Annotated in this window: 184 protein-coding genes and 16 pseudogenes (1 of these 200 only partly in view); 106 read left to right on the top strand and 94 right to left on the bottom strand. The window is 69.4% G+C overall.

Translation table 11 applies throughout. From position 1 onward, the window contains the following. Positions 1 to 46: 46 nt before the first annotated feature. The gene (locus CP970_RS43930; RefSeq protein WP_055557208.1) at positions 47 to 622 is read right to left on the bottom strand and encodes a helix-turn-helix domain-containing protein; all 576 of its coding nucleotides are present in this window, start codon (positions 620 to 622) and stop codon (positions 47 to 49) included. A gap of 111 nt (positions 623 to 733) precedes the next feature. Between CP970_RS43930 and CP970_RS43925 the strand changes: the two genes are divergently transcribed. Next, positions 734 to 3,517 carry a DEAD/DEAH box helicase gene (locus CP970_RS43925; protein ID WP_150494732.1) on the top strand — a complete coding sequence of 928 codons (2,784 nt, stop codon included), beginning with the start codon at positions 734 to 736 and terminating at the stop codon, positions 3,515 to 3,517. A gap of 36 nt (positions 3,518 to 3,553) precedes the next feature. On the opposite strand, the gene CP970_RS43920 is transcribed toward CP970_RS43925, so the two are convergent. Both CP970_RS43920 and CP970_RS43915 read right to left on the bottom strand, forming a co-directional pair. Further along, positions 3,554 to 4,321 (bottom strand): hypothetical protein, encoded by a 768-nt coding sequence (locus tag CP970_RS43920; protein ID WP_055557185.1) that lies wholly within the window; start codon positions 4,319 to 4,321, stop codon positions 3,554 to 3,556. A gap of 155 nt (positions 4,322 to 4,476) precedes the next feature. Further along, positions 4,477 to 5,145 carry a hypothetical protein gene (locus CP970_RS43915; protein ID WP_055557187.1) on the bottom strand — a complete coding sequence of 223 codons (669 nt, stop codon included), beginning with the start codon at positions 5,143 to 5,145 and terminating at the stop codon, positions 4,477 to 4,479. A gap of 255 nt (positions 5,146 to 5,400) precedes the next feature. On the opposite strand from CP970_RS43915, the gene CP970_RS43910 reads away from it, so the two are divergent. The 7 genes from CP970_RS43910 (at position 5,401) to CP970_RS43880 (ending at position 15,798) form a co-directional block, all read left to right on the top strand. Further along, positions 5,401 to 6,756, top strand: a complete 1,356-nt coding sequence (locus CP970_RS43910; protein ID WP_317987183.1) for a DNA-binding protein — start codon at positions 5,401 to 5,403, stop codon at positions 6,754 to 6,756. 194 nt (positions 6,757 to 6,950) lie between these two features. Next, on the top strand, positions 6,951 to 7,829 hold the full coding sequence (locus CP970_RS43905) for a TnsA-like heteromeric transposase endonuclease subunit (RefSeq protein WP_317987182.1): 879 nt from the start codon (positions 6,951 to 6,953) through the stop codon (positions 7,827 to 7,829). A 53-nt stretch (positions 7,830 to 7,882) separates the two neighbouring features. Continuing rightward, entirely contained in the window at positions 7,883 to 10,105 is a 2,223-nt protein-coding gene (locus CP970_RS43900) for a transposase (protein ID WP_450262626.1), read from the top strand. A gap of 74 nt (positions 10,106 to 10,179) precedes the next feature. Continuing rightward, positions 10,180 to 11,208 (top strand): TniB family NTP-binding protein, encoded by a 1,029-nt coding sequence (locus CP970_RS43895; RefSeq protein ID WP_055550896.1) that lies wholly within the window; start codon positions 10,180 to 10,182, stop codon positions 11,206 to 11,208. 104 nt (positions 11,209 to 11,312) lie between these two features. Continuing rightward, a complete protein-coding gene (locus CP970_RS43890; RefSeq protein WP_055550894.1) occupies positions 11,313 to 12,158 on the top strand; it encodes a TniQ family protein in 846 nt (281 codons plus the stop codon). Positions 12,159 to 12,855: 697 nt separating this feature from the next. Next, positions 12,856 to 14,202 carry a glycosyltransferase family 39 protein gene (locus tag CP970_RS43885; protein ID WP_224059127.1) on the top strand — a complete coding sequence of 449 codons (1,347 nt, stop codon included), beginning with the start codon at positions 12,856 to 12,858 and terminating at the stop codon, positions 14,200 to 14,202. 150 nt (positions 14,203 to 14,352) lie between these two features. Then, positions 14,353 to 15,798: a glycosyltransferase family 39 protein gene (locus CP970_RS43880; RefSeq protein WP_224059125.1), complete on the top strand. Its 1,446-nt coding sequence runs from the start codon at positions 14,353 to 14,355 to the stop codon at positions 15,796 to 15,798. A 31-nt stretch (positions 15,799 to 15,829) separates the two neighbouring features. On the opposite strand, the gene CP970_RS43875 is transcribed toward CP970_RS43880, so the two are convergent. The 4 genes from CP970_RS43875 to CP970_RS43860 all read right to left on the bottom strand — a co-directional run bounded on the left by CP970_RS43875 (position 15,830) and on the right by CP970_RS43860 (position 18,473). Next, complete coding sequence (locus CP970_RS43875) at positions 15,830 to 16,201, bottom strand: lasso peptide biosynthesis B2 protein (RefSeq protein WP_317987197.1); 372 nt, start codon at positions 16,199 to 16,201, stop codon at positions 15,830 to 15,832. A gap of 53 nt (positions 16,202 to 16,254) precedes the next feature. After that, positions 16,255 to 16,467 (bottom strand): lasso peptide biosynthesis PqqD family chaperone, encoded by a 213-nt coding sequence (locus CP970_RS43870; RefSeq protein ID WP_240507404.1) that lies wholly within the window; start codon positions 16,465 to 16,467, stop codon positions 16,255 to 16,257. Positions 16,468 to 16,495: 28 nt separating this feature from the next. Continuing rightward, positions 16,496 to 18,169 (bottom strand): asparagine synthase-related protein, encoded by a 1,674-nt coding sequence (locus CP970_RS43865; RefSeq protein ID WP_276204657.1) that lies wholly within the window; start codon positions 18,167 to 18,169, stop codon positions 16,496 to 16,498. A 169-nt stretch (positions 18,170 to 18,338) separates the two neighbouring features. Then, on the bottom strand, positions 18,339 to 18,473 hold the full coding sequence (locus CP970_RS43860) for a lasso RiPP family leader peptide-containing protein (RefSeq protein WP_107099006.1): 135 nt from the start codon (positions 18,471 to 18,473) through the stop codon (positions 18,339 to 18,341). A 190-nt stretch (positions 18,474 to 18,663) separates the two neighbouring features. Between CP970_RS43860 and CP970_RS43855 the strand changes: the two genes are divergently transcribed. Next, a complete protein-coding gene (locus CP970_RS43855; RefSeq protein ID WP_224059123.1) occupies positions 18,664 to 19,173 on the top strand; it encodes a GtrA family protein in 510 nt (169 codons plus the stop codon). Positions 19,174 to 19,463: 290 nt separating this feature from the next. Here CP970_RS43855 and CP970_RS43850 read toward each other — a convergent pair. From CP970_RS43850 to CP970_RS43820, 7 genes and pseudogenes are all read right to left on the bottom strand, one after another. Further along, positions 19,464 to 19,841 (bottom strand): annotated as a pseudogene (locus CP970_RS43850) (transposase); the annotation flags it as partial. Between the two features lie 186 nt (positions 19,842 to 20,027). Then, positions 20,028 to 20,357, bottom strand: a complete 330-nt coding sequence (locus CP970_RS46145; RefSeq protein ID WP_079043728.1) for a peptidase inhibitor family I36 protein — start codon at positions 20,355 to 20,357, stop codon at positions 20,028 to 20,030. A gap of 158 nt (positions 20,358 to 20,515) precedes the next feature. Continuing rightward, complete coding sequence (locus tag CP970_RS43840; RefSeq protein WP_150494724.1) at positions 20,516 to 21,394, bottom strand: hypothetical protein; 879 nt, start codon at positions 21,392 to 21,394, stop codon at positions 20,516 to 20,518. Positions 21,395 to 21,480: 86 nt separating this feature from the next. After that, the gene (locus CP970_RS44555) at positions 21,481 to 21,864 is read right to left on the bottom strand and encodes a peptidase inhibitor family I36 protein (RefSeq protein ID WP_055550884.1); all 384 of its coding nucleotides are present in this window, start codon (positions 21,862 to 21,864) and stop codon (positions 21,481 to 21,483) included. 259 nt (positions 21,865 to 22,123) lie between these two features. After that, positions 22,124 to 22,441: pseudogene (locus tag CP970_RS43830) on the bottom strand (hypothetical protein); the annotation flags it as partial. A gap of 237 nt (positions 22,442 to 22,678) precedes the next feature. Continuing rightward, positions 22,679 to 23,774, bottom strand: a pseudogene (locus tag CP970_RS43825) (DUF4037 domain-containing protein). Positions 23,775 to 24,020: 246 nt separating this feature from the next. Continuing rightward, on the bottom strand, positions 24,021 to 25,646 hold the full coding sequence (locus tag CP970_RS43820) for an nSTAND1 domain-containing NTPase (RefSeq protein ID WP_157877753.1): 1,626 nt from the start codon (positions 25,644 to 25,646) through the stop codon (positions 24,021 to 24,023). Between the two features lie 569 nt (positions 25,647 to 26,215). On the opposite strand from CP970_RS43820, the gene CP970_RS43815 reads away from it, so the two are divergent. From CP970_RS43815 to CP970_RS46135, 4 genes are all read left to right on the top strand, one after another. Then, complete coding sequence (locus CP970_RS43815; protein WP_150494722.1) at positions 26,216 to 27,133, top strand: DUF6192 family protein; 918 nt, start codon at positions 26,216 to 26,218, stop codon at positions 27,131 to 27,133. Beyond that, entirely contained in the window at positions 27,133 to 27,543 is a 411-nt protein-coding gene (locus tag CP970_RS43810; protein ID WP_063806157.1) for a hypothetical protein, read from the top strand. The genes CP970_RS43815 and CP970_RS43810 overlap by 1 nt, the downstream gene beginning before the upstream one ends. Positions 27,544 to 27,607: 64 nt before the next feature. Beyond that, positions 27,608 to 28,027, top strand: coding sequence for a transposase (locus tag CP970_RS46140; RefSeq protein WP_079043726.1), 420 nt, complete (start codon positions 27,608 to 27,610; stop codon positions 28,025 to 28,027). Further along, complete coding sequence (locus tag CP970_RS46135; protein WP_079043735.1) at positions 27,976 to 28,494, top strand: transposase; 519 nt, start codon at positions 27,976 to 27,978, stop codon at positions 28,492 to 28,494. The genes CP970_RS46140 and CP970_RS46135 overlap by 52 nt, the downstream gene beginning before the upstream one ends. A 53-nt stretch (positions 28,495 to 28,547) precedes the next feature. Here CP970_RS46135 and CP970_RS43800 read toward each other — a convergent pair whose 3' ends face one another. Beyond that, the gene (locus tag CP970_RS43800) at positions 28,548 to 29,249 is read right to left on the bottom strand and encodes an SMI1/KNR4 family protein (protein ID WP_224059121.1); all 702 of its coding nucleotides are present in this window, start codon (positions 29,247 to 29,249) and stop codon (positions 28,548 to 28,550) included. 164 nt (positions 29,250 to 29,413) lie between these two features. On the opposite strand from CP970_RS43800, the gene CP970_RS43795 reads away from it, so the two are divergent. Then, positions 29,414 to 30,334: an MBL fold metallo-hydrolase gene (locus tag CP970_RS43795; protein WP_157877751.1), complete on the top strand. Its 921-nt coding sequence runs from the start codon at positions 29,414 to 29,416 to the stop codon at positions 30,332 to 30,334. Positions 30,335 to 30,732: 398 nt separating this feature from the next. On the opposite strand, the gene CP970_RS43790 is transcribed toward CP970_RS43795, so the two are convergent. Further along, on the bottom strand, positions 30,733 to 31,641 hold the full coding sequence (locus tag CP970_RS43790) for an MmyB family transcriptional regulator (protein ID WP_063806155.1): 909 nt from the start codon (positions 31,639 to 31,641) through the stop codon (positions 30,733 to 30,735). A 197-nt stretch (positions 31,642 to 31,838) separates the two neighbouring features. Here CP970_RS43790 and CP970_RS43785 point away from each other — a divergent pair, with 197 nt between their 5' ends. The 4 genes from CP970_RS43785 (at position 31,839) to CP970_RS43765 (ending at position 36,637) form a co-directional block, all read left to right on the top strand. Beyond that, on the top strand, positions 31,839 to 32,132 hold the full coding sequence (locus CP970_RS43785) for a helix-turn-helix domain-containing protein (protein WP_224059099.1): 294 nt from the start codon (positions 31,839 to 31,841) through the stop codon (positions 32,130 to 32,132). Positions 32,133 to 33,398: 1,266 nt separating this feature from the next. After that, a complete protein-coding gene (locus CP970_RS43775; RefSeq protein WP_150494719.1) occupies positions 33,399 to 34,655 on the top strand; it encodes a helix-turn-helix domain-containing protein in 1,257 nt (418 codons plus the stop codon). A 177-nt stretch (positions 34,656 to 34,832) separates the two neighbouring features. Beyond that, entirely contained in the window at positions 34,833 to 35,375 is a 543-nt protein-coding gene (locus CP970_RS43770; protein WP_055546882.1) for an MmyB family transcriptional regulator, read from the top strand. Positions 35,376 to 35,542: 167 nt separating this feature from the next. Continuing rightward, positions 35,543 to 36,637: a beta-ketoacyl-[acyl-carrier-protein] synthase family protein gene (locus CP970_RS43765; protein WP_055546880.1), complete on the top strand. Its 1,095-nt coding sequence runs from the start codon at positions 35,543 to 35,545 to the stop codon at positions 36,635 to 36,637. 518 nt (positions 36,638 to 37,155) lie between these two features. On the opposite strand, the pseudogene CP970_RS46130 reads toward CP970_RS43765, so the two are convergent. Both CP970_RS46130 and CP970_RS45405 read right to left on the bottom strand, forming a co-directional pair. Next, positions 37,156 to 37,621: pseudogene (locus CP970_RS46130) on the bottom strand (DUF6192 family protein). 47 nt (positions 37,622 to 37,668) lie between these two features. Then, positions 37,669 to 37,861: pseudogene (locus tag CP970_RS45405) on the bottom strand (NF041680 family putative transposase); the annotation flags it as partial. 140 nt (positions 37,862 to 38,001) lie between these two features. Between CP970_RS45405 and CP970_RS43750 the strand changes: the two are divergent. Continuing rightward, complete coding sequence (locus CP970_RS43750; RefSeq protein WP_224059096.1) at positions 38,002 to 38,397, top strand: DUF6193 family natural product biosynthesis protein; 396 nt, start codon at positions 38,002 to 38,004, stop codon at positions 38,395 to 38,397. Positions 38,398 to 39,092: 695 nt separating this feature from the next. Here the strand turns inward: CP970_RS43750 and CP970_RS43740 are convergent. Both CP970_RS43740 and CP970_RS43735 read right to left on the bottom strand, forming a co-directional pair. Then, positions 39,093 to 39,464 (bottom strand): hypothetical protein, encoded by a 372-nt coding sequence (locus CP970_RS43740; RefSeq protein ID WP_055546876.1) that lies wholly within the window; start codon positions 39,462 to 39,464, stop codon positions 39,093 to 39,095. A 1-nt stretch (position 39,465) separates the two neighbouring features. Then, on the bottom strand, positions 39,466 to 39,711 hold the full coding sequence (locus CP970_RS43735; protein ID WP_055546897.1) for a YlcI/YnfO family protein: 246 nt from the start codon (positions 39,709 to 39,711) through the stop codon (positions 39,466 to 39,468). Between the two features lie 469 nt (positions 39,712 to 40,180). Here CP970_RS43735 and CP970_RS43725 point away from each other — a divergent pair, with 469 nt between their 5' ends. Next, on the top strand, positions 40,181 to 40,765 hold the full coding sequence (locus CP970_RS43725) for a DUF6000 family protein (protein WP_317987181.1): 585 nt from the start codon (positions 40,181 to 40,183) through the stop codon (positions 40,763 to 40,765). 457 nt (positions 40,766 to 41,222) lie between these two features. Here CP970_RS43725 and CP970_RS46125 read toward each other — a convergent pair whose 3' ends face one another. Then, complete coding sequence (locus CP970_RS46125; RefSeq protein ID WP_157877700.1) at positions 41,223 to 41,387, bottom strand: transposase; 165 nt, start codon at positions 41,385 to 41,387, stop codon at positions 41,223 to 41,225. 978 nt (positions 41,388 to 42,365) lie between these two features. On the opposite strand from CP970_RS46125, the gene CP970_RS43710 reads away from it, so the two are divergent. After that, complete coding sequence (locus tag CP970_RS43710; protein WP_055546872.1) at positions 42,366 to 43,268, top strand: helix-turn-helix domain-containing protein; 903 nt, start codon at positions 42,366 to 42,368, stop codon at positions 43,266 to 43,268. On the opposite strand, the gene CP970_RS43705 is transcribed toward CP970_RS43710, so the two are convergent. Genes CP970_RS43705 through CP970_RS45395 form a run of 3 tightly spaced genes read right to left on the bottom strand, consistent with a single transcriptional unit; the run spans position 43,265 to position 45,050 of the window. Beyond that, positions 43,265 to 44,425, bottom strand: coding sequence for an MAB_1171c family putative transporter (locus CP970_RS43705; RefSeq protein ID WP_055546870.1), 1,161 nt, complete (start codon positions 44,423 to 44,425; stop codon positions 43,265 to 43,267). The genes CP970_RS43710 and CP970_RS43705 overlap by 4 nt on opposite strands. Next, positions 44,425 to 44,628, bottom strand: coding sequence for a hypothetical protein (locus tag CP970_RS45400; protein WP_224059092.1), 204 nt, complete (start codon positions 44,626 to 44,628; stop codon positions 44,425 to 44,427). Before CP970_RS45400 ends, CP970_RS43705 begins: the two co-directional genes overlap by 1 nt. Next, a complete protein-coding gene (locus tag CP970_RS45395; RefSeq protein WP_224059090.1) occupies positions 44,592 to 45,050 on the bottom strand; it encodes a hypothetical protein in 459 nt (152 codons plus the stop codon). The genes CP970_RS45400 and CP970_RS45395 overlap by 37 nt, the downstream gene beginning before the upstream one ends. Before the next feature lie 599 nt (positions 45,051 to 45,649). Here CP970_RS45395 and CP970_RS43695 point away from each other — a divergent pair. After that, complete coding sequence (locus CP970_RS43695) at positions 45,650 to 46,198, top strand: DUF4262 domain-containing protein (RefSeq protein WP_063806069.1); 549 nt, start codon at positions 45,650 to 45,652, stop codon at positions 46,196 to 46,198. A gap of 16 nt (positions 46,199 to 46,214) precedes the next feature. On the opposite strand, the gene CP970_RS43690 is transcribed toward CP970_RS43695, so the two are convergent. After that, a complete protein-coding gene (locus CP970_RS43690; protein WP_224059088.1) occupies positions 46,215 to 47,792 on the bottom strand; it encodes an ISL3 family transposase in 1,578 nt (525 codons plus the stop codon). Between the two features lie 210 nt (positions 47,793 to 48,002). Between CP970_RS43690 and CP970_RS43685 the strand changes: the two genes are divergently transcribed. After that, positions 48,003 to 48,701: an MmyB family transcriptional regulator gene (locus CP970_RS43685; protein ID WP_055546866.1), complete on the top strand. Its 699-nt coding sequence runs from the start codon at positions 48,003 to 48,005 to the stop codon at positions 48,699 to 48,701. A 233-nt stretch (positions 48,702 to 48,934) separates the two neighbouring features. Here CP970_RS43685 and CP970_RS44540 read toward each other — a convergent pair whose 3' ends face one another. After that, the gene (locus tag CP970_RS44540; RefSeq protein WP_055546864.1) at positions 48,935 to 49,381 is read right to left on the bottom strand and encodes a hypothetical protein; all 447 of its coding nucleotides are present in this window, start codon (positions 49,379 to 49,381) and stop codon (positions 48,935 to 48,937) included. Between the two features lie 753 nt (positions 49,382 to 50,134). Between CP970_RS44540 and CP970_RS43675 the strand changes: the two genes are divergently transcribed. The 13 genes and pseudogenes from CP970_RS43675 (at position 50,135) to CP970_RS43615 (ending at position 60,659) form a co-directional block, all read left to right on the top strand. Beyond that, positions 50,135 to 50,869: a polyprenol monophosphomannose synthase gene (locus tag CP970_RS43675; protein WP_055546891.1), complete on the top strand. Its 735-nt coding sequence runs from the start codon at positions 50,135 to 50,137 to the stop codon at positions 50,867 to 50,869. Then, positions 50,845 to 52,167: an FAD-dependent oxidoreductase gene (locus CP970_RS43670; protein ID WP_079043455.1), complete on the top strand. Its 1,323-nt coding sequence runs from the start codon at positions 50,845 to 50,847 to the stop codon at positions 52,165 to 52,167. Before CP970_RS43675 ends, CP970_RS43670 begins: the two co-directional genes overlap by 25 nt. Continuing rightward, positions 52,164 to 53,240 carry a polyprenyl synthetase family protein gene (locus tag CP970_RS43665; RefSeq protein ID WP_055546859.1) on the top strand — a complete coding sequence of 359 codons (1,077 nt, stop codon included), beginning with the start codon at positions 52,164 to 52,166 and terminating at the stop codon, positions 53,238 to 53,240. Before CP970_RS43670 ends, CP970_RS43665 begins: the two co-directional genes overlap by 4 nt. A 33-nt stretch (positions 53,241 to 53,273) precedes the next feature. Further along, entirely contained in the window at positions 53,274 to 54,617 is a 1,344-nt protein-coding gene (locus CP970_RS43660; RefSeq protein WP_055546857.1) for a cytochrome P450, read from the top strand. After that, positions 54,614 to 55,717, top strand: a complete 1,104-nt coding sequence (locus tag CP970_RS43655; protein WP_055546855.1) for a terpene synthase family protein — start codon at positions 54,614 to 54,616, stop codon at positions 55,715 to 55,717. The genes CP970_RS43660 and CP970_RS43655 overlap by 4 nt, the downstream gene beginning before the upstream one ends. Continuing rightward, positions 55,714 to 56,529: an SAM-dependent methyltransferase gene (locus CP970_RS43650; protein ID WP_055546853.1), complete on the top strand. Its 816-nt coding sequence runs from the start codon at positions 55,714 to 55,716 to the stop codon at positions 56,527 to 56,529. The genes CP970_RS43655 and CP970_RS43650 overlap by 4 nt, the downstream gene beginning before the upstream one ends. Before the next feature lie 127 nt (positions 56,530 to 56,656). After that, a pseudogene (locus CP970_RS43645) lies at positions 56,657 to 57,242 on the top strand (IS5 family transposase); the annotation flags it as partial. Positions 57,243 to 57,492: 250 nt separating this feature from the next. Further along, complete coding sequence (locus tag CP970_RS43640; protein ID WP_450262612.1) at positions 57,493 to 58,056, top strand: Mu transposase domain-containing protein; 564 nt, start codon at positions 57,493 to 57,495, stop codon at positions 58,054 to 58,056. Beyond that, positions 58,053 to 58,819 (top strand): annotated as a pseudogene (gene istB / locus CP970_RS45870) (IS21-like element helper ATPase IstB). The gene CP970_RS43640 and the pseudogene istB overlap by 4 nt, the downstream one beginning before the upstream one ends. A gap of 84 nt (positions 58,820 to 58,903) precedes the next feature. Continuing rightward, positions 58,904 to 59,392 carry a hypothetical protein gene (locus tag CP970_RS43630; protein WP_224059086.1) on the top strand — a complete coding sequence of 163 codons (489 nt, stop codon included), beginning with the start codon at positions 58,904 to 58,906 and terminating at the stop codon, positions 59,390 to 59,392. A 90-nt stretch (positions 59,393 to 59,482) separates the two neighbouring features. Next, positions 59,483 to 59,698 (top strand): annotated as a pseudogene (locus CP970_RS43625) (transposase); the annotation flags it as partial. Positions 59,699 to 59,820: 122 nt separating this feature from the next. Next, a pseudogene (locus tag CP970_RS46120) lies at positions 59,821 to 60,087 on the top strand (PhlD); the annotation flags it as partial. A 35-nt stretch (positions 60,088 to 60,122) separates the two neighbouring features. Then, entirely contained in the window at positions 60,123 to 60,659 is a 537-nt protein-coding gene (locus CP970_RS43615; protein WP_224059084.1) for a hypothetical protein, read from the top strand. Between the two features lie 199 nt (positions 60,660 to 60,858). On the opposite strand, the gene CP970_RS45385 is transcribed toward CP970_RS43615, so the two are convergent. Together CP970_RS45385 and CP970_RS43605 are read right to left on the bottom strand one after the other, a co-directional pair. Next, a complete protein-coding gene (locus tag CP970_RS45385; RefSeq protein ID WP_055546846.1) occupies positions 60,859 to 62,172 on the bottom strand; it encodes a helix-turn-helix domain-containing protein in 1,314 nt (437 codons plus the stop codon). A gap of 135 nt (positions 62,173 to 62,307) precedes the next feature. After that, complete coding sequence (locus CP970_RS43605) at positions 62,308 to 62,703, bottom strand: hypothetical protein (protein WP_150494717.1); 396 nt, start codon at positions 62,701 to 62,703, stop codon at positions 62,308 to 62,310. Positions 62,704 to 63,082: 379 nt separating this feature from the next. Here CP970_RS43605 and CP970_RS44535 point away from each other — a divergent pair, with 379 nt between their 5' ends. Then, the gene (locus CP970_RS44535; RefSeq protein ID WP_157877698.1) at positions 63,083 to 63,244 is read left to right on the top strand and encodes a hypothetical protein; all 162 of its coding nucleotides are present in this window, start codon (positions 63,083 to 63,085) and stop codon (positions 63,242 to 63,244) included. A gap of 742 nt (positions 63,245 to 63,986) precedes the next feature. After that, positions 63,987 to 64,802 carry a helix-turn-helix transcriptional regulator gene (locus CP970_RS43600; protein WP_055546845.1) on the top strand — a complete coding sequence of 272 codons (816 nt, stop codon included), beginning with the start codon at positions 63,987 to 63,989 and terminating at the stop codon, positions 64,800 to 64,802. A gap of 154 nt (positions 64,803 to 64,956) precedes the next feature. On the opposite strand, the gene CP970_RS43595 is transcribed toward CP970_RS43600, so the two are convergent. Beyond that, positions 64,957 to 65,523 carry a GNAT family N-acetyltransferase gene (locus tag CP970_RS43595; protein WP_055546889.1) on the bottom strand — a complete coding sequence of 189 codons (567 nt, stop codon included), beginning with the start codon at positions 65,521 to 65,523 and terminating at the stop codon, positions 64,957 to 64,959. Positions 65,524 to 66,393: 870 nt separating this feature from the next. Further along, positions 66,394 to 68,802 carry an AMP-binding protein gene (locus CP970_RS43590; RefSeq protein ID WP_055546843.1) on the bottom strand — a complete coding sequence of 803 codons (2,409 nt, stop codon included), beginning with the start codon at positions 68,800 to 68,802 and terminating at the stop codon, positions 66,394 to 66,396. A gap of 278 nt (positions 68,803 to 69,080) precedes the next feature. Here CP970_RS43590 and CP970_RS43585 point away from each other — a divergent pair, with 278 nt between their 5' ends. After that, positions 69,081 to 69,506 carry a DUF4259 domain-containing protein gene (locus tag CP970_RS43585; protein ID WP_055546841.1) on the top strand — a complete coding sequence of 142 codons (426 nt, stop codon included), beginning with the start codon at positions 69,081 to 69,083 and terminating at the stop codon, positions 69,504 to 69,506. 370 nt (positions 69,507 to 69,876) lie between these two features. After that, positions 69,877 to 70,449: a hypothetical protein gene (locus CP970_RS43580; protein WP_224059082.1), complete on the top strand. Its 573-nt coding sequence runs from the start codon at positions 69,877 to 69,879 to the stop codon at positions 70,447 to 70,449. A 232-nt stretch (positions 70,450 to 70,681) separates the two neighbouring features. Here CP970_RS43580 and CP970_RS43575 read toward each other — a convergent pair whose 3' ends face one another. From CP970_RS43575 to CP970_RS43550, 8 genes and pseudogenes are all read right to left on the bottom strand, one after another. Next, on the bottom strand, positions 70,682 to 71,152 hold the full coding sequence (locus CP970_RS43575; RefSeq protein WP_150494715.1) for a hypothetical protein: 471 nt from the start codon (positions 71,150 to 71,152) through the stop codon (positions 70,682 to 70,684). A 63-nt stretch (positions 71,153 to 71,215) separates the two neighbouring features. Beyond that, the gene (locus tag CP970_RS43570; RefSeq protein ID WP_150494713.1) at positions 71,216 to 71,989 is read right to left on the bottom strand and encodes a hypothetical protein; all 774 of its coding nucleotides are present in this window, start codon (positions 71,987 to 71,989) and stop codon (positions 71,216 to 71,218) included. A gap of 137 nt (positions 71,990 to 72,126) precedes the next feature. Continuing rightward, positions 72,127 to 72,303 (bottom strand): hypothetical protein, encoded by a 177-nt coding sequence (locus CP970_RS44530; protein WP_157877696.1) that lies wholly within the window; start codon positions 72,301 to 72,303, stop codon positions 72,127 to 72,129. Positions 72,304 to 72,520: 217 nt separating this feature from the next. Next, positions 72,521 to 72,733, bottom strand: coding sequence for a hypothetical protein (locus CP970_RS45640; protein ID WP_263406822.1), 213 nt, complete (start codon positions 72,731 to 72,733; stop codon positions 72,521 to 72,523). Positions 72,734 to 72,831: 98 nt separating this feature from the next. After that, positions 72,832 to 72,879: pseudogene (locus CP970_RS45865) on the bottom strand (hypothetical protein); the annotation flags it as partial. 288 nt (positions 72,880 to 73,167) lie between these two features. Then, positions 73,168 to 73,374, bottom strand: a complete 207-nt coding sequence (locus CP970_RS43560; RefSeq protein ID WP_150494711.1) for a hypothetical protein — start codon at positions 73,372 to 73,374, stop codon at positions 73,168 to 73,170. Beyond that, entirely contained in the window at positions 73,371 to 73,811 is a 441-nt protein-coding gene (locus tag CP970_RS43555; protein WP_055546831.1) for a hypothetical protein, read from the bottom strand. Before CP970_RS43555 ends, CP970_RS43560 begins: the two co-directional genes overlap by 4 nt. After that, a complete protein-coding gene (locus CP970_RS43550; protein ID WP_055546829.1) occupies positions 73,775 to 74,323 on the bottom strand; it encodes a helix-turn-helix domain-containing protein in 549 nt (182 codons plus the stop codon). Before CP970_RS43550 ends, CP970_RS43555 begins: the two co-directional genes overlap by 37 nt. Before the next feature lie 786 nt (positions 74,324 to 75,109). On the opposite strand from CP970_RS43550, the pseudogene CP970_RS45375 reads away from it, so the two are divergent. From CP970_RS45375 to CP970_RS43490, 10 genes and pseudogenes are all read left to right on the top strand, one after another. Then, a pseudogene (locus CP970_RS45375) lies at positions 75,110 to 75,455 on the top strand (NF041680 family putative transposase); the annotation flags it as partial. A 112-nt stretch (positions 75,456 to 75,567) separates the two neighbouring features. Next, on the top strand, positions 75,568 to 75,798 hold the full coding sequence (locus CP970_RS45370; protein WP_055546827.1) for a hypothetical protein: 231 nt from the start codon (positions 75,568 to 75,570) through the stop codon (positions 75,796 to 75,798). A gap of 216 nt (positions 75,799 to 76,014) precedes the next feature. Next, positions 76,015 to 76,602 (top strand): hypothetical protein, encoded by a 588-nt coding sequence (locus CP970_RS43530; RefSeq protein WP_063806066.1) that lies wholly within the window; start codon positions 76,015 to 76,017, stop codon positions 76,600 to 76,602. Positions 76,603 to 77,228: 626 nt separating this feature from the next. Further along, on the top strand, positions 77,229 to 77,663 hold the full coding sequence (locus tag CP970_RS43520; RefSeq protein WP_224059079.1) for an NUDIX domain-containing protein: 435 nt from the start codon (positions 77,229 to 77,231) through the stop codon (positions 77,661 to 77,663). Continuing rightward, positions 77,660 to 79,651 carry an ATP-binding cassette domain-containing protein gene (locus CP970_RS43515; RefSeq protein WP_079043452.1) on the top strand — a complete coding sequence of 664 codons (1,992 nt, stop codon included), beginning with the start codon at positions 77,660 to 77,662 and terminating at the stop codon, positions 79,649 to 79,651. The genes CP970_RS43520 and CP970_RS43515 overlap by 4 nt, the downstream gene beginning before the upstream one ends. A 23-nt stretch (positions 79,652 to 79,674) precedes the next feature. Beyond that, positions 79,675 to 80,184, top strand: a complete 510-nt coding sequence (locus CP970_RS43510; protein WP_224059078.1) for an NUDIX domain-containing protein — start codon at positions 79,675 to 79,677, stop codon at positions 80,182 to 80,184. 96 nt (positions 80,185 to 80,280) lie between these two features. Then, entirely contained in the window at positions 80,281 to 81,213 is a 933-nt protein-coding gene (locus tag CP970_RS43505) for an NUDIX domain-containing protein (RefSeq protein ID WP_107098912.1), read from the top strand. 28 nt (positions 81,214 to 81,241) lie between these two features. Continuing rightward, positions 81,242 to 82,432, top strand: coding sequence for a bifunctional class I SAM-dependent methyltransferase/NUDIX hydrolase (locus tag CP970_RS43500; RefSeq protein ID WP_055546823.1), 1,191 nt, complete (start codon positions 81,242 to 81,244; stop codon positions 82,430 to 82,432). Further along, positions 82,429 to 82,641, top strand: coding sequence for a hypothetical protein (locus tag CP970_RS43495; RefSeq protein ID WP_055546821.1), 213 nt, complete (start codon positions 82,429 to 82,431; stop codon positions 82,639 to 82,641). The genes CP970_RS43500 and CP970_RS43495 overlap by 4 nt, the downstream gene beginning before the upstream one ends. 159 nt (positions 82,642 to 82,800) lie before the next feature. Next, a complete protein-coding gene (locus CP970_RS43490; RefSeq protein ID WP_055546819.1) occupies positions 82,801 to 83,781 on the top strand; it encodes an alpha/beta hydrolase in 981 nt (326 codons plus the stop codon). A 943-nt stretch (positions 83,782 to 84,724) separates the two neighbouring features. Here CP970_RS43490 and CP970_RS43485 read toward each other — a convergent pair. Next, positions 84,725 to 86,659, bottom strand: coding sequence for an SMI1/KNR4 family protein (locus CP970_RS43485; protein WP_055550677.1), 1,935 nt, complete (start codon positions 86,657 to 86,659; stop codon positions 84,725 to 84,727). Between the two features lie 213 nt (positions 86,660 to 86,872). On the opposite strand from CP970_RS43485, the pseudogene CP970_RS43480 reads away from it, so the two are divergent. Beyond that, a pseudogene (locus tag CP970_RS43480) lies at positions 86,873 to 87,372 on the top strand (transposase family protein). Between the two features lie 109 nt (positions 87,373 to 87,481). Here CP970_RS43480 and CP970_RS43475 read toward each other — a convergent pair. Further along, positions 87,482 to 88,648 carry a hypothetical protein gene (locus CP970_RS43475; protein ID WP_150494709.1) on the bottom strand — a complete coding sequence of 389 codons (1,167 nt, stop codon included), beginning with the start codon at positions 88,646 to 88,648 and terminating at the stop codon, positions 87,482 to 87,484. A gap of 767 nt (positions 88,649 to 89,415) precedes the next feature. Between CP970_RS43475 and CP970_RS43470 the strand changes: the two genes are divergently transcribed. The 11 genes and pseudogenes from CP970_RS43470 to CP970_RS43420 all read left to right on the top strand — a co-directional run bounded on the left by CP970_RS43470 (position 89,416) and on the right by CP970_RS43420 (position 102,826). After that, positions 89,416 to 89,679 carry a hypothetical protein gene (locus CP970_RS43470; RefSeq protein WP_055550629.1) on the top strand — a complete coding sequence of 88 codons (264 nt, stop codon included), beginning with the start codon at positions 89,416 to 89,418 and terminating at the stop codon, positions 89,677 to 89,679. Positions 89,680 to 89,793: 114 nt separating this feature from the next. Then, a complete protein-coding gene (locus CP970_RS43465) occupies positions 89,794 to 90,396 on the top strand; it encodes a HutD/Ves family protein (protein WP_079043711.1) in 603 nt (200 codons plus the stop codon). A 172-nt stretch (positions 90,397 to 90,568) separates the two neighbouring features. After that, the gene (locus tag CP970_RS43460; RefSeq protein WP_224059076.1) at positions 90,569 to 91,606 is read left to right on the top strand and encodes a D-alanyl-D-alanine carboxypeptidase family protein; all 1,038 of its coding nucleotides are present in this window, start codon (positions 90,569 to 90,571) and stop codon (positions 91,604 to 91,606) included. 173 nt (positions 91,607 to 91,779) lie between these two features. Beyond that, complete coding sequence (locus CP970_RS43455) at positions 91,780 to 92,724, top strand: endonuclease/exonuclease/phosphatase family protein (RefSeq protein ID WP_079043712.1); 945 nt, start codon at positions 91,780 to 91,782, stop codon at positions 92,722 to 92,724. 113 nt (positions 92,725 to 92,837) lie between these two features. Further along, positions 92,838 to 93,575: a two-component system response regulator CseB gene (gene cseB / locus CP970_RS43450; RefSeq protein WP_055550633.1), complete on the top strand. Its 738-nt coding sequence runs from the start codon at positions 92,838 to 92,840 to the stop codon at positions 93,573 to 93,575. Positions 93,576 to 93,797: 222 nt separating this feature from the next. Then, positions 93,798 to 94,862, top strand: a complete 1,065-nt coding sequence (locus CP970_RS43445) for a sensor histidine kinase (protein ID WP_224059074.1) — start codon at positions 93,798 to 93,800, stop codon at positions 94,860 to 94,862. Positions 94,863 to 95,277: 415 nt separating this feature from the next. Continuing rightward, a complete protein-coding gene (locus CP970_RS43440) occupies positions 95,278 to 96,540 on the top strand; it encodes a phenylacetate--CoA ligase family protein (RefSeq protein ID WP_055550637.1) in 1,263 nt (420 codons plus the stop codon). Further along, complete coding sequence (locus CP970_RS43435; protein ID WP_055550639.1) at positions 96,537 to 97,877, top strand: MFS transporter; 1,341 nt, start codon at positions 96,537 to 96,539, stop codon at positions 97,875 to 97,877. The genes CP970_RS43440 and CP970_RS43435 overlap by 4 nt, the downstream gene beginning before the upstream one ends. Continuing rightward, positions 97,874 to 99,025, top strand: a complete 1,152-nt coding sequence (locus CP970_RS43430; protein WP_055550641.1) for a GNAT family N-acetyltransferase — start codon at positions 97,874 to 97,876, stop codon at positions 99,023 to 99,025. The genes CP970_RS43435 and CP970_RS43430 overlap by 4 nt, the downstream gene beginning before the upstream one ends. Positions 99,026 to 99,054: 29 nt before the next feature. Next, a pseudogene (locus CP970_RS43425) lies at positions 99,055 to 100,214 on the top strand (LuxE/PaaK family acyltransferase). A gap of 62 nt (positions 100,215 to 100,276) precedes the next feature. Beyond that, positions 100,277 to 102,826 (top strand): acyl-CoA reductase, encoded by a 2,550-nt coding sequence (locus tag CP970_RS43420; RefSeq protein WP_055550643.1) that lies wholly within the window; start codon positions 100,277 to 100,279, stop codon positions 102,824 to 102,826. Positions 102,827 to 102,860: 34 nt separating this feature from the next. Here the strand turns inward: CP970_RS43420 and CP970_RS43415 are convergent, their stop codons facing one another. From CP970_RS43415 to CP970_RS43400, 4 genes are read right to left on the bottom strand one after another with little or no spacing between them, the layout of a single operon-like run. Continuing rightward, positions 102,861 to 104,690 (bottom strand): AMP-dependent synthetase/ligase, encoded by a 1,830-nt coding sequence (locus CP970_RS43415; RefSeq protein WP_055550645.1) that lies wholly within the window; start codon positions 104,688 to 104,690, stop codon positions 102,861 to 102,863. Continuing rightward, positions 104,687 to 105,187 (bottom strand): flavin reductase family protein, encoded by a 501-nt coding sequence (locus tag CP970_RS43410; RefSeq protein ID WP_055550647.1) that lies wholly within the window; start codon positions 105,185 to 105,187, stop codon positions 104,687 to 104,689. The genes CP970_RS43415 and CP970_RS43410 overlap by 4 nt, the downstream gene beginning before the upstream one ends. Beyond that, on the bottom strand, positions 105,180 to 106,007 hold the full coding sequence (locus CP970_RS43405; RefSeq protein WP_079043713.1) for an enoyl-CoA hydratase/isomerase family protein: 828 nt from the start codon (positions 106,005 to 106,007) through the stop codon (positions 105,180 to 105,182). Before CP970_RS43405 ends, CP970_RS43410 begins: the two co-directional genes overlap by 8 nt. A gap of 41 nt (positions 106,008 to 106,048) precedes the next feature. Further along, complete coding sequence (locus CP970_RS43400; RefSeq protein ID WP_063806150.1) at positions 106,049 to 107,230, bottom strand: LLM class flavin-dependent oxidoreductase; 1,182 nt, start codon at positions 107,228 to 107,230, stop codon at positions 106,049 to 106,051. 259 nt (positions 107,231 to 107,489) lie between these two features. Between CP970_RS43400 and CP970_RS43395 the strand changes: the two genes are divergently transcribed. Continuing rightward, positions 107,490 to 108,092 carry a TetR/AcrR family transcriptional regulator gene (locus CP970_RS43395; protein WP_055550649.1) on the top strand — a complete coding sequence of 201 codons (603 nt, stop codon included), beginning with the start codon at positions 107,490 to 107,492 and terminating at the stop codon, positions 108,090 to 108,092. Between the two features lie 10 nt (positions 108,093 to 108,102). Here CP970_RS43395 and CP970_RS43390 read toward each other — a convergent pair whose 3' ends face one another. The 3 genes from CP970_RS43390 to CP970_RS43380 form a co-directional block, all read right to left on the bottom strand. Further along, a complete protein-coding gene (locus CP970_RS43390) occupies positions 108,103 to 109,338 on the bottom strand; it encodes an FAD-dependent monooxygenase (protein ID WP_055550651.1) in 1,236 nt (411 codons plus the stop codon). A 155-nt stretch (positions 109,339 to 109,493) separates the two neighbouring features. Further along, positions 109,494 to 109,682 carry a hypothetical protein gene (locus CP970_RS43385; protein WP_055550653.1) on the bottom strand — a complete coding sequence of 63 codons (189 nt, stop codon included), beginning with the start codon at positions 109,680 to 109,682 and terminating at the stop codon, positions 109,494 to 109,496. 229 nt (positions 109,683 to 109,911) lie between these two features. Further along, positions 109,912 to 111,645, bottom strand: a complete 1,734-nt coding sequence (locus CP970_RS43380; protein WP_150494705.1) for a chitinase — start codon at positions 111,643 to 111,645, stop codon at positions 109,912 to 109,914. Between the two features lie 482 nt (positions 111,646 to 112,127). Here CP970_RS43380 and CP970_RS43375 point away from each other — a divergent pair, with 482 nt between their 5' ends. The 5 genes from CP970_RS43375 (at position 112,128) to CP970_RS43355 (ending at position 118,636) form a co-directional block, all read left to right on the top strand. After that, the gene (locus CP970_RS43375; protein WP_055550657.1) at positions 112,128 to 113,606 is read left to right on the top strand and encodes a xanthine dehydrogenase small subunit; all 1,479 of its coding nucleotides are present in this window, start codon (positions 112,128 to 112,130) and stop codon (positions 113,604 to 113,606) included. Beyond that, positions 113,603 to 116,059 (top strand): xanthine dehydrogenase molybdopterin binding subunit, encoded by a 2,457-nt coding sequence (xdhB, locus tag CP970_RS43370; RefSeq protein ID WP_055550659.1) that lies wholly within the window; start codon positions 113,603 to 113,605, stop codon positions 116,057 to 116,059. Before CP970_RS43375 ends, xdhB begins: the two co-directional genes overlap by 4 nt. A 1-nt stretch (position 116,060) precedes the next feature. Further along, the gene (gene xdhC, locus CP970_RS43365; RefSeq protein ID WP_079043714.1) at positions 116,061 to 116,960 is read left to right on the top strand and encodes a xanthine dehydrogenase accessory protein XdhC; all 900 of its coding nucleotides are present in this window, start codon (positions 116,061 to 116,063) and stop codon (positions 116,958 to 116,960) included. Between the two features lie 69 nt (positions 116,961 to 117,029). Beyond that, positions 117,030 to 117,827: a GntR family transcriptional regulator gene (locus tag CP970_RS43360; protein WP_079043715.1), complete on the top strand. Its 798-nt coding sequence runs from the start codon at positions 117,030 to 117,032 to the stop codon at positions 117,825 to 117,827. A gap of 38 nt (positions 117,828 to 117,865) precedes the next feature. After that, positions 117,866 to 118,636 carry a sulfite exporter TauE/SafE family protein gene (locus tag CP970_RS43355; protein ID WP_224059072.1) on the top strand — a complete coding sequence of 257 codons (771 nt, stop codon included), beginning with the start codon at positions 117,866 to 117,868 and terminating at the stop codon, positions 118,634 to 118,636. Here CP970_RS43355 and CP970_RS43350 read toward each other — a convergent pair. Further along, positions 118,615 to 119,127, bottom strand: a complete 513-nt coding sequence (locus CP970_RS43350; RefSeq protein WP_055550663.1) for a hypothetical protein — start codon at positions 119,125 to 119,127, stop codon at positions 118,615 to 118,617. The genes CP970_RS43355 and CP970_RS43350 overlap by 22 nt on opposite strands. Before the next feature lie 233 nt (positions 119,128 to 119,360). On the opposite strand from CP970_RS43350, the gene CP970_RS43340 reads away from it, so the two are divergent. Continuing rightward, positions 119,361 to 120,419 carry a DUF6461 domain-containing protein gene (locus tag CP970_RS43340; protein WP_150494703.1) on the top strand — a complete coding sequence of 353 codons (1,059 nt, stop codon included), beginning with the start codon at positions 119,361 to 119,363 and terminating at the stop codon, positions 120,417 to 120,419. Positions 120,420 to 120,437: 18 nt separating this feature from the next. Here the strand turns inward: CP970_RS43340 and CP970_RS43335 are convergent, their stop codons facing one another. From CP970_RS43335 to CP970_RS43325, 3 genes are all read right to left on the bottom strand, one after another. Next, complete coding sequence (locus CP970_RS43335) at positions 120,438 to 121,490, bottom strand: NAD(P)/FAD-dependent oxidoreductase (RefSeq protein ID WP_055550667.1); 1,053 nt, start codon at positions 121,488 to 121,490, stop codon at positions 120,438 to 120,440. Positions 121,491 to 121,568: 78 nt separating this feature from the next. Beyond that, positions 121,569 to 121,946, bottom strand: coding sequence for a darcynin family protein (locus CP970_RS43330; protein WP_055550689.1), 378 nt, complete (start codon positions 121,944 to 121,946; stop codon positions 121,569 to 121,571). Between the two features lie 70 nt (positions 121,947 to 122,016). Next, positions 122,017 to 122,910, bottom strand: coding sequence for an NAD(P)H-binding protein (locus tag CP970_RS43325; protein ID WP_055550669.1), 894 nt, complete (start codon positions 122,908 to 122,910; stop codon positions 122,017 to 122,019). A gap of 104 nt (positions 122,911 to 123,014) precedes the next feature. Here CP970_RS43325 and CP970_RS43320 point away from each other — a divergent pair, with 104 nt between their 5' ends. Then, the gene (locus CP970_RS43320) at positions 123,015 to 123,995 is read left to right on the top strand and encodes a LysR family transcriptional regulator (protein WP_055550671.1); all 981 of its coding nucleotides are present in this window, start codon (positions 123,015 to 123,017) and stop codon (positions 123,993 to 123,995) included. Here CP970_RS43320 and CP970_RS43315 read toward each other — a convergent pair. Continuing rightward, entirely contained in the window at positions 123,986 to 124,588 is a 603-nt protein-coding gene (locus tag CP970_RS43315; RefSeq protein WP_055550673.1) for a TetR/AcrR family transcriptional regulator, read from the bottom strand. The two genes, CP970_RS43320 and CP970_RS43315, sit on opposite strands and share 10 nt — an antisense overlap. A 102-nt stretch (positions 124,589 to 124,690) precedes the next feature. Between CP970_RS43315 and CP970_RS43310 the strand changes: the two genes are divergently transcribed. Next, positions 124,691 to 125,380: a nitroreductase gene (locus tag CP970_RS43310; protein ID WP_055550675.1), complete on the top strand. Its 690-nt coding sequence runs from the start codon at positions 124,691 to 124,693 to the stop codon at positions 125,378 to 125,380. A 30-nt stretch (positions 125,381 to 125,410) separates the two neighbouring features. On the opposite strand, the gene CP970_RS43305 is transcribed toward CP970_RS43310, so the two are convergent. The 3 genes from CP970_RS43305 to CP970_RS43295 all read right to left on the bottom strand — a co-directional run bounded on the left by CP970_RS43305 (position 125,411) and on the right by CP970_RS43295 (position 127,230). After that, the gene (locus CP970_RS43305; protein ID WP_150494701.1) at positions 125,411 to 126,013 is read right to left on the bottom strand and encodes an HAAS signaling domain-containing protein; all 603 of its coding nucleotides are present in this window, start codon (positions 126,011 to 126,013) and stop codon (positions 125,411 to 125,413) included. Continuing rightward, positions 126,010 to 126,384, bottom strand: coding sequence for a PadR family transcriptional regulator (locus CP970_RS43300; protein WP_150494699.1), 375 nt, complete (start codon positions 126,382 to 126,384; stop codon positions 126,010 to 126,012). Before CP970_RS43300 ends, CP970_RS43305 begins: the two co-directional genes overlap by 4 nt. A gap of 87 nt (positions 126,385 to 126,471) precedes the next feature. Further along, the gene (locus CP970_RS43295) at positions 126,472 to 127,230 is read right to left on the bottom strand and encodes a helix-turn-helix domain-containing protein (RefSeq protein ID WP_191095027.1); all 759 of its coding nucleotides are present in this window, start codon (positions 127,228 to 127,230) and stop codon (positions 126,472 to 126,474) included. A gap of 119 nt (positions 127,231 to 127,349) precedes the next feature. On the opposite strand from CP970_RS43295, the gene CP970_RS43290 reads away from it, so the two are divergent. Then, entirely contained in the window at positions 127,350 to 128,147 is a 798-nt protein-coding gene (locus CP970_RS43290; RefSeq protein WP_150494695.1) for a phytanoyl-CoA dioxygenase family protein, read from the top strand. Positions 128,148 to 128,156: 9 nt separating this feature from the next. On the opposite strand, the gene CP970_RS43285 is transcribed toward CP970_RS43290, so the two are convergent. Next, a complete protein-coding gene (locus CP970_RS43285; RefSeq protein ID WP_150494693.1) occupies positions 128,157 to 128,720 on the bottom strand; it encodes a rhodanese-like domain-containing protein in 564 nt (187 codons plus the stop codon). A gap of 80 nt (positions 128,721 to 128,800) precedes the next feature. Here CP970_RS43285 and CP970_RS43280 point away from each other — a divergent pair, with 80 nt between their 5' ends. Beyond that, positions 128,801 to 129,082 carry a metal-sensitive transcriptional regulator gene (locus CP970_RS43280; RefSeq protein ID WP_024127252.1) on the top strand — a complete coding sequence of 94 codons (282 nt, stop codon included), beginning with the start codon at positions 128,801 to 128,803 and terminating at the stop codon, positions 129,080 to 129,082. A 77-nt stretch (positions 129,083 to 129,159) separates the two neighbouring features. Here the strand turns inward: CP970_RS43280 and CP970_RS43275 are convergent, their stop codons facing one another. The 6 genes from CP970_RS43275 to CP970_RS43250 form a co-directional block, all read right to left on the bottom strand. Further along, positions 129,160 to 129,909, bottom strand: a complete 750-nt coding sequence (locus tag CP970_RS43275) for a sulfite exporter TauE/SafE family protein (RefSeq protein ID WP_150494691.1) — start codon at positions 129,907 to 129,909, stop codon at positions 129,160 to 129,162. Beyond that, positions 129,906 to 130,268, bottom strand: coding sequence for a rhodanese-like domain-containing protein (locus CP970_RS43270; RefSeq protein ID WP_150494690.1), 363 nt, complete (start codon positions 130,266 to 130,268; stop codon positions 129,906 to 129,908). The genes CP970_RS43275 and CP970_RS43270 overlap by 4 nt, the downstream gene beginning before the upstream one ends. 62 nt (positions 130,269 to 130,330) lie before the next feature. Further along, positions 130,331 to 131,707 (bottom strand): MBL fold metallo-hydrolase, encoded by a 1,377-nt coding sequence (locus CP970_RS43265; RefSeq protein ID WP_055557201.1) that lies wholly within the window; start codon positions 131,705 to 131,707, stop codon positions 130,331 to 130,333. A 192-nt stretch (positions 131,708 to 131,899) separates the two neighbouring features. Continuing rightward, entirely contained in the window at positions 131,900 to 133,123 is a 1,224-nt protein-coding gene (locus CP970_RS43260; RefSeq protein ID WP_150494688.1) for a cytochrome P450, read from the bottom strand. A 156-nt stretch (positions 133,124 to 133,279) separates the two neighbouring features. After that, positions 133,280 to 134,560 carry a cytochrome P450 gene (locus CP970_RS43255; RefSeq protein WP_079043396.1) on the bottom strand — a complete coding sequence of 427 codons (1,281 nt, stop codon included), beginning with the start codon at positions 134,558 to 134,560 and terminating at the stop codon, positions 133,280 to 133,282. A gap of 113 nt (positions 134,561 to 134,673) precedes the next feature. Continuing rightward, a complete protein-coding gene (locus CP970_RS43250) occupies positions 134,674 to 135,594 on the bottom strand; it encodes a trypsin-like serine peptidase (RefSeq protein WP_224059070.1) in 921 nt (306 codons plus the stop codon). Between the two features lie 617 nt (positions 135,595 to 136,211). On the opposite strand from CP970_RS43250, the gene CP970_RS43245 reads away from it, so the two are divergent. From CP970_RS43245 to CP970_RS43215, 7 genes are all read left to right on the top strand, one after another. Continuing rightward, entirely contained in the window at positions 136,212 to 137,612 is a 1,401-nt protein-coding gene (locus CP970_RS43245; protein ID WP_055546117.1) for an ATP-binding protein, read from the top strand. Between the two features lie 2 nt (positions 137,613 to 137,614). Continuing rightward, positions 137,615 to 138,031 carry a roadblock/LC7 domain-containing protein gene (locus CP970_RS43240; RefSeq protein WP_224059068.1) on the top strand — a complete coding sequence of 139 codons (417 nt, stop codon included), beginning with the start codon at positions 137,615 to 137,617 and terminating at the stop codon, positions 138,029 to 138,031. Continuing rightward, entirely contained in the window at positions 138,028 to 138,384 is a 357-nt protein-coding gene (locus CP970_RS43235) for a DUF742 domain-containing protein (RefSeq protein ID WP_063806057.1), read from the top strand. Before CP970_RS43240 ends, CP970_RS43235 begins: the two co-directional genes overlap by 4 nt. Continuing rightward, entirely contained in the window at positions 138,362 to 138,973 is a 612-nt protein-coding gene (locus CP970_RS43230; protein ID WP_224059065.1) for a GTP-binding protein, read from the top strand. The genes CP970_RS43235 and CP970_RS43230 overlap by 23 nt, the downstream gene beginning before the upstream one ends. Continuing rightward, the gene (locus CP970_RS43225; protein ID WP_055546121.1) at positions 138,970 to 140,181 is read left to right on the top strand and encodes a cytochrome P450; all 1,212 of its coding nucleotides are present in this window, start codon (positions 138,970 to 138,972) and stop codon (positions 140,179 to 140,181) included. The genes CP970_RS43230 and CP970_RS43225 overlap by 4 nt, the downstream gene beginning before the upstream one ends. 81 nt (positions 140,182 to 140,262) lie before the next feature. Further along, positions 140,263 to 141,504, top strand: a complete 1,242-nt coding sequence (locus CP970_RS43220) for a cytochrome P450 family protein (protein WP_055546123.1) — start codon at positions 140,263 to 140,265, stop codon at positions 141,502 to 141,504. 17 nt (positions 141,505 to 141,521) lie between these two features. Further along, positions 141,522 to 142,154, top strand: a complete 633-nt coding sequence (locus CP970_RS43215) for an RraA family protein (RefSeq protein ID WP_055546125.1) — start codon at positions 141,522 to 141,524, stop codon at positions 142,152 to 142,154. A gap of 15 nt (positions 142,155 to 142,169) precedes the next feature. Here the strand turns inward: CP970_RS43215 and CP970_RS43210 are convergent, their stop codons facing one another. From CP970_RS43210 to CP970_RS46110, 3 genes are read right to left on the bottom strand one after another with little or no spacing between them, the layout of a single operon-like run. Further along, positions 142,170 to 142,904 carry a helix-turn-helix transcriptional regulator gene (locus tag CP970_RS43210; RefSeq protein ID WP_055546127.1) on the bottom strand — a complete coding sequence of 245 codons (735 nt, stop codon included), beginning with the start codon at positions 142,902 to 142,904 and terminating at the stop codon, positions 142,170 to 142,172. Positions 142,905 to 142,935: 31 nt separating this feature from the next. Next, positions 142,936 to 143,709 carry an amidohydrolase gene (locus CP970_RS46115; protein ID WP_398656818.1) on the bottom strand — a complete coding sequence of 258 codons (774 nt, stop codon included), beginning with the start codon at positions 143,707 to 143,709 and terminating at the stop codon, positions 142,936 to 142,938. After that, positions 143,706 to 144,692, bottom strand: coding sequence for an amidohydrolase (locus CP970_RS46110; RefSeq protein ID WP_398656816.1), 987 nt, complete (start codon positions 144,690 to 144,692; stop codon positions 143,706 to 143,708). Before CP970_RS46110 ends, CP970_RS46115 begins: the two co-directional genes overlap by 4 nt. Positions 144,693 to 144,913: 221 nt before the next feature. On the opposite strand from CP970_RS46110, the gene CP970_RS43200 reads away from it, so the two are divergent. Then, positions 144,914 to 145,393 (top strand): hypothetical protein, encoded by a 480-nt coding sequence (locus CP970_RS43200; protein ID WP_055546129.1) that lies wholly within the window; start codon positions 144,914 to 144,916, stop codon positions 145,391 to 145,393. A 35-nt stretch (positions 145,394 to 145,428) separates the two neighbouring features. Here the strand turns inward: CP970_RS43200 and CP970_RS43195 are convergent, their stop codons facing one another. Next, positions 145,429 to 146,223 carry an ArsR/SmtB family transcription factor gene (locus CP970_RS43195; RefSeq protein WP_055546131.1) on the bottom strand — a complete coding sequence of 265 codons (795 nt, stop codon included), beginning with the start codon at positions 146,221 to 146,223 and terminating at the stop codon, positions 145,429 to 145,431. Between the two features lie 142 nt (positions 146,224 to 146,365). Between CP970_RS43195 and CP970_RS43190 the strand changes: the two genes are divergently transcribed. Then, entirely contained in the window at positions 146,366 to 147,061 is a 696-nt protein-coding gene (locus CP970_RS43190) for a HEAT repeat domain-containing protein (protein WP_055546133.1), read from the top strand. Positions 147,062 to 147,113: 52 nt separating this feature from the next. Next, positions 147,114 to 148,181, top strand: coding sequence for a HEAT repeat domain-containing protein (locus CP970_RS43185; RefSeq protein WP_055546135.1), 1,068 nt, complete (start codon positions 147,114 to 147,116; stop codon positions 148,179 to 148,181). On the opposite strand, the gene CP970_RS43180 is transcribed toward CP970_RS43185, so the two are convergent. After that, positions 148,124 to 148,390 (bottom strand): MDR/zinc-dependent alcohol dehydrogenase-like family protein, encoded by a 267-nt coding sequence (locus CP970_RS43180; RefSeq protein ID WP_055546137.1) that lies wholly within the window; start codon positions 148,388 to 148,390, stop codon positions 148,124 to 148,126. The genes CP970_RS43185 and CP970_RS43180 overlap by 58 nt on opposite strands. 69 nt (positions 148,391 to 148,459) lie before the next feature. Continuing rightward, a complete protein-coding gene (locus CP970_RS43175; protein ID WP_150494686.1) occupies positions 148,460 to 151,339 on the bottom strand; it encodes a helix-turn-helix transcriptional regulator in 2,880 nt (959 codons plus the stop codon). A gap of 160 nt (positions 151,340 to 151,499) precedes the next feature. On the opposite strand from CP970_RS43175, the gene CP970_RS43170 reads away from it, so the two are divergent. The 5 genes and pseudogenes from CP970_RS43170 (at position 151,500) to CP970_RS43150 (ending at position 156,109) form a co-directional block, all read left to right on the top strand. Continuing rightward, positions 151,500 to 152,423: an MBL fold metallo-hydrolase gene (locus CP970_RS43170; protein ID WP_055545219.1), complete on the top strand. Its 924-nt coding sequence runs from the start codon at positions 151,500 to 151,502 to the stop codon at positions 152,421 to 152,423. Positions 152,424 to 152,505: 82 nt separating this feature from the next. Further along, positions 152,506 to 153,998: pseudogene (locus tag CP970_RS43165) on the top strand (carboxylesterase/lipase family protein). 50 nt (positions 153,999 to 154,048) lie between these two features. Continuing rightward, positions 154,049 to 154,522 (top strand): annotated as a pseudogene (locus CP970_RS43160) (DinB family protein); the annotation flags it as partial. 109 nt (positions 154,523 to 154,631) lie between these two features. Beyond that, a complete protein-coding gene (locus CP970_RS43155) occupies positions 154,632 to 155,255 on the top strand; it encodes a TetR/AcrR family transcriptional regulator (protein WP_055545217.1) in 624 nt (207 codons plus the stop codon). Further along, entirely contained in the window at positions 155,252 to 156,109 is an 858-nt protein-coding gene (locus tag CP970_RS43150) for an alpha/beta fold hydrolase (RefSeq protein ID WP_055545216.1), read from the top strand. The genes CP970_RS43155 and CP970_RS43150 overlap by 4 nt, the downstream gene beginning before the upstream one ends. On the opposite strand, the gene CP970_RS43145 is transcribed toward CP970_RS43150, so the two are convergent. Further along, positions 156,081 to 157,175, bottom strand: a complete 1,095-nt coding sequence (locus tag CP970_RS43145; protein ID WP_055545215.1) for a PP2C family protein-serine/threonine phosphatase — start codon at positions 157,173 to 157,175, stop codon at positions 156,081 to 156,083. The genes CP970_RS43150 and CP970_RS43145 overlap by 29 nt on opposite strands. 212 nt (positions 157,176 to 157,387) lie before the next feature. Beyond that, positions 157,388 to 158,275, bottom strand: coding sequence for an alpha/beta fold hydrolase (locus CP970_RS43140; protein WP_224059400.1), 888 nt, complete (start codon positions 158,273 to 158,275; stop codon positions 157,388 to 157,390). A gap of 150 nt (positions 158,276 to 158,425) precedes the next feature. On the opposite strand from CP970_RS43140, the gene CP970_RS43135 reads away from it, so the two are divergent. Further along, positions 158,426 to 159,001: a histidine phosphatase family protein gene (locus CP970_RS43135; protein ID WP_055545213.1), complete on the top strand. Its 576-nt coding sequence runs from the start codon at positions 158,426 to 158,428 to the stop codon at positions 158,999 to 159,001. On the opposite strand, the gene CP970_RS43130 is transcribed toward CP970_RS43135, so the two are convergent. From CP970_RS43130 to CP970_RS43120, 3 genes are all read right to left on the bottom strand, one after another. Continuing rightward, positions 158,943 to 159,731: a CbtA family protein gene (locus CP970_RS43130; protein ID WP_055545212.1), complete on the bottom strand. Its 789-nt coding sequence runs from the start codon at positions 159,729 to 159,731 to the stop codon at positions 158,943 to 158,945. The genes CP970_RS43135 and CP970_RS43130 overlap by 59 nt on opposite strands. Before the next feature lie 21 nt (positions 159,732 to 159,752). Further along, a complete protein-coding gene (locus CP970_RS43125; protein ID WP_055545211.1) occupies positions 159,753 to 159,974 on the bottom strand; it encodes a CbtB domain-containing protein in 222 nt (73 codons plus the stop codon). Positions 159,975 to 160,234: 260 nt separating this feature from the next. Beyond that, on the bottom strand, positions 160,235 to 161,053 hold the full coding sequence (locus CP970_RS43120; RefSeq protein WP_055545210.1) for a hypothetical protein: 819 nt from the start codon (positions 161,051 to 161,053) through the stop codon (positions 160,235 to 160,237). 512 nt (positions 161,054 to 161,565) lie between these two features. Between CP970_RS43120 and CP970_RS43115 the strand changes: the two genes are divergently transcribed. Next, complete coding sequence (locus CP970_RS43115) at positions 161,566 to 162,414, top strand: endonuclease/exonuclease/phosphatase family protein (protein WP_055545209.1); 849 nt, start codon at positions 161,566 to 161,568, stop codon at positions 162,412 to 162,414. 25 nt (positions 162,415 to 162,439) lie between these two features. Here CP970_RS43115 and CP970_RS43110 read toward each other — a convergent pair whose 3' ends face one another. From CP970_RS43110 to CP970_RS43100, 3 genes are read right to left on the bottom strand one after another with little or no spacing between them, the layout of a single operon-like run. Further along, positions 162,440 to 163,291, bottom strand: coding sequence for a hypothetical protein (locus CP970_RS43110; protein WP_055545223.1), 852 nt, complete (start codon positions 163,289 to 163,291; stop codon positions 162,440 to 162,442). Next, a complete protein-coding gene (locus CP970_RS43105; protein WP_055545208.1) occupies positions 163,284 to 164,204 on the bottom strand; it encodes a Vgb family protein in 921 nt (306 codons plus the stop codon). Before CP970_RS43105 ends, CP970_RS43110 begins: the two co-directional genes overlap by 8 nt. Positions 164,205 to 164,223: 19 nt before the next feature. Then, positions 164,224 to 164,646, bottom strand: coding sequence for an Lrp/AsnC family transcriptional regulator (locus CP970_RS43100; RefSeq protein ID WP_240507308.1), 423 nt, complete (start codon positions 164,644 to 164,646; stop codon positions 164,224 to 164,226). 183 nt (positions 164,647 to 164,829) lie between these two features. Here CP970_RS43100 and CP970_RS43095 point away from each other — a divergent pair, with 183 nt between their 5' ends. Further along, positions 164,830 to 165,810: an aldo/keto reductase gene (locus CP970_RS43095; protein WP_055545207.1), complete on the top strand. Its 981-nt coding sequence runs from the start codon at positions 164,830 to 164,832 to the stop codon at positions 165,808 to 165,810. Positions 165,811 to 165,830: 20 nt separating this feature from the next. Here CP970_RS43095 and CP970_RS43090 read toward each other — a convergent pair whose 3' ends face one another. Both CP970_RS43090 and CP970_RS43085 read right to left on the bottom strand, forming a co-directional pair. Then, positions 165,831 to 166,313: an HIT family protein gene (locus CP970_RS43090; RefSeq protein ID WP_055545206.1), complete on the bottom strand. Its 483-nt coding sequence runs from the start codon at positions 166,311 to 166,313 to the stop codon at positions 165,831 to 165,833. Between the two features lie 23 nt (positions 166,314 to 166,336). Then, on the bottom strand, positions 166,337 to 166,798 hold the full coding sequence (locus CP970_RS43085; protein ID WP_055545205.1) for a VOC family protein: 462 nt from the start codon (positions 166,796 to 166,798) through the stop codon (positions 166,337 to 166,339). Positions 166,799 to 167,062: 264 nt separating this feature from the next. Between CP970_RS43085 and CP970_RS43080 the strand changes: the two genes are divergently transcribed. After that, positions 167,063 to 167,578: a lytic polysaccharide monooxygenase auxiliary activity family 9 protein gene (locus CP970_RS43080; protein WP_055545204.1), complete on the top strand. Its 516-nt coding sequence runs from the start codon at positions 167,063 to 167,065 to the stop codon at positions 167,576 to 167,578. 82 nt (positions 167,579 to 167,660) lie between these two features. Here CP970_RS43080 and CP970_RS43075 read toward each other — a convergent pair whose 3' ends face one another. Next, positions 167,661 to 168,062 (bottom strand): cupin domain-containing protein, encoded by a 402-nt coding sequence (locus CP970_RS43075; RefSeq protein ID WP_055545203.1) that lies wholly within the window; start codon positions 168,060 to 168,062, stop codon positions 167,661 to 167,663. Between the two features lie 34 nt (positions 168,063 to 168,096). Next, positions 168,097 to 168,666, bottom strand: a complete 570-nt coding sequence (locus CP970_RS43070) for a hypothetical protein (RefSeq protein ID WP_224059063.1) — start codon at positions 168,664 to 168,666, stop codon at positions 168,097 to 168,099. Positions 168,667 to 168,883: 217 nt separating this feature from the next. On the opposite strand from CP970_RS43070, the gene CP970_RS43065 reads away from it, so the two are divergent. Both CP970_RS43065 and CP970_RS43060 read left to right on the top strand, forming a co-directional pair. Further along, positions 168,884 to 169,939: a hypothetical protein gene (locus CP970_RS43065; protein WP_055545201.1), complete on the top strand. Its 1,056-nt coding sequence runs from the start codon at positions 168,884 to 168,886 to the stop codon at positions 169,937 to 169,939. A 210-nt stretch (positions 169,940 to 170,149) separates the two neighbouring features. After that, complete coding sequence (locus CP970_RS43060; protein WP_055545200.1) at positions 170,150 to 170,698, top strand: DUF1062 domain-containing protein; 549 nt, start codon at positions 170,150 to 170,152, stop codon at positions 170,696 to 170,698. 66 nt (positions 170,699 to 170,764) lie between these two features. On the opposite strand, the gene CP970_RS43055 is transcribed toward CP970_RS43060, so the two are convergent. From CP970_RS43055 to CP970_RS43045, 3 genes are all read right to left on the bottom strand, one after another. Then, complete coding sequence (locus tag CP970_RS43055) at positions 170,765 to 170,998, bottom strand: helix-turn-helix domain-containing protein (protein WP_055545199.1); 234 nt, start codon at positions 170,996 to 170,998, stop codon at positions 170,765 to 170,767. Then, a complete protein-coding gene (locus CP970_RS43050; protein WP_224059061.1) occupies positions 170,998 to 171,552 on the bottom strand; it encodes a DUF2975 domain-containing protein in 555 nt (184 codons plus the stop codon). The genes CP970_RS43055 and CP970_RS43050 overlap by 1 nt, the downstream gene beginning before the upstream one ends. A 98-nt stretch (positions 171,553 to 171,650) precedes the next feature. Continuing rightward, positions 171,651 to 172,124, bottom strand: coding sequence for a PH domain-containing protein (locus CP970_RS43045; protein ID WP_157877677.1), 474 nt, complete (start codon positions 172,122 to 172,124; stop codon positions 171,651 to 171,653). A 306-nt stretch (positions 172,125 to 172,430) separates the two neighbouring features. Here CP970_RS43045 and CP970_RS43040 point away from each other — a divergent pair, with 306 nt between their 5' ends. The 4 genes from CP970_RS43040 (at position 172,431) to CP970_RS43025 (ending at position 176,029) form a co-directional block, all read left to right on the top strand. Further along, complete coding sequence (locus tag CP970_RS43040) at positions 172,431 to 172,952, top strand: AAA family ATPase (protein WP_055545196.1); 522 nt, start codon at positions 172,431 to 172,433, stop codon at positions 172,950 to 172,952. 192 nt (positions 172,953 to 173,144) lie between these two features. Continuing rightward, positions 173,145 to 174,095, top strand: coding sequence for an SDR family NAD(P)-dependent oxidoreductase (locus tag CP970_RS43035; RefSeq protein WP_055545195.1), 951 nt, complete (start codon positions 173,145 to 173,147; stop codon positions 174,093 to 174,095). 402 nt (positions 174,096 to 174,497) lie between these two features. After that, a complete protein-coding gene (locus CP970_RS43030; RefSeq protein WP_055545194.1) occupies positions 174,498 to 175,244 on the top strand; it encodes an FG-GAP repeat domain-containing protein in 747 nt (248 codons plus the stop codon). Positions 175,245 to 175,318: 74 nt separating this feature from the next. Then, a complete protein-coding gene (locus tag CP970_RS43025; protein ID WP_079043318.1) occupies positions 175,319 to 176,029 on the top strand; it encodes a helix-turn-helix transcriptional regulator in 711 nt (236 codons plus the stop codon). Between the two features lie 23 nt (positions 176,030 to 176,052). Here CP970_RS43025 and CP970_RS43020 read toward each other — a convergent pair whose 3' ends face one another. After that, complete coding sequence (locus CP970_RS43020) at positions 176,053 to 177,453, bottom strand: hydrolase (RefSeq protein WP_055545192.1); 1,401 nt, start codon at positions 177,451 to 177,453, stop codon at positions 176,053 to 176,055. Between the two features lie 120 nt (positions 177,454 to 177,573). Here CP970_RS43020 and CP970_RS43015 point away from each other — a divergent pair, with 120 nt between their 5' ends. Beyond that, positions 177,574 to 178,281, top strand: a complete 708-nt coding sequence (locus tag CP970_RS43015) for a ribonuclease H family protein (protein WP_055545191.1) — start codon at positions 177,574 to 177,576, stop codon at positions 178,279 to 178,281. Positions 178,282 to 178,523: 242 nt separating this feature from the next. Then, the gene (locus CP970_RS43010) at positions 178,524 to 180,614 is read left to right on the top strand and encodes a M6 family metalloprotease domain-containing protein (protein WP_224059059.1); all 2,091 of its coding nucleotides are present in this window, start codon (positions 178,524 to 178,526) and stop codon (positions 180,612 to 180,614) included. An 88-nt stretch (positions 180,615 to 180,702) separates the two neighbouring features. Here the strand turns inward: CP970_RS43010 and CP970_RS43005 are convergent, their stop codons facing one another. Beyond that, on the bottom strand, positions 180,703 to 181,563 hold the full coding sequence (locus CP970_RS43005) for a helix-turn-helix transcriptional regulator (protein ID WP_055545190.1): 861 nt from the start codon (positions 181,561 to 181,563) through the stop codon (positions 180,703 to 180,705). Between the two features lie 54 nt (positions 181,564 to 181,617). Between CP970_RS43005 and CP970_RS43000 the strand changes: the two genes are divergently transcribed. After that, positions 181,618 to 182,478 carry an SDR family NAD(P)-dependent oxidoreductase gene (locus tag CP970_RS43000; protein WP_079043317.1) on the top strand — a complete coding sequence of 287 codons (861 nt, stop codon included), beginning with the start codon at positions 181,618 to 181,620 and terminating at the stop codon, positions 182,476 to 182,478. Here the strand turns inward: CP970_RS43000 and CP970_RS42995 are convergent. Next, complete coding sequence (locus CP970_RS42995; protein ID WP_055545188.1) at positions 182,430 to 184,232, bottom strand: methyltransferase; 1,803 nt, start codon at positions 184,230 to 184,232, stop codon at positions 182,430 to 182,432. The genes CP970_RS43000 and CP970_RS42995 overlap by 49 nt on opposite strands. Before the next feature lie 182 nt (positions 184,233 to 184,414). On the opposite strand from CP970_RS42995, the gene CP970_RS42990 reads away from it, so the two are divergent. Continuing rightward, positions 184,415 to 192,478, top strand: a complete 8,064-nt coding sequence (locus tag CP970_RS42990; RefSeq protein ID WP_055545187.1) for a type I polyketide synthase — start codon at positions 184,415 to 184,417, stop codon at positions 192,476 to 192,478. Positions 192,479 to 192,506: 28 nt separating this feature from the next. On the opposite strand, the gene CP970_RS45365 is transcribed toward CP970_RS42990, so the two are convergent. From CP970_RS45365 to CP970_RS42970, 4 genes are all read right to left on the bottom strand, one after another. Beyond that, on the bottom strand, positions 192,507 to 192,761 hold the full coding sequence (locus tag CP970_RS45365; RefSeq protein ID WP_224059057.1) for a hypothetical protein: 255 nt from the start codon (positions 192,759 to 192,761) through the stop codon (positions 192,507 to 192,509). Positions 192,762 to 193,077: 316 nt separating this feature from the next. Further along, positions 193,078 to 193,872: a DeoR/GlpR family DNA-binding transcription regulator gene (locus tag CP970_RS42980; protein WP_224059055.1), complete on the bottom strand. Its 795-nt coding sequence runs from the start codon at positions 193,870 to 193,872 to the stop codon at positions 193,078 to 193,080. Positions 193,873 to 194,049: 177 nt separating this feature from the next. Further along, positions 194,050 to 194,613 carry a flavin reductase family protein gene (locus CP970_RS42975; protein WP_079043316.1) on the bottom strand — a complete coding sequence of 188 codons (564 nt, stop codon included), beginning with the start codon at positions 194,611 to 194,613 and terminating at the stop codon, positions 194,050 to 194,052. Positions 194,614 to 194,790: 177 nt separating this feature from the next. Beyond that, positions 194,791 to 196,908 carry a BTAD domain-containing putative transcriptional regulator gene (locus tag CP970_RS42970; protein ID WP_055545185.1) on the bottom strand — a complete coding sequence of 706 codons (2,118 nt, stop codon included), beginning with the start codon at positions 196,906 to 196,908 and terminating at the stop codon, positions 194,791 to 194,793. A 447-nt stretch (positions 196,909 to 197,355) separates the two neighbouring features. On the opposite strand from CP970_RS42970, the gene CP970_RS42965 reads away from it, so the two are divergent. The 4 genes and pseudogenes from CP970_RS42965 (at position 197,356) to cs1 (ending at position 202,625) form a co-directional block, all read left to right on the top strand. Then, a complete protein-coding gene (locus tag CP970_RS42965) occupies positions 197,356 to 199,071 on the top strand; it encodes a thiamine pyrophosphate-binding protein (RefSeq protein WP_055545184.1) in 1,716 nt (571 codons plus the stop codon). A gap of 5 nt (positions 199,072 to 199,076) precedes the next feature. Next, positions 199,077 to 200,633 (top strand): asparagine synthase-related protein, encoded by a 1,557-nt coding sequence (locus CP970_RS42960; protein WP_055545183.1) that lies wholly within the window; start codon positions 199,077 to 199,079, stop codon positions 200,631 to 200,633. Positions 200,634 to 200,677: 44 nt separating this feature from the next. Beyond that, entirely contained in the window at positions 200,678 to 201,655 is a 978-nt protein-coding gene (gene speB, locus CP970_RS42955) for an agmatinase (RefSeq protein ID WP_055545182.1), read from the top strand. Then, a pseudogene (gene cs1 / locus CP970_RS42950) lies at positions 201,652 to 202,625 on the top strand (clavaminate synthase Cs1). The gene speB and the pseudogene cs1 overlap by 4 nt, the downstream one beginning before the upstream one ends. 58 nt (positions 202,626 to 202,683) lie before the next feature. Here cs1 and CP970_RS42945 read toward each other — a convergent pair. The 4 genes from CP970_RS42945 to CP970_RS42930 all read right to left on the bottom strand — a co-directional run. Continuing rightward, positions 202,684 to 203,823, bottom strand: coding sequence for an acyl-CoA dehydrogenase family protein (locus tag CP970_RS42945; RefSeq protein WP_055545180.1), 1,140 nt, complete (start codon positions 203,821 to 203,823; stop codon positions 202,684 to 202,686). 79 nt (positions 203,824 to 203,902) lie between these two features. Further along, a complete protein-coding gene (locus CP970_RS42940) occupies positions 203,903 to 204,907 on the bottom strand; it encodes an aldo/keto reductase (protein WP_055545179.1) in 1,005 nt (334 codons plus the stop codon). Between the two features lie 24 nt (positions 204,908 to 204,931). Then, entirely contained in the window at positions 204,932 to 205,576 is a 645-nt protein-coding gene (locus CP970_RS42935; RefSeq protein ID WP_055545178.1) for a nitroreductase family protein, read from the bottom strand. A gap of 34 nt (positions 205,577 to 205,610) precedes the next feature. Further along, positions 205,611 to 206,323, bottom strand: the 3' portion of a protein-coding gene (locus CP970_RS42930) for an aminotransferase family protein (protein WP_055545177.1). 661 nt of this gene lie beyond the right edge of the window; the window shows 713 of its 1,374 coding nt (coding positions 662-1,374); its start codon lies beyond the right edge, outside the window — the gene reads right to left on this strand; its stop codon occupies positions 205,611 to 205,613.

Raw genomic sequence — 206,323 nt, 5'->3', positions numbered from 1 at the left:
GACACCCAAATTCGATATCCCGGGGCTGGGATATCGAATTTGGGTGTCATGCTGCGAATCCGATGTTGGTGACGTTTTCGTACTGGCCCCATTGCGAGCCCAGGTCTACCACCGCGTCATTCACCCACGCATCGTCCAGGGCCGCGTCGTTGCCGGTGCTCCAGGCGTCGACGATGCGGTCCCAGTGGCGGACGTTGAGGGTGCGGAAGTCCACGACCCGCTGGTGGGGGCGGCTGACGCGGGACTGGTTGAGGGAGTGGAACTCCACCCGGGTGCCGCGGCCTTCACGGTTGAGACGGCTGGTCAGGTACCGGGCCACGTTGTGGCGGCGCACCGTGCGGTAGACCGTCTCGATGCGCTGCAGGTTCTGCTTGGAGGGGCTGCGCCGACCGGCCAGCCAGGCCTTCAGGGTGCGGTCGGTGACGGTGAGGCCGGCCGCGCGGGCTGCTTCGCGGGCGTGGGGGGTGCGGGTGAGGTAGTGCAGCCGGGCCATCAGGCCACGGCGCGCGGTAATGGGCGTGGCGATGAATCCAGTGAGCCGGTCGAGTTGCCGGGCAACAGCCTCGTGGCCCTTGATGCCGTGGGCGCCGTACTTGCCGAACTCCATCGTCCTTTCCGGCACTTCCCCCTCCTTCCATCACGGGGGCGGCGGTCTAGGTTGTCACAGGAGGAAGTTGGTTGGGTATTCGGCTGATCCACTGACACCCCTGCAGAGCACCCCCGGGAGCTGATCGTGAAGGTGGATGAGGCTGTCCGGTCGGAGGCCGAGCTCGCGGCGTTCTACGACCACCAGGACGACGCCGTCGCCGCCATCATGCGGGTCTACACCCCCTCCCCCAGAGCGCGCCGTCCGCGGTTCCGGGCCCAGCTGCACATGGCGCCCGGGCTGGGCAAGACGCGGGTAGCCGCGCGCGTCGCGGATCTGGTCGCGGGGCGGGGGTCGCTGCTGATGGTGGTGCCCACACGGACGCTCCTCGAGCAGACCTACCACGTGCTGCGCGCGGCCGGGCGCGGCGGGCCAGTGATCGCCGTGTACGCGCCGCGGGATGCGGCGCTGGCGGGTGAGCCGGGCGTGATGGTGACAACGGATCCGCGGGTGGTGGCGTGGCACGCCAACGCCTTCGCCGCCCAGGGCGAGGGGCAGTTCACGGTGCTGGCGACCTACGCGAGCGTGGAGAATTCGCTGATCGCCGGGCATCGGCTGAGTGCGGAGCGGGACGGGGCCCGGCCGCTGCCGGAATGGGACCTGCTGGTGTGCGACGAGTCCCACCACACCGAAACCTCCCAAGTGTGGGGACGGGTCAACGAGCAGCACCTCGTGCCCGCCCGCCACCGGCTGTCGATGACCGCCACCCCGCGGCTGCTCGGGGCGGTGCGCTGGGACGAGCAGGGGCGTCTGCAGGCGAGTGATCCGGTGGTGCGGCTCTCGGAGCGCAGACACGGGCCTGTCGCCTACCGATTGGGCCTGCGGGAGGCGCAGCGGCGCGGGAAACTCGCACACAGCCCCGTGATCGCCGCCGAAGTCGACGAAGCCCGGCTGCGCGACCTCGTCGCGGCGCGGGGCCGGGCGGACGCGGGGGTGCGGGCGGAGCTGCTCACGGCGTCGCTGGGGGCGGTACTGCGGGCCGCAGGCCGGATCGGGTGCCGTCGGCTGCTGACCTACCACTCGACGGTGACTGGGGCGCGCGCGGCCGCGGCCTCGCTGGCCCAGCTGACGCGGGTTCTGCATGGGCAGGGGACGTCGGCGCCGCGGCGGGTATGGGCGGTGGCCTTGCACGAAGGCACCCCGGCCCGGGAGCGGCAGCGGGTCCTGAAGGCGCTGGCGGCGGGCACGGATCTTCGGGGGCGGCCGGTGGACTTGGCCGTGGTCTGCTCGGTGCGGCTACTGAGTGAGGGTGTCGACGTCCCGGCCGTCGACGCCGTCGCCCTGGTCGACCCCCGCGCGGCGCAGGGCGACCTCCTGCAGATCGCGGGGCGTGCCGTGCGCTACGACTGGGAGAACCCGGACAAGATCGCGTCGATCATCGTGCCCGTGCTCCACCTGGCACGGCCTGCGGACGGCACGCTGGTCGGGCCGGACTGGGGGCCAGTGATCAACATGCTGCGCGCGCTGGAGTCCTACGAACCAGATCACGCCACCGGCGAAGGCGAAGATGAGCCGGAGGAGGCCGTGCGGCGGCTGGAGCATGCCGGGCGCAGCAGCAGCCGCGGTCCCCACCGCGTCCAGCCGCCCAAGGAGGCACGCCAGCGGGCCGAGGAACGCGCCCGCGAGCTCCAGCAGATGCTGACCCTCACCCGGCAGCGGTCAGCAGCCGTGTTCGCTGACTGGCTGAAGATCACCGTGCTGTCCGACCCGGTCACCGCCGACACCGAGCGCGTCATGCGGGCTGTTGCCGCCTACCGCCAGCGCACGGGGCATCTGCGGGTGCCCGTGGACTGGCACGAAACCCTCCCCGTGGACTACGCCAGGGTGCCCCTGCTCAGGAAGAAGAGCGAGGAGCAGCAGGAGCTGGCTGAGGAACACGAGCGGGATCTGCCGCCCGAGCTCGCGCAGGAGCCAGGGGTTGTGGTGGTCCGGCTCGGCTGGGAGCTCGAGCGGGTACGCAGGCAGTGGCGCCGCGACCGTGACGACCTACGCACCCTGATCGCCGAACACGGCCCCGAGGAAGGACTGTCCGTCTGGCAGGGGCGGCCGCGGCGGGTGAGCGCGGACCTGGCCGCCCTGCTCGGCGAGTACGGGTTCGTGTGGGAACCCAGGGCCTCAGCCCGGCAGCTCCTGGTCGAGGCAGCGCGCGTGTACGCGGATCAGCACGGGCACCTCCTGCCCGGGGTGGAGGAGACCCTCAGCGTGGACGGGCAGGAGGTGAAGATCGGGAGACTGCTCAGCGAGTGCCGCAGGCCCTCCTGGGGCGCGCAGGAAGAGGAGCGTGAGGTCGCCCAGGTGCTGGACGAGCTGGGGGTGTGGCGCGTGAGGGCCGGGGCGCCCTGGAACGCCGCCTTCGAGCGCAAATTCGTCCTGCTGACGGCCTTCTACAAGGAGGGCGGGCGCTGCGGCGAACTCCTCACCGGGCAGCGGATCTTCCGGGGCGATGATCTGGGTAAGTGGCTGTGCGACCAGCACCGCAGGTGGCCCCGTCTGGGACAAGAGCAGCGCGCAGTGCTCCTGGAGCTGCGCATGGGACCGGCCACCGGTGACCGGCGGGTCACGGCCGCAGGCTCGGTCCGTGTACCGCGCTCCCGCACCGAACGTCTCATGGAGATCGTCACCGCCGCCCGCCAGCACCTGGAGGAGATCGGCCCCCTGGTGAGCGAGGACGGTCGGCACTGTGTTCACGACACCTACCGGCCGCGTGTTGGCGGCATCGAGGTACAGCTGAGACGGCGCCTGAACGCCGCACGCACCCGGTACCCCACCTACCCGCCCGAGCACCAGGCGCTGTTCACCGGACTCGGACTCCCCTGGGCAACAGCCGCTCGCAACGGCAAGGTGCAGCAGCAGACTGGTGACGGGCAGTGAGCCGTCCATGCGCGGCGGGCGATCGGCGGTGTGGTGTCAGCGGGCGGTGGCGCGTGCGTGGTAGGCGTCCTGGAGCCGGTTGAGCATGGTGTGGCAGTAGTGGGCCAGGGGCTGGTGTTGGTCTTCGTCGATGACCAGGGCAACGGTGTACACGCCGTGGTCGTCGGCGGGCAGGGCGGCGCGGGGCTGGCTGGCGCGGAGGTTGGGCCAGTAGCGGCCGTGGGCGAAGCCGGAGGCCGCCCGCCAGGCGGCGCACACCTTGACTGCGGTCAGGCCGGCGGCGGGGGCAGCCTGGCTGATGATCTCGTTAGTCTTCGGCGCGGCGAGCGGGGCCAGGGCGAGCTGGTCGGCCAGGGCTCGGATCTCAGCGCGGCGCAGTGCCCCGCTCTGCCCTGGCGGGGCGGGTATCTGTCCGGTGTCCTGCTCGTGCTGGTGGCGGTTGCGCATGTCTTCGTCCCACAGCGACAGCGCGCGGCGCTGGCGTTCGGGGCGGTTGCCGGAGAGCAGCCAGATTCCGGTGGCGAAGTTCTCCAGGGCACTGCGCAGCAGGGTGAAGGGGCTGGTGGGGTCGATCTCTCCGGCCAGGGTCAGGCGGCGCAGGGCGTCGGCGTGGGCCAGGCCTGCGGTGTAGGAGGCGCGGATCAGGTGGGCTGCCGCGTACGGTCCCAGCGGGGCGTCATCGGTGGCCAAGCTGCTGGAGGGCGCGGGGGCGGGCAGCTGGCGGTAGGCGCCGTCGGTGCGCAGCTGCTCAACCTGGTGGAACAAGGGCTCCAGGTAGGCGCCCTTGAAAGCCTGCGTGTTCATGAGCCTTCAGGGTAGGCAGTGTGCCGGGCTGGGGGTAGCGGTTTTGGCGGGGACGGCGGTGAGCCAGCCGGAGCGTGTGAGCAGAAGGACGGCAACGAGCTCAGCGTGGCCGGGCCTCTGTGCGGTCCGGCCCTGCGCGCGGCGCTGCTGGTGTCCTAGTAGTAATCGTTCATGGCCTGGCGGTACTCAGCCAGCTGGTGTCCGAACTCGTCCAGGTGTGAGGAGTATCCGCCCTGCAGCAGGGACGCGAGGTGATGCAGCCGGTTGACCTCGTCGTAGAAGTTGATGTTGGTCTGGTGAGGGCGGGACGGCTGGCTTGCGGCATCACGGCCGACGGTGGCGTACCGGTACGTCTCCCCGGTGTCGTCCTGGCCGTCGAGCCAGAGCAGGGTGGCCATCGACTCGTCGTCGATGCGGTTCTCGGGCGGCTGCAGGTCAGTGATGAGGCCCAGGTAGGTGTTCAGGCGTTCGGCGAGCTTCTTGATGGAGTGGCTGTCCTCGCGCAGCTTGGCGTCGCCCTTCTGTGGGCTCAGGTTCCTCCCGCGGGTGTCGTAGCCCTCGGTGCGGATGATGCGGGCGGCCCTCCGGATCAGCCACTTCAGGCTCAGTTCCACGCTGTGGCGGTAGTTGTAGAGGATCGGGACCGGCAGGGAGTCATCGGGGCCGTGCAGGCTCCAGCGCTCTGCTGCGATCTGGGCCACGCGAAGGTATCCGCCCGCGATGACGAGGTCGTCCTCGATACTGCCGCCGTACACGGCGATCTCGTAGGCAGACCATCGCGGGCGCGGCAGATCCATCAGGTGTTCGTCCGGCTGTTCATCCATACATAGATGTTGTCCCCCACGACGCTGGAAAGGACCCTGCTCCGGTTCGTGATCAGTGTGGCGTGGCAGCCCTCGGCATCGACGAGGAGGGCGGTGAGCAGGGTGGGGCCGGGTGTTGAGCGCTGGGGGCAGCGGAGGGCTCGCGGCCGGGATACTTGAGAGGGGGAATCAGCCGTCGGGTGCGGTGCTTTCCGGGAGGCTGGGGGGATGGTTCCTGGGGTGTTGCGTGTGTCTCCTGTGTGTGGGGAGACGACGTTGTCGTTTCTGTGCCGGATCGCTGATCGGTACGGGTTGGAGGAGAAGGCGCTGTTGTCCGGGTGGCGGTGGCGCGGGCACCGTCCTCGGCACGAGGGTGGCGGGCTGCGGGCTGATGCGGAGGTGCTGCTGGATGCGGCGGGCCGGCGCGCGCTGTCGGGGCTGTGCGGGGTCGGGGAGAAGGCGCTGGCGCGGGCGCTGCCGTCCTGGGGGCGTCAGGACCCCCAGCTGGCGGCGGGCCAGGACGGTGCTGCTCGGGGGCTGTGGCGGGTCGGGGGCGCAGTAGTGGGGCCGGTGGCGTTCGGGTGCCGTTTGTGTGCGACGCGGCGTACCGGGGCCGCGGTGTGTGTGGTGCGGTACGCGCAGCGGTGGGAGCGGGTGTGTGTACGGCACGGGCGGTGGGCTCTGGACGCGGACGCTGATCAACCGCTGGAGTACCTGGACGTGCGGGGTATTGCGGAGGTGGGGGCGGCGCAGCGGCGGTGGTGGGGTGTGGTGCGGCGGGCGGTGCGGGCGGGGGTGGATGCGGGTGAGGTGTTCGGGCTGGCGTATGCGGTGGTGGCCCGGTGGTGGGAGGGGGCGTATGGGTGGGAGCGGGAGGAGATCTGGCCGCGGCGCCTGCACCAGGTTGCGGGCGGTAACGCAGGGGCTGATCTGGAGTGGTGGCGGGTGGTGGGCCGGGATGCGGTGATCTTTCCGGAGGTGGTGGCGGTAGCGGATGCGCTGCTGGATCCGGTCATGGCGGAGTTGGTGTGGGCGGACAGCGGGGGTGCGCGGCCGCTGGGCGTGGACGGGGCGTTTGGCCGCCGTCTGGGCGAGCGGGTGGGAAGGGGGTGGCTGGGGCCGCTGATCGCGGTCGACCATGGGGGTCTGCTGCTCGCGTGGATGGGGACGGTTGTCCGTCTGCGGCGCCACCCCGGGGGTCAGCCCGGGCCGTTTGCGCGGTTCGAGGAGAACCTGTGGTGGGTGCGGCAGGAACACCAGCCATCGACGATGGCCGCCGGACTGCGAGTTGTGTCCAGAGAGAGAAAGGCCCCGGGATCGGGGACGAACTGGCGCGCTGTGGTGCCCGCGGAGCAGCGCTTCACGATCACCAATCTCCTTGGCGAGGCCGAGGAACAGCTGCAGCAGCTACATGGTGCGCAGGTCGGCAGGACTGCCGAGGTGGCCCGGCACCTGCTGGAGGGTCTGAGCCGTGGCACGGATCTGCTCGACCAGGCGCTGGAGCGGGTCATGGTGGCCGCCGTGAACGCCGGAGTGCCGCTGGAGGAGGTGGCCCGGTGGGCTCGGCTGTCCGAGGAGGAGGCGGAGGAGGTCCTCCGGTCGGACCGGGGCACAGACAACCAGTACCGGTAGGGAGCGGACGTTGCTGGTCGTTGAGGGCTCGGCCGTGGTGCGGGCGGGATCGCCGTCGCGTGCACTGGGCTGTGTCGCATCGCGTGGTGGCGCGGGGCCATAACGCCGGGGAACGTGCCCGGCGCGGGTCGGTACGGACCGTACGGGAGGCGGCGTCGCACGGTTCGCATTTCCGCTGAGAATCACCTTTTTGAGTGGGACGGGCGGTGTTCGCGGGATGTGCATGGCCGGGTACGCCCTTGGCTGTCCGGCGTGAAGGGCGCGGAGTTACGTGTGGTGGCCGGTGTGCTGCTGGGGAGGGGCTCGGGCGTGGAGGTCGCTTTCAGCAGTCCTGCCGGACAAGTGACGCAGTTGTCGTGGGAGCAGGCGGTCACATCGGTGCGGTTCGAGGCACTGGCGCCGGTGTCGGCGTTCCCGGTGGTGCCGGAGCGTCGTGGGGTCCGGGCTGGTGGTGGTCGGCGAGTACCGGGCGGCATGTGGTGCACGGGTCGGCCGCAATGCGCACGCAGCTGATGCTGCTGGACCGGGAGTCGGCAGTGACCGGCTTGGCGGGGCGGCCCGCTCGGTTCGTGTGGCGGGATGAGACGGATGGGCGGGTGCACTCGTGGGTGCCGCAAGTGTTCGCCCGGTACGCCGACGGCACCGGGCTGTTCGCGGACTGCCCCTCGGGTCCGGCCTCCGGCGGGGCCCGGGCGCAGCGGGCAGGCGTCGTGCTGGAGGCGGCGTGTGCGCGGGTGGGGTGGGCGTACCGGCGGCTGGAGCCGCCGCCAGCGGTGGTGGCCGGGAATCTGCGGTGGCTGGCCGGGTACCGCCACCCCCGGTACCGGCGGACACCCGGGCTGCAGGCTGCGGTGGCCGAGGCGTTCGCCGTGCCGCGGCCGCTGTTCGAGGGGGCGGCGTCGGTGGGTGATCCGCTGCAGGTCTTGCCTGCCATCTATCACGCCTTGTGGTCGGGGCAGTTGGTGACGGGACTCGATGAGCCGTTGCATGGCGGATCGCTGGTGGGTGTGCCTGCCGGTGGTGGCCCGGGACGTGGATCTGAAGCGGGGATCGACATGCTGGGTGGGGAGTGAGCGCGGTGGGTGGCAGTAAGGGGAAGGGCCGGCGTCCGGTGGTGGAGGTCGGTGTGCACGTCGTCTACCAGGGGCGGACGTTTCAGGTGGCCGCGTTGCGGGGGCAACAGGTGTCTCTGCTGGACGAGGGCGGCGCGGATACGTCGTTGCTGTTGAACCGGTTGTTCGCCGATCCAGGCTTTGGGGTGGTAGGTGCGCGGGCGGCGGATGCGGTACCGCAGTGGGGTTTGTTCGAGACGGTGCCGGTGGCGGAGCAACAGCGTGCGTTGGCGTGGCTGCCGCACATCCGGGAGGTGGAGACCGGGTGGCCGCATCCCGAGGGTGGCCGCGAGGGGCAGGTGATGCGGGAGGAGTACGACCCCGAGCGGTGGACGCTGGCACAGCGGGAGGCGGCCAAGGCGAAGGAGATGACAGCGCTCGGGTTTCCGCGGGTGACGCGTCTGACAGTACAGAAGATGCGGCTCGTGTACCGCAAGCAGGGGTTGTGGGGGCTGGTTGATAAGCGCACGGTGCCTTCGCGTGGCCGGTCTTTGACGGGTTATGCCGATGAGCGGGTGGTGGCGGCGGTGCTGGAGGGATTGCGCCAGCAGCGGGGCCGCTCGAAGGGAACGGTGAAGGGACTGCAGGTGCTGGTCGGGCAGATCCTGGAGGAGACACACGGGCGCGGGGTGGTGGAGATGCCGTCACGGTCGTCGTTCTACCGGCTGGTGAGCGTGCTGGCGGATCCGGCGGATCGGCTGGGGTACGGGGCGCGGACGGCCACCGCGCCGGGACGGGGGCCCGCGGCGCCGGTGGTGTTGCGGCCCGGGGAGCAGGTCCAGATCGACACCACCCGGCTGGACATCATGGCCGTACTGGAGGACGGAAGCCTGGGACGTCCTGAGCTTTCGATCGCGGTGGACGTGGCGACACGGTCGATCCTGGCGGCGGTGCTGCGGCCTCACGGCACGAAGGCTGTGGATGCGGCGCTGTTGTTGGCGGAGATGGCGGTTCCCCGTCCGGCGAGGCCCACCTGGCCGGCAGCGTTGCATTTGTCGCGGGCGCAGGTGCCGTATGCGCGGATGCTGTCCCTGGACGAGCGGCTGGAAGGGGCGGCGGCCCGCCCGGTGATCGTGCCGGAGACGATCGTCGTGGACCGCGGGAAAATCTATGTCTCCGAGAGCTTCGTCGCCGCGTGCGAGACGCTCGGGGTGAGCGTGCAGCCGGCCCCGCCACGGCGGCCACAGGCCAAGGGTGTGATGGAGCGGACCTTCGGTTCGATCAACGACCTGTTCTGCCAGCACGTTGCGGGCCATACCGGGTCCAGTGTGCTGCGCCGGGGCCGGGACACTATGGCGGAGGCACAGTGGACGATCCCGCAGCTGCAGGACTTCTTGGATGAGTGGATCGTCTGCTGGCAGAACCGGCCGCACGAGGGCCTGCGGCACCCGGTGCTGGCCAAGACGGTGCTCACCCCGAACGAGATGTGGGCCGCTCTGATCACCGTGTGCGGGTACGTGCCTGTGCCGCTGACCGGTGCCGACTGGCTGGAGTTGCTGCCGGTACGGTGGCAGCCGGTGACCGAGCGCGGCATTCGCATCGACTACCGCACCTACGACCACGAAGTCCTCGACCCCCACCGAGGCCGGCGCTCGGACGCCGTGGTCAAGGACGGCAAGTGGGAGGTCCACTACAACCCGCACGACGCCCGGCAGCTCTGGGTACGTCTGAGCGACGAGCAGCTCCATGAGATCCCGTGGATCCACCGCGACCACGTCCACCAGCCGTTCAACGACCAGATGTGGCGCCACGTCCAGGGTGAAGTCGCCCAGCGTGGCGACCGTGAACAGCACGAGGCCGACCTCGCCGACGCCCTCGACCAGCTCCTGCGCCGCACCCGCGCCAGCGCGGGGAAGCCCCCGAAGCGACGGGGTCGCAAGAGCCCCATCACCGCACCCGGCCCCGCGGCCGTGTTCGAGGGTCTCGCTGTCGGTCTGCCGGCACCACGACAGTCGGCCGCCCCGGATGACCGCCAGCCTGGAGAGCCTGCCCCTGCGCCACGTGCCGTGCAGGACGGCGTGGCAGACCCGGCAGGAGGCGAAAGAACGATGCAGAGAGGGCCGGGCGGAGGGTGGGAATGGGAGGGCGAGAGCCTGGACGACCTTGCCGCCACGGAGACGACGGCCAGGACCGGCGCGGGTGCGCCGGAGGGAGCAAACACCGGCACAGCGGCAGCTGATGCCCGTGGCGACGGGTACGGGCTGTGGGATGCCGAAGCGGAGGCCGAGCAGTGGTGAACAACCCTAGGGACACGAGAGAGGCGTCGATAAGCGGTGCCACATCGGCCGCGCACCGGCCAGCGGACTCTGCAGTGAGCACCGAGGACGTCGCGGACGGCGATGGACAGGCGCAGGCCGGGGCAGTAACGGTGTGGGACGGGTTCGCCCGCTTCGCCACCACACCCGTCGTTACTCCTCCTGGGCCCGGGGCGCCCGCGCGCAGCTTGGCCGAACGCCTGGCCTACCACTCGCAGTTCGTCACCGTACGCACCCCGGCGATCGACATGCTGGCCACACAGGTACGCGCCCTGATGCTGCTGGGCCGTCACCAACAGGTCACCGCACGCCCGTCCCTGATCGTCACCGGCCCCGCCGGGGCCGGGAAGACCACCGCGCTGCTCCAGGTCGGACGCGCCTGCCACCTCGCCCGCAGGAGGCGCCAGGGCGAGTCGGCCGCGGGCGGGCAGGTCCCGGTCGCCTACGTGCTGGTGCCGCCCGCCGCCAGTGCCAAGACTCTCGCGCTGGAGTTCGCCCGCTACCTCGGCATCCCCGCCACCGCCCGGATGTCCCAGGCCCAGGTCGTCAACAGCGTTTGCCACACGTACACGCAGGTGGGTGTGCGGCTGGTGATGATCGACGAGATCCACCGACTCAACCCTCGCACCACCACCGGTGCCCAGAGCGCCGATCTCCTCAAAGACCTCACCGAGCGGATCGGCGCGACGTTCGTGTACGCGGGCATCGACGTCACCAGCACGCCGTTGTTCACGGGGGTACGCGGGGAGCAGCTCGCCGCACGCGCCAGCCTCGTCGACTGCGATTCCTTCCCCGCACGTGAGGGTGAGCACGAACCGTTCAAGGACCTGGTACGGGCACTGGAGAACGCACTCGACCTACGCCACCACCGGTCCGGGAGTCTGGTGCGGCTGGCACCGTACCTGCACGCCCGCACCGCCGGGCGGATCGGATCCCTGGCGCGTCTGGTGAAGCAAGCGGCCCTGGCCGCGCTGCTGGACGGCACCGAACGCATTACCAGGGTCACCCTCGAGGCCGTCCGCCTGGACCACCTCGCCGAACAGCACTACCGGCCCCGGGTCCCGACCAGATCCGGCTCCCGGTGAACCAGACCGCTCTCGCAGCCCCTTGGAGGGCCGCGCCCGATACTGCGCGAGGCAGCACACCCGTAGCTGGGGCATGGGCCCACATCCTGCCCCCGGCCGCGGGCGTGTTCCGGGTACGGCCCCTGCCGTACGAAGCGACCGCCTCCTACCTGAAGCGCCTCGCCGGGATCTACCGACTGACGCTGTCCCAACTCCTCGACGGCTGCGGCATCACCCTGAACGGACACGGCACCCCGCCCACAGCCGAACTGGCCCTCTCCCCCGCAGCCGCCCACCACATCACCATCCTGGGCCGCATCCCGATGGCTCACCTCACCCACGCCCTGCCCTGGCTGCCTCATCCAGGCAGCCCCGGCCCCGGGCCGACCGCGCACTGGAAGCCTCTCGACGCCCTGCACCGGCCCGTGGCCGCCTGCACCCTGTGCACACGGCGCCACAGCCAGGGCACGACCGGGGCCGCATGGGTCCACCGGCCCTGGCACCAACTGGTCTGCCCCCGCCACCACCAGGCAGCCCCCGACCCCAGGCTCGACATCCCGGTCCACACCAAAACCGTGCCCGAACTGGTCACGGCCCACCACTCCCATAGACGGCTGCTACGACACCCCCGCGGCAAAAGCGCCTGGATGACGGCACGTGCGATCACCACCCGCTGGTACGACCAGCAGCAGCACCTGACCGAACGGTGGCACCACCGGCTGAACCAACTGAGCGTGTTGAACATGCACTTGGACCGTGTGGGAAACGCTTCAGCCGTGCTCTTGGCCCGTGATCTCGTGATCTACCCCGAAACCGTCATCCTCGCCCGCGCCCTCGCCGCACTCCCCCGCTACCGGACACAGCGTCCAAGCGAGGCCCTCACCGCGATCGGGCACCGCCTCGGACTCTCCCGGTTCGCCCCCACCACCAGCGACGCACTGGCCACCTACCTCACGCATACACGCCGCTGACCAGCAACAACGGGCACCGCACACAACTACACCCCGGCTGCTACCTCTCGACGCACCATTCCATCGACAACAAACCCAAGATCAATCCCACCCAACTACAGAACCCCAGACCACCACCCCGAACAACCAAACCGAACACCCCTTGCCAAGCCCGTTCCCGGCCCCTCACAGCACACCCGCCCCAGCCCGAAATCCCAAGCCCACCAACGGAACACCAGGCCACAGCAGCCCCACTACTGCAGAACTGCAGCTCCGTCACACCGTCACGCCGGTGGGTGGCATTGAAGTACGCCCGCTCGACCAGCCAATTCACCGTGGGGGTGTGCACGGGAGGGCCCCTCCCCACGCCCTGTCATCGATTCTCCCGCGGCCCAGGCCAGCGGCCTCGCAGGGGCGGAATGCGAACTGAATCGCTACCGGGCAGCCGACCAACTGAATTGATTGGCAGTTTGCGGGTGGGCAGCCCATCAACGAACGGGCTGGTTGGGTCAGCTCGAGATCGACTGACACCGATGAAAGCTGGTTCGCCATTCCTGTCTCGCAGTCGTTCCGCCCTGTCTCCGGATCGCCTCCGGTCATCCGCCTGACGGCGCCGCGTCCGCAGGGCCGCATCGCACGGCGACTGGATCTCGTCATCCCGTCTGTCCTGACCCTCTGCAGCGGACTGTGGGGGATCCAGCGGCAGGGTTCGTTATGGATGGACGAGGCCGTCACGTACGACATGGCCCACCGACCGCTGCCCGTGCTGTGGGCAACGTTGGGCCACACCGATGCCGTTCACGGCTTGTACTACCTGCTGGTGCACGGCGTATTCGTCCTGTGGGAGGGCGGCGTCGTCGCACTCCGGCTGCCATCTGTCATCGCCATGGCGTGCACCGCAGCCGGTGTTGCCGCCATTGGCCGGCGGCTTGCGGGCCCGAGGTGCGGATTGGTGGCGGGCGCCGTGTTCGCCCTTCTGCCCCCAGTACAGCGCTACGCTCAGGAGGGCCGTTCCTACGCCCTGGTGACGGCGCTGGTGGTCGCCGCCACATGGGTCTTCTTACAGGCCTGCGCACGTCCCCGCTCAGCCACGTGGGCGGCCTACGCGGCGTTGACCTTACTGTCGATCCTGTTGCACGAGTTCGCCGTTCTGGCTTTGGTCGCGCATGGCGTGACGCTGCTCGTCGCCCCCGTGCCGCGCATGGTGGCCAGAGCCTGGATCGCAGCCTCCTGCTGTTCTGTAGCTCTCGCTACGCCTCTGGTGCTGTTGAGCATGCGGCAGTCTCAGCAGGTCGCTTGGATCGAGGTATCCGTCACGGGTGATGCGACGGGGTTCGTGCTGCTGGCCGTCGTCGGACTTGCGTGTGCCACGCTGGTGACCTGGTTCAACACCCATAAGCACCTCATGCGGTCGGCCTCGCTCGGTTTGCCGTCGCTCGCCCTGCCCCTGCTGGTCGTACCGCCCGCGATGCTCCTGCTGGTATCCGCGGTGAAGCCCCTCTATGTCGATCGGTATGTGCTGTACGCCCAGACCGGGTTGGCCCTGCTGACAGGAGCGGCAGTCGATGTGCTGTGGCGCGTTCCGCGTCGCCGCCGAGGTGTGTTCCTAGTAGCGGTGGCCGTCGCGGTCTTGGCAGTAGAGGTACCTGTGGCGACGCATCTGCGGAGCTCGGCCAGCCGTGTCGACGATGTCACGGCCATCTCCCGTGCAGTGGCGCAGGTGGCCAGCCCCGGCGACGGGGTGCTCTTTCTGCCTGGCAGTCGGCGGGTGTGGCTGCTTCAGCGAACACCTGAATCGCTCGGGCTCATTGACCTGTCTCTGGCCGCCTCACCTCGCACCTCCCGCACTCTCTATGGCACTGAAGCGTCTCCCGCAGTAATTCGGCACCGCATGTTGCGTGTGTCACGCGTCGTGGTGCTGCGTGATCCAGTGCGTGAGGGGGCGGAGTCAACCGCGGGTGAGAGAACCAAACCGCGCGTGTTGGAGCAGTGGTTTGCAACATGCAGCAGCCGAGAACTGCGGACCGCCCGCATTGAGGTGCACGCCCGTGATGGGAAGTGCTGACCGACGGCCCCACACGGCCCAGTCGCGGCAGCAGCAGAGGTTCATCGGATCGGGGAGGACATCATCAGCCAGCAGATGGTCGGCAGTTCGTGTTCCGCTGACAGCACCGAGGCCGTCGTCGCGCCGCCAGTTCACCGCACCTTGCGGCGTGTGGCTCCGATCGTCCTTCCCTTCGCGGCCGCTCTAGCCGTGGGATTGTGGGGAATCGAACGCCAGAACAGCATGTGGCGGGATGAGTCCGTCACCTACCAAGTAGCACATCGGTCCCTGGGCGACATCTGGGCTCTGCTCGGGCACATCGATGCCGTGCACGGCCTGTACTACCTCGTCATGCACGCGGTCTTCAGCATCTGGGACGGCGGACTCCTCGCCCTCAGGCTGCCCTCGGTGGTGGCAGCGGCGGTGGCAGCTGCAGGAGTAGCAGCGCTCGGTGCACGACTGGGTGGCCCTCGCGTCGGGATCCTAGCCGGGCTGGTGTCCACCGGGGTGCCCATGGTGCAGCAGTACGCCCAGGAGGGCCGCTCGTACGCCATGGTGTACGCGGCTGTCGTCTGGGCGACCTATTTCCTCGTGCGTGCCCTCGCCCAACCGCAGTGCCATTGGTGGTGGCCGTACACCGGTGCCCTCGTCCTGGCCGGGTGGCTCCATGAGTTCGCCGCGCTGACACTTGCCGCGCACGGGGCCGCTCTCTGGTTACTGCGCACGGCACGTCCGATCTGGCGTCGGTGGACCAGGTGTAGTGCAGGCGTACTTGGAGGGTTGCTTCCGCTGGCTGTGGCGAGCGTTGGGCAGTCAGAACGGCAACTGGGTTGGCTGGGACGCCCGAGCCTGACCGAATGGTGGCACTTCGCTGCGGTCTCCGGAGCCGGACTGCTCCTTGCGTGGATGCTTCGTCGTGGCCGGATGACCGCAGCCCTCGATGCCCAAGACCGCCCGCTGGTTGTCTTCGCGACCACCCTGCTAACCATCCCAACGGGCCTGTTGATGACGGTGTCTCTCGTGAAGCCGTGGTACGTCGATCGCTACGTCCTCTACACCATGGCGGGGCTCGCGCTGCTCATGGGAGCTGGTTTGGATCTGGCGATCAGGCGCTGTCAACGGCTCGCTCGGCCCTGGCGGGCTGGAGTCGCTGGTCTGACGATCGTCGCGGCAGTGGCGATCCTGCTGCCGTGGTCGCTTCTCATGCGGATGCCGGAGAGCCGCAAGGACGATGTCGTGGCCATCTCTGAGGCCGTCGATCGCGACGCCCGTGAAGGGGACGGAGTGCTGTTCATGCCGGCGCGGCGTCGCGAGTGGCTGATGTCGCATTCGTCGGTATATCAGCGACTGAACGACTTGGCGCTCGCTGAGTCTCCTGCGGCCTCACGCACCTTGCAAGGCACTGAGCTCAGTGCAGTTGGCATCCGTCGGCAGATTCTGGCCTCGGACCGGATCCTCGCGCTGTCCGATCCCGCAGGCCAGCCGATCGATCTGGACCGGCAAGAGGCGGTGAAGCGGAGGGTACTCACGGCCGACTTCCAGGTGTGTGAGCGGACGAGATTACGCGGTGCTCAGCTCGTCGTCTACGCCCGCCCCGGCAAGTGCGGGCAGGCGTAAACGGGTCCGCCACGGCGCAACGCCAGACCCTTTAGGAGTGGGAAGCTGGACAGGCAGGGATGGTGAGGATCGGCTGGTAGTGACCCTGTGGGTAAGGCTCGCCGATGAGTTCTCCCTCGGCTTCGATCCATGCATGGGCGGCGAACGGGCTCGTACGCACTCCAGTGCACCAAGTGGGCCAGAACCCTTTGGTCCGGCAGAGGAGCGCGGCGGCTATCGAGCGCTGCAAGCATGCCTCTCCGGCGCAGCGCATGCTCACTGCCACTACGGCTTGGCGGGCGGAGAGGGCTTGGTCGGCGGTGGCTGGTGCGGCACGACGCCGCGCCAGCTCCATCACTCTTCGGAGCCGGTGTGGACGGGCCCTGGCGAGTATGCGCGCAAGGGCGACAACCAGAAGTGGCACGATCCGGCGGCGAAATGGCAGGCGAGGACGCTCAGGCAGCGCTGCGGGAATGCTCACCGGCTGGCCTCCAACAGGTGGGCCTTCTGTAATTGTGCGATCACCCGAGTGATGTCGTTGTGGACCTGGTCGGGGGCAATTTGGTGCCGCGCAGCAATGCCAGAGGCGATCTCTTCGATGGTGCAGCCGTCAAGAAGGCGGCGCAGCGTCTGTGCTCCGTTGGCGTTGAGCTGCCAGTAGCGACCAGTACGCTGATTGAGCAGCACCATTCCGTCCTCCGTGTCGACCGTGGAAACGTCAGGAGGCAGAATTACGGACATCGTTTCTCCGGGAGCTTGTGTGTCGAGTTGTGGCAGTGCGGAACCAGGTTTCACAGCCGAGAAGGTGTTCAAGGGCGATGTTCTTGGTGTTGTCTGCCTGAGGTGCGAGGATCTCGCCGCGCAGCATGCCGGTGTCGATCAGGCCATGACGGGCGAGTTCCGACTCAGCAAACACCTCCAGCAGGGCTGCAAGATTGCGACGCCGGCCGACGCGGAGGTCTTCCGCGAAGTCACCCTTGGTGGATCTGTTCAACACTACGGGCGGCGCAATACCCTGCATGGCCTGGGCAAGAAGTGGCTTGTAACGCAGAGGCGTTACGCGTTCGTGCAATTGCACCGCTAGAGCGGCTTCAACGACGCGGTCGTCAAGGTAGGGCATCTCAAGGCGAACGCCGGATTCAGCGAATATACGGCCCATCTGCGCGTAGGCAGGCGCGGTGGTACGCAAGGCCAGGAGGAACTGGTGCTGTCCCCTGTCTTCAGCAAAAGGCCGCACCTGATCCGCGGTGCGTCGCAGTGTTCGTCGAGTGGCGTCCAACGCCTCATCTGTAACCCACGGTTGGGCGCGAAGAGGCGAGAAGCCCCAGCCGATAGGCGGGAAACGATCAGCTAGTGGTGCAGCGAGCTCATCTGCCTGGGCGCGCCACCACGAGGCGACGTCGCCGCCTCGTGTCAGTTCGCGCACGGTCGCGGACAGGGGCCATCGACTCACTGCAAGGTGCCCGCGCAGGTGCCGGAGGCCAGTAAGAGGGTGCCTCAGCAGGAGCCGGTGGAGGTACCCGGGAAACTTGAAGAAGAGTTCGTCGGCACCGTGTCCGGCGATGTGTTGCCGGGAGCCGTGGGCGGCCAGGTTCAGAGCGGTGTGCCGAGTACGGGCCAGGGTGCGGCTGAACAAGTAGGGTTGCTCGGGATCGGCTGGAGCAGCAGGGTCGGTGAAGATGGCGGGCAGCTTGGCCTGCGGCATTACAAGGTGGTCGGCTTGAGGTAGGCATCGTGCCGCATGAGTGGCGTAATGAGCGTCGTCATTGCCCTCTTCCGCTTCGCCCCACCGAAACGTCAGCAGGTCAGGAACGTGGTGCGCGGCGAGGAAACATAGCGACGTGGAGTCCATTCCGCCCGAGAGGTCCACGCTGAGGCGGCCCTCGGGAGGGCGCCGGTCGGCTGTGGCAGTGATCAGAGCCGCCCGCACAGTGGGAGCGCCTTGTTCCAGCGACAGCTCAGGGGCAGGCGGCCCCCACCAGGACACTTCGCGCGCGGTCCGGTCCCGTTTGAGGAGGAGGAAGTGGTCGGGCGGCACCGTATAGACACCGCGCCACATGCTGTGGTCGCGTAGCGGGGAGGGCAGCATGCCTCCGCAGACGGCTCGAGTGGCGAGCATGTCCTGGTCCACGTCGGCCCCGGTCAGGTCGGCGAGCACATCGGCGCGATCGGCGGCAATGGGCATCCCTTGGAGATAGGCGTAAGAGACACGGCGCAAGCCGGTGACACTGCCTTGAACCCTGAGCTGATCATCAATCAACACAACTAGGTGGAAGCTGCCGGGCAGTGCCCGCGCCAGGTCGTCTACATCGGACGGGGTGCGTACCCGGGCAGCCAGTGTGGCGAGCCGTTCGGTGGTGACCGGGCAGTGCCCGATCACCACCACCTGCACTGGGCCCACCTGCGCTCGAACGACCTCGTCTGACGCCCAGTGGCCAACGATCCACGGGCGCCCCGACAGGTGAGGGATTAGCTGCGGCGCCCCGATGGGGAGGTCGCGAAATGCCTCGGCTTCAGGTACGTCCGGCGTGATTATGAACCCAGTGCGCAACGGTCTGGCCTCAGCGGATATTGAGGCCGAAGCTGTCCAGCGGCCTGCTGCCGAAGCCCAGCGTGTCCTCCGAGAACTCGCCGACTTCAATCAGCGCCGGCGGCTCGTACGGCTCAGGGAGTACCTCGTGAACCTGTGATTCCATGATGGATCCCCTTTCTTTGGCTGAAATGATCACCTTCAACCTACGAACATCTACATCACTTGTTCCAGGTCGTTTTTGGCCAAAAGTTTTACGGAGAAGGATGCAGCCACGCCGGAAACCTCGTGGTGCGAGCTAAAGTGTGCAGATAGCATGGACCCACAAGACCGTCGATATGGATAAGGTACGCGCGTTGACCAGCACCGGATTAGTTGCAGTGCGCCAGAAGCTACAGCGAGTCAGTGGCGAGGCAGGAAGATTCGGCGCCGTAGGTGCGGTCGGCTGGGTGGTGGACACGGCCGTATTCAACCTATGTTTGCATTTTCTACACCTGCAAACAGTCCGCTCCGGAGTTATCTCCAATGCGGTGGCGATTGGCGTTAATTACCTCGGAAATCGCTACTGGACCTACCGGCATCACGACAAGAACCGCTACGCCCGAGAGGCAGCGCTCTTTGTACTGTTCAGCGGCATTGGCATGATCATTCAGAATGGCGTGCTCGCCATTTCGCATTACGGCTTCGGGTACACCTCACCTCTGGATGACAACCTTGCGAAGAATGTTGTCGGTCTCGGGCTGGCCAGTGGCTTCCGCTTCTGGGCCTATCGCAAATGGGTTTTCCGCAAGCAGCCCCAAAGCGTCAGCGATTCCTATCCATCCGCACCGGCAGCTGTTCTGGCTCGCCGACCCCGGCGTGACTGACTGAACTGGTGGGCGCGGCAGTTGTCTCCTTCGGCGCAGGATGCTTTCTGGACGTGGGCGGGGGGCCGCTGGCGGCGGATCGGGCGTGAGGACGTCGCTTCGGTGTTCTGGTCCTGGAGCGGTCCACAACACCGGCGGCCCGCCGACCCGGGTGGACGACGCCCCGACCGCGGATGCCGAAGCCCCATGGCTGATCGGCTGGCCTGAGTCTAGGAGAGGCGGTAGTGAGCCCCGCCCATCCGCCACGGGGGGAGCAGATGGGCGGGGCCGTCGCGGCATCACCTTGTCAGAGTGGGGGATGATTCCTCGGCCGAGTCATGGTTCGCGCGCAGCCGACATGAGTCCGTGACGTACCGCGACCAGTTCAGTTCATCGTCCCTACCGAGCTCATCGTGGACCAAGCGATGGAGCTTGGTCCACACGCGGGCTTCGGACCACTCGGTGAACCGGCGGAACGCGGTGACCCCCGACGGCCCTAACGCGGACGGCAGTTGATTCCATGAGCAGCCTGATGTGGCGGCAAAGACGATCACGGCCAAGACTTCACGATCTCCATGTCGGCGCCGGCTCCCTCCGCCCTGTGGACGTATCGGCGGAGCAGGAACCACCTGTAGGAACAGTGCCCACAGGCTGTTCGGCACCAGTCTCTCAACCAGCTCTCGCGCCATCTGGCAACTATCTCGCATGATCCCGTCGAGTGAATCGGCAGTCCAGCGGGCCGTCGGCACTAACCGATGAGTAGCAGCCTCACCGGCCAGGGCGTCTTCTGGATGTGGGGTGTACACGGCTGAGGACATTCTGGGGCCTCGGGCACGGCTCAGCCAGAGGCAGAAGGGTAGGGAGGATTCCCCTAGCTAGAGGAACTTGATCGAGCTTATGTGCTCTCGCAGCGCGTCGTTCACTACCTCGCTGACTGCCTGGCCAGGGCGCACTGTGATGAACGGACCGGTGTACCCCGCCCCCGTACAGAGGAGGACCGTGTGCGAGGAAGTGTTTTTCAAGGAGCTGATGCTGTCGTTGACAGATCCAGTGCCATCGTTCCACTTGTTGTCTTCAAGGTTGCCGTCACTGCCAGTGAAGCTATGCCAGCCTCCGCTGAAGCCAGTGTCCTTGTAGACGGTAAGTGCACCCGCTTCTATGCCCTCATGAGCGAAGGAAGGCGCCGCAATTCCTACCGATAGCATACTGGTCAAGAGTATAACAGCGAGTGAGCCTATCGCACATCTCACGCTAATCCTCCTTATCTCTGCAGATGTCGGGGTGGCGTTGAACGAATAGTATCCAATTCTTCTATTCAGCTATCGCGCTACCGACCTAAGCGGGGCCCGCTGCGTGGGGCGTATTACGGCGCACCCTTCACCTTGATCACTTCGTTGACACGGCCTAGGTACTTGACCTGCGCAGCCGAGAGCTTACTGAAGTACGCACCATGTCGCTTGATCGCCTGCTCCTGTAACCTCGCCTCAGCCTCAAACAACGCCTCAACCAGTTTTTCCTGACTCTTGCATTGAACATCGGCGACCGCCACCGACTTTTCCACAGATGAAGCTTTGTCCGACTTCTTTTTCCACCATCGTGGGTCGCCTATCGCTTCACCTGGCGTCGTGTAGGTGTATCCATGGCCACGCATGCACTTCGCCCATCTGCGGGTAACCCGAGCAACTTCCGAATTCCTCTTCGCCTTGATGAGGAGTTCAGAACTAAGGCGATTGAAGAGGTGATAGTTGACGCTCCCCCCACCCTCATCCAGAATACTATTAGCCTTGTATCCGCAACCACTCTTCTCGCTGTATGCGGCCTTTATTCCGTCACCGCCGAGACGTTTTTCTCGCTCGTCATGCTGACGTGGGACGTCGGTTTCCCCGGACAGGATCGCCGAGTTCACATGGTAGCCGAAGTCTCGCGCCACCTGAATCTCAACGACACCATATCGGCGACGGTTCTTTATCTCGTCCACGCGCGACGGGTAATGCAGAATATTCCATTCGTAGCCACGCTTCTTCATGCACTCCCTGATGAGGAAGTCGCGAGCTTCCGCTACCGCGTAGGAGTCCTGCTGAGTGAGCTCGTACTTGTCGAACGGCAAGACCAGTTTGAGCACTTGCTTGGTCGGCTTCGGAGCCTCCGCCTGCCCGCTCCCGGCGTGAGTGGAGGTCTCGGCCGAGCAACTCACTGCCAGCATAAGGAATACGAGTGACAGGGTCGCGTGTCTCTTTTCCATGAATTACCTCGCACCCGATCCAGCAGGTGACCTCGCAGGGGCGGGTGGTGCCGAAAAAGGTCCCGGCATCACCCGCGACACGCGATTTAGCGGAAGTCCACGCAGCTGGCCTTGTTGTCAAAGTTGTTGTTGCTGAAGTCCTTGTCGGAGGAGTTCGGCCTCGCGAAGTACTGGTCGCCGGAGCAGCCGTTATCCTGCCACAGAACAATGTCACGGCTGGTCTGGTTCTTCATCGAACTGGCGCCGTTGTCAACCTTGCTAGATGTGCCATTCCAGTAAGTGTCGCTGAGGTACCGGTCGTCACCGGAGAAGTTCTTGCTGCTGCCGCCGTAGCTATCGTGCTGGTAGAGCCACAGGTAGCTGGCCTGAGCACCCGTCTCGCTCGCAGTGGCTGTCTGAGCGACGCCGAGCAGCGCGCCACCGGCGAGCGCGATGGAGCTTATTCCAGCGATAATTCCTCTACGCATCATTTTCTCCTTCTTCGATTCACGCGGTCGGTGATCACGCAATGGCGCAACGCGAATAACATGCGCCCTCACCAAAGGTGAGAAATTGCGGAATCTTTTTTTGCTACAGGTAATCCAAGGTGAATATTTCAACTGCGTCAACGATCTATGGCATCGATGGCCGGATTCGACAGCCGCTCCTGAGGTGGCGCAAAAGCCAGGCGAGGCGCGCGACCAGGGCATACGCAGGCTACTTACACACTCTGGATCGCTGAATTCCGGATCATGGTTGGCTAAGACGCCATTTCACTTGGCCAGGCCAGTCTGCGGCGCCAAACGAGGGTGCAGCGATGGCTGTGAAGGCGAGAAGGCGTTCCGGCTTGCCTTCGTAGCGGCGGTGCAGACGTCGGCAGCCGGCCAGCCAGGAGACGGCCCGTTCCACCATCCGGCGATACCGGCCCAGGCGTTGGAACGAATCGATTCCCTTGCAAGCGATGCGGTGGCGGATGCCACGAGAGGCGAGTCATCGCCGCAGGTGGCGGTAGTCGTAGCCCTTGTCCCCGTGCAGCTTGCCGGGCCATGAGCGTCGCGGGCCGCAACGTAATACGAAAAGCTCCCCCGGCACGCCGAGGCTCATCTCGCCTGGACCACCATGGCGCTGATGACCCGTCGGCTGACGAAACCCGTCGCCGACTGGCGCGAACCCAAACCCCCACCTTCCCCGCCGGTCGGACCAGTACGGATCAGGCTTCGTCCCTGGACCGTCCGCCTTGCCCCCGCACCGCTGACCCGCTAGATCGCGCAGCTTCGCTCTCTGCGTGGCTTTGCGACGGAGGTCTCAAGGGAACAGCAGACTGTTGGTGGCGGCGCGTGTCAGTTCCGGATGGCTGAGGACATCCGTGCTGTCGACGAACTGGTCGACTGCGCCGATCGTCGCCAGGGAGCTGATGTCAGGGTCGGTGATACGGGTGCTCAGCGCCGCGGTGAAGCGTCCGGCGTGCAGGACCTGGAATGGTCTGGTGTGGTAGGGCCGCGTGGCGGGGTCAACAGGGTCGGTGAGGCCGACCTGGTTGTGTGTGGCCGCGACGGCCTCGTAGGCGCGGGCCAAGTGATGCTCGCGGGTGTGCCAGTCGGTAGCGGTGAGGGCCGCAGTGAGGACCGGGGTGAGGGCGGGTGCCTGGGGAGTGCGGGCGAAGGCGCTGCCGAGCCATTTGCTGTAGGGCGGGTAGCGGCACTCCATGAGCAGGCAGAGCCGCATCAGATCGCGTACCAGGCGGGCGGGCGACGACAGCGGAGCCGAGTTCGTCGCCCACTTCGCCGCAGCGGCCCACGAAGGCTTCCTCCTGGGAGACGCGCTGCCACTGGCAGGCGAGTAGGTAGAGCCAGAGGTCGTGGGGGTACCAGTCGAGGTTGGCGCGGGCTGGTGCGAGTTGACCGAGTCCGTCGTGGAAGACGGCACCCGCAGTGACCTCGGCGAGGAGCTGAGTGGGGGTGGCCAGCCAGTCCGCCCGGGTGATGTCGGTACGCGGGTCGAAGCCCAGTTGCCCGGTGAACCAGGCGCCTGGGTCTGTGACTTCGACTCGGTGGTGGACTGGTCCCTCAGTTGTCTGCATGACCCGGATGCCTGCTTCGCCGATGGGGGCGAAGTGCGTCGGGTAGCCGCGGAAGGTTTTCGGCAAGCTTTCGGAGAGCAGTGCTGTGATCCTCGTGCCGTGGCGTGTGACGTCCTGCGAGCGCAGGAAGATCTGTAGGCGGGGTCCCCACTCGTGGTCAGCGGAGCGGGCGGTGTCGAATCCGAGGACTTCCGAGCCGCCACCGAGGCGGGCGGCGGAGTGCGTAACCCCCGGGGCGGCCTTGTCCAGCAAAGGCCGTACGGCTTCGAGGTAGAAGCGGTGCGAAAGTTCCAGTCCAGGGATGAAGGACTGCGTGGTCATGCTGGAGAGGGTGCCGGATCAGCGTTTGGTCGGTCGAAAGATTTTCCCCGTTCGGCAAGCATCAAGTCTGTCATGCGGCCCGAGACCGTGGCCGCACCTGCCGCACGTGTGCTTCAACTTCTCCCGCAGCTTCTCCACGAGATCCAACGATGTCTTAGCCACGTCCAACCAACGAGCAAACGAGCAGACAATCAAGCCACGTGCCGGACAGTCGAGGAAGCGGGACGGCTTCTCATCGAGTAACTCTCACGGGTGCTCACGGCTGAAGAACCACATCACCCAGATGCTGAGCCCGCTCGCTACGAGCACCATGATCAAGTTCATCAGGATCTGCATGCGCCGAGCGGTGCGCGCCACTTCCACGGCTACACGGTCATGCTCCGCGATGCTGGCCGTGAGGAACTCAGCTTCGAGATCGTTGAGTGTTCCCGTCGGTTCGTTCTTGGACGTCGTGAATTCCGTACGCGCCACGCTCAAGAGTACGCCTCGGTACAAAGCCCCAGAGTCCTCCCCGAGGATTTTCCATGTACGCGCCGCCTCAGTCAGACGTCGGTGAAGGTGCAGCCGTTCACGCTCTTCATCCACCCATCCGTTGAGCCGCGGCCATGCGGAAATCAACGCCTCGTGGGCGAGCTCAACCCTGTCGTCATCGATCGTCAACAACCGGGCCAAGATGAGCTGCTCCAGGACCGCGGCTTGTGCTTCACTGACTTGGATCTCGGCTAGGGGGACCGGGCGTCGGGTGTCCAGAGACCCCTCTCCTGGAGAAACCAGCCTGAGCAGCATGGCGCGAGCGGCGCCCGCCTGCTCCGGGGTGAGGCCGGTGAACACACTCTCAGCGGTGTGCGCGACCGCTCCACGAATACCGCCAATCGCCTCATAGGCAGCGAGAGTCAGGCGCCTGCCGGTGCGGCGACGCCAGACCTCGAGCAGTGTGTGCGACATCAGCGGCAGGCCACCGGGCTCGCTTGTGACTTCTTCGAGGATCTGATCGGTCACTGAACGTTCCACAAGGAGTCCAGCCTGGTGTGCCGGTTTGATAATCGCCTCGCGCAACCGGTCCGGCGACATCGCTGAGATCAGCAAATGAGCCTTGTTCATCGCGTTGGCCAAGGCTTGGTGGTCGGCGCAATGCCCGTAGAAGTCGGCTCGCACTGCGATCAGGACACGCAGGGAACTCTTCTCCGCCTGCGCGGTCAGTAGCAGCTCAATGAACTCGCCACGCTCTTGTGGGTCCTGACAGAGCGTGAAGAGTTCTTCGAACTGGTCCACCAGCAGGATAGTTTCCTTGCCGTCCTGGCCAGGCAGAGCAAGGAGGGAACGCAGTGCATGTACCGGATCCGGCCCAGGGGTACAGATGCTAATGCCCCTCAGCTGGAAGTCACGGGCGCTGCGCTGAAGTTCAGGCGCAAGTCCCGCTCGCAACAGCGACGACTTACCACTGCCCGAAGCACCGACGAGGGCAACGAAGCGGTGCTGGGCGATCATGCGTGCCAGACGCTCGACCTCCGGCTGGCGCCCGAAGAAGAGGTGCTGATCACCCGTTCCGTAGCGGGAGAGTCCTCGGTACGGCGCCGCTTCGTCATCGCCATGAGCGCTCTGTTGCGCGTGGGCGTCGGCCGCTACTTGCCACCGCTGAGCCCACTCCTCCTCATCGCCGCCGCAGGCGCGGACGTACGCCAACGTGACGGGCAAGGAGGGAAACTTCCGGCCTGCCGCCGCCTCGGACAAAGTCGGCGCCGAATAGCCAGTTCGGTGGGCCAGCTCGCGGTACGCAGGGCTACCCGCCTCGTCCCTCAGTTGCCGCAGATCATGGGCCAGACGCTGAACCGGCCCTTCAGTAGGATCAAGTGCCTTCTCTCGGCGCCCCACAACACTCCCCCTTATCCGCGCTACGCACTGTCTCCAGGACAACTGCCACGCCAGCTCACTCACTACCCGGCAAGTCGTCGGCCAGCGATCGAGATCACTGCCATAAGGCCACGCCTGTCATCGTCCAACACTGCCCTTGGGTGGGCCACCGACCTTGAGGCCCGTCTCCACACCGAGCAGGACTAGCTTGGTCTTTGACGCCGCGCCATCGGTGAAATCACCCCAACTGGCGTGGAACCAAACACTAGTCACCGCGCCGAACGCTCAGTAAGAAGCTGCTTTCAATCTCCTTGTTTTGAGGGGTAGTTGGGGTGTGGGTCGGGTTTGGTTCTGGTTCGGTCGGTAGTGGCCGGTGAGGGGTCGCCCGCGGGCGGCTTGGGGTGTCCGTTTAGTGGTTTTCCGGTCGCCTCTGGTGATCTGTGCTGGTGGGCGCGGACTCTGCGGGTAGTGGCGGGGCGGAGTCCGTTTCGCTGGCGGTGTGGCGCGAGCTCCGTCCTGCTGGTGGGTGGTGATCCCTCGTGTCTGTGTCGCCTGTCGGGAATGTTGCCGCGAGCCGTTACCACGAGTTGGTGGCCTGCTCGCTTCGCCATGTGGAAGCTGTTTCCGCAGGCCAGTGGGGCGTGGGGGACGCGGCGCTGGAGATCGAGCCGGTCCGTGCGCACGGTGGGCATCTTCCGGTGGGTGAGGACGGGCCGCGGGTGGAGGAGTCGTTGCGGATCTTCGCTGAGGAGGTGGGCCTGTCCCTGTCGACGGTGAAAACGTACCGGTGGGTGGCTTCTCGGTGGCCGGCTGAGCGGCGGGTGGCCTCGGTGGCATGGGAGGTCCACAAGATCCTGCTGTCGGCCGATGATCCGTTCGCGCTGATAGCCGACCCGCCGGTGAACGAGCGCACGGGGCGGCGGTGCTGGGACGGCGATGCGGCCAGGAAGGCGGTCGGCTGGAAGACGAGTGGCACTCCTTCGACGGTGGCGGAGAAGGTCGAGACGGTCGCTGATCTAGTTCCGGACGAGGCAGTCGCGTGCCAGGTGATCACCGGGATGCTGAAACGGCGAGAGGTCGCCTTCGTGGCGATGCGTGACCGCGATGCCCGGCAGATGGTCAATGAGATCCAGTTTGAGCAGTCCGGAGTAGGCCAGGACGACGAGGACGACGACGGCCTGGACGAGGAGTACGAGCGGGCTCTGGCCTGCGAGGACAGCCAGGACGATGACAGTGATGTGCTGCGGGCCGATCCGGCGACTGTGGTGCGGGCCTGGCACCGGCAAATGGAGTTCAACGACCTGATGGGTGTGTGCCACGGCTTCGTCGCGGGCGCTTCCAGGCTGGTACCGAAGCTGCGCGGGCAGGAGTTCACCAGCAAGCAGCACACCAGCGTGGAGCAGGTCCTGGAGAAGATCCGCGCGACCTGTGACTGGATCGAGAGCGCGGTGGCAACCGGCAAGGGCGATCTGGATGATGCTCTCGCGCAACTGCTGCGAGGCCAGTGATGCCACACGGAGTTCCGGCGCACATTCACGCCGAAGCGGTCCGCGACGCGCTAATCGAGGCCCGTCCTGCCGGTGCCACCACCGTCCAGTTGCGTGAGTCGACCGGCCGGACCGTCTCCCAGGTCCGCTCCGGCATCAACTTCCTGCGTAAGTCCGCCGCGAAGTGGGGCCTGCCGCCGGTCACCTGGAGCCGGACGACAGGCTGGCAGCTGTCGGAAGACCCCGCGGTGTGGATCGCGTTCGAGCGCATCTTGTTCAACGCCGAGATGCGGCACATCACGCGGGCCATCGACGAGGTCATGACACCCCACGCCAAGCGTGCCCCTGGTGACGACTTCGTCCGCCTGGTCCTGGATCAGCTCGGTGGCATCCGCGCCTCCCTCGAAGTCATCATCCGCATCGAACGCTGACCCGGCATCCGCCCCCGACCTTGATTGGCGTGTTGACGTGCGCGAACGTTGTTACCCCTCCGACATGACCGACACCGAGTGGGCGCTGATCGAGCCTTTGCTTCCCGTCCCCGCATGCCAGACCAGCAAGGGCGGGCGGCCTGAGAGGTGGCCCAGACGCGAGATCGTCGATGCCATCCGCTATCTCAACCGGACGGGCTGCCAGTGGCGGTCTCTGCCTGCGGATTTCCCTCCCGCCTGGACGGTTTATGGGTTCTTCCGCCACTGGCACCGTGCTGGCGTCACCGTCTCGGTCATGGCCCGGCTCCACGAGCAGGCCCGCATCAGAGAGGGCAAGAACCCGCGCTCGGTCACGGTGGTGGTCGACTCTCAGTCGGTCAAAGGCGATGCCACCGTGGGAAAGCGACCCGCGGCTATGACGCCGGGAAGAAGATCGACGGAAGGAAGCGGCACCTCGCGGTCGACCTGCGCGGCACCCCCGTGATGATGATGGTCACTCCCGCTCACGTTCACGACGCCCACGCCGCCCGCGACTTCCTCGTCCGCCTCAAGCTGACACACCCTCAAATCACCCTGGTCTGGGCGGACTCCACCTACGGCGGCAAACTCGTCACCTGGGCCCAGGAGCAACTCCAACTCACCCTGAAGACAGTCAACCGGCCGCAGGTCAAAGGCTTCGTCCTCCAGCCGAAACGCTGGGTGGTGGAGCGCAGCATTTCGTGGCTGGTCCGCGCCCGAAGACACTGCCGCGATTACGAACGCCTCATCGCCCACGCTGAGGCTCACCTTGCGTGGACCGTCATCTCCCTCACCACGGCCCGCCTGGCCCGGCCCGTTCCCGAACGCTGGCGCGAACCGAAACCTCCGCCCATCCCCACCATCCAGCCGAAGCACATCCGCCTGGCTGGACGCCCCCTCCGCCTGCGCCCACTCACCGAGATGACTGGCTGACCCGCCCCACCGGCAAAGGCTCGGGCCCTCAGGCCGTGGCAGCGGCCTGAGCATTAGAACTCCCAGTCCAGCTCGTCCTCATCGACTGCGACAGGCAGGTAACCGTCCACCGCTTCGCCAGTCTCCATAGCCGTGGCCGTCGCATCCAGGAGAGCTGGGAGCGACGCCCACATGGGGTGGCGCGAGAAGGAGCATCCTGTTTCATGATCGGCCTCGCCGATCCGTCCACGGCGAGGAGAGAAGCGCTGGTCCACGATGAGGTGATCCCCTGCGCCGTCAAAGGCGAAGGGGATCCACTGCCCATGCCACCACGGCCCGTACTCCCCGTCCGGGTCACCTTCCTCCGCTCCCGCCAGCTCATCCCCGTAGATCTCCATACGTGTCTGCCAGGCCCTGGTGATGCCCTGCACCTCGAGCAAAGACCAGAACGGTGGCAGCAGGTCGTAGTGCTCCATGCCGTTGTGCCGCAGCAAGGACTCCTCCAAGGGCTCGGGGAACGGCTGCCCGATGGCCTGTTCGGCCGCGGCAATCTCCGAGCGATCCGCCGGAGGGCCAAGAGCGGCAAACGTACGTGGCGTATACCGGACAAGCCAAGCCTCTATACGGGCCCACGACTCGGATATCGACGAAGTCACCCTGGGATCATGCCAGTTCAATGCGCCGCTGAACGGAAGGATTCGAGATCTGTTCGCAGCACCATCACGACCAGTTCTGAACTCACCTGCCTGAATCTGCTCGCCACCGAGCGTGCCCACCTCGCCCGCACCCGCATCCCCAGAGCTAAAGACTCAGGTTCACAAGCAGCTTCTAAGCACTGCAGTGGCGTGCCGTGACGCATGGTGTGCTCGACGGCATAGCGACTCCCGGTGCCCGCTTCGGCAACAATGCGCCCATGAAACTCCCTACTCAGCTCAGTCCTGTGCCTGATACAGACGGTCTCTACCTGTGGGCTCCCGAGGGCACGGGCCTTTGGGGGTACGCGAACTGCTTGTGGATCATTTCGGGTTCCGACGCGGCGGTCATCGACACGCCGTACGACGGTCCGCTGACCGAGGCGATGATCGCCGCCGCCCGGCCCTGGCTGGGCGAGCGCACCGTACGGACCGTGGTCAACACCCACGCGAACGGCGATCACAGCTTCGGGAACCATCTCTTCCCCGAAGCGGAGATCATCGGCACCAGTGCGGGGCAGCACCACCAGCAGCACGAGCCGACTCCGCAGGAGATGCACGCCCTCGTGAACAACACTCCCGCCGGTCTCCCGCTGGGCCGGTACCTGCGCGACCACTTCAGCGTCTTCGACTTCACCTCGGCGCAACTCACCCTGCCTACCAAGACCTTCGCCGGGCGGCACACCTTCACCGTGGGGGAGAAGGAGGTGGAGCTGTACGAGGTGGGGCCCGCGCACCACGTCGGGGACCTCGTGGCCCGCATCGGTGACGTGGTCTGCACCGGCGACATCTTCTTCCACGGTGACCACCCGCCGCACTGGGCGGGCCCGCTGCAGAACGTCATCAATGCCTGTGAGTTGGTCCTGAGTTTCGACCCGCGGGTCATCGTCCCCGGGCACGGGCGACCGACGGACCGGGCGGGACTTGAGGAGTACCTGATCTACCTGCGCACGGTGCAGCGCGAGGTGCACCGCTGCTACGAGGCCGGTCTCAGCGCGGAGAAGGCGATGGACGAGTTCATCCAGGAAGGGGACTTCTATCCCCACCTAGGCCTGCCCGAACGCCTGCTGATATCTATCGCGGTGGAGTACAGCCACCTGCAGGACGGATCGACCTTGCCGCCGATCCTTGACCTCTGCAGCAAGGCGGCGGCCTGGTCGTACCAGTAGCAGTGAAGTCAGAGACGCGAGGTCCGAAATGGGGGACGGACTCTGACTCCCTTCCATGGGGCAGATGGCGAGGAAGCACTGTGTATGACCTCAGCGGTTGTGACACCTGACGCAAGGATTTGGGCGCCGCCCGCCACATCTGGGTTGAGAGTGTGGGCGGCACCGGCCGAACAGTGGGATGGCCGGGGGCGGCCGGTTCGGCACCCGACCGCGCACACCCGATGGCGGGTTCGGCGGGCAAGCATGCCCACAAAAGGGCCTACGTCAGGAGCCGCGCAATGTCTCAGGTCGCGTCTCTCTCCTCGGTTCCACTGACAGGAATAGAACCCAGCGACAGTTCGATCAGGTGAAACCTGCTTCCCCATCCGTGTCTTCGACTGGCGCTGTGCGTGGGCCGGTCAGTCGTCTTGCCCATCCGGTTGACGGGCGAGGTCTGGTTTGAAGACCAGGAGGAAGAACCTGGCGCCGGGCGAACCCAGCGGCATGGCTGCGCACATGGTGACATCGCCCTCCTGAGAGTGCGCGTGACGCTGACAGCACCTGTCCAATGGGACCTGCTCGTCCGGCGGGCCGTACCAGGGGTAGCGCATGCGGCGGGTGTCACCGTTCGGGTGGACGGATGCGACATGGTTCGCCCGGTAGATGGGGCCGGACACAGGGTCGGCCGCGACCTCCTCATCGAGTCGTTGCAGGTCCGCATTGCCCGGGTACTGCGCGACGGCGTTGCGTAGCTGCGCGGAGAGGGGCACAGCCCATTCCGATTCCCAGTTCACCAAGTGGTGTTCACGGGCAGCGTTGTTGAGAAGCACGTAGCGCATAAGGTTGCGCTCAGGAATGACCGGCTCGGCATCCGGGGCGCGGGGGAACATGCGGACGAATTCGTCGTTGTAGGCGACGACGTTCCAGGCCACATCGTTGACGTAGCACGCCTGGCCCGTGACGTGGCGGACGGCCTCATCCCAAATGGCCGGCACCGTCCTGCCTGCCAGCGGATCGAGCGGGTGCGGTGGTTCGTAGCCGACGGCGTAGACGTAGAGAGCCACACGCTCGTATTCCCTCAGATGTAGGACACGGGCGGTGTCGTCAAGGAACTCGAGGGTTGGCGCAGCCTTCTCGCCACGCTCGAAATCCGCGTAGGTGCGTTCCGAGACGTGGAGGAGCTGGGCGACCTGCGCCTGGGAGAGGCCCGGTGCACGGCGCCCACGTCCCCGACGGGGTGTCCAGCCCATGAGGTCTGGCTGGCGGGCGGGATCCAGCTGCCGTCTCTTCCACATCAGCAGCTGGCGCAGAGCTGCCTTATTGTCCACTTTCTATCCTTTCGTCGACTGATCCTCTCTCCATGAATCCATATACCGGAAACGGCGTTTCCTGAAATGCGACTACCGGAAAGAAGCTCTCCTAGTGACGAGAGCGTTGCCGTTGCCACAATGACGGACCGGATCCGATCGTGTTGTGGGAGACGCGTGGGGTCCTTTGGGTCCACAACCGCGAGGGGGAGTTCGCGATGCATCGTGCTGCCGTCATGCCGCCGGAGCGGTCGGCCAGCGGCGTGGGGCGCACGCTCTCCGTGCTGCGCGCACTGCGCCAGCTCGGGCCGGGAACCTACCCGCTGGCGGCCATCGCCGCCGAGGCGGGATTGCCGTCGCCCACGGCTCATCGCTATCTGCAGGCGTTGATCGGCGAGGGCGCGGTGGAGCGGCAGGGTCCACACGGCCACTACGCCTTTATAGAGACACCGCATTGCTTGTCCAACTTCCCCTCGGTCTGGCCGGTCCTCCAACTGGCTTGGGTTCAGTGACTGTTCGCACTGAATTGATCACCCTACAGTCACGAACTGGCCAAATCGCACTGGCGTATGCCGCATTGCTGGTCGGGAGGCCCTTGCGGGTACAGACGGAGAAGGCGCTCGGGGCACACGCGCAACAGTTGTATACGGCCTCTACAGCGTCACTTCAGGCTCTGTGGAGCGCTCCGCTGGAGGCTGACGCGTCTGGCTGGGTCATCCTGGCCAGCTTGGGGGACACAGCGGCGGCGCGGCCGCCGTTCCAACGCATTCGCGAGGACGGCTATGCCGTGGGCCCCTCCCCTGTGCTGGGGCGAGACATCATCGCCGCCCCGATCTGGCGGGGGTCGACGGTAGCGGGTGCGGTGAGCCTACTGGCCTCCCACCGGCAGATCTGCAGCACTCCGGTTCGAAACCGCTTCGCGTCTGCCGTGATGGACACCGCCGGCGCGATCAGCCGCCGGATGACACTAGATCAGGCATTGACTGACTGACTGTCTCCTTGGTGCGCGACGGACAACTCCACTGTGTCAAGAAGGACTTTCCTGTGTCATGTTCCCCTTTTGATCACCGGCTCGCCGTTGGGTGTCCTGGCGATCCGCTGTGACGTCACCGATGCCGCTCAGGTCGATGCCGCGTTCAAGGAGGCGGAGGACGGACGCGCTCGGACTCCTCGAGGTCCTGGTGTGCTGCGCGGGTACCGCCAAGGACGAACTGCTCATGCTCATGAAAGAGGACGACTTCAGCTCCGGGGAGAGCTGGTTACCTCCGCAGCCGGTCTGTGCGGTGAGGCAGGCCCGGCCAACTGTGCCGCGTCCCCCGCGACCGGCTGATTCGCCGCGGGCCATGAGCTGCGCGCGCGGCTCTCGCAACAGCACGTCCACCGTCGTCGCCCCTGCGCTGGCTGGCCCGGCCGCAGGAGATGGCGGCGACGATTGTCTTCCTCACCTCGTCGCAGCCCAGTCGTTTCGCCCGAAGCGGTCATGGATGCCGACCGTAGAGCCGGATGAGGTACTCGCATCGCGACAGGCCTAGTAGGAAGGAATGCCATGAGGTCATGACCTTCGCTGAGCCAGTGCTCAGCACAGAGTGATGGCGCGCAGGCTCCGACACCCGCGCGCCACGCCACACTCCACCGCTCCCCAAGCGCCAACTTCAAGGAGCGAAGTCCCGTCCTGAGGCGGGAAATCCGCCTCGTCACAGGCGGTTTTTACGTGCTCTCCACGAATCCGGCTCCGCAGTGCGGGGCCGTCGCACGCCGGAAGGAGGCGTGCTCCTCTCATGATGCAGCATGCCCGTGTTCTGGTCCACGGCTCGCATAAGGCCGTCACGCCAGGTCCAGACCGTCCCGTACCGCTGAGTCTGTTCCGGACGGTCGCGCCCGCTGCCGACCACGGAGCGCAGGAGATCTCCACCACGACGTCGCGGCGTGTACGCCGCCACGACTTCCTGCGGGCCGTGCAATGGGCTATCGGCTCCGGCCTCTGGCCGCGCGCCAACCACACCACTGCCCGCATCGCCGAGGACCTGGCGCGTCGCATGAACGCCGACGGGCATGTCGCCTACGGGCGCCTGGCCCTGGCCAAACGCCTCAAGGTCAGCCGCCGTACCGTCGACCGGCACGTCGCGCTGCTGCGCGAGATCGGGCTGCTGGCCTGGGTCGTGCACGGCTCACGCACCAACACCCGCCCGTGCCACCTGCCGGGCTGGTCCGGTACCGCGACGATCTACGCGGCCACTGCGCCTCCGGCTTGGGATACCGCTATGGGCCACCGCATCCGCGGCAGCGGCTATCAAGCGCGGCTCGTCGGTTTCACTCCGGACGGCCGCCGCCTGGCCATCACCGACGCCCGCCGCAGGGGGCACAGCAAGCAGGCAGCGCCCATCAGGACGCACAGCCGGATGGCATTCCAGCGGACCATGCGTGACACCCCTTCCTGTAGGGAGAACCCCTTACGTCCTGCAGCCAAGGTAGAGAGGGGGATAAGAACTACACCCCGTGCGTCCCGAAGTTCATCGACAAGCAGCGCGGCGGCAGCCACCGCGGTTGCCGCGTGGGTACGGCCCCGCGTGCCCTGGACGCAGGCGGAAAGCCTGCGAAGGCTGGCCTTCGCCCTGCGGCCCTGGATCGAAGCGGGCCTGTCTGGTGGGGAGATCGTGGACGATCTCAGCTCCTGGTGGCTGTCCTGGCGCCCCCGGCAGCCTGCGGCCTACCTGCTCTCGCGGTGGCACACCCGCCAGCAACAGACCCCGCGGCACGCCCCCACCCCCGACTCCCCCGCCACCGGATGCGCACCCAACCAGGCCTTCCTCGAAGCCGTCATGGGCCTTCGCGCCAAGCTTCCGGCAGTGGAAGAGACCGAAGCCAAGGAGGTTCACCCGCCCGCGTTCGTGATACGGAACCGGATCCGTGCCGCGCTCCGTACAGCATCCGAGGCCCGCCTGCACCGCACACCGGACTCATGCTCCTCCCTGGCCGAGTGGGACGCGCTTTGCGACGAACGCGGCGTGCGGTTGTGGACCTACTACGCCCCCTAGGCAGCCGGACTCTGGCCAAACAAGCAACGCGCCCCGCCTGCCTCTTCTGGAGGGGAACGGGACCCGGCCGGGAAGACGCTGACTACGCTTGGCGCACATGCGCTCGTCGCCAACCCTCAGAGGGCGAAACGACGCGCAGGGGGAACTCAGGTGCAGAACAGGGAGGGGTGGCACGCAATGCACGAGGTCTGGCGCACCGTCGTCGAGGGAGTCTCCGATTCGATGGCCTACATCACCGACAGACACTGGAACCTCGTGGCGCATAACGCCGACTTTGAGGCGCTCTTTCTCCCAGGAGGGAAGCCGTCGAACGTCATGCGGTGGATGCTGCTGGACGAGCAGGCCCGCACAGTCACGCTTACGAACTGGGCCGAGGACTGGGCTCCAGTGGTCTGCCCGGCGCTCCGAGAGGCTGCCGCGCAGAATCCAGCCGATCCCGAGCTTATCGACCTGGCGACCGATGTCCGTCTTGACCCTGTCGTGGGTCCCATCTACAAGGCGACCGGGACCACTCGTGCCTTGCACCCTGATGGCGTTGTTCGCCCGATCCACCACGCCGTGAGAGGACCGGGCTGGGTGGTAGTCTCCGCCGCCAACCCGCTCACTCAAATCGACGCGCGAGTTGTCTTCATGCAATTCCACCCGGGAACGACCCGCCCACATCTGCCATTTCCTCTGAGTACGGAGGACAATCACTGGGTTCCGCCGGGGCGAGCCTAGGGCGGCCTCGAGTTGGCGGACAGCTCCATATCAATGCTCAGGGGCCGCTAGCTTGGCGCTTCCGCACGCGGTGGAACACGTGTTCCGCATCTTCCGACCGGGCGTCCGGCAGACCGAATTGAGTGCGGCCGGAGCCACTTCCACAGAAGAATAGGACTTCCTGGTCTATGCCCATCGCGTTGATCGCCAGACCGTACGTTGAGCTCGGCGAGCACTCCGTCTCGATGGACGATGTCACCGAGGACATCGCCCGTCGGTACGCCGATCTCCCCCGTCTTGCCGCCTACCTGCGTACGGCGCGGGCTACCGGCGTGCGCACCCGGTACTTCACCCGGCCCCTGCACTCGGAGACCGTCGCCGGCGACGCGACCTTCGAGGACCGCAACCGCGCCGCATACGACGACGCGCTCGAGATGGCCGTGCGTGCCGTACCCGGAGCGCTGGAGAACGCGGGGCTCGCGCTGGAGGATATCGACTGCGTAATCACCAGCCACGCCACCTCCTGGACTGCACCCAGCCTCGACACCGACCTCATACGCACCCTCGCCCCGCAGGGGCTGCGGCCGGACATAGCCCGAATACCTCTCAGTTCGTATGCCTGCGCGGGCGGCGCCCAGGCATTGACCCTGGCATACGAGCATGTCGCCGCCCATCCCGGAGCGCACGTCCTGGTGGTCGTCGCGGAGTGCCTGAGTGCCGCCACCTACAACCCCGTCGACACCAGCCGCGAAAGCATGATCTACAAAGTGTTGTTCGGCGACAGTGCCGTGGCCTGCGTGGTCTCCGGCCAGGAGCGCGACGGGCAAGGTCCCCGCTTCCGTATCGACGACACCTGGCAGTACGTCCTGCCCGACACACGAACGGTCTTCGAGGGACGGCTGGACTCCTACGGCCTCCACTTCGATTCCACTCGGGACGCCACCCGTACCATCGGCACTGTCGCCCCGGCCCTGCGCGAGTGGCTGGACGGCGAGGGAACCGAGTTCGCCCCCGACTTCTGCGTGGTCCACGCCGGCGGTCCGGCCATCCTCAATCACGCCCAGACCGCACTCCGCGTCGACAACGGCCCCAACGCGGAAGCCCGGACCGGGCCACTGCGCCACTCCTGGGACAGCCTGGAACTGTGCGGCAACCTCGGCGGCGCATCCGTCCTGGATGTCCTGCGCCGTTCCTTCGACGAACCCGCCCCCGGAGACCAGGGCGTGCTCCTCGGCTATGGACCCGGCATCAGCGTCGCCGCCTGCAAACTCACCCGCACCTGACAATGGCGAGGCCCCCATAGCCTGGCAGTGGCCTGCGGCGTGATCAGGTTGAAGTCGCTCTCCGGCGAACTACAGGTCCGTGACGCCTGCGCGCGCCACGGACCTGTCATCGCAGTGTGCCGCACGATGACAGGTCCGTGGCGCATTCGCAGGGAGCCGGGTAGGCGCCCCGTTGGCTGGACTGGGCCGGTGAAGCCAACGGCCATGATCACGCGTCTGGCCCGTTCTATGTAGCGCGGTGCGTGCGGCCGTACTCACGCGGTTCGGCCAACAGCGGTTCCCGTGCGCGTCTATCGCAGCGGGCGATGAACGCGCGCCGAGGCCAATGCGGTGGAAAGGCTCCGGAGCGGAAGCGCTTGACCGCGACAGGGTCGGCGGGACGACTGATCAGAAGCTCATGGTCACGCTTCACAAGAAGATACTGCCCCCTACGAGACGGGCCGGGTAGGGAGCGCATCACGGGGCACGAGGTCGTGGCGCGTCGCTCGACGACCTCGCCGGGGGCATCGCGACACCCGTCACCGCGCGGCGCGGCCTCCTGGCGCGGCTGCGCTACCTGACCCGCTCCGAGCACGCCCGCCCCGCAGCAGCTCGGCCAGGGCCCCGTCCAGATCCATCCTCCCGGTGGACACTGCGGTCTCGATCCAGTCCGCGGTTGCCCGGATCTTCTCCAGTTGGCGTGCCACGGTGGCGAGCTGGGACTCGGAGAACTCGCGTCCGTAGCTTGGGCACCAGCCGGCTCGCCCCCGCGACAAAGCCCTGACACGCCCCGATCAAGTCTGTGAACTCCATCGCCCAGTGGAATCCCCGCACGATCGCGGCGGAATCCACAACGCCGCCGTCCTCCCCGGCCTCGGGCGAGTCCCACCAGTTCTCCTCGTCGTCCTCCTCGACGAGTCCGGCCTGGTCGAACTGGGCCTGGTTGACCAGCTCACGGGCCTGCCGGTCGGCCATCGCCTTGAACGCCACCTCCGGCCGGTGCATGCGCATCCTCACCAGCCGCCGCCTCGATCTCGTCAATGACCGCACTCGGCCGCGTCGACGCGGCCGTGGTTGAGCCCGTCGTACAACGCGCCGTGCCCACGCCGATGTTCGGTTCTCGCAGAGCATCGCGTCGCAGAGCTCGAACAGGGTGTCACCTCGCCGGGGCAGGCGCGCGTAGAAGTCCTCCCGAAAGTGGGACGTGAAGCCGAATGCCTCGTGCCGGGCATCGCGGTGCAGCAGACTCACGCCTACGGCCTTCGTATGAACGTCATACCGTGGCGGAACGCATGCTCATGCGAGGGCCGTCCGCCTGTCCCGCGCCCCCCCCGGTGAGTGACTCAGTTCGGAACCTGTTCGACCCCGGCATGCATGATGGGGCAGTGAACTGGACCTCATCGGGCAACGCCGTCGTGGAAGCCGGTTGGCAGACGGTAAGGGACGACGGACGCGTACGCGCCGAACTCCTCGAAGCGGCCTACGCAGAGCCGCGCCTACGGCAGTTGTTCCCCTGGACGGGGATGGGCGAGCTGCACTTCAGCCGCTGCACAGAGTGGCGGCACACCTGGGACATTCCCTACATCCAGCCCGCAGCCGAAGGCGCCTACTGGGTCTCCGGACCTCTCCGCACTGACACGGTGGGCTCGGCGGCCACAGCGCAGGAGGCCATCGCCATGGTGGTCGAACGCCTTCCAGCACGCTGTGGCCCCGCATTCGTCGGAACACCAGAAGAACTCACAGCTCACGAAGCTGCAACGCGGAAAACGCAGTCGGACTGAGGTTAAATGTCAAGCCAAGCCATCAACACGCTGAACTTGACAGAGAAGCGGTCAAGTCGAGGGACAGCCCACATGTGAGGCGCTCGCCCCGGACCAACTCGGGGAGCACCTGGGCGACTTCGGCAGGAAATCCAGAATGCAGGGTGGGCCTCACTCCCGCCGCGCTTCTTGGCGGCCTCGCGGGCCTGGTGCAGCGCGCCCGGGCGAGGTCGGCTCCGGACCGTCGACGGCGGGCCGCTCGATGGGGACGGTCGTCTCGGTCATCAGGGTGCCCCTCACTCGTATACGAGGGCCACCGCCTGTCCGAGGGCCTCGCCCTCCTGGGCCGGCCTTGCGAGGGATTGCCAGTGCGGTGAGCTGGCCGCTGCCCTAGGAAGGATCTGGCAGACACGTGCCGCGGTAGGCCTGCCCTGCGAGAGTGGCCGCCCATGCCGAGACGATGCATGGAGCGGCATCGGCGTTGAGTGTCACGTCGCCGCACCGGACTGCGGCCGCGTTCTCAGGAACGGCGTTCTCCCACAGCGCGGAGAGGGACGGTGACGGGTCGGCGGCAGCCGTCGCCGGTGATGCCAGCCCGAAGGCCAGGACGGGTGCGAGGGCGCTAAGAGATCGAATCGCGAGGTTGTTCACGCCGCGCACAACGTCCGGACAGCCCGCCAGGACACCTTGGTGCCCCCCGGACGAGCTCAGGTGTCTCAGATCCGCCAGGAGCGGATGCGGTCGGCTGTGTCGTACGTGTCGGCGCGGCCGGTGTCGATGTCGCGTGCGAGGTCGACGAGAGCGCCGTAGGGCGGGTCGATGGCCTCGCCCGCGGCGCTCATGTAGGCGGTGGCGATGCCGACGCCGTACAGGGCGTTGCGGGCCGGGAGCGGGCGCAGGCGGGTGAGGGCGTACATCAGGGCCGCGGCGCGCCACGAGTTATCGGGGACGGTGCCGATCTGCGGGGTGTTGACGCGGTGTTTGGCGACCGCGGCGACGAGGCTGGAGAAGTCGTGGATCTCTGGCTGCTTGGGCAGGAGCTCGGCCTGGCGTTCCAGGAGCCAGCGGATGTCGATCGACAGGTCCATCTCAGGCGGCTCGCGAGGAGTCCGTGCGGGTGGGTGCGTCGTCGGGGAACGCGGCGTCGAAGGCGTCGGCGTTCTCGGTGATGAAGGCGCGGAAGACGTCGGCGGCCGCCTCGAGGCGGGGGTCGCGGACCGCGTTGCGGGCGGCCTCGGTGATGAGCGCGGTCACCGACGTCCCCTCGGCCTCGGCGCGCTCCTGGAGCTGTGCGTGGAGCTCCTCGGGGACCCGGATCGTCACTGATTTCGACATACTCCGACCGTACAGCAGGCCGTACAGCACAGGTATCGGGTTCGCCATGATTCACGGCGAACCCGGTGAAGGGGCCGGGCACCTCAGCCCCACAGCTTTCGGGTGAACTCCCTCGCCCACTCCACCCGTTCGTAGTGCGGGCCGTGGGGCGTGCATGGGGAGTTTGGGTCGGCCTGACACTTCGGGCACGTGACCTCCTCCGTATGCCAGGTACGCGCCGCCGATCCTGCGGTCTCCTGCGTTTCCCGCTCTCCCCTGCGCGGCCGAGGAGGCTGTGCCTTGGCCTGGGCAGGCAGCGGGTCCTGGTGTCGGCGTTCACCGCGGGCGCCCTTCTGCTTCTCGCCGGGGCCAATGAGGTCGTCGCTCCGCAGGACGCGGCGCAGGCGTTCATCGTGGGGAAGCTGCCGCTTCTCGTTGGGGCCGACGCGATCGTCGTTGTCGCACAGCTTGCCCGGCCCGGCGTGGCACCGTGGGCACATCATTCGGTACCAGTCTCCGCGTGGCACCTGGTGGTGGAGCCGGGCCGCCGCCTCCTGCGCCCGGCCCTCCCGGTAGGCCTTCGTCCGCCGCTTCGGGAGAGGATGTGCGGGGGCGGCTTCACGCTCGCGTTCCTTTGGGGCCGGCCGCATCTGCTCGGCGGCGAACCGCCGCATGGCTCATCGCCGTGTCTCGCCGGACCGCGTTCCGTGAGCGCCTCGGAGAACTCCTGTTGGCTAGCGAGGTCTGCTGCACAGGCTTGGCGTACTGCGTGGCCCTGGCTTCCTTCGGCAGCCCGGACGATGCCGATCATTTGGCCGACTACCTTGATCGCTACCTGCGCCGTCCCGACCTCGACTTCGACCAACTCGTGGCCATGGGCGCCCTTGTGTACATCGACCTGGGCCTCGGCGACAACAAGGCCGCCCGCTTCCTGGCTCCAAGCGGACTGTGGCATCAGTGGCTCCAAGGCAGGCCCGACAGGCAGCATGCCAACGCCTACGCCACCTACCTGAGCCTGATCCGCCGACTCTGTGCCTTCGCCGACGAATGCGCCGAGCTGCGCACAACGGGTTAGCGACGGCACCGTCGCGGTCGGTCGGGCGTCAGCCCTGTGACAACTTCCGCGCTTCGACGCATCACTTCGGAGGACCCGCATCCGGATCAATTCGCCTTGTCGGTCAGGATCACATCCGGTGCGCCCCGTGGTCGGCCGATGAGCCGGGGCGCTGGCAACCGTGGCATGTCCTGGGTGAACGCGGGCGCGTCACCGGCCGGGCCGGGCGTGATGACGAAGGCGAGCGGGCGACAGCGGCTGTCGGCGGCGAGGAGGGGTGGGTAGTCAGTCCGCCGTCGGAGCGCCCGAGGACATGATGCTCCGGCTCGCCGTCGGGGCCCTTTTGCCGGGCCCCGACGGCGTGCTGGTGGGCGCGGACGATCGTGGAGTCGACCGCGACGACCCAGTCGAGGTCGCCCTCGGCGTCGGCCCGGGCAAGCAAGGCGGTGAGCACACGCTCTCATGTGTCATCGGCGGCTCACTTCCGCAGGCGGTTGTGGGCACCCTTCCACGACCCGAAGTGCTCGGGGAGGTCCATCCAAGGTGTCCCGGTGCGGTGCGTGAACGCGATCATCTTCCGGTGATCCCGCCACCGCCCACCCCGCTGCGGCGTCCCGTCCAGCGGCAACGGCTCGATCCTCACCCCACTGGGCGTCAGTCAACGACACACCAGATCAACGATCAGCTGATCCGACGACTATTGCTCAACTTTCTTGGCGCTGCTGGCGCTCTCGCCACTCTCGCAGTCGCCGCACGTGCCTGGCGTACTGCCCAGCCTGCGACCTCTGGGCGCGATCAATCGAAGGCACCTGCGGATCTGCCGCGCGCTCGTACAGCTCGGCTTCGAAGGGATCCGCGTCCACCTCGATAAGGCGAGCCAGGGCGTCCCGATCCTGCTCAGCTATCGAACGCGTTCGGACCTCGTCCCTCCACACCTGACCGCTCGCCTCGGCTTCGTCCATTTCGCCAAACTATGGGCGGGCAGCAACGTGCGAAGCCTTCCAGGCACGGTTCCAGGTCCTGCCCGGCGACTCGCACCTCAGTGTGCGTGTTCCGGGACGTCAGGAGAGTCCCGGCCTCGCCGAACTCCTTGGCGACATGGAGAAGCGGCTGAGCGGCCCCTTACCGGTCTCGGTCCCCCGGGTGACGAAGAGGCCACCCGTGCGCTGGCCAAGGCGTACGCCCTCGTGGAGGAGGACCTGCGGAGCATAGCCCTCGCACCAGGTAGCGTCCTGCTCCTGGACAGCTACCCGGGCGTACGCGGTAGGCGCTCCTTCCAGGCCCGGTACGTCGGGCCGGAACGCTGGCTCAAGCGGGTCAGCGTCACCCGGGACCTGCGGCGGCAGCGGGTATCGCCCTCCGACTCCTCCGCGTCGTGGGTAGTGTGGGAGCTTCACTCTCTCCAGCCGACCGCGGGCGTGTCTCACCGCAGGTGCGGGCGAGCGGCGATGTCTTTGGCGAAGGTGGTCTTGCCGTTAGCCTTCGTGGTCCAGGAGGTGACGGACATGTCGGCCCGTGGCCCTCGGTCGCATCGGGGCCGACGAGCTCGCTCTTCCAGTGATTCGATCAAGTGGCTTAGAGTGCTTCCCGCCCGCTTCGTGCACCTTACTGGAGTCCCTGCATGCCCGACCGTGTCTTTGACGCCGACAAGTTTCTGGCGGCGCGTCGACGGAAGGGGCTGAGACAGCCGCAGGTGGCCGCGGTGCTCAAGGTCAAGACGAACCAGATCTCGCGCTACGAGACCGGAGAGAGCGCTCCGCCCCCGGAGAGGCTGCCGACGATGGCCAGTCTGGTCGATCTTCCTTTGGCTGATCTCGCGCCCCGCCAAGGGCTGCCGGATCTGAAGGACCTCCGCTGTGATGCCGGCATTCAGCAGAAGGACACGGCTGCCATCACCCGAACCAAGTCGGCCATGCCTGTCCGCGGCGCTGAGAACGGGATGCGCCGGCTCACCAAGGACTTCGAGGCGCCGCTCGCCGAGGCCTACGACGTCAGCGTCGAGGAGCTCAGGGCCGCACAAGAGCGCTCGTTCGGGAACCCTGTGCCGGACGTCCGGCCGAGGTATGCGTCTGGCCCTGCTGGGCTAGGCACACCCCAGACACTCGCGGAGAAACTCAACTACCTCCTGGAGAGCCTGTATCCGAATGGTCAGATCCCCCCCACCGACGCGGAGATCGCCTTTGGCGTGAACCGTGAGGTCGGCGAGGAGGTGCTCGCCGCTGACGATGTGGCGGATCTGCGGACAGGTGCCGTGACGAAGGCGGAACCCGCGGTCATGACCGGGCTGGCGAGTGTCTTCGACGTCTCCATCCACTACTTCCAGGATGACGAAGCAGTCGCCCGGGACCTGATGGAAGCGGTGCGCTATTTGAGGCTGCGCAAGCAGGGCCGCATCGGCCGGGTTGCCGCCCGGGGTCCCGGGGACCAGGTTCTCTCCGCGGATGTGTTGAAGGCCGTGAATGATTTCGCCGAAAGTTTCAATCTCGACGAGTGGGAGCAGAGGGAAGGCGGTGCGGCGGACTAGCCGCCCGTGACACGCCCCATTCCTGCCTCCGCACAGTATGGGTGCCCCGGCACCCCTCGGAGAGCCTGGGAGAGAGCGACCAGCTGCTGTACGTCGGACTCGCGGTCCCTGGCATGTGGAAGGAGCAACGGCTTCCCGTGCAGCGGGCTTTCCTCCCCGCGCCGTACGGCTTCGGCCGCATGCCGGATCCGGATGGCGATGTCCCGGGCAGGCAGACCCTCGGACGTCGTCTCGGCAGTGCGGTCAATGGGCAATTGCGCGCTGATGCGGACCAGGCCGTCCCGGCACTCCACAACCCGTCGCGCGTAGCGGCGGTGGGCGTCGAAGGTTCGGTACCCCCAGCCCGCGTCCAGCAGCACGGTGTTGGGAAAGGCCGTGGACAGCAGCTGCCACAACGGCTCCAGTTGACGATGCACCCGCCGGTGGTGGCGCCAGGCCCGCCAGGTGACGAATCGGGCGCGCAGGCCGGGCCAGGTGAATCCGAGGACGAACAACGGGGTGGAAAGGAACATGAGTAGGGCTGAGGCGAAGGTCAGGAGCTCGGGCACCTCGCCACCCCGGAAGCGGATGACGACGAACACCGCGCGTACGGCGCAGCAGGCTGTCATCCCCAGCAGGCCCGCAGTGGCCATCCAGAGCCCCACCGCATCGGAGCTGCTCGACTGGCGCGCGTAGCGGTAGGTCCAGCGGCAGGTCATGACGAGTGCGTAGGTCAGGTACACGCCTACGCAGAAGTAGAAGAGGAAGACCTGTGGGATCCGCATGTTCGCGTGCGCGTAGGTGTCGTCGAGCACGGAGTGGTGGGGCGCTGATATGGCAGCGGCCATGAGAACGCCGATGGAGCCGAGCAGTCCCACTCCCTCCCACCGCGCCCGGCGCCGCCCTGCCGGACCGTCCTCGACGGAGACGACGTAGAAGACCAGGAGGGAGTACGTCATCCCCATGACCATCACGTTCGTGATGATCTTCGCCGTGCCGGCGACGACCACCTCGTCGACGAACTCAGCGGCGTCCGCGATCGATGCGAAGTACTGGACGGCGGCGCACAGCAGGCTCAAGGTCAGCCAGCGCAGTGGGAGGTTCTTCGGAGCGCGAGAGAGCTGGTAGAGCTTCCAGAGCGTCGCAGCGGCCAGAACAGCGAAGAAGACGCCGAACATCACAGCCACCCGCGCTTGTCGCCGATCGCGCGGTGGACCCGACGCAGCGCGGGGTCGGACTGGCGCTGCGGAGCGTCGCCGGCCGTCATCCAGGACCACGCCATGATGATCGTCGCCGCGTTTTCGGCCTCGCACTCCTGCCCGTCGTCGTAGTCGCAGCGGGCCATCACCCGGCGCACCGCATCGGGGCCGAGTCCGGGCACGGCCACCTCCCATTCGGGCCGTCCGGGGTGGGACGGTGGTCTCCACGGATGTGTCCCATGACCTCGTGCAGGATGATGTGGTCCTGGTGCAGCGGGCTTGTGTCCTTCTGGTAGAGCACCAGGTCAGCCTTGTCGGTCTCCAGCCACAGTCCCGATGGGCCGGAGACCGGCAACGGGTGTGCTTGCAGAATGATCGGGCGTCCGCGCTTCTTCGACAGCGCCTGGCAGAGCTCTGTCACGCTCAGCGGCGGCTGGATGTCCAGGTCCTGCAGTTCCTGGCGCAGCCGTCGCTCCAGATCTCGCCCCGCCGTCCGTTCGCGCCGGGCGTCCAACAGCCTGCGGGCGAGATGGCGAAGCGAACCGCGTCCACTACCGGTCGTAGGGGCGCGTTCGCCCTCCCCCTTGGGCTCGAGGCTGGGCATCGGTACCTCACAACTTCTCTTCCTGCGCAGGTGGCCTGTGCTGCGCAAGCAGGCTTCTTGGACGGCTACGTGCAACCGTGAGCACGACGTGTCATGGAATCTCTCACGGCCGTACCGGGAGCTGCCCATGCACTCCCGAGAAGGATCTACGGACAGCGCAAGTTGATCAACGTGCGGGGTGATATCCCCTGCTCAGACAGCATTTGCCCCCACGACTCCAGCCACCTGCACGGGCGAGTACCTCCGCACAGGTGGTCGAGTGTGACGGAAGGACTGCATGCTGCAACAGGGGAAACGATCTCGCATTATCAAATCTTGAACGGGCGCGCGGGTAGCGATGCCCTACGGATGCTCACGGGAGGGCTCATGGACAGCAGCAGGTTCAGTCGCATCTTGACCAGGGCCCGCCTGCGCACGGACGCCGCGGACTACCCCACTCTGACTGGCCTGCGACGCGCCGCAGGTCAGCCCAGGCGTGGCTAGGGCGGCCGCCAGCGGGCTCTGTCACAGATCTTGGGGAGCGGTCGCGGAGGGTTACCCCAGTGTTCGATTGAGGGCCCGACCGATCACCTTGCATAGTCGCCTCGTAGCCTCCGTGTATGACTGGTGATCCGTTCAAGTGCCGCTGTGTTCTCTGCCATGACTACGGCGACCGTGGCGAAGCCGACCAGATGGACCTGATGATCAACTCAAACGTGCAGCAGCACGGCTGGCATGTGGCCATGGTCCCCGAGGACGAGGTCGGCCCGGGTTTTGCGTACACCATCGGCCTCGCTCACACTCATGGTGTGCCTGAGCTCGCCATGTTCGGACTCGACGTCCACGCCATGCACCGCATGCTCAACATTCTCGGCGACAAGGCTGCTGCTGGCTGCGTCCTGGAGAGCGGCCAGGAACATCACGACGTTGTGGACGGCTATCCAGTCACTCTCAAGAGCGCGGACCGGCGTTGGTACCGGACCTTCTTCGGGCGGGCCATCGGGTTTTACCGGCGGCCCCCTCTGCCCGTCCTGCAAGTTGCATGGCCCGATGTGGAAGGGTGCTTCCATTGGGAAGAGCAGGCGGACCAGAGGCACCGTGAGTCCCAGCCGCAACTATGGCTGCCGCCCGCTGATCACCCTGCCGGGGTCTGGACCGCAGAACTCTGACCACCGGATGCAGGGGTTACTGAAGCAGGATCAGCTTGCGGAGCAGTTCGAATCCGGCCCGGCCGTACAGCTGCCTTTTGATCTTTTTCACGCGTGTCACGGCGCCCTCGGTCCCACCGGAGCCCCAGTGCACGGTCAGTCCCGCGGTCACGGCGTCGATGTCGGAGGTCAGTCCGGCTGCGATGCTGGTCATCCCGGGGAGCTGCGTGGCGCGGGCGGTGTCGATCCAGCGCGGCAGGTCGGCTCCGGTGCGCTGGTTGAGCAGCCTGGCGAAGTCCCGGACGAGTCCGTGTGTTTGCTCCAGCTGAGGGCAGCCGTCGAGGACGGCCTTGAGCTGCTGGATCTCGTCCTCGGAGAGCGTGTCGGGGTGCTGGGTGATCCAGCCGACGACGGTGCGCACGGATGGTGCGGCGAGGGTGGGGATCGAGGTGTTGGGCCAGGTCAGACGAGTGCGGGCCCAGTCCCGCAGGCTGCTGTAGGGCAGCGCATGCCCCTGTTCGGCGAGTTCCTCGCGCAGGCGCCAGATGGTGATCTGTCCGTCGGTCTCGTCGATGCGCCGCTGGAGAGAGAGCCGGTAGGTGTCGAGACGGCTGACGCGGGTGCGTCGCCCGGTGACCACGTCCTGCCAGCGTTGGGCACGGGCGTACCGCTGGACAGTATGCCGTCCCCAGCCCAGGTGACAGGCGATCGCGCGCAGGCCCATTCCCTCGCTCAACAGACAATGGACCAGGGCGTGATGGGCGCGCGTCCGCTCGGCCCGCCGACCGGTCGGAAGTACGGGAGGTTCCGGCTCGTCCTCGCGGTCGATGTCGGACGGCGGAAGTGGGCGCAGGCAGTCGCGGTGCGCGGCAACACACTTCTCGACGGCCTGGCCGAGGTTCTGCAGCAGGTGAAAGCGATCAGCAACTTGGAGGGCGCCGAGCGCGGCGCCCTCCGCATAGGCTCCGGCACGGTCGCGGCAGATCACCTCGACGCCCGGGGGCTCCTGCAGCCATACGGCAAGCGGTTCCGCCTCGCGCCCGGGCAGTACGTCGATGGGCCGGTGGCTCTCGCCGTCCGTGATTACGGTGGCGTACGTGTGCCCGCGGCGTGTGGCGAAATCATCGACACCGAGCACGCGTGGCGTGCTGACCTGCGGATCAGGCAGTGCCATGACCCGGCGCAGCATGGTCATCCGGCCCGCGTTCACGCCCAGCTGGGCTGCCAGTCGGGCGCCGGCGCGTCCGGCCAGGGCGAGTCCGATGCGCTCCAGTGTGTGGTTGAGTCGGGTGGTGAAGCGGGCGTGCGGGGTGGTCAGGCGCGGGAATCGTTCGGCGAAGGTGCGACGGGGGCAGTCCACGATGTCGCAGATAAAGCGCCTGACCGTCAGCAGCATCGCGACGCCCTGCCCGCCGATCGGGAGATCTCTGAGCGTGCGCTGGTAAGAGTCGTGCACCCGGGACGCGAACTGGCCGCAGTCCGGGCACGCGGCGCCCACTGCCCGGCCTCGGGCCACGATGTCGATCCTGCCGAAGACAGAAGCCACCGCCTCGACGTCCACGTCGTCGATCCCGTCGAACACCAGCGAGTCCCAGAAGGACGTGTCAGCCTGCATGACCAGCACCGTCACCAGCCGCAGGCGATATCCTCCGGGCTCGGCGCAGACCTGATGGAGCGTCACTATCGCGGTTTCCGGGGTGCGGCGTACGCGGTCTCACATCACGTCAGCACCCCACAATCGAACACTGGGGTAACCCTCCACGACCGCTCCCCAAGATCTGTGACAGAGCCCGCCAGCGGCCGCCCTAGCCAGCCCAGGCGGCGGGTGCGTTACCTCTCGCAGATCGACGTGTCTCCGCTGCTCGGCTACAACTCCGGTCAGGATTTCTACGCACGTCTCGAGCGCGGCCTGATCGCCAGCCCTTCTGACAACGACCTGCGCCGGATCGCCACCCTCCTGCGCCTGGAGGAGCACCAGTGGAACGATCTGAATACAGCTATCAACGGATACAAAGCGCCCAAGCCGGTTGATCCTCACTCAAACCACACCTTCTCCCCGCAGTGGCACTGGGTCATCGAGGGCCAGGACGAAGCGGCTTACATCAGCGATTTCGGATGGAACGTGGTGACCTACAACGCCGCGGCGGAGGCCCTCCTCGGCCGCATGCCCCGCAACATCATGCGATGGATGCTCTCTCTGACGCCGGAGGAGCACAGCCGTGCACGCATGCCGGACTGGGCCGAACATTGGGGACCTGTGGCCCTCTCGCAGCTAACCGCCGCACTCAACGAGGAACCTGGGCATGCGGAGTTGCGGACCATCGAGCGCGAGGTACTGGCCGACCCCGAGCTGAATCTGATGTACGCCACAGTCCTGGACTCCTGCATCCACCCGGACGGGACGCGCCGCCTCATGACGCACGGCACCCGCAACGAACCCGGCATCATGCACGCGGCCGCCTGCACGCCTATGGGCAGCCCGCAGGTGGGTGTGGTGTTCATGAAGTGGACTCCGCTTGAATAGCGGGTCACGGCGAGCACCACGCTCTCGCAGCCATCACGCCGTCCACCGTTGTCAGACCCCGGGCTTAGCATCCGCTCGTGAACCTCGAATCCCGCCCGCCCCACGGCATAGCCCTCCCAGCCGGCCGCTTGATCACCTCAAACGAGGGAGACGGTGACATGCAGCCGCTGTGGCTGAGCGACGGCCCGGCCACCAACGAACTGTGGTCACAACTGCGTGTCGAGCACACCACCTCAGGTCTGTGGCCCCTCCTGCTCGACGCCCTCCGCGATCGTGAGCTGCAGCCGCGCCAGCTCGGTCAGTGCTTCCTCCGGGACCACGTCCACCTGGTGCAGAGCCATGCGATGGGCCCCGGCCACGAGCGCGGCATGCCGCTTGATCGGCCGGAATCTGGAGGAGCGCCGAGGAACCGAACCAGCAATGCGGTGCACCTCGAACAGGCGCTTCTCCACCAGCCGACAGCTCCGGTCCAGGTACCGCAGCGCTCTGGCGCGCGCACGGCCGCGAGGCGTCGTGCGTGTCTTGCCGCTGGCCACGACCGCATCGATCACCCCCAGGACCAGCCGGAACCGGGCGGTGGAACTCCATCGTGCAGCCCAGAACACAGGCCCAAGGATCACGCAGGACATGATCGCGAGCATGGCCGTCCAGTCGAGGAAGCTGAAGGCTGCGTCGTGCACAGGACACCCAGGACCGGCGCCGGTCGCCAAGTTGGCGGGCAGTGACGATGCCGCGTTTGATCCATCCGAAGAGCGTGACGCGGGGCATTCCGAGGGTGCGGGCGAGATCTGTCGGCCACCACTCGTCCCGAGCGGTGGGGCGGATCGCCGCAGGGCCTGTTCCTGGTGGCTGACGCAGCCCAGTTCCTGCAGCAGTTTGCGTACGCACTCGGCACCGAAGCGGTCGCGGCGCTTGGGCGGGCGGAACCCCTCATTGGTTGAGGATCTTCGCGATGGAAGGGGCACGGTGTCCTGCCGCGGCCAGTTCGCGGGCCCGCGCGGCGAGTTGGGGGAAGTAACTTCACGTTGCGGTACCCCTCGCAGCTTCGGTCTGGGGAAGAACACGTTGGGTCGTACGGACGCCCCTCACGCAAACCCTTCGCGCCCGGCCCGGAAGTGGTTCAGCGGGGGAGCTCTTTTCGGACATTGGGCAGCACCGGGGTTGTCGTAATGTGCCTGACCGGCCGGTGACGCGAGGAGAGAACACCGGATGTCGCCGATTGGGGCCTTATCTGTCGTATCAGTGCGGACTCCGCCTTCTCAACCTCAGCTTGTGCTGACTCACGCGCAGTTCCATCCCTGGCCCCCAGCGATGACTCCGCCTCACGGCTCTCGGTGCCCGATGGCGGCCGTTGGAAGCGCAGGCCACGAGTGGCCGAAATAGGGAGCGTGTTTTCCCTGGGCACTGCAGTGATCTGCTCGTACGATGGCGCAATGATCAGCGATTCACTGGCCCCGGCGATCACGGTGGTGGTGCCAACGTACAACGAGAGAGAGAACCTTCCCGTCCTCGCGGAGCGGCTGTTCGACCTGGGCATTGAGGGCCTTCGCCTCTTGGTGGTGGACGACGGCTCGCCGGACGGCACGGGAGATGTAGCGGACAAGCTGGCGGCCGAGGGCCGCGGGCAGATTGCCGTGATTCACCGGAGCACGAAGGACGGTCTCGGTCGCGCCTATGTCGCGGGAATGAGCCAGGCTTTGTCCGAAGGCGCCGACATCGTGGTGCAGATGGACGCCGATCTTTCCCACCCTGCCGAGTCACTCCCAGAGTTACTGGCCCCTATTGTCCAAAACGAGGCCGATTTCGTCATCGGTTCCCGCTACGTGCCGGGTGGCCAGTTGGACACCGCATGGCCGTGGCACAGACGTGCCCTCTCCAAGTGGGCGAACGTCTACGTCAATACGCTGCTGAGGCTCGGAGTCAGCGACGTTACTGCGGGTTTCAAGGCGTGGAGTGCGGATGCGTTGCGTCTGGTCGACCTGCAGGACATAAAGTCGAACGGCTATTCATTTCAGGTGGAGATGAACCACCGGGCCCTGTCGAGGGGATGCCAGGTTCGGGAGGTTCCCATCACGTTCACTGAACGAGTGGACGGGGAGTCGAAACTGACGTTGGGTGTCCAGGCCGAATCAGCTCTGACGCCATGGCGGTTGCTGCTGCGACGCTGAACGGGCATACCGGCATACAGGGCACAAAAGAAGGATGGCGCCTACCGATGTCACGTAAATCCGTTGCTGTCATAGGGGCTGGCATATCCGGCCTGACGGCTGCTTATATATTACAGAAGCATTTTGATGTCACACTGTTCGAGGCGAACGACCGCCTTGGCGGAAACGCGGAGACGGTCTCTGTAGGAAAGCGGCTCGATGTCGATCTGGGCTTCACCGGCTACAGCACCGTCGCCTACCCGACGCTGTCACGCTTGTTCCGTGAACTCGGAGTGGAGGGTCAGCCGGTTGTCTCCGCGAGCGACGCGGTGTGCCAGGACTGCTGGTTTGCCGACCTGAACGGAACCACGGTCGCCGGCGGTGAGCTGAAGCGGCCGGAGGACGCGGCCGAGGCCGTATGGGACTCCTTCACCGCCGACCAGCAGCGGTTCGGCAAGGAACTGGCCTCGCTCGTCGGCACCGGGGACACCGACCTCACCATCGGCGGCTTCCTCGCCGACCGAGGCTACTCCTCGTACTTCACCCGTCATTGGTTCTACCCCCGGTTCGGCCCGTGGTTCCTGCTGGGCGCGGCGGACCTCGACCGGATGCCCGTTTCCTTCCTCGCCGACTCCATGGCCCCTCTCCTGAACCCGGCCGCCCTGGAGTCGTGGCACACGGTCCGGGGCGGCAGCCATACCTACACCGCTGGCATCGCCGCTCGACTGTCGGACGTACGCCTTTCCACCCCAGTCCGGAACGTGCGCCGTACGGCCGACGGTGTCACCGTGCGCACTGCAGACAGCGGACAGGAGTACTTCAACAAGGCGGTCCTGGCCGTGCACCCGCAGCAGGCACTCCGCATTCTAGAAACCACGCCCCAAGAACGGGACGTCCTGGGCGCCTTCCGATTCGTGGCCGTGAACGTGGTCCTGCACACGGACACGAGCGTGCTGCCCACCCCGGACTGCACCGGTGCGCTGATGATGCACCTGAGCTGCCGGAGCTCCGGCCCCGAGTTCGCCGACTGCCATGTGGACGTGACCCAGTCGCTGCGCCTCGACACCGCTGAGCGCTACGTGAAGAGTTTCAACCCCACGGATGCGATCGACCCGGCCCGGGTGCTGGCACGGCGTCGCTACGAAGTGCCGCTGTTCACCGGGGAGAGCGTGCGCGCACAGGCCGCTCTGGGAACACGCAGCACGGACCGGCTGGCGTTCGCCGGTTCCTGGTTCGGCAACGGCTTCCACGAAGCGGGTTGCCTGTCCGGTGTCCGCGCAGCCGAGGCGCTGGGGGCGCGTTGGGACCAGGGCGCGTGACCGCTGTTACGCAGGTCGTCGATCACCAGAAGGAGGACGTGCGCAAGGCGGTGGATGCGATCCTGCACGACTTCTTCGACGTCCAGGAGAGCCAGGCGCAAACCGCGGAACTGAAAATATTCACAGACGTGTTGCGGGAGATCATCGCCGCAGGAGGGAAGCGCATCCGTCCGGTGCTGTGCGTGACGGGATGGCAGGCGATCTCCGAAACGCCGGTGCCTCCGGTGGTGTACCGGCTGGCGGCGTCGCTGGAACTCTTCCACGCCTTCGCACTGATCCATGACGACATCATGGACAACTCCGCCACCCGTCGGGGCCGTCCGGCCGCGCACCGCGTCCTGTCAGCTCTGCACCCAGGTCACCACGACCGCGAGACCCTGGGCCGTAACGCGGGCATCCTGCTGGGAGACCTCGCCCTGGGATGGTCGTACGACCTTCTTCGCCACCCCGAAACCGAGGGGTGGGCGCTGCCGTGGGACCTGCTGAACACGATGCGTACGGAGACCCTGACCGGGCAGTATCTCGACCTTTCCTGTGCCAGGCAGGCCGGTCAGCCGGACATAGAGGCGTCCTGGCAGGTCATCCGTTACAAGACCGCCCGCTACACCTTTGAGCGGCCCCTCCAACTCGGCGCGTTGCTGGCCGGTGCGACCCGCGCACAGCAGCAGGCGCTGGCGGCGTACGCGGCGCCGGTCGGCGAGGCATTCCAGCTCCGGGACGATTTGCTGGGGGTCTTCGGCAACCCGGACGAGACCGGAAAGCCGACTCTGGACGATCTGCGGGAAGGCAAACGGACCGTCTTGGTGGCGACCGCCTGGAGTGCGGCATCGGACGCGGACAGGGCGAGCCTCGCCAGGCTCCTGGGTGATCCGGAACTCGGCGACGCACAAGCGGAAGAGGTACGGGAGATCCTCATCGCGACCGGCGCGGTGGACACGGTGGAGAGCCTGATCGAGCAGCGTCGGCACGCGGCGTTGGCGGCGCTGGCGGCGCTGGACGGTGCCTCGCTGATGCGCGGTGCGGCGGACCGGCTCCGTCAGATCGCAGCCGCAGCTACATCCCGGACCGCATGACCCCTTTGTTCTGTTGATCGATTGAGGTGAACTGTGCAGCACACTCCTGTTGCGCCGGGAAGACGTCCGCTGATCGGGCACAGTCTTGGCTTCGGCTTCAAGCCCCTCGAGTTCCTGGACGAGCAGCGTGCCACGGGTGCGATGACCGCGCTGAGGATCGGGCCGTGGCGGGCGCGGATCGTCAACGACCCAGAACTCGTGCGGGAGATGCTGGTCTCGCGCGTGAAGGACTTCCTCAAGGAAGGGCCACTCTACGAGCTGTCGGCCGCGTTCGTCGGCAACGGCCTGGCTATCAGCGAGGGCACGCATCACCGGCGGCAGCGGCGGCTGATCCAGCCGGCCTTCACCCGGGGCAGAATGCCGGGATATCACTCGGTGATGCGGGAGGCCGCGGAGGAAATGACCGGCCGCTGGCACGAGGGCGAACGGCTGAACATCTGGAATGACCTATTCCACCTTGCGGTCTCCGTGATTGGCAACATGCTCTCGCCGGGCCATTTCCCCAGGGAGAAAACCGAACGCATCGTGTGGGCAGTGTCAACGGCCTCCGCGGGCATTGGCTGGCGCAGCGTGACCCCGGTGCCATGGCTGCACCGCCTCCCCACACCGGAGCACCGGCGCTTCACTCAAGCACAGAAGATGCTGCACGAGTTCGCCGACGAGGCGGTCGAGGCACACCGCACCCGGGACGACGCTCCGGCGGAGCACTTCCTGACCCTCCTGCTGGAGGCACGGGACGAACAGGGCGAACCGCTGTCGGCGAAGGAGCTGCGGGACGAGGTCGTCACCCTCTTCTCCGCGGGCTCCGCCACTGTGGCCACCTCCCTGGCCTGGGCCCTGCATCTGCTGTCGTGTGACGAGAAGGCGGACGAAAGGGCGCATCAGGAGATCCAGGATGTCCTGAAGGGGGAGCCGGTCACGTCCGCGGACCTGCCGCGTCTGGAATATCTGGGCCGGGTGATCACCGAAGTGCTGCGGCTGTACCCGCCGGCCTGGCTGCTGCCCCGCATCACCCATGTTCCGACGGAGCTGGGCGGGCACACGATCCCGGCCGGTGCCCAGGTGTTCTTCAGCCCCTACTCCATCCACCGCGACCCGTCGCTCTATTCCAACCCTGACACTTTCGACCCCGACCGGTGGCTGCCGGAGAACAACAGCCGCTCCCGCAGTACCTATGTGCCTTTCGGGGCCGGAGTACACCAGTGCATCGGGAACAACTTCGCGCTCACCGAGTCGCTGATAGCCCTGGCGACGATCCTGCCCTCCTGGCGCCTCGACCCCGTACCCGACGTTCAGGTCCGTGTCCGGCCCCGGGCCCTGCTGGAACCCGACGGCCTGATACTGACCGCCCGCGACCGCACCAAGGAGAAGAAGTGACCACCCCGCTGCCGCCCTGCCCCGGCATAGACGAAGAATCGTTCGTTGTCTTCCCGCACGTCACCCAGCGTTTCACCTGCGGCCTTCATCCTGACTACTACAACATCCTCGGCCGTCACGAAGAGTGGGTTCGCACCAAGCTTTTGCCGGGGCAGCGTGAGGCCGCCGAACAGATCCTGGCCGACAACCTTTCCGCACTGTTCGTCTCCATGTCCTACTACCGGCTGGATACGGAGAAGGTCCTGGACGTCTGCAACCTCACAGACTGGCTCTTCTTCCACGACAACGACGTGGCCCGGCTGCGGACCGGCGCCGGTGACAGCGACGCGCACCGAGAGAACGCCGTCAACGACTACCTGGAATCCCTGAAGAAGATGCTCGAAGGCGGTCCAGCCCCCGACGAGCCGTGGGCGATGGACAGCATCAACGATTTGATCGCCCGCTTCGCCGCGAAGGCCACCCCTGAGGGCTTCACCCGCCTCGTGGAGGCATTCGACCACTACTCCACCGTCACCATCGGCGACGAGGCCACGAACCTGCTCCGCAACCAAGTCACCGACCTGGACAGCTACAGGCACATGCGGGCCGCCGACGGTAGCTCCGCGACTATCTTCTACCACATCGTCACCCAGTACGTCCTGGGTCTGGACATCGACCAGACTGCCCTCAAGCACGAGTCGGTCGAGCGCTATTGGGCCGCCATCATGGACTACTGGTACCTGCCCAACGACCTGCTGTCCTTCCGCGCCGAGTGCGCCCGGGGCGACCACAACAACGCCATCTGCCTCCTGCGCCGAACGCAGGGAGCGACTCTCCAGGAAGCCGTCGACACCGTCGCCCGCATGATCGACCACTGCCAGGACACGGCGGTGCGGCACTGGAACGAGATCACCGAATCGCGCCTGGCGGACGTACCCGGCCTGCTGCCGCTCCTTGAGACGTTCCAGCACATCGGGGCCGCCAACCACCGTTGGTCCTTCATGGCTCCCCGCTACCACGGCCGGGGCTTCGTCTGGAACGGCGTCCTGAAGGGCGAACTACGTCTGACGCCTTCCCACACCTACTTCCCCGACGTCCCTACCCTTGAGGGAATCCGATGAGCAGCGCCGAGGTTCACACAAAGCAGCAAGTCGCCGCGTTCTACGACAACGTCGAGATGATCAGCGCCCTCTCCGGGGCGAACGTCCATGTCGGCTACTGGCACGACGACGCGGACGACACACCCCTCGAACAGGCCACCAACCGCATGACCGACCTCGTCATCGAGCGGCTGGGCATCCAGGCGGGAGACCGTGTCCTCGACATCGGCTGCGGCCTCGGCGCTCCCGCCCTACGCCTGGCCAAAGCCATGGGCGTCCACGTCACCGCGATCGCCACGAGCCCCGCGCTGATCGCCGAAGCCGCCCGCCGCGCCGCCGAGACTGGCATGACCGACCACGTGACCTTCGAGTTGGGCGACGGCGAGGAGCTGACCTACCCGTCGGGCTCCTTCGACGCCGTCATGGCCATCGAGTCCCTCGTCCACATGAACGACCGCCCTGCCGCGTTCCGGCACATCGCCCGGGTCCTCAAGCCCGGCGGCCGCCTCGTGGCGACCGACCGCGTCCAGCTCACGACCCCGACGCTGGCCGAGCGTGCCAGCGTCGAGGCGTACCGGCGCATGTCGTTCAACGCACCGTTCCTGCCCCTGGTCACCTACATCGCGGCTCTGCTCGAAGCGGGCCTGCTGCCCACGGAATACCTGGACATCACCGACCACACCCTGCCGCACTACCGCCACATGATCGCCCAGCTCGACCGGGCGCAGGGGCTCGACGCGCAGATGCGCAAGCAGGGTGCGGCCATGCTGAGCGGGCTGTTGACGGCGCGGCTCCCCACCAACATGCTCATCACTGCGCAGGCACCGCGGTAATACACCGGTATGGACCCGCCACAAGGGGCCGCTCGCTCGCGCGGCTGGCCCACTGGCCTACTTAGACGTTGTCCTATGTGGTGAGTCGGAGTAGTACTTCAACATGGGTCAGGGGGCGTGGAGTTAGATTGTTACGGACGGGCTGTGGGAGATCGCGAAGCCGTTACTTCTGCCTCCAAAAGTGCGACCGCAGGGCGGCGGGGCACCGGACACACCTGATGAGACGCTGTTCGCCGCGATCATCGTCGTGCTGGTCAGCGGATGCGCCTGGCGGCAGCTGCCGCCCTGCTTTGGGATCTCGAAGTCGACCGCTCACCGACGGTTCCTGATCTGGTCCAGGGCCGGTGTCTGGGGCCGGCTGCACGAGGCCGTGCTGCACCAGCTCGATGACGCCGGCCTCATCGACGTCAGCCGAGTCGTGCTCGACACCGCCCACGTCCGCGCTAAAAAAAGGGGCGACCACACAGGTCCGAGCCCTGTGGACCGGTGCAAGCCGGGTATCAAGATGCACATCCTGTCGGACGCGAACGGACTGCCCCTGGTCGTCGGGATCTCCGCGGTCAACGTCCACGACAGCGAAGGACTGAAGCCAATGGTGGCAGGTCTCCAAACGCAACACGACCCGCATCGCGGCCGCCATTTCAAACCCCAACGCCTCCACGCCGACAAGGCCTACGATGTTCCCCACCTGCGGCGATGGCTCTGGGGCTGTCGGCGTACACGTGAACGTGCCCAGTCACGTACGGATGAACGTGCCCACTTCCTGACGTATCGGAGCTTGATCGTGGGCAGTCTGCTGCCGGCCTGTGAAGGGTGGCGGAGGGCGGCTGACCGTGGTCTTGGACCCGCAACGATGGATGGAGCTTCGACGCTTCCGCGGGCTGTTCGAGTCCGGGGCGATGAGCCTGTCGGAAATCGCGAAGGAGACCGGGCTCAACCGCCGCACGGTCCGCAAGGGTTCCGTTGCGCCGGGCGAAGTCCCACGGCCCCCACGGCGAAGTCATCGGGCACCGCGCGATCCGCGACCACATGGCCCTCAGGCCCCTGCCGGCGACACCTTACGTGGTCACCCAGAGACACCTTCGCTACGTCGGCAAGGACTGCCTGGTCGCCTTCGACGCGAACCTCTACTCGGTGCCGGCCCGCAAGGTCCGCCCACGTCAGCTGGTGGAAGTCAGGGCAACAAAGTCCCAGATCACTCTGCATTCCACCGTTCCCGACGCCAACGGCGACATCCTGCTGGCCATTCACCGCAGGGCTGTCGGCCGCGGAGCCTGTGTCGTCGACGAGAAGCACTGGGACGGTCTTCCCGACGGCCGGAACCGACGGACCACCACCGGTGATGTTCCTCCGCAGCCCCGTCATCAGAACGCACTCGGCGCGGAAACGGCGGGCTCGCTGATGGCTCTCTTGAACCGGGCTGCGGCCGTCCGCGTCGAGGTCGGCCGCAGACCTCTGTCGGTCTATGCCGAACTGACCGGGACCCGTCCCTTCACCACCCACCCCAAGCCAGAGGAGCCCAGTTGAGCGAGCTGATCAGCACCCGAATCCGCACCACGGCCGCCAAACTCGGCCTGCCCCACCTGGCCGAGAGCCTGAACCAGTACGCCGGCCGGGCGGACGAGGCCAAGATGGGCTACCTCGACTTCCTCGATCTGGTCCTGGCCGAGGAACTCGCCATTCGTGACGACCGGCGCTTCCGGCAGGGCCTGCGGCTGTCCAAGCTGCCGCACCACAAGACACTCGACGAGTACGACTTCTCCTTCCAGCCCGAGCTCGACCCCCGCAAGATCAAAGACCTCGCCACCCTCGCCTTCGTCGAGGCCAAGGCCAACGCGGCCCTGCTGGGACCGCCCGGGTCGGCAAGACCCACATCGCCGTCGCTCTCTCGGTCGCCGCCTGCCGGGCCAACTTCTCCGTCTACTTCACGACCCTCGACGACATGGTCCGCCAGCTCAAAGTCGCCGAGGCGGCCGGACGCCTCAACAGCAAACTCCGCACTTACCTTCGCCCCGGAGTTCTCGTCGTCGACGAAGTCGGCTACCAGCCACTCGAACGCGCTGAGGCCAACCTGGTGTTCCAGGTCATCTCCAAGCGCTACGAGAAAGGATCGATCCTCCTGACCTCGAACAAGACCTTCAGCGAATGGGGGCAGGTGTTCGGTGACGAAGTCCTCGCCACGGCCATCCTCGACCGGCTCCTGCACCACTGCGACGTCGTCTCCATCAACGGCCCCAGCTACAGACTCAAGAACCGTCTCGCAGCCATCGAGCGCGAGACCGCAGCCTAGGCCCTGCCCTTCGGATCTGGCCCTTGCCTGCATACCCCTGCCCCTCTGCTGCCGCCCGGCGGGCGGCAGGATGGGCGGATGGCAATGAGCGAGACGGAACTGCTGGCCCTCCTGCGCGAACTCGACGACCCCGAGCGGCTGGAACAACCGCAGCACTACAACCGCGCCGCGACCGGCCTCGCGTTCAGCGGTCTGATCCGTCGGCTCGAAGCGGACTTCGGAGCCCCGTGCGAGTCCGAGCGGGACACCCAGGACTCCAGTGAGTACGGGCGCATCCACGTGCCTGCGGACGCGATGATCTGCGGAACACGGATCGTGCTCTGCGTGAGCAAGTTCGGCTCCCTCGCCGAGGTATGCGCCGACAATCCGGGGGCCTTCCTCGGCACGGACGAAGCCCGTGAGGAGGGCGCGCTGGATCCCGCTGACCTAGCCAAAGTAGAGCAGGCCCTGACTGAGCTCGGCTACGTGAGCATCCCCGAAGAACTGCTGGAGAGCGACTACGAGGGCCCCAGCGCGCTGGAGCACTTCGCAGCGCGGCCCACGTGGTGGACGCGGTTCTTCGGCCTCTGGTGATCCGCCCACCGAGCCGAGCGAACAGCCTGTCATCTCGCTGAGCACGTTCATCCGTACTTCACTGGGCACATTCTCGAGTACGCCGACAGGGGCAACCACATCGGCGTCCGCATCGCCCGCAAGGGCATCGAATCCAGCGAACGATTAGGGCGACCCCGTTGGGTGATCGAGCGGACCTTGTCCTGGCTGACCGGATACCGCCGTCTCAGCCCACGCTACGAACGCCAACCCGCCAACTACCTGGCCTTCCTCGGCCTGGCAGCCGCCCTGTGCTGCTACAAGCGACTACTCCGACTCACCACATAGGACAACGTATAAGTACCCCTCCCCCGCGGTAATCGAGCGTTTGGCCGACAATCTCCGCATAGACACACGCCACTTCGTGGCACCGCTGGAAATCGTCTCCAGGCTCAGCGGCTGAGCGCAATCGTCTCGCTCAGCCCATTGCGTTCAACATGGCGACGGCCGCTGCCCACGACGCCATCAAAGCCGCCGCCCTGGGCCCCGCAGACGTGGACTGCATCATCACCAGCCACAGCACTACACCCGCTACCCCCGGGCTGGACGCCCACATCGTCAATGAGCTCCACTTACGCCCGGACGTTCTGCGGATTCCCGCCACTCAGCTGGGCTGTGTCGGCGGCGCGCATGCCCTGGCCTGGGCGACCCAACTGGTCGACCGCATGCCCGGTCTGCGTGTCCTGTGGTCGTCGCGGAGGCGCTGTCCACCGTGTACCAGAGCGACCAGAACGATCACGCGGGCATCATCTACCGGCTCCTCTTCGGTGACGGGGCGGGTGCCTGCCTCGTCACTGCGGATCCGGGCCAGGCATGCCTGGACGTCCGCGGCAGTTGGCAGCAGGTGGTCCCCGACACGACGGACTCCTACACCCTGAACGTTGAGCCTTCCGGCATGCGTTTCACCTCTGAGAAATGGGCGCCCGACGGCATCACCCACATCATGCCCCCGCTGTGGAAGTGGCTTCGCAGAGACGAGGCGGACTGGACGCCCGACGTCGTCATCGCGCACCCGGGTGGCCCCCGGATCCTGGAGGACACTGCCAAGGGCCTGCAATGCGCCCCCGAACTCCTCAATAACTCCTGGGAGAGCATGCGCACCAGCGGCAACCTCGGCGGCGTCGCGGTCCTCGACGTCCTCGCGCGCACGGCGGACACGTCTCCGCCCCACGGACAGCGCACTCTCCTGATGGGAATCGGGCCCGGGCTCACCGGGGCCGCGATCGAAGGACACTGGCACAACCTCTGACGGATTCCTCATGCTGTCTGTCCAGTTGCGAGGTCGTTGAGCGGCAAGCGCTCTGCGGTAGACGGCCGAACGGGCGTCATGCGAGACGTGTATCCCCCGTGCCACACGCAGGGCGGCACGGGCAAGATCGACGCCGGACGTCGGCGCTGTGGAGCTCGTCGGGCCTTTGGCGCTGTTCGGCTTCGTCATCGCGTATCCCCTACTGGCGTCCCAGGACCATCAGTGAGCTGCCATCGGCCAGCTTGATCGCACGCTCGACCAGGTCGGGCCCGTACAGGGCCTCTGCCGTGGGCCGGCCGAATGCCTCGAGCGCGCACATCACCAGTCCCGTGTCGCCGGACATGAAGGAGCCCCGGGCCGCGTTCCGCATCACCTGGAGCTCCTCGGCCGTCAGGTCCTGGGGGCCGGCCACCTCCGGCAGGTCCTCGCCGATGCCGTGCTGTGGTGTCACAGCCGCGAAGGCGTCGGCGACTAGGCGCTGGACGGCGGTGCTCACCGGTGGCCGCCAGTCGCCGTCCCGCTGCTCCCGGTCGCGGCGCACGCTCTCGATCCGGTGCAGCCGGGCGGCTTCCTGGGCCGCGTGCCACCGGTCCGCCGCGTAGGTCCGCTTGGCCGGGGTGTCCAGCGTGGTCTCGGCACCACTCAGCAGGACGGCCAGCAGCCCGGAGGGGCGGCGTACCTGGGTAGAGCCGCCGCGTAGGTGCAGCCAGGCCCGGACGTCAGTGGCGCTCCACCCGGCATCTGCGACGTTTCTGACTACCCAGGCGATGCGGGGCACCGAGCAGCGGGTCAGCCAGTCGATCTGGCCGATGAGCTCTCGGGCCAGCTGGAAGCGCCGACCAACCTTGTTGAGTTTCCTACGGGTTGCTGGGGTGGGCTTCTGAGAGTGAGGGACCATGGCGTTCCCGCTGACGCGGTTGCTCTCAGGGGGGACAGAAGTAGTACCGGTAGTCGCAGAACTTTCTGAACTGCCCTCCATTGGGGTGCAATGCCGTCGGCGCGTGGACGGACGACGGAGGCGTCGACGCATCAGCCGCTGCGCCATCCTCGACAGCCGTTTCATCAGGGCCCGGCCCTGGTCCTCGATGCCGCGCACGATGCGCCCGTACTGCTCACTGGTGCGGGTCCGCAGGTGCACAGCGGTGTCAAAGGTGGTCGGGATGGTCCACTCGAACTCCGAGGCCATTCCGCCCCTTCCGGACACCCGGGTGCCTTTGGCCCGGTAGGTGAGCAGCCCAGTCTCGCGCAGGATGCCGAGGTGGTATTGGACGGTGCGCTTGGACAACTGGAGGCGGTGCATCAGGTAGCTGACGCCGGGCCGGCAGGGGGAAAGCCGAGCCAGTTCGGTGGCGACGCGCAGCGTGGTGTCGCCCACACGCCGGGGGCCGTGGCCGCGGGGGGCGCGGTAGCCGCCGTCGAGGCGGAACCAGCAGACGGCCTGCAACCAGGAGAATCCGTCGGTGGCGATGCGGCCGGAGGTGGTGGCGAGCCATTGCTGGCTCAGGGCAAGCACGTCTGAAGTAGGGCCAGTTCGATCGTGGGTGGTCTCAGGGAAGGGCACGCAGGTCCGTTTCCGGGTAGCACGAAGTAGACCTGCGGCGCTCAGGGCACGACGGGCTTCGTGTGAGGGAGTTGGTGGGCTCGGGGGTCAGCCGGAGGTCAGGTTCACAGGCCGGGCAAGGAGAGTTGCTCGGCCTGTGCGGTCGGGGATGTAGCCCCCGTCGGCTGGCGACCAGCGGGCCCGGGGCATGGCAGGCCCGCGGTGTTCACCGCATGCCTCTCTCGTGGACGGCAGGCCGCTGCCGTCCAGCAGGACGTTGAGGCGCTGTGGTGGACTGTTGGCTTCCTCGGTAATCGCTTTGGCTAGGCGGCGCGCCTGCGGAAGGCTCAGTCCCGTGCGAAGTCCAATGCGGCAGTACGGGGCACCGCCGCAGGGCATCCACAGCGCAGCGAGCTCCCCGCTGGCGATGCCGCCGTCCACATTGGGCCATGCCGCCGTCGGCTGGACGACAGTCTTCTTGGCCGGCGGGTCGTCAGAGGTCATGTAACACCGCACCTCGGGTGGTGGGTCACCGCGATGACGCGCGTGACTGGCCGTGAGCTGGCCGACGGAACAAACGCCATCTCTCTGTCACAGGTGGTGGGAGTAATCCGATCGCCTGACAGCGCCATCCTGAGCGGGTGGAGATCGGTGGGTGGCCGTCCAGCGAAGTCCTGCCGCCTGGGCGCGATCCGAGCCCGTGGGCTAGAAGAACGGTACCGACGTGAAAGACGCCCATCGGATCGCCCAGATCGTCGAACGCGGCCTGGTCCGCCCCCCGTTCATGCCACCGTGGCCGATCCGTCGCCTGCGTGAGCTCACCCGCCTGCGGACATTGTTGGCCGTGGCGCGGTCCCCGGCCACGTAGCGGCTGGAGAAGCCCTTGGCGGAAGCGGACATCAAGCTCTCTTGCCTGGCCACCGACATCATGGGCATCTGCGGCCGGGCGATACTGGAGGCCCTGTTCGAGGGGACACGCGACCTCGACGTGCCGGTCACGATGACCAAGGCCCGCATGCGCCCCTGGATCCCGGCCTTCGGCTAAGGGTTGACCGGCCGCTTCGGCAACAAATGGCTCCAGACGACCCTGGGCGCCGCGGCTATGGCCGCGCGCACCCAGGACACCAAGCACCTCGGCGGCGCCTGCTTCCTCCACCGCTCCCCCAACCGTGCCGCCCGCCAGGCCGTACGACGACTTCATCGACTCGGCCTCCAGTTCGCCCTCAGGCCTACCGATACGGCGTGGCACGGGACTCATCACAGTCGCCGCCATGGGACCTCACGTTGTTTTCGGGTCAGGGGTGTGGGCCCCGCGGCCCGCTCAGGCAGTCGCAGCGGGCGATGCGCAGTGCGCCCGACCCGAACCGGCACCGGTGCTGCCCCTGGCGCCGATGACTTCGGAGGCGATGGGCCTCAGGCCGACGCCAGCTACCGGCCGTTCCGGCGGGAGATCACCAGGCCCGCCCAACGGATGCGCCGTGCCATGTACTTGAATATGACAACTCTGTGCTTCACTCTGCTGATCTGGCGCCATCGGTGCCACACTCATCAAGATCTCCGTTGTCGGGGACTCATTCGGACCTGGCCGATCACGGCCTCGGAACCTGTATCGGCTGGGTCCGGCTCACTTCTCCCTGGGGAGTGGGCTGTTCTGAGGTGAAATATCTGTGCGGTCCAGCGCACGGTGACCCACACCTCGGATCACCAGAAGGTGAAACTATCCCCTTCTGATGATTTGATCAAGTGGCTAGAGTGATGGCACCCGCCAAACCTCTTGGAGTCTCCGCATGCCCGACCGCATCTTCGACGGCAGGAAGCTGCGCGATTGCCGCGTGCTCCGTCGCCTGTCGCAGGGCGATGTGGCCGCTGCTGTAGGCGTCAAGACCAACGCCATCTCACGCTGGGAAACGGGGCAGGCAACCCCTTCGCAGGAACGTCTGCCGGGCATCGCCCAGGCCGTTGAAGCAGACCTCGACCAGCTCTTTCCGCGGCTGGCACCGCCCAACCTCGCCGATCTTCGCTGTGATGCCGGCATGACGCAGTCGGATACCGCTATCTACACCAGAACGGTGTCACCGATGCCCGTGCGCGCAGCGGAGAACGGCAAGCGCACGCTGTCCGATGATGCGGTGACGGCACTGGCGAAGGCATACAAGGTCACCCGATCCGAGCTCCTGGCGGCCCAGCGCAGATCGTTCGGCCATGACGTGCCGGCCGTAACACCGGAAGGGGAACCGCCGACGCCTTGGGCCGCGCAGAGCCTCGCCGGGAAGATCAAACACCTGCGGGAGCAGGTCTACGACGGCACGTTGCCGACGGACGAAGCTCTGGCCTCGGCGGGCAACCGTAGGATCGGCCGGTTCGTGCTCACCGCGGACACCGTGAGGGACCTGCGTCAGGGCACAGTACGGGTGGCGTCGGACGAGGTTCTCGATGCCCTGTCGCTCGCCTTCGTTGTCCCACTGGCCTACTTCCGCGGTGACGCCCACGAGATCGACCGCCTGATCGCCTTGGTGATGAGGACCCGCGCTTTCCCCCAAGCCCGATCCGATTCCTCACTTGCCGCAAGTACCGAAGAGCTGGGGATCGTCGAGCGTGCGTGAGGGCCCACCGACCGTCGGGTCGGTGGACCCTCACGGGTAGAAAAGATTGCCATGCCCCCCTGGCTCCACGGCACCCTCAGCTGTGCCGCTGGATCAATGCGCCTAGGGAGCAAGGGAGTTGCAGGCGCCCGGTGGTGTTGTCTCCTGACGCCGCTCACGCGCTCCGGACTGCATGCCACTGCTCTTGGGTGATCGCATACTCGACTGTTCGCGGGTCGGCACCCGGCGGGAAGTCAGCGGCATCCGCCTGGAATTCACGGACATACCGCAACCCGAGAGCGGCCAGTGTGGCCCGCGAGGCCGTGTTGGCCGCCCCCGTCATGGCGCCGATCCGGCTCAGCCCGAGGTCCTCGAAGCCATGCCGGAGCAGCTCACGAGATCCCTCGCTGCCGAGTCCTTGGCGCCAGTAGCGCCGCAGTAGCTTGAACCCGAGTTCGCCCTGGCCTGCCACTGGTTCCTGGTCGACAGGGCCCGGCGGCCGCAGGATCCAGTAGCCGACAAAGTGTCCCTCGACGAACCCGGCCCAATACCCCAGACCCACAGCCCGGTCCGCATCCGCGAGGTTCCCGCGAAGCGCTGCCTCCACCTGCTCACGGCTGCGCGCACCGCCCAGGTGACGCATCACCTCGGGGTCGGCATCGAGCTCAACCTGATATTCCAGATACTCGTCGGACTGTGGGGTCAGATGGACCCGTTCAGTACGCAAGATCACTTGGGACATGGCGCCAAGCATCTCAAACAGCAAGTTGAGTGATCAAGAGGAATCTGATCCGAGAATGAGAGGTCGAGAAGGCGTGCGCCGTCGTCCCGCCTACCCCTGGTGCGGCCTACAGGATGACTCCCGGCCACAGTCCACGGCCGCCGACGCCTCCGGCACGGACGAGGCGCCCGCCGGTATCTCAGCCATCATCTCCGGGGCGATCCGAAGCCGTTCCAGACTCCCCCAACCCGAGCCTGACCCAACTTGCCAATCAAATTGGCCAGTTTCTCCTCAGACTTCTCCACCCGCGCCCGGGCGGCAGTAGAACGGCTCGGTTCCTCAGCGCGAGCGAAGCGCCGTCCCGCGTTCGTTCTCCGCGCTGGGACACCGACGAAAGTGTCCTAGCAGCACCCCCTACGGGGCCGGGAGTTGGGGCCGGTAGCGCTCGATCGCGGCCATCGTGACCCTCCACTGCGATCCTGCTCGACCTCATCGACGGCTACTGGGAGGACTGGCTCCCAGATGGTGAGATCTCGCTGGAGTGAGAGCGTGCCTGACGCCCTGCCACATGGTGCTCGTGGAGTCTTGTCTGACGTTGGTCCGTCTGTCACGTTCGGCCCAGGGCCCTTCCGGACGCAGACGCTGTGGTCTGCAGTCCGTGGTCCGTGACGCTTACCGACCGGCTGCGTGAGAGAGCCCCTATCCGCCAGACGCTGGGCTGGGAGACCCCAGCCCAGCGCCTATTGAAACTTCTCGCCACCACGTCGGTGATCACGTGTTGCTACGTCCATGGAGTTCGCCCATCCCGATGAGGGCGCACGTGCACAGATCAAGTTGGTGGCCAACGAGTAGCCGTTCAGTTCGCGGACTGCGAGCCCGCCTGCCCCACCATCAAGGCGTGGCGTTACGCCGGCCGAGTCTCTGAGCGTGGGCCGCCGCTCCGTCGCGGCTGCGCCCTCGGCGGTGGGACGGGGCAGCGGAGTCCTCGGTGGTAGCGCCGCGCAGATGGCGGGCGAGTGATCTGACGCTGGCGTATCGGAAGAGCGAGACCAGGGGAACGTCCTGGCCTGTGCGCTCGTGGAGGAGTGCTTGGACGCGCACCATCAGCTGTGACGTGCCGCCGAGGTCGAAGAAGTTGTCGTTGAGCGCGACCTCGTCGGTGCCGATCGCCTCCTGCCAGATGGCGCGGAGGGTCTCCTCCACTGTGTCGTCCGGTGCTGTTCCGCCGCCGGAGAGCGGAGGTGTCGCCCTCTTGTTGAGGAGTTCGGCAGTGTTGATCTTGCCGTTGGGAGTGAGGGGCATGCTGCTGATCTCCAGCACCTCGGAGGGAACCATGTGTGCGGGCAGCAAAGCCTCCAGGCTCGTGCGCACATCCTCGGCGGACGGGTGGGGTGTGGCGGTGACGATGTAGGTCACCAGACGGGTGTCGCCGAGCGGACTGAATCGCGCCAGCGTGGTCGCGGCGCACACCCCGGGGATCCGCAGGAAGGCAGCGTCGATTTCCGACGGGTCCACCCGGAAACCCCGGATCTTGACCTGACTGTCGATGCGGCCAAGGACCTCGACGGTACCGTCGGGAAGATACCTGCCGCTGTCACCGGTTGCGTAGCGACGTACTCCCAGTTGGGGATCGCGGTGGAAACCTCCGGCAGAGGAGGGCTGGAGATAGCCCTCAGTGAGGAAAGCAGTGCGCACCACGATTTCACCCACCTCGCCGATGCCGGCCAGGTTTCCGGCAGCGTTGATGATCAGGGCTTGTACGCCGTCGATTCCCGTACCGATCGGGACGGATGCTCCCGCTCCCTCGACGGCTGCCGTCTCGTCGCCCATGACTTCCTGCGGGGACACCACGTGATACGTCATGGCTTGCGGCGTCTCGGTGGCTCCGTAGAAGTTCACGTGCCGGGCGTACGGTGCGATCGCGGCCAGGGACGACACATCCTGGCTGCGCAGGACGTCGCCTCCGTAGCAGACCAGGCGGACCTCGGGCAGCCGTACTCCCGCCTCCGCGGCGGCGAGGGCGAGCAGTCGGGCAAGCGGTGGAGTGAGGTGCAGGACCGTGATGCGGCGGTGCGCCAGCCAGCGCAGCAGGGACACCGGGTTGTGCAACAGGTCGTCGTCGGGAACATGTAGCTGCCCACCCGTCCACAGAGGGGTCAGGATGTCCCGGAGCAGAGGGTCGTGCCCGAGCCCGGAGAGCAGCGCGAAGCGGCTGTCCGCCGTGAGCTGGAAGGCGTTGGTGTACCAGGAGAGGAAGTGCGCGAGCGGGGCCGACGTACCGACGACTCCACGGGGTACGGCGCTGGTCGAGCCGGAGGTGAACATCACGTAGGCGGGGCCGGACGGCGCCGGGGGAAGGGCGGGCAACGGCTCGGAGGTTGTGGCGAGCAAGGTGTTCATGTCGCTGATCGGGACCTCGGATTCCTGGAGTTCCCTCGGTAGTGGGCCCGCTGCGGGGAAGTGCACCAAGTGCGCTGCTCCTGCGGCGGCGGTCTGGGCCGCCAACCGGGTGGGTGGGTGCGCGGGGTCGAGGAGCAGGAATGCCGCTCCCCGCTCGTGAATGCCGAGCAGCAGCGGCACAAGCACCGCGCAGCGGGCTGCGTACACGGCCACGATGTCGCCGCTGCCCACGCCGTGGTGTGCGAGGTGGTGATTCACCTGTGCGGACAGCGTCAGCAGACGTTCCGCGTCGAGGGTCGTGGAGGAGTCGTGCACGAGCGAGGTGCTCATCCCCGCACGGATACCCGCGGCGAGCGCAGCCGTGCGAGCGGGGGACAGCTCCGCGCCGGGGTTCGGCAGCAGCTTTCGGGAGGGCGTTCCTACAAGGGAGATGTCGGCGACGGGACGGTCGGGGTGAAGGACTGCCCCGGCCAGTACCAGCGTCATCTGGTCGAGGATCGCCTCCGCCCGCGCGTCGGTGAACAAGTTCCCGTCGTACGCGAGGTCGAGCCGAAGTCGGTCACCGTGATCCGTCACGTACAGGCCCAGGTCAAAGAGGGAGGCGTGGGCGGGGAGTTCGACGATCGACGTGTTCAGGCCGGGCAGACGGGGCGGCCGGTCGGATTCGCCCAGCAGGTTGAACCAAGTCTGGAAGAGCGGGTTGTGGCCCACCGTGCGTGCCGCGGAGACCCCTGCCACCACATCCTCGAATGGAATGTCCTGGTGTGCGTAGCCCTCCAGGACCGTGCTTCGCACCTGATGCAGGACATCGGAGAACGACGGGGCGCCGGAGAGGTCGGCACGTACGGCCACTGTGTTGATGAAGAACCCTATGAGGCACCGCGCCAGAGGCGTGGGCATACACCGTGGACACGGCCGACACGGGGATCCTGGAGACGCACGTGGAGGAACAGCTGGCGCTGCACCTGGGCCGCCCGGTTACCCTTTTCCGTGGCTCCGCAATGGGGCCTACGGCCTTCGGGTCCGGCATGACTTCCCCCCTTGTTGTTCATGATCCGGGGGCGTCTTGCGCTCGCACCCCTGCAGCGGACGACCGTTCCCGCCCGCACAGTGGGACCGGCCGCTGTCAGTGACAGATGCCAGGATGCTCCGGTCATCACCACGATCAGGGGAAATACATGGGCACCTGGGATGTCGGCCCCTTCGACAATGACACCGCAGCAGACTTCTGCGACGCCCTCGACCAGGCAGCCGCAGACAAACGCGAAACCATCATCCATGGCACCATCACCCGAGTGATCGGCGCCGCGGGCTACCTCGAGGCGCCCGAGTCCGAGGAAGCCGTTGCTGCAGCCGCCCTGATCGCCGCACCGTGCCGGGGAGGTCAGCCTGCCGATCCTCACGATGGTCCGGAAGAACCCATCCCTGACCTCACCCATCTGCGTGCCCCGGCCCTCCAGGCCCTCGACCGCATCATGACCGAGCCGTCCGAGCTGAGGGACCTCTGCGCCGAACCGATCGGCGGATTTTGGCGAGCGACCATCAGCCGACTGCGGACCACGCTCAACCCACCGTCTCCTGGCGAACAGCTCCGCTGGAGCTGACCTGCCCAACACTCGCCCCGCTCCCCACCTGGAAGGCACCATGCCCCGCCGCATTCCCACACCACCACTCGACGTGGAGTCGCTGATACCGGAGCTCTCCGGTCACGCGCGGGAGACGACCCTGCTGTATCCGCGTAGTGGCGAACCAACGGCGTACGACAGTTCCGTCGGCGGACCTCTGCTGTGGCCGGCCGATGAACCGTGGCCTCTGTGCGCTGAGCCAGGGCACTGGAAGCCGCTGCGGACCCCGACCGAGACAGTCGGCCCTGAGCCGGTGGCGATGGTGCCCGTCGTGCAACTCTTTGCACGGGACGTGCCTGAACTGCCCTTCCCGGCAGGCACTGACGTGCTGCAGGTCCTATGGTGCCCCTTGATCCACAATGACGAGGCAGGGGCCGCACTGCCGAAGGTGTATTGGCGCAGCGAGCAGACGGTCGCAGAGGGGCGGGTGCTGTCGGACCCTCCGGCGCCGTACGAGCACGAAGAGGAATTCATGCCCCGGCCCTGCACGGTGACGCCCACGCGGGCGGTGGAATACCCGAACAGGGACCTGCCGGGCGACCTTGTCCAGAACCTGAGCCAACGGTTCGACGAGATCGAGGAGGCCTTCGGCTCCTCGTACTACGAGATGGCCACCACCGCCCAGAGCAAGGCCGGAGGGTATCCGGGCTGGCTCCAGCAGCCCGACTGGCCGGACTGCCACTGCGGCCGGCGCATGGACCACCTCCTCAGCATCACCGCCACGGAACCGGTCGAAGGACGCTGGTTCCCGCTCGACGAAAAGGGACCCGCGAGCCCGGACGCCAGCCGGGGGCCCATGGCCGACCACACGGTCGTCGACACCATCGGCCACGGGATGGCCATGGGCGACCTCGGAGGCGTGTACCTCTTCGTCTGCCCCGCGTGCCCAGACATGCCGTACACGCACCGCTACGACTGCTGAGCAACCCACCAACTCGGGGAACGATCAGCAGGCAGATGGGAAGTGATCTCCAAGCTCGACCCGCGGCTGGTCACACCCACTCGTGAACACCCGATAGATGAACAGACGGTCTGCCTGGGCCAGCCCTCCAGACGCTGGGCTGTATGCAGCTTGTCCTACCGAGGCCCCGCCGCGCACCCCCGTCGCGACGGGGCCTCGTCGCGTCAGCGCGCCTTCGCCTCATCCGCTTCGGTCAGAACGGACGCTCACCATCGACGATCGCCACAGTCCAGTGAGCGCCGCCACCCGCTTGGACAGCCAACTTCTGCTTCACCGGGTCGGTGTAGACCCTTCCGACGGTGACTGGCGTATTGCACTTGATATCGCTTGGGTTGTCCTTCGGATGCCCTCTCGTGATCAGCTTCATTGCGCTGACGCCAGAGCACTTGATGTGCACGGTGTACACATCCTTGGCAGGGGTGAAGTCCGGCAGGTCCGCCGTTCCCTTGCCGTTACGGATCGGCACGAGGTACTTCGGGTGCGCGGGGAGGCGCAAGCTCTTCTCGACGCTACCGACGTTAGAGCTCGGTGTCGACGAGGTGCTGGCGGTGCGGCTCGCAGCAGGTTCGCCACCAGCAGGATGAGGGGCATCGTCGCTGTTCGAGCAGGCAGTGACGAGTAGAAGAGGAAGCAGGACAGTCGAGATTGCCGCGCTACGGCCCATGAGGATCTCCTGAGAGGGTGCGCCGGTCCGGCGCAGCGAATCACCGGACCGACGTGGTGGAATTTAGCGGATGGTCCATCCCTCTCGGTACGGAGCCCAGAAGGTCACGTACTGCTTGTGGCCGACCGAGCAGTTCCTGTACCGGGTCCCGTAGTAGCCGTAGACCTTTTCCTTCCTGATGCCGTAGTCCCCGTAGACGGTGCTGTGGGCCTTCACCTTGCCGCCGGTTTCGACCCCAAGCTCAGAGGTCCAGCTCTTCTCGGCGGACCCCTGCAACTCGGCCTTGATCTCGCCCAGCCACCTGACCTTGAAATCAGAACTCAGCGTGAGAGAAGCGCCGTAGGTCGTCGTTCCTGATCGCTTGGAGGTGAACTTGAAGTCCAAGGAGTACCCCTTGTTGTTCTTCGCGAACGTGGAGTACTTGACGGACGTCGTGTTCTTCAGGTTCCTCGTGATGTGCACGAAGGGACCTTGCGGGCAGTCCTCGCTCGCCGGTCCCTTGTCCCCTTCGCCGAGGTCAGGCCCGTCCGTCTCGCCGGGGATCGGCTGGTCTTCCTCCAGCGTGGCGTCGGCGTCGGCGCCTGTCGCCACATCGGCGCCCGATGCAGGCGAACCTGTCACGGTTCCAGGCTCGACGGCTGCGCCGTCTGCCGTCATGGGCGGTGCGACAGGGCTGTCACTCGCGAATGCTGTTGCCGAACTCCCCATGATCAGCAGGCCGGTGGTCACTGCTATAGCTCTGGTCGTGAGACGTCTCATGAGCGTTCCCCCTGTGGATATGCGGCCCTTGGTAAAGCCGCGGTCAACCAAGATCACAGCACGGGTACGGGTGAACACGGTAGGTATTTGAGTCAACTCTGAGGTTCCTTACTGTGGCTGCCCGAAAGATCGCCCCGTTTATGCCAGTTGGTAGAACCTGTGCAGCTCGAACCCCGAAATGACCTGCGCGAACCGACAGCCCTGGCAGCCCACGGTCAGGCCTCCGTAATCACCATGTCGGCAAGGGCACATAAATCCGCAGGCGTTACGACCCCGCCGCCGTCGACCAGGCCATCGCCGAGCTCCAGCCGCACCGCCTCTACACCGCCCGCGAGCTCGAAGACACGACCGGTATCACCGCTGCGACGATCCGCGCCGATGTCTCCAAGCACCGGTAGCCGAACCCCGACGACACCTCGGGCCGCGCGCACCGCTGGCGCGGCAGCACCGTCACGAAGGCCGTCGCGGACCGGCGCGGGCACCCGTCGTGGCCCCACATCCACGTAACGGTGGCCGCGAGGCCGAGCACCGGAAACGTGACCAGTCGGTGTGGTGTGCTGAGGGCGCGACTGCCGCCCGTGGCTCCAACACGGGCGGCTGTCCTGCTGCTCATGCGTCCGGCGCCAGGCCTCGCGCGTACGCCTCCAGGTACGTCACGGCCCGTGAGATGCCGTCCGCCGTGCGTTGCCCGGCGTCCTCGTACACCGAGGCGCGCTCTCCCTGGAGCAGCGCGGCCAGCTCTCGGGCATGCTTGCCAAGGAGCTCGGCGGCGTGCTCGATCCACTCCAGCGCGCCCCGTACCCGGGCAACGTTCTCGCGCAGAACCGCCTGTTCGTCGTCGCCGAGAACACGCGTCCTCGCAGGCCGGAAATGACCCGGTTCGTCGTGGCAACAAACGCGTGACAGGCCCCGACCAGATCAAGGAACTCCGCCGTCCGCTCGAAATGCCGGATGGCAGGGGCGAGTTCGCTGGTCTGCTCGTACTCCCCGCGGACCTGGCGCCCGCGCTCGACCGAAGGGTGCCTTACGGATCAGCTCGAACCGGTCCGGGGTCCCGTTCAGGATCCGATGAATGGCCAACGACACCCCTTGGCCCGCTGCTTCGGCGGCCAGTGGGCCGCCACGCTGCGGTAACTCATCACGCTGGACGTCGACACCCCGACATCGTCCGGAAACCGGGCCAGAGTCTCCTCAACCGTCTGGCATCTACCCCTGCCCAGACCGTCTGCCGGGCGCTCAGCTCACACCTCGCCGGTTCACTTGCGGGCCTCGGCTCGGGCCGCCCGCAGCGCCGGGCTCTCCCTCACCGCGGCCCGTGCGGCGCGGAGATCACGACGAATCCGCGCCACCTCCACGCAATCCTCCTCGGCCTGGCAGGGGGCGCAGCCATCGATGTGCGCGAGGTACACCTCGTACACCTCCTGAGCCCGTCGTTCTGAGGCGCACGTCTCGGGTGGGCTCATCGCGTCCTCCCCTGAAGGGGGATGCGCGCGATGCGGATGAGTGCGGCGATGGACGGCAGGGGGCCCGAGGCGTTGTCCAGTACGACCGTGCACGGCCTGTGCCGTTCGAAGACCGGCATGGTGTCGACGCCAAGGCCGTCGGCGGCCAGGTCCAGCACGGCCGCGCCGCCGCCCAGGCCCGCCAGCCGCACGCAGACGAAGTCCAGCAGCATCTCCCCGTCGATCTTCCCGCTGGCGCGCTGCCAGAGAAGTTCCGGCTCACCGCCGATGATCCTCGCGCCGAGCACGTTGACCCGGCGGTTGCGGATGTCTTCACGCGGCGCCACCGCACGCCGCCCGATCCTGGACCAGGTGTAGCCGGTGGGCATGGTGGGAGCGAAGCCGGACTCGTCCAGGAAGATCAGATCGCGTTCTCCCGCGTGTGCGGCCTGACGCAAGGCCGCAAGTCCTCCAACTGGGCCCAGGCGGCCTGCTGGAGGACGGGATCTGCCTTGTGCCGCACGCTGTCGCGGGTGCGCTTCCGGCAGAAGCCCTCGCGCCGCAGCAGCTCGCCCAACCAGTCCGAGGAGATCTCCACCCCGCGCTCGGCCCGCAGCCACTCGCACAGGGCCGGGACACCCCACGTGATCCCGGCCTGGCCGGAGTAGTCCAGCAGCTCGCCCAGCGCGGCGCGGTCCTCCACCCCCAGCAGCCTCGCCGGCCTGCCCGGCCGCAGGGCATCCGGCAGCCCCGCGATCCCACCCTTCACAAAGCGGTGGACCGTGGCGCGGACCGTGACCGGATGGCACTCCAGCACGCTGGCGACCTCAGCAACGGACCGGCCCTGATCGAGGAGCCGCATGCGCTCGCCGCGCTGCCGCGAGTACCGGGTCAGATCGCGGCGACCCAGCAGCGCATGCAGGTCACGGCGTTCCTCGTCGGCCAGCGCGACTCGAAGGATGTTCGGCATGGCGTCCCTCCCCAAGGACGCCTACCCAACGCAATCAACTTCACCAGCTCCACTTAGAGCGCGGATCAAGCCCTTGCCCAGGCGTCCTCCCCACCAGCGTGGGGGTGTTCCGATCACCACATCGGCCAAGTCCAGTGTTGGCCGGGCTGAATCCGCCGCCGCCATCACGTAGCTCAGCGCGCCTAGGGCGGCGAAGCATCCATCATCACCGCCACCCACGACAACGACGTTCCCTGGGGAAATCTGGGGAGAATCCGAGCTGCTGGGGAGCGCGTGGGGAGAATCGACTCCCACGACATCTACAGAGCAGCGACCGGCCGCTTCCCGCAGAGCGTCAACCTACCGTCGGCGCCCATCGAAACTCTCACCGCCTGGCAGGATCTGACCTGCCCACACGTCACCTGACGCCCCATCAGAAGGAGCGTCATTTCAGCGTCAAGATATCGTCCGTAACGCCCACACCGCACATCATGCGCACGGTCAAAGCCCCAGTTCAGGAGCCCTTTTTGGCAGGCTCAAGGATCGCGACACACTCCACGTGGTGAGTCATGGAGATCGCGTCGGGCAACGACGTCGTCCTACACCATGGCCCGTGGCGTCGCACCGACCTCGACACCTGGCGGCAGACCGCCGTTGACGCCGGCGCGCACCCCCATCATCGTCTACCTCCCCGTCGACCGTGGCGAACCGCTGCGGCGTCTAACCAAACGCAACAGACGCGAGGACGCCAACGCGCTCCTGGTCAGCGAAGAGTCCCTGGACGACTTCTTCGCCCGATTCGATCCGCGCACTCCCGAGGCAGCCTCCCGATGGACCTGGCTAATCCTCGCGGATTACACCCAACTGCGGCTTGCTCGCCCCCTCGCAGCCGACCGGCACCAACCCTGGGAGAAACCAGCCCGCCGGACAGACTCACCTCCGCCCGAGTCCGCCGCGGCTTCCGGCACATCCGCCCGCAATCGGCCTGTCCAGCCCAAGCACCGAAACCCTCGCGCCCTGGCCCCAGACGGCCGCCGGGCCAAAAACCACCCGCCCCACACCCCGCCACGACGTGCATTCACCCAGCAAAACTGCGGCAGCGAAAAGGAGAACGACGAAGTCAACCACCCCACGACCACACCGCACAGGTTAAATATCAAGCTAGGGGCGAGATCAGCGACGCCCTGCCGTGGATCGGCGCCCGTGCCCGAGCCGCCCTCGAATTCACCGATGACGGCATCGCGCCTCCCGCGCGGGTGAACTCGATGACCTTGCTGTCGTTGGAGACGACCACCCCGGTTCTCCTGCGCGCCGGGATCTGGCCCGTGCGCCCCTTCACCGACCCCAACATGATCCAGCTCGGCGAGTGGCTGCCCTACGACTGGCGCGAGCTGAAGCAGCTCCAGCGGCGTTGGCTGGCAGCCCTCGGACTGGGATCCGACGTCACGCAATCCCGCACCCGGGACTCCTTCGCCGAGTCGTCCAGGCCGCGTTGACCGATCAGGACCGCCCCTTGTTCGACGCCATGCTCAACGAAGGCTCCCCGCTCTTCGAAGAGGGCCTGGTCGACCCGGACGGCCTCCGCCAGGGCCTGCACCACCTCGGCACCGGGCCCTACCGGGAGGGACGGCGACGCCCAACTGCTGGAACCTCCACCTGGCCGCCGCACCCTTTCTGTAGACCAGGCTGAACCCCACCCGAGGAGAGAGCCGATGTACCTGATGCGCCTGGCCGAAGCAGCTGACATCGCCGCCGTCCGAACGCTGGCCCTGGCCCGCTCTGCGTGGCTTGAGGAGCGGCAGATGCTCTCCTGGCGGGCCAGCGCGGAGGACGTGGCCGGGCAGGCCGAGAACACCGACGGCTCGATGTGGCTGCTGACCCACGAAGGCTCCGGCAAGGTCATCGGCTGCACCACGGTCCAGCGCGAGACCCCGCCGTGGGGCTGGACAGAACAGGAACTGGCCGAACCCGCCGACTACCTCTACACGACCGTCACCGACCCGGCCGAGCGCGCACAGCGGCCCGGCACCCTCATCGCCCTGTGGGCGGTGGACCGCGCCGCCCGCTCGGGCCGGGCCTGGGTGCGGCGCGGATGCATGTTCCCGGGCCTGGTCCACTACTACGAGACTCAGGGATTCAGGGTGATCCACCAGGTACAGCGCACCCACAATCTCGTCTATCTCATGGCCCGCAGAGCTGGGCAACTGACCAGCATTTCAGCAGCCGTTGGCACACACGCCCCGGCGCTGCCCTTGTCACCGCCCGCCGCCGCTGCACCCAAACCGTCGCCCAGGGCCTGAGCACCGGCAGCAGCGCCGCACTGAGCGGTGATCAGGCAGACGCACTCCGTGCGGTGATCACGGCGGAGAAGCTCGGGGCTCGCATCTTGCCCGCGGATCCCCGGCAGTCACGGTCCAGAGCCGTCCCCCCTCGGCGAAACCGCATTGCGGCAGCTACTCCGGGACGGCAGGCGGTACCGGGCAATCCCCCGGAGGGGTTACCGAAACCCACATGAGTGATCGAACGCAGCATCACAGCCGGCCCCACTCGGCCACACAAGGAGAGGGCCCGGTATTCGAAATCTCGTTCTAGATTTCGCCCGCTCCCACCCGTTACGGCGACAGCAGATCGCCCGTTACCCGATCACCTGTCCGCATCCCGCCCCGAGGAGTCCCCGTGCATCCCGTACGCCGCCCTGCGCTCGTTCATCCTGCGTTCGAAAACGCTGCCGCCTCCTCGGGTATCGCGCGTCAGTTCGCTTCCGGCCGCGCCGCCCTGTTCGCCGAGGGGTCACGACCGGATCCGAGGTACCTGGCATGACTCACTCCGCTCGTCATTCCTCCCCCGCGCGCGGCCGGCGTACGGTCCAGCGCCTGGTGCGGGAGGGACAGCGTTGACCGAGGCTCCCCATCTACTGATCGCGGACGTGGCGCAGATCCTGCTCCGGTCCAGCGGCGCCGTCTTGTGTGTGCGACGCAAGCCGGATGCGGCCCTCGCGCCGGGACAACTCACCGTTGTGGGCGGCCATCTCAAAGCCGGCGAACCACTGGACCTCGCGGCGCGACGTGAGGCGGAGGAGGAGACCGGGGTTCGTATCCGTGCCGACCAGCAGGAGTTCTGCGGGCTGGTCCATCACCACAAGCCCGGCGGCACGGATCGGATCACCGCGGTCTTCGTGACGCAGTCCTGGAGCGGTGAGCCGTACAACGCCGAGCCGGACCGGCACGACGGGCTGTTCTGGGTGTCGATGGAGAAGCCCTCGCCGGACTGCCACCCCTACACCGCCGCCATCTTCCAGATGCTCACCCACGGCCCGTCCTACCGGGCCATGAACTGGCCTACCTCGGGAGGTCCCCGGTGAAGAGGTTCTTCGGACCGGTGAAGATGGCCGAGCCCCGGGTGTCCGACGCCGAACAGGAGCTGTTCGGCGGACCGTTGCGCTATGACCTGGGCTGGTCGCAGCACGAGCACGCCAGCTTGGATCTGACCATGATGTCGGCGCTGCGCTCCATGCCCTCGCTCGTCGGCGCCACCTTGCGCATGGCCTGGCAGGTCGACCGGCGCGCCCTGCTGGCCGTGGCGGTCAGCGAGATCGGCCAGGGCATCGCCGCGGCCATGGGGCTGCTCGCCGTCAACGCCGTCATGCACGCGCTGCTCGCCGGAACCGGCAGCCCCGCCGAGCGGTTGCACGCGCTGTTACCCGGACTGCTGGCCGCCGCCGCCATCGGTGTCGCCAACTCCGCCCTCTCAGCCTGGTCCACCTCCCGCGCAGGGCGTCTGGAGCCGAAGATCGAGCGGATCGCCACCACCCAGTACCTGGCCGCCGCTGCCGGCGTCGAGCTGGAGGCCATCGAGGATCCCGACTTCCGGCGGCTCGTCGACATCGCCCAGCAGGGGCCCGGCGCCGCCCGCCGCATGATCGGCGCCTGTGTCGCGGCCCTGAACGGTCTGATCTCTCTGGTCACGACCGCGAGTGTCCTCGCCGTTCTGCATCCCCTGCTCCTGCCCTTGTTGCTCCTCATCGCCGCCCCACGCGGCTGGGGCGCCATGCGCGTGGCCCAGGAGCGGTATGTGTCGGTGCTGAGCTGGATCGAGCACGTACGGGCCAGCCGCCTGATCGGCAATCTCCTCACCGAGCGCACCGCCGCCCAGGAGGTCCGTCTCCATGCCGTCGGCCCGTTCCTCCTCAGCCGCTACGAGCGCATGGCCGAGAGCGCCGAGAGCGAACAGGAACGCCTCGCCTCCAGCAAAGCCCTCACCGAGTGGGTCGCCGCGGCCCTGTCCGGACTGGCCATGGCCGCCACCTACGGGGCCATGTTCTGGCTGATCTTGGCCGGTCACATGAGCCTCGCCGTTGCCGGGACCGCCGTGATCGCGGTGCGGACCGGGTCGGCGAGCCTGGGCGGGCTGGTGATGAACATCAACCGGCTGCACGAGGAATCCCTCTACGTCCGCGACCACGGCCGGTTCCTCACCCAGGCCGCGCGGCGCACCATCCCCGCGGGCGGCGCCCCGGTGCCTGACCGGGTCAAGGAGATCATCCTGGACCGGGTCACCTACTGCTACCCCGACCGTGACACGGCGGCCCTGGAGCAGGTGTCGCTGACCCTGCCGATGGGGTCGGTGACCGCCGTGGTGGGTGAGAACGGCTCCGGCAAGAGCACGCTGATGAAGGTCCTGTCGGGCATGCTGCTGCCCCAGGAAGGCACGCTGCGCTGGGGCGAGGCGGACATCAGCGGCCTTGACCGGGCCCAGTACTTCGAGCGGGTCTCCCTGCTGACCCAGGATTTCCAGCGCTGGCCGGTGACCGCCGCGATGAACATCCGCATCGGCCGCCCTGCCCACGCCGGGACATCGCAGGACCTGCAGCCGTCGCTCGACTACGCGGGCGCCGCTGCGGTCATCGCCAAACTCCCCGACGGTCTGCACAGCCTGCTGGCCCGCATGTTCCGCGGCGCCACTGAACTGTCCGGCGGCGAGTGGCAGAAGGTGGGCCTGGCCCGCACCCACTGGCGCAGCGCCACCTCGCGGGCGGACAGCGTCCTGATCGTCGATGAGCCGACCTCCGCGCTCGATCCCGAGGCCGAGATCGCGGCCTTCGACCGCATCCGCCGCCTGGCCGCCCCGAACCGGGCCGTCGTCCTGGTCACCCACCGCATGTCCGGCGTCCGCCACGCCGACCACATCTACGTCCTCAACCAAGGACGCCTCGCCGAGCACGGCACGCACGACGAACTCCTCGCCCAACGCGGCCGGTACGCCGCGATGTTCGACACGCAGGCCGCCCAGTACGCCCCCACCGCCAGCATCCCGAAGCCCGCCGAGCCCACCGTCGCGGACCCCGCATGACCCACTCGCCCGAAAGGCCCTCCGTGACCCCATCTCCCACCACCGACCTCGACGAAGCAGGCGCTCTACGCCATCAACTGGCCGACCAGCTCGCCGAGTCCGGCCACATCCGCACCCCCGCCGTCGACGAGGCCCTGCGTACCGTGCCCCGGCATGCCTTCGCCCCCGAAGTGCCGGTCCTCGCCCCCTCGACCTGGCACCTTCCCGCCGGCCATCGCGAGACCACGGAATCCGCCGTCGCCTGCATGGTCCGGGAAGCGGAGGAAGAGACCGGACTGCGCATCCCGCAGGCCGACTTGTCACTCGTCCACGTCCTGGACCTGCTCGATCCCGGCAGCACGAGCCCGCGCCTGGGACTGTTCTTCGCCCCCTCGCGCTGGGAGGGCGAGCCGGTCGTACGCGAGCCGGATTGCTGCACCGAGTGGCGCTGGTGGCCGCTGGACAGCCTGCCCGAGCCCATCGTCGAGTACACGCGCGTCGCCGTACAGGCGATCACCCGCGGCACCTCCTACCTCCCCATGGGCTGGTCCTGACGTCGTCCGCATCCCCACGACCGACGCGGGCGGCACGCTCAGCAACTCCGCCGCCTCGGCCGGAAACCGCTACCGAGAAGGGGGCAGCCTTCACACATGCTCACCACCCAGAACGACGAAGACCACGGCAACACCGATGCACGCCACACGCCGTCGAGCACGCACGACGAGGCCGAACCGTTGCCGCGGCGCCAACATCACTTCCGCCTCATGGACCGCTACTACCGGCAGGTGGAGTCAGGTCGCAAGACGATCGAGATCCGCGTCGCCACCCCGCCGAAGGCCGCCGTCGAGGCAGGAGATGCCGTCGTCTTCCACGACCGGGACAGCGACCAGGAGCGCGACGTCATCGTGAAGCGGATCACTCCATACGCCTCGTTCGAGGATCTCCTCAACGCGGAGGATGCCTCCCGCATCGACCCCGACGTACCCCGCGGGGAACTCCTGTCGAACCTTCGCGCCATCTACTCGCTGGACCAGGAGGCGCTCGGCCCCCTGGTCTTCGAGTTCGACCACCGCCCTGCCCGGCCCGGACTCCCCCTGCCGATGACGCCCACGAAGTACGCGCAGGCCGTTCCCCACCACACGGTGTACGGCTGCCTCTACGTCCGTGACGAGCACGACCGACCGGTGCAGCTGCGCTCGGTCTACGGATCGCGTCAGTGGCAGTTCCCCGGCGGCAACCTCGATACCCAAGGCGAAGACCCGCTCCGGACCGCCCAGCGGGAAACGGTCGAAGAGATCGGCCTCCAACTCGGCCTGGACGCGCCCGGCCTGCTCCTGACGCACTTCCTGCACGCCGGGCCCCACATGCCGCTGAAAAAGGTGGGTCTCATCTTCGACGGAGGCCAGCTGACCGCCGACCAGTTGCGGTCCGTCCGCCTCGATCCCACCGAGCACGACATGTGGGCCGTCCACGACATGGCCGCGTGGCGGGAGTTGATGGCGCCCACGTCCTTCGCCCGACTGGACGCGGTCGAACGAGCCCGGCGCGGCCAGGGCCCCGCCTACCTCAGCACGCACACCTGATCCGCATCACACCCGCCCAGGAGGCACCGTGCCCACCGAGGACGTCAACGCCCAAGCCTGGACGCTCTACGGCCAACGACAGCTCGATCACGGCTTCATGCCACCCGTACCCGGGGACATCTCGTGGGCTCCGTGGGAGGGTGTCGGACCGGGCAGCGAGGTTCTCGGCGGCCTCGTCGGCAAGCGAGTGTTGGACATCGGATCCGGCTCCGGTCACCACGCCGTCCATCTGGCCCGCGCCCACGGCGCTCGCGTCACCGCGATCGAGTTGTCCACCACCCAGCACGCCCGCGCCACCCGCCACTACAGCACCGAAGCAGGTGTCAACTGGGTACACGGGGACGTCATCGAGCACCTACGGACGGCCGATCCGTACGACGCCGCGTATGCGGTCGGCAGTCTCGCCTACGTTGATCCGCACACTTCCCTGCCCGCCCTGCGCGACGCGCTGATCGCGGACGCCCCACTCATCTTCTCGGTCCTCCACACAGACCTTCATGGCCGCGGGCCGTCTACCACCGTCGCACCGCGCGAGCAGCAGCTGCTTCTGCGCAAGGAGCCAGCGATTCCCGTCGACATGTTCGTCCTCGTCCCCCACCTATGGGAGGACCTGCTGACCTCGTACGGCTTCCGGGTCGAAGCCATGAACCTGCTGAGCGCACCCGACGCGGAGAACCCGGTCGTCCATCAGCTCATCCGTGCACGGAGGCTTCCGGAACGACGTACACGGATCTCCAGTCGGCCACGCACTCGACGGCCTCCCGCCCCGCATGCGGCCCTCGGCGTGGGCGCCATCGTCCTTGGCGACCACGGCCTGCTCATGGGCCACCACCGCCTCGGCACCACCGAGCTGCCCGGCGGCACCGTGGAAGCGGGCGAAGCCCTGGAAGAGGCAGTCGTGCGTGAACTCGCCGAGGAGACCGGACTGACCACGCGCACCGAGGACGTCATCCTCCTGGGCACGCTCGTCGATCACGTCGGCGATGTCCTACGCGTCACCATCGGCGCAGTCGTCACCGCCTGGGAAGGCAAGCCCGCCACTCAGCCGGGCGAGAGCGTCGGCGACTGGCGCTGGTGTCCGCTCGACGATCTCCCCTCCGACCTATTCGAGTGCAGCGCCAACATCCTCACGGCGTGGCGCCCCGACCTGCCCATCGACCACACGCCCACGCACTTCACCCCCTTCGCCCATCGCACAACGGCGGACGGCCTGACGTGACACCCACAGAGTCGAGCCTGTGGCGCCACCGCGACTTCCGCCTGTACTGGACGGACCAGGCCAGCGACGTGCTGGGCTCCTCGCTCAGCACGGTTGCCATCCCTCTGGTCGCGGTCGTGAGCCTGCACGCCACAGTGTGGGAGGCCGCCGTCCTGGCAGCCGTACAGAAGACGCCGCACGCTCCCGCCTGGTGCTGTGTCCCGGCCTGACGCGGGCCCTGGAACCCTGGGGGTTGGCCACGTAGAGCAAGATCTAAACTGCCTCCGGCGGCTGGGCTCTCGCTTCCAGCGATGGATCGCGGGGCGCGCATTCGGAGCACACGATCGCCATCCCCGGGGGGGCGTGCGAATTCTGATGAAGGTGGACTGATGGTGGCAATACCTTTCGATGCGGCGCTGCTGGACGGATACCGGGCGGTGCATGGGGCCGGTTCGGGCCCGATGAGCCTGGAGCGGCTGCCAATGGTCCGGGCCGAAGACGCCGCAGAGGTGCCGCCGCTCGACGACCTGCGACGGGGCGGGCGGTTCGAGGTCACTTCACGCTCGGTTCCGGGGGCGTCCGGTACTTCAGAGGCCGAGCTGCTGATCTGCACGCCTGCCGCCGTTTCGGGCCTGGCCGCGTCGCGCCCGGCCATCTACTTCGTGCATGGCGGCGGCTACTTCAGCGGCGATCCGCGGCACCTGTTCTTCCTCGAACCGCTGCTGGACGAGGCCGAGCGGTTGGGGGCGTCGCTGATCTCGGCAGGATACCGGCTCGCGCCGGAGCATCCGCATCCCGCACCGCTCGACGATGTCTACGCCGGGCTGCTGTGGACCGCTGAGCACGCGGCCGAACTCGGCTTGGACGCGGACCGGATCGTCGTCGCGGGGACAAGTGCTGGCGGTGGCCTGGCTGCCGCGCTGACTTTGTCGGTGCGCGACAAGGGCGGTCCACGGCTGGTCGGGCAGTTGCTGATGTGCCCGATGCTCGACGACCGCAACGACAGTGCTTCAGCCCATCAGATGGACGGTGTCGATGTCTGGGATCGTGGCTGGAACGGCTTCGGGTGGAAGGCCCTGCTCGGTTCCGAGTGTGGGGGCCCGGACGTGTCGCCCTACGCCGCGCCTGCCCGCGCCACGGATCTGTCCGGACTGCCGCCCGCCTTCATCGACGTCGGCTCTGCGGAGACGCTACGCGACGAGGCCGTCGCCTACGCCGACCGGATCTGGCGGGCCGGCGGCTCTGCCGAGCTGCATGTGTGGTCCGGCGGCTATCACACGTTCGACCTGGTGGTCCCGGACGCGGTCATCAGCCGGGCGGCGTGGCAGGCCCGTCGTTCCTGGCTGGAGCGGGTGCTGGCGGCGGACTGACGTCCCGCTCGGGTCCCGAGCGGGTAGACCCGGTGCGACCGCGACCAGGCGGTCCCACCCCGGACCCGGTCGCCCGAGTGGGGTTCCCCGCTGCACAGGAGGTGCTGAGCGGATGGTCAGAGCGGGTTGACGGGGTTTCAGGTTCATTGCTTCGGCCGTCGCCTGCTCGGCGTAGTGCTTCTCCTCGAACTCGACCGGGCTGAGGAAGCGAGTCGCTGCTCCAGCAGATGGCGCTGTTCGAGAACGGCGGCCAGGGACCGGGCCAGGTTCGGGACGATCATTGCGGCCGCATCGGTGACGGTCTGTTCGAGCGCGGTGAAGATCTCGTCGGTCAGCCGAGGGCGAGCCGAACCGCTTCAACACGACCAGGACGCCCGGGTGCTGCATGTGCGGGCCCAGCATCCTGTCCAAGTGCGGGTGGACCTGCGCGAACAGGCCGCGGAGCCGGTTCGCCTCGGCGACCAGGTCGTCGTCGAAAGCGATGAGTAAGTCCCGCTCGGCGACCCTCTAGACGTCTATCTCGAGTGCCCGGCCGCATCGGCGATGATGAACGCACCTCGGGTGTCGGTCTTGGTCGCCCACCACTCTCCAGAAATTCCTCGGCTGGTAGGGCCTCCCGCGCCAATGAGCCTGACGGAACACGCGCAGCTGACACCGTTACCGGAGATGATCACGGGCGCCTCCAGCCCCGCCGAAGTTTCACCAGCTGTGAGCACAACGTCGCCGCCCACCGTCGACAATGCCTCCACCAAGATCCCCGACAGACTCACCTACTGAGCACATTCTCAAGTACGCCGACAGCAGGTGGTAACGGCGTCGCGGCGGGTGGCGGGTGGCGGGTAGCTGTTCAGCCACGGCCTGGTGGGTGACAGGCGTGCGCGGCCGTCCAGCAGATCGCGATGCTGGACGGGAACCAGGGAATTGCCTACCCGCAGCGGGGAGTTCACGCGTCTGAGGTATGTGCTCCAGGTGGGCCGGAGGTGATGACTATGTACGTCTCGCCGGCGCCCGGCGGGCGTGTCCAGGAACGGGTGACAAAGGTGTGCAGTCGGCCGTCATCGAGGGCAAAGCGAGGCAGCGTGGCACCGAACGTCGTGGCGATCGCCGTCAGGGCGGCGGCCTCGCCCGGCAGTTCCCGGTTCTGGCCGCCGCTTCGAAGCTCGGGGAAGAGTCGGTCCGGGTCCAGGTCCTGCGGAATCTCTCCGGAGCGGTCACACCGTTCCCCCAGGACCGTGAACGCGTAACGTTCTGTGGCGCGTTCGGCCACAGAAAGGTGGAACAGAGCGCCCCTGCCGAAGTCGTCGGGTGAGGCCCAGACCACCACGGCACGGCCGTGTCGTGAGGCGGCGACGGCCGGTGAGGTGAACCGCGCCTCATTGAACGGCTTTGGCATACCGTCGAATGCGAAGCTCCAGCCGCCCCCGGCTCGACCAACGGCGACCAGTGCCTTGTCGTCGTACGAGGAGGACGTCCCACCCGACCGTAGCTTCGAGCGCGCATCCCACAGGGTCATGGGCTCGAACAGCTCCGCGCCGTCCTCGGCGCCGATGAGGGTGGGCAGCGCGTCGGGCTCTACGCCCTCGACGAGGAGGAATCGGTACCCTTGGCGCTGGCCGGTAGAAGGCCGTTCCGCGAGCCAGGCCATGCCCGGGGGGTCCTCGTCGACCGCCACGCTCCCACTGCCGGTGGCCTCCTCGCCTCTGGGGGTAGCCAGCAGCGCCCGACCCCGCTCCTGCGTGAGCAGCGGACCGAGCAGCGGGTCGGCGGCGAGGCCCACTGGCGCGAGGTGGTCGACACCCAGTGGCTGCCACTGGGGCAGCGCGATCAGCAGCGTCCGCCAGGCCGCGTCCGTCTCGCCCCACCGCGCCTGTTCCCGGGCCGCCTGCACGGCGTCGCCAAACGGCCCTGGTGCGGTGTACGCGTAGGTGCCCTCCCGCAGTTGCCGCAGTATCAGCCGCTCCAGCGTGCACACCTCGTCGGACCTGCCACGCACGTAGCCCGCGTATGCTCCTTCGCCATGCCAGGGCCGCCCCCCGCGACCGGCGATCAGGGCGGGGAGCAGATCCGGCGCGTACACCGGGTCGGCAGCGAGCCCGTCGAAGTGCGTGGAGTATCGGTCGCCGAGCAGCCACACGATCTGGTCCCTCAGCGCCCCGGCGCGGGGCCTGCCGAACGCCCGCGCCTGCGCGAAGACCGCTTCGGCCCGCTCGAAGTCGCCGCGCAGCGCGTCACGCCGCGCCTGCTCCACCTCGGCGTCCAGCGCCTCGGTCGTGGCGTTCACGAATTCCGGCGCGTCGTCGGCTCCCGCCCGCAAGCTGTGGAACTCCCGGTAGGCATCCTGCATGAACTCCCAGAAGGACGCGTGCCGTTCAGGAGGACTGGCGCGCCAGGGCGCCCACGTGTACACCGCCCATTCGCCGTGCGCGTCCACGTCTTCCGGGTCCAGCATGACGGTCATGGCGTCGGATTCCACGGCCAGCTCGAGCCCTCGGGTCCAGATCGTGGCTTCCAGGACCTCCTCCCGCGTCGCGTTCTCGTCCAAGTCCTCCTGATAGATCTCGGCGAGTCCCGCGTCGTCCTCGTGCCAGTTGGCCGTGTCCGTGCCCGCGAGCAGCCACACGAACCCGCCCGCATGCCGCCAGCCGTCGGTGACCTCCAGGAACGTCCGGTACGACGGTGGCAGTCGGTGCTCGAGGCGTTCTTCGAGGGCCGCGATCCGCTCGGGCGTCGCGGGTTCGAAGCCGAGCCAGCGGGTGCGACGGGCCTCCTCATCGCCCGCTTCCTGCACTTCATCGGGATCGTATGCGTCCGCCCACTCCGCGCTCCATCGCGTGAGGAACCCCCGCCAGTCGTCACTCGCGCCATCCGTCTCAGTCATGTGGGCGATCGTCGCACCCGGCACTGACAACGCCCATCCACGAGGCGCAGGACGGGCCACCGTGTGACGGCACGGCATCACTGCAACCTCACCCACGCATGCCGGGCGTCGATGCAGCTCACGATCCCTAGAGAGAAACCGGGCTCATCCAAGATCTTCGTGGGCGTTGATCGCCAGGCTTCCTGAAGGGTGACACGGGGCTCACTCGGCGGGATGCTGCAGGCAGTCCGGGAGCGGGGCGACAACGGCAACGGCAACGGCAACGGCAACGATGCTGGGTCGGCCGTGGAGTCTGCCGCCTGGCCGAACGGGTGCTGGTGGTGGCGGTGTACTTACCGCACAAACCTGACCATGCGGCAGCTGGCGCCGCTGTTCGGCATCTCCTCCTTCACCGTGTGCCGTGTGATCCCAAAGCTCGGGCCGCTGCTTGCGCTGGAGCCCCTCTCCCGCCCGGCCGACGCCGCAGAGCGACTGTGGATCGTGGACGGCACCCTGGTTCCGGTCCGTGACCGGCACATCGGCGCGGCCAGCCGCAACTACCGCTACTCCGCGAACGTACACCGCCCGCTGCATGGTCCGGCGCCCGGGTGGAGCATGTGATCGGCCGGATGAAGAACTACAAGATCCTCCGCGCCTGCCGACAGCACGGCGGCGGCCTCCACCACGCCGTCCAGGCCGTCGCCCACATGCACAACCTCACCCTCGCCTCATGACCAGAGAACCGCGATCACAGGCCCTGACCTGGCTGAACGCCGCCTCGTGCAAAACGCTTTAGGACGACACCGCAAGTGCCGAGGGCGAATTCGCCGGGCGCCCCCAAGGTCAACACGTCGGTGGCAGGTGGAGCCGGTCGGAGAGCTCGGTCGGCTCCACCACAACCGCCCGGCGCACCTGCTCCATCCTCACCGGCATCGGCTCCCACCCGTACTGACCGGCCATCAGCCAGTTCAGTGCGGTCATCCCCCGCGCGAAGGCCTGGGTCAGCCCTTGGGGGCGCAGGGTGATCCCCGGCGGGCCTGCCTTCGTCGGTACGAGCGTCACCCACAGCCCCGACCGGCCTCCCCTGAGCGGAAGCGACTCCAGCAGCCGCTCACGCACCTCTAGCCAGCGCCGCACCGCCACGCGACTACCCTCTCGAAGGGTGTACCACTCAACCTCCGGCAGCGGTTCCAACTCTCTCTGCGCCGCCACGATCCGCTGATAGGTGGCCTCGGACACCTGCTGCCTGCTGCCCCACAGCACCGCCCGCACCGATGACGGATCGACCTCGGCGAGCGCGGCGATCTCCTCGGCGCGGTTCGGCGGCGCCTTCTGCTGCCTGCGCCGCACCCCCACGGCTCGCTCCCCCGGTGTCAGGTCAGTCAGCTGCAACGCTGCGAGCTCACCGGAGCGTGGCGCGGCGTCGAGCACGATCGACAGCATCGCCAGCAACCGCGTCCGGTCTTCGTACGACAAAGCCAGCCCGTCTCTCTCCAAAGGGCTCGTCACCGCCATGTCCGCCAGGCGGCGGTACAGCACTCCCAGCGAATCAGGCCGCACCGTCGCCTTGGGCTCGGGCTGCGCCACGGAGGGCAGCCACACCGCGTCGGCGTCCGGCAACACCAGTTCGGCCAGGATCCTCAGACAGTCCCGCACGATCCGCAGCGTCGCAGGCGGCAGCTTCGCGTCCCGGCCCTGCTCCGGTTCCAGGACCCGCAGTTCCCCTGCCTGCGCCAGATCCCAGAACTCTCGAAGCGCCCTCGCTGTGAACAACTGGGACACCGAGCGCCGCGCTCGATCCGGGACTTCGGCGCGGTCCACTGCCCGGTTCCACATGCCCACGACCATCCACAGCTGACGGGCCCGTGCCGTCGACACCTTCGCTGCGATCCCGCCCAGTCCGGCGACGGGCTCCCGCTCCTCCCAGCGGCCCGGGTCCCGCGGTGCTACGCGTTCCACGGCTGCGGCCAACTGCTCTACCGACGGCGTCCGGTAGGAGTGCACGTTCACATCTATCCTTTCTATCCTTACGTCGCCGCATCGCCCCGGGCATCTGGTCTGTCGTTCAGTCCACCATGCCACCCGGTACGAGTCGTCCACGCATACGACCGGTGTGGTGATCCGCCGCGGAGCGGTGGAGTGCCGTGTCTGCGGAGCAGATCACAGTGGAACGCGGAGCGTTCCTGGAGGGTTCCGCCGCGTAGCGGCGGCGCGTCGCGTCTGCGGAGCAGACCGCGCGCAAAGAAGAGAGGCTCTTTCCCTGGGTTCCGCGCCGCGCCATGAGCGGTGGCCGCCGCATGGTCACGTTATTTACCGAGGACATTCCTAGGCCAAGTCCGTGATCGACGACGTGGTGTTGCAAGGGACCGACAAAGCGGGGCGCTCAGGTGCGGTGCGGACACCGGTGGAGGTCCCGGTTTCACCGCACTGGCCACAGGGCAGCGCGGCCTCATCCGAGCGCGACGGTCCTGACGTACGCGCGCGAATTGCTCAGCCAATGCGTCCTGTGGACTTCTGGGCATGCTGGCGTAGTTGGGCACTGTGCGGTCGGGTGGAGATCTTCCAGACTGTCCGGTGTTCCCGTTGCATGGGACGTCTGCCCTTTCGGGCAAAGAGCGCGTCGGAGTCGCGGTCTCGCGTCACCTTGGCGGGGTGGGGTCTCGGCTCTGAGGGCCCGGCAAGTGACGTATTCGGGACGGCACGTGTTGGTGGGCGCCGGCCTCAGGTGTGCCTGGTGCCGCTTGGCGGTTGACGGTTGGACTGATTATCGTTTTTGCATGATCGACGATGTTGGTGAGCAGCTCGAATGGCAGTTGTACGGGTGGGACAGCGAGGAGCGTCTGGCCCACCTCACCAAACTCACCCGTGATGAGATTCTGCGCGTCCGTGACCTTTTTCCCGGCCGTGAAGATGAGTGGCTCGCGACCGCTGCTTACGAAGTGACGCTAGAACTGTACGAAGCGATGCTGGAGGCCATCCCCCGGCTGGAGTTCCGGGCGGGACTGGACTATCAGGTCGATGGGCATCTTCGTTCTTCCTGAGCCACGGCGGTGGGATGTGCGCCTCGCTCCGCGTACCCGGCCCACACGTAGGGTGGCCCCGGAATCAGTGGTCACATGACTTGCCGCGGACGATGAAGATGGAGGTGGCGCGGTATGGGCACCAGTGTCCTGCGCTGGAGCGAATACCCCAGTGTGCCGTGGAAGAACGGTGGCGGTATCACTCGGGAGGTCGCGTCGGGTGTCGTGCGAACTCCCCTGGTCCCGGCTGAGTTCACGGTTGGGTTCGACTGGCGGGTGAGTGTCGCGGACGTGGACGCGCAAGGTCCCTTCTCCTCCTTCCCCGGGATCGACCGTGTGATCACCCTGGTCGAGGGCGACGGCATGGTGCTCACCGTGGAGGGGACAGCGCAATCGGTTGCGCCCTTGGTCCCCTTCGCTTTTTCCGGCGACGCGGCGACGGACTGCCGGCTGGAGGCAGGCGCCGTCCGCGACATGAATGTGATGACCCGCAGGGGGCGGGCCGCGGCACACGTGCGGATCCTCCCCGTCAGCGTCGCGCGGGCGGCCACGATGGTCTGCCCCGCGGGTGAGACCCTCCTCGTCATGGCCGTCACCGAGGGCATCACCGTCGCCGCCCCGGACGGACACCAGGCCGCGCTCGGTCCTCTCGACTGCGTACGTCACGAAGGGCCTGGGCCACTGACCCTGAGTGGCGACGGCTCCGTGGCCGAGATCAGGATCGCCCCGGCGCGCTGACAGCGCGAGCCGGAAGCCAGCCCCCCCACCCGGACAAGGGCTGATACGCAGCTGATACACAACCGCGCGACAGTGGAAGCTTCGCCCTGATGGCCCGGAAGCCGCCCTCCCGAAGGCTGTGCACGTACCCGATCTTCGGTGTACGCGTACCTGGCTTTGGGAGGCGGTTGACGTGTTCGTACGTGCCCACTGTGCTGTCCGCGCTGTGCTCGGGGGGTCTTCGCGGGGCCGTCGGCGTACGACGTGGGCCCTGACTGCGGCGCTGCTCGCCGGTTGCACCGGGGGGCTGCTCGCTTTCGCCGACGGGGGTGACAGCGGCGCGGGCGACCGTGGGAACGCCGTCGCGCAGCAGTCCTCGATGCCACGGGCGGTCGCCGACCGGCTGGACCTGCCGTGGCCCGAGGAGGGGCAGACGGCCCTGGCGGTGGAGAAGGCCGGGGCCCTCGGCGTCAAGGGGGCACAGCAGCCGGTGCCGATCGCCAGCCTCACCAAGGTGATGACCGCATACGTGATCTTGAAAGAGCATCCGCTGAAGGGCGGCGAGAACGGACCCGTCGTCAAGGTCGACGAGCAGGCCGCTGCCGAGGCTCACTCGCTCAGCGAGTCCACCGCACCCGTGCGCCAGGGACAGCTGTTGTCCCAGCGCAAGCTGCTGGAGCTGATGCTGCTGCCGTCCGGGAACAATGTCGCCCGGTTGCTGGCCCGTTGGGACTCCGGCAGTCAGAAGAAGTTCACGGCGAAGATGAACGCCGCGGCAGCTCGGCTCGGGATGGTCCACACCACGTACACCGGTGCCAGCGGTTTCGAGTCCACCACCCGGTCCACCGCCGCCGACCAGCTCAGACTCGCCCGCGAGGCGATGAAGGAACCGGCGCTGCGCGCGACAGTGGCCCTGCGCAGCACGAAACTCCCCGGTCAAGCCGAACCGGTCCGGAACACCAACAAGCTCCTCGAACGGCCCGGTGTGATCGGCTTGAAGACCGGATCCAGCACCCCCGCGGGCGGCAACCTGATGTGGGCGGCCGAGATTCCGGACGGCACGAGCCACCACGTCGTATACGGCGTCGTCCTCTCCCAGCGCGTGGGCACCTCGCCTACCGAGGGAAATCAGGCGGCCCTGGAGAGCAGTGAGCGACTTCTCGATGCCCTCCAGGAGCGGTTGCCCGCCGCCCTCGCGGCGTACGGCGACGGCAGGGACGGCCGTCGATGAGTGAGAACGTCACGGTCACCAGCAACGGCTCCCGTCCCGCGGCGGAACCAGCGGAACCGGTGGCACCGGCGGAACCGGTGGCACCGTCGGAACCGGCGACACCGTCGGAACCGGCGACACCAGTCGACATGTCACACACGGGCACATGGCGCACAGAAATGTGGCGCACAGGTATGCGGCGTGCCCGCGCATGGCGCGCAGGTATGTGGCGACGGGGGCGGATCGTCGCCGCTGTCGCCGTGCTCTGCGCCCTGGTCATGGCCTTCAACACCCGCGTTCCCAACGGCGTCGGCAACCTCGGCAGTCTGCTGCAGACGGTGTTGCCCTGGATGGGCCTGAGTGTGCTGGCGCTGATGGCGGCCGCCGTGGCGCGCCGCTCCGCTCTCGCGGCCGTCGCTGTCCTGGTCCCCGCTGTCACCTGGTGCTCCCTGTTCGCGGGCGTGTTTCTCGACAAGCGCTCCAGTGGTGGGGACTTGGTCGTGGTCGGCCACAACGTCCATGAGGAGAACCGCGACCCGCGCGGGACCGCGCGGGCGCTGGCCGCCTCGGGTGCCGACGTCGTGGCCTTGGAGGAACTGTCCCGCCCCGCCGTCTCGACGTACGAGCGCGAACTGGCGCCCACCTACCGGTACTCCGCGGTGCGCGAGGGCGTCGGGGTGTGGAGCAAACACCCGCTCAAGGCCGTGCGGCCGGTGGACATCATGCCCTGGACTCGGGCCCTGCGCGCCACGGTCGACACCCCGAAGGGGCCTGTTGCCCTCTACGTCGCACACCTCGCCTCCGTACGTGTCATGCCCACCTCCGGGTTCACCACGGAGCGCCGCAACGCGTCGGCGGGGAAACTGGCCGATGCCGTGCGGGCCGAGCGGCTTGCCCGGGTCGTCGTGGCCGGTGACTTCAACGGGGCGGCCGAGGACTCGGCGCTGGATCCCCTGACCCGCCAGTTGCGTTCGACTCAGCGCGACGCGGGTGCCGGGTTCGGCTTCACGTGGCCCGCCTCGTTCCCGGTGGTCCGCCTCGACCAGATCATGGTCAAGGGGATGACTCCGGTTTCCTCGTGGACCCTGCCCGCCACCGGCAGTGATCATCTTCCGGTCGCGGCCTCCCTGCGCTGGTGACCCCACCGCCCGCCGTATGCCTCTTACGGAGCACGCGGCCTGTCCAGGGGCGGACCGCCGCGTGGCTACGATTCGATCACCAGTCGGCAGGAACGTTTTGGGAAGGTAAGTCCTTGTCCGAATCCCCCGTCCCGAGCGCGGTCAGCGTGCTCGTGGTCGAAGATGACGCGGTCATCCGCCGCGCCGTCCAACTCGCGCTCGAGCGCTACGGATACGACGTCTCGGTCGCCGAGGACGGTCTCGGGGGCCTGGAGGCGTTCCGGGCCGGACAGCACGATCTGCTCGTCCTGGACGTCATGCTGCCGGGCCTGGACGGCATCGGCCTGTGCCGACGCATCCGCGACGAGAGCCTCGTACCCATCTTGATGATGTCCGCCCGCGGCGACGCCCTCGACGTCGTGTCCGGTCTCGAGGCCGGGGCCGACGACTACGTGGTCAAACCCGTCGACATCGGCATCATGGTCGCCCGGATCCGGGTGCTGTTGCGCCGTGCCACGTTCCACCCAGGGGCGGCCGAGCCAGCGGCCGACCCCGGCCCCGGCTCTGATACCGGTACCGGATCCGACCCGCTCGTCTTCGGTGACCTGGCCATCGACCTCCGCGGCCTGACGGTGAGCCGGGCGGGCGCGACCGTCCCCCTCACACCCACCGAGCTGCGCCTGCTCCTGGCGTTCGCCGAGCACCCCGGCATCGTGCTCGACCGGCGCCGACTGCTGCGCGAGGTCTGGGACTACGGCTGGGAGGGCGACACCCGGGTCGTCGACCTGTGCGTGGTGCGGCTGCGCAAGAAGATCGGCGCGGACCGCATCAAGACCGTCCGCGGCTTCGGCTACAAACTCGACCGGTCCTGAAACGGCGGCCATGGGATTCCTCAACCCCGCGCCCTGCGCTGGAAGATCGCCGCTCTGACCGCGGCCGCCTGCTGCGCGGTCGCCACGGTCATCGGTCTGCTCGTCCACCAGTCGACGCAAGACCACGGGCAACGGGCGGGACGCGACCGCGCTGTCACTCAACTGCACGCCGCCGAGCAGGAGTACGCCCGTACCGGCGAAAGGCCCGCGGCCGCCGACCTCATGACGCGCGACGAAGTGCCAGCGCCCCTGGCCCGCGACCTCGCGGGGCTGGGCCGGAGCGGCGAGTACGCCCTCTGGTACGACGAGAAGCCACCGAACTGGTACTGGATGTGGGCGGCCGTGTCCGTCGGCGACAAGGTGCTCGTCGTGCGCACGGACATGAGCGCCGAGGTGCGCGGGCTCCAGCTCCTTGACCGCAGCATCGTCAAGGCCGTGCTCGCCGCCCTCGCCGTCGTCGTCCCCCTCGCCGCGCTCGCCACCGAGCCGATCAACCGGCGGCTGCGCCACGGCGCCCGCACCGCCCGCAAGATCGCCGACGGGGACCTCGACGCCCGCATCGGGCACCCCGGCCGGGCCCGCGACGAGATCACCGAGATGTCCACGGCCATGGACGTCATGGCCGCAGCCCTCCAGCAGAGGCTGGAGTCGGAACGGCGCTTCACCGCTGACGTGGCCCATGAACTGCGCACCCCGCTGATGGGGCTGGTCACCGCCGCGGGCCTGCTCCCCGAGCACGACGAGGCCGCGGACCTGGTCCGCACCGAGGTGCGCACGCTGCGCGGCCTGACCGAGGACCTCCTGGAGATCTCCCGCCTCGACGCCGGGGTCGAGCAGGCCCGGCTCGACGAGGTCCCCCTGGGCGAGCTGGTCACCGACGTGGTCCGACGCCTCGGTGGCGTCGACGACGTGTGCGTCCGGGGCACGGACGTCGTGCGTACCGACCCGCGCCGGGTGGAGCGCGTCGTCACCAACCTCGTCACCAACGCGCAGCGGCACGGCGCCGCCCCCGTCCAGGTCACCGTCACCGGGACCCGGATCGCCGTACGCGATCACGGTCCCGGCTTCCCCGCCGACCTGCTGGCCCACGGTCCCCAGCGCTTCCGCACGGAAGCCGCCGAGCGCGGACGCGGCCACGGGCTCGGACTGACCATCGCACTCGGCCAGGCAGCGGTCCTCGGCGCCCGGCTGACCTTCGCCAACGCGCCGGACGGAGGGGCCATCGCCACTCTTGACCTCTGCCGCTACCCCACCGGTGAGCCCACCGATAAACCACCAGTGAGTTGAATCACGGCACGCGCATTAAATGATTGAGTATCGGATCCGGTGAATAGGTATGGCCCATAACGGCGGTGCACAAATTTCAGCGTGCACGTTCCGTGACAATGAGTTTCCAGCCGAATTCACCAATCACGGGTGACGCGTTGTCAGCCGCGCGCCACAGGGAAAATCGCTGGACCGCGCGACGGGGCCGCCCTCCCCACGTTGGCCGGAAAATTTCGGTGCCGGGACGCGGGGAGCCCGGGCGGGAAATCGGGGCATTCGCGGTGGGGTAACGTCGTGGTCGCACTCCGTAGTTCCGGTGGGCCGCTCGGGATGGGAGTCCCAGGCAGGCCCCCGTAGGCGGGTGCCACCTCGACCACTCAGGCGATCTCCCCCGTGAGGGATTTCGCCGCCTTCGTATGCCGCAAAGCAGGAATTGATGCCCGTTCAACCATTAACGGAACTCATACGTTTCGTACGCAGCCAGTCCCCTTTCTACGCCGACCTCTATGCGGAAGTCCCGGACCGTGTAACCGAACTCACACAGCTTCCGGTCGTGCCCCAGGCCGAGTTCTGGCGGGCCAACACACCGCGCGACAATCGGCTTCTGACCGGTCCGCTCGACGAGGCCGTCGTCTTCAAGAGCGGCGGCACGACCGGCTCCCCGAAGTTCTCCTTCTACACCCGTGAGGAATGGCGGGAGTTCACCGGCGCTTTCGGCGCCGGGCTTCTCGAATCCGGGCTGCGCCCCGGGCACCGGGTCGCCGACCTGTTCTACGCCGGAGAGCTGTACGCCAGCTTCACCTTCATCCTCGACTCGCTGCACCGCTCCCCCGTCGCCAACGTCCGCCTTCCGATCGGCGGCGCCGCGCCCCTGGAATCGACGGTGCACACCCTGGAGCAGTTCGACGTGGAGGTGATCGCGGGGACCCCGACCACGCTGTGCGCCCTGGCCGACCACCTCGTCACCGCCGGGCGGCAGCTCCCGCAGGTGGAGCTGCTCCTGTTCGGCGGGGAGAGCCTCTACCGGGATCAAGAGCCGCTGCTCGCCCGCGCCTTCCCCAACTCCCGCCCGCGCTCAGTGGGTTACGCCAGCGTCGACGCGGGGCTGCTGGGCTGCGCCGTGCCGGGGCCCGACCCACGTGTGCACCGCGCCTTCACCCCGTACACCGCCGTGGAGATTCTCGACGAGGAGAGCGACGAGCCGATCACCGAGGCCGGGGTGCCGGGCAAGGTCGTGGTCAGCGACCTGCGTCGACGGCTGATGCCCGTATTGCGCTATCCGGCGGGCGACCGGGCCGAGTGGACCGGCACGGGCCCCGGGCACTTCCGCATCCTGGGCCGCTCCCAGGAAGGCGTCCGCGTCGGGCCCGTCTCGCTCTACACCCAGGACGTGCAAGACCTCGTCCGCGCTGCCGATGTCGCGGGGCGGGTGACCGGGGTGCAGCTGGTGCTGCGTCACCGGGACGGGCGGGACGCCCTGCTGCTGCGCCTGGCCAGCGACGGGGACCCGGCCGGGCTCCGCGAGCTCGCCGACATGATCGGCAAGCAGCTCCTGGCCGACCGGCCCTCGTTCGCCGACGCGGTCGGCGCCGGGCACATCCATCCGCTGTCGGTGGAGTGGGTGCGCCACGGCGAACTCGCCGTCAACGCGCGCTCGGGCAAGCTGATCCGCGTCGTGGACGAACGGCTGGGGTCATGAAGCCGCCCGACACCGGGACCGGACCGGCCACCCGCAAGCAACTCCCCCTCGTGCTGCGCAACCCCGCCTTCGGGGCGGTCTGGACCGCTCAGGTCCTCACCCAGGCGGCGGCCCGGATGTTCCAGGTCGGCGTGGTGTGGTGGCTGGTCAGCCAGGCCGCGGGCGCCGACCGGGGCCTGGCCTCCGGCGCCTTCCTCGCCATCTCCACCCTGCCCGCGGTGGCCCTCGTCCCGCTGGTCGCCCGAGTCGTCGCCCGCTGCCCGCACCGCAGTGTCCTGGCCGGTGCGGCGGCAGTGGCAGGTCTTGCCGCCGCCGCGACCGCCACCTGGACGTACGCGGCGCAGCCGCCCACCGTCGTGATCTACAGCGCGGCCCTCCTCCTCGCGGGCTGCCAGGCCCTCTTCGACCCGTGCCTGACCACGTCGGTCCCCGAACTGGTCGAGGACGCCGACATCGAGGCCGCGACCGGCTTCGAACTCGCCACGCAGTCCCTGGCCGGACTGGCGGGCGGGCTCCTCGGCCCACTGCTCGTCGACGCCTGGGACCTGGCGGGCATCGTCGCCGGATGCGCGGGCGCCTACCTCGTCGCGGCCGTGCTCGTCGCGTCGGCCCGCTTCCCGCGGGCCGCCGCCGGTCCCGCCGCGCATGCCCCGGGTGACGTGCCACAGCGCCGTACGCTGCGGCAGATCCTGGCCGAACTCCCCTTCATCCGGCAGGTGTTGCTCTGCTTCGCCGCGGCGAACGTGTTCACCACGGCCGTGTACGTCGTGATGCCGCTGTACACCCGCTCCGTCCTGCACGGGCAGGGATCCACCGTCGCCGCGCTGGAGGCGGCACTGGGCGCGGGGACCCTGCTCGGGTCCTTCACCGGAGGGCGCCTGCCCGGCTCCCCCACCGCCATCGGCGGGACCTGCCTGGCGCTGATGGCGCTCGCGCTGGGGATGCCGGGCCTGGCGCCGGGCCTGACCGTGGCGCTGGTGTCGCTGCTCCTGGCGGGCTGGTGCGTCGGCGTGATCGGCGTACGCTTCGTCGCCCTGTTCCAGCGGTCGGTACCGGCCGCCGACAAGCCCGGGTTCTTCGCGGTCATGCAGGCCGTCCTCGGCGCCACCTTCCCGCTGTCCTCGCTGGTCTTCGGGGTGCTCGGCGACCATCTGGGGGCGCGCTGGCTGTGCCTGGTCCAGGGGGTGGGGCTGGCACCGGTCGCCGTGGCCCTGTTCCTGCTCGGGCGGCGCGGGCGCGCGGCCGCGGAGGACGGGACCGCGGCACCCACGGTGACGGCCCCCACGGGCGCTCAGTACGCCGCCGACGACGCCGCACCCCTAGGAGCTGCCCGATGACCGTCATCATCGCCCCCGCCGCGCTCCAGGACATCGCGGAACTGCGCCAGTTGTACTTCGACGTGTACGGCCACGGGTACCCGGTGCCGCTGGGCAGCGACCCGGCGGTGATGCGCCGCCTGATCACCGACCCGCACACCCACTGGCTCACCGCCCGGCTGCCCGGGACCGGGGAGCTCGCGGGTTCGGCCGTCGTACAGACCGACCCCGGCAGCCGCATCGGCAAACTCGTCGGCCTCGCGGTCCACCCGGACCGCCGACGCGGCGGCCTCGCCGGACAGCTGACCGGCGCGGTGTGCGGCGCCGCCTTCGCCGAAGGTCGCCTCGACTCGGTGTACGCCACCGTACGCATGGTCACCGAAGGCCCCCAACACGTCGTGGTCCGCAACGGGTTCAGACCGCTCGGCCTGCTGCCCAACGCCGCCGAGGTGGCGGGCTGCGAGAGCCTCGGCCTCTTCGCCCGCTTCGCCGACGGGGTGCTCCCCCGGCGCGAGACGGTCCCCCGCGCGCCCGCCGCGCTCGGCCCGCTCCTGGCCGCCGCCGAGGACAGCACCGGCGTCCCCTACGGCGCGGTGCTGCCCTCGGACACCCTGGGCTCGGCGCGGCCCGAGGGTCCGGCCGCGCCGCCGACCGCGGACCTGGAAGTGGTCGGCGCGCCCGGCTTCGTACGCCGTCGTTTCCTCGAACTCTTCCCCGATCCGGCGGGCCGCTACTACCCGCTGCACGCGCCCAACGCCGTACTGGTGCCGCCGGACGGCGCGTTCGAGGCGTACGTGGATCTCGATCCGGTCACCGGCAGCTGTGCGCTGGTCGCCGTGCACCCCTATCCGGCGGCGGTCACCCATGCCCTGGAGCCCTTGATGGCGACGGTCTCCCGGGCCGGTGCCGACTACGTCGAGACGCTCCTGCCGCTGTCCGACACGGCGAGCCTGACCGCTTTCCTGGCCGCGGGCTTCGTCCCCAGTGCCATCTATCCGGCCATGCGCCGCATCGGCGAGCGCTGCCACGACTACGTCGTGCTCTCCCGCACGAGCCGTCAGATCGACTTCCGGACCCTCGCCGTCGGCGGGCCGCTCCAGCCCTATGTGAGCGCCTACCTGACCGCCTGGGCCGCTACCTATCTGCCCCGTCATGAGGTTGCCCTGTGAACACCGACACCACTTCGCCTTCGCCGAACATGTATCTCGCCCCTGTCCAGGTCCCGGACCCTCAAGCGCTCTCGCACGTCCAGCGGCTCTGCGACCTGACCGCGCCGTACGCCCAGGGGCCGGACACCGACGCGTTGTTCGCGGCCGCCATGGCCGAGGCGAACGACTGGCACGCGGCCCGCTCGCCGTTCTTCCGCTCGCTGCTCGCCGACGCGCCGGAGTCCCCGGCGCCGACGGTGGGCATGGGCCTCCGCGCCCCGCTGATCCACGCCAACTTCTTCAAACGCCACGAGGTGCTCTCCGTCCCCCGCGACGACGTCTTCCTCCACCTGACGTCCTCCGGCACCACCGGCCAGAAGTCACAGATGTTCTTCGACGAGTGGACCATCCGCTCCGCGCAGCGCATGGTGGCCCGGATCTTCGACCACTACGGCTGGATCACCCCCGACCAGCCCGTCAACTACCTCCTCTACAGCTACGAACCGGCCCCGAGCATGCAACTCGGCACGTCCTTCACCGACAACTACCTGTGCGACTTCGCCCCGGCCAAGGGCGTCACCCACGCGCTGCGGCACACCGGCGACGGCCACGAGTTCGATGTGCACGGCTGCATCAGAGCACTGCGGAGTTACGCGGAGGAGGGCCTGCCGGTCCGCATCCTCGGCTTCCCCGCGTTCCTGCACTTCACCCTGGAGCGGATGCGTACCCAGGGGCTGCCGCCGATCCAGCTGCCCGCGGGGTCCCTGGTGGTCCTCGGTGGCGGTTGGAAGGGCCATGCCGACCGGCAGATCGGCAAGGCGGAGTTCTACGCGCGGGTGACCGAGCTCCTCGGCGTCGCTCCTGACCGGATCCGGGACACCTTCGGCTCGGTGGAGCACTGCGTGCCGTACATCGAGTGCGCCGAGCACCGGTTGCACGTGCCCGTGTGGTCGCGGGCCGCGGTGCGCGACACCCGCACGCTGCGGCCTCTCGGGTACGGAGAGCGCGGCTTCCTGCACCTGGTCTCGCCGTACATCACCTCCGTACCGGCGCAGAGCGTCGTGATGGGCGACCTCGCCTCGCTGCACCCGCAGAGGAGTGCGGCTGCCCGCTGCCCACACCGTGGTTCACCGTCCACGGGCGCGCCGGGGTGAGCCGCAACCGCAGCTGCGCGGTGGCCGCGGCCGAGCTTTTGAAGGGACGCGTGTGAGTGCCGTGACGCCTACGAGGACGACCATCGAGACGACGACGAGCAGGGAAGCGAAATCCGACGTGAGCAGCGAACTCCATTTCTGGCAGGGCGAGTTCATCGACGACGCCGAGGCCGAGGACCGTCTTGCGGATCTCCCGGGCCTGGTCGAGCGGGCCCTGGCCGAACCGCTGGCGACCGAGACCGTGTTGAGCGCCTGCGACGCGCTCAGCGCCGCGCTGGGCGAGGACGGGAATCCCGTACGGGACCGGCTCGCTGCCCAACTCGCCGCGTCTAGCGGCGACTTGGGTGATACCGAAGCGACCCTCACCGAGCTGTCCGCCGCGCTGGCGAGGACCGCCCTGGAACGCAAGCTGCGGCGCGAGCTCGGCGGCATCGCACCCGGCAGGCTGACCCGGCCCGACGCCCGAGAGACCGTCTTCGAGGCCTGGGCCCCGGTCGGCCTCCTTGCTCACGTCGCCCCCGGCAACGCGGCGGCCGTCGCCCCGCTGAGCGTCGTCGAGGGCCTGCTGGCCGGGAACGTCAACGTACTGAAGACCAGCAGCGGCGACACCCCGCTCGCCCTGCACCTCCTCGCCGAACTGGCGGCCGCCGACCCTACCGGCGCGCTCGCCCGTCACATCGTCGCCCTGCGCTTCCCTTCCGCCCGCCGCGAGTGGCTGCGGCTCATGTGTGCGCCCGCGGACGCGATCGCCGTGTGGGGTGGCGAGGACGCGGTGGCCTCGGTCTCCGAACTCGCGCCGCCCGGCTGCCGGTTGATCGAGTGGGGCCACAAGATCTCCTTCGCCTATCTGACCCGCGAGGCCTGGCAGGACCCGGTGACGATGGCCGCCCTGGCCACCGATGTGTGCCGCTTGGACCAGCAGGCGTGCTCCAGCCCGCAGGTGGTCTATCTGGACACCGAGGACGCCGAGGACGTCTTCGCCTTCGCCGAGGACTTCGCGCCCGTCCTCGCCAAGGCCACGGCCGCATCACTCACCGCCGACGCGCGCCCGGCCTCGGCCCTGGACGCCGCCGAGCAGGCGGAGATCACCACCACCGAGCTGCTCGCCCGCCTCGAACAGCATCTGGACCTGACCAAGGTCGTCGCCGCCGAGGACGGCACCTGGCGCGTCCTGGCCGACACCCGGCCCGCGCTCACCGCGTCGCCGCTGCACCGCAGCATCTGGGTCAAGCCGCTGCCCGCCCGGGACGTCATCGCCACCCTGCGGCCGATGCACCGCTACCTCCAGACCGCCGCCGTCGCAGGCGGTCGCGCCGACATCGCCCGGCTCTCCCGGACCCTGCTGACGGCGGGCGCCCTGCGCGTCACCCCGGTCGGCGCGATGCTGGACAGCTACGACGGCGAACCGCACGACGGCGTGTACGCGCTCCAGCGCTACAGCCGCCGGGTCGGTGTCCGGACCGGCGACGCCTTCAGGACCACGGCCTGTCTGGACGACCTCGTCGCCGCCACGCCCTGCCCCGCCCCGCCGACCGGCCCCCTCCTCGACAAAGCGGGCGTGCAGCGGCAGTTGACCACCCTGGCGCCCGAACACGCCCACCTGTACTTCCGCAGCGGCGGCACCACCGGCACCCCGGCGCTGTCCGTGTTCACCAACCACGACTACGACACCCAGATGCGGGCCGCCGCACACGGCCTGCTCGCCGCCGGTTTCGACCCGGCCCGTGACCGCGCCGCCAACCTCTTCTACTGCGGGGGCATGTACGGCGGGTTCATCAGCTTCTTCTCCATCCTGGAGCGGCTGAACGCGACCCAGATCCCCGTGGCCGCGGGCACCGACCACGCCGCGGTCGCCGAGGCACTGGTGACCCACCGCGCCGACACGGTCTTCGGCATGCCCTCCTACCTCTGGCAGCTCTTCCACTCCCAGAGCGCACTCCTTCGCTCCTACGGAGGCATCCGCAAGGTCTTCTACGGCGGCGAACACTTCACCCCCGAGCAGCGCCGGATCCTCACCGACACCTTCGGCGTCGAGGTCATCCGCTCCGCCTCCTACGGCAGTACGGACCTGGGGCCGCTCGGCTACCAGTGCGCCCACGCCGAGGGTTCGGTGCACCACGTCCTGACCGACCTGCACACCCTGGAGGTCCTGGACCCGCAGGAGGACAGGCCGGTCTCCCCCGGGCAGCCCGGCCGCCTGGTCTTCACCAGCCGCACCCGCTCCGGCCAGCGCCTGGAGCGCTACCAGATCGGCGACCTGGGCCGCGCGGTGGACGGCGTCTGCCCGTGCGGCAGCCACGCCCCGCGCATCGAACTCCTGGGCCGCTACGGCGATGTGGTGCGCGTCGGCACGTACTTCTACAACTACCGCCGCTTCGTGGAGACCGCGCAGGAACAGCTCGGCTACCGCGGAGAACTACAGCTGGTCCTGAGCGCCGGAACCGCCCGCGAGCAGTTGACCGTACGCCTGGACAGGGAGTACGCCACCGATCCCGGGCGGGCACGTGCCGCGTTCCTCTCGGCCATCCCGGAGCTCGGCGCGGCGGTCACCGATGAGGAGTTGCTGACCTGTGCGGTCGAGATCGTCGACGGCCAGGATCTCGAACGCACCGCGGGGAGCGGCAAGTTGCGTACGGTGATCGACCTCAGGGCGGCGGCTTCGGCGTGACCGCGTGGCGGACTAGGGGGTTCTCTGGAACCCCCTAGTCCAGCCTTGATCGCACATGGTGCGCGATCGCCGCGTCGTCGTTCGTGTCGTACATCTCGTCGATCAGCGTGGCGAACGACTTCACGACCGCGTTGCGCTTGATCTTGCCGTTCGCGGTCCGCTCGCCGCGTTCGGTTTGTAAGGGGCGTGGCAGAACACGGAAGTCCTTCAGCTGCTCCGCTCGCGCGAGGTCCGCGTTGACTCGATCGATCTCCGCTCGCAGGTGTTCGGACTGTGCCTCTGCCGATGGGGCGGCCGCAGTGGTGTTCGGCTCCAGGAGGACGGTGAGGTACTTGCGTGCCTCGCCGACGACGATCGCGTCATTGATGAGGACGCTTTCCTTCAGGCGGTTTTCGATGGGTTGGGGGCTGATCGTTTTGCCGCCGCGGGTGATGATCACGTCCTTTTTCCTGCCGATGATCCGGATGTCGTCGTGGGAGGTGTATTCCACCAGGTCGCCTGTGTGGAGCCAGCCGTCCTGGAGGACCGCCGCGGTTTCCTCCGGGTCGCGCCAGTAGCCGTTGAAGAGGAGCGGTGCCCGGATCAGCATTTCGCCGTCGTCGGCGACTTTCACCTGGAAGCGTGGGTCGGGGAATTTCCTGCCGATGGTGCCCGGGCGGGGGAACGGCTGGTCGAAGTGCGCGATGGGGCACGCTCCGGTCTCGGTGAGGCCGTAGTTCTCGCGAAGATCGAGCCCCCAGATCTGCCAGATCTCCAGGACGCTCTCGGGCATGGCGGCGGAAGCGGTGTAGGCGAGGCGGATGCGGTCCATTCCGGCGGTTGCCCGCAGCGGCAGGAAGACGCCGCGCAGTGCGGCGGCGTACGCGATACGCAGCGGTATCGAGGACTTGCGGTGCGACCAGCGGTTGTCGGCCACCCTGCGGCCGACCCACATGGCGGCGTCGTAGGCGTAGCGGCGCAGTCGCGGCCAGGTCTTTGTCCGTGCGATGAGCTCGCCCGCGGTCTTCTCGTAGAACCGCGGTGGCCAGAGCAGTGCCGTCGGCCGCGCCGAGCGCAGCACGTGCTGGTAGTCATCGATGCGGCAGTAGGTGACCACCAGCCGGGTGAGCAGCGGCGCGAAGACGGATATCACCGCCGGTGCCACGTGGGCCAACGGCAGGAATCCCACGACGTCGTACTCGCGTTCCTGAATTTCCGGGTAGAGGCCGATGACGGTCTGGATCGAGTGTTGAAGTGTCCGGTGCGAGTGGGTGACGCCTTTCGGCGCCCCGGTGGATCCCGACGTGTAGAAGAGCACGGCGGGGTCGTCGAGGGAGCCACGGGCGACGAGCTCGTCCAGTACGTCCGGGCCGTCGTCGGCGCGTTGTGCTCCTTCTTCGCACAGCGCTTTCCACGTCGTCGCTTTGATGGGCTTGGGCAGCGCCGGTGGTGTCGCGTCGATTCCGATGACGAGCCGCAGTGTCGGTGTCTGTGCGGCTATCGCCGCTGCTTTGTCGAGTTCCGTCGCTGTTTCGCCGATGAAGGCGACCGCTTCGCTGTGTGTGAGGAGTTGTTCGATCTCCGTGGGCGAGTTGGTCGGGTACACGCCGATCACGATGCCGCCGACACTCTGCACGGCCAGTGCGGCGAAGGCCCATTCCGGGCGGGCGCCGCTCATGACGGCGACGCGATCGCCGCGCCGTACGCCTTGCGCGACGAGGCCGAGTGCGAGGTCGCGTACGTGGTCCGCGTACGACCGCCAGGTGATCGCCTGTACCACCCCGTCGCGCCAATGTCGCAGCGCGACGTCGTCGGGTTCAGTGCGCGCTCGGTCGAGCAGCAGCCTCGGAAGCGTACGGGCCGGTTCGAAATGCGTGAGGTTCATGCGGCACGCTCCCCGAGGTGGAGGAAGTCACCCCGGTACCAGGTCACCGGCTCGCCGCCACCCGTCCGGGCTTCGTGGACGCGGCCGATGAGAATCACGTGATCGCCACCGGGGACGGCTTGCCGCAGTTCGCAGTGGAGGACTGCCGCCGCGTCGGGCAGTAACGGATGACGCTCGTCGTCGAATGCGAAGCGGCCGTGCGCGAACTTGTTCTCGCCCTTCGTCGCGAACTTCATCGCCAGCTCCGCGTGTGCGGGCGTCACGATGTTCACGACGAACCGTTCGGCCGCCATGAAGACGGGGTAGCAGTCCGCTCCTCGGTCCAGGCATACCAGGACGAGCGGCGGATCGAGCGACAGCGCCGCGAAGGAACTCGCGGTGAATCCGTGCAGCGTGCCCGCTTCGCTGCGCGTCGTCACGATCGTCACGCCGGACGGGAAGCGGGCCAGCGCCGAACGGAAGTCGGCCGGGTCCACCCCCTCGACTCGGTCAGCCATGCCACACCTCCCGGGCCGCTCGGGCGGCCGGGTCGTCGAAGACCGTGCGCGCGTCGGCGGTCGTGGCTCGGAGCTGTTCGTCGGCGGACCGGCCGACGGTGCCGGTGCGCAGGGCCCGCTTCAGCGCGGCGAACACGGCAGGTGGTTTGGCCGCCGCCGCACGCGCGTCCGCCGTCGCGACCGCGAGCAGGTCGTCCCGCTCGACGACTCGGTCGACGATGCCGAGGGCTTGCGCGTCGAGCGCGTCGACGGGCTCGCCGCCCAGCAGGAGGCGCCGGGCCGCGCGGTCGCCGAGAACGGCGCGCGTTCGGTCCACCCCTTTCACTGCCGGGAGCAGGCCGTGGTTGATCTCGGGGAAGACGAAACGTGCCTGCGCCGATGCGTACACCGCGTCGGCGAACAGCGCCATTTCGATGCCACCACCGACGCACCAGCCGTTGACCGCGCACACCAGTGGCCGGGGGAAGTTCTCCAGTGCGCAGAGCAGTGCGTGGAACGACGTCATCCGCTCGGCCATGCAGTCGGCGTCCTGGCGGACGGTCTCCTTGATGTCGCCTCCCGCGCAGAAGAATCGCTCGCCGTCGCCCGTCAGGACGAGCGCGGGGGCGTCCGGGTCGTCGGCGAGGGTGTTCAGTGTCGTCGTCAGCTCGCTGATGACCGCGTCGTTGAGCGCGTTCGCGGGCGGATGGTTCAGGGTCAGGACGACGACGCCGTCCGCTTCGTCGGACGCGTGGACAGTGCTGAGCGATGCGCTGTGCGTCGTACTGAGCGTTGTGCTGTGCGTCGTCGTGAGCGTTGTGCTGTGCCGGGCTGTGGTCATGCTCGTCTCCGGTCAGTTCGCCGAGGTGTGGAAGAGATCGCTCATCGAACCGCCGCCACGGAATTCTGGAGGTCGCGCTGGGCCTGGAAGCGGCGCAGGGCCTCTTCGTGGGCGGGACGCGCGGCGCGGATGTCGGCCAGTACGTCGTCGGCGGGGCGCACCACGTTGCGCGGGTGCTTGAAGTGCGGGATCACGTACTTGCCGAACAGCTCGATGGAGCGCATGAGTTGGTCGTGGGGAAGGCTGTCCACGCGCAGCACCAGTGACTCCACCCCCATGTCCGCGTATCGCTGGACGTGCTCGACGCAGTGCTCGGGTTCGCCGACGACGAAGCCCTGCGAACGCTCGAACATGTACTCCTCGTCGTCGAAGTCGACGTCCTTGACCGCTCCCATGTAGGCGTAGTCCTTCGACAGCTTGGCGAGGCGTTCGAAGGCGTCGGTGGAGAGCTTGGTCATCTCGAACAGCGGCCTGGCCTGCTTGCGGGCGAGCGCTGTCGTCTCCGCGCAGTGCATACCGCCGCTGACAAGGACCATCTTGCGTGGCGTGATCGGGTGCGGATGGGTGGTGGCGGCGAGTGTCTCGTCGTAGAGCTTCAGCATGTTCTCCACGAGGTCGAACCCGAGGTAGAACCCGCCCATGATGGCGCCGATGCCCATCGAGGCGGCGGTCGCGACCGAGCTCGGGCTGCCGGTGGCGGCCGAGATCGGCGGGTGCGGTGTCTGCAGCGGCTTGGGAACCAGGCTGCGCGGCGGGATCTTGTAATGCTCGCCGACGAACGAGAAGGGGTCTTCGAGGAACGCTCGGCGAATCAGCTCGATGCCTTCGCGCCACTGGGCCTTGTTCTCGGTCGGATCGACTTCGAACGCACGCAGCGCGAGCGTCGTGTTGCCGCGTCCCGTGCCGAGTTCGACGCGGCCGTGGGACAGGATGTCCTCGGTCGCGACGCGCTCCGCGACGCGCAGCGCGTGATTCATCCGCGTCGGCAGCAGCGTCACCAGGTGGATGAAGCGGATCCGGTTCGTCAGGGCCATGAGGTACGGATAGAGCACCTCCGGAGCGGAGATCGAAGCCGTGCCGATGGCGACGTGCTGTTCGGAGCTGCCGAAGGCGTCGAAGCCCACCTGCTCGGCGAGCAACACCTCCTCGACGAGCTCTCGGTAGCGGTGATCGTGGGTGAGCCCAGGCGGGGTGTCGCCCTCGGTCATGAGGATGAAGTCCATGCCGTCCCTCTCCTTCAACGTTAATGAGCAATAACGTAAGTCGTGGTTCGGGCATGGTCAATGGCCTACTTGAGCGAGCAAACGTTATTGGCCATTAACGGAGTGGACCGGTGGCTTCACCGCGACCGCGTCCAGCGAGGTGCTCGGCGACTCGCGCAAAATGCCGTATGAGCTGGGGACTTCACGCCTCATCGCGACAGCGGACCTGCTCACGCAGCGCACGTCGGCACGTTATCGACCGTTCGCCTAAGCTTCACCCATGACGAGTCCCACTTCTCCTCGTGCCACCACTCCCCGAGGCACCCGCCGGCGGGAGTTGATCAAGGTCGCGGGTGAGCTGTTCAACGAACGCGCCTTCGATGCGGTCACGACCGAGATGATCGGTGCGCGCGCCGGGGTGACCGGTCCCGCGCTCTACCGGCACTTCCCGAGCAAACAGGCGTTGCTGATCGCCGTGCTCGAGGATCCGCTGAACGATCTCCTGGCGAACGCGCGCAAGACGGCAGCCGAGGTGAGCGATCCGCGGCGGGCACTGGAGGCGATGATCGACTACCACGTCACGCGCAGTCTCCAGAACGTTCCGTCCACGCTCGTGTTCCTGAAGAACGAGCACAACGTGCCCGATGAGGAACGCCACCGCATGCGGCGCTTGATGCGCCTCTACGCCGAGGAGTGGAGCACCCTGGTGGAGCGGCTCCGCCCCGATCTGTCGGACGCCCAGAACCGCGTCCTGACCCACGCCGTCTTCTCGATGATCAACTCGGTTCCGCAGTTCAACAGCGGGCTCGACGCGGAGAGCGTCGCGACGACGATCCGTACCGCCGCGATCAACGCGTTGCTGATGCCGCCGGGCACGATCTGACCTCTCCCGGCTACGCCCCCTTGTCGGCGGCCCCTTGCCGACTCTGCAGGGTGCGGGCCAGGCGTGGCCCCAGGCGCTGCTTGAGCCAGCGCAGGGCCTGGAGGCGGCCGACGGCCTGGTCCAGGTGGAAGTAGAGCTGCGGCGGCACGTAGGGCAGCAGGGGTGAGTGGCGCTGGCCGAGGAGAGCGAACATCTGGTGCGGCTCGAGGCCCATGTACCGGGGCAGGTTCTCGTACCACTGGGCGCTGTGCCGTGCGGCGCTCTGCACCGAGAGCAGGGCCTGCTTGCGGTCCCGCTCGTACGCGGCGAGCACCGCGGGCAGCCTCGAAGGAGCGGTGGCGGACCGCAGCGCGCGGGCCAGGCCCATCGCGTCGCGCAGTGCGAGGGTGGTGCCCGCGCCGATGGAGTAGTGCGTGGTGTGTGCGGCGTCGCCGATCAGCGTGAGGTTGCCGTGCGACCAGGCCGTGTTGGTGACGGTCGGGAAGGCCTGCCACTGGGCGTGGCTCTCGATGTCCGTACGGCCGAGGAGTTCGTGTCCTTCGAGCAGGTCCGCGAAGAGCTTCTCCAGCAGGCGCAGGGACGCGTCGTGGTCGAGCCGGTCGAATCCCAGTGCCGCCCAGGTCGTGGCGGAGCACTCCACGACGCAGGTGCTGCGCTCGGGGCTGAATCCGTAGGCGTAGCACCAGATCCAGCCGTGCTCGGTCTCGGCGAAGGCGAAGGTGAATGCACTGAGGACTCGGCTCGTGCCGAGCCAGATGAAGCGGTTGGCGCCTGTGGTCACACGTGTGCCGAACTGTGCGGCGTGTTCCGTGCGGAGCCTGCTGTGCGCGCCGTCCCCGGCGACGACGAGGTCGGCGTCGGGGAGTTCCGCGCTGCTGCCGATCTCCTTGCCGAACTCGAGGCGCACGCCCAGCGACCGGGCACGGTCGGCCAGGACGGTCCGCAGCCGGTGGCGGCCGATGGCGTGCCCGGGGTCGCCGTCGTGCGCGGTGGTCCGGTCGCCGACGTAGGCGAACCCGCCCTGCCAGGACACGGACTGCTCCTCGATGAGCCGTGCGGATTCGGGGTCGTGGGCCAGCAGGTCCCGGAGGAGGTCGGGCCAGTAGGTCACGCCCCAGCCGTAGGTGGTACCGGCCGCGTGCCGCTCGTGGACCGTGACCTCGTGGGCCGGGTCCTGGAGCTTGGCGAGGACGGCCAGATACAGCGAGGCAGGCCCTCCGCCGACACAATCGATCTTCACGCGCACTCCTGCTTGTCTTCGCGAGGAGGACCACCGTATGCGCAGGCGGAGCGCGCGGACCGAAGGCCGACGTGGTGTCGCTGATCGGGGTTCGCGGATCACCACCTACGGGGGATGGGGCCGGGCGTGCCGTCCCCCAGCCGGGTGGCACGGGTTGCGCGCTACGTGATCGTGAACGCGGCTGCCGCGAGCTCTGCCTCCGTCTCCTCCCAGGGGAGGTAGATGCCAAGTTCACCCTCCAGATATTGCAGGAACGCGACGTCGTCGATCCCGTCATCGCTGTGCACCGACGTCACCTCGCCGTGCAGGGCGTAGTCGACGCGGCTGAAGCCCTTGGGGTTGCGATGCACGCAGTACGCCCGCCCCGCTGGGACAGAGCCGCGAGGTACTCCCCCGCGTGGGAGTGGAACTCCTCCAACGCGTACGCCCAGCCCGCCACCGAGCCCGCGCGGACGATGGTGTCCGGCGGGTTGGGCAGGAAGCCCCGTACGTTCGTGCTCCTGGCCAATGGCCGCGACCCCCTGAGCAGGGCGGGCCGGACCGGCGTTGGTCCGGCCCGCCCCGCGGGGCGACCTTCCGTTACGGGAGGCTGTGTACCTTCGGGCCGACGGAGTTCGACCACGCGCTGCCCGCCGTCGCGTCCCAGTTAGTGGACCACGTCATCGCGCCGCGCAGGGTCGGGTAGGTCTTCGACGGCTTGAAGGAGCCGCAGCCGGTGCCGCGGGTAAGGCAGTCGAGGGCGTTGTTCACGACCGACGGGGCCACGTAGCCGCTGCCCGCGGCGCGCGTCGACGCCGGGACGCCGATGCCGACCTGTGAGGGATCGAGGCCGCCCTCCAGCTGGATGCAGGCGAGCGCGGTGAGGAAGTCCACGCTGCCCTGGCTGTAGACCTTGCCGTCGCAGCCCAGCATCGAACCGCTGTTGTAGTACTGCATGTTGACGACCGTGAGGATGTCCTTCACGTTCAGTGCCGTCTGGAAGTACCCACCGGACGTGGACTGCATGTCGATGGTCTGCGGTGCCATCGTGAGCACCAGCTTCGGGCCCGCCTTCGCGGCGAGCTGGCGCAGCGCCTTCGTCATGTAGGTGGGGTTGAGGCCGTTCTCCAGGTCGATGTCGACGCCGTCGAATCCGTACTCCTGCATCAGCGCGTAGGCGCTGTTCGCGAATGCCGTCGCGGAGGCGTCGCTGTTGACCGAGATGGTGCCCTTCTCGCCGCCGACCGAGAGGATCACGGACTTGCCCGCGGCGTGCTTCGCGGCGATGTCCGCCTTGAAGTCGGCGGCGGACGGGTAGCCGACGGCCGGGTCCAGGTTGAAGGTGATCTGGCCCGGTGTGGTGGTGGCGTCGGCGAAGGAGACGGCGATGATGTCGTACTGCGCGGACACGTCCCGGAGCTTCTGCACGGTCGCGCCGTTGTTGAAGTTCTGCCAGTAGCCGGTCAGCGCGTGCTTGGGCACGGTGCCGCCGTCCCCGCCGCCTCCCTTGCCGGTCCGCGCGGACACCGCTGTCGACTTCGCGGACTCACCCGCCGCGTTGGAGGCGCTCACCTGGAAGCTGTAGGTGGTCTCGGGCGTGAGGCCCGTGACGGTCGTGGCGGCGCCGCTGGTCGAGGCGACCTTCGTCCCGTCGCGGTAGACGGTGTACGCGGTGGCCGTGGACACCGGCGTCCAGGACAGGTCCACCGACGTGGACGTCGTCGTGCCCGCCGCGAGTCCGGTCGGCACGGCCGGAATCTCCACCGGGTCGGTGCCGCCGCCCCCGTCGGGGCCGAAGACGTTCACGTCGTCCACATAGTACGCGCTCTGCCCGTACCAGCCGTGCGTGTACACGGTGACCGACGTGGTGTTCGCGCCGGTGGTGAAGCTGGTGGAGAGCTGCTGCCAGGTCGAGTTGCCCGGCGTCCAGGTCGACACGTCGGTGGTGCCGGTGCCGCGGGCGCCGAGGTAGGCGTAGCTGCCTTGCACCCAACTGCTCAGTTTGTACGTCGAGTTGGGCTTGACCTTGACGGTCTGGGCGCACTCGGCGGTGTCCTGGCCGGACGGGGTGGCCTTGAGCGCCTTCGTGCCGCCGTGCACGGGGGAGGTGACGGCGGCGCCGCTGTTCGCGGTGCAGGTCCAGTTGCTCAGGTCCGACTCGAACCCGGCGTTCTTGGCGACGTTGACGTCCGCTTGGACGCTCGGCGCTGTGACGTCCGCCGACTGCGCGGGGGCGGCGAGCCCGGTGACGGCGAGCGCGGCCGCCGCACCGACGGCGAGCGCCGCGCCGAATCTCCGGCGAACGCCGGGTCTGCCCTGACGTACACGGTCCACGGGGTGCCTCCAGGAGAGGTGAAGGGCGGATGTGAACGACGGTGGCCACCGCTGCTGTGCGCATAGTTGGTCCAGACCAATCGAGTTGTCAAGACCTCTGGAGAGGCGAACCGATCCCTTGACCTCTGTGGCCCCGGCCACTACTTTTCGGTAATCGCCGACCCATGACCAGCGAAAGGAGGCGACCAGCGGATGTACACCAGCTCTGATCTCGGTCGCCTCGCCCAGTGCACGGCCTGGGTTCCTGGTCGGATCGCGCACGGCTGCTGATTACGCCGTCCTGATGTGCCGTCGTGGCGCATTCCGGGTTTTCCCGCCCCCCTTCTTCCGGTACGCCACTGTCGCGTGCCCTTTCGCGCCCTTTCCTTCGGCTGCGCCTGGCTCCTGCCCCTTCGGTCCGGCGCGTCCGCAACACAGAAAGCTGCCTGAACATTGGCGAACATGATGCATCGACCGATCGCGCGCCGAAGCGAAGTCCTGTCATGACGGGGGCGCGGATCACGGTCAACGGGACGGACACACCGATCGCACCGGCCACACCGCACGCCACGGTGCTGGACTTCCTGCGCGGACGCGGCCTCACCGGCACGAAGGAGGGCTGCGCCGAGGGTGAGTGCGGCGCCTGCTCGGTCCTGGTGGCCCGCCCCGGGGTGGACAAACCCACCGACTGGGTGGCGGTCAACTCCTGCCTGGTTCCTGCCGCGGCGCTCGACGGGCAGGAGGTCATCACCTCCGAAGGCCTTGCCACCGTCGACCGGCCGGGCGTGCCGCCTTCCCTGCACCCGGTGCAGGAGGAGATGGCCGTCCGCGGCGGCTCCCAATGCGGTTACTGCACACCGGGATTCGTCTGCAGCATGGCCGCCGAGTACTACCGGCCCGGCCGCTGCGCGCACGCGGAACCGGTGGACGCCACAGGCCCGGCCGAAACCGACGCCGAGCACGGACCGAACGGTTTCGATCTGCACTCGTTGAGCGGGAACCTGTGCCGCTGCACCGGCTACCGCCCGATCCGCGACGCCGCGTTCGCCGTCGGCATGCCCACCGACGAGGACCCGCTGGCACAGCGCCGCGAGCAGTCCCCACCCGCACCGGTCGCCACCGAATACGCGCGGGAGGGCAGCACGTTCCTGCGCAAGAACACCCTGGTCGACACCCTTGAACTGCTGCGCGAGCAGCCCGACGCCGTGGTGGTCGCGGGCTCCACCGACTGGGGCGTGGAGGTCAACATCCGCTCCCGGCGGGCGAGTTGCGTGGTCGCCATCGACCGCCTTCCCGAACTGCGGGGACTGCGCGTGGAGTCCGACTCCATCGAGATCGGGGCGGCGCTGACGCTCACCGAGATCGAACGCCGCCTCGACGGCGGCGTCCCGCTCCTCGCGGAGCTCTTCCCCCAGTTCGCCTCCCGGCTCATCCGCAACGGCGCGACCCTCGGCGGCAATCTGGGCACCGGCTCGCCCATCGGTGACAGTCCACCTGTGCTCCTTGCCCTGGAGGCGTCGGTCGTGCTCGCCGACGCCGATGGTGAGCGCGAGGTCCCGCTCGCGGAGTACTTCACCGGATACCGGCAGAGCGTGCGCCGTCCGGGCGAGCTGATCCGCGCGGTGCGCATCCCGCGGCCCCTGTCGCGGGTCACGGCCTTCCACAAGATCGCCAAGCGGCGCTTCGACGACATCTCCAGCGTGGCCATCGCGCTCGCGCTCGACATCGAGGACGGGATCGTACGCAAGGCGCGGATCGGCCTGGGCGGGGTGGCCGCAACCCCGATCCGTGCCCTCGCCACCGAGACGGCCCTGGAGGGCGAGCCGTGGTCGGCGGAGACTGTGGAGAACGCGGCACGGGTGCTGCGGGGCGAGGGCACACCGATGGACGATCATCGCGCCAGCGCCCTGTACCGGTCCGCGATGCTCGGCCAGAGCCTGCGGAAACTGCACGCACAGACCACCGAGGCGGTGTCGTCATGAGTCAGCTGTCCCAGCGCCCCGAGAAGCCGGTCGTCGGTGTCTCGATGCCGCACGAGAGTGCCACCTTGCACGTCACCGGCACCGCGCTCTACACGGACGACCTGGTCGCCCGTACCAAGGACGTGCTGCACGCCTATCCGGTGCAGGTCATGAAGGCCCACGGCCGGATCACCGCGCTGCGCACCGAGCCCGCGCTCGCCGTACCCGGCGTGGTCCGCGTGCTGACCGGTGCCGACGTGCCCGGCGTCAACGACGCCGGGATGAAGCACGACGAGCCGCTCTTCCCCGACGAGGTCATGTTCCACGGCCACGCGGTCGCCTGGGTGCTCGGCGAGACCCTGGAGGCCGCCAGGATCGGTGCGGCGGCCGTCGAGGTGGAGCTCGACGAACTGCCGTCCCTGATCACGCTGCGGGACGCGATGGCGGCCGACAGCTTCCACGGCGCCCGGCCCATGATGCTGAGCGGTGACGTCGACGCCGGATTCGCCGACTCCGCGCACGTGTTCACCGGGGAGATCCAGTTCTCCGACCAGGAGCACTTCTACCTGGAGACGCACGCGGCGCTCGCCCACATCGACGAGGGCGGGCAGGTGTTCGTGCAGAGCAGCACCCAACACCCCTCCGAGACGCAGGAGATCGTCGCCCACGTCCTTGGTCTGCACAGTCACGAGGTGACCGTGCAGTGTCTGCGGATGGGCGGCGGATTCGGCGGCAAGGAGATGCAGCCGCACGGCTTCGCGGCCGTCGCCGCGCTCGGCGCCAGGCTGACCGGACGCCCCGTCAGGCTGCGGCTCAACCGGACCCAGGACCTGACCATGTCCGGCAAGCGGCACGGGTTCCACGCCCGGTGGCGGATCGGCTTCGACGCCGACGGGCGCATCCGGGCCCTGGACGCCACGCTGACCGCGGACGGCGGCTGGAGCCTGGACCTGTCCGAGCCGGTCGTGGCCCGCGCCCTCTGTCACATCGACAACACCTACTGGATCCCCAACGCCCGCATCACCGGCCGCATCGCCCGGACCAACAAGGTCTCCAACACCGCCTTCCGCGGTTTCGGCGGCCCGCAGGGCATGCTGGTGATCGAGGACATCATGGGACGGTGCGCGCCGCTGCTCGGCCTGGACCCGATGGAGCTGCGGGAGCGCAACTTCTACCAGCGGGGCCAGTCGACGCCGTACGGCCAGCAGGTCACCCAGCCCGAACGGATCGCCGCTGTCTGGGAACAGGTCAAGGAGAACGCGGGGCTCGCCGAGCGCAGGCGCGAGATCGCCGCCTTCAACTCCGCGCATCCGCACACCAAGCGGGCGCTCGCGGTCACCGGCCTCAAGTTCGGCATCTCGTTCAACCTCACCGCCTTCAACCAGGGCGGCGCGCTTGTGCTGATCTACAAGGACGGCTCGGTCCTGATCAACCACGGCGGCACCGAGATGGGGCAGGGTCTGCACACCAAGATGCTGCAGGTGGCCGCGACCACCCTTGGCATCCCGCTGCACAAGGTGCGCCTCGCCCCGACGCGGACCGACAAGGTGCCCAACACCTCCGCCACCGCCGCGAGCGCCGGAGCGGACCTCAACGGCGCGGCGGTGAAGAATGCCTGCGAGCAGCTGCGCGAACGGCTCCTTCAAGTGGCCGCCACCCAGCTGGGATCGAGCGCCTCGGACGTACGCGTCGTCGAGGGCGTCGCCCGCGCCCTGGGCAACGACACCGAGCTGGCCTGGGACGACCTGGTGCGCACCGCGTACTTCCAGCGGGTCCAGTTGTCGGCGGCCGGTTTCTACCGGACGGAGGGGCTGCACTGGGACGCGAAGACGTTCCGGGGGACGCCGTTCAAGTACTTCGCCCACGGCGCCGCGGCGGCCGAGGTGGAGGTGGACGGCTTCACCGGCGCCTACCGCATCCGGCGGGTGGACATCGTGCACGACGTGGGTGACAGCCTGTCCCCGCTGATCGACATCGGTCAGGTCGAGGGTGGTTTCGTGCAGGGCGCGGGTTGGCTGACCCTGGAGGACCTGCGCTGGGACTCCGGTGACGGTGCGGGCCGGGGCCGCCTCCTCACCCAGGCCGCGAGCACCTACAAGCTGCCGAGCTTCTCGGAGATGCCAGCGGAGTTCAACGTCACGCTCCTGGAGCACGCCTCCGAAGAGGGTGCGGTGTACGGGTCCAAGGCGGTGGGTGAGCCTCCGCTGATGCTGGCGTTCTCGGTGCGCGAGGCGCTGCGGCAGGCCGCTGCCGCGTTCGGGCCGAGCGGCGTCGCCGTCGACTTGGCATCGCCCGCGACGCCGGAGGCGGTCTTCTGGGCGGTGCAGGCCGCTCGCGAGGGCCATGCCTCCTCGAACGGTCAGGCACAGGGCGGTAGCGGTGTCGCGGCAGGCGATCGCACCGGAAACGGGCTGTCAGGGCATTCCGCGGGCGGCGCTGTGCACGCCGACGCGGAAGCGTTGAGCGGTGCCTGACATGGCGTGGGTCGCCGCGGTCGCGCGGTTGCGGGCACGCCGGGAGTCCGGCGTGCTGGTGACCGTCGCGACCGTACGCGGCCACGCCCCGCGCGCGGCCGGTGCGAAGCTCGTCGTGGGCCGGAGCGAGACGTGGGGCTCGATCGGTGGCGGCAATGTCGAGGCCGTCGCGATCGACCGGGCCCGGGAGATGATCGGCGCGTCCAAGCCGGAACCGGAGCTGCTCGACTTCGCCCTGAACGACAAGGTGACCAACCGGCACGGTGTGCAGTGCTGCGGCGGCACGGTGTCGGTGCTGCTCGAACCGCTGCCGGTGGTACGGGCGGTCGCGATCTTCGGCGTCGGACATGTCGGCCTCGAACTGGCGCGCATCCTGGCCCGTCAGGACCTCGACCTCCATCTGATCGACAGCCGGTCCGACATGCTCACCAAGAAGCGGCTCGACGTGCTGGCGGACGCGGTCGCGCAGGTGCACACGCATCACACGCCGCTGCTGCCCGAGGAGGTCTTCGAAGAGCTGCCGCACGGCACGCACGTCCTGATCATGACCCACGACCACGCCGAGGACGCCGCTCTGTGCGACGCCGCCTTGCGCACCACGCGGCTCGGATCCATCGGGCTGATCGGATCCGCGGCCAAGTGGGTGCGGTTCCGCAAGCGCCTCGCCACCGAGGGAGGTCACGACGAGGCCACCATCGACCGGATCAAGACCCCGATCGGCCTCGCCGACATCACGGGCAAGGAACCCGCCACCATCGCCGTGAGCGTCGCAGCGGATCTGCTGCGCACGTTCGAGACCGAGGGGAACCTCCACCACCCAGGCGTTGCCGCCCCCGGCTTCGACGTTCCCCCAGGTCAGACGTTTCCGCAGGTCACATCGGGTGGCGTAACTCCGGCGTAATGACGGGGACGTAGCGTCGCCGCCGTATCCGAGGCCGGTCACGGCCTACGACGAGGAGGCGGTGGAGCCATGCACGGACAGGAGACCGGGGGCGACGTGGGGTGTGGCGGTTCGGGTGAGCCGCCAGGAGCGGCCTACGCCTCCTCCGACTCGCGTGCGCAGCGCGCCCGCAGGCTCGCCGACATGCTGCGCCAGCAGATCATCGGCGGCGCCTTCGAGGAGGGCCGACTGCCCGACGAACACGCGCTGGCCCGGAGCCTGGACGGCTCGCGCAACGCGGTCCGTGCGGCGCTCGATCTCCTGCGGGCCGAGGGACTGATCACCCGTCAGCGGGGAGTGGGCACCCGCGTGGTGACCGCGAAGTACGGTCATGGACTCGACCGGCTCACCGGCCTGGCCGAGACGCTGCACGGGTACGGCGAGGTCCGCAACGAGGTGCGCGTCGCGCACCTGGTGGCCGCGCCGCCCCGCTCCGCGCTCGAACGCCTTCGCCTGCCCGACACCAGCCCGGCCGTCCACCTGGAGAGACTGCGACGGCTGAACGGCGAACCCCTCTCCGTCGATACGACGTGGCTCGCCCCGGACATCGGAACGCCCCTGCTGGAGCGCGATCTCGCCGGGCGCGACGTGTTCGACCTCATCGAGGAGGTCATCGGCGGTCCTTTGGGGTACGCCGACGTCACCGTGCACGCCATCACCGCCGACCGTGACTCGGCTGGCCTGCTCGGCATCCCGGCCGGTGCGCCGCTGTTCGCCATCGACCGGCTCACGCACCTGCCCGACGGACGCCCGGTCGACGCCGAGTCACTGCGCGTCCGCGCCGACCGGTTGACACTGAGCACGGCCCTGCACCGGGGGTCCCGATGAGCGGAGCGATTGACGGAGCGATCAACGGAGCCTTTCAGGTGGACACGTCCACGGCGGTGGTCCTCGCCCTCTTCGGCCTGGCGGGCGGCATCGGCATCACTGCGGTCGGCCCCGGCGGCGTGCTGCCCACCATCGGCATGTTCCTGTTCACCGGCCTGTCCCCCGCTTCGGTGGCCGGTACCGCCATCGCCACCCATGTCGCGACCGGGGCGCTCGGCACCGCCGCGTACGTACGCTCCGGCCAACTGCGCGACCCGTCGACCCGGCGTACCGCCCTGCTCCTCTGCACCACGGCCCTCGTGGGCACGCCTGTGGGAGTCCTGCTCAACGACGCGGTCGCGGGCCGGGCGTTCGGTGTCCTGCTCGCCGCGGCGGTGACCGTCACCGCGGTCCTGACGTGGATCCGCGAACGACGTGTACGCCGTGTCGGGGACGACGGGACCGGCCCTGTGCCGCTGCCCGCCAAGGTCGCGGTACCGCTTGGCCTGGTGGTCTCGGCGGCCGCGGGGCTCTTCGGGCTCGGCGGCCCGATGCTCGCCGTGCCGCTCCTTGTCCTCTGCGGGCTCCCCGTCCTGCCCGCGCTCGCCGTGGCCCAGGCCCAGTCCGTGGTGATCGCCTCGCTCGGGACGGTGGGCTATCTGCTCGGCGGCGACGTGAACTGGCCGCTGGCCGCGCTCATCGGCGTGCCCGAACTGGCAGGCGTACTCATCGGCTGGAAGATCGCCCGCCTCGTCCCCGCGCAGCGCCTCAAAACGGCCCTCATCGGAATGCTCCTGCTGTTGGCTCCTTACCTCGCGTTCCATTCCTGACAGGGACGGTTGCAGAGGAAGCAGCCCTGCCAGTGCGGGAGCGCGCTGAGGATCCGGTGCCGCGCGCAGGAGGCCACCGCGCGGTCGTCCGGCCCCGGCAAGCCCATGCCCGGATCGGGTCCTTCGGTCGGTACGAAGGACGTGACCATGTAGGTGAACTGGCGGAGGTAGTCGCGGGCGAAGGGCGGTTCGTACCCCAGTTCGTCCCACCGGTGGCCGCTCAGCGCGAGTGCGGTGGCGCGCAGTACGAAGTCCTTCGACCGGGCGCGGTCGGCGGCGGACGCGCCCCAGGCGATGTCCCGCAGGTCGAACCCGACAGCGCCTCGCCCCATCACGTTCTGGTCCTGCAGCGTCAGCAGAGCCGCGAAGCGGTGGTCCCACACGTCGTCGGCGAGATCGGAGACCGCCAGCATCAGCACGTCGACGAACACTTCTGTACCGCCGTTGGACAGGTACAGGCTTCTCTCTCCACCGGCGAATACGTTCCCCACGGGCCAACGGTACGACGGTTTCGGCCTTCACAGGGTGTATGCCTTGACAGCTCTTCACCCGCGACCTGCACCACCCGCCGCACAAGGTGTGGGCCGCGCTGACCGAACCCGCGCAGCTCGCCGCCTGGGCCCCGTACACCGCCGACCGCAATCTGGCGGAACAGCCTGACCCCGCCCGCCTGGAGCCCGGTGCCGAGGCCTCGTTGTCAGTGGGGGCGGCGACAATCCACGGCATGACATCACCCCAGCACCTTGACCGCCTCCTCACCGACTTGGGGCTCGATGAGGCAGCCACGTTCACGGCCGTGTGCGGCGCCGACGAGGAAGACGTGATCCGGCTCTTCGGCGGTGATCCCGAGCGGGCCCGCCCCATGAACCTGGAGGAACTGCGCGACTACGACGAGGGAGACCTCATCCTGGTCTCCCGGTCGGGACCGGCTGTCGTCGTCGTGGAGGGCAACGGCTACCAGGGGTCCCGCGAGGAGGTCCTGCGCCCGCTCTCCCGCCTGGGGCGCACCGCCAGCGCCTTCTGGAACGTGAACGCGGTGTCCCGACTGAGCCTGGCCGAGGACGGACTGCTCTCTGCCGTGCTCGACATGGTCGTACCCGAGGATCCGTACGGAGCGCGCCCCGACGCCTGGGACTCCCTGCTGGAGGGCCTGCCCTTGGGAGTCGACGCCGGTTGGGGCTCGGGGCTCGCGGCGGTCGAGCGGGCGACGGGCGCGCGGTTCGACGAGGCATGGGTACGAGGGCCGCACCGCGCCATACCCATCACGCCGGTACCGCAGTACCTGCTGGGGCAAGGGCTCGTGGACTCGCCGCTGCTCAAGCGGGAGCCGTTCGTGAGCTACCTGACGGACCTGGGACCCGCACAGCTCGCCCGCATGCGCCTGCACGCACTGCGACTGGCGCTGGACCACGCCGACTTGCGTGACCATCCACTGGCTGTCGCGGCCCTTTCGGCGGACAGGATTCCGGCTGCCGCGAGGGTACGGCTGCGGGACGAACTCACCACCGCGGGCGATACGGCTCACGCTCGGGCCCACACGCTACGAGTCGATGAGCCCGATGAGTTCGAACCCGAGTGGGAGCGCCCCTCCGAGCGCGTCTTCCGGCAGGCCATCGTCTTCGGAGTTCTCGCGCAGTGCGTCGCAGCACACCTGCCCACCCCGGCCGACTGCCTTCCGGACATCCTGAGTTCCCTGGTCACGGCGATGACGGGTGACGGCGAACGCGTCAAGGAGTTCTGGATGGTCGACCATCTACACAACGCGGTACAACGACGGGCCTGAACGGCGAGGTAAGTGACGTCAGAGAGCGCGCGGGCGGCAACGCCGTAGCTCGGGGGCCCGCCTGCCGGTCACGAGTTCGTCCGCGATGAGCCGTCCGGCCGTGGGCGCCAGGGTGATGGCGGAGTGCGTGGCGGCGACGTAGACGGATCGATCGTGTGTCACGTATCCGATGAGGGGTCCGTGCGCGGGCATGGGGCGGCGGCTGGTGCGGTAGCCCAGCAAGCGGCACTCGTCGCTGCCGCGGAAGGCCTTCTTCAGGCGCCGCAGCGCATCTTGTGCGGTCAGTTCGACCGGTGCCGTGCTGCCTTCGGCGTGTCCCAGGGGCAGCAGGAGTTCGCCGTCCCGGATCTCTCGGACCTCCAGTCCTGGGGCGTCCACGATGGTCTTCACCAGGCCCGGCGGTGCCGAGACCCGCACCAGCGTGGCCGGGGAGGCGGCGATGGGCAGGTCGGCGGCCAGCGCCGCCAGCGGCTCGCAGAGCGCCGGGATGTTGGTTCCGGCCGCGAGCACGACGGTTGTGGCGGCGTGGACACCCGTCGACGTCACCACTCCCCCGACGCGTCCGTCGACCAGCCGCAAGGACGTAACGGCGGTTTCCCGGAGCACAGTTGCTCCGTGGGCCTCCGCTGCGGAGACCAACGCATGGGTCAAGGCCCTGGGGTCGACGCCCGCGTCGCCCGGGGTGTGGACGGCCTGGCCCGGTGGGTCGCGCAGGTTGGGTTCCAGGGCCGCGATGTCGCTTCGTCCGATGCGCGACTGGCCTGGCCACAGCCGTGCGCCAGCAGGCGGTGTATCGGCCGCCCACGACAGCGAGCCGGTCCAGCGGATGGTGACCTGGGGCAGTTCCGCCTCCAGTCGCCGGTAGTCCGCCAGGACGTACTCACGAAGGTCATGCGCTCCGCCGGGCCAGTCGCCTACCGAACCGCCGATCCAGGCGAAGGAGTCTCCCGTGACCCCGGCGGCCGCTGTGGTTCCTTGCTCGAGCAGAGTGACCGGGACGCCGCGGCGCGCCAGGTGGTAGGCCACCGAGGAGCCGACGATGCCCGCACCGACAACGACAACGCCTGACATGAGGTCCCTTCGCTGAGCCGTGCGGATGCCCTCCGGCCGCCAACCAGCCAGAGGGTATCGGCAGGGGCGGGAGGTGTGTCAGGTGGCGATGGTGGCGACGGGTTCGAGGCCGTAGGTGCGGGCGTAGCCGTTCTCGGTGCCGACGAGGAGGTCGACGACCTCGAAGTAGCGGTCCCAGAACGGGGTTTCGCGCAATGCGTCGATCAGGAGCTGGTAGGCGTGGTGGTCTTCGGCTTCCCACACCCAGACGTCGGTGACGCGCGCGGAGTAGAACTCCGTGTCGTAGAAGCGTGAACGGACGCCCGTGGTCTTGGCCTCGATGGCCGGGATGACCTGGGTGGTGAAGGCGTCCACGCGTTCCTGGACGGTCAGGGCGAGCCACTCGGGTGTGGTCTTGACCAGGATGAATGCCGTGACCGGCGGTTCGGACTTGTCAGCGGGCGTCGGATCGGACATGAGGATGCCTCCCATGTGGCAGGTGCTGGACTTCAGGACGGGCGCTGGACTTCGGGACGGATGCCGAACTTCAGGACAGGACGGCGGGCTTGAGGGTCTGGGCGCACCACTGCTCGAAGCTGGTGGCGCCAGTGGTGTCCGGAGTGCGGGTGACCCCGGCGTCGAGGCCCTCGTCCTTGGCCCGCTTCATGTCGACGACGCCTTGCACGAATGCCTCGTTGAGGCCGTAGCCGAGGAGGGTGGTGTACAGCTCGTCGAGCGGCTGGCGTTCGTAGCGGACGGGGCGGCCGAGCTGTTCCGTCATGATGCGGGCCAGGTCGTTGGGGGACAGATCCCGCGGTCCGAGGACCGGGACGCTGTCGGTGCCGGTCCACGAGCGGTCGAGCAGCAGGTCGGCGGCGGCCGCCGCGATGTCGGCGACAGCGACGAGGGGAGCCTTGCGGTCGGCGTCGGCGGCGTCGGTGAAGACGCCCTGCTCGCGGATCGATTCGGCCTCCTCCAGGAGGTTCTCGAAGAAGGACGGGTTGGCCAGGGCCCGGTAGGCGACGCCGGATTCGGCGATGAGGTCGTCCATGGCGAGGGTGGCGGTGACCAGTCCCGCCCGGTCGACGAGCGGGGTGCCGCGGCCGAGCGCGGAGACGCCGACGACATGGCCGACTCCGTGGGCGGCGAACGCCTTGACGGCGGGGCGGGTGAAACCGCTGTAGGCGTCCCGCGGGGTCAGGGAGGCGTCCGGGGGGACGAGCCAGAAGACGGCGTCCGCACCCTCGAAGGCCCGGTCGAGGACATCGGGCTCCGCGTGCGAGCCGGTGACCACCTCGACGCGGCCGTGCGCCGCGTCGGGAAGCCGGGCGGGATCGCGCACGATCACGCGCAGTTCCTCGCCCGCGGCGGGGGCGGCCGCCAGGAGCCGGGTGAGCAGGTGACGGCCGATGTTCCCGGTGGGAGCGGTAATGACGATCAAGGAAACCTCGCAGGTCGTGCCGGTTCGGTACGTCCTTCATCCTGCGGAGGATCTCCGTGCTGCCACAATGGGAACTTCGGCACGGAATCATTGACTGAAATGGAATGATGCTGGTGAGCAGCCCGGATCCCGTCATCGACGCCAATCTCGCCATCGCGCTTGACGCCCTGCTGGCCGAGCACAGCGTGACGCGCGCCGCCGCGCGTCTGCACACCTCGCCCGCGGCCATGAGCCGGACCCTGGCCCGGCTGCGCCGCGTCCTCCAGGACCCGATCCTGGTCCGGGCCGGACAGACCATGGTTCCCACCCCACGCGCCCTGGCCCTGCGGGAGGAGGCCGCCGCGGTCGTACGTAGCCTCGGCGCACTGCTCAGTCCGGGCACGAGCGTCGACCCCGCAAGCCTCCGCGGCACCTTCACCCTCCAGGCCGCCGACCTGGTCTGCGCGGCGCTGGCCCCCGAGCTGCTGCGGCTCGCCCAACGGGAGGCGCCGGGGGTCTCGTTCCGGATCAGGGCGGAGGAGCTGGAGGCCGGGCCCGCCCTGCGCGACGGCCGGATCGACCTGGAGATCGGGTCCATCGACCACGTGGACCCCGAGACGCAGGTCGAGGAACTGGTCGGCCTCCGCATGGTGGCGGCCGTCCGGCCCGGACATCCGCTCGCCGAAGGGCCGTTGACCCCAGCGCGGTTCGCGGCCGCCGAACACGTCACGGTCAGCCGTCGCGGCCGGTTCACCGGCCCCCTCGACACCGCCTTGTCCGAGCGGAACCTCCATCGGCGGGTCAGCGTCGTCCTCCCCAGTCACCTGGCCGCGATGACCCTCGCCGCCCGCAGCGACGTCGTCTGCCTCGTACCCGCCGCACTCCCCGGCGCCGCCCCCTCACCCCTCACCCGCGACGCCGAAGCCCTCGGGCTGCACCTCCTCGACATCCCCCTGGAACTACCGCCGTTGGCCATCGGCATGGCCTGGCATCCCCGGCACACGGCCGACGGAGCCCACCGCTGGCTCCGCTCCACCGTGCGCCGCGCTCTCCGTGCACCGGAAGCGGCTTCTGAGGTCGGCACGGAGCACGACGGTCAGCGTTGAGCCGAACCGCCCGGCAGAGCGTTGTCCAGGAGGATCTCCGCCGCCGCCCTGGCGTGGCGTCCGTAGTCCGCGTCGCCGAGCACCATGGCGCGGCTGGCGGCCCCGTCGGCGAGGGTGACCAGTTGCTCGGCGAGCGCTGCGGGCTCGCGGCAGCCGAGTTCCGTCACCAGTGCGGTGACCAGCCGTACCATCAGCAGTTTCTGTTCGCGGGCGTAGGAGTGGACGTCGCTGTGCGGGTCGGGGAATTCGGCGGCGGCGTCGATGAACGGGCATCCCCGCACCGGAGTCGAGTCCGGCGCGGGCTGGCGGAACAGTCCGAGGATCCGCTCGCGCGCGGGGACGTCCTCGCGGGTCAGCGCGCTCTCCAGGGTGTGCCCGGTCGAGGTGAGGTCGCGCAGGTGGGCGATGACCAGGTCGTTCTTGGTCCGGAAGTGCGCGTAGAGGGTGCGCTTGGACACCGGCGCCTGCTCGGCGACCTGCTCCATGCCGGTCGCGTTGATCCCTTGGGCGGCGAACAGCTGGGCGGCGGCGGCCAGGATGCGTTCGCGTCCCCCGCGCCCCTGTCGTCGTGACGTCGCAGGCACCGTAGTCATGAGGGAAGTATACGTACTCGTTTACTTAAGGGCGGGCGGCTTGTTAGGGTCACTCGCAGGTAAACGGTCTCGTTTACCTACGAGTCGTCGAGGAGTTCTTCTGTGAACGCACCGGTCTCCACCGAACTGAGCGACTACGCGGAGAAGTTGATACGCGGCCGCCACGCGACACGCGCGTTCCGGCCACAAGCCGTCCCCGAGGACACCCTGCGCGCGATCTTCTCGCTGGCCGGCGCCGCACCGTCCAACTCCAACGCGCAGCCCTGGCGCGTCGAGGTCACCAGCGGTGCCAGGCACGAACGCCTGGCGCACGCCCTCCAGGCAGCCCACGCCGAGCAGCGCACCTCGGTCGACTTCCCCTACTCCGAGGGCATGTACGCCCCTGTCCACCAGGAGCGACGGACGGCGTTCGGCACCGGCCTGTACCAAGCGCTGGGCATCGCCCCTGACGACCACGCGGCGCGCGCGGCCTACGACGCGCGGAGCCTGCGCTTCTACGGCGCACCGCATGCCGCGTTCCTGTTCGTCACCGGCGACGGCGGGGCACGCCTGGCCGCCGACGTCGGCGCCTATATGCAGACACTGCTCCTGGCCATGACCGCATACGGCGTGGACAGCTGCCCGCAGGGCCTGCTCAGCTTCTACGGCGACACCATCCGCGCCGAACTCGGCGTCGACGAAGGCAAGTTGCTCGTGGGCGTCTCCTTCGGCTACGCCGACGCGAGCGCTCCGGTGAACCGGGTCACAGCCGAGCGGGCGGCCCTCGAAACGACGACCGCCTTCCACGGATAGGGCGTTTCCCTTCCACGCCCCGCCAACACCTCAGGCGCGGCGAACCCGCCAGAGCCACGCTCCCGTACCCGCGATCAGGGCGATCATCGCCAGGTTGGCCGCCAAGGCAGGGCCGTCGCCCGTCGGACCGCCGCTGGAGAGGTTCCAGCTGGCGATGACGACACTGGGCAGGACGGCGGCCAGCAGAACGCCGGTGGTCTTCCGGACGGCGGTCCAGTGCACCGAAGTGCACAGGAGTATCGCGCCGGTGATGCGGGCCAGGATGCCGAACAACGGCCCGGGCTGGTCAGGGAAGACCATGAAGAAGGGGATCGACAGGGCGAGCATCAGGAGCGGGACCAGGGGGTGCACCTTGCCGCGCCGGACGGGCGCGCCGACGTCGCTCCGGACCGGGGCCCCGGCAGCCCCGTTCCCGTTCCCCGCCTCGGCCAGCGCCGTCGCCGCGATCGTGCGAGGGTCTCCCAGCTCTGCCAGGACCTCGCCGACCGCGGTGTCGGGGCGCTCGGCGCGCGTCACCTCGATGTGTTCGGCGAGATCGGCGAGGAGCTCCTGCCGACGGTCGGCGGGAAGCGCGGAGGTCTCGCGCTCGACGGCGGAGAGGTAGTCGCGTACGGGATCGGCAGAGGTCTTCATGCGAGGTCTCCGGTGGAGGGGTGGGGGGTGGAGAGGAAGGCGTCGACGGCGTCGCGGAAGCCGGGCCAGACGCGGGTGAACTCGTCGAGCGCGGCCCGGCCGCTGTCGGTGAGGGCGTAGTAGCGACGGGGCGGCCCGGAGGCGGACTCCTGCCACGTGGTGGTGACGAGGTCGTCGCGGCGGAGCCGGGAGAGCAGCGGATAGACCGTGCCCTGGCTGGTGGCCAGGGCGCCCGAGTCCTCCAGGGCGTGGAGGAGTTCGACGCCGTAGCGGGGGCGGTCCCGCATCAGGGCGAGTACGCAGTACTCCAGGACGCCCTTGCGCAGTTGGGCCGCGGCCCGGGCCTGCTTGGTCGAATCACCTGGTTCCATGCGATGCAAGATACCTGGTGGGGCAAGTGGGTCAGGAAGGGGGGTACTGAAGAGGGGGGAGACCGGAGGAGGCGCATCGAAGGCGGGTCAGCTCTCCCCGTGCGCCGCGCGGTATGCCGTCGGCGACTGCCCCACCAAGCGGCGGAAGCGACGGGAGAAGTACAGCGGGTCCGCATAGCCGACCCGTGCCGCCACGTGGGCGACGGCGAAGGAGGAGACCTCCAGCAGGTCTTTGGCGGCCGCGATCCGCTGCTGCTCGACGTAGGCCATCACACCCACATGAAGGTGCCGGGTGAACAGGTGTGACAGCCGTGACGGCGACACACCTGCGAGCGCGGCCAGCGACCGCACGCTGTGCGGCTCGGCCAGCCGTCCGCTCACATGTTCAACGACCGACAGCACGCGGGGGTCGAGCCGGTCGCCGTCCGGACGCCGCATGTCGCACCAGAGCAGCGCTTCCTCCACGGCGTTCATGCCGAACAGTGCCGCGTTGCGCATCCGGCCGTGATGGAACGTGACGGCCCGGGACAGTGCCGCGGCGACGCGCCCGGCCAGCTCGGGCGGCAGGTCGATTCGCCGGACGCCCGGCGCGACCTGGGGCCAGTCCAGGAGCCCCGGCCAGCTCGGGCGCGGATGCACGTGCACCCACAGGAGCTCCCATCCGTCGGCGCGGGGAGCCGTGCCGTAGTCGTGCGGCGTCCGGGGCGCGAGGGACACGACCGAGTGCCGGTCCACCGTCAGGTCCGGACCCGAGGGGACCCCGAACCGTCCGCTGCCGTCGACGGTGAGGATCAGCAGCCAGTCCGATGTGCCGTGGGGCCGCCTGGTCGCGTAGTCCCCACCCATGGCGAACCTTCCGGGCAGCAGACGATCGACCCGCGGCGGCGCCGTAGCGACAGCATCGTCCATGTCTTCGCCCGCCCTCTCCATTCCGTGTCCCGTACGGCGGGGACACGATCGACGCCATGACGACTCTGCGACCCCAGCACGCCGCGGCGAGCGAAGCGGTCTACGGCCGGGACGGGGTGATCCAGGTGAACGGCCTGTTCACCGCCGAGGAGATGGACACCGTCCGCGTGGCCTTCACCGATTTCGTACGCCATGACCGTGCGGCGCTCGGCGCCGACGACGGCCTCGCGCCCGGCGACATCCTGTCCCGCTACCCGCGGTTCATGCAGCCGCACCGGCGCACCGATCTCCAAGTCGGGCGCCTGGCACGGCGTTTCATGACGGACGGCCGCCTGCTCGACGTGGTGGAGCGGCTGATCGGCCCGGCGCACGGCGCGCAGTCGATGTTCTACTTCAAGCCGCCCACCGCCCGCGGGCAGGCCATGCACCAGGACAACTACTTCCTGCGCGCCCATCCGGAGACGTGTCTCGCCGCGTGGATCGCCGTCGACGACTGCGACGCCGCCAACGGAGCGCTGTCCGTCGTCCCCGGCTCGCACGCCATGGAGGTGGTGTGTCCCGAGGAAGCCGACGCCGAGGAGTCCTTCACCACGGGGCTGGTCCGCCCGCCCGCCGGAACGCGTGCCGTGCGGACGTCCATGCGCCCCGGCGACGTGTTGTTCTTCCACGGGTCTCTGGTGCACGGCTCGCTGCCGAACACGACGGCCGACCGGTTCCGCCGCTCGCTGATCTTCCACTACGTGCCGCGGAGCAGCGTGGAGATCGCGTCGTGGTACCTGCCGTTGGTGGCCCCGGACGGCTCCGACCACATGATCGCGGCGGCGAGCGGCGGCGGTCCTTGCGGTGACACCTGAACTCACACGTCAGCCGGCCACGGCGGCGAGTGTGGCGTCCAGGTCGGCGGCCCTGGGCTGGTTGTGCGGAAGCCTGGCGAGGACCGCCGCCATGCCGCAGGTGTCGGTGAGGGCCGAGAAGGCCAGGCCTCCCGCGACGCCCGCGGACAGCCAGCGTGCCGCGCTCCAGCGCCGTCCCACGAGCAGCCCGGTCAGGACGAGAGATCCGGCGGCGAGGCGGACCTGACGCTCCATGGCCCAGGCGGTGCGGGTGCCGACGGCGCGGTGGGTGTCGTGGCCGTGCTCGGTCCAGGCGGTCGTGCCGCCGGTGAGGGTGGCGGCGTTGATGCCCTGGCCGGCCAGGCGCTCGCAGGCGGTCCCGGAGCGGGCGCCGGAGGCGCACACGACGAGGAGGTCGCCGCGCTCGGCGGCGGCCTTCAAGGCGGACAGGGCCGCGTCGAGGTGGTCGAGAGGGATGTTGTGGGCGCCGGGCAGGTGGCCGGAGGCGTACTCGCCGGGAGTACGCACGTCCACGACGGTCAGTTCGTGGAGGCGGGCGTGGACCTGGTCGGCGGTGAGGGTGGTGGGTGCCACGGGGATTTTCCTTCGCTGGATCGGGGTTACCCCTTCGATAGGATACCCGCGGGGGTATCTCGACGAGGGAGTGTGTGGTTGTGGAACTGGCGATGGCGGCTGAGGAATTGAAGACGGTGGTCAACCGGCTGCGCCGGGCGCAGGGGCAGATCGCCGGTGTGATCAAGATGATCGAGGAGGGGCGGGACTGCGAGGACGTGGTCACGCAGCTCGCGGCGGCGTCCCGGGCGCTGGACAAGGCGGGTTTCGCGATCATCGCGACCGGTCTGCAGCACTGCCTCACCGATGCGGACATGGCCGCTTCCGGTGACCGGGAGCAGATGCGTTCGCGTCTGGAGAAGCTGTTTCTTTCGCTGGCCTGAGCGGCGCCCGGACGCTGGCCCGAGCGGCTCCCTGACCCTTGCGGGCGAGGGGCAGGGCCGCCGCCCTGCGGGCCGGGTCAGACAAAGGCATCGATGAGCATGTAGCCGGCCACCGCAAGGAGCACGACGGCGAAGGTGCGTTGCAGCCCGGTGCCGGTGACCTTGGTGGCCAGGCGTTTGCCGTCCCAGGCGCCGAGGATCGCGGCGCCGGTGAAGGGGCCGATGACCGTCCAGTCGATCCCTGCGTCGGTGGCGCCTCGGGTGGCCAGGGAGGCGAGCGAGTTCGCGGAGATGACCAGCAGGCTGGTCCCGACGGCGGCCTGCATCTCGAACGCCAGGACGGTGACGAGGGCGGGGACGGCGAGGAAGCCTCCGCCGACGCCGAGCAGCCCGGTCAGCGCCCCCAGACCGGCGCCGGTCCCGGCGGCCCACACGGGCCGCGCCCTGGTGGTGCGGGCGCCGTCCGTCCGGCCCGGCCGCAGCATCCTCACCGCGGCGAGGGCGGCGACGGCGGCGAACACGGCGGTCAGCAGCGCTTGTGGCAGGCGGGATGCGACGGCACCGGCCGCGGCGGCGGGCAGGAGTCCGGCCGCGGCGAACAGGGCACCGGATTTCCAGCGGACGTTGCCGGTCCTGGCATGGGCGTACAGGGCGGTGAGCGAGGTGGCGGTGACGATGATGAGGCTGGCGGTGGTGGCCGCTGCCGGGGTGAAGCCGAGCAGGTAGATCAGCGCGGGGACGGCCAGGACACTGCCGCCGCCACCGAGCGCGCCAAGGGCGAGCCCGACCACCGCCCCGGCTGTCAGGGCCAGGATCAGCACGCTCACGCTATGACACCGCTGCTGCCGCCCCCACCGATGACCGGCAGACCCTGCCGGGCCCAGGCGGTCATGCCGCCGCTGACGTCGGTGGCGTCGACGTCGCGTCCGGCCAGCAGCTTCGCGGCCTGCCGGGAGCGGTTGCCCGAGCGGCAGATCGTGACGACCGGCCTGTCCCGCGCTCCTGCGGGAAGGGGCGCCCCGGCCATGAGGCGGGAGAGCGGCAGGTGCAGCGCGTCGGGCGCGTGCCCGGCCTGCCACTCGGGTGTCTCGCGGACGTCGAGCAGCACGGCCTCGCCGCCGCTGGTCCGCTGCCGGGCCTGCCGGGGCGTGAGGCGGCCGGGGCCGCGGCGAAGGAACGGGAACATCGTGGATCACTCCGTGCGGGGGGGGGAGAGGTGGGACAGGCGGGGGGTACGGGCGGGCTGGGTCAGTCCGCGTCGCCGGGACGGGCGAGGGTGAGCCCCGCCTCGGTGGCGGCGTCGAAACCGTCGTCGACGGCGACCACGTCACGGCCCGCGGCAGCCAGCAGGGAGGCGGCGATCGCCGCGCGCGTCCCACCGGCGCAGTGCACCCACACCGTCCCCTGCGGCACTTCGCCGACGCGGCCGTACAGCTCGTGGATCGGGATGTGGACCGAGCCGTCGACGAAGCCGCCCGCGCGCTCGGAGTCGCGGCGTACGTCGAGGACCACCACCCGCTCCCCGCGCTCGCGCACCTGGGCGAGGTCGGCGAAGCGGGCCCGCGGGAAGGAGGCGAGCCGCTCACCTGCGCGGACCCAGTCGGTCGGATCACCCGTGGCGGCGGCGGCCGGGCGGTCGATGCCGACCCTGACCAGCTCCCGCTGCGCGTCGGCGAGCTGTCCGGGTGTCCCGGCAAGGAGGGTGACGGGCTTGCCCCACGGGATCAGCCAGGCGAGGTAGGTGGCGAGTTTGCCCTCGCCCTCGAAGTTGAACGAACCGGCCACATGCCCCTCGGCGAAGGCCATGCGGCTGCGCAGGTCCACCACCCACTCCCCCGCGGCAAGCCGGGACGCGATCTCCTCGGCGTCCGCGCGCCCGGGCGGAGTGAGGTCGACGGGCGCGGGGCCCGCGGCGTTGGCGGGGCCCATGTGCGCGTAGTAGGCGGGCACGTCGTCGAGACCGGCGAGCAGGTCGGCGACGAAGGCGTCCACGTCCTTGGTCAGCGCGTCGTTGGTCTCGCGCTCCTTGCCGATCGTGGTGGCGTCGCCCTCGGCCTGCGATGAGGAGCAGAAGCTGCCGAATCCGTGCGTGGGCAGCACCGGGACCTCGTCGTCCAGCTCGTCTGCCAGCCGGTGGGCGGAGGCGTGCTGGGCGCGGGCCAGCTGCTCGGTCAGCCTCGGTTCGACCAGGTCCGGGCGGCCCACGGTGCCTATCAGGAGCGACCCGCCGGTGAACACCGCCACACCTCGCCCGTCGTCGGTCAGGGCGTAGGAGGTGTGGTGCGGGGTGTGTCCGGGGGTGGCCAGCGCCCGCAGCGCGAGGCCCTCGTCGATCGTCACGGTGTCGCCGTCGGCGACGGGGACGCGGGCGAAGGACACGTGTGCCCCGGCGGGCACCAGGTACTCGGCGCCGGTGACGCGGGCCAGCTCCAGGCCGCCGGTGACGTAGTCGTTGTGCACGTGGGTCTCGGCGACGTAGGCGATGCGCACTCCGCGCCTGGCCGCCGCGGCAAGCACCTGGTCGATGTCGCGCGGTGGGTCGATGGCCACCGCGGCGCTGGGCCCTCCGGCCAGGTAGCTGCGGTTGCCCAGGCCTTCGAATTCCAGGGTGTCGACGAAGAACACGGCTGCGACTCCTCTTGAGTGATGTACCCCGGGGGTATGTGACAGTCACCCTAACAGCAATACCCAGGGGGGTATTCCGTGAACCGGAAGCACCCCGACCGGGTGGGGCCTTGCCCCGTTCTGGTACCCGGTGGGGTATGGCGGAATCAGCAGTTCCGAGCCATCCGACGCACGTACAGAGGAGACGCGCGCTTACCGCAGGGTCAGCCGTCCGTAGAAGTTCTCCGGTACGGGCGCGAAGCGCAAGGCCATGGTGACCTCCTGCGGGCGGTCCACGGCCAGGTGGTAGCGCGTGCACAGCTGATGGCACAGGGCCATCAGCTGGACCGTGGCGATGTTGGCGCCGATGCACTTCTTCGGGGCCCACCCGAACGGTACGTAGCAAGTGCGGTCCGCGGGGCCGTGCGGTGCGCCGGGCAGGAAGCGGTCCGGGTCGAAGACGTCGGGCTGTTTCCAGACCCGCTCGTCGCGGTGAATCATGTGCGGGCTCAGCAGGTACCACTCCCCCGCCCCCAGCCGTGCCCGCCCCAGGTCGAACGCGTACTTGGAGCGCCGCACCAGGAGCAGCGGCGGGCTCCACAGACGCAGGACCTCTTTGACGAACCGGTGGGTCACGGGCGCCTCGCTCGTCGGCGCCGCACGGAACGCCGCGGGGTCGACGCCGGACAGCTCGTCGGTCAGGCGCGCGCGCCACTCGGGCTGCCTGGCGAATTCGTACAGCAGGCTCGCGGCGGCGGTGCCCGGTGGGCCCGCGATGGCGGTGAGGACGGCGGTCACCACGTCCAGGGCGCGGTCCATGCCGAGTTCGGGCAGCAGGTCGACGAACGGATCAGTGAGGTCGGGCTCGCGACCGCGCCTGCCGTTGGCACGCTGGCGCAGCACACGGCGTACGACCAGACCCGACCTCACCTGGACCGTGACGAACCGGAGCTGCTGCCAGGTGCTGCCCGGTTCGGGCGAGACCAGGCGCAGCAGCTTGCCCTCCAGGTCACGGCGGACGAGGTCCGACTCCTGTGCGGTGAGGCCCGCCAGGGCGAGGGGCAGCAGTGAACGGACGGCGACGTCCTGGGCGAGCATGCTCAGGTCCACGTCCTCGCCGAGCCGCGCGTCGATGATCCGCTCCATGCGTGTGATGAGGCGCCCGTGGTGCTCCGCCGTGGCGAGCGTGTGCAACTGGGTGAGCCACGCGGCGCGGACCCGGCTCCAGGGCATTTCGGGGCTGGTGCGGCGGCGCACCACGTCGATCAGGCGGTTGTGCATGGTGAACCCGTGCCAGTTCGTGGCGCTGACGCGGCGGGCGGCCTCCGGCTCGAACACGGCGAGCCGTTCGTCGTCGACCCAGAAGATGCCCTGCTCGCTCGCGCTGCGCATCCGCATCATGTGCAGGAAGTCGTCCGGGTGCTGAGGAGTGGTCATGGCATGCGCCCCCTTGTGGAGCGCGGGGAGCCGTCCACTCGGCGGTTCCCCGCGCCGGGCCGGTCAGATGTGGTGGTACAGGTACCAGAAGTACTCGTACTGGCGTCGGATGTTGAGGACCGACTTCGTCTGGCGGTACAGCGCGCGCATGGTGGTTCACCTCCCTCCGGGGCCTCCGGAGCCGCCGGGGCCGATGCCCCGGCGGCGCAGCTCCGCGGTGAAACGCGGCGGAGCCAGCGCCGGGCCCACCTGGGGCCCGGCACCGTCGTGGGTGACCGATAGCTGCCAGTCACGGGTGATGAGTCCGACGAGATCCTCGAGCAGGCGCATGGTGACGGTCGCCCCGGCACACGTGTGCGGCCCGTGGCCGAAGGGGAGGTATGCCCCGTCCGGCACGGCGCCCGCCCAGCGCCGGGGCACGAACTCGTCGGGACGCTCCCAGTGCCCGGGGTGCCGGTGCACCAGGTAGGTGCACACGGCGAGTTGGTCCTTGGGCGTCACCTTCAGCTCGCCGAGCTCCTGCTCCCGGTTCGGCGACCGGGCGAAAAGCCAGGCCACCGGCCACAGCCGCAGTGCTTCACGTACGACCCAATTCGCTTGTTCCGTACGGCAGTCGGGGTGGGTGCCGAGCAGGAGGACCGCCCAGCCGAGGGCGAACCCGATCGAGCCGACCGTGGCGAAGAGGAACGACAGGTAGATCTCCGCGAGTTCCGCCGGGGTCGCGGTCGGGCCGCTGCCGTCCACGACGACGTCGAGCAGATCGCGCTGCGTGCCGCGCTCGTCCCGCCGCCTCTCCCTCTCGCGCCGCCTGGCGACCACTTCGGCGTGCAGTGCGCCCAGCGCACGGCGGCGGAACAGGAGACGGGAGAGCGCCGAGTGGCGCTGTCGCGCACCGGCCAGGACCGCGCGCGTGACGATGTCCTCAAGTGTCGCGCGCAGTGCGGGCGAGGTGTCGCGGTGCAGCAGTACGTCCCGCAGGTGCGCGAGGACGAGCAGGTTTCCGGCGTCGGGCCAGACGCTGCTCGGCGCGAGGCGGTCGCTTATGAGCGTGGGCAGGTGCGACTGATGGGCGTCGAGGTGACGGTTCATCAGCGCGCGGGAGGCACGGCCGATCTCTATCTGGGCGGCACGTGGCCCGAACACGCCGTTCCGGGTCCGGTAGAAGTCGGACGTCTCGGCGACGAGATCGTGCCGGTTGCCCATCACCGCCCTGGCGGCGTCCGGACCCGCGACGCACACCAGGCCGGTGGCCGACCGCCAGACGTCGTGGACGCCGTCGAACTCGGCGGTCAGCCGGGCGAGCGGGTGGGCCGGACGGAACCGGCCGGTGACGCCGCGGGGAGTACCGGAGGGCCCACCACGCGGAGTACGGGCGGCCCCGCCGCGCGGAGTACGAGCGGACCCGCCGTTCCCTGCGCCTGTCGCGAACGGCTCCATGGCACGCTCCCCCCCGACCCGATCCGTCACGCACCGACCGTACTGCCGAGCGGGTTCCGGCTCGATTCGCAGTTCTGCGTATTGCGCGGCGGGTCCCTGGCCCTGAGGGTGTGTCAGGCGTTCTGGGCCTTGTCGTACACCTTCTTGGCCGTGGCCCCGAACACCTCCCCGTACATCTTGGTCGGCGTCAGGGAGTCCAGTGAGCTGTTGACGGAGACCAGCACGCCCTTGCCGGTGGTGGTGTTGAAGTCGGCCAGCCACGGGCCGCCGCTGGAGCCGCCGCTCATGTCGCAGGGGATCATCTGGGTGCCGTGCTCCTTCTTCGCGGTGCCGACGCAGCGCAGGAGCTCCTCGCCCAGCTGGGGGCGGGTGGCGGAGTAGCCGAGGGAGGAGATGGCGCCGCCGACGGGACGGTTGAAGGCGATGGCCTGGCTGCCCACGACATCGGTGAGCTTGCGGCGGCTCTTGTCGGTGTCGACGGTCAGCGCGGACAGGTCGTCGGTGGAGTCCGTCTCCCAGGCGCGCGGGGTCGCGGCCTGCCGGACCGCGAACGCGCCGTACGGCATCTTGCCCTTGTGGTAGGCGGGGACGAACACCATCGACATGTTGGTGTTGTAGGGCGAGGAGCCCCTGCGCACGCAGTGGGCGGCGGTCATGACGGCGGAACGGTTGGCGCTCTTCACCGCGGTGGCCGTGCACCAGGTGTCGGCGCCGGTGGAGTTGACGAAGAAGAGCCGCCCCACGGTCTTCAGGGTGGAGCCCCGCCACGGCTTGGCCTTCGGTCCCGTCGGGCCGAGGTCCACGGACTTGCCCACGGCCTTGATGCGGGCGGGTGTCCAGTAGGCGAGCGCGTCCTTGCGCTCCTTGGCGGTGAACTTCAGGACGGAGACGGGCCCGGCAGCGGCGGCACCGGCCTGGCCGCCCACGGCCGCCGCCGGGGTCGGCACGGCGAGGGCGAGGGCCATCCCTACGAGGGCGAGTCCCGTGGACCGGCCGTTCACACGGCGGGGCGGGGAAGCGGGGGTCACGGTCACGGCGGAGGTCTCCTTGGCGGGTGCGGTCAGCCGGTGGGGCTGTCGGTCCGTACTGCTAGAGAGGAGAACCCGGTCAGGTGGTTGCGTTGTTGATGTTCTGTGACATGTGCGCCGGTCGGTCCAGGATGCCCGGCATTCCCTTTGGGCGCCTTTCCTCGGCTTCCCCAACGGAAGGTAAAGCGCGCCCAGTTGTCCAAACTGTCTGGCTTGCCGCCCCGGAACTCCGCCGCCGCCCCGTTCACCGGTAAAGCGCTACGGGCACAGAATCCTGCGGTTGTTCTCACCTTTTCCTCGCAGGAATGCCGCGAGGGTGCCCGCGAGTCGATTTATGTCCTCTTCGGACGGTGCCGAGGAGGCGTCAAAGACCGCTTCGACCAATTCGACCGTTTCCGATGGCCCCGAACCCCGCGCCCGCTTGGGAGTTGACCGCCGTCAGGCCTTGTCCCACACCGCTTCGGGGCATCCGGTTCACCGAGCGGTGGGCGCGACAAGATATCGTTTACGAGCGACGTCCAACTGGCTTTTTTCCGTGCTCCAGTTGGCCGAAAAGCATGCCGCGCAGTTGGCACCCACGTCGAAACACGCGTCGCCCCCTTTGAGATCTGTAGAGGACGTGAATGACAGACCTGATACAGGCCACCACCGTGGTGCCCTCAGTTCTGGCCCTGGCCGCCGGTGGTGCGGCCTGGCGGTTCTGGGACCAGTACCGAGGTGAGCGTGCCACCAGCGACAGTCTCCGCGGCCAGGCCGAGGAGATCGCCAGGCAGCAGCGCGCCGCCGAGCACGTGCTCGCACAGCTCGCGGGCGGCGTGATTCCTCGACTGGGGGCCGAGGCGGAGCGTGCGGGCACGGGCCATGGCGTCGACATCGAGCTGCCCGAGACGTTGGTGAACACGGTGCTCGCGCAGCGTCTCGCGGAGCTCGCGGACTCGGCGGCCCACACGGTGCGCAAGGTGCAGTACGACGCGCAGAGCAGCACGAGCGCCCAGATCTCCGAGGCGCAGAAGACCGCGCAGGAGGAAGTGGCCCGTGCGCGCGAGAGCGCCGAGGCGTCCAGCAGGGCCGCGGTGCGTGCCGTGTCCTCCGCGATGGTGGGCATGGCGTCGAAGCTGAGCCAGCGGGTCAGTCAGGGTGTGCGGCGGCACGAGGGCGACGAGGCGTACGAGACGCTGGTCGGCATCGATCACCCCACGCAGCAGATGCTGCTCGTCGCCCAGAACTACGTGGTCCTGTCCGGGGGCAAGCTGTCGCGTCGCTGGCCCGCCACCCCGATGACCGATGTGGTGCGGGCGGCCATGGGCAGCATCGAGGAGTACGAGCGCGTCGAGCACCAGGAGCTCGGTGTCACGGTGACGAGCCGGGCGGTCGGGCCCGTCGTGCACGCCCTCGCCGTGCTCCTGGACAACGCGGTCCGCTACTCCCCCTCGTCCGCGCGGGTGCACGTCGCCTTCCAGGAGGGCCATCACGGGGTCTCGGTCATCGTGGACGACGCCGGTCTGCGAATGAACGAGGAGCAGCTGACCTGGGCCAGGAGGATCCTGACGGGCGTTCAGCGCGACGACATCAACCAGCTCGGCGCGCATCCGCAGACCGGCCTGCGGGCCGCCGCGGCGCTCGCCGCCGACTATGGATTCCGCATCGACCTGGAGGCCCCGAATCCGTTCGGCGGTACCCGTGTGTACATGTTCATTCCCAAGAGCCTGCTGACCACGACGGTCCCGGCCGCGCCCGTCCGTCCGCCGCGCACGGAGCCTGCCGCCGCGACTCTCACCGAGCCCGTCGCCGCGCAGGCCGAAGAGCCCGTCGCCGCACAGGCCGCCGAGCCGGTCGCCCCCAAGCGCACCACCGCGAGCGGTCTCGCCGTCCGGTCGCGCAGGTCCGCTCCCGTGAACGCGCCGACCCCGCCGAGGGAAGGCCAGGCCCCGGCGCCGGGCCGCCCCGCCATCGCCGCCGCCTGGGCGAAGGGGACGCGCAGCGCCCGCACCGAAGACCCGACCACCACGCACGAAGGAGCCTGACCGTGACCACCGGCAACGAACTTGGCTGGCTGCTGGACCGATCACTGGGATCCCTCGAGGGCGTCAGGCACGCGGTGTTGATGAGCTCCGACGGTCTGCTGCACTCCCGCACGGCGGACATCGGGCAGGACGACGCGGAGAAGTTCGCCGCGATCACCGCGGCCGTCCGTGCCGCCGCGCTCGCCTACGACGAGGAGACCGGCGGCGGGGGCACGCGGCAGGCCCTGATCGAACTGACCAATCACGTGGGTCTGATCACCCAGGCCGGGGGCAACACGATGCTGTCGGTGCAGACGACGGGACCCGATGCGGACATCGGCCTGATCACCCATCACATGCTGGAGCTGGCCCAGCGTGTCGGTCATGAGATGAAGGTCGCCCCGCGGGAGCCGTCCGCGCTGGGCCTGCCGACGACGTGAGCGGGCCCCGGCGGGACCCGGACCTGGTCAGACCCTACGTCCGTACGGACGGACGGGTCCGTGCCCATCCGGATGTGCGCGTGGAAACCGTGTTGCTCGCCGCGAGCGGGTCGAGCGAGGGCCTGAGCGCCGACGCGCGGCGGGTGATGAACCTGTTCACCCATGCGGGGGGCGGTGGCCTGGCGGTCGCGGACATCGCGGCCGCCCTGGAGTTCCCGCCCTCCACCGTCCGCATCCTCGTCTCCTCCCTCATCGACGCGGGCCTGTTGACCCACCCGGTCGCCGCCGGTGACGACCAACCCCAAACCGATCTGCTCCAGGAGGTACTGCGTGGTCTCCGCGCCCTCGTCTGAAGGCCTCATCTATGTGCCGCCCGGCGTGACCCGGTCCGCGAAGATCGTGATCTCGGGGAGCTTCGGCGTCGGCAAGACGACGTTCGTGGGCAGCGCCTCCCAGATCCCGCCGCTGCGCATGGAGGAGCGGATAACCCAGGCCAGCGCCGGGGTGGACGACCTGGAGCGCACCCCGCGCAAGACGACCACGACCGTCGGCATGGACTTCGGCCGGCTGCACCTCAGCGACGCCCTGGTCCTCTACCTGTTCGGCACCCCCGGCCAGGGCCGCTTCCGCCCCATGTGGGCGGGCCTGACCGAGGGCGCCCTGGGAGCGCTCGTCCTGGTCGACACCCGCAACCTCGAGGCCTCCCACGAGATCCTCGAACTGCACGAGGAGCAGGGCACGCCATACGCCGTGGCGATCAACCTGTTCGACGGCGCCCCGTACTACCAGCTGGACGAGATCCGGCAGGCCCTGGACCTGGACCCGCACACGCCGCTCACGACGTGCGACGCGCGCGAGGGCACCTCCAGCGTCCTGGCCCTGATCACTCTCTGCGAGTACCTGTCCGAACTGCACGCACCCGTCTTGGAGCCCCGCCCGTGACCAGCCCGACCATGACCGACACGGTCGCCGAGCGCCGGATCGCCCTGCACGAAGCCGAGTTCGCGGCCGATCCCCACGCCGCGTACGCGCGGATGCGGGCCGAGTTCGGTCCTTTCGTCCCGGTGGACCTCATCCCCGGGGTCCCCGCGACCCTCGTCATCGGCTACCCCCAGGCCCGGCGCATCCTCAACGACCCGCTGCGGTTCCCCGCCGACCCGCGGGTGTGGGAACAGTCCGTCCCCGCGACCTGCCCGGTCCGCCCGATGATGGAGCACCGCCCCAACGCGCTGCGCTCCGCGGGTCCCGACCACACCCGCTACCGGTCGGCGAACAGCTCCGCGATCGACGCCGTCGACCAGCACGAGCTGCGCAGCCTCGTCGAGCAGGTCGCCGATGCCACCATCGCCGAGTTCCGTGACGGCGAGGGCGCCGACCTGCTCACGCAGTACGCCTGGCCCATCGCCTTCCGCGTCCTGAGCGCGCTGCTCGGCTGCCCGGACGAGATGGGCCGCCGCATCGCCGACGGCATGGCCAAGATCTTCGACAGCGTGGACGCCGCGAGCGGCAACCAGATCCTCACCGAGGCCATCACCGACCTGGTGGCCCTGCGTCACCGGCAGCCCGGTGACGACATCACCTCGCGGCTCCTCGCCCACTCCGCGGGCCTCGACGACGTGGAGATGCTCCACCAGATCGTCACGCTCTACGGCGCGGGCATCGAGCCGCTGACCAACCTCATCACCAACACCGTGCTGCGGATCCTCACCGACGACCAGTTCTCCGGAGACCTGCACGCGGGCGGCTCCTCGGTGCGCGAAGCGCTCGACACGGTGCTCTATACCGACCCGCCGCTGGCCAACTACTGCATCAGCTATCCGCCGCACCCGGTCGACGTCGACGGTTTCCTGCTGCCCGCGCACCAGCCGGTGCTCATCTCGATGACGGCGTGCAACAACGACCCCGCCCTCGGTGGCCAGCGCATCGCCAGCAACCGCGCCCACCTGTCCTGGAGCACCGGCCCGCACGCCTGCCCCGCGCGCCCGCACGCCTACCTGATCGCCGAGACGGCCATCACGCACCTGCTCGACGCGCTGCCCGAGATGGACCTCGCCACGGCCGCCGGTGAGCTGGTCTGGCGACCCGGTCCCTTCCACCGGGCGCTCACCGCGCTGCCGGTCGTCTTCCCCAACACCGCTCCGGCCGCCTGAGCAGAACGGCTCCATCCGGCTCCATCTTCCTCTTCCTCCATGTGACTTCGTCCCAGTCGTCCGTCTGAAGGGAATCGCCCCATGGCCCTGCCCACCGAGCCGATCATCCTCGACCCCACCGGGGCCCGCGCGCACGACGAGAACCGGCGGTTGCGGGGCCACGGCCAGGCGGTTCGCGTCGACATCCTCGGCGTGACCGCCTGGTCCGTCGCCGATCCCGCGCTCCTCAAGGAACTGCTGACGAGCCCGGACATCTCCAAGGACGCCCGCGCGCACTGGCCGGAGTTCGGTGACGTGATCCAACGGTGGCCGCTGGCCCTGTGGGTCGCGGTGGAGAACATGTTCACCGCGTACGGGGCGGACCACCGGCGCCTTCGCCGCATGATCGCCCCCGCCTTCAGCCACCGGCGCATCACCGCGCTGAGCGAGAGCATCGACGCGGTCGTCACCGACATCCTCGACCGCATCGAAGCCCTCCCGCCCGGCGAGACCGTCGACCTTCGCGAACACCTCGCCTACCCGCTCCCGATCGCGGTCGTCAGCCGTCTCATGGGCGTGCCCGAGGAGCAGCAGGACTCCTTCCGCCGGGTCGTCGACGGTGTCTTCGACACCACCCTGACCGCCGAGGAGTCCGAGGCCAACACCAAGGCGCTCTACGAAGCCCTCCAGTTGCTCATCGACTCCAAGCGCACCGCGCCCGGCGACGACATGACCTCGCTCCTGATCACCACGCGCGACGAGGAGGCGGAGGGCGATGCGGGCACCCTGTCGGAGAGCGAACTGCGCGACACCCTGCTGCTGATGATCAGCGCCGGGTACGAGACCACCGTCAACGTCATCGACCAGGCGATCACCCAGCTCCTCACCCACCCCGAGCAACTCGCGCTGCTCCGGTCGGGAGAGGCCAACTGGAGCGACGCCGTCGAGGAGACGCTGCGTTTCGAACCGGCGGTCAGGCACCTGCCCATGCGGTTCGCTGTGACCGACATCAAGCTGCCCGACGGCCAGACCATCCCCCAGGGCGATGCGATCCTCGCCTCCTACGCGGCCGCCAACCGCCACCCCGACTGGCACGGGGAGAGCGCGGACACCTTCGACATCACCCGTACGGTCAAGGATCACCTGGCCTTCGGTCACGGCGTCCACTTCTGCCTCGGAGCTCCGCTCGCCCGACTGGAGGTCAGCACGGCCCTCCGTCTCCTCTTCGACCGTTTCCCACAGCTCGAACTCGCCGTACCGGCCGAGGAGTTGCTGCCCTTCGGTTCCCTGCTCAGCAACGGCCACCAGTCGCTGCCTGTGCGTCTGCGACCGGCCGCCCGCTGACAGGGGAAAGGAACCAGATGAGCGAGTACATCACCGGCAACGCATTCGACGTGATCCCCACGACCACGCTCGCCGACCTGCTGGGGCGTGACCAGGTCATGGACATCGGCATCCGCCCGCTGTGGCAGCCGGTGCCTCGCATCGCGGGCCCCGCCTTCACCGTGCGGTGCCCGCCGGGCGACAACCTCATGCTGCACGCGGCGATCTACCGCGCCGCGCCCGGCTCGGTGATCGTCGTCGAGTCGGGCGACGTGGACCACGCACTGGCCGGGGGCAACGTGTGCGCCGTCGCGCAGCGGCGCGGTGTCGCGGCCTTCGTGGCCGACGGCGTGATCCGGGATCTGGGCGAGGTGCGGCAAGCGGGCTTCCCCGTCTTCGCCCGCGGTGTCATCCCGATCCCGGGCACCAAGAAGGCCATCGGGGCACTCGGCGAGCCCGTGCGCTGCGGCGGCGTGCTCGTCCGTCCCGGGGACGTCGTGGTGGGCGACGAGGAGGGCGTCGTGGTCACACCCGCCGTCCGGCAGGACGAGGTACTGACCGCCGCCCGCGCGAAGCTCGCGGACGAGGAGAACCAGTCCCTCGACGCTTGGGAGGAGCAGCACCGGACCCGTATCGAGAAGGCGTTGAGCGCCGAGGGGTTCACGGACTGAGGTCACCGGTCGCGGTCACGGCGGCGGTGGTTCGATGCCCCACGCCGCCGCCCGCGCCGCGGCCGCCGCCCGGTTGGGCAGGTCGAGCTTGGCCAGGATGTGTTCGATGTGGGTGCCCACGGTGCGCGGCGTGATGAACAGGCGCTGGGCGATCTCCCGGTTGGTGCGGCCGGTGGTCAGTTCGGCAAGCACCTGGAGTTCGCGCGGCGAGAGCCCGCCGGGCCGCCCTTCCGGTGGCCCGGGGGCCACGGCCTGCGCAAGGGTCTCGGTGAGCAGGGCGACCACGGCCCGCGCCGGATCCGGTGTGTGCCGGATCCGGCGGGTGCTGACGTTCAGCATGCCGACGTAGCTGCCGTCGGCGGCGAACAGGCACTGGGCCACGCCGTCCTCGATGCCCAGCGGGGACAGCACCTCCTGGAAGCCCGGGGAGGCGTCCAGGAGGTGGGCGGGGACGTCCCTGAGCCAGAGGCCGCCCCGGGTGGGGCTGCTCAGCACCGCGAACACCGGGTCCTGGTGCAGGCTCGTCTCGATGTAGGCGGTGGCCTCGTCCGGGTAGCTCCCGGCCAGGGTGGTGTGGCACCGGCGCCGCGCGTCCCATCGGGCCAGGGAGGCGTGGTCGTACTCGATCACCTGCGACAGCGCCACGAGCACCCTGTCCAGGCCGCCCGCGCCGTGTGTGGCGCTGCGGGCGGCGTCCCGTACGTGGACGGCCGCGTCCAGGATGTCTGCCGTGTTCCGTCGCGCTGCCATCCCCAAAGGATGATCATGAGCGGCGGCGGCGTCAATCGCGGAGGGCGTCGTGCACGACCCGCCCGTCCATCACCGTCAGCAGGACGGGCATGGTGGGGATGTCGTGCGGGTCCGTGGTGAGCAGGTCCCCCTCCACCACGCACAGGTCGGCGACCTTTCCCGGCTCCAGGGAGCCCTTCCAGTCCTCGGCGAAGTCCTGCCATGCCGCGTCGATGGTGTAGGTGCGGATCGCCTCGGCCAGGGTGATGCGCTGCTCGGGGCCGCTCACGCGGCCCGCGGCCTTGGACTCGCGCAGCACCATCGTGGCCACCCCTTGCCTCCAGTCCGGGTGGGTGACCGGGGCGTCGGAGCCGCTCGCCACGTGCACACCGGCGTCCAGGGCGTCGCGGTAGGGCCACGCGTACGCGGCGCGGTCGGCGCCCACGAACTCCTCCTCCATGTCCGCGACGGTCCATTTGATGGTGGGGTTCATGTTGACTCCGAGACCGTGCGCGGCCAGCACCTCCATGCTGTGCGCGGTGAGGAAGTCGCCGTGGATGACGTAGTGGCGGGCGTCGGGGCGCGGTTGCGCGGCCAGTGCCGCGGCGAAGGCGTCCGTGACGGTGTCGCAGGCCCGGTCGCCGGTGACGTGGACGCCCAGCTGGTACCCGGCGCTATGGGCGTGGCGGATGATGGCGTCGATCTCGGCGGTCCGCTCGTCGTCGCTCTCCCCGCCCACGCACAGGGAGCCGCAGCCGCCGCCGACGTAGGGCTCGTGCATCCAGGACGTCTTGTTGGGCACGATGCCGTCCGCGAAGACCTTCACCCCGTGGATCGCCAGACGGCGCGGATCCGCGTCCTCGTCGTTCCCGGGGCGGTCAGTTCGGTGAGCGAGTCGGCGAACTCCTGCGCGGTGCCGGCCATGCCGGTGGGCAGGAGCAGTACGCCGAGGCGGGCGGTCAGTTCGCCGTCGGCCAGCAGGCTTCGGTAGACCTCCAGGGTCTGCGCGCCGAGCGCGCCCCGCATGATGCCGTCGCCGCCGGGGCCCAGTCCCGGCTCGGTGTAGCTGGTGATGCCGAGGCGCGCGCACTCGGCCAGGGCCGCTCGGACCGCGTCGGTGCGCTCCTGCTTGCTCAGCGGTGGCAGCGCGTTCTGCACCAGAGCCTGCGCCCCCTCGTGGAGCAGTCCTGTCGGCTCCCCCGTCCCGTCCACGACGATGGCCCCGCCGGGCGGCGCGGGTGTGTTCCTGTCGATGCCGATCAGCTCCAGTGCCTTGGAGTTGACCCAGGTGGCGTGCCCGGAGAAGGAGTACAGGACGACCGGGTGGTCGGGGCTGACCGCGTCGAGGTCGTGCCGCGAGGGCTGCCGGGCGGGGTCGGCGACGCACTCGGCGAGGTAGCCGGTGTCCCAGCCGTGCCCCGTTGTCCACTGCCCCTTCGGCGTTCGTCCCACAGCCACGCGTACCGCCTCTGCCGCGTCCGCCAGGCAGGACACCGTGGGATGGCTCAGGTCGAGGGAGAGCGGGGGCGTCGCCATGCCGAACGCGCAACCGTGCAGATGGGAGTCGTTGATGCCGGGGAGCAGCGTCGCTCCTCTCAGGTCGATGACGCGGGTGTCCGGTCCGATGAGCGGCGCGATGTCGTCGCGTCCGCCGACGGCACCGATGATCCCGCCGGTCACCGCCAGGGCCGAGGCGACAGAGAACTCCGCGTCGACCGTGACCACCTGCCCGCCCACAAACACCAGGTCCGCATACGCACCCGCCGCATCGGCCTCGCCCGTCGCACCCGTCATGTTCACCGAGTCCACCAGAGTTTCCTTCCACCAACCAGGCCCGTAACGGCCAACCGCGAACGATCTCCCCAGGACTATGGCCGCGCTCCCGCCCGCCGCACATCGGTCATCCCACCGATGCGTACGGCCCCGGCAGCGGGAGGCGAGGGCCGGGACCGGTGCGAGTGGCGGCAGCGAGAACCGTCACCTAGCGTCAATGTCATCGCTGAGCGTCATGAGCAGAAGGGTCGCCGCACATGGCAGTCCACCGTGTCGTCACTCTCCCCTTTGATGATCCGCGCACCTGCCGGGTCGCCTATGCCGACGCCCTGCCGCTGCCGGGCGTACGCCAGGTCGCGGTCCTTGAGCGTGCGGCCGACGGCACGTTGGACATTCCGCTCGGCCACGACGCGGAGGCGGGCGACGCGACGATGGGGGCCGGCGCCGCGGGCGGGCTGCTCGGGCTGGTCACAGGGCCGCTGGGCGCTCTGCTCGGTGCCACCGCGGGCGCCGCGTTCGGCAACGTCCTCGAGGTGCAGCGGGAGAGCGAGGAGTACGCCGCGATGATCGTGCTGAGCGCCGGTGTGCGGGACGGCACGAGCCTGCTCGTCCTGGACCTGAAGGAGGAGGCCGAGGGGCCGGTCGACGAACTGGCGGCCCGCTACGGCACGGTGCCCCGGCGCGAGGAGGCGAAGGATTTCGCCGCCCGGGTCCGCAAGGCGTGGAGGGATGCCTGACCCCGCCTCCGGACCCGCTGGTGCAAGTGGCCCGGTCAGCCTTCGTCGGAGGCGGGGAGCGGTTCGCCGGTCTCCAGGAGCGTCTTGAGGCTGGAGAGGATGCCCGGCCAGCCCTGGCTGCACATGGAGTGCAGGAAGCCCGCGGGGTCGAAGTCGTGGGTGACGGTCAGCTTGACCTGTTCGCCCTGGGGTTCGAGGTCGAAGGTGACGTGCGAGCGGCGCTCGTCGGCGAGCTTGGCGCGCACCTCCTCGCCGATGCCGACCGCGTCGGCCCACTGCGGGGTGAAGGTGTGCCAGGTGTACGCCAGGCGGCGGTGCGGTTCGTAGGTGAGGACGACCTGGTCGGGGTGGGTGATCTCGGCGCCGCCCTGCGTCCAGACGAGGGGTGATCCCTCGGCCCAGTCGGTCGTGAAGCGCACGCCCCAGTAGCGGTCGGTGAAGGCCGGGTCGGTCAGGGCCTGCCAGAGCCGTTCCGGTGTGGTGCGGATGTAGGTCGTGTACACGAACGTCTTGCTGTCCATGAGGGGTTGCTCCAATGCTCTCTTCAGGTCCGCGAGCGCGTTCACCCGCTCGCGGTCGAACTGGCTGATCCATCGCTCGGCGATGGCGTTGATCGGAGCGGCGTTCAGGTAGTGCAGCTTCTCCCGTCCGCGCCTGGCCGTGGTCACCAGTCCGGCGGCCTCCAGCACGGCCAGGTGTTTGCTGACCGACTGCCGGGCCATCTCCAGTCCCGCGCACAGCTCCCGCAGGGTCTGCCCGTTGCGGTCCCTGAGCCGGTCCAGGAGACGGCGGCGGCTGGGATCGGCCAGCGCCTTGAACACCACGTCCATTGCTTCGCCACTCCATTCATGCAGCCGAACGGCTGCCTTTCCATCATTGGCACCCGAACGGCTGCATGTCAATCGGAGCCGGAGTGCGGCAGAGCTCGGCGGCTCTTGACCTTGACACCGTGACAAGGTCTTCACTGTGGACATGACCACGGACACGGACACGAGCACGACCACGGACACGCTGACGGACACCGAGTCGCTCCGAGCTCTCCGGAAGCTGGCGAGCACCGACCCGTCGGCGCGGCTGCAGGCAGCGCTCGCCCTCGGTACGAGGCCCGACCCCCAGCTCGTCGTCCCCCTCATCGAGCGCTGCGCGGTCGAGCCCGAGTTCTTCGTACGCGAGATGCTGACCTGGGCGCTCACCCGCCACTCCCCCGCGACGGTGCTCACCCCGCTCATCGACGAACTGCGCTCACCGCGCGCGCAGGCGCGCAGCCAGAGCCTGCACACCCTGTCCAAGATCGGAGACCCGCGGGCCTGGCCTGCTCTCACCCGGGCCCATCTCACCGACCCCGACGACGACGTGGCGCGCAGCGCCTGGCGCGCGGCGGTCGTCCTCGTGCCCGAGGGGGAAGAGGCCGCGCTGGCCGAGGTCCTTGCGAGCCAGCTCGGGCGCGGCGAGCGCCCCACGCAACTGAGCCTGAGCCGGGCGCTGATCGCGCTCGGCGAGGTGATCCTGCCCGCCCTGCGGGCCGCGACGACAGCGGCCGACCCCGGCGTACGACAGCACGCCCTGGCCACCGAACGGCTGCGGTCGGACCCGGACATCGGATTCGAGTTCGCCCTCGACGAGGCGAAGCGGATCATGGTTCTCGGTGCCGAGAGCCAGGAGGAGTGACTCGGTACCGGCGGCCAGGAGAGGTGCGGACGATGGAGACTCGGGGACGACCATGCTGATCGGCGACGTGGCGCGGCGCTCAGGGGTCAGCGCCCGCATGCTCCGCCACTACGACACCCTCGGCCTGGTGCGGCCCACGGGCCGTACCCAGGGCGGCTACCGCACCTACTCCGACCAGGACATCCGACGGATCTTCCACGTCGAGAGCCTGCGGTCCCTGGGGCTTTCGCTGCGCGAGGTGGCCGCCGCCCTCGACGACCCGGCCTTCACCCCCGCGTATCTCGTCGACGACCTCATCCGGCAGACCCGGGAGCGCATCGCGGCGGAGACCGCGCTCCTGACGCGGCTCCGCCGGATCAGCGCGGCGGAACCCGACGACTGGCAGGTCGTCCTGCAGACCGTCGCGCTCCTGCACGCCCTGGGTTCACAGAACCCGGGGAAGCGCCAACGCGCCGCCCTGTCCTCGACGCACGACGGCCCGCTGCCCGCGGACGCCCTGGCCGAGGCCGTCTTGCACGAGGCGGACACGAACGTCGCCGGGGCCCTGCGCTGGGCGCTGGCCCAGAACGGCGTCAGCGCCCTGCCCGCGCTGGGCAAAGCCCTTCACTCACCCGTGGGCGAGGTGCGCGGGCGTGCGGTCCTGAGCATCGCCGAGATCCAGGGCAGCGAGGCGACCGCGCTGCTGCGGGAAGCCCTCTCGGACTCCGATGTCGAAGTCCGCCGACGTGCGGCACTGGCCCTGGGCACGCGTCAGGTCCCGGAGGCGATCCCCACCCTCGTCGACATGATCGTCGAAGCGGCCAACGACGTGGACGCGACCGACGCGCTCGGCGCACTGGCACGTGATCCCGCACGGGCCGAGCAGATCGCCACCCGGCTGATCGACCTCCTCACCCACCACACCACCGACGCCCCAGCACGCCGACGCCTCACCCAAGCCCTCGCGGACATCCCGGGAGCCATCGCCACCCAGGCTCTCAACCGCCTCACCCACGACGACGACAGGGCGGTCGCCCTCACCGCGACGTACACACTCACCCTCCGGTCCTCGGCGGATGACCGTCAGGGCGTGTCGCCTCGCCAGTCCCACATCGTGTCCGAGCCGGGCCTCGGCCCGTAGTCGCTGTGGCCACCGGGACCGTAGGCACCTATCTCGGTGAGCAGGAGCGCCCCCTCGGCAAGTCGCGTGTCGCTCCAGCCGGTCACGTCGAGGAGCAGTCCGTCGAGCGGCCCGCCGGACAGTTCGCGGTAGGCGTGGCCGGGGCGGGGGCCGGGATCCGGGTCGTCGTGTTCGGCGCCGTACACGCGCCGCCTCATCAGCTCGTCCATACGGCGAGGATCGCACCGGGCACTGACATCGGGCCCAGGACGGCCCCGGCCCCGCTCGACGCGTCCGTCTCAGGCCTGCTGACCGGGGGCGGCGAGGGCGCCTTCGAGGAGGTCGCGCAGCTGGGAGCGGGCGGTGATGCCCAGCTTGGGGAAGCTGCGGTACAGGTGGGAGCCGACGGTGCGAGGGGACAGGAAGAGCCTCTCGCCGATCTCGCGGTTGGTCATGCCGCGGGCCGCGAGCCCGACGATCTGCCGTTGTTGCGGGGAGAGCTCGGCGAGCGCGTCGGGGGCGGTGTCCGCGACGCCGAGGCCCGCGGCGCGCGCTTCGGCCCGAGCGCGCTCGGTCCACGGGCGGACGCCGAGGCGGCGGAAGGTCTCCAGAGCTTCGGCGAGCGGTGCCCGCGCCTCCGCGATGCGCCGACGGCGCCGCAGCCACTCGGCGAGGTCAAGCAGGGCCTGGGCGTACTCGAAGGGCCAGTGCGTCAGGACCGGATCGGCCAGCGCCGCCCGGAAGTGCGGCTCGGCGTCCACGGGGTCGGCCAGCAGGCCACGGGCCCGCTCGATCAGTGCGCGCAGCCGGGGCGACGCGTCGTCGGCGAGGGTGCGGGCGGCGCGCTCGACGACCCTGCCCGCCTCCTCGCGCCGACCGCTGCGTACCCCGGCGACGGCGAGATCCGCGAGGGCCGGATACGAGGCGTGGTAGTGCACGGGGGCGCCATCTGCCGTGAAGACCCTGCGGAGTTGGTCGTACGCCGTGTCATGCGCGCCGTCCGCGAGCGCGGCGGCGCCGAGCGCGCGGCGGGCATAGACCGCGACCGAGCGGCTCTCCAACGGGTCCACCAAGGCGAGCGCGGTGGCGGCCCGGGCGCGGGCCGCCGCGGTGTCTCCCTGGTAGGCGAGCACGGTGGCCTCCACCGCTGCCGCACAGGCCACGGTGTGGTCGAGGCCCACCGCGGAGCCGAGGGCGCCGCTGCGGGCGCAGGCTTCCTGGGCCCGCCCCCACCGTCCTTGTTCCACATAGCTCCAGGCGGCCGCGCCGCCCAGCGCGTCCGGCAGCGGGCCGCGCGGCCCCCAGCGGTCGAAGGCCTCGTCGAAGGCTCGGACTGCCTGCGGCGTCTCGTCCAGGAGCCATGCCATGACCGCGAAGGCGGTGAGCCGGTCGGGGTGCCCTCGCGCTTCAGCGGCGATCCGCGGGAGCAGGGAGACGAGTTCGGCCCTGTTGTCGAAGGGGTCGGCGACGGTCCGGACCCAGGCGCGCAGCCATGTCCCTGACGCAGCCGCCCTTGACTCGGCTGCCTCGGCCGCAGCTGCCCCTGCCGCATCCCGCGGAAGGCTCCCGAGGACGGCTCGGACGCGGCGTCGCTGGTCCTCCTGCCCGCAGTAGAAGCCGGTCACGGCGGCCCCGGCCAGGAGGTCGAGGGCGGTGGCGGGCCGCGCGGACGCCGACTCCGCCGCGGCGTCGGCCAGTCGGGAGAACACCACGGTGTGCCGCACGGTGAGGGTGGCGAGACGTCCGACCTGCGCGGCCGCTTCGGCCAGGAGCGCGGCGTCGTCGGTCCGCGCGCGGACCCCGGCGGCCAATTCCTCCACCCAGGCGAGGTCACCGGTGAGCACCGCCTGCCCGGCGGCCGCGACGAGGAGCCGGGCGCTGTCCGCACGTCGCGGCGCGAGGTCTGCGGCGCGTTGCAGGGCGCTCGCCGCTGCCGCGTGACCGCGACGGCGCCGCGCCCGGTCGGCGGTCTGTGCCAGCTCGGCCGCTGCCTCCGCGTCCGGGGCGGTGGCCGCGGCCGCCCGGTGCCAGGCCCGTCGGTCCGGCTCGTCGCCAAGCCGTTCGGCGAGCGCGGAGTGGGCCTCGCTCCGGGCTTCGGGGGAAGCGGCGTGGTAGACGGCGGAGCGGACCAGGGGATGGCTGAAGCGCGGGCCCCGGCCGCTCCCGCGGATCAACTCGGCCTGCTCGGCGGGCAGCCATGCCTCGTCCCTGGCGTCCGGCAGCGCGGCCTGAGCTGCGGTCTCGGAGTCGACGGTGTCCATGGCGGCGAGGAGCAGCAGGGCGTGTCTGGTGACGGCCGGGAGGTTGTCCAGGCGGGCCGCGAAGACTTGTTCCAGGTGATCGGTGAGCGGCAGCGGGCCTGCGGACGGGGTCCCTGAGGTGTCGCGTGCCGGGGCGGCGGGCCCTGTTGTGCCGTGTGCCGTGGCCGCCCGGGCGAGTTCGCGCAGTGCCAGCGGGTTGCCCGCCGCCTGGTCGAGGATCTGCCGCCTCGTCCGGCCGGACATCGGTCGGGGCCGCGCCTCCAGCAGCCGCCCGGCCGCGGCGTCGTCGAGCGCTCCCACCGTCAAGGTCGGCACGTGGTGGTCGAAGCCCGGCGGGCGGTCGCCTGTCCGGGCCGCGAGGAGCAGCGTGAACGGTTCACCCGCAAGGCGTCGGGCGGCGAAGGAGAGGGCGTCCAGGGAGGCGTGGTCGCACCAGTGCGCGTCGTCCAGGACCACGAGCACGGCACCTCGCTCCCCCACGGCGGAGAGCAGATGCAGGACGGCGACGCCGATGAGCATCGCGTCGGGCTCCTTCGGGGCCGGACCGACCCCGAAGGCTCCACGCAGTGCCGCGCGCTGCCTCTCCGGCAGGGCGTCCACCGCATCCGATACCGGCCGCAGCAGCAGGTGCAGGGCGGAGAAGGCGAGGTGCGACTCCGACTCGCTGCCCGTCGCGCGCAGGACGCGCGTGCCTCTCTCTTCGGCTCGGCGTACCGCGTGGTCCAGCAGCGTGCTCTTCCCCACGCCCACGTCACCGAGCAGCAGGAGCACCGGCTCCGCCGACGCCTCGGCGTCCACGACGCGGAACAGGCGTGTCAGTTCCGCGTCCCTGCCGACGATCCGTGGTGCGCCCTCAGGGGCCGACTCCGGAATCGGTGCGGCGACCGCGCGGCTTCCGCCTGCCTGCTCCTCGTACACGGAGGTCTCCCGAAATCGTGGCTCGTCGAACGGAACGCCTTGCTCCGTGGCCCCAGGCTAAGAGCGGGACGCACGGACCAGTGCAGTCACCTGACTGATACCGCGCGCGCCCGGCCCCTCGTAGCGTTCCAGAAAATCCTCCGGCGAATTGAGGAAATCCATGGACCAGATCACGCTCGGCGACGTCACCATCACCCGGATCCGGGAATACTACGGACCCGTCGACATGTCGCCCGACACTTTCTTCCCGCAAAGCACCGAGGAGGCGTGGAAGGACAACTCCACCTGGCTGACCCCGCATTTCCTCGATGCCGACACCAATGTCGTGAATTCCGCGATCCAGACCTGGCTGCTGCGCAGCGAGGGCAAGAACATCCTGGTGGACACCGGTGTGGGCAATCACAAGGAGCGTCCGTACGCGCCGGTCTGGAGCCACCTCGACACGGACTTCCTGACGCAACTCGCGCGCGCCGGAGTCCGGCCCGAGGACGTGGACATCGTCATCAACACTCATTTGCATGTCGATCACGTCGGCTGGAACACCTACCTCGACGGGCGGCAGTGGGTTCCGACTTTCCCCAATGCCACCTATCTGATCCCGAAGGAAGACTTCGACTTCTGGAATCCCGAGAACGGCCACAAGCCGGTCCTCGGCCGTGGCAATCAGAACGTCTTCGAGGACAGCGTGGCCCCGGTGCACCAGGCGGGCCGGACGCTGCTGTGGGAGGACAGCCACCGGATCGACGCCGCCCTGCGCCTGGACGCGGCTCCCGGCCACACCCCTGGTTCCTCCGTGCTGACCCTCGCCTCCGGCACGGATCGCGCGGTGTTCGTCGGCGATCTGCTGCACAGCCCCGTCCAGATCCTCGAACCCGACGCCAACAGCTGCTTCTGCGAGGACCCCGTGCTCGCCCGTGCCACCCGCCGCACGGTGCTCGGCCGGGCGGCCGACAGCAACGCACTCGTCATCCCCGCGCACCTGGGCGGCCACGGTGGCGCCGAAGTCGTACGCGAGGGCGGCAGCTTCGCCATCAAGGGCTGGGCGCCCTTCGCGCCCATCTCGCCCTACACCGGGCAGAACTGACGTCACGTCAAGGACCGGAATACCCATCAACTTCGTACGTCGGGCGGGGCCCAGGCCCTCGGCCCCGCGGAGAGGCATCACCGTGCACCACCACCCCGACCCCGTCGTCACCACCGCGCAAGGGACCGTCCGCGGCCGACGCCACGACGACGGCACCGCCACCTTCTTGAACATCCCCTACGCCGCGCCGCCCCGTGGCACCAACCGCTTCGCCGCGCCGCGGCCGCACGCGCCCTGGGACGGCATTCGCGACGCCACCGCCCCCGGGCCCAACGCACCCCAGTCCGAACGCAAGCTCGGCAGCGTGGACATGTCCCCCTACTTCGGCACCGGCTGGAGCCGTGGCGAGGACTACCTCACCGTCAACGTCTTCACACCCGCGCCCACGGAACACCCTCTGCCGGTCATGGTGTTCGTCCACGGGGGTGGATTCGTCGCCGGTTCGACGCGTTCCGCGCTGTACGACGGATCCGCGTTCGCCCGGGACGGCGTCGTCCTGGTCACCCTCAACTACCGGCTCGGCATCACCGGCTTCCTCGACCTTCCCGGTGCCCCGGCGAACCGCGGCCTGCTCGACGTGATCGCCGCACTGCGCTGGGTGCGGCAGAACATCACCGCTTTTGGCGGGGACCTACGCAACGTCACCTTGTTCGGCCAGTCCGCCGGGGCCACCATCGTCGGCGCCGTCCTGGCCGCCCCCGAAGCCGACGGCCTGTTCCACCGGGCGATCGTCCAGAGCGGCAGCGGCCTGGGCGCGTTCACCACCTCGCAGGCCGCCCGCGTGACCGAGGCCGCGGCCCGGATCCTGGGTGTCGAGCCGCATGCCGACGCCGTCACCCACATCTCCGACGAGCGCCTGGTCCGGGCGGCCGCACAGCTCGCGGGCATCGACCTCCGCACCGACACCGACCACGACCCACTGGCCGGACTCAGCCCCTTCAGCCTGGTCCTGGACACCCAGCCCGCCCGATCCGTCGCCGCGGGACACGGCGCGGGCGTCGACCTTCTCATCGGAACCAACGCCGAAGAAGGCAACCTCTACTTGGCCCCCGTGGACAAGTACGCCACCTCGACCGCCACCGACGTCGAGGACACCTCGGCCCGCTCACACCCCGACCCGGCTCGCCTCATCTCGACGTACCGCACGACCCGCCCCACAGCCTCCTTCGGCGAACTGCGTTCCGCCGTCCTGGGCGACGCCCTGTTCGGCGCGGGCACCTGGGCCCTGGCAGAGGCACACGCCGCCCACCCCCGGTCCGCCACCTTCGCCTACGAGTTCGCCTGGCGCTCCACAGCACTGAACGGGCAACTCGGCGCCACCCACACGATGGAACTCCCTTACGTCTTCGACCTCACCCAACTACCCCGCCTACACGGCGAGAACGCGCTCCTGGGACCCGACCGACCCCCACGCGACTCGCCACGGACGTGCACAAGGCCTGGATCCGCTTCGCCACCACCGGCGATCCCGGCTGGCACCCCTACGACACCCAACATCGCACCACGATGCGCATCGACACCGAATGGACCGAGCTCCACGACCCCCGCGGCCAGGAACGGCGGGCCTGGAACTGAGGGATCATGCGGCATGAGCCTGCCACGGGCTGTTCGAGGTCTCAAGATCCCCACGGCTCCACACCGGGACCAATCTCCTCGGCCTGGTCAAACACGTGGCCACCGTGGAGGCCCGGTATTTCGGTGAGGTCTTCGACCGCCCTTCCCCGGAACCGCTGTGCCGGTGGCAGGACCACGACGGCGGCGATCAGTGGGCGACCGAGGACGAGACCCGCGATCAGATCATCGGGTTCTACCGGCGCACGTGGGAACACTCGGACGCGACGATCAACGAGCTTTCCCTCGACGCCCCGGGCCACGTGCCGTGGTGGCCGGAGCCTGGTCCCAACACGAGACTGTTCGCCGTCATGGTCCATGTCCTCGGCGAGAACATCCGGCATGCCGGGCACGCCGACATCCTGCGCGAGGTCATCGACGGCCGGACCGGGGTGCGCCCCGAAAACGAGGAGCGGATCGACGAGGAAGCCCGTGCGGCGTACCGCGCGAAGATCGAGCAGGCCGCCAGGTCGGCCGCGCTCGTCTAAGCACCTGGACCCTGACGAACTCCGGCTGCCCACCGCCCCCTTGCCCAGACTTGGAGACCTCTCTAAATTTAGAGAGGTCTCCAAGAACTGTACGGAAGGGTGTGCGCGTATGGACACGGTCGAAGGCGGGCCGCGCCAGCGGCGGAAGGCTCAGCGGCGCGAGCGGATCCTGGAAGCGACGCGTCAACTCCTGCGGGACAGACCGGAATCAGTGATCAGTACGGAGCGGATCGCCGAGCGTGCTGAGGTCTCCCCCGCCACCGTGTACAACCTGGTCGGCCCCCGGGAGAAGATCTGGGAGGCGCTCGCCGCCGGGTTCATGGACGAGTTCGAGCAGCGTCTGGCGGTGCGGGGGGACGGTGGCCCGCGGGACGTTGTCCGGTCGACCGTGGGGCTGTTCGTGGACGACCCGGTCGTGTCGCGTCGCATGGTGCGCGAATGGGAGGACAGCGGCCTCGTACTCGGCCGCAGTCCTCTCATCCAGCTGCGCCGGGCGATGGCCGAGACCCGGACACAGGGCGTCCTGCGCGCCGACGTCGACACCGACGCGCTGGCCGCCACCGTGGCCACCTCCTGTGTGGGCGCACTGCACCAGTGGGTCGCGGGCCTGATCGACGACGACCGGTTCCTCACGCGGGCCCTGTTCGCCTTGGACGTCGCGCTCGCCGCGGCGGCAGCGGACGCCCATCGCGACCAGCTGATGGCGCCGCTGCTGGCCCAGGACACGGCATGACGGCCGACGCACCGTCACGGCCCCGGAACTTCGCGGGCCGTGACGGGGTCCTGCTCACGGCGGACACGTGGGGCGATGCCTCCTCGCCTCCCCTCGTCCTGCTCCACGGCGGCGGCCAGACGCGACACTCCTGGGGGCGGACAGGCCCTCGACTGGCCGCGCTGGGCTGGCGGGTCATCGCGCCGGATCTGCGCGGGCACGGCACCAGCGCGTGGTCGGCCGACGGTGACTACGACCTCGACGTGTTCGCCGATGACGTCCGGACGCTCGTCGCCGGACTCGGCGACCGGCCGCTGCTCGTCGGCGCTTCGCTCGGCGGTCTGAGCTCGCTGCTGGCCGCCGGGGAGGCACCCAGGGCGGCGATCCGCGCTCTGGTGCTCGTCGATGTCGCCCATCGACCGGATCCTCGCGGGGTTCACCGGATCGTCGCGTTCATGCGGCGCCGCCCTGAGGGTTTCGCCAGCGTCGAGGAGGCGGCCGCGGCGATCTCCGCATACGTGCCGCACCGCACGCGGCCGTATGACCCCGAGGGCCTGCGGAACAATCTGCGGCGCCACGACGGCCGCTGGGTCTGGCACTGGGACCCCCGGCTCCTGGACAGCTTCGCGGACCGGATGGACCCGCCCGGCATGGCGGAGCGCCTCCTGGACGCCGCTCAACACGCCGACGTGCCGACCCTGCTGGTCCGTGGCGGGCTCAGCGACGTGGTGCGCGAGGACATCGCCGAGGAGTTCTGCGCGAGGGTTCCCCACGCGCGATACGTCGACGTGGCAGACGCGGGACACATGGTGGTCGGCGACCGGAACGAGCCCTTCATCGATGCGCTCATCCCGTTCCTGCGCGGCGTCGAGTGACCGCATCGGGGGCGTGCGGGCGGGGACGCGGCGCGTGGCGGGCGTGATCGTGTGCGGGCTGCAGGAGGACCAGCGCGATGTCGTCGCCCGCGGTGCTGTGGCGGGTGTGGTGTTGCAACGCCTTCAGGACGGTGTCCAGGGCGCCGTCCAGCTGTGCTCCGGTGCACAACCGGCCGATGAGCTGGAGGTCGGGCATGGCGCCGGTCCGATCGCGCGCCTCGGCCAAGCCATCGGTGTAGAACAGCAGTCGGTCTCCGGCCGCCAGGGGCACCTCCTGGACCGTGGGGTCGGGAGCAAGGCCGATGGGCGTGGTCGGGCCCGGTGGCGCCAGCAGGGCGGGGGCGCCGGTCGCGGGCAGGTGCAGGGGCGCGTGGTGACCGCAGTTGACCAGGCGTACGTGGTGGGGATCGACCTCGGCGATCACAGCGGTGATGAAGTCCTCCGCCCCGAGGTCGCCCGCGAGTCGAGACTCCAATTCCCCTGCCACAGCCAGCAGATCGGGCTGGGTGTAGGCGGCGTCGCGGAAGTGGCCGATGGCCGCCGCGGACAGGTGGACGGGCGGCAGGCCCTTGCCGCGTACGTCGCCGATGAGCAGCCGCAGGCCCATGGGGGTGTTGGCGAAGGCGTACAGGTCGCCCCCGATGTGGGCTTGTGCCGCGGCCGAGTGGTAGCGGGCGCTGACGTCGAGGCCCCCTATGGAGAAGTCGGTCGGCTGGATGATGGCCCGCTGGGCCGCCGACGCGACCTTCTCCAACTGCTGTTGCAGGCTGGCGGACCGGTGCGCGCACCACGTGCCGTACGCACCGGCGACGACCAGGGTCAGGAGCCGCACCTGGGTGTCACCCTGGCCCAGCGCGTGCTCCACGGTGCTGACGGCCACGGCCAGCAGCGTGGCGGCGCCGGAGACGACGGCGGTCACCCGCCAGCCGTGTTGGGTGGAGGCCAACAGCGGGCAGACGAGCAGCAGTCCGATCTGGCTGGTGGCCGGACCCATGGCGACGTCGCCGACGGCTATGCCCATGCCGACGAGTGCGGTGAGCCAGAGCCAGGCGGTACGTGAGGTCACGGGCGTCCGCCGTCCCCTCTTGTTCCTTCGTACGGGTACCCATGCGAGCGCCGTGGTGCTTCTCGACCGGGACCGGAAGGGCCGGGCGCCAGGAGCCGATGGCATATTCAGGTATATACCCGGCTCGCCGCGGGAAATACGTCGCGGCTCCCGCGGCGGCGCCCCTCACCACGGCCCCACGACCTGCCTGCCGCGCCACAAGCGACGTGTCATCACGGCCGGTCGAAGTCCGCCGCGTGCGCCGCGTCCAGCGCGCCCCGCACGAATCGCCGCAGATGCGCACGGACCGCGTCGGGCTGCTCCAGCCAGGGTTCGTGTCCCGCGCCCTCGATCCGGGTCAGCGGAACCGCGAGGCGCAGCGCGAGTGTTGCGAGTGCCGAGATCGGGCGGGGGTCCTGGCACGCGCCGAGGAGTTCCGTTCGCGCGGGCAGGCACGCGCGCAGTGCGGCCAGGTGGTCGTCGAGCGGATCCGCGCGTCCTGCCTCGCCGAGTTCGCGGTTCATCGTCCAGTTGACCGGGCGGCGTTGCCGGGCTCCCTGGGCCGCCCAGTGCCAGCCGCGTTCGGGGTCGGCGTGGTCGGCGAACCAGGCCAGGGTGAGCAGTTCGACTTCTTCCTCCTCCGTACGGCGCGGCACCTCCTCCAGCGCGCGAAGCCGTTCCCGCTGGGCCTCGGACATCCGGCGACTTCGCTCCGCCCGTTCCCCGGTGCGCCAGTCACCGACGAACGGACCGCACATCAGCAGCATCCCGGCAACACGGTCGGAGTGCTTCAGACAGAAGCGGCTCGCCAGGTCGGTGCCGTAGGAGTGTCCGATCAGTACGGCTTCGGGTGCCCCCCACGCGTCGAGCAGTTCGGCGAGATCGTCGACGTGCCGGGGCAGGGAATGGGGTCCTTGCCACGGGGATCGGCCCGTCCCTCGCTGGTCGTAGCGGTACACGGGTGCGAGGTCCGCGACCAAGGAGGCGACGTCCCCCAGATAGTCCGGCAGGCCGGGACCGCCGTGGAGCAGGACCACGGGCGGCTGCCGTGTCGTGTCCCCCAGCGCCGTCCAGCGCACCTGCGCCCCGTCGCTCATCGATGCGATTCCCTGCGTCTTCATCGAGGTCACCGACGAGAACCTACCAATCCGGGCCAGCGATCCGGGCCAGGGCCAGGGGCCAGAACCCAGGCCGCTTGACTCCCCGGACGGCTGCGCGAAGGATCAAGGGATCATCCGTGGCCACTCCCCGGCGTGAGAAGGAGTTCTCTGGTGACCAGCCGCGTCCTGTTGGTCTCGCCCGCCATGACCGCATCGCTGCGTCAGGCCCGGTTCGACGACGGGGCACCGCTCGATGACCGTGGGCGGGCCGACGCACGGGCAGCGGCCGGATCGCTGCCCGCGGACGCCCCTGTCGTCACGTCCGCCAGCGCACGCTGCCAGGAGACAGCGCGGGCGCTCGGGCTCGCCCCCAGTGGCTCGCCGGCGGAGCTCGCCGGTATGGAGATGGGCCACTGGCGCGGCAGGTCACTGGACGAAGTGACCGCGTCGGAGCCCGCGGCCGTGGCGCGCTGGCTCACCGAACCGGAATTCGCGCCTACCGGTGGGGAGTCGGTGGTCGGCTTCTGCGCGCGCGTGGCGCGCTGGCTCGATGCCGCGGCGGCCGGTGGCGGACGCGTTGTCGCCGTCGTGGAACCGGAGGTCGTACGCGCCGCGGTGGTTCATGCCACAGGCGCGCCACCGGCCGCGTTCTGGCGGCTCGATGTGGAGCCGCTGACGGTCACGGAGCTCAGCGGCCGGGCCGGGCGGTGGAACGTGCGGCTCGGCCGTCCGGTGAAATCCCTCTGAGAGCCGGGTCCGCGCGCGGACGCAGCAAGCGCTCGGCCAACTCGCCGAAGAGCAGCCCGAATCCGCCCCACAGCGTGATCTGCACGGCGAGCGCGGAGAGCCGGAAGCGCCATAGCAGCGCCGCCGGGAAGTGCTCGGGCACCTCGTTGATCACAGGCAGGAAGGCGTACGCGATGCCGATGACCGCGGCGAAGCCGAGTACGGCCACGACCGTGGCGTACCACGTGCCGATCCGGACTGCGAGATGCTTGCCCACGATGGTCGCGCCGATCGCGAGGAGCACGCTCAGCACCATCATCAGCAGGTACAGCGTGGTCCGCTTCCCGATGGTGTCGGGGTTGCCGACGGCAGGAGGGTTGGCCGGATACTTCAGGAAGGGCACCACGTACACCGCGAGCAGTGCGCAGCCCGAGAGCAGCAGGGCGGTGGCGCGCGGGCCGAAGCGGCCGACGCGGCCCAGGGCGAAGCAGTACGCGAGTGCGGCGATGCCGCCGAAGGCGACCCCGTAGACGAGGATGCCGGTGGCGAGACCGGCCGTGGACTGCAGGCTCCGGGAGACGAGTTCGACCTCGTCACCGTGGGAATGGCCCGCGTGGGCCTCCTCGAAACCGATGGCGCTGTCGACGTTCGGCTCGCCGAGGAAGTAACCGGCGATCAGGGCGAGCACGCCGGCCCCCAGCCCGGCGAGCATGCCCCTGACGAGGAGATTTCGTACGGTTGTGGAGTTCATGAGCGCGCGGCGTTCCTCTGGTCAGTGGCAGGGGAAGCCGAGCAGGTGGCGGGCGTCGTGCACCCACTCGTGGACCTCCGCGCCGCTGAACACGGAGGTGGCGCCCTGTTCGGCGCCGACGAAGTAGAGCAGGACGAGCATCAGTACGCCGAAGAAGACGGCCCAGGGGGCGATGTCCTTCAGCGGCAGCTTGGCCGGTACGACAGGGGTGGTGGCGGTCGGCTGGGCGACGTGTTGCGCCATGGCATGGCCTCCTGGGGAGTTCGCGTCCCGTCTCGGTGGTGCACAGGACGACAGCCACGGGTCTGACTCACGCGTGGTCCAGGAACCACGCGCACACAGTGGCGCGACCGTGCCGGGATCTCACCGGCTTCCGTTCGTACTGTCGTCGGTAACCCACTGAACGTACCGTCTGTCGCGTCCATGGCCAAGATGGAGTCCACAACGGGCCGTTAACGTTCACCTACCGTCCGCCACGGGATTGCCCCGGGAGCCCGATGGCCCTAGGCGCAGGGGACGTTGCCCTCGATGCCGAACGTCTGCTTCCCGTTCAGCCACGACAACTCCCATGTGACGGGGCACTTGCCGGGTTCCACCTTGGCGGCGGCTAGCTCGACCGTCTTCTTCTCGCCCTTGCCGATTCCGCAGGTGACGAAGGTGGCCTCGTCACGCACGCGCCCTTCGTACGTCTTGCAGCCCGGGGTGGCCGTGGAGATCCCGTGGCCCCAGATCATGAGGTCGGCCTGGGTCTCGGTCTTGCCCTGGTGGGTCGCGGTGAACGTCAGGGAGGTCTCGCCCTGCTGGTTGCGCTGCCCCGGTGTCACCTCGACCGTGTACGGGGGGTCCTTGCGCTCGGAGGTCAGGGTGAAGGTGCTCGTCATGGTGTCGTGCAGGCGGGTTCCGCTGAAGGCGCTGTCGTCGTGGGCGTGCACCGAGACGTCGGCGACCACTTCGTAGGTACCGGGGCCTACGTAGGGCACGGGGCTGTTCAGAGGCCCGTCGGCGACCTGCTTGCCCTCGTGGAACATCTTCCACGGGCCGGTGACGTCGCAGTACTTCCACGTGTGCAGGGCGTTCCAGCAGTTGGAGCCCGTGGCGATGTTCATGAACCGGCCTGCCTGGCCGACCTTCGCGCACAGTTTGACGTTGGCGTTGTTGCCTCCGCCGGAGATCTTCTGGATGCCGCCGCAGTGCTCCTCGGGCCCGGCCTGGGCCGCCGACGCTCGCTGGGGACTGCTCGGTACGGCGGTGGCGGTCTGTGTGGCGGGCAGGCCACACAGCGCGGTGGCCACGGTCAGGGCGGCCAGGAAGGTACGTCGCATGCCTGGGTTACCTCACATCACGCAGAAGAAGGGCGGACGGCTCCGCAGTCTGGCCCTCGGAGTACGCCTGACCGGGATTTCTCCGTCCGCGCCGCGCCACTTCACCTGATCAGCCGGGCGGAACGGACGCCTGCGCCATCGACGCCCCTGCGCGCGCCCTCGGCATCCGTGAGAAGGGCCAGACACGACACGAGCCGTCCGCCGGGATCCCCCGTGGCGGACGGCTCGCGTCGTAGGTGTTCAGAGATCGAGACCGGCAGCGGCGACGTCAGAGTCCTTGGCCGCTGGACGACGCCGACCAGGAGTCGGCGACGGGATTCGAACCCGCGTTGCTCTCTTGCGCGGCGGCGCCGTGCCACGCGCTACGCGCCCCTGCTCCGCACCCGGTGTTACGTCGGGTGCAGTTGCCGCACTCCACCCGTGTCTCTGTCGACCACGTCCCATAACCTCATGCTTGAGACACCAGATACCAGACGCCAGACGCCAGCTGTATTCCACCTTGAGGAGGCGGTGTGCTCGAAAGGGGCACGCGGTTGTTCGCGGGCGCCGCGATCGTGGCCGGTATCGCGCTGATCGGCCCCAGCGCGCCGAGCGGTGCCGTCTTCGCCAGGGCACTGCCCGCCGAGGCGGTCCGGGACGTCGTACCGAACCGGGTCATGACGTGGAACATCTGCAACCCCTGCGAGGACGACAACGTCGGCAGGGCCGCGGAGATCGCCTCGTACGCGCCCCAGGTCATCGGCCTGCAAGAAGCGTGCGTACGTGATGTCGAGAGGCTCCGCGAGTACCTGGAGAAACTGCACGGGCTGGTCTACCACGTCGAGTACGGGTCGGTTCTCCGGAACTGGGGCCGCTGCGGGGGTTGGCCGTGGCGTCCGGGCGCCTTCGGCCAGGCGATCCTCTCGGCGGCGCCGATGACGGATCGTGTGAACGTCGAGTACCCCGACGGCGGGTCCGAGGACCGCGGGTACATGGCGGTCACGACCACGGTGGGCGGCCGGACCGTGCGGGTCTTCAACACGCACCTCGCCCAGCGGAGTCAGGAAGCGGTCCGGGAGGGCCAGACCCGTGTCCTCGCCGCGGAAGTCGCCCGGCACGACCGTGCGATCGTCCTCGGAGACTTCAACGCCGTGCCGGACACACCCGAACTCGCCCGGATGTGGCGGCTGTCCACGGATACCGACAGTGACTGCCGCCCCTCCTCCACGGGCACTTCGACCGCCGCGTGCGAGCCGACCACCGACTGGCAGAGCAGGTTCGACTACGTCTTCCTGCGAGGTTTCGCGCCGGTCGAGCAGGGTGTGCGGCCCTCTCCGTACTCGGATCACCACTTGGTGCACACTGACGTCGACCCGAAGTGAGCGCCCCGGCGCTTCTGCGCCTGGATCAGTGGGGAATCCGCCCGGTCACCACTGCCTCGGTCGCCCTCACATAGCGCTCCCGCTCGCCGGCCGGGGCCCTTCCCGACGGCCCCGCGTTCTCGCTCTGGGCCACCAGCCTGAAGATCAGCGCGCGAATCAGCAGCTGCTGCCAGTCAGGCGCTTCGACGCCGCTCGTCACCAGTTGGGGCGGCAGGTCGAACCAGAGCAGCCCGTCCACCACGACGACGGCCTCGGCGAACGCCGCAGGCCGCCAGTACGGCGAGAAGTCGATCACGGCGGGGGCCTCGCCCGCCGCGAACAGCACGTTGCCGGTCAGGTCCCCGTGAATGAGCTGAGGAGTCCCTTCTCGCACCGGGCGCCTCAGCTCCCGCAGGGTCCCATAGGGCTCGACGAGGTCATCGATGACGTGGACCTCCCGCTCGTCCCACGCGGCCCGGTCGCCCACCGCCCAAGGATGCGTGCGCCGGTCGAGGAAGGCAGGTCGGGGCACGTGCCGCAGGGCGGCGTGGAAGGCGCGGCCCGCGTCGAGCACGCCTGACCAGCGCCCATGAGGTCCGGGCTCGCCCGCCAGGAACTCATGGGCGGTCCAGCCCTCCACGACGGCGCGCCCGTCAACGGCGCGGAGCGGCATCGGGACGCGGAAGCCACCGTTCGACGCGAGTTCCTCGAACAGGGAGGTCTCCCACTCGACCGCGTCCTCCTGCTCGTCGGACCCGGGCTTGAACACGAACCCGCCGACACGGACACTGCGGCCCTGCCCTCCCTCCAGGGGAACAGGTGTGCCCGCCACGCCGAAGGCGGCAAGCACGGAAGCCGACGGGACGGAGTCGCCCGCCAGGCCGGGCGCTTCAGGCATCCCGCTTCCCATTTCTCACCACTCGCGCGACACCCCCCGTCTCCAGGGCTGCCCAGAGAGCGCCGTCGGGTCCCACCGTGATGCCATGAGGTTCGGATGACGGCGACGGCAGGTCGTACGCGGCGATCTGCGCGGCCCCTTCGCTCACGGTGATGCGGCCGATGCGGTTGGCTCCCCATTCGGTGAACCAGCACTCCCCTGCGCGGGCCGCGACGATCGCGTGGGGTTTGGCGCCGCGGTCGGACAGCGGGAACTCCTCGATCGCGCCGTCCGTCGAGATCCTGCCGATCTGACCCGCGCCGATCTCCACGAACCACAAGGCGTCGCCGTCGCTGGTGATGCCCACGGGCGCGGCGCCCGGGGTGGGCAGCGGGTACAGGGTGACGTCGCCGTCGGTGGTGATGCGGCCGATGGCGTTCGCCTGGTTGAGGGTGAACCAGAGGGCGCCGTCGGGGCCGGCGACGATGGCGGAGGCGAAGCCGCCCTCGGTGGGCAGAGCGAACTCGGTGACCTCTCCCTGGACGGTGATGCGGCCGATCCGGTCGGTGTTCATCTCCGTGAACCACATCGCACCGTCCGGACCCGCAGTGATTCCGTAGGGACCGCTGTCGGGTGAAGGCACGTCGAAGGCCGCCGTCTTGCCGTCGGTGCTGACGCGGCCGATCCGGTGGTCCTGGGAGCGGGTGAACCACAGGGCGCCGTCGGGCCCGGGCGCGACGACCATGGGACGGCACGTCGGCGAGTCCAGGGGGTACTCGTCGAGTGCGCCGTCGAGGGTGAGGCGCGCGATGCGACCACTGTGTACGAAGGTCAGCCACAGGGCGCCGTCGGGCCCTGCCGCGATGCCGTAAGGCCCGGCCTTCTCGTCCGCCACGGAGATCTCCGTGATGGTCGGGGCTTCAGCAGGATGCACAAGAACTCCAATGTGTCAGTTACGGCAGAACAGGGCGCGGCGGCACGGGTGTGGAGACGACGAGCGAACTGGTGGTCTGACCGTGCAACAGGAAGCGGTCCAGGATGAATTCGAGCGCGCTCAGCTCCGGCACGTGCACCTTGAAGAGGAAACAGTCCTCGCCCGAGATCCGGTGACACTCACTCACTTCCGGCGTCCGTTCCGCCAGTTCGACGATGCGGGACATCTGCCCGGGGCCGGGGCGCAGCCTGATCCAGGCCGCGACGGGGCGGCCGAGGGCGGCAGGGTCCACGTCGAGCCGGTAGCCGCGGATGACTCCCGCCTCCTCGAGACGCCGGATGCGGTCGCGCACCGTGGGAGCGGAGACGCCGAGCTCGCGGGCCAACTCCGAGGCGCCGCACCGCGGGTCGGCGGCGAGCAGTCGCAGCAGACGTTCGCTCAACTCGTCGATGGCCGTTTTCCGTTCTGAAAGCGATCGCTGGTCATGCCTTTCCCTCCCGCGGACAAGTAGCACGTCCTGCCTTCATTCGTCGATGGCTCTGCGCGCTGCCGGTTTCTAGGTTAGAGGGCATCCGGCCCACGTCGTCGGCCCACAGGACAAGCACCACAGGACAAGGACCACAGCATGCACTACACCCGCTTGGGCAACACCGGCCTCACCGTCTCCCGCATCTGCCTGGGGATGATGAGCTACGGCAACACCTCAGAACGCGCCTGGCACCTCGACGAGGCGGCCGCGCAGCCGCTCGTGCGGCGTGCGGTCGAGGCGGGCGTCACCTTCTTCGACACCGCCGACGTGTACGACGACGGGGTCAGTGAGGAACTGACCGGCCGCATGCTGCGCGGACTCTTCCCCGACCGCGAGGCGTACGTACTGGCGACGAAGGTCTACTTCCCGATGGGTTCCTCCCCCAACGACCGCGGCCTGTCCAGAAAACACATCATGGCCGCCGTCGACGCCTCCCTGCGCAGGCTCGGTACGGAGTACATCGACCTCTACCAGATCCACCGCTGGGACCACGGCACACCCATCGAGGAGACGATGGAGGCGCTGCACGAGGTGGTGCGGGCCGGGAAGGCGCGTTACCTCGGGGCCTCGGCCATGTACGCCTGGCAGTTCGCGAAGGCGCAGCAGGTGGCGGGTGAGGCGGGGTGGACGCGGTTCGTGTCGATGCAGAACCACTACAACCTCGTCTACCGGGAGGAGGAACGGGAGATGCTCCCGCTCTGTGCCGACCAGGGTGTCGGCGTGCTCCCCTACAGCCCGCTGGCCCGTGGGCTGTTGGCGGGCGCGCGTGAACGCGGCGGCGCGCGGCACACCGTCCGGGCGGGCGACGACCCGCTGGCGGACGAGATGTACGAGGACGCCGACTTCGACGTGGTCGACGCCGTCCGCGCACTCGCCGCCGAACGGGGTGTGCCCGCCGCGCGGATCGCCCTGGCCTGGCTCCTCGGCAATCCCGGTGTGACCGCCCCGGTGGTGGGCGCGACGAAGGCGGCACACCTGGAGGACGCGCTAGCGGCGGTCGACCTCGACCTGAGCGACGGCGAACGCGCGCGGGTCGAGGCGCCCTATCGCCCGCACCGGGTGCTCGGCCACGCCTGACGCGCCCCGGCTCGCGGGCGTCAGGCCGTCGTCGTACGCAACCGGTCGAGTTCCTCCCCGATCGCGGCCCGCAGCACGTCATGCTGCGGGCCCAGCCGGAACCGCTCGTCGCTCCACCGGTCAGGCGGGTACAGCCACACGGGCTTGCCCACTGACCCGGACGGCTCCCAGTCGAATCGCGGCCAGACGTGAGCGTGCAGGAACGGGTCCGTGTTGCCGAGGATCTCCAGATTGACTCGCCGGAAACCCGCGTCCATCCGTCGGCAGGCACGCTCGACCGCTTCCCCGAGCTGCTCCATGTCGGAGAGGAACGCGAGCCGTTTCGTCCTCGGCAGGTCGGAAAGGCACTGGACATGCGGCTCGTCCACGAGGAGAACCGAGTAGCCCGGCAGGAACTGCACGTCACCGATCACCGCGAAGCCCGCCCCGAGCCGCCTCAGCACCGTCGGGTTCTCGCCGCGCAGCGCGGCCCTTATCCGGTCCGTCCGCCAGTCGTCCGTCATGGCCGGAGCCTACCCACCGGCGATCATGCGGCGGGCTTGTCCTTTCGGTCGAGCTGTTCGGCCAGGGCCACGATGATTCCCTCGGGGCCGCGGACATAGCAGAGGCGGTAGACGTCCTCGTACTGCACCATCTCGCCCACGAGTTCGGCTCCCGTGGCGCGCAGGCGGGGCACGACGGCATCGATGTCGTCGACGGCGAACATGAGGGAACGCAGGCCGAACGTGTTCGCCGGTGCGTTCGCCTGCTCGGCGCCGAGTGCTTTCGGGGTGCGGTACTTCGTCAGTTCGAGCTTGCCGTGGCCGTCCGGGGTGCGCATCATCGCGATGTCGGCTCGGACGCCATCGAGCGCGCAGAGACGGTCCACCTCGTCTCCCTCGACCGACGCTTTGCCCTCGACCTCCATCCCGAGTGCGGCGAAGAACCCGATGGCCGCCTCAAGGTCGTCGACTACGACGCTGACGTGGTCCATCCGCAGGTTCGTCATGGTGGGGCCTCCTTGGTGTGGTGCGGCCATGGTCGCCGCGGCTGCCTCGGGGACGGAGCCGACGTGCCGTTCTCGACATCCCCTCTCCGATGACCGCGCCAGCGCGCTCCAGGCCTGGCCCGAAACCGACCTTGACCGTGGCTTGCCAAAGTCTATGGTCCAGACTAATCGGCCGCCGTAATCCCCGCGCCGCACCGCTCTCCCCCGTACCACCGCTCTCCCCTGCCACACCGCTCGACTCCCCCACGCCGTGAAGGAGTACGCATGGACAAGAAACGGAAGATAGCCGCGGCGATCGGCGCCGGAATGGCGCCCGTCCTCGCCCTCACCCTGCCGACCGGGTCGGCCAGCGCACACGGCTACGTGAACGCCCCGGCGAGCCGCCAGGCGCAGTGTGCCGCCCGCACGGTGGCATGCGGCGAGATCAAGTACGAGCCGCAGAGCGTCGAGGGCCCCAAGGGCCTGCGCAGCTGTAGCGGCGGCAACGCGCGGTTCGCGGAGCTCGACGACAACAACAAGGGCTGGAAGGTCAGCGACGTCAGCCGCACACAGACCTTCACCTGGACGTTCACCGCCCGGCACCGCACCTTGAACTACGAGTACTTCGTCGACGGCACCAAGGTCGCCACCGTCGACGGCCACAACCAGCAGCCGCCGGCCACCGTCTCGCACCAGGTCAACCTGGGCAGCGCCACCGGCAAGCACAAGGTCCTCGCGGTGTGGAACATCGGCGACACGTCCAACGCCTTCTACGCGTGCATCGACGTCAACATCCGCTGAGCGGCCGTAAGTGTCGTACGCAGCCGTGCCCGGCCGCCGACCGGGCACGGCCTCGGCGCCACAGGGACCGGCCCACCGCCGCTCAGACGGTCACCTTGTACCCGGGGACAGAAGGCCAGCGGACCGTCAGCACGACGGATTCCTCCTCCGCGATCCACGAGTGGTCGACGCCCCGGCCCCACACCACGTAGTCCCCCTGCTGGGCCAGGAGGACGCTCCGTCCCGGCAGTTCCACCCGGAAGCGGCCACTGATCAGGACCAGCAGCGCGACGCGCTCCTCGCCGGTCACCCACTGAGCCCGCTCGTCGCCCGGCGGATGCACGCCCCATTTGATCTCCACGGCCTCGCTGTGCCGCGGATCGGCGACGTCCTTGAAGTGCCCCAGGAGCCATCCGCGGTCCAGTGCCGCGTCTTTGCCCGCGTTACCCACATACACGCTGTCGTCCGCATATCCGCTGTTTTCCGCATACCCACTGTTGTCCACGGTTCCGCAACGTAGCAGCCGGGGGCATCACCACTCACACGAGCATCGGGCACCGCTCACGGCAGCACGCCGTGCGGTATCTCCGCGTCCTTCGCCTTGTCCCCGGCTCGAGCTGATCGGCGTAACCGCCTTCGGTCCACACCAGCTTCTTGAACTGTTCCGGGGTGAGCACTCCCCGCCACGGAGTGCCGCCCGGACAGAACACCGAGGTGCACGCGGAGCAGTAGTACGCCGGGTTCCACAAGCGCTCCGCACGCTCGGCACCGTCCGCGGCGGCCGCGCTCTCGCGCCGGTCGTCGCGCACGACCACGAAGGTCCCGAAGAAACAGATAAGGGCGAGCGCCACGCCACCGATCGTGTACAGGGGCTTGTCCTGGTCGACGCCCATGTAGGCGAGGCCGACGCCGAGGCCGGTGAGGACCATGCCCTCCACGAAGTGCATGCATCCGTCGCCGGTTTTGTTCGGTCCCGGCTCCAGGCGGCCGATCAGGCCGTCGCGCAGCGCGCCCTTGCCGGTGCTCGCCTGCTCGACCGTACGCACCTCACTGCCGCCGCACCCCGGACACACCACCGCCGCCGGTCCTCCGGCCCCCTTGGACTCCATGCCGATCACCCTATCGGGGGCCCGAGTTCGAGCCCCCGGGGGTCCAACAGGCCGACGTTGCACGGGTCCTGAACCGAGCGGCGGGTCCAACCCTGGGCGGCCCCTCGATCGACATGGCGACTAGCGTGGACCTTCGGCCTGAATCTCGGCTTCCGCTCTGACCGACACTGACCAGCACTGTCCTGCTCTGATCCACTTTGACCCACGGGGATGCTCCATGTTCACGCGCCACAAGAACCGCACCGCACTCGTCATGGCCGCGGGTGCGACCGCGCTCGCGCTCACCGCGGGTGCCTGTTCGTCCGGTTCCGGGGACGACTCGACGTCGGGGGACGACAAGACCGCCGCCGACCGCGCGCCCAAGGGCGTCGTCACGCAGGCCGAGGCCAAGAAGATCGTCGACAACAACGTGAAGGTCAACAACCGGGCCAACGCGAAGCGCGACAGCGGTGTGCTGTCCGCCGTCGAGGGCGGCGGGCTCTTCGAGACGAGCGCGAACGGCTACAAGCAGGACGAGCTGCAGCCCGCGAAGGTCCGGGCCGAGGGCCGCAAGCCCTTCTCCTACGTGAACCGCGAGTACGCCATCCCGTCCGCGAAGAGCGGTGCGACCTGGTTCGCGCTGTACACCGACACCAAGGACCACAACGGCACGTCGGCGAAGACCAGCCGCGCCACCGTCATCTTCGACAAGCAGGACGGCGACTGGAAGGCCGTGTGGAGCGGCTGGACCTCCAAGGAGGACCCCAAGACGCCCGCGCTCGCCAAGGACGCCGACGGCCTGGCGGTCCCGGTCACGGACACCGCCAAGAAGCAGGGAGTGCTCGCCCCCGACCAGATGGACGACGCGCTGGCCGCGCTCTACTCGGGCGACGAGAAGCTGGGCACGAAGGTCGGCGCGAGTGCGACCGCGAAGCGGATGACCCAATTCCCGCTGGATCAGAACAAGATGCTGAACCCCGGCGGAAAGTCCGAGTTCAAGGCGGGCAAGACGGACCACAAGACGGTCTACGCACTGCGTACGGAGGAGGGCGGCACGCTCGCCTTCTTCCACGCCGACGTCGAGGAGTACATGCACGCCACAGACCCGTCCGTGCGCCTCACCCCGTCGCCGCAGATCGCCTTTCTCGTAGGTGACAAGAGGTCCGAGCTGCTCTTCAACGTGGACTACCTGCACCAGGGATCCGCGTACATCCCGGCCAAGGGCAAGGTCTCGATGATCGCGGACAGTTGGGACATGATCAAGGCGGAGGGCCCGCGGCGCGGTCTGCTCTAGGGCCCGTCCGGCGGCGGGCGGCGCGGCACTCGAAAACCAGTGGCACGGCGCCGCCGCCCGCCCCTACCGTGCTGCCGGACCAGGTCATCCAGGCAAGGACGTGCCGTTGTACACCCTGTGAGACACCCCGAGCGATGAATCGTCGCGCGTCGCGCATGTGCGCCGCGCTCCTTTTTGCTGCGGACTTCTCACTGAAACCGGTGTACCTCTGTGCTCGAAAACTGGGTGGTCATGCCCACCTGCCTGCCACTCGTTCGCCGTCGCTGCCACAACTGCGCGTCCGAACGCTTCCTGGCCAACGGCAAGTTCCGTGTCAACGCCCACCACAAGCTCATCGACGCCTGGCTCCTCGTGCTCTGCACTTCATGCGGGGAAACCGCGAAGCTCACGGTCCTGGAGCGTGTGAACGTGCGCTCCGTACGGCCTGATCTGCTGGACCGGATGCATGACAACGACCCCGCTCTGGCGGCCGAGTTGCTCCAGGATCCGATACTGCGGCGCCGCAATCGCGTCGCCCTCGACTGGGACGGCGCCTGGCGCCTCGACACCGGTGGATCGGATCACCTGGACCACGAGGTGATCGACGTCTCGGTCCGCTTCGCGGCGCGGATTCCGGTCCGTCCCGTACGGCTCATCGCCGAAGGCTGCGGGCTTTCACGGGCCGAGGTCGAGAGGCTGATCACGGAGGAGAGGATCGTCTCGGCGGTCCGCCTGCGCGGCAGGCTCTCCGACGACTTCACCTTCATGCTCAAGCGCTGAGCCCTACCGGGGACCCGGGGACCCGGGCCTAGGGTCTGTCCGGCACGTTCCGCCGCCGGACAGGGCCTAGGCCTGTTCCGTCGGGTCGTGGGTGATCAGGTCGCCCGGCTGGCACTCGAGGACGTCGCAGATCCTCGACAGGGTCGAGAAGCGGATGGCCTTGGCCCGGCCGTTCTTCAGTACGGACAGGTTGACGACGGTGATGCCGACCTGCGCGGACAGTTCCGTGAGCGTCATGCCGCGCTCCGCGAGGATCCGGTCGAGGTGGATCCGGATCGCATGCAGTTCCTCATCGGACATCAGATGGTCCCTTCGAGGTCCTCTCGCATCCGCACACCCTGATGCATGATCCTTCCCAAGATGACCGCGGCGAGCCCGGCGAAGACGAGCTCCATCGGCCCGTCGAACGTCGGCCCGGAGCCCACGATCGGCGCCATGCTCGCGACCAGCCAGGAATGCGACCAGCCTACGACGAGGCTGGCGACCGGCATGCCCACGACGACGAACCAGCCCAGGACGGTGAGGCGTCGCGCCACCGTTTCGGTGAACGGTCCCTCCTTCACCACACCGTCCAGCAGCCGGGAGAAGAGCAGCATCGCGAGGGCGACGAAGAGCAGCCAGGGCAGTTGGCCGCCCAGGTCCGCGGCGCGCTGCCCCGTCGAAGGACCGTCCTGGCACAGCCGCGCGGTGCTGCTGGTCGCCTTCACACCGTCGGCCACCGGCAGGCCCTCCGGCCCCAGCGAGGCATTGCCCCAGAAGTCCGTCCGCACGCAGACCGCGCCGTCGTCGAGCATGTGTGTGACTGCCTTACCGGCGAAGGCCAGTCCGCCGAGCAGTGCCAGAAAAAGGGTCACCGAAGCCAGCGCCCTTGTGAGTCGCGTGTTCACCGCGTTCCTCCCCATCGTTTTTCGATATGACCAACACTAGGGGACCATATCGATAATCGACAAGTTCATCGCTGCCGTGCCGTCGGGGCCCGGTACTCGTGGAGCGTCCGCAGGGTGGCCAGGAACTGCTCGTCCCGCCGCCCCTCGGAGAGCACACCGGGGAGGACCACCGGGCGACCCCGGGTGAGGTGGGCGCGGATGACCCACCAGGAGGCGCCGCCGCGGCCGGTGCGGTGCTCGTCCTCGATGCGGGTGATCTTGTGCCAGGGGATCAGCCGTCGGCTCACCGCTGTCCTGAACCGCATTCCCTCGGGCGTCAGCGTGGTCGTGCCGAACGTGCGGTTCAGGATGTAGAAGACGCTCGGCAGCCATATTCCGGCGAAGACGGTGGTGGCGATGGCGCCGCTGCTGGTCGTGTTCGCGTAGGCACGGGGAAGTACGAAGAGCGCGATCAACCCGAGAGTGACCGTCACCACCGCCAGGCCGAGGAGCATGGAGCGTCGCTGGCGTCTCGGGAGGGCTATTCGAACCGTTTCCATCGGTTCATGGTAATTCGGGGTCATGGCCACGGATCGCCCTAGATCTAGCCCTAGCCTTAGCCCTCGTCCGAGCCTTCGCCCTCGCCCTCGCCCCTCCGAACCGCGACTTCGCCCCTTGCCGCGGAGCAAGGGGCGAAGGGTGGGCTCACTGCCGAACCCTCCCGGGAAGGCTCGGACGTCCCACTGCAGTCACGGAGTCCCCCGATCATGGATGCCGAAACGGGCTCGGTAGGGTGACGAGTGTGGGCCGGAACAGCGGCATCAGCCAGGAAACAGGAGCACGAGCCCAGGAAGGCAAGGGCGGGTTTGTCGAAGCTGCACGTCATCACCGGCGCCCCCGGCGCGGGGAAGACCACACTCCTGCGCCACCTGAGGGCCTATCCGTTCGGCACCGTCGACTTCGATGAGCTGCCCGAGGCCGACGGGCACCTGCTGGGTATCGACATCACCTCGCCCTCGGCGAGCTCCGTGTGGCCCGACTACAACCGGCTCTGGGTGAAGATCGCGGCGATGATGCTCCGGGCCGGACGACCCGTGCTGGTCCTGTGCCCCTTGTCCCCCGACGAGTGGGCGAGCGCGGCCGCGGGCGTCGCCGACCCGCCGCTCGCCGCCTGGGCGCGGCTGGACTGCGCCGACGAGGACCGCCGCGCCCGCCTCGCCGCGCGCGGCTGGGAGACCGACGAGGTGCAGGACGCGATCGAGGACGCGGAGGAGCTCCGGGGCATGGTGGACCGGGAGTTCACCACCACAGGGCGCGGCCCCGCCGAGGTGGCCGCGGCCGTCGCCGAGTGGATCTCATGCGGTGCGGAGCGGCACTCCGCCGCGTGACTCCAGCCGGTTCCGCGCCCGGGAGAGGATTCGCTGCGGCGCGTACCGACCCGGCGCCGTCGGAGAGCTGTCGGTGACGGGCCCGGCCTGTCGGTGGCATGTCGGCCACGGCTGAGACCTTGGGCGGGTCGGTGCTCCCCGCGATCCCGCTTTGCGGTGAGCACGCCGTCCCGAGTGCGAGGAGCCTTCGTCGTGTCATCCGCATCCCAGAGCAGGCCGTGGAACGTTCACCGGCTGCCGTCCGCCGAGGGCAAGACCTTCCTCATCACCGGGGGCAACGCCGGAATCGGCTACTTCGCCGCGGAGCAGCTCGCCGCGACCGGTGCCGTCGTCGTACTCGGCAGCAGGGACGCCGCGAAGGCCGACGCCGCCATGGCCTCGATCCGCTCACGCGTTCCCGGCGCGCAGGTGCGCCACCTGGCGCTGGACCTCGCCGATCTGTCGTCCCTGAAGTCCGCCGCGGACAGGCTGAACCTCGATCGTCTCGACGCGGTGGTCCACAACGCGGGCGTCGCGCTCGACGATCCGCCACGCCGGGAGACCGCTGACGGCCACGAGCTGATGTTCGGCACCAACCACCTCGGCCACTTCGCGCTCACCCAATGGCTGGCCCCTCTGCTTTCGGCGGCCCCGGCGGGCCGCGTCGTGACGGTGGGCAGCTTCGCGGCCCGGTCCGAGCGGCTGGACCTGGACGATCTGCAGTCGGCCCGTGACTACCGGCCGGGGCGTACCTACGGACGGTCGAAACTGGCCCAGATGTCCTTCGGCTTCGCACTCGATCGCCACCTGCGTGCCGTGGGCAGCACGGTGCTCAGCGTGGTGGCGCATCCCGGTGGCGCCCTTGACTCCCTCACCCCCTCCCGCCCGCCGGTCCACGTGACCACCGGCGGCGAACGGCTCCGCGCCCTTCCCGCCGGGCTCCTGGTGCAGGGCAAGGACGCCGGAGCACGGCCCGTCGTACGTGCCGTCCTCGACCCGGAGGTGCGGGGCGGGCAGTTGTGGGGGCCGCGGGTCTTCGGCCTGCGCGGCGCACCACGACGCGAGCCCGCCCGCGCCCACATGACCGACCCGGCCGTCGCCGCTCGGCTGTGGGACGCGAGCTGTGAACTGGTGGACGCCGACCCACGGCTCGGATTCTCATAAGGGCTGACGTGAGCCGTGATGGCCGGAACGTCCCCTTCGATGTCCTCATTCCTGGCGCCGTGGCCCTTGAGCCCGGTGCACGACCACCCCGACGATCTAGTGGTCGCGTGAGGTGCTGACCCCCTGCCGCCGGTGTGCGCCGGGTCCCGAGAAGAGCGGCGTCCCACCACCGCGTTCCAGGCAGCTCCCATTCGCCCTGGTCAGCGGCCATTTCCGCGTTCCAGCGTCCCCAACTGCCCGGGATTCCTGGCAATCGGAACACACCGCCCCGCAGGGTTGAGGGGTGCTCATCCGGGACGTCCCCCACGTCCCACATCCGCATGGATGTCACCCCCGCACCAGGCGTGGTGAGGAACCCGGTCGCGCAGCACGGTCCAGCAGTATCGACATTGGAGTTCGTACATGCTCAGCAAGCGCTCACGGCTGATCGCCGCGCCGGTCGCGGCTGTCGCCCTCACCCTGACCGTCGCCGGGTACCAGGCCAGTGCGGCAGGCTCTTCGGCATCGGACGACGCGGGACAGTCCGGCAAGACCGCGCGGGCAGCGGCCCCGTGCCTGTCCGACGCCACCACGCTGGTCGGTGACCTCGACGGTGACGGCCGCCCCGACAAGATCTCGAACCCCGGCCACACCGGCACCAAGATGACGGTCCAGTGGGGTGCGGCGGACGGTTCGTTCGGCGCCAAGAAGGCCGTTCGCGACCTGGTCGGCACGAGGTCGGGCGAGGTCACAACCGCCGCGGTCGCCGACTTCCAGAAGGACGGCAAACTGGACCTCGTCGTCAACATCGTCAAGCCGTCCGGCGTGGACGACCCCAACTCCGCCCGCGTCGCCCAGTACCGGCCGGGACCGCTCAAGCGCGCCGACCTGAGCTCCGCCTCCGCCAGGAAGCTGGACATCGGCGACACCCGCGAGGTCAAGCAGCTCAGCGTCGCCAACTACGGCGGCGACGCCTACCCGGACCTCGCGACCCTCAACAACGCGGGCGACGGGGTCTGGGAGCGGTCCGTCCGTCTGTCGAAGGCGAGCAGCGGCCCGGGCAAGTACGACTACGACCTGGACCAGAAGTACGGCGAGACCGGTACCCCGGCCGAGCCGCCCGCCATGCCCACCGACGGCTGGAAGCACTTCTACAAGTCCTGCTCCTGATCACCACCGGGCGCCGCCGGTCCTCCGGGACCGGCGGCGCCCGGCCCTCGGCCGGACCCCGAAAGGAAGCTCCCTTGCCCAGCTCGCCCCCGGCCTGCGCAGTCCCGGCATCCACCGAGAACGCCGCACCCACCGCACCCACCGCGTCCCCAGCGCCCTTCGTCCCGACCGCGAACCGAGTGCGGGTCGCCGTCACCGCCCCCGACCCGATCACCCATGAGGGAGTCCTCAGCCAGCTGCGCCGCCATCCGGAGGTGGAGCTGTGCAAGAGCTCCGGGCCCGCCACCGTCGCCCTGCTCATCGAGGACACCATCGACGACGCCGCGCTCACCCGGCTCAGGCGCGCCGTGCGCAGCGAGGGTTCGCGTGCCGTGCTCGTCGCGGGAACCGTCCGCGAGCACGAGCTCCTGGACGTCGTCGAATGCGGTGTCGGGGCCATCGTCTGGCGCCACGAAGCGACCGCTCAGCGCCTCGTACGAGCGGTGCTCACCGCCGCCAAGGGAGGCGGTGATCTGCCCGCGGACCTGCTGGCCCAGCTCATCGCCCAGGTACGGCGCCTGCAGAACGACAGCGCCGATCAGCCCGGGTTCCTGGTGAGCTTCACCAAGCGTGAGGTGGACGTGGTGCGCCTGGTGGCCGACGGCTTCGACAATTCGGAGATCGCCCTGAAGCTGTCGTACTCCGAACGCACGGTCAAGAACGTGATGTACGGCCTCACCACCCGGCTGCACCTGCGCAACAGGGCGCACGTGGTGGCGTACGCCCTGCGCGAGGGTTTCATCTGAGCCCGGATCCCCGGATCCCCGGATCAGACCGTGAAGCGCACCGCCTCCAGCGGGATGTTCTGCTCCATGGGGCTGCCCCCGTACTTGAACTGCCCGGGCTCGGTGCACGTCTGATCCAGCCACTCCCCGCCCTGCAGATGGGCGTCGAGGCACACGGAGCCGTCGAAGACCTGGAGGGTGTGGCCCTGCAGCACGGGGTCCGACTCCTCGGTGCTGCCGATGACCATGTCCGCCGAGTCGTCCGCCTTCTGCCACTTGTCGCCGTCGCGCCAGCCTTCGGCCACAAAGGCGCTGGCGCCGGTGACACCGCCCGTGCCGGACGTCGCGATGTTCAGCGCCTTGATGGGAGTGCCCTTGCCGGTCGTGCCCGCCTCGCCCCCGTCGCACACGGGGTCCTGCCAGCCGTCGCCCTGGACGAAGGCGCGGTAGCAGATGTGGCGGCCCTCGCTGCGGGCGGCGAGCTCACGCACCGCGGTGGCCGCCGTACGCTCCTCCTCCTCCTTGGGCTTCTCGTCGCCCCCGCCGCCGCCTCCGCCGCTGCCTCCCGGCTTCTCCTCGCCGCCCTTGTCGGAGTCGTCCGGCTTCTTCTCCTCCTCGGGCGTGGGCGCCGGTTTGGTGGGCGGCGGGGCCTCGCCGTCCGGCTTGAGCTTGCCTGCCTGCTGGGGCTGCTCCCGCGCCGCGGTCTGCATCTGCGGCCGGTAGCTCAGCCAGACGGTCACGAAGGCGATCGTCGCCGCGAGGAGCAGGGCGAAGAGGACGGCGAGCCAGCCCGGCAGGATCCCGCGCTGCACGAAGGTGCCGTTCACGTCGATCGGCTCGGTGCCGGAGCGGCGTACGGCCAGTGCGTAGGGCTGTTGCTGTTTGGACCCGAGCCAGATGATCTGCTGGGGCCGCAGCGTCGCCTGCACGAAAGCGGCCCTGCCGGGCTCGATCTGGACGTTGCCGGGATCGAGTTCGTACGTCAGCCGGTCGCCGGTGTCGGCGCCACTGAGCGACGCGGTGACCGCGGTGTTGCCGAGGTTGTCCACCGCCAGCCGCGGGCGGCCCCGGAACCAGCCCCGCACCACCGGCGGCACCAGCTCGGCACGCACCTCGGTGAAGGGCGTGACGGTCACCTGCCCCTCGGCGACGGCGCCGGATCCGGGGTGTTCCGTCGGCGTGATCCGCACCGCGTACGGGTGCGGGCCCGCGATCACGTCCGGCGTGCGCGGCGGTGTGCATCTCAGCTCCACCGTGCCGATCGTCCCTGGGTAGAGCCGCAGCTCCGAGGGCTCCACCGTGGTCCAGGGCGCGAGGTCGCCGACCGGTTCGATGCGGTACGCGTCGACGACGTCACCGGTGTTGCGCACCCGTAGCCGCACCGTGGTGGTGGCACCGGGGTCGACGGTCGTAGAGGAAGGTTCCAGGGAGGTCCAAAGGCTCACCCGATGACGCTAGGAGACAACGCGCAGCGCGTCAGGAGACTCCCGGGCAGGTCCGCCCGACCGGACGGGCAGTCGTCGTGTCCGTACCGAGCACCCTCCGCCGGATGAAATCATCGGGGGATGTCCGACTTGATCATTGCCGCCTGCGACGGAGCGGCCAAGAAGAACCCGGGGCCTGCCGCATGGGCCTGGGTCGTCGCCGACTCCGACGGCACGCCGCAGCGCTGGGAGGCCGGTCCGCTGGGCCACTCGACGAACAACGTGGCGGAACTGACCGCGCTGGCCGAGCTGTTGGAGGCGACGGATCCGGCGGTTCCGCTCGAGGTCCGCATGGACAGTCAGTACGCGATGAACGCGGTCACCAAGTGGATCGCGTCCTGGAAGCGGAACGGGTGGCTGACCGCGGCGAAGAAGCCGGTCGCCAACAAGGAACTCGTCGTACGCATCGACGCCCTCCTGCAGAACCGTGCGGTGACCTTCCAGCACGTGGCCGCCCACCAGGTGGACGGCGACCCCCTCAACGCCATCGCCGACGTCGCGGCCAGCGACGCCGCCACGTCGCAGGAGCCCGCGGGCACCGCCCACGGCGCGCGGACGATCCCCGAACCGCGGCCCGAGCGCATGACGGCCTCCCCCGCCGCCCGCACGGCCCGGACGTCCCGCGCGGCGGGCGGCAGCTCGGCCGGGCGCGCGAAGAAGGCGTCGTCGGGCGCCACGATCAAGGCCAAGTTCCCCGGCCGCTGTCACTGCCAGAAGCCCTACGCCGCCGGTGAGAAGATCGCCAAGAACGCGCACGGCTGGGGCCACGTGGAGTGCCGGGACGCCTAGGCGGGCACCGTGCCTGGTCGCCGTGCGGGGGCGTGGAGGCGGCTCCTCCGTACATCGGCGGGAGTCGCCTCCTCTCGCGCCTCCTCCCGCACGGCGGCACATTTCGGCGACCCCAGGTCGCCACCGTCCCAAAAGTGCGTTGACACCCCACGCGCTTCGGCGGAGGGTACGGCTCGAACGGCTTGTCATGTTCTGGCCCACAACCTCCAGGCAAGACACATCCTCCACACAAGAGGTGAGCCTTGTTCCTCCGCCGTACGCGAACACACCGCGCCACTGGCCCCTGGATCAGCACCCGGATCCGCACCCGCACCCGAGTCCGCCGGTGGACGCTCGTCGCCGCGCTGCTCGGACTCCTCGCCGCCGCCGTCGCCGCGGGCCCCGCCCAGGCGAATCCGCGGCCCGCTGACCGGCCGCACCGGCCGCCGCTCGTCCAGCCGACCGATCCGCAGCGCTGGCAGAATCCCGACGACATGACGTGGTCGGACTACCGCTCCGTCCCAGGCACCGACTGGGCCGACCCTGACCTCGAGCCCACCAAGCGCACCTTCAAGGGCGCCCTGGTGCTCCTGGACTACCCCGACGAGGAGTTCACGGTCAGCAAACCGGCCGGTTCCTCCCTCTTCGGCAACCCGCAGCCCAGCGCGTCGAACATTCCCCGCACCCAACTCCCCTCCTTCTACCGGGACTTCCTCAACAAGCCGGGTGCACTCAATCGCGGCCACACCATCAACGAGTACTGGATGGAGGACTCCGGAGGCCGCATCGGGGTCGACCTGACCTCCTTCGGCGTCTACCGCATGCCGTTCAAGTCCTTCCAGTACGGCATCGAACCCGGCATGAACCCCGGCGCGTGCCCGCGGGGCAGCGCCTGCGGCAAGGACATCCGCGCCGACGGCAAGGCCGCCTGGACGGCCGACGTGGGCGGCGGCGAGACCGGGAAGTACGACTTCGTCTTCTTCCTCACCGCCGGTCAGGACGAGTCGTCCGTCTGGCAGGAATTCGGCCAGATGAAGTTCACCGGGCCGCAGGACGTGCCGTCCGCGTGGGGGCCGCCCGCCCCCATCGCCTCCGGCGGCAACGCCGCCAACACCCGTTATGTGCCGTGGACTTCATGGGCTGCCGCCGCTCGCATCTGGCCCAACGCCTCGGAGGGCTCGTCCACCCAGGCCGAGAGCTCCGGCATGGCCGTGTACGCCCATGAGCTCAGCCACATCCTGGGCATCGGCGACAACTACAACAACCCGTACGGCACCCCGCTGCGCCGGGCCTACACCGGGATCTGGAGCATGCTCTCGCGCGGCTCGTTCAACGGTCCCGGCGGGCCGCACACCCGCTGGCAGATACCCGCGGCCAACGGTGCCTCGATGGGCTCCCAGCACGTGCTGCGCGACAAGCTCAAACTGGGCATCGTCGACGAGAAGAACGTGCTGCGCCTGGACCGCGACGCGCTCAAGGACGCGGGGACCGTGGTCGCCCGGGTCACCGCGCGCTCCGCTCCGCCCGGCGACAAGGGGCTCAGCGGGGTCAACATCTCCATGGGCCGTGACCTCTCACCGGCCTGCGATCCGTCGGCCGATCCCCTGTGCGACGGCGGCGGCTACAACAACTACACCGTCGAGGTCGTCGACCGGATGGGCATGGACTCCTTCACGCCCGATCACGGGGTGCTGCTCTCCAAGACCAAGAACCAGGACCGGGCCCCGTTCGCCTGGGTGGTCGACTCACACCCCGAGGACATCGACATGGTGGACTTCAAGCGCCCCGACGGCACCCTCCAGAAGATCACCATGGGCGACTACCGGCAGCTCAGTGACGCGCTGCTGCACGCGGGGGCCGATTTTGGCAGCGAGTACGAGTACGTCGACCAGGCCAACCGGCTGCACTTCTACGTCCTGGACATCCACCGCACCCGCGCCGGAGTGCTCTCGTACACCATCGCCGTGAAGTCGCTCGACGGCGCGGGGCAGCGGCTCCGTGGCGTGCGGCTCGGCCGCGGCGAGGCGGCGGGCGACCCCGGGCGCCGGGCCGTGTGCACCTTCGACCTCACCAACACCGGGCTCCCCGGGCCCCGGAACCCCGACGACCCCGAGAATCTGGACCGGTACCTGTCCTCCGACGTCTACCGGCTTTCGGCCAAGGCCTCCGGGCGCGGCTGGTCCGTCTGGCTCCCCAACCGGCTCGCCACCGCCAAGGCCCGCGGCTCGGCGGAGATAGAGGTCGCCGTCAGCGCCGGGCAGAAGGCCGACCGGCACAACAAGGTCACGCTGACCGCCCGCTCCGAGAGCGATCCGGGCAAGACCGCTTCGGCGGTCTGCAAGGTCAGGAGGTGAGGTAGGCCCAGAGGCAGTTCCCCGGGCCCCGGCGCGGGTCGTGACGTCACCGTCGCGGCCCGCGCCGCTCAGGGGCCCGGCTCGCGGGTCAGCCCGGTACGTCCATGCGCTGCGTCCCGACGACGGACAGCAGGCGCAGGGCCTCCTCCGAGGGTGAGCCGGGGACCGCGGTGTAGATGACCACCCGCTGGTCCTGGTCGGCGATGTCCAGGACGTCGCAGCGGACGGTGACGTCGCCGACCAAGGCGTGGGCGAAGGTCTTGCACAAGATGGGCTGGTCGGTCACGTCGTGGCTGTCCCACAGCCGGTCGAACCGCTCGCTCCCCGCCCGCAGTTCCGCGATCAAGCCGGTCACCTCCGGGTCGTGGGGGTAGCGGACCGCGGCGGTGCGCAGGTGATGAGCGGCGGTCCGGGCGAATTCGTCGGCGTCCGAGACGCCGTACAGCCGCCTGCTGTCCCAGGGCGGGCCGAGGAAGACACGCCGGATGAGGTTCCGGTCCCGGCGCGACAGCGCGGAGAAGTCCTCCATCAGGGCGGTGGCCAGCGAGTTCCAGGCGATGACCTCGTACGTCGCCGAGAGGACGACCGCCGCGGCCTCAGGGAGCCGGTCCAGCAGGTCGACGATGCTCTGCCGCACCTCGCGCGAAGGCCCGGGCGGCAGGGCGGGCGGGGCGCCCGCGAGGTGATGGAGGTGATCGCGTTCGGCGTCCGAAAGGCGCAGCGCGCGGGCCACCTGCACCAGGACCTCGCTCGACGGGTGCGGCGCGCGGGCCTGCTCGAGGCGCGCGTAGTACTCGGTCGAGATGAAGGCCAGCTGCGCCACTTCCTCGCGGCGCAGCCCGGGGGTGCGGCGGCGCGTCCCGGCGGGCAGCCCCACGTCGGCGGGGGTGATGCGTTCACGCCTGCTGCGCAGGAAGTGACCAAGCTCTTGTCGTACTCGTCGATCCACCCGTCCAGTGTCCATGATCGCCGAGATGCCCAGCCAGGTACTGACGGTGCCTGGATGAGTGGGGAGGCCGGGAGCAGGCTGATCGACATGAACAACACCCCGAACACCACGGACACCACGGACACCTCCACCACGTCCCTCACCTCGCTCGCACCCCTCGGCCTGCTCGACGGAAAGGTCGCCTTCATCACCGGTGCCGGTCGCGGCATCGGCGCCGCCGCGGCGCGGCTCTTCGCCCGGGAGGGCGCCGAGGTACTCCTCGCGGCACGCACGGAGCACCAGCTCAAGGCGGTGGCCGAGGAGATCAGGGCGGCGGGCGGCACCGCGGACCACGTGGTGTGCGACCTGTCGGACGCGGCGAGCGTCCGGGCGGCGGTCGACCATTGCGTAGAGCTGTACGGCCGTCTCGACGTCGCCTTCAACAACGGCGCCACGAGCCAGGAGCCCGGCCCGATGGACGAGCTCTCCGAGGCCGATTTCGATCACCTCTACGCCGTCAACCTCAAGGGCCCGTGGCTGGCCATGAACGCCGAGATCGCCGCGATCCGGGCGACCGCGAAGCGGGGCGCCATCGTCAACACCTCCAGCATCGGCGGCCTGATGGCCATCCCCCAGCTGCCCGCGTACGGCGCGACAAAGCGCGCGGTGAACAGTCTCACCGCTTCGGCGGCCGCCACGTACGGCCCCGAGGGCATCCGCGTCAACGCCATCGCCCCCGGCACCACGCTCACCGAGATGCTGCACGAGTGGGACGAGAGGTCCCCCGGCACCATCGACCACCTCAACTCCCAGACACCGCTGGGCCGCGCCGCCGACCCCATGGAGATCGCCCAGGCCGCCGCCTGGCTCCTGAGCGACCGCTCCTCCTACGTGACCGGGACGGTGCTGCCGGTCGACGGGGGCATGGTGGCCTGAGCCGCCTTGCGCGCCCGCAGCAGGAACCCGTCCAGAGCCAACGGGACGACCGGGCCCAGGTCGAGTCCGGCCCCGGCGAGCAGCCGCCCGTAGTGCTCCGCGGTCCGCTCCCTGCCGCCCACGTTGCACAGCATGTGCAGGTCCCACGCGGTTGCCAGGGAGGGCTGCCCGTCCTGCGGCAACAGCCTTTCCACCACGAGGAGTTCGGCGCCCGGGGGCATGGCGTCGGCGCAGCGGCGCAGGATCCGCAGGCAGGCTTCGTCGTCCCAGTCGTGCAGGATCCGGGAGAGCAGGTAGACGTCGCCGCCGGACGGGACCGACTCGGTGAAGTCGCCCGCCACGAGGGCACAGCGGTCGGCGACTCCCGCTTCCGTCAGCCGCGCGCGGGCCGATTCGAGGACGTGCTCACGCTCCAGCAGCACCCCGTGCAGGTCCGGTCCGGCCGCGAGCACCCGCCCCAGCAGTTCGCCGTCGCACCCACCGACGTCGACGACCAGCCGCGCGCCGGACGCCGCCACCGCCGCCGCGACGGGCCCGAACCTCGCGGCACTCGCGGCCATCGTCCGCTGGAAGAGCACGTCCAGTTCCGGACGCTCGGCGAAGTGCGCGAAGTGCCCTTCGCCGTAGAGGTGGGTGAATGCCTCTTCGCCGGTGCGCACCGCGTGGTCGAGCTCTCCGAAGGAGGCGTAGAAGGGGCCTCCGTAGAGCTCGGCGAGTGGCGCCATGGAGTGCGGGGCGTCCGATCGCAGCACGCTGCCGAGCGGTCCGAGCCGGTACCGGTCGCCGTCCGCCGCGACGACGTCGATGCTCGCCAGGTACCGCAGGAGCCGTCCGAGTCCGTCCGGGTCCGTGCCGGTCCGCGCCGCCAGTGCGGCCGCGTCCGCCGCGGATTCCGTGCCGGTCGGCAGCGCGTCGGGCAGCCCGAGGCGTACGGCGGCGGCGAGTGCCTGGGTCGTCCAGGCTCCGGTGCACAGCTCAAGGAGCCGCCGCGCCGGATCCTGGCCCGCCCCTGCCGCCCTGTGCGCGGTGAGCGCCTGCCGGTGCTCACCGCGGGCGTGCAGTTCGAGACGTTCGGACCCCCGAACCGCGGCGACGCCACTCTCGGGATCCCCCGCGCCGGGCTCGGTGCGGAAGTAGAGCGCGGTGGCGTCCTCGTAGGCGTTGTAGCCGCCCCCGTCGGGCACCATCGCCCCGCGTTCGACCAGTGTCGTACGGAGTCCGGCCATGATCACGTCGTCGGGCTCGGTCACCTCCAGCGCGAGGTGCGACTCGTGCCGCGCGGCCCGTTCGCGTACGGCCACCGTGTCGAGCCCCGCACCGGGCGGCGCTTCGAGCACGAAGATCTCCACCGCTCGTTCGCCCGGGGCGACGGCGGACGGGGGAAATGCGGGCACCGGCACCGGCACCGGCACCGGCACCCGGACGATGTCCACGCGCAGGCTGTCCGGCGTGCGCCCGTACCGATCGGCGAGCCGACGCCGCACGATCACGCTGGGCACCGGCTTGCCCGCGTCGAGTCCACGGGCCCGCAAGGCGGCGCGCAGCGTCTCCACCGAAGGGGCGGAGACGAGGACGGCGGCGTGGGCGAGTGCGCAGTGCCGGACCAGGGCCGCCCGTTCGGACGCGGCAAGCCTCGGCATGAACCGCTTCACCACGTCATCGGTCCGGGCGGTCGCGACGCGCTCGACCGTCTCGTCGATCAGCGCGAGATCGGCGGGATGCACCGACAGCGCCCGGGCATCGGGACCGGCCATGCGCGCCCCCCTCCCTGTCCCCCGCCTACCTTCTTACATCCTGCGCGCGTCGGCATCGGGTCGGCATCAGGTCCGGTCCACGTCAGGTCCGGTCCGTCAGGTCCGCGACGCGTCCGCCTCCGCCGTCCGTCCACGTAGGCTCAACATCAGTACAGCGCAAGGGATTTGGAGAGCGGGGAACCATGACGCGTCACGACCTCATCCGACCGGTGCCCGAGCTGTTGAAGGAGCATGCCGAGCGGGCTGCCGGACGGATCGCCTACGCGGACTCCGCGCGCCGCGTCACCTACGCCGAACTGGAGCGCCGCACCCGCGCCCTCGCCGCGCATCTCGCCGGGACGGGGCTCCGCCGCGGCGATCGTGTCGCGATTCTCCTGGGCAACTGCGTGGAGGCGGTGGAGAGTTGCTTCGCCGTCCTGCGTGCCGGGATGGTCGGCGTACCCCTCAATCCGCGCTCGTCCGACGCCGAGCTGACCCACTTCCTTCAGGACAGCGGCGCCTCGTACGTCATCACGGACGCCCCGCACCTCGCTCAACTACGCCGCCTGCACGGGCCGTTCGGCCACCTGAACGCCCTGGTGACTGGACCCGGACCGGCCGCCGAAGGCGCCCACCTCTTCGAGCACGCGGCAGCGGGCGAGCGGTCCGCGGAGATCGACCGGATCGGACTCGACGAGCCCGCCTGGATGCTCTACACCTCCGGCACCACCCACCGGCCCAAGGGCGTCCTGTCGACGCAGCGGGCCGCGCTGTGGTCCGTGGCCGCCTGCTACGCGCCGCTCTTCGGCCTCTCGCCCGACGACCGGTTGTGCTGGCCACTTCCGCTGTTCCACAGCTTCAGCCACTCGATGGCGATCGTGGGTGTGACGGCCGTGGGCGCGAGCGCCAGGATCGTCGGCGATCCCCTGCCGTCGGGCGGCCTGCGGCAGGAGTTGCTCACGGCGGGCGAGGCGCTGGGCGGGCCGTTCACCGTGCTGGCCGGTGTGCCCGCCACGTATCACCGGCTTGTCGAGTCGTCGGGTGCCAAGCCGCGGGCGTTACGGATGTGCGTGGTGGCCGGGGCGCCGAGCGGTCCCGCTCTGCACACGGCCGTGGAGGCGGCCCTGGGGGCGCCGCTGCTCGACCTGTACGGCAGCACGGAGACCTGCGGCGCGATCACGGCCGATCGTCCCGAGGGGACCCGGGTCGAGGGCTCCTGCGGTCCGCCCGTGCCCGGCATGGACGTACGCGTCGTCGCGCCGGACAGCCTCGATGACGTCCCGGCCGGGGCCGAGGGCGAGGTCTGGGTGCGCGGGCCGAGCCTGATGACGGAGTACTACGAGCGGCCGGAGGCGACGGCCGCCGCCCTGCGGGACGGCTGGTACCGCACCGGCGACCTCGGCCGCTTCGTCGAGCACGGCCATCTCCTGCTCACCGGCAGGCTCAGCGAGCTGATCATCCGGGGCGGCGAGAACATCCACCCCGCGGAGATCGAGCAGGTCCTCGCGCAGTGTCCTGGTGTGTCCGACGCCGTGGTCGTGGGGCTGCCGCACGAGGTGCTCGGCGAGGTGCCGGTCGCCTTCGTCGTGCCCGGTCCCGACGGGCTCGACGCGCGGCGGGTCCTTGCCGACTGCCGGACACGCCTGGCCGATTACAAAGTGCCGACCGAGATCCGCGAGATCGACGCCGTCCCGCGCACCGCGTCCGGCAAGATCGCCCGGCACCGGCTGGTCGTCCCCGATCCGGCGCCCTCGCCCGACACCTCCCCGCGGGAGCGGCTGCTCGCCCTCCCCCGCGACGAGCGGGAACGCGCCCTGCGCGAGGCGGTCCTGACCGGCACGGCCGAGGTCTGCGGGTGCGCTCCGGAGCAACTGCCCGACGCCGACGCCCCGTTCGCCGATCTCGGCATGACGTCCCTGGGCGCGGTCGAGCTGGTGGACCGGCTCGGCGCGCTGACCGGGCTCAGGCTGCCTTCGACGCTCGTCTTCGACCACCCGACACCGGCCGAGGCGGCCCGTCACCTGCACGCCACGCTCTTCGATGACTTCGATGGCTTCGATGACTTCGATGGCGAGCCCTCGGAGCGACGGCCGCGCTCGCACGCCGGACAGGGCGGCGCCGACGAGGACGATCCCGTCGTGATCGTCGCCATGGGCTGCCGCTACCCCGGTGACGTCAACTCACCCGACGATCTTTGGGAGTTGGTGTCGCGGGGCCAGGACGCCATCTCGGAGTTCCCCACCGACCGCGGCTGGGACCTGGCCGCCCTGTACGACCCCGATCCCGACCGGATCGGCACCTCGTACACGCGACACGGCGGATTCCTGCACCGGGCCGCGGAGTTCGACGCCGGTCTCTTCGGCATCTCGCCGCGCGAGGCACTCGCGACGGATCCGCAGCAGCGGCTGCTCCTGGAGACGTCCTGGGAGGTGTGGGAGCGGGCCGGGATCGACCCGGCTTCGCTGCGCGAGAGCGACACCGGTGTGTTCGTCGGCCAGATGTACACCGACTACGCGACCCGCTTCCCGCGCCGCCACGAGCTGGAGGCGCAGCTGGGTCTCGGCTCTGCGGGCAGTGTGACCTCCGGGCGGATCTCGTACGTGTACGGGCTGCGCGGTCCCGCGATCACGCTCGACACCGCCTGCTCGTCCTCACTGGTGGCGCTGCACCTGGCGGCGCGCGCCCTGCGCTCGGGCGAGTGCTCGCTGGCCCTCGCGGGCGGCGTCACCGTCATGGCGACGCCCAACTCCTTCCTCGCCTTCAGCCGCCAGCGCGGCCTCGCGCCCGACGGTCGCTGCAAGTCGTTCTCGGCGGACGCCGACGGCACGGCCTGGGCCGAGGGCGTGGGGCTCGTCCTCCTGGAACGGCTCTCCGACGCGCGACGCGAAGGCCATCCGGTCCTGGCCGTGCTCCGCGGCTCCGCCGTCAACTCCGACGGCGCGTCCAACGGCCTCACCGCGCCCCACGGCCCCGCGCAGCGGCGGTTGATCGCGCAGGCCCTCGCCGACGCGGGCCTGCGCGCCGCCGACGTGGACGCGGTGGAGGCGCACGGCACCGGCACCCGTCTCGGCGACCCGATCGAGGCACAGGCCGTCCTGGCCACGTACGGCCAGGACCGCGAGCGGCCGCTGTGGCTCGGCTCCGTCAAGTCCAACCTCGGGCACACGCAGGCGGCCGCCGGAGTCGCGGGTGTCATCAAGATGGTGCAGGCCATGCGCCACGGCGAGCTGCCCCGCACGCTGCACGCCGACTCCCCGACGCCCCACGTGGACTGGCCGTCGGGCCGGGTGGAACTCCTGACGGCCGCGCGGCCCTGGCAGGCCACGCCGGACCGGCCGCGGCGTGCGGGAGTCTCGGCCTTCGGGATCGGGGGGACCAACGCTCACGTGATTCTGGAGGAGGCGCCGCCGGAGGACGATGCGGCGACCCCTCGTACGGCCTCCTCGACATTTCCCGCTCCCTGGCTGCTCTCCGCCGCCGACGCACCCGCCCTGCGCGCCCAGGCGCGACGCCTCGCCGCCCAAGTGGCGGACCGGCCGGGCCTGTTGTCCGCCGACGTCGCCCGCTCGCTTGCGGTGTCGCGCTCGGCCCTCGCCCATCGGGCGATGGTGCCCGCCGATGGCGATCCGGCCCGGCTGCTGGACGCGCTGAGCGCGCTCGCGGAGGGCAGGGACGCGCCGGGAGTCGTACGCGGCCTGGCGGCACCCGAGATCCGCACGGCCTTCCTGTTCACCGGGCAGGGCGCCCAGCGCCCCCGGATGGGCGCCGGACTGCGCGCCGCTTTCCCCGTCTTCGCCGAAGCCCTCGACGAGGTCTGCCGCCACCTGGACGACCGTCTCCCCCGGCCGCTGAGCGCGGTCCTCGCCGCGGAGCCCGGGACGCCCGACGCGGCGCTCGTGGACCGCACGGACTTCGCGCAGGCCGGTCTTTTCGCCTTCGAGGTGGCGCTGTTCCGCCTTGTCGATTCGTGGGGCGTTCGCGCCGATCACCTGGTGGGGCACTCCGTCGGCGAGCTGGCGGCCGCGCATGTCGCCGGGGTGCTCGAGCTCCCCGACGCGGCGCGGCTCGTCGCCGCCCGCGGCCGCCTGATGCAGACCTTGCCCGACGGCGGTGCGATGGTGGCGCTCGACGCGGCCGAGGACGAAGTGCGTGCCGTGCTGGGCGAGTTCGACGACCGGGTGGCGATCGCGTCCGTCAACGGACCACGCTCGGTGGTCGTCTCGGGAGCGGCGGACGCGGTGCTCGCCGTGGCCGCCGACTTCGAGGCGCGGGGCCGAAGGGCCGTACGGCTGCGGGTGAGTCACGCCTTCCACTCACCCCTGGTCGAGCCGATGCTCGACGACTTCCTGGGCGTCGCGCGCGAGTTGACCTTCCACCCGCCGCGCATCCCGATCGTGTCCACAGTGACGGGCCGTCCCGCCGACGCCGCCGAGTTGTGCTCGCCCGAGTACTGGGTGCGGCACGCCCGAAAGACCGTGCGCTTCGCCGACGCCGTCCGCGGCCTCGCGGACGACGGGGTCTCGGCCTACCTGGAGCTGGGACCCGGCCCCGTCCTCACCGCGGCGACGACCGACTGCCTGGCCACACCCGCGTCCGGCGGCGGATCCGACAGGTTCGACGCCGCCCCCGTCCTCGCGGTCGCCACCCGGGGAGGCGCGTACGAACCGGAGACTCTCCTGTCGGCCGTGTCGCGGCTGCATGTGGCCGGGGTCGCCGTCAACTGGTCTGCGGTGTACGCGAGTTCCGGCGCACGGCACGTGGACCTGCCGACGTACCCCTTCCAGCGGCAGCGGTACTGGCTCGACGCGCCGCGCACCACCGACGTCGACACCCCGGCGCTGCTTGGCCCCGCCTTCCCCGTGCCGGGCACGGAACGGACCGTGCTGACAGGCCTGTTGTCCCTCGCGACCCACCCGTGGCTCGCCGACCACGTCGTGGCCGGAAAGGTGCTCGTGCCTGCCACGGTGTTCGTGGAGATGGCGGTACGGGCGGGGGACGCGGTGGACTGCGGAGCGGTCGACGACCTCGTGATCCTGCGTCCGCTCGGCCTGCCCGATTCCTCGGCGGTGTGCGTCCAGGTCGTGGTGGGCGGTCCTGACGACGCGGGTCGGCGACCGGTCGACGTCCACACCCGGCCCGAGGAGTCCGCCGAGGACGCGCCGTGGACCCGGAACGTCTCCGGGCAACTGGTGCCGAGCCGTGCGGCGCAGGACAGCACGCTGGAGGAGGAGCTGACCCAGTGGCCGCCCCGGGCAGCCGAGGCCGTGGATCTCACCGACGCGTACGGCGCCCTCGCCGGCGCCGGGCTCGCCTACGGCCCCGCGTTCCAGAGCGTCGGCGCGCTCTGGCTGCGCGGCGACGACGTCTTCGCCGAGGTCCGCCTGCCCGCGTCGTACACCGCGGACGCGGACCGCTTCGGGCTGCATCCGGCACTGTTCGACGCCGCGTTGCACGCGTCGTTGCTCGCCGCGCCCGCCGACCCGGGCGCGCTCCGGGTGCCGTTCGCCTGGAGCGGCATCCGCCTGCACGCCTCCGGAGCCACGGCGCTGCGTGTCCACGTGACGCGCACCGGCACGGACACCGTCTCGGTCACCCTTGCCGACCCGCACGGCCGCCTCGTGGCCCGTGTGGACTCCCTGACCACCAGGGAGCTCCCGCCCACCGAGCGGACCGACCCGGCATCCGACGTAGCACGACGGGCTCTGCTGCGCCCCGAGTGGGCGGACCTGGGAATCCTTGAGCCGTCGACCGGCACGGACGGACCCGCGTGGGCGGTGCGCGGGGACGACCTGCTGGGCCTCGCCGAGTTTCTGTCCTGCGGTGAGGCTCCCCGGTTCGTGGCCGTCACGGCCGTCGCCCGCGCGGTGGCCTCCGGCACCGGCGGCACGGACTCCGATCCGCTGCCCGGCGTACACGAGTTGACCAGCCGGGTTCTTGAGACGCTGCGGGACTGGCAGGGCGATCCGGGCACGGCGGGCGCACGGCTCGTGGTGGTGACGCGCGATGCCACCGCCCCCGTACCGGACCTGGCGGGCGCGGCGGTCTGGGGACTGGTGCGCGCGGCCCAGTCGGAGCTGCCGGGCCGTGTCGTCCTGGTGGATGTGGACGGGCGACCGGAGTCGCTGCGCCTGCTCTCGGCGGCGGTCGCCATCGGCGAACCCCAACTCCGCGTACGGGAGGGCAGGGTGACGGTCCCTCGGCTGACCTCGGTCGGCGACGAGGGCGGTGGAACGGTGACCGCCTTCGACCCGGACGGCACGGTGCTGATCACCGGAGGCACCGGCGCGCTCGGCGCGGAGCTGGCACGTCACCTCGTCACCGACCACGGCGTACGACACCTGGTACTGACCGGACGCCGTGGGCCGCGGGCGCCCGGCGCCGATGAACTGCGCGGCGAGTTCGTGCAGTTGGGGGCACGGGTCGACATCGTGGCCTGCGACGCGGCCGACCGTGCGGCGCTGGCCGAGGTGATCAAGCGCTGCGATCCGCCGCTGACCGGTGTGGTGCACGCCGCCGGTGTGCTCGACGACGGCGTGCTGGAATCGCTGACTCCCGGGCGGATGACGGCGGTACTGCGGCCGAAGGCCGACGCCGCCTGGAACCTGCATGAACTGACCCGGGACATGGGGCTCTCGGCGTTCGTCGTGTTCTCCTCCGTCTCCGGGCTGCTCGGCCCGGCGGGCCAGGGCAACTACGCGGCGGCGAACGCGTTCCTCGACGCCCTCGCCCGGCGCCGCGGCGCCGAGGGGCTTCCGACGCTGTCACTGGCGTGGGGTCCCTGGGAGCACGTCGACGGCATGGCGGCGGCGCCGGATTCCGGCTCTTCCCGACAGCGCCCACAACCGCGTGACGTGCTCGTGCCGCTGTCCACGCGGCAGGGCCTCGCCCTGTTCGATGCCTCGCTGCGCTCGACGGAGCCGGTGCTCGTGCCGGTCCTGCTCGACCGGGGTGCGCTGCGGTCATCCGCCGGGCTCGTTCCACCGTTGCTGCGCGGGCTCGTGCGCCGGAACCGGCCGACGGCCGCCGCGACGGCCTCCGGCCCCGAACGGGATACCGAGGCGGCCGGAGCCTGGCGCGAGCGGCTGAACCAGTTGCCCGCCAACGCACGCGAGGCGGCGCTCGCGGAGCTGCTGCGGGCCGAGGTGGCCGCGGTGCTCGGATACCCCGACGCCGACGCGCTCCCGGCCGGAAAGTCGCTCGGCGAACTCGGATTCGACTCCCTGACGGCCGTGCAGCTCCGCAACCGGCTGAGCATGGCGCTCACGGTCAGGCTGCCGGTGGCGGTGGTGTTCGAACACCGCACGGCCGACGGACTGGCACGCCACCTGCTCGGCCTCCTGGAGGACGAGGCGACCACGGGTACGGCCACCGAAGAAGCCTCCGCGGTCGAACGGGCCGAACGGGTCGCGTCGTACACCCTCTCCTCGCTGTTCCGTACGGTCAGCGCGGCCGGACAACCGGTGGCGGCGATGCACCTGCTCGTCACCGCGTCCTGGGCGCTGCCCTCCTTCACGGCCGCCCAGGGCTCCGAGCACGCCCTGCCCCCGATCCGCCGCTCCCACGGCCACTCGGGCGCCGACGGGCCGACCGTCGTCTACTTCCCGGCGTTCCAGCCGTCGCTCGCTCCTGGCACCGGTGACTTCCCCCGTTTCCACGGCGCCTTCCACGACGCCCTCGATGTCCTGGAGTTCCCGTACCCCGGGATCGGTGCCGGTGCAGCCGTGCCGGAGGACCGTGCGGCACTGGCGCGTACGCAGGCCGAGAGCGTGCTGCGGCACACGGGAGACGGGCCCTTCGTGATCGTGGGGCGGTCGGCGGGCGGGAACGTGGCACACCTGGTGGCCCATCAGCTGGAGAGCATGGGCCGGGCACCGGCAGGTCTGGTGCTGCTCGACACCTACCACATCACGCCGGACAACAGCGGCACGGACTGGCTGCTGTCCCTGGCCTCCCCGCCCCCGCGATCCGGGGACCTCTCGGGCGACGACGACAGCATCCTGGCCGCGATGGGCGCCTACCACCGGATCCTGCTCGGCTGGGAACCCGAGCCGATCACCACGCCCACGCTCCTGGTCCGCGCGGCACTCCCCACCCCCGTGATGGCGGCCGCCGCGGAAGCCGACTCCTGGCGGACGTCCTGGCCGTCAGCGCACGACGTCGTGGACGTCCCCGGCGACCACCTGACGATGATGCGGGAGCACGCGGAGTCGACCGCGACGGCGGTCCGCGACTGGATCCGGACACGAACGACGAGGGGAGAGAACTGAGTTGAGACAACGGGCGACGGCGGCCCGGTCAGTCACCGCTCCCCCGCAGGCGGTCCACGGACCAGGCGCCGAGCCCCACCAGCACGGCGATCCCCGCCGCGTACACCGGCAGCCACACGGTCGTGGTCGCCGACAGGCAGTCGGCGACGGCGACGTGGCTCTGGATCTCCTGCGCCCGCGCCAGGGCTGCGCCGTCCCGGCCTGCCAGATTCGACAGTGCCGCCTCCGTGCGGATGCTCTCGTAGGCGCCCAGTTCGGCACACTCGGCACGGGTGCCCGGCATCGGGAACAGCCACGACCAGCGCGTACCCCCGCGAGGTTGCCCACGTACGCGGCGCGCAGGCCCGGCGCCCACGTCGGCAGCCGGTAGAGCGAGAAGAGCACCGCGAGGAGCGTCACCCCTACGTAGGTGGCGAACCACTGCCACGAACCGTCCGCGAGCATGGCCGTCAGCACGGCGCCGAGTGCGATGCCGATGACGCCCGACTGAGCGGGAAGGCCACGGCCCCGGGCAGGGGGCGCTGCCGCGCTCCGGGCCGCCGGGGCGCCGGGATCGTCCATGGTCTCTCCTGCCTGGCCCGGTTGGCGGAGCGCCACCGTCACACCCGCAGCACCTCGGGTCCGAGCAGCGCGTACCGGCGGGCCTCGCGCTGCGGGAGGCGAGTGTCGGTGACGATCGTGTCGAAGGCGCGCGCGTCGGCGAACCGGCAGAAGCTCACCGCGCCGAACTTGGAGTACTCCCCGGAGAAGACCCGTCGGCGCGAGGAGCGCATGGCCTGCCGCTTGACCTCGCTGACCGTCGGGTCGGGGGTGGTCAGGCCGTGCTCGCGGGAGATGCCGTTGGCGCCCACGTACGCCAGGTCGATGACGAACTCGGAGAGCATCTGCGCCGCCCAGCGGTCGACGGTCGCCATCGTGCGGCCCCGCACCCGGCCGCCGAGCAGCAGAACGGTGCACCGGGGCCGGGTCGCGAGCACTTGGGCGGCGGCGAGCGACGCGGTGATCACGATCAGCGGGCGGTCGTCGGGCAGCGCCTCGGCGATCAGCTGCGGGGTGTAGCCCTCGTCGATGAAGACCGTCTCGGCATCCCGCAGGAGTTCCGCCGCGGCCGCGGCGATCCGTGCCTTCTCCGCGGCGTGCATCCCGGTGCGGAACGCCAGTGGTGTCTCGAAACGCGTGCTCTCCACCGGGTACGCGCCCCCGTGCGTGCGCCGCACCAGGCCGCGCCGCTCCAGTGTGCTCAGGTCCCGCCGCACCGTCTCCTTGGACACCCCGAGGTCGGCGGCGATCGCGGTGACGTCGACGGATCCCGCCCGCCGGGCGCTGATCACGATGTGGCGGCGCCGGTCCTCGCCCTCCGCGGCGACCGCCCGGCCCATGACTGTATCCCCCATGTGTAGCCCTCCCCCATGTCAACTGCGGCCTGCACCGCGCCCGTTCGGGCGGTCCGGCCGTCCATTGCCTCCACGCATGACCTCTACGGGGCGGACGGCAGGACGGTTCACCGGGCTCTGGGGACAGGTGTCATTCCGGCCGCCGCGCGTCACTGCGGGAGCGGCCGGGACGGGGTGTCAGAAGGTGGCCGAAAGACGGGGTCGTGGCGCGTACGTGCCGTAGTGGCCGCCCAGGAAGACCAGTGGCGGGCCCTGGTGCCCGGTGCCGAGCGCGCGCACCGAGCCCGTGACGAACCAGTGGTCGCCCGCGTCGGACTGCGTGTGCGGCACGCAGTCGACCCAGGCGACGGCGTCGGGCAGGAGGGGGCAGCCCGAGGGCGACCGGTGGTGGGGAAGGTCCCAGCGGCTGGGCGATTTCGCGACGAACGCCTCGCACACGCCGCGCTGTCCCGCGCTGAGCACATTGACGCAGAACCGGCCCGCGGACCGGATCAGCGGCCAGGTCGTCGAGGTGCGCGCGGGCAGGAAACCCACCAGGGGCGGGTCGAGGGACACCGAGGTGAAGGTGCCGACGACCATGCCGAGCGGATCCGCCCCCGGCCATGGCGCGGGCGCGGTGATCAGGGCGACTCCGGTGGGGCAACGCCCCAGTACCGTACGGAAGTCCGCCGCGGGCCCGTGGTGCGCGCAGCCGCACCCGGGGCTGTCCTGTGATCCCTCGGAAGGGAGGCCGTCCGTCATGGCGTCACCGATCCTGCGGTCAGTACGGGCGGACGCCGAGGTTGACTTCCAAGGTGACCTCTCCGTTCCTGATGGCCTTTGCCGGGCGGACCGGCGCCTGCCAGGCCACCGTGGCACACCCGGCTTGCCGACCGCTGCGTCGTTCGCTTGAACTCCCTTGAACGGGGGACGCCGCGCTCATGCCGCCCCGGCGGGCGATGTCGTACGGGTGTTCTCCAGGGCATGCCGGACCGCCTCGCGCACCAGCGGGTGGACGAACCGCAGGCGGTCGTGGCCGACGGGGTCGGGCGCCAGCAGCCCGCCGTGCAGGGCCAAGGGAACCGTGTCCGCGGAGATGCCTTCGTGCCGCAGCATCGCCTCGACGACGCGTTGTTCGCAGCCGTCCTCCATGACGGCGCACAGTTCGAGGAGACGGCGGATCCCGGGCGGCAGGCCCGACAGGCGTTCCAGTACGACCCCGGCCAGTTCGTGGGGGATCACGGCGTCCGGGTCCACGGCGAGTCCCTGCTGCCCGGCGTGCAGCAGGTAGCCGAGGAAGAAGGGGTTGCCCGCGGTACGCAGGTGGAGCCTTTCCAGGAGGCGTGGTTCCGGGCTCTCCCCCAGGGTCCCGCACGCGAGCGCCTCGGTGGCCGCGAGGTCAAGGGGCTTGAGCAGGATCCGGCGCGCGTCCAGTGACTGGAGGATCACGGCCGCGGCCCGCCGCAACTCGGCGTCGTGGGCCAGTTGGAAGGTGCGGGTGGTGACCACGAGGAGGATCGGGACGCTCCGCAGCTGCTCCACGAACAGCCGCAGCAGGGCGAGCGACGGCGCGTCGGCCCGGTCCACGTCCTCCACGACCAGGACCGTCGGCTCGCGGACGGTGCGCAGCAGCGCCTGGCACACCGCGTCGTGCAGCGTGAAGCGGGCGTCCCTGGAGAGCGGCGTCGTCACCGGCCGCGCGCTCGGTCCGGGGAACGGCGGCTCGCAACCGTCCGAGCAGATTTCGGGCAGCAGGTGCGCGAGGCCCTGCCGCACCCAGTCGGGTAATCGGCGCACGCGGTCGGGCCAGAGCGCGGTCAGCCTGCGCAGGAGCGTCGTCCACGGCCAGTAGTCCGGCTTGTCCTCACTCTCCGAACAGGACGCCCAGACGGTGTGCACGCCCTCCGGGACCGTCCGCGCCAGCTCGGACACCAGCCGTGTCTTGCCGATTCCGGCCTCGCCGACCAGGAACGCCACCCGGCCTGACGTGTGGAACGCGCCCGTCGCGGAGTCGACGAGGGCCCGCAACTCGTCGTCGCGCCCGACGAACACCGGTGGGGCGCCTGCCGCCCGCCGCCGCGCGCCCGCGTCGCGGTGGCGCCCGGTGTGGGACCGTGGCGCGGGGATGGTGATCCGCCCGGACTCGACGGCGGGCGTCGGGTGGGGCGGCTCTTCGACGGCCGGGGCGGGGCCGCAGCGCGTGTCGTCCCGCGCGCCCCGGACGGCGACCTCGGGCGCGCGCTCCAGGGAACAGTCCTGCCGCAGGATCGCCGCGTGCAGCGCCGCCAGTTCCCTGCCGGGGTCCGCGCCGATCTCCTCGGCGAGGGCATGGCGGGTCTCCTCGTACGTCCGCAGGGCGTCCGCTTGGCGGCCGAGCCGGTACTGGGCGTGCATGTACAGGCCGGTGAGCCGCTCGCGCAGGGGGTTGCGCTTCGCCTCGATGGCCAGGGGGTGCAGCACGTTCTCCTCGCGGCCGAGGCGCAGCGCGCACTGGGCCCACGACTCCACGGCGCTGAGCCGCAGTTGTTCGAGCCGGGCGGCCTCCTGCACGGCGAAGTCGTATGCGCTCAGCTCCTCGTAGGGCGCTCCGGCCCAGGTGTCCAGGGCGGCGCTCAGCACGGCGTGAGCCTCGTCGACGCTTCCCTTCTGGGCCAGTCGGCTGCCTGCCCGCACGGCTCCCTCGAAACGGTGGACGTCGACGTGTTCGGGATCGATGACCAGCGCGTACCCCGGTTGCTGGTAGTGCAGTCGGGGCCTCGACCCGTCGGGCAGGACACAGTCGGCGAGGAGCTTGCGCAGTCGCGAGACGTACGACTGCAGGGTCGCGTTGGCGGTCGCGGGCGGGGCGTCTCCCCAGATCCGGGAGACGATCGAGTCGACCGACACCACGCCGCCCGCGCCGATCAGCAGCAGGGCGAGGACCGCGCGCTGGCGCGGCGGCCCCAGCTCCAGCGGGCGGCCTTCGCCGCGCACGGACAGCGAACCGAGGGCGCCGATCGGCGGCGGTCCTGTCGGCTCGGGCACATCGGCACGGGGTTCCAGGCTCGTCGGCTTCACTACGGCATCCGGTCCTCTCTGGGTGGCGCGGGACTGCCGCGCGTGGCGCGGGGCTGGCGCGCGGCGCGTCCGAACCGCCTCGTCGCCCCGCGTCACCGCCTACTTTCTCCCGGCGGAGGGGTACCGCCCTTGCCCGTTACGGGGCGCGTTGTGCCTGCCCGTGGCTGAATGCAGGGCTCCGGTTGCCCGGAGCGGCTGCCCGCGACGTCGGACGCCGAGCACCGGGCGCGCACACGGATGCGTGTGCCCGCGATGCCCCAGCCGTCCACAGGGACCGTGCAAGTCGACCGCCCACTCCTCTGCAAGGTGTGCTCGGCACAGTGACCGGTGACCGCCGACGGACCCCTCGGCTCCGCGCCACACGTATGCCGAAAACATCCGCGCCACACCTAAGCCGGAAACACCCCCAGGCACAGCACCCATCCGCTCTCACCCAGAGGAACCGCCATGTCCCGTGTCTCCACCGGCCCCACCACCCACCCGACCACCGCGCACGCCCTGCTGCGCCGTCTCCACGACCACGGGGTGCGCACCGTGTTCGGGGTGGTCGGCCGTGAGGCCGCGTCGATCCTCTTCGACGAGGCGGACGGCATCGACTTCGTGCTGACCCGGCACGAGTTCACCGCGGGCGTCGCGGCCGACGTACTGGCCCGCATCAGCGGTCGGCCGCAGGCGTGCTGGGCCACGCTGGGCCCTGGCATGACCAATCTGTCCACGGGCGTCGCCACCTCCATGCTCGACCGGTCCCCGGTCATCGCGCTCGCCGCCCAGTCCGAATCGCACGACATCTTCCCCAACGACACGCATCAGTGCCTCGACTCGGTGGCCGTCATGCGGCCGATGACCAAGTACGCGGCGGAGCTCCAACGCCCGGACGACATCACGGACTTGGTGGACTCGGCGATGGCCGCGGCGATGACCGAGCCGGTCGGGCCGAGCTTCATCTCCCTGCCGGTCGACCTGCTCGGCGGCGACGTGGACACCGCGCGGTCACGCCCCCCGGCCAGCCTCCCGGCCAAACCGGTCGGCGCGGTCGAGGACGGCTGGCGGAACGCCGCGGCCGAGGCGGCCGAACTGCTCGCTTCGGCGCGGCACCCCGTGCTGGTCGTCGGCGCCGCCGCGATCCGCTCCGGTGCCGTGCCCGCGATCCGCGCGCTGACCGAGCGCCTGCGCCTGCCCGTCATCACCACGTACATCGCCAAGGGCGTCCTGCCGCACGCGCACGAGCTGAACTACGGCGCGGTCACCGGCTACATGGACGGCATCCTGGACTTCCCCGCCCTGGACACGCTGTTCGGGCCCGCGGACCTCATCCTCACCCTCGGCTACGACTACGCGGAGGACCTGCGGCCCTCGATGTGGCAACGCGGCGTGGCGAAGACCACGGTCCGGGTCTCCCCGACGGCCAATCCGGTGCCGCGGGTCTACCGCCCCGACGTCGACGCCGTCACCGACGTCCTCGCCTTCGTGGAGCACCTCGACCGCGCCACGGCCGACCTGGGCCCGAAGGCCGCGCACGACATCACGCCGCTGCGGGAGCGGATCGCCGAGTTCCTCGCCGACCCCCACCACTACGACGACGGCCTGCGCGTGCACCAGGTGATGGACACCATGAACACCGTGCTGGCGGAGACCGCAGAGGCGGGCGAGGGCACCATCGTCTCCGACATCGGCTTCTTCCGGCACTACGGGGTGCTCTTCGCCCGCGCCGAACAGCCCTTCGGCTTCCTCACCTCGGCGGGCTGCTCCAGCTTCGGCTACGGCATCCCCGCGGCGATCGGCGCGCAGCTGGCCCGGCCGGGACAGCCGACCTTCCTCATCGCGGGCGACGGCGGCTTCCACTCCAACAGCGCCGATCTGGAGACCATCGCCCGGCTCAACCTGCCCATCGTCACCGTGGTCGTCAACAACAACACCAACGGCCTGATCGAGCTCTACCAGAACATCGGCCACCACCGGTCCCACGACCCCGCGGTCAAGTTCACCGACGTCGACTTCACCGCGCTCGCCCGCGCCAACGGCGTCGAGGCCACCCGGGCCACCAGCCGTGAGGAACTGCTCGCCGCGCTGCGCAAGGGCGCGGGGCTCGGGCGGCCGTTCCTGATCGAGGTGCCGGTCTCCTACGACTTCCAGGCCGGCGGTTTCGCCGCCCTGACCATCTGAAGCCGATGACACCGAACTCCCCCGCCGCCATCGGCTTCCGCACCGAACTCCGCCAGGACGGCGGGCACTTGACCGAACCGGTCTTCGCGGCACGCGGCTCGCGGGCGACGTGGCAGGAACGCGCGGCCGACCTGACCCTGCACGCCGTACTCCTGCACTCCGGAGCGCCGGACGAGGCCTGCGCCCGTGCCCGGGGCAGGACGCTGGTCTTCGCCGGAGAGCTGTACAACCGGGACGCGTTGCACCGGCTGCTGCCGCCGGGGCGCGCGCTGCCGGGCACCGACGCCGCTCTCGTCAGCGCCCTCTTCGACGTCTACGACCTCCACGTCTTCCGGCTCCTGAACGGACGGTTCGCCGCCCTGGTGACGGAGTCCGGGCGGGCCCTGCTCGCCACGGACCACGTCGGCTCGGTGCCGCTGTACGTCCGCGTCGCCCCGGGGCGCGTCCTCGCGGCGACGGAGGCCAAAGCGCTGCGGGACGCCCCGCCGGGGCGTCCCGTCCCCGCCCGCCCGGTACGCCGAAAGACCGGCACCCACCAGGTTCCGGCGGGCACGGTCCTCGACATCGAGGTGGCCACCGGGAAGTGCGTCCCGCACCGCACGTGGGCGCCGCCGCTCGCCCGCCGGATCCTGCCGGAGGAGGAGGCGACCGACACCGTGCGCAGGGCGGTGGAGCGCGCGGTGCGGACCCGCGCGGGAGGGAGCACGCCCCTGGTGGTGCTCTCGGGAGGCATCGACTCCTCGGCCGTCGCGGCGCTGGCCGCCCGGCGGTCGGCCAAGCCCATCGACACCGTGTCGATGGGCACCGACGCGGCCGACGAGTTCCCGCAGGCGCGCGTCGTGGCCCGGCACATCGGCTCCGCGCACCGGGAGATCACCGTCCCGATCGCCGAACTTCTGCGGTGGCTTCCGCACACCGTCTGGGCCGCCGAATGCCTCGACCCGGACATCGTCGAATACCTGCTGCCGCTGACCGCCCTGTACCTGCGCATCGGCGGCCCGGGGCGGCGCGTCCTCACCGGCTACGGGGCCGACATCCCGCTCGGCGGCATGCACCGGGAGAACCGGCTGCCGCGCCTCGACACGGCCGTCTGCCACGACATGGATACCTTCGACGGCCTCAACGAGATGTCGCCGACGCTCTCCGCGGTGGGCGGCCACTGGACGACCCACCCCTACTGGGACCGCGACGTCCTCGACGTCCTGGTGTCCCTCGAGGCAGGGCTCAAGCGCCGTCACGGGCAGGACAAGTGGGTGCTGCGCGCCGCCATGAGCGACGTCCTGCCGCACGAGGTCGTCGTCCGCCCCAAGCTCGGCGTGCACGAGGGATCGGGCACCAGCGCGTCCTTCTCCCGGCTCCTGGTGGACGCCGGTGCCCCTCGGGAGCGCGTGCGCGAGGCCAAGCGCCTGGTGGTCCGGGAGGTCTTCGATCAAGTCGTGGTCGGCGGACGGCATCCGGACGACGTGGCGATCGACTCGGTGGTCGACGCCGTGCTCGGCGCGGGGGTCGAGCCCGCCACCGCCCGGCTGTCCGGCGCCGCCGCCCGTCCCGTTCCGCGATGACCACACCACGTACGTACCCGACCAGGAAGGGAGGGGCCCCGGCCGTGGAACGCATCGACACCACCGTCTCGCCTCGCTACGCGCAGATCCCCACGTTCATGCGCCTGCCGCACGACCCGGAGCCACGGGGCAAGGACGTCGTCGTCATCGGCGCCCCCTACGACGGCGGCACCAGCTACCGGCCAGGCGCGCGCTTCGGTCCGCGCGCCATCCGCGACGAGTCCGGGCTCATCCACGGCGTGGGCATCGACCGCGGGCCCGGCACCTTCGACCTGATCGACTGCGTCGACGCCGGGGACATCGACCTGACCCCGTTCAACATGCACATCGCCATGGCCACCGCCCAGGAGAGACTGAGCGGCCTCCTGTCGGACAACGCGGCCTTCCTCATGCTCGGCGGCGACCACTCGCTGACGCTGGCCGCGCTGCGCGCCGTCGCGGCCCTGCACGGTCCCGTCGCCGTCCTGCACCTGGACGCGCACTCCGACACCAACCCCGCCTTCTACGGCGGCGAGTACCACCACGGCACACCCTTCCGGCACGCCATCGAAGAGAAGCTCGTCGATCCCCGGCGGATGGCGCAGATCGGCATCCGGGGTCACAACCCGCGCCCCGACTCGCTCGACTACGCCCGCGGACACGGCGTACGGATCATCACCTGTGACGAATTCTGCTCACTGGGCCCCGAGCGCACCGGCGAGCTCGTCCGCGGCCTCGTCGGGGAAGCGCCCGTCTACGTGTCGGTGGACATCGACGTCATGGACCCCGCGTTCGCCCCCGGCACCGGCACGCCCGCGCCGGGCGGCCTCACCTCGCGCGAGGTGCTCGCCCTGCTGCGCGGCATCGGCGAGCTGCGCCCGGTGGGCTTCGACGTCATGGAGGTCTCGCCGCTGTACGACCACGGGGGCATCACCTCCGTGCTGGCCACCGAGATCGGCGCGGAGCTGCTGTACCAGTACGCCCGCGCGCACTCCCGAGACTCATACGACTCCCGAGACTCCCGAGAAAGGACACCCTCATGACCGTGCTCGACTGCTCCGCGTACTCGGCGGACCTGACAGTGCTCGCCGGGCGGCTGCCGCGGATTCCGCGCAGGGACCTCCACGGGTTCCTCGCCGCGGCGCGCACGGCCGCCACGGAGCTGCCCGCCCCGCTGGCGGCGGCCCTCGACGACTTCCGCTCCGACGGGAACCAGAACGGCTACCTGCTGCTGCGCGGTCTGCCGGTGGAGGACGACGACGCCCTGCCGCGCACCCCCGACAGCACTCCCGCTCCGGTGCGCAGGACGCTCCTGAACCAGGAGGCCATGCTCGCGATCGTCGGCCGCCGTCTCGGTCTGCACACCGGCTACCGCGAACTGCGCGCGGCCAGCGTGTTCCACGACGTCTATCCGTCGCCCGGCGCGCACTTCCTCTCCTCTGAGACCTCCGAGACGCTCCTTGAGTTCCACACGGAGATGGCGTACCACGTGCGCCAGCCCAACTACGTGCTGCTCGCCTGCTCCAGGGCGGACCACGAACGCAAGGCGGCCACCCTCGTCGCTTCGGTCCGCAAGGCGCTCTCCCTGCTGCCCGACGACGTCCGCGCCCGCCTCTTCGAGAGGCCCTGCCCTGCTGCGTGGACGTGGCCTTCCGCGGCGGAGTGGCGGACCCGGGAGCCATCGCCGACGTCAAACCCCTCTACGGGGACCCGCGGGATCCCTTCCTCGGATACGACCGCGAACTGCTCGCCCCGAAGGAGCCCGCCGACGTCGAAGCGGTCGATGTCCTCTCCAAGGCACTCGACGAGGTACGCGAGGCCGTGTTCCTGGTCCCGGGCGACGTACTGATCGTCGACAACTTCCGTACGACACACGCCCGTACGCCCTTCGTACCGCGCTGGGACGGCAAGGACCGGTGGCTGCACCGGGTCTACATCCGCACCGACCGGGGCAGCCAGCTGTCCGGCGGCGAACGGGCGGGCGACGTCGTGGACTTCGTGCCGCGGCACTGATGCCACGCACATGCTTGGGGGGCCGCCGGTTCGGGCGGCCCCCCCAGTCGTTCGGCCGCTAGGCGAAGAACAGGGGCTTGCCCGCGTAGTAGTCGACGATCGCCTCGCTCATGCTCGCCCGCGACGGGGGATGGAAGACGACTGCCTGTGCGGCGGCGGCCAGTGAGGCGATCCTCGGTGAGGTGATGAAGGCCATGCCGCCCAGCATCTCCACCGCCTGGCCGACGGTCCTGGTGATGATGTCCTGCACGGCGAAGCGGGTGAACAGGGAGGCCGCCGCGCAGTCGTTGCCGAGGTCGTCGGCCATGATCCGGCGGGCGATTCCCTCCACCAAGGACGCGGCCGATTCGATGAGGAGGCACAGCCGTGCGCGCTCTTCGGCCGATCCCCGCCGTCGGCTCAGCACGAGGTCGACCAGCGCGCTCGCCACTCCCGTGTACGAGGCGGCGACGATCATCTGGAACCAGATCACACCCGCCTCGTTGAGCTTGTCCAGCTCCTCGGCGGCGTTCGCGGGCGCACGCAGGACGTGCTCGGGCCCGGCGAACACATCGGTGAGGCGGACCTCGTGACTCTCCGCGGCGGCCAACGGGAACGTCGACCAGAACTCGTGCACGGAGATGCCCGGCGTATCGGCGGGCAGCACCAGGAGACCCATCTCGGCGTCTCCCCCGGGCCCGCGCAGCGCGACGCTCGCCGTGAGCAGGTCCATCGAACGCGACAGGCTGCAGGGCTTCTTGGAGCCGCTGACGAGGTAGCCGCCCGGTGTCTCGCGGGCCTCGACGGTCGGGCTGAGGATGCCGTGGCCCGAGCGCCCTTCCGCGTACCCCGAGGCGATGAGTGACCGGTTCTTCGCGACCACGTCGAGCACGGACGCCCGGATACTGGTGCTGCTCTCGTAGAGCGGTCCCACGGCGAACAGCATGCCGACCGAGAAGTGGTGCATGGCGGTGGCCACGGCCAGCGAGGGCGCGAGCGAGCCAAGGGCGCGGATCACCCTCACCGCGTCCAGCGCGGAGGCGCCGACCCCGTCGTATGCGCGGGGGATCAGGAGATTGGTGCCGCCGTACTCCTTGAACAGCGCGATGGCCGGACTCGCCGGGGACTCCAGCTCGTCGAAGGGCACGTCGGCGAGTCGGTCGGCGAGGCCGGGAAGGAGCTTTCCACAGACGTCGTGGTCGAGTTGCAGGAATTTCACGCTTCTCGTCCCTCTGCTAGTGCCGGAAGTTGGATCAGTTCGATCAGTTCGATCGGTTGGATCAGTCGTCAGAGTCGTCTCAGTTGTCGACGAGCCGCATCAGGAACGGCGGGTACCGCTCGCCGTGGACGGCCGTGGGCGGCACCGCGTCCGTCACGGCGCGCAGCTCGTCGGCCGTCAGGTCGACGCGGGCGGCGCCGAGGTTCTCCGCCAGGTGGTCGCGGCGGGCGGTGCTCGGGATGGGTACGACGTCGTCGCCCTGGTGGTGCAGCCAGGCCAGGGCGAGCTGGGCCGGCGTCAGGTCGCGGCGCGCCGCCAGGGGCCTCAGGGCTGCCACAAGAGCCTGGTTGCGCCCGAGGCCGGACTCGCTGAACCGTGGGAGCCCGTGCCGGAAGTCCGCCGCCGGGCCGAGATCGGCGACCGAGCCGATCCGTCCGGTCAGGAAGCCGCGTCCGAGCGGGGACGAGGCGATGACACCGATGCCCAGCTCCCGGCAGACCGGCACCACCTCCGCCTCGATGCCCCGGCTCCACAAGGACCACTCGCTCTGCACCGCGGTGATGGGATGCACCGCGTGGGCGCGGCGGATGGTGTCCGCCGAGACCTCGGAGAGGCACACATGGCGCACCTTTCCCTCGGCGACGAGCTCCGCCAGCGCCTCGATCGCCTCTTCGATCCGCTCACCGGGGGCCGCCCAGTGCTTGACGTAGAGGTCGAGGTGGTCGACACCGAGGCGTCGCAGGGAGCCGTGGCAGCGTTGCCGGATGTAGGCCCGGTCACCGCGTACGCCACGGAACTCCCCGTTCCGGTCCCGTTCGAGGCCCACCTTGGTGGAGAGGAGCACGCGGTCCCGCCGTCCCGCGACGGCCTTGCCGAGCAGCCGCTCTCCCTCGCCCAGGCCCTGGACGTCCGCCGTGTCCAGGAGGGTGACGCCACGGTCGATCGCTCGGCGCACGGTGGCGAGGGCCTCGGCGGGGTCGGCCCGCGCGTAGAAGGACGTCATGCTCAGACAGCCCAACCCCTGGGCCGAAAGCCTAAGTTCACCAACTCTGCGCGTCGGTAGGGGTTCCCCATCGGTCCGCATGCCCGCTCCTCACCACGTATCGATTCACCACGTATCGATGTGCAGCACCTGTTCGAGCGGCTGGCGCGCCGCAGGCCGGAAATCGGTGCCCAGGGAGTACGCCGTCGGGATCAGCGCCGCCTGGACGATCCCGTCGGGGAGGCCGAGGAGTTCCGCGATCTCCTTCTCGTACATCAGGTGCAAGGTGGTCCAGGCGGTGCCGAGCCCGCGTGCGCGGGCGGCGAGCATGTAGCTCCAGGCGGCCTGGATGATCGACCCCCACTTGCCCGCTTCGTTGTACTCGGGAGCCTCGTTCGCGTCGAGACAGGGGATGACGAGTACGGGCACCTCACCCATGTGGTCGCCCAGATGGGCCACGCTGTCGCCCACGCGCCGCTGCACGGCGTGGCGTTCGGGGTCCTCGGGGAACAGCGACGCGCACGTTCCCTCCGAATTCAGATACGTCTGCACCGCGCGCCGGTAGAGGCGGCCTATCTCGGCCCGCTGCTCCGCGTCCGTCACGACCATCCAGTGCCAGGTCTGCCGGTTGCTGCCCGACGGGGCCTGCAAGGCGACGCGGACGCAGTCCTTGACGAGTTCGAGCGGCACGGTCCTGGTCAGGTCGAGCCGCTTGCGCACGGAGCGTGTGGTCGTGAGGAGTTCGTCCGGATTCAGGTCCAGGAGCGGCATGAGGTACTCCTTCGCTGTAGGCGTTTCAGGTGTTTCAGGGCCGGACCCGGCCGTCGGGCTCGACGCGGGCGAGCACGGCGTGCAGCCCGTCGGCCAGTTCGTCCGCCGTCGCGCGGTCCATCACCAACGGCGGGTTGATCAGCAGGGAGCGCGGGTTGCCGCGCAGGATGATGCCCGCGTCCTCGCGCAGCGCCTGTGCCACCGGGGCCGTCCCGGTGGGGAGTTGGGCGCGTGTTTCCTTGTCCGCGACGAGTTCGACGCCGAGCATCAGGCCGATCTGGCGCACGTCGCCCACGACGGGCAGGTCGGTGAGCGTGGCCAGCCTGTCGGCCAGGTGGCCGCCGGTCGCCGTCGCGTTGTCGAGCAGCTTCTCCCGCTCGATGATGTCCAGGTTGGCGAGCGCGACCGCGCAGGCGGTGGGGTGGCCGGTGTACGTGAATCCGATCGGGAAGCCGGTCGCTCCGGTGACCGCGGCCGCGACCTCCTCGGTGACGAGCACCGCGCCGTGCGGGACGTAGCCGGACGTGAGGCCCTTCGCGGTGACGAGCAGGTCGGGACGGACTCCGAAGTGTTCGGCGGCGAACCAGTGCCCGGTCCTGCCGTAGCCCGTGACCACCTCGTCGAAGATCAGCAGGATGCCGTGGGAGCGCAGCAGTTCGGCGACCCGGGGCCAGTAGTCCGGCGGCGGGACGACCGCGCCGCCGACGCTCATGACCGGCTCGCCGATCATCGCCGCGATCCGGTCGG

The sequence above is a fragment of the Streptomyces kanamyceticus genome (genome assembly GCF_008704495.1).
Classification (GTDB): Bacteria; Actinomycetota; Actinomycetes; order Streptomycetales; family Streptomycetaceae; genus Streptomyces; species Streptomyces kanamyceticus.
The sequence above is the reverse complement of the archived record's forward strand: the minus strand, read 5'-3'. Positions and strand labels throughout refer to the sequence as shown.

What these genes read in the sequence shown, in the direction of transcription:
- CP970_RS43670 (WP_079043455.1), top strand. Translation starts at nt 50,845, where the DNA reads ATGGCGGTTGCTGCTGCGACGCTGAACGGGCATACCGGCATACAGGGC.
- CP970_RS43440 (WP_055550637.1), top strand. Translation starts at nt 95,278, where the DNA reads ATGCCCGTTCAACCATTAACGGAACTCATACGTTTCGTACGCAGCCAG.
- CP970_RS43215 (WP_055546125.1), top strand. Translation starts at nt 141,522, where the DNA reads ATGAGCGAGTACATCACCGGCAACGCATTCGACGTGATCCCCACGACC.
- CP970_RS43915 (WP_055557187.1), bottom strand. Translation starts at nt 5,145, where the DNA reads ATGGATGAACAGCCGGACGAACACCTGATGGATCTGCCGCGCCCGCGA.
- CP970_RS43125 (WP_055545211.1), bottom strand. Translation starts at nt 159,974, where the DNA reads ATGGCGCAACACGTCGCCCAGCCGACCGCCACCACCCCTGTCGTACCG.
- CP970_RS43400 (WP_063806150.1), bottom strand. Translation starts at nt 107,230, where the DNA reads ATGGACTTCATCCTCATGACCGAGGGCGACACCCCGCCTGGGCTCACC.
- CP970_RS43445 (WP_224059074.1), top strand. Translation starts at nt 93,798, where the DNA reads ATGACGCGCGACGAAGTGCCAGCGCCCCTGGCCCGCGACCTCGCGGGG.
- xdhB (WP_055550659.1), top strand. Translation starts at nt 113,603, where the DNA reads ATGAGTCAGCTGTCCCAGCGCCCCGAGAAGCCGGTCGTCGGTGTCTCG.
- CP970_RS42965 (WP_055545184.1), top strand. Translation starts at nt 197,356, where the DNA reads ATGTCCCGTGTCTCCACCGGCCCCACCACCCACCCGACCACCGCGCAC.
- CP970_RS43120 (WP_055545210.1), bottom strand. Translation starts at nt 161,053, where the DNA reads ATGCGACGTACCTTCCTGGCCGCCCTGACCGTGGCCACCGCGCTGTGT.
- CP970_RS43430 (WP_055550641.1), top strand. Translation starts at nt 97,874, where the DNA reads ATGACCGTCATCATCGCCCCCGCCGCGCTCCAGGACATCGCGGAACTG.
- CP970_RS42940 (WP_055545179.1), bottom strand. Translation starts at nt 204,907, where the DNA reads ATGCGGACCGATGGGGAACCCCTACCGACGCGCAGAGTTGGTGAACTT.
- CP970_RS42975 (WP_079043316.1), bottom strand. Translation starts at nt 194,613, where the DNA reads ATGACGGACGGCCTCCCTTCCGAGGGATCACAGGACAGCCCCGGGTGC.
- CP970_RS43190 (WP_055546133.1), top strand. Translation starts at nt 146,366, where the DNA reads ATGACCACGGACACGGACACGAGCACGACCACGGACACGCTGACGGAC.
- CP970_RS43505 (WP_107098912.1), top strand. Translation starts at nt 80,281, where the DNA reads ATGCTCACCACCCAGAACGACGAAGACCACGGCAACACCGATGCACGC.
- CP970_RS43595 (WP_055546889.1), bottom strand. Translation starts at nt 65,523, where the DNA reads ATGTCCCAAGTGATCTTGCGTACTGAACGGGTCCATCTGACCCCACAG.
- CP970_RS43300 (WP_150494699.1), bottom strand. Translation starts at nt 126,384, where the DNA reads ATGGAACCAGGTGATTCGACCAAGCAGGCCCGGGCCGCGGCCCAACTG.
- CP970_RS43710 (WP_055546872.1), top strand. Translation starts at nt 42,366, where the DNA reads ATGCCCGACCGTGTCTTTGACGCCGACAAGTTTCTGGCGGCGCGTCGA.
- CP970_RS43410 (WP_055550647.1), bottom strand. Translation starts at nt 105,187, where the DNA reads ATGGCTGACCGAGTCGAGGGGGTGGACCCGGCCGACTTCCGTTCGGCG.
- CP970_RS43705 (WP_055546870.1), bottom strand. Translation starts at nt 44,425, where the DNA reads ATGTTCGGCGTCTTCTTCGCTGTTCTGGCCGCTGCGACGCTCTGGAAG.
- CP970_RS42935 (WP_055545178.1), bottom strand. Translation starts at nt 205,576, where the DNA reads ATGCCGCTCCTGGACCTGAATCCGGACGAACTCCTCACGACCACACGC.
- CP970_RS43155 (WP_055545217.1), top strand. Translation starts at nt 154,632, where the DNA reads ATGGACACGGTCGAAGGCGGGCCGCGCCAGCGGCGGAAGGCTCAGCGG.
- CP970_RS46145 (WP_079043728.1), bottom strand. Translation starts at nt 20,357, where the DNA reads ATGCTATCGGTAGGAATTGCGGCGCCTTCCTTCGCTCATGAGGGCATA.
- CP970_RS43920 (WP_055557185.1), bottom strand. Translation starts at nt 4,321, where the DNA reads ATGAACACGCAGGCTTTCAAGGGCGCCTACCTGGAGCCCTTGTTCCAC.
- CP970_RS43270 (WP_150494690.1), bottom strand. Translation starts at nt 130,268, where the DNA reads ATGTTCCCGTTCCTTCGCCGCGGCCCCGGCCGCCTCACGCCCCGGCAG.
- CP970_RS43575 (WP_150494715.1), bottom strand. Translation starts at nt 71,152, where the DNA reads ATGGGCCGTAGCGCGGCAATCTCGACTGTCCTGCTTCCTCTTCTACTC.
- CP970_RS43130 (WP_055545212.1), bottom strand. Translation starts at nt 159,731, where the DNA reads ATGAACTCCACAACCGTACGAAATCTCCTCGTCAGGGGCATGCTCGCC.
- CP970_RS43015 (WP_055545191.1), top strand. Translation starts at nt 177,574, where the DNA reads ATGTCCGACTTGATCATTGCCGCCTGCGACGGAGCGGCCAAGAAGAAC.
- CP970_RS43810 (WP_063806157.1), top strand. Translation starts at nt 27,133, where the DNA reads ATGCCACACGGAGTTCCGGCGCACATTCACGCCGAAGCGGTCCGCGAC.
- CP970_RS43590 (WP_055546843.1), bottom strand. Translation starts at nt 68,802, where the DNA reads ATGCCCACGCCTCTGGCGCGGTGCCTCATAGGGTTCTTCATCAACACA.
- CP970_RS43735 (WP_055546897.1), bottom strand. Translation starts at nt 39,711, where the DNA reads ATGTCGAAATCAGTGACGATCCGGGTCCCCGAGGAGCTCCACGCACAG.
- xdhC (WP_079043714.1), top strand. Translation starts at nt 116,061, where the DNA reads ATGGCGTGGGTCGCCGCGGTCGCGCGGTTGCGGGCACGCCGGGAGTCC.
- CP970_RS43785 (WP_224059099.1), top strand. Translation starts at nt 31,839, where the DNA reads ATGCATCGTGCTGCCGTCATGCCGCCGGAGCGGTCGGCCAGCGGCGTG.
- CP970_RS43140 (WP_224059400.1), bottom strand. Translation starts at nt 158,275, where the DNA reads ATGAAGACGCAGGGAATCGCATCGATGAGCGACGGGGCGCAGGTGCGC.
- CP970_RS43405 (WP_079043713.1), bottom strand. Translation starts at nt 106,007, where the DNA reads ATGACCACAGCCCGGCACAGCACAACGCTCACGACGACGCACAGCACA.
- CP970_RS43340 (WP_150494703.1), top strand. Translation starts at nt 119,361, where the DNA reads ATGACATCACCCCAGCACCTTGACCGCCTCCTCACCGACTTGGGGCTC.
- CP970_RS43315 (WP_055550673.1), bottom strand. Translation starts at nt 124,588, where the DNA reads ATGACTACGGTGCCTGCGACGTCACGACGACAGGGGCGCGGGGGACGC.
- CP970_RS43170 (WP_055545219.1), top strand. Translation starts at nt 151,500, where the DNA reads ATGGACCAGATCACGCTCGGCGACGTCACCATCACCCGGATCCGGGAA.
- CP970_RS43560 (WP_150494711.1), bottom strand. Translation starts at nt 73,374, where the DNA reads ATGAGCCCACCCGAGACGTGCGCCTCAGAACGACGGGCTCAGGAGGTG.
- CP970_RS43095 (WP_055545207.1), top strand. Translation starts at nt 164,830, where the DNA reads ATGCACTACACCCGCTTGGGCAACACCGGCCTCACCGTCTCCCGCATC.
- CP970_RS43550 (WP_055546829.1), bottom strand. Translation starts at nt 74,323, where the DNA reads ATGCCGAACATCCTTCGAGTCGCGCTGGCCGACGAGGAACGCCGTGAC.
- CP970_RS43210 (WP_055546127.1), bottom strand. Translation starts at nt 142,904, where the DNA reads ATGGCAGCGCGACGGAACACGGCAGACATCCTGGACGCGGCCGTCCAC.
- CP970_RS43775 (WP_150494719.1), top strand. Translation starts at nt 33,399, where the DNA reads ATGATGCAGCATGCCCGTGTTCTGGTCCACGGCTCGCATAAGGCCGTC.
- CP970_RS43770 (WP_055546882.1), top strand. Translation starts at nt 34,833, where the DNA reads ATGCACGAGGTCTGGCGCACCGTCGTCGAGGGAGTCTCCGATTCGATG.
- CP970_RS43840 (WP_150494724.1), bottom strand. Translation starts at nt 21,394, where the DNA reads ATGGAAAAGAGACACGCGACCCTGTCACTCGTATTCCTTATGCTGGCA.
- CP970_RS43150 (WP_055545216.1), top strand. Translation starts at nt 155,252, where the DNA reads ATGACGGCCGACGCACCGTCACGGCCCCGGAACTTCGCGGGCCGTGAC.
- CP970_RS43065 (WP_055545201.1), top strand. Translation starts at nt 168,884, where the DNA reads ATGTTCACGCGCCACAAGAACCGCACCGCACTCGTCATGGCCGCGGGT.
- CP970_RS43860 (WP_107099006.1), bottom strand. Translation starts at nt 18,473, where the DNA reads ATGGAATCACAGGTTCACGAGGTACTCCCTGAGCCGTACGAGCCGCCG.
- CP970_RS43080 (WP_055545204.1), top strand. Translation starts at nt 167,063, where the DNA reads ATGGACAAGAAACGGAAGATAGCCGCGGCGATCGGCGCCGGAATGGCG.
- CP970_RS43630 (WP_224059086.1), top strand. Translation starts at nt 58,904, where the DNA reads ATGAGCGAGACGGAACTGCTGGCCCTCCTGCGCGAACTCGACGACCCC.
- CP970_RS43765 (WP_055546880.1), top strand. Translation starts at nt 35,543, where the DNA reads ATGCCCATCGCGTTGATCGCCAGACCGTACGTTGAGCTCGGCGAGCAC.
- CP970_RS43465 (WP_079043711.1), top strand. Translation starts at nt 89,794, where the DNA reads ATGGGCACCAGTGTCCTGCGCTGGAGCGAATACCCCAGTGTGCCGTGG.
- CP970_RS43695 (WP_063806069.1), top strand. Translation starts at nt 45,650, where the DNA reads ATGACTGGTGATCCGTTCAAGTGCCGCTGTGTTCTCTGCCATGACTAC.
- CP970_RS44555 (WP_055550884.1), bottom strand. Translation starts at nt 21,864, where the DNA reads ATGATGCGTAGAGGAATTATCGCTGGAATAAGCTCCATCGCGCTCGCC.
- CP970_RS43335 (WP_055550667.1), bottom strand. Translation starts at nt 121,490, where the DNA reads ATGTCAGGCGTTGTCGTTGTCGGTGCGGGCATCGTCGGCTCCTCGGTG.
- CP970_RS43200 (WP_055546129.1), top strand. Translation starts at nt 144,914, where the DNA reads ATGGCAGTCCACCGTGTCGTCACTCTCCCCTTTGATGATCCGCGCACC.
- CP970_RS43585 (WP_055546841.1), top strand. Translation starts at nt 69,081, where the DNA reads ATGGGCACCTGGGATGTCGGCCCCTTCGACAATGACACCGCAGCAGAC.
- CP970_RS43245 (WP_055546117.1), top strand. Translation starts at nt 136,212, where the DNA reads ATGACAGACCTGATACAGGCCACCACCGTGGTGCCCTCAGTTCTGGCC.
- CP970_RS43330 (WP_055550689.1), bottom strand. Translation starts at nt 121,946, where the DNA reads ATGTCCGATCCGACGCCCGCTGACAAGTCCGAACCGCCGGTCACGGCA.
- CP970_RS45365 (WP_224059057.1), bottom strand. Translation starts at nt 192,761, where the DNA reads ATGCCGGGCACCCGTGCCGAGTGTGCCGAACTGGGCGCCTACGAGAGC.
- CP970_RS43375 (WP_055550657.1), top strand. Translation starts at nt 112,128, where the DNA reads ATGACGGGGGCGCGGATCACGGTCAACGGGACGGACACACCGATCGCA.
- CP970_RS43055 (WP_055545199.1), bottom strand. Translation starts at nt 170,998, where the DNA reads ATGTCCGATGAGGAACTGCATGCGATCCGGATCCACCTCGACCGGATC.
- CP970_RS42980 (WP_224059055.1), bottom strand. Translation starts at nt 193,872, where the DNA reads ATGGGGGATACAGTCATGGGCCGGGCGGTCGCCGCGGAGGGCGAGGAC.
- CP970_RS45370 (WP_055546827.1), top strand. Translation starts at nt 75,568, where the DNA reads ATGACCTTGCTGTCGTTGGAGACGACCACCCCGGTTCTCCTGCGCGCC.
- CP970_RS43675 (WP_055546891.1), top strand. Translation starts at nt 50,135, where the DNA reads ATGATCAGCGATTCACTGGCCCCGGCGATCACGGTGGTGGTGCCAACG.
- CP970_RS43870 (WP_240507404.1), bottom strand. Translation starts at nt 16,467, where the DNA reads ATGGTGCTGCTCAATCAGCGTACTGGTCGCTACTGGCAGCTCAACGCC.
- CP970_RS42990 (WP_055545187.1), top strand. Translation starts at nt 184,415, where the DNA reads ATGACGCGTCACGACCTCATCCGACCGGTGCCCGAGCTGTTGAAGGAG.
- CP970_RS43360 (WP_079043715.1), top strand. Translation starts at nt 117,030, where the DNA reads ATGCACGGACAGGAGACCGGGGGCGACGTGGGGTGTGGCGGTTCGGGT.
- CP970_RS43415 (WP_055550645.1), bottom strand. Translation starts at nt 104,690, where the DNA reads ATGAACCTCACGCATTTCGAACCGGCCCGTACGCTTCCGAGGCTGCTG.
- CP970_RS43305 (WP_150494701.1), bottom strand. Translation starts at nt 126,013, where the DNA reads ATGAAGACCTCTGCCGATCCCGTACGCGACTACCTCTCCGCCGTCGAG.
- CP970_RS43085 (WP_055545205.1), bottom strand. Translation starts at nt 166,798, where the DNA reads ATGACGAACCTGCGGATGGACCACGTCAGCGTCGTAGTCGACGACCTT.
- CP970_RS43600 (WP_055546845.1), top strand. Translation starts at nt 63,987, where the DNA reads ATGCCCGACCGCATCTTCGACGGCAGGAAGCTGCGCGATTGCCGCGTG.
- CP970_RS43650 (WP_055546853.1), top strand. Translation starts at nt 55,714, where the DNA reads ATGAGCAGCGCCGAGGTTCACACAAAGCAGCAAGTCGCCGCGTTCTAC.
- CP970_RS43605 (WP_150494717.1), bottom strand. Translation starts at nt 62,703, where the DNA reads ATGACCTCTGACGACCCGCCGGCCAAGAAGACTGTCGTCCAGCCGACG.
- CP970_RS43490 (WP_055546819.1), top strand. Translation starts at nt 82,801, where the DNA reads ATGGTGGCAATACCTTTCGATGCGGCGCTGCTGGACGGATACCGGGCG.
- CP970_RS46140 (WP_079043726.1), top strand. Translation starts at nt 27,608, where the DNA reads ATGACCGACACCGAGTGGGCGCTGATCGAGCCTTTGCTTCCCGTCCCC.
- CP970_RS43320 (WP_055550671.1), top strand. Translation starts at nt 123,015, where the DNA reads ATGATGCTGGTGAGCAGCCCGGATCCCGTCATCGACGCCAATCTCGCC.
- CP970_RS42960 (WP_055545183.1), top strand. Translation starts at nt 199,077, where the DNA reads ATGACACCGAACTCCCCCGCCGCCATCGGCTTCCGCACCGAACTCCGC.
- CP970_RS43530 (WP_063806066.1), top strand. Translation starts at nt 76,015, where the DNA reads ATGTACCTGATGCGCCTGGCCGAAGCAGCTGACATCGCCGCCGTCCGA.
- CP970_RS43885 (WP_224059127.1), top strand. Translation starts at nt 12,856, where the DNA reads ATGGACGAGGCCGTCACGTACGACATGGCCCACCGACCGCTGCCCGTG.
- CP970_RS43070 (WP_224059063.1), bottom strand. Translation starts at nt 168,666, where the DNA reads ATGGAGTCCAAGGGGGCCGGAGGACCGGCGGCGGTGGTGTGTCCGGGG.
- CP970_RS43740 (WP_055546876.1), bottom strand. Translation starts at nt 39,464, where the DNA reads ATGGACCTGTCGATCGACATCCGCTGGCTCCTGGAACGCCAGGCCGAG.
- CP970_RS43255 (WP_079043396.1), bottom strand. Translation starts at nt 134,560, where the DNA reads ATGGAGCCGTTCGCGACAGGCGCAGGGAACGGCGGGTCCGCTCGTACT.
- CP970_RS45395 (WP_224059090.1), bottom strand. Translation starts at nt 45,050, where the DNA reads ATGCCCAGCCTCGAGCCCAAGGGGGAGGGCGAACGCGCCCCTACGACC.
- CP970_RS43180 (WP_055546137.1), bottom strand. Translation starts at nt 148,390, where the DNA reads ATGGACGAGCTGATGAGGCGGCGCGTGTACGGCGCCGAACACGACGAC.
- CP970_RS43295 (WP_191095027.1), bottom strand. Translation starts at nt 127,230, where the DNA reads ATGGGTGGGGACTACGCGACCAGGCGGCCCCACGGCACATCGGACTGG.
- CP970_RS43485 (WP_055550677.1), bottom strand. Translation starts at nt 86,659, where the DNA reads ATGACTGAGACGGATGGCGCGAGTGACGACTGGCGGGGGTTCCTCACG.
- CP970_RS43045 (WP_157877677.1), bottom strand. Translation starts at nt 172,124, where the DNA reads ATGGAAACGGTTCGAATAGCCCTCCCGAGACGCCAGCGACGCTCCATG.
- CP970_RS43470 (WP_055550629.1), top strand. Translation starts at nt 89,416, where the DNA reads ATGATCGACGATGTTGGTGAGCAGCTCGAATGGCAGTTGTACGGGTGG.
- CP970_RS43000 (WP_079043317.1), top strand. Translation starts at nt 181,618, where the DNA reads ATGAGTGGGGAGGCCGGGAGCAGGCTGATCGACATGAACAACACCCCG.
- CP970_RS43435 (WP_055550639.1), top strand. Translation starts at nt 96,537, where the DNA reads ATGAAGCCGCCCGACACCGGGACCGGACCGGCCACCCGCAAGCAACTC.
- CP970_RS43690 (WP_224059088.1), bottom strand. Translation starts at nt 47,792, where the DNA reads ATGCAGGCTGACACGTCCTTCTGGGACTCGCTGGTGTTCGACGGGATC.
- CP970_RS43030 (WP_055545194.1), top strand. Translation starts at nt 174,498, where the DNA reads ATGCTCAGCAAGCGCTCACGGCTGATCGCCGCGCCGGTCGCGGCTGTC.
- CP970_RS43220 (WP_055546123.1), top strand. Translation starts at nt 140,263, where the DNA reads ATGGCCCTGCCCACCGAGCCGATCATCCTCGACCCCACCGGGGCCCGC.
- CP970_RS43290 (WP_150494695.1), top strand. Translation starts at nt 127,350, where the DNA reads ATGACGACTCTGCGACCCCAGCACGCCGCGGCGAGCGAAGCGGTCTAC.
- CP970_RS43110 (WP_055545223.1), bottom strand. Translation starts at nt 163,291, where the DNA reads ATGCCTGAAGCGCCCGGCCTGGCGGGCGACTCCGTCCCGTCGGCTTCC.
- CP970_RS43090 (WP_055545206.1), bottom strand. Translation starts at nt 166,313, where the DNA reads ATGACGGACGACTGGCGGACGGACCGGATAAGGGCCGCGCTGCGCGGC.
- CP970_RS43195 (WP_055546131.1), bottom strand. Translation starts at nt 146,223, where the DNA reads ATGGACGTGGTGTTCAAGGCGCTGGCCGATCCCAGCCGCCGCCGTCTC.
- CP970_RS43395 (WP_055550649.1), top strand. Translation starts at nt 107,490, where the DNA reads ATGACGAGTCCCACTTCTCCTCGTGCCACCACTCCCCGAGGCACCCGC.
- CP970_RS43260 (WP_150494688.1), bottom strand. Translation starts at nt 133,123, where the DNA reads ATGACCACTCCTCAGCACCCGGACGACTTCCTGCACATGATGCGGATG.
- CP970_RS43455 (WP_079043712.1), top strand. Translation starts at nt 91,780, where the DNA reads ATGCGGCGTGCCCGCGCATGGCGCGCAGGTATGTGGCGACGGGGGCGG.
- CP970_RS43185 (WP_055546135.1), top strand. Translation starts at nt 147,114, where the DNA reads ATGCTGATCGGCGACGTGGCGCGGCGCTCAGGGGTCAGCGCCCGCATG.
- CP970_RS42995 (WP_055545188.1), bottom strand. Translation starts at nt 184,232, where the DNA reads ATGGCCGGTCCCGATGCCCGGGCGCTGTCGGTGCATCCCGCCGATCTC.